General features: G+C 57.1%; 217 protein-coding genes, 5 tRNA genes and 3 pseudogenes (2 of these 225 running past the window's edge). 126 read left to right on the forward strand and 99 right to left on the reverse strand.

Features of this window, described 5'->3' with window-relative positions; all coding sequences use genetic code 11:
- The 3 genes in view from H4N61_RS18270 to H4N61_RS17020 are tightly spaced (each overlapping or abutting the next) and all read right to left on the reverse strand, a layout consistent with a single transcriptional unit that may run on beyond the window.
- Positions 1-59, reverse strand: partial view of a heme-dependent oxidative N-demethylase subunit alpha family protein gene (locus H4N61_RS18270; RefSeq protein WP_199368590.1) — the start only. 457 nt of this gene lie to the left of the window's left edge; 59 of the gene's 516 nt are visible here — the first part of the coding sequence; the start codon lies at positions 57-59; its stop codon lies beyond the left edge, outside the window.
- Complete coding sequence (locus H4N61_RS18275) at positions 11-445, reverse strand: heme-dependent oxidative N-demethylase subunit alpha family protein (protein ID WP_349236468.1); 435 nt, start codon at positions 443-445, stop codon at positions 11-13. The genes H4N61_RS18270 and H4N61_RS18275 overlap by 49 nt, the downstream gene beginning before the upstream one ends.
- Positions 445-876: a MarR family transcriptional regulator gene (locus H4N61_RS17020; protein WP_169194503.1), complete on the reverse strand. Its 432-nt coding sequence runs from the start codon at positions 874-876 to the stop codon at positions 445-447. Before H4N61_RS17020 ends, H4N61_RS18275 begins: the two co-directional genes overlap by 1 nt.
- Before the next feature lie 80 nt (positions 877-956).
- Between H4N61_RS17020 and H4N61_RS17025 the strand changes: the two genes are divergently transcribed.
- Entirely contained in the window at positions 957-1,475 is a 519-nt protein-coding gene (locus tag H4N61_RS17025) for a cytochrome b/b6 domain-containing protein (RefSeq protein WP_169194502.1), read from the forward strand.
- On the opposite strand, the gene H4N61_RS17030 is transcribed toward H4N61_RS17025, so the two are convergent.
- The 4 genes from H4N61_RS17030 to H4N61_RS17045 form a co-directional block, all read right to left on the reverse strand.
- Positions 1,472-2,845: a serine hydrolase gene (locus tag H4N61_RS17030; protein ID WP_182394539.1), complete on the reverse strand. Its 1,374-nt coding sequence runs from the start codon at positions 2,843-2,845 to the stop codon at positions 1,472-1,474. The genes H4N61_RS17025 and H4N61_RS17030 overlap by 4 nt on opposite strands.
- A gap of 59 nt (positions 2,846-2,904) precedes the next feature.
- Entirely contained in the window at positions 2,905-3,432 is a 528-nt protein-coding gene (gene ppa / locus H4N61_RS17035) for an inorganic diphosphatase (RefSeq protein WP_169194524.1), read from the reverse strand.
- A gap of 99 nt (positions 3,433-3,531) precedes the next feature.
- Positions 3,532-3,981, reverse strand: coding sequence for a universal stress protein (locus tag H4N61_RS17040; RefSeq protein ID WP_182394540.1), 450 nt, complete (start codon positions 3,979-3,981; stop codon positions 3,532-3,534).
- Positions 3,982-4,063: 82 nt separating this feature from the next.
- Complete coding sequence (locus tag H4N61_RS17045; protein WP_169194499.1) at positions 4,064-4,510, reverse strand: TerB family tellurite resistance protein; 447 nt, start codon at positions 4,508-4,510, stop codon at positions 4,064-4,066.
- A gap of 199 nt (positions 4,511-4,709) precedes the next feature.
- Between H4N61_RS17045 and H4N61_RS17050 the strand changes: the two genes are divergently transcribed.
- From H4N61_RS17050 to H4N61_RS17060, 3 genes are read left to right on the forward strand one after another with little or no spacing between them, the layout of a single operon-like run.
- Entirely contained in the window at positions 4,710-5,522 is an 813-nt protein-coding gene (locus H4N61_RS17050; protein WP_169194498.1) for a hypothetical protein, read from the forward strand.
- The gene (locus H4N61_RS17055) at positions 5,443-7,083 is read left to right on the forward strand and encodes a DNA polymerase Y family protein (RefSeq protein ID WP_182394541.1); all 1,641 of its coding nucleotides are present in this window, start codon (positions 5,443-5,445) and stop codon (positions 7,081-7,083) included. Before H4N61_RS17050 ends, H4N61_RS17055 begins: the two co-directional genes overlap by 80 nt.
- On the forward strand, positions 7,080-10,535 hold the full coding sequence (locus H4N61_RS17060; protein WP_182394542.1) for an error-prone DNA polymerase: 3,456 nt from the start codon (positions 7,080-7,082) through the stop codon (positions 10,533-10,535). The genes H4N61_RS17055 and H4N61_RS17060 overlap by 4 nt, the downstream gene beginning before the upstream one ends.
- Here H4N61_RS17060 and H4N61_RS17065 read toward each other — a convergent pair whose 3' ends face one another.
- A complete protein-coding gene (locus tag H4N61_RS17065) occupies positions 10,536-10,823 on the reverse strand; it encodes a 4a-hydroxytetrahydrobiopterin dehydratase (RefSeq protein ID WP_182394543.1) in 288 nt (95 codons plus the stop codon). It abuts the gene before it with no gap.
- Positions 10,824-11,075: 252 nt separating this feature from the next.
- Here H4N61_RS17065 and H4N61_RS17070 point away from each other — a divergent pair, with 252 nt between their 5' ends.
- Together H4N61_RS17070 and H4N61_RS17075 are read left to right on the forward strand one after the other, a co-directional pair.
- Entirely contained in the window at positions 11,076-13,283 is a 2,208-nt protein-coding gene (locus tag H4N61_RS17070; protein ID WP_248306618.1) for an EAL domain-containing protein, read from the forward strand.
- Between the two features lie 121 nt (positions 13,284-13,404).
- On the forward strand, positions 13,405-14,154 hold the full coding sequence (locus H4N61_RS17075) for a hypothetical protein (protein WP_169194493.1): 750 nt from the start codon (positions 13,405-13,407) through the stop codon (positions 14,152-14,154).
- An 11-nt stretch (positions 14,155-14,165) separates the two neighbouring features.
- On the opposite strand, the gene H4N61_RS17080 is transcribed toward H4N61_RS17075, so the two are convergent.
- The 5 genes from H4N61_RS17080 to hemC all read right to left on the reverse strand — a co-directional run bounded on the left by H4N61_RS17080 (position 14,166) and on the right by hemC (position 18,576).
- Positions 14,166-14,241, reverse strand: a tRNA-Thr gene (locus H4N61_RS17080).
- A 33-nt stretch (positions 14,242-14,274) separates the two neighbouring features.
- Positions 14,275-15,660, reverse strand: a complete 1,386-nt coding sequence (locus H4N61_RS17085; protein WP_182394545.1) for a heme biosynthesis HemY N-terminal domain-containing protein — start codon at positions 15,658-15,660, stop codon at positions 14,275-14,277.
- Positions 15,657-16,886 carry a hypothetical protein gene (locus H4N61_RS17090; protein ID WP_169194491.1) on the reverse strand — a complete coding sequence of 410 codons (1,230 nt, stop codon included), beginning with the start codon at positions 16,884-16,886 and terminating at the stop codon, positions 15,657-15,659. Before H4N61_RS17090 ends, H4N61_RS17085 begins: the two co-directional genes overlap by 4 nt.
- A 26-nt stretch (positions 16,887-16,912) precedes the next feature.
- Positions 16,913-17,650 carry a uroporphyrinogen-III synthase gene (locus tag H4N61_RS17095; protein ID WP_169194490.1) on the reverse strand — a complete coding sequence of 246 codons (738 nt, stop codon included), beginning with the start codon at positions 17,648-17,650 and terminating at the stop codon, positions 16,913-16,915.
- On the reverse strand, positions 17,638-18,576 hold the full coding sequence (gene hemC / locus H4N61_RS17100; RefSeq protein ID WP_182394546.1) for a hydroxymethylbilane synthase: 939 nt from the start codon (positions 18,574-18,576) through the stop codon (positions 17,638-17,640). Before hemC ends, H4N61_RS17095 begins: the two co-directional genes overlap by 13 nt.
- Before the next feature lie 77 nt (positions 18,577-18,653).
- On the opposite strand from hemC, the gene tsaD reads away from it, so the two are divergent.
- Genes tsaD through H4N61_RS17120 form a run of 4 tightly spaced genes read left to right on the forward strand, consistent with a single transcriptional unit; the run spans position 18,654 to position 21,424 of the window.
- Entirely contained in the window at positions 18,654-19,712 is a 1,059-nt protein-coding gene (tsaD, locus tag H4N61_RS17105; protein WP_169194523.1) for a tRNA (adenosine(37)-N6)-threonylcarbamoyltransferase complex transferase subunit TsaD, read from the forward strand.
- Positions 19,702-20,688, forward strand: coding sequence for an NAD(P)H-dependent glycerol-3-phosphate dehydrogenase (locus H4N61_RS17110; RefSeq protein ID WP_182394547.1), 987 nt, complete (start codon positions 19,702-19,704; stop codon positions 20,686-20,688). Before tsaD ends, H4N61_RS17110 begins: the two co-directional genes overlap by 11 nt.
- 2 nt (positions 20,689-20,690) lie before the next feature.
- Positions 20,691-20,984, forward strand: a complete 294-nt coding sequence (locus tag H4N61_RS17115; RefSeq protein WP_169194487.1) for a YciI family protein — start codon at positions 20,691-20,693, stop codon at positions 20,982-20,984.
- Between the two features lie 5 nt (positions 20,985-20,989).
- On the forward strand, positions 20,990-21,424 hold the full coding sequence (locus H4N61_RS17120; protein ID WP_169194486.1) for an EVE domain-containing protein: 435 nt from the start codon (positions 20,990-20,992) through the stop codon (positions 21,422-21,424).
- Between the two features lie 49 nt (positions 21,425-21,473).
- On the opposite strand, the gene H4N61_RS17125 is transcribed toward H4N61_RS17120, so the two are convergent.
- The 4 genes from H4N61_RS17125 to dapF all read right to left on the reverse strand — a co-directional run bounded on the left by H4N61_RS17125 (position 21,474) and on the right by dapF (position 25,536).
- On the reverse strand, positions 21,474-22,073 hold the full coding sequence (locus tag H4N61_RS17125; RefSeq protein WP_169194485.1) for a septation protein A: 600 nt from the start codon (positions 22,071-22,073) through the stop codon (positions 21,474-21,476).
- Between the two features lie 109 nt (positions 22,074-22,182).
- Complete coding sequence (gene ftsY, locus H4N61_RS17130) at positions 22,183-23,406, reverse strand: signal recognition particle-docking protein FtsY (RefSeq protein ID WP_169194484.1); 1,224 nt, start codon at positions 23,404-23,406, stop codon at positions 22,183-22,185.
- Between the two features lie 19 nt (positions 23,407-23,425).
- A complete protein-coding gene (gene mtaB / locus H4N61_RS17135) occupies positions 23,426-24,688 on the reverse strand; it encodes a tRNA (N(6)-L-threonylcarbamoyladenosine(37)-C(2))-methylthiotransferase MtaB (protein WP_169194483.1) in 1,263 nt (420 codons plus the stop codon).
- Positions 24,688-25,536, reverse strand: a complete 849-nt coding sequence (dapF, locus tag H4N61_RS17140; protein ID WP_169194522.1) for a diaminopimelate epimerase — start codon at positions 25,534-25,536, stop codon at positions 24,688-24,690. Before dapF ends, mtaB begins: the two co-directional genes overlap by 1 nt.
- 282 nt (positions 25,537-25,818) lie before the next feature.
- Here dapF and H4N61_RS17145 point away from each other — a divergent pair, with 282 nt between their 5' ends.
- From H4N61_RS17145 to rpsP, 4 genes are all read left to right on the forward strand, one after another.
- A complete protein-coding gene (locus H4N61_RS17145) occupies positions 25,819-26,772 on the forward strand; it encodes a hypothetical protein (RefSeq protein WP_169194482.1) in 954 nt (317 codons plus the stop codon).
- A gap of 240 nt (positions 26,773-27,012) precedes the next feature.
- The gene (locus H4N61_RS17150) at positions 27,013-27,942 is read left to right on the forward strand and encodes a GNAT family N-acetyltransferase (protein ID WP_169194481.1); all 930 of its coding nucleotides are present in this window, start codon (positions 27,013-27,015) and stop codon (positions 27,940-27,942) included.
- Positions 27,943-28,162: 220 nt separating this feature from the next.
- On the forward strand, positions 28,163-29,746 hold the full coding sequence (ffh, locus tag H4N61_RS17155) for a signal recognition particle protein (protein WP_182394548.1): 1,584 nt from the start codon (positions 28,163-28,165) through the stop codon (positions 29,744-29,746).
- A gap of 27 nt (positions 29,747-29,773) precedes the next feature.
- Complete coding sequence (gene rpsP / locus H4N61_RS17160) at positions 29,774-30,136, forward strand: 30S ribosomal protein S16 (RefSeq protein WP_182394549.1); 363 nt, start codon at positions 29,774-29,776, stop codon at positions 30,134-30,136.
- An 80-nt stretch (positions 30,137-30,216) separates the two neighbouring features.
- On the opposite strand, the gene H4N61_RS17165 is transcribed toward rpsP, so the two are convergent.
- Both H4N61_RS17165 and leuB read right to left on the reverse strand, forming a co-directional pair.
- Positions 30,217-30,465: a hypothetical protein gene (locus H4N61_RS17165; RefSeq protein WP_169194478.1), complete on the reverse strand. Its 249-nt coding sequence runs from the start codon at positions 30,463-30,465 to the stop codon at positions 30,217-30,219.
- A gap of 207 nt (positions 30,466-30,672) precedes the next feature.
- Entirely contained in the window at positions 30,673-31,776 is a 1,104-nt protein-coding gene (gene leuB, locus H4N61_RS17170; protein ID WP_182394550.1) for a 3-isopropylmalate dehydrogenase, read from the reverse strand.
- 181 nt (positions 31,777-31,957) lie between these two features.
- On the opposite strand from leuB, the gene H4N61_RS17175 reads away from it, so the two are divergent.
- A complete protein-coding gene (locus H4N61_RS17175) occupies positions 31,958-35,176 on the forward strand; it encodes a S41 family peptidase (protein WP_182394551.1) in 3,219 nt (1,072 codons plus the stop codon).
- Between the two features lie 68 nt (positions 35,177-35,244).
- Here H4N61_RS17175 and H4N61_RS17180 read toward each other — a convergent pair whose 3' ends face one another.
- The 4 genes from H4N61_RS17180 to argC all read right to left on the reverse strand — a co-directional run bounded on the left by H4N61_RS17180 (position 35,245) and on the right by argC (position 37,745).
- Positions 35,245-35,640, reverse strand: coding sequence for a RidA family protein (locus tag H4N61_RS17180; protein WP_169194475.1), 396 nt, complete (start codon positions 35,638-35,640; stop codon positions 35,245-35,247).
- A 3-nt stretch (positions 35,641-35,643) separates the two neighbouring features.
- On the reverse strand, positions 35,644-36,072 hold the full coding sequence (locus H4N61_RS17185; protein WP_169194474.1) for a GNAT family N-acetyltransferase: 429 nt from the start codon (positions 36,070-36,072) through the stop codon (positions 35,644-35,646).
- A gap of 1 nt (position 36,073) precedes the next feature.
- A complete protein-coding gene (gene leuD, locus H4N61_RS17190; protein ID WP_169194473.1) occupies positions 36,074-36,679 on the reverse strand; it encodes a 3-isopropylmalate dehydratase small subunit in 606 nt (201 codons plus the stop codon).
- A 118-nt stretch (positions 36,680-36,797) separates the two neighbouring features.
- Positions 36,798-37,745 (reverse strand): N-acetyl-gamma-glutamyl-phosphate reductase, encoded by a 948-nt coding sequence (gene argC / locus H4N61_RS17195; protein WP_169194472.1) that lies wholly within the window; start codon positions 37,743-37,745, stop codon positions 36,798-36,800.
- 123 nt (positions 37,746-37,868) lie between these two features.
- Here argC and deoD point away from each other — a divergent pair, with 123 nt between their 5' ends.
- The 3 genes from deoD (at position 37,869) to H4N61_RS17210 (ending at position 40,279) form a co-directional block, all read left to right on the forward strand.
- Complete coding sequence (deoD, locus tag H4N61_RS17200; protein ID WP_169194471.1) at positions 37,869-38,579, forward strand: purine-nucleoside phosphorylase; 711 nt, start codon at positions 37,869-37,871, stop codon at positions 38,577-38,579.
- A 215-nt stretch (positions 38,580-38,794) separates the two neighbouring features.
- Positions 38,795-39,325 carry a 50S ribosomal protein L19 gene (gene rplS, locus H4N61_RS17205; RefSeq protein WP_169194470.1) on the forward strand — a complete coding sequence of 177 codons (531 nt, stop codon included), beginning with the start codon at positions 38,795-38,797 and terminating at the stop codon, positions 39,323-39,325.
- Between the two features lie 147 nt (positions 39,326-39,472).
- Positions 39,473-40,279: an exodeoxyribonuclease III gene (locus tag H4N61_RS17210; RefSeq protein ID WP_169194469.1), complete on the forward strand. Its 807-nt coding sequence runs from the start codon at positions 39,473-39,475 to the stop codon at positions 40,277-40,279.
- On the opposite strand, the gene H4N61_RS17215 is transcribed toward H4N61_RS17210, so the two are convergent.
- The 3 genes from H4N61_RS17215 to H4N61_RS17225 all read right to left on the reverse strand — a co-directional run bounded on the left by H4N61_RS17215 (position 40,276) and on the right by H4N61_RS17225 (position 42,335).
- Entirely contained in the window at positions 40,276-40,740 is a 465-nt protein-coding gene (locus H4N61_RS17215) for a cyclic nucleotide-binding domain-containing protein (RefSeq protein WP_169194468.1), read from the reverse strand. The genes H4N61_RS17210 and H4N61_RS17215 overlap by 4 nt on opposite strands.
- A 93-nt stretch (positions 40,741-40,833) precedes the next feature.
- The gene (locus tag H4N61_RS17220; protein WP_182394552.1) at positions 40,834-41,517 is read right to left on the reverse strand and encodes a response regulator transcription factor; all 684 of its coding nucleotides are present in this window, start codon (positions 41,515-41,517) and stop codon (positions 40,834-40,836) included.
- A 125-nt stretch (positions 41,518-41,642) separates the two neighbouring features.
- Positions 41,643-42,335 carry a YggS family pyridoxal phosphate-dependent enzyme gene (locus tag H4N61_RS17225; RefSeq protein WP_182394553.1) on the reverse strand — a complete coding sequence of 231 codons (693 nt, stop codon included), beginning with the start codon at positions 42,333-42,335 and terminating at the stop codon, positions 41,643-41,645.
- Between the two features lie 130 nt (positions 42,336-42,465).
- Between H4N61_RS17225 and leuS the strand changes: the two genes are divergently transcribed.
- Both leuS and holA read left to right on the forward strand, forming a co-directional pair.
- Positions 42,466-45,072 carry a leucine--tRNA ligase gene (gene leuS, locus H4N61_RS17230; protein ID WP_169194465.1) on the forward strand — a complete coding sequence of 869 codons (2,607 nt, stop codon included), beginning with the start codon at positions 42,466-42,468 and terminating at the stop codon, positions 45,070-45,072.
- Positions 45,069-46,091, forward strand: a complete 1,023-nt coding sequence (gene holA, locus H4N61_RS17235) for a DNA polymerase III subunit delta (protein ID WP_169194464.1) — start codon at positions 45,069-45,071, stop codon at positions 46,089-46,091. The genes leuS and holA overlap by 4 nt, the downstream gene beginning before the upstream one ends.
- A 55-nt stretch (positions 46,092-46,146) precedes the next feature.
- Here holA and H4N61_RS17240 read toward each other — a convergent pair whose 3' ends face one another.
- From H4N61_RS17240 to hemE, 8 genes are all read right to left on the reverse strand, one after another.
- Positions 46,147-47,022, reverse strand: a complete 876-nt coding sequence (locus H4N61_RS17240; protein ID WP_169194463.1) for a ParB/RepB/Spo0J family partition protein — start codon at positions 47,020-47,022, stop codon at positions 46,147-46,149.
- 9 nt (positions 47,023-47,031) lie between these two features.
- Positions 47,032-47,832, reverse strand: coding sequence for a ParA family protein (locus H4N61_RS17245; RefSeq protein WP_169194462.1), 801 nt, complete (start codon positions 47,830-47,832; stop codon positions 47,032-47,034).
- Positions 47,833-47,850: 18 nt separating this feature from the next.
- Positions 47,851-48,498: a 16S rRNA (guanine(527)-N(7))-methyltransferase RsmG gene (rsmG, locus tag H4N61_RS17250; protein ID WP_182394554.1), complete on the reverse strand. Its 648-nt coding sequence runs from the start codon at positions 48,496-48,498 to the stop codon at positions 47,851-47,853.
- A complete protein-coding gene (gene mnmG / locus H4N61_RS17255) occupies positions 48,498-50,360 on the reverse strand; it encodes a tRNA uridine-5-carboxymethylaminomethyl(34) synthesis enzyme MnmG (RefSeq protein ID WP_182394555.1) in 1,863 nt (620 codons plus the stop codon). The genes rsmG and mnmG overlap by 1 nt, the downstream gene beginning before the upstream one ends.
- Before the next feature lie 107 nt (positions 50,361-50,467).
- Positions 50,468-51,757: a tRNA uridine-5-carboxymethylaminomethyl(34) synthesis GTPase MnmE gene (gene mnmE / locus H4N61_RS17260; RefSeq protein WP_182394556.1), complete on the reverse strand. Its 1,290-nt coding sequence runs from the start codon at positions 51,755-51,757 to the stop codon at positions 50,468-50,470.
- 20 nt (positions 51,758-51,777) lie between these two features.
- Entirely contained in the window at positions 51,778-53,043 is a 1,266-nt protein-coding gene (gene rho, locus H4N61_RS17265; protein WP_169194458.1) for a transcription termination factor Rho, read from the reverse strand.
- 260 nt (positions 53,044-53,303) lie between these two features.
- Positions 53,304-53,732, reverse strand: coding sequence for a protoporphyrinogen oxidase HemJ (hemJ, locus tag H4N61_RS17270; RefSeq protein WP_169194457.1), 429 nt, complete (start codon positions 53,730-53,732; stop codon positions 53,304-53,306).
- A 14-nt stretch (positions 53,733-53,746) separates the two neighbouring features.
- Entirely contained in the window at positions 53,747-54,781 is a 1,035-nt protein-coding gene (gene hemE / locus H4N61_RS17275; protein ID WP_182394557.1) for a uroporphyrinogen decarboxylase, read from the reverse strand.
- A gap of 440 nt (positions 54,782-55,221) precedes the next feature.
- Here hemE and H4N61_RS17280 point away from each other — a divergent pair, with 440 nt between their 5' ends.
- Genes H4N61_RS17280 through dnaQ form a run of 4 tightly spaced genes read left to right on the forward strand, consistent with a single transcriptional unit; the run spans position 55,222 to position 57,968 of the window.
- Positions 55,222-55,824: a Maf family protein gene (locus H4N61_RS17280; RefSeq protein ID WP_182394558.1), complete on the forward strand. Its 603-nt coding sequence runs from the start codon at positions 55,222-55,224 to the stop codon at positions 55,822-55,824.
- Between the two features lie 3 nt (positions 55,825-55,827).
- On the forward strand, positions 55,828-56,655 hold the full coding sequence (locus H4N61_RS17285) for a shikimate dehydrogenase (protein ID WP_182394559.1): 828 nt from the start codon (positions 55,828-55,830) through the stop codon (positions 56,653-56,655).
- A 3-nt stretch (positions 56,656-56,658) separates the two neighbouring features.
- Positions 56,659-57,255, forward strand: coding sequence for a dephospho-CoA kinase (gene coaE / locus H4N61_RS17290; protein ID WP_169194453.1), 597 nt, complete (start codon positions 56,659-56,661; stop codon positions 57,253-57,255).
- Positions 57,255-57,968: a DNA polymerase III subunit epsilon gene (dnaQ, locus tag H4N61_RS17295; protein ID WP_169194521.1), complete on the forward strand. Its 714-nt coding sequence runs from the start codon at positions 57,255-57,257 to the stop codon at positions 57,966-57,968. The genes coaE and dnaQ overlap by 1 nt, the downstream gene beginning before the upstream one ends.
- A gap of 51 nt (positions 57,969-58,019) precedes the next feature.
- Here the strand turns inward: dnaQ and secB are convergent, their stop codons facing one another.
- Both secB and H4N61_RS17305 read right to left on the reverse strand, forming a co-directional pair.
- Positions 58,020-58,532, reverse strand: coding sequence for a protein-export chaperone SecB (gene secB / locus H4N61_RS17300; protein ID WP_169194452.1), 513 nt, complete (start codon positions 58,530-58,532; stop codon positions 58,020-58,022).
- Positions 58,533-58,610: 78 nt separating this feature from the next.
- On the reverse strand, positions 58,611-59,072 hold the full coding sequence (locus tag H4N61_RS17305) for an FxsA family protein (protein WP_169194451.1): 462 nt from the start codon (positions 59,070-59,072) through the stop codon (positions 58,611-58,613).
- Positions 59,073-59,242: 170 nt separating this feature from the next.
- Between H4N61_RS17305 and H4N61_RS17310 the strand changes: the two genes are divergently transcribed.
- Genes H4N61_RS17310 through H4N61_RS17320 form a run of 3 tightly spaced genes read left to right on the forward strand, consistent with a single transcriptional unit; the run spans position 59,243 to position 60,952 of the window.
- Positions 59,243-59,968: a Tim44/TimA family putative adaptor protein gene (locus tag H4N61_RS17310; protein WP_182394560.1), complete on the forward strand. Its 726-nt coding sequence runs from the start codon at positions 59,243-59,245 to the stop codon at positions 59,966-59,968.
- A gap of 28 nt (positions 59,969-59,996) precedes the next feature.
- Positions 59,997-60,587, forward strand: a complete 591-nt coding sequence (locus H4N61_RS17315) for a Smr/MutS family protein (protein ID WP_182394561.1) — start codon at positions 59,997-59,999, stop codon at positions 60,585-60,587.
- Positions 60,584-60,952: a helix-turn-helix transcriptional regulator gene (locus H4N61_RS17320; protein WP_169194448.1), complete on the forward strand. Its 369-nt coding sequence runs from the start codon at positions 60,584-60,586 to the stop codon at positions 60,950-60,952. Before H4N61_RS17315 ends, H4N61_RS17320 begins: the two co-directional genes overlap by 4 nt.
- 38 nt (positions 60,953-60,990) lie before the next feature.
- Here H4N61_RS17320 and hslU read toward each other — a convergent pair whose 3' ends face one another.
- From hslU to hslV, 3 genes are read right to left on the reverse strand one after another with little or no spacing between them, the layout of a single operon-like run.
- Positions 60,991-62,301, reverse strand: a complete 1,311-nt coding sequence (gene hslU / locus H4N61_RS17325) for an ATP-dependent protease ATPase subunit HslU (protein ID WP_182394562.1) — start codon at positions 62,299-62,301, stop codon at positions 60,991-60,993.
- Complete coding sequence (locus H4N61_RS17330; RefSeq protein ID WP_169194446.1) at positions 62,294-62,839, reverse strand: GNAT family protein; 546 nt, start codon at positions 62,837-62,839, stop codon at positions 62,294-62,296. Before H4N61_RS17330 ends, hslU begins: the two co-directional genes overlap by 8 nt.
- A 2-nt stretch (positions 62,840-62,841) precedes the next feature.
- Complete coding sequence (gene hslV, locus H4N61_RS17335; protein ID WP_182394563.1) at positions 62,842-63,396, reverse strand: ATP-dependent protease subunit HslV; 555 nt, start codon at positions 63,394-63,396, stop codon at positions 62,842-62,844.
- 155 nt (positions 63,397-63,551) lie between these two features.
- Here hslV and hisB point away from each other — a divergent pair, with 155 nt between their 5' ends.
- The 7 genes from hisB to coaA all read left to right on the forward strand — a co-directional run bounded on the left by hisB (position 63,552) and on the right by coaA (position 68,106).
- The gene (hisB, locus tag H4N61_RS17340) at positions 63,552-64,139 is read left to right on the forward strand and encodes an imidazoleglycerol-phosphate dehydratase HisB (protein WP_169194444.1); all 588 of its coding nucleotides are present in this window, start codon (positions 63,552-63,554) and stop codon (positions 64,137-64,139) included.
- 130 nt (positions 64,140-64,269) lie between these two features.
- Positions 64,270-64,923 (forward strand): imidazole glycerol phosphate synthase subunit HisH, encoded by a 654-nt coding sequence (gene hisH / locus H4N61_RS17345; protein WP_169194443.1) that lies wholly within the window; start codon positions 64,270-64,272, stop codon positions 64,921-64,923.
- Positions 64,920-65,648: a 1-(5-phosphoribosyl)-5-[(5-phosphoribosylamino)methylideneamino]imidazole-4-carboxamide isomerase gene (gene hisA / locus H4N61_RS17350; protein WP_169194442.1), complete on the forward strand. Its 729-nt coding sequence runs from the start codon at positions 64,920-64,922 to the stop codon at positions 65,646-65,648. Before hisH ends, hisA begins: the two co-directional genes overlap by 4 nt.
- The gene (locus tag H4N61_RS17355; RefSeq protein WP_169194441.1) at positions 65,645-65,968 is read left to right on the forward strand and encodes a hypothetical protein; all 324 of its coding nucleotides are present in this window, start codon (positions 65,645-65,647) and stop codon (positions 65,966-65,968) included. Before hisA ends, H4N61_RS17355 begins: the two co-directional genes overlap by 4 nt.
- Before the next feature lie 2 nt (positions 65,969-65,970).
- Entirely contained in the window at positions 65,971-66,771 is an 801-nt protein-coding gene (gene hisF, locus H4N61_RS17360; protein WP_169194440.1) for an imidazole glycerol phosphate synthase subunit HisF, read from the forward strand.
- 70 nt (positions 66,772-66,841) lie between these two features.
- Positions 66,842-67,156: a phosphoribosyl-ATP diphosphatase gene (locus H4N61_RS17365; RefSeq protein WP_169194439.1), complete on the forward strand. Its 315-nt coding sequence runs from the start codon at positions 66,842-66,844 to the stop codon at positions 67,154-67,156.
- 2 nt (positions 67,157-67,158) lie between these two features.
- On the forward strand, positions 67,159-68,106 hold the full coding sequence (gene coaA, locus H4N61_RS17370; RefSeq protein WP_169194438.1) for a type I pantothenate kinase: 948 nt from the start codon (positions 67,159-67,161) through the stop codon (positions 68,104-68,106).
- 42 nt (positions 68,107-68,148) lie between these two features.
- Here coaA and H4N61_RS17375 read toward each other — a convergent pair whose 3' ends face one another.
- Positions 68,149-68,499, reverse strand: a complete 351-nt coding sequence (locus H4N61_RS17375; RefSeq protein ID WP_169194437.1) for a VOC family protein — start codon at positions 68,497-68,499, stop codon at positions 68,149-68,151.
- A gap of 108 nt (positions 68,500-68,607) precedes the next feature.
- Here H4N61_RS17375 and dapB point away from each other — a divergent pair, with 108 nt between their 5' ends.
- Positions 68,608-69,420 carry a 4-hydroxy-tetrahydrodipicolinate reductase gene (gene dapB, locus H4N61_RS17380; RefSeq protein WP_169194436.1) on the forward strand — a complete coding sequence of 271 codons (813 nt, stop codon included), beginning with the start codon at positions 68,608-68,610 and terminating at the stop codon, positions 69,418-69,420.
- Positions 69,421-69,431: 11 nt separating this feature from the next.
- Entirely contained in the window at positions 69,432-70,046 is a 615-nt protein-coding gene (locus H4N61_RS17385) for a 2,3-bisphosphoglycerate-dependent phosphoglycerate mutase (protein WP_169194435.1), read from the forward strand.
- Positions 70,047-70,116: 70 nt separating this feature from the next.
- Here H4N61_RS17385 and H4N61_RS17390 read toward each other — a convergent pair whose 3' ends face one another.
- Positions 70,117-70,986, reverse strand: coding sequence for a bifunctional helix-turn-helix domain-containing protein/methylated-DNA--[protein]-cysteine S-methyltransferase (locus H4N61_RS17390; protein WP_169194434.1), 870 nt, complete (start codon positions 70,984-70,986; stop codon positions 70,117-70,119).
- A 70-nt stretch (positions 70,987-71,056) separates the two neighbouring features.
- On the reverse strand, positions 71,057-71,536 hold the full coding sequence (locus tag H4N61_RS17395) for a DUF2244 domain-containing protein (RefSeq protein WP_182394564.1): 480 nt from the start codon (positions 71,534-71,536) through the stop codon (positions 71,057-71,059).
- Positions 71,537-71,584: 48 nt separating this feature from the next.
- Between H4N61_RS17395 and nth the strand changes: the two genes are divergently transcribed.
- The 3 genes from nth (at position 71,585) to H4N61_RS17410 (ending at position 73,968) form a co-directional block, all read left to right on the forward strand.
- Positions 71,585-72,259, forward strand: coding sequence for an endonuclease III (nth, locus tag H4N61_RS17400; RefSeq protein WP_169194432.1), 675 nt, complete (start codon positions 71,585-71,587; stop codon positions 72,257-72,259).
- A gap of 47 nt (positions 72,260-72,306) precedes the next feature.
- Complete coding sequence (locus H4N61_RS17405) at positions 72,307-72,867, forward strand: TetR/AcrR family transcriptional regulator (RefSeq protein ID WP_169194431.1); 561 nt, start codon at positions 72,307-72,309, stop codon at positions 72,865-72,867.
- Positions 72,868-72,963: 96 nt separating this feature from the next.
- Positions 72,964-73,968, forward strand: a complete 1,005-nt coding sequence (locus H4N61_RS17410) for an adenosine kinase (RefSeq protein ID WP_169194430.1) — start codon at positions 72,964-72,966, stop codon at positions 73,966-73,968.
- Here the strand turns inward: H4N61_RS17410 and H4N61_RS17415 are convergent.
- The 4 genes from H4N61_RS17415 to H4N61_RS17430 all read right to left on the reverse strand — a co-directional run bounded on the left by H4N61_RS17415 (position 73,965) and on the right by H4N61_RS17430 (position 76,656).
- Positions 73,965-74,732, reverse strand: a complete 768-nt coding sequence (locus tag H4N61_RS17415; protein ID WP_210337038.1) for a TIM barrel protein — start codon at positions 74,730-74,732, stop codon at positions 73,965-73,967. The two genes, H4N61_RS17410 and H4N61_RS17415, sit on opposite strands and share 4 nt — an antisense overlap.
- 4 nt (positions 74,733-74,736) lie before the next feature.
- The gene (gene pyrF, locus H4N61_RS17420; RefSeq protein WP_182394565.1) at positions 74,737-75,438 is read right to left on the reverse strand and encodes an orotidine-5'-phosphate decarboxylase; all 702 of its coding nucleotides are present in this window, start codon (positions 75,436-75,438) and stop codon (positions 74,737-74,739) included.
- A gap of 64 nt (positions 75,439-75,502) precedes the next feature.
- Entirely contained in the window at positions 75,503-76,111 is a 609-nt protein-coding gene (locus H4N61_RS17425) for a histidine phosphatase family protein (RefSeq protein WP_349236482.1), read from the reverse strand.
- Positions 76,111-76,656: an NADPH-dependent FMN reductase gene (locus tag H4N61_RS17430; protein WP_169194428.1), complete on the reverse strand. Its 546-nt coding sequence runs from the start codon at positions 76,654-76,656 to the stop codon at positions 76,111-76,113. The genes H4N61_RS17425 and H4N61_RS17430 overlap by 1 nt, the downstream gene beginning before the upstream one ends.
- Positions 76,657-76,739: 83 nt before the next feature.
- Between H4N61_RS17430 and H4N61_RS17435 the strand changes: the two genes are divergently transcribed.
- Positions 76,740-77,147 carry a glyoxalase/bleomycin resistance/extradiol dioxygenase family protein gene (locus H4N61_RS17435; protein ID WP_169194427.1) on the forward strand — a complete coding sequence of 136 codons (408 nt, stop codon included), beginning with the start codon at positions 76,740-76,742 and terminating at the stop codon, positions 77,145-77,147.
- A 59-nt stretch (positions 77,148-77,206) separates the two neighbouring features.
- Here the strand turns inward: H4N61_RS17435 and dnaJ are convergent, their stop codons facing one another.
- The 3 genes from dnaJ to H4N61_RS17450 form a co-directional block, all read right to left on the reverse strand.
- Positions 77,207-78,337 carry a molecular chaperone DnaJ gene (dnaJ, locus tag H4N61_RS17440; protein ID WP_182394566.1) on the reverse strand — a complete coding sequence of 377 codons (1,131 nt, stop codon included), beginning with the start codon at positions 78,335-78,337 and terminating at the stop codon, positions 77,207-77,209.
- A gap of 347 nt (positions 78,338-78,684) precedes the next feature.
- Positions 78,685-80,592, reverse strand: coding sequence for a molecular chaperone DnaK (gene dnaK, locus H4N61_RS17445; protein ID WP_182394567.1), 1,908 nt, complete (start codon positions 80,590-80,592; stop codon positions 78,685-78,687).
- A 227-nt stretch (positions 80,593-80,819) separates the two neighbouring features.
- A complete protein-coding gene (locus tag H4N61_RS17450; protein WP_182394568.1) occupies positions 80,820-81,152 on the reverse strand; it encodes a hypothetical protein in 333 nt (110 codons plus the stop codon).
- Positions 81,153-81,264: 112 nt separating this feature from the next.
- Between H4N61_RS17450 and pabB the strand changes: the two genes are divergently transcribed.
- Positions 81,265-83,040: an aminodeoxychorismate synthase component I gene (gene pabB / locus H4N61_RS17455; RefSeq protein WP_182394569.1), complete on the forward strand. Its 1,776-nt coding sequence runs from the start codon at positions 81,265-81,267 to the stop codon at positions 83,038-83,040.
- Positions 83,037-83,672: a bifunctional nicotinamidase/pyrazinamidase gene (gene pncA / locus H4N61_RS17460; RefSeq protein ID WP_182394570.1), complete on the forward strand. Its 636-nt coding sequence runs from the start codon at positions 83,037-83,039 to the stop codon at positions 83,670-83,672. The genes pabB and pncA overlap by 4 nt, the downstream gene beginning before the upstream one ends.
- A 23-nt stretch (positions 83,673-83,695) precedes the next feature.
- Here the strand turns inward: pncA and H4N61_RS17465 are convergent, their stop codons facing one another.
- From H4N61_RS17465 to hrcA, 3 genes are all read right to left on the reverse strand, one after another.
- Positions 83,696-83,914: a DUF6500 family protein gene (locus H4N61_RS17465; RefSeq protein WP_169194421.1), complete on the reverse strand. Its 219-nt coding sequence runs from the start codon at positions 83,912-83,914 to the stop codon at positions 83,696-83,698.
- A gap of 71 nt (positions 83,915-83,985) precedes the next feature.
- Positions 83,986-84,570: a nucleotide exchange factor GrpE gene (gene grpE / locus H4N61_RS17470; RefSeq protein ID WP_169194420.1), complete on the reverse strand. Its 585-nt coding sequence runs from the start codon at positions 84,568-84,570 to the stop codon at positions 83,986-83,988.
- Between the two features lie 73 nt (positions 84,571-84,643).
- Complete coding sequence (hrcA, locus tag H4N61_RS17475; protein ID WP_169194419.1) at positions 84,644-85,729, reverse strand: heat-inducible transcriptional repressor HrcA; 1,086 nt, start codon at positions 85,727-85,729, stop codon at positions 84,644-84,646.
- 139 nt (positions 85,730-85,868) lie between these two features.
- Between hrcA and rph the strand changes: the two genes are divergently transcribed.
- The 6 genes from rph to H4N61_RS17510 all read left to right on the forward strand — a co-directional run bounded on the left by rph (position 85,869) and on the right by H4N61_RS17510 (position 91,537).
- Positions 85,869-86,585 carry a ribonuclease PH gene (gene rph, locus H4N61_RS17480; protein ID WP_169194418.1) on the forward strand — a complete coding sequence of 239 codons (717 nt, stop codon included), beginning with the start codon at positions 85,869-85,871 and terminating at the stop codon, positions 86,583-86,585.
- Between the two features lie 151 nt (positions 86,586-86,736).
- Positions 86,737-87,381: a non-canonical purine NTP pyrophosphatase gene (locus H4N61_RS17485; RefSeq protein ID WP_169194417.1), complete on the forward strand. Its 645-nt coding sequence runs from the start codon at positions 86,737-86,739 to the stop codon at positions 87,379-87,381.
- 81 nt (positions 87,382-87,462) lie between these two features.
- The gene (gene hemW / locus H4N61_RS17490; protein WP_169194416.1) at positions 87,463-88,614 is read left to right on the forward strand and encodes a radical SAM family heme chaperone HemW; all 1,152 of its coding nucleotides are present in this window, start codon (positions 87,463-87,465) and stop codon (positions 88,612-88,614) included.
- 71 nt (positions 88,615-88,685) lie between these two features.
- Positions 88,686-89,576 (forward strand): 16S rRNA (cytidine(1402)-2'-O)-methyltransferase, encoded by an 891-nt coding sequence (rsmI, locus tag H4N61_RS17495; RefSeq protein ID WP_169194415.1) that lies wholly within the window; start codon positions 88,686-88,688, stop codon positions 89,574-89,576.
- A 356-nt stretch (positions 89,577-89,932) separates the two neighbouring features.
- A complete protein-coding gene (gshB, locus tag H4N61_RS17505) occupies positions 89,933-90,874 on the forward strand; it encodes a glutathione synthase (RefSeq protein WP_169194413.1) in 942 nt (313 codons plus the stop codon).
- A 27-nt stretch (positions 90,875-90,901) separates the two neighbouring features.
- Positions 90,902-91,537 (forward strand): MarC family protein, encoded by a 636-nt coding sequence (locus H4N61_RS17510; protein ID WP_169194412.1) that lies wholly within the window; start codon positions 90,902-90,904, stop codon positions 91,535-91,537.
- Between the two features lie 53 nt (positions 91,538-91,590).
- Here H4N61_RS17510 and H4N61_RS17515 read toward each other — a convergent pair whose 3' ends face one another.
- From H4N61_RS17515 to galE, 3 genes are all read right to left on the reverse strand, one after another.
- A complete protein-coding gene (locus H4N61_RS17515) occupies positions 91,591-92,760 on the reverse strand; it encodes a DUF459 domain-containing protein (RefSeq protein WP_182394572.1) in 1,170 nt (389 codons plus the stop codon).
- A gap of 70 nt (positions 92,761-92,830) precedes the next feature.
- Positions 92,831-94,015 carry a lytic murein transglycosylase gene (locus H4N61_RS17520; RefSeq protein WP_182394573.1) on the reverse strand — a complete coding sequence of 395 codons (1,185 nt, stop codon included), beginning with the start codon at positions 94,013-94,015 and terminating at the stop codon, positions 92,831-92,833.
- A 12-nt stretch (positions 94,016-94,027) separates the two neighbouring features.
- Positions 94,028-95,014, reverse strand: a complete 987-nt coding sequence (gene galE, locus H4N61_RS17525) for a UDP-glucose 4-epimerase GalE (RefSeq protein ID WP_169194409.1) — start codon at positions 95,012-95,014, stop codon at positions 94,028-94,030.
- Positions 95,015-95,120: 106 nt separating this feature from the next.
- Here galE and galU point away from each other — a divergent pair, with 106 nt between their 5' ends.
- A complete protein-coding gene (galU, locus tag H4N61_RS17530) occupies positions 95,121-96,005 on the forward strand; it encodes a UTP--glucose-1-phosphate uridylyltransferase GalU (protein WP_169194408.1) in 885 nt (294 codons plus the stop codon).
- A 3-nt stretch (positions 96,006-96,008) separates the two neighbouring features.
- Here the strand turns inward: galU and H4N61_RS17535 are convergent, their stop codons facing one another.
- From H4N61_RS17535 to H4N61_RS17550, 4 genes are all read right to left on the reverse strand, one after another.
- On the reverse strand, positions 96,009-97,184 hold the full coding sequence (locus tag H4N61_RS17535; protein ID WP_248306619.1) for an outer membrane beta-barrel protein: 1,176 nt from the start codon (positions 97,182-97,184) through the stop codon (positions 96,009-96,011).
- Between the two features lie 173 nt (positions 97,185-97,357).
- On the reverse strand, positions 97,358-97,807 hold the full coding sequence (locus H4N61_RS17540; RefSeq protein WP_169194406.1) for an NfeD family protein: 450 nt from the start codon (positions 97,805-97,807) through the stop codon (positions 97,358-97,360).
- A gap of 3 nt (positions 97,808-97,810) precedes the next feature.
- The gene (locus H4N61_RS17545; protein ID WP_169194405.1) at positions 97,811-98,794 is read right to left on the reverse strand and encodes an SPFH domain-containing protein; all 984 of its coding nucleotides are present in this window, start codon (positions 98,792-98,794) and stop codon (positions 97,811-97,813) included.
- 89 nt (positions 98,795-98,883) lie between these two features.
- Positions 98,884-99,711 carry a glycoside hydrolase family 25 protein gene (locus tag H4N61_RS17550; protein ID WP_248305894.1) on the reverse strand — a complete coding sequence of 276 codons (828 nt, stop codon included), beginning with the start codon at positions 99,709-99,711 and terminating at the stop codon, positions 98,884-98,886.
- Positions 99,712-99,886: 175 nt separating this feature from the next.
- On the opposite strand from H4N61_RS17550, the pseudogene H4N61_RS17555 reads away from it, so the two are divergent.
- From H4N61_RS17555 to H4N61_RS17575, 4 genes and pseudogenes are all read left to right on the forward strand, one after another.
- Positions 99,887-101,014, forward strand: a pseudogene (locus tag H4N61_RS17555) (YifB family Mg chelatase-like AAA ATPase); the annotation flags it as partial.
- A gap of 70 nt (positions 101,015-101,084) precedes the next feature.
- Complete coding sequence (locus tag H4N61_RS17560; RefSeq protein ID WP_182394575.1) at positions 101,085-101,450, forward strand: IS1 family transposase; 366 nt, start codon at positions 101,085-101,087, stop codon at positions 101,448-101,450.
- A gap of 581 nt (positions 101,451-102,031) precedes the next feature.
- A pseudogene (locus tag H4N61_RS18415) lies at positions 102,032-102,208 on the forward strand (ATP-binding protein); the annotation flags it as partial.
- 74 nt (positions 102,209-102,282) lie between these two features.
- Positions 102,283-102,663 (forward strand): DUF1294 domain-containing protein, encoded by a 381-nt coding sequence (locus H4N61_RS17575; RefSeq protein ID WP_169194402.1) that lies wholly within the window; start codon positions 102,283-102,285, stop codon positions 102,661-102,663.
- Between the two features lie 52 nt (positions 102,664-102,715).
- Here H4N61_RS17575 and H4N61_RS17580 read toward each other — a convergent pair whose 3' ends face one another.
- Positions 102,716-103,423 (reverse strand): YafY family protein, encoded by a 708-nt coding sequence (locus tag H4N61_RS17580; RefSeq protein ID WP_182394577.1) that lies wholly within the window; start codon positions 103,421-103,423, stop codon positions 102,716-102,718.
- Positions 103,424-103,510: 87 nt separating this feature from the next.
- Positions 103,511-104,521: an aldose epimerase family protein gene (locus H4N61_RS17585; protein WP_169194400.1), complete on the reverse strand. Its 1,011-nt coding sequence runs from the start codon at positions 104,519-104,521 to the stop codon at positions 103,511-103,513.
- Positions 104,522-104,656: 135 nt separating this feature from the next.
- On the opposite strand from H4N61_RS17585, the gene H4N61_RS17590 reads away from it, so the two are divergent.
- The 12 genes from H4N61_RS17590 (at position 104,657) to H4N61_RS17645 (ending at position 121,706) form a co-directional block, all read left to right on the forward strand.
- Positions 104,657-105,685 (forward strand): LacI family DNA-binding transcriptional regulator, encoded by a 1,029-nt coding sequence (locus H4N61_RS17590; protein WP_182394578.1) that lies wholly within the window; start codon positions 104,657-104,659, stop codon positions 105,683-105,685.
- An 89-nt stretch (positions 105,686-105,774) separates the two neighbouring features.
- A complete protein-coding gene (gene xylB, locus H4N61_RS17595; RefSeq protein ID WP_169194398.1) occupies positions 105,775-107,238 on the forward strand; it encodes a xylulokinase in 1,464 nt (487 codons plus the stop codon).
- On the forward strand, positions 107,235-108,542 hold the full coding sequence (gene xylA, locus H4N61_RS17600; protein WP_169194397.1) for a xylose isomerase: 1,308 nt from the start codon (positions 107,235-107,237) through the stop codon (positions 108,540-108,542). The genes xylB and xylA overlap by 4 nt, the downstream gene beginning before the upstream one ends.
- The gene (locus H4N61_RS17605) at positions 108,542-108,982 is read left to right on the forward strand and encodes a GNAT family N-acetyltransferase (RefSeq protein ID WP_169194396.1); all 441 of its coding nucleotides are present in this window, start codon (positions 108,542-108,544) and stop codon (positions 108,980-108,982) included. The genes xylA and H4N61_RS17605 overlap by 1 nt, the downstream gene beginning before the upstream one ends.
- A 9-nt stretch (positions 108,983-108,991) precedes the next feature.
- Entirely contained in the window at positions 108,992-110,614 is a 1,623-nt protein-coding gene (locus H4N61_RS17610; protein ID WP_182394579.1) for a glycoside hydrolase family 43 protein, read from the forward strand.
- A gap of 111 nt (positions 110,615-110,725) precedes the next feature.
- A complete protein-coding gene (locus H4N61_RS17615; protein ID WP_169194394.1) occupies positions 110,726-111,997 on the forward strand; it encodes an O-acetylhomoserine aminocarboxypropyltransferase/cysteine synthase family protein in 1,272 nt (423 codons plus the stop codon).
- Between the two features lie 140 nt (positions 111,998-112,137).
- The gene (locus H4N61_RS17620; protein ID WP_169194393.1) at positions 112,138-112,947 is read left to right on the forward strand and encodes a DUF2189 domain-containing protein; all 810 of its coding nucleotides are present in this window, start codon (positions 112,138-112,140) and stop codon (positions 112,945-112,947) included.
- A 100-nt stretch (positions 112,948-113,047) separates the two neighbouring features.
- Positions 113,048-115,759 carry a DNA mismatch repair protein MutS gene (gene mutS, locus H4N61_RS17625; RefSeq protein WP_248306538.1) on the forward strand — a complete coding sequence of 904 codons (2,712 nt, stop codon included), beginning with the start codon at positions 113,048-113,050 and terminating at the stop codon, positions 115,757-115,759.
- The gene (locus H4N61_RS17630; protein WP_169194392.1) at positions 115,740-118,535 is read left to right on the forward strand and encodes a [protein-PII] uridylyltransferase; all 2,796 of its coding nucleotides are present in this window, start codon (positions 115,740-115,742) and stop codon (positions 118,533-118,535) included. Before mutS ends, H4N61_RS17630 begins: the two co-directional genes overlap by 20 nt.
- A 15-nt stretch (positions 118,536-118,550) precedes the next feature.
- Positions 118,551-120,110 carry a murein biosynthesis integral membrane protein MurJ gene (murJ, locus tag H4N61_RS17635; RefSeq protein WP_182394580.1) on the forward strand — a complete coding sequence of 520 codons (1,560 nt, stop codon included), beginning with the start codon at positions 118,551-118,553 and terminating at the stop codon, positions 120,108-120,110.
- Between the two features lie 69 nt (positions 120,111-120,179).
- Entirely contained in the window at positions 120,180-121,220 is a 1,041-nt protein-coding gene (gene trpS, locus H4N61_RS17640; protein WP_182394581.1) for a tryptophan--tRNA ligase, read from the forward strand.
- Positions 121,221-121,232: 12 nt separating this feature from the next.
- Positions 121,233-121,706: a universal stress protein gene (locus H4N61_RS17645; protein WP_169194389.1), complete on the forward strand. Its 474-nt coding sequence runs from the start codon at positions 121,233-121,235 to the stop codon at positions 121,704-121,706.
- A 4-nt stretch (positions 121,707-121,710) separates the two neighbouring features.
- On the opposite strand, the gene H4N61_RS17650 is transcribed toward H4N61_RS17645, so the two are convergent.
- Positions 121,711-122,007 (reverse strand): DUF3817 domain-containing protein, encoded by a 297-nt coding sequence (locus H4N61_RS17650; RefSeq protein ID WP_169194388.1) that lies wholly within the window; start codon positions 122,005-122,007, stop codon positions 121,711-121,713.
- Positions 122,008-122,136: 129 nt separating this feature from the next.
- Here H4N61_RS17650 and H4N61_RS17655 point away from each other — a divergent pair, with 129 nt between their 5' ends.
- The 3 genes from H4N61_RS17655 (at position 122,137) to H4N61_RS17665 (ending at position 124,508) form a co-directional block, all read left to right on the forward strand.
- The gene (locus H4N61_RS17655; protein WP_169194387.1) at positions 122,137-122,703 is read left to right on the forward strand and encodes a NifU family protein; all 567 of its coding nucleotides are present in this window, start codon (positions 122,137-122,139) and stop codon (positions 122,701-122,703) included.
- 54 nt (positions 122,704-122,757) lie between these two features.
- On the forward strand, positions 122,758-124,020 hold the full coding sequence (locus H4N61_RS17660) for a methyltransferase (RefSeq protein WP_248306539.1): 1,263 nt from the start codon (positions 122,758-122,760) through the stop codon (positions 124,018-124,020).
- A 104-nt stretch (positions 124,021-124,124) separates the two neighbouring features.
- A complete protein-coding gene (locus tag H4N61_RS17665) occupies positions 124,125-124,508 on the forward strand; it encodes a hypothetical protein (protein ID WP_182394582.1) in 384 nt (127 codons plus the stop codon).
- Between the two features lie 46 nt (positions 124,509-124,554).
- Here the strand turns inward: H4N61_RS17665 and H4N61_RS17670 are convergent, their stop codons facing one another.
- The 4 genes from H4N61_RS17670 to H4N61_RS17685 form a co-directional block, all read right to left on the reverse strand.
- Complete coding sequence (locus H4N61_RS17670; RefSeq protein WP_182394583.1) at positions 124,555-125,379, reverse strand: sugar phosphate isomerase/epimerase family protein; 825 nt, start codon at positions 125,377-125,379, stop codon at positions 124,555-124,557.
- Positions 125,376-126,545 carry a dihydrodipicolinate synthase family protein gene (locus H4N61_RS17675; RefSeq protein ID WP_182394584.1) on the reverse strand — a complete coding sequence of 390 codons (1,170 nt, stop codon included), beginning with the start codon at positions 126,543-126,545 and terminating at the stop codon, positions 125,376-125,378. Before H4N61_RS17675 ends, H4N61_RS17670 begins: the two co-directional genes overlap by 4 nt.
- A gap of 80 nt (positions 126,546-126,625) precedes the next feature.
- Positions 126,626-127,777: a Gfo/Idh/MocA family oxidoreductase gene (locus H4N61_RS17680; RefSeq protein ID WP_169194383.1), complete on the reverse strand. Its 1,152-nt coding sequence runs from the start codon at positions 127,775-127,777 to the stop codon at positions 126,626-126,628.
- A gap of 98 nt (positions 127,778-127,875) precedes the next feature.
- The gene (locus H4N61_RS17685) at positions 127,876-128,616 is read right to left on the reverse strand and encodes a sulfite exporter TauE/SafE family protein (RefSeq protein ID WP_182394585.1); all 741 of its coding nucleotides are present in this window, start codon (positions 128,614-128,616) and stop codon (positions 127,876-127,878) included.
- Positions 128,617-128,826: 210 nt separating this feature from the next.
- Here H4N61_RS17685 and H4N61_RS17690 point away from each other — a divergent pair, with 210 nt between their 5' ends.
- The 4 genes from H4N61_RS17690 (at position 128,827) to H4N61_RS17705 (ending at position 132,662) form a co-directional block, all read left to right on the forward strand.
- On the forward strand, positions 128,827-129,873 hold the full coding sequence (locus H4N61_RS17690) for a tripartite tricarboxylate transporter substrate binding protein (RefSeq protein ID WP_182394586.1): 1,047 nt from the start codon (positions 128,827-128,829) through the stop codon (positions 129,871-129,873).
- An 85-nt stretch (positions 129,874-129,958) separates the two neighbouring features.
- Positions 129,959-130,483 carry a tripartite tricarboxylate transporter TctB family protein gene (locus tag H4N61_RS17695; protein ID WP_169194380.1) on the forward strand — a complete coding sequence of 175 codons (525 nt, stop codon included), beginning with the start codon at positions 129,959-129,961 and terminating at the stop codon, positions 130,481-130,483.
- A gap of 12 nt (positions 130,484-130,495) precedes the next feature.
- Entirely contained in the window at positions 130,496-132,022 is a 1,527-nt protein-coding gene (locus H4N61_RS17700) for a tripartite tricarboxylate transporter permease (RefSeq protein WP_182394587.1), read from the forward strand.
- On the forward strand, positions 131,997-132,662 hold the full coding sequence (locus H4N61_RS17705) for a TetR/AcrR family transcriptional regulator (protein WP_282567636.1): 666 nt from the start codon (positions 131,997-131,999) through the stop codon (positions 132,660-132,662). The genes H4N61_RS17700 and H4N61_RS17705 overlap by 26 nt, the downstream gene beginning before the upstream one ends.
- Before the next feature lie 53 nt (positions 132,663-132,715).
- On the opposite strand, the gene H4N61_RS17710 is transcribed toward H4N61_RS17705, so the two are convergent.
- Both H4N61_RS17710 and H4N61_RS17715 read right to left on the reverse strand, forming a co-directional pair.
- Positions 132,716-133,414 (reverse strand): PadR family transcriptional regulator, encoded by a 699-nt coding sequence (locus H4N61_RS17710; RefSeq protein WP_169194377.1) that lies wholly within the window; start codon positions 133,412-133,414, stop codon positions 132,716-132,718.
- Positions 133,415-133,553: 139 nt separating this feature from the next.
- Positions 133,554-134,549, reverse strand: coding sequence for a complex I NDUFA9 subunit family protein (locus H4N61_RS17715; RefSeq protein ID WP_169194376.1), 996 nt, complete (start codon positions 134,547-134,549; stop codon positions 133,554-133,556).
- 309 nt (positions 134,550-134,858) lie between these two features.
- Here H4N61_RS17715 and H4N61_RS17720 point away from each other — a divergent pair.
- The 8 genes from H4N61_RS17720 to H4N61_RS17755 all read left to right on the forward strand — a co-directional run bounded on the left by H4N61_RS17720 (position 134,859) and on the right by H4N61_RS17755 (position 142,839).
- Positions 134,859-134,943, forward strand: a tRNA-Leu gene (locus tag H4N61_RS17720).
- Between the two features lie 108 nt (positions 134,944-135,051).
- Positions 135,052-136,626 carry a site-specific integrase gene (locus tag H4N61_RS17725; protein WP_182394588.1) on the forward strand — a complete coding sequence of 525 codons (1,575 nt, stop codon included), beginning with the start codon at positions 135,052-135,054 and terminating at the stop codon, positions 136,624-136,626.
- Positions 136,627-136,711: 85 nt separating this feature from the next.
- Complete coding sequence (locus H4N61_RS17730; protein WP_182394589.1) at positions 136,712-137,572, forward strand: helix-turn-helix transcriptional regulator; 861 nt, start codon at positions 136,712-136,714, stop codon at positions 137,570-137,572.
- A gap of 198 nt (positions 137,573-137,770) precedes the next feature.
- Positions 137,771-138,295 carry an RNase H family protein gene (locus H4N61_RS17735; RefSeq protein WP_182394590.1) on the forward strand — a complete coding sequence of 175 codons (525 nt, stop codon included), beginning with the start codon at positions 137,771-137,773 and terminating at the stop codon, positions 138,293-138,295.
- A 693-nt stretch (positions 138,296-138,988) separates the two neighbouring features.
- Complete coding sequence (locus H4N61_RS17740) at positions 138,989-139,297, forward strand: hypothetical protein (RefSeq protein ID WP_182394591.1); 309 nt, start codon at positions 138,989-138,991, stop codon at positions 139,295-139,297.
- A gap of 119 nt (positions 139,298-139,416) precedes the next feature.
- Complete coding sequence (locus H4N61_RS17745) at positions 139,417-139,731, forward strand: Bro-N domain-containing protein (RefSeq protein WP_248306540.1); 315 nt, start codon at positions 139,417-139,419, stop codon at positions 139,729-139,731.
- A 282-nt stretch (positions 139,732-140,013) separates the two neighbouring features.
- Positions 140,014-140,655, forward strand: coding sequence for a recombinase family protein (locus H4N61_RS17750; RefSeq protein ID WP_182394592.1), 642 nt, complete (start codon positions 140,014-140,016; stop codon positions 140,653-140,655).
- Between the two features lie 165 nt (positions 140,656-140,820).
- Entirely contained in the window at positions 140,821-142,839 is a 2,019-nt protein-coding gene (locus H4N61_RS17755) for an ATP-binding protein (RefSeq protein WP_182394593.1), read from the forward strand.
- Between the two features lie 316 nt (positions 142,840-143,155).
- Here the strand turns inward: H4N61_RS17755 and lnt are convergent, their stop codons facing one another.
- The gene (lnt, locus tag H4N61_RS17760) at positions 143,156-144,772 is read right to left on the reverse strand and encodes an apolipoprotein N-acyltransferase (RefSeq protein WP_182394594.1); all 1,617 of its coding nucleotides are present in this window, start codon (positions 144,770-144,772) and stop codon (positions 143,156-143,158) included.
- A gap of 128 nt (positions 144,773-144,900) precedes the next feature.
- Between lnt and tsaB the strand changes: the two genes are divergently transcribed.
- From tsaB to H4N61_RS17780, 4 genes are read left to right on the forward strand one after another with little or no spacing between them, the layout of a single operon-like run.
- Positions 144,901-145,506, forward strand: coding sequence for a tRNA (adenosine(37)-N6)-threonylcarbamoyltransferase complex dimerization subunit type 1 TsaB (gene tsaB, locus H4N61_RS17765; protein WP_182394595.1), 606 nt, complete (start codon positions 144,901-144,903; stop codon positions 145,504-145,506).
- Positions 145,506-145,985, forward strand: coding sequence for a ribosomal protein S18-alanine N-acetyltransferase (rimI, locus tag H4N61_RS17770; RefSeq protein WP_182394596.1), 480 nt, complete (start codon positions 145,506-145,508; stop codon positions 145,983-145,985). The genes tsaB and rimI overlap by 1 nt, the downstream gene beginning before the upstream one ends.
- Positions 145,986-146,019: 34 nt before the next feature.
- On the forward strand, positions 146,020-146,463 hold the full coding sequence (locus H4N61_RS17775; protein WP_182394597.1) for a Fur family transcriptional regulator: 444 nt from the start codon (positions 146,020-146,022) through the stop codon (positions 146,461-146,463).
- Between the two features lie 8 nt (positions 146,464-146,471).
- Positions 146,472-147,266, forward strand: a complete 795-nt coding sequence (locus H4N61_RS17780) for a lysophospholipid acyltransferase family protein (protein WP_182394598.1) — start codon at positions 146,472-146,474, stop codon at positions 147,264-147,266.
- Positions 147,267-147,331: 65 nt separating this feature from the next.
- Here H4N61_RS17780 and H4N61_RS17785 read toward each other — a convergent pair whose 3' ends face one another.
- The 5 genes from H4N61_RS17785 to H4N61_RS17805 all read right to left on the reverse strand — a co-directional run bounded on the left by H4N61_RS17785 (position 147,332) and on the right by H4N61_RS17805 (position 151,119).
- Entirely contained in the window at positions 147,332-147,697 is a 366-nt protein-coding gene (locus H4N61_RS17785) for a hypothetical protein (RefSeq protein ID WP_182394599.1), read from the reverse strand.
- A gap of 127 nt (positions 147,698-147,824) precedes the next feature.
- Positions 147,825-149,132, reverse strand: a complete 1,308-nt coding sequence (pncB, locus tag H4N61_RS17790) for a nicotinate phosphoribosyltransferase (protein ID WP_182394600.1) — start codon at positions 149,130-149,132, stop codon at positions 147,825-147,827.
- 90 nt (positions 149,133-149,222) lie between these two features.
- Positions 149,223-150,317 carry a crosslink repair DNA glycosylase YcaQ family protein gene (locus H4N61_RS17795; RefSeq protein ID WP_182396068.1) on the reverse strand — a complete coding sequence of 365 codons (1,095 nt, stop codon included), beginning with the start codon at positions 150,315-150,317 and terminating at the stop codon, positions 149,223-149,225.
- Positions 150,318-150,506: 189 nt separating this feature from the next.
- Positions 150,507-150,582 (reverse strand) — tRNA-Ala (locus H4N61_RS17800).
- Between the two features lie 141 nt (positions 150,583-150,723).
- Positions 150,724-151,119, reverse strand: a complete 396-nt coding sequence (locus H4N61_RS17805) for a TIGR02300 family protein (protein WP_169194363.1) — start codon at positions 151,117-151,119, stop codon at positions 150,724-150,726.
- 213 nt (positions 151,120-151,332) lie between these two features.
- On the opposite strand from H4N61_RS17805, the gene cmk reads away from it, so the two are divergent.
- The 14 genes from cmk (at position 151,333) to H4N61_RS17875 (ending at position 168,786) form a co-directional block, all read left to right on the forward strand.
- Positions 151,333-151,974: a (d)CMP kinase gene (cmk, locus tag H4N61_RS17810; RefSeq protein ID WP_182394601.1), complete on the forward strand. Its 642-nt coding sequence runs from the start codon at positions 151,333-151,335 to the stop codon at positions 151,972-151,974.
- 184 nt (positions 151,975-152,158) lie between these two features.
- On the forward strand, positions 152,159-153,871 hold the full coding sequence (rpsA, locus tag H4N61_RS17815; protein WP_182394602.1) for a 30S ribosomal protein S1: 1,713 nt from the start codon (positions 152,159-152,161) through the stop codon (positions 153,869-153,871).
- A 73-nt stretch (positions 153,872-153,944) separates the two neighbouring features.
- A complete protein-coding gene (locus H4N61_RS17820) occupies positions 153,945-154,454 on the forward strand; it encodes a GNAT family N-acetyltransferase (RefSeq protein ID WP_182394603.1) in 510 nt (169 codons plus the stop codon).
- Positions 154,455-154,601: 147 nt separating this feature from the next.
- Positions 154,602-154,883, forward strand: a complete 282-nt coding sequence (locus tag H4N61_RS17825; protein WP_169194359.1) for an integration host factor subunit beta — start codon at positions 154,602-154,604, stop codon at positions 154,881-154,883.
- A gap of 46 nt (positions 154,884-154,929) precedes the next feature.
- Entirely contained in the window at positions 154,930-155,292 is a 363-nt protein-coding gene (locus tag H4N61_RS17830; protein ID WP_169194358.1) for a lipopolysaccharide assembly protein LapA domain-containing protein, read from the forward strand.
- Between the two features lie 57 nt (positions 155,293-155,349).
- The gene (locus H4N61_RS17835) at positions 155,350-156,000 is read left to right on the forward strand and encodes a phosphoribosylanthranilate isomerase (RefSeq protein ID WP_182394604.1); all 651 of its coding nucleotides are present in this window, start codon (positions 155,350-155,352) and stop codon (positions 155,998-156,000) included.
- Positions 156,001-156,215: 215 nt separating this feature from the next.
- A complete protein-coding gene (gene trpB / locus H4N61_RS17840) occupies positions 156,216-157,421 on the forward strand; it encodes a tryptophan synthase subunit beta (protein ID WP_211199120.1) in 1,206 nt (401 codons plus the stop codon).
- Positions 157,421-158,245 (forward strand): tryptophan synthase subunit alpha, encoded by an 825-nt coding sequence (gene trpA, locus H4N61_RS17845; protein ID WP_182396070.1) that lies wholly within the window; start codon positions 157,421-157,423, stop codon positions 158,243-158,245. The genes trpB and trpA overlap by 1 nt, the downstream gene beginning before the upstream one ends.
- A 118-nt stretch (positions 158,246-158,363) precedes the next feature.
- On the forward strand, positions 158,364-159,341 hold the full coding sequence (gene accD / locus H4N61_RS17850; RefSeq protein WP_182394606.1) for an acetyl-CoA carboxylase, carboxyltransferase subunit beta: 978 nt from the start codon (positions 158,364-158,366) through the stop codon (positions 159,339-159,341).
- 104 nt (positions 159,342-159,445) lie between these two features.
- Positions 159,446-160,138, forward strand: a complete 693-nt coding sequence (locus tag H4N61_RS17855) for a nucleotidyltransferase family protein (RefSeq protein ID WP_182394607.1) — start codon at positions 159,446-159,448, stop codon at positions 160,136-160,138.
- Positions 160,135-163,146, forward strand: coding sequence for a double-strand break repair protein AddB (gene addB / locus H4N61_RS17860; RefSeq protein WP_182394608.1), 3,012 nt, complete (start codon positions 160,135-160,137; stop codon positions 163,144-163,146). Before H4N61_RS17855 ends, addB begins: the two co-directional genes overlap by 4 nt.
- Complete coding sequence (addA, locus tag H4N61_RS17865; protein ID WP_182394609.1) at positions 163,143-166,565, forward strand: double-strand break repair helicase AddA; 3,423 nt, start codon at positions 163,143-163,145, stop codon at positions 166,563-166,565. The genes addB and addA overlap by 4 nt, the downstream gene beginning before the upstream one ends.
- 75 nt (positions 166,566-166,640) lie before the next feature.
- Positions 166,641-166,967: a thioredoxin gene (gene trxA / locus H4N61_RS17870; protein WP_169194351.1), complete on the forward strand. Its 327-nt coding sequence runs from the start codon at positions 166,641-166,643 to the stop codon at positions 166,965-166,967.
- A 145-nt stretch (positions 166,968-167,112) separates the two neighbouring features.
- Complete coding sequence (locus tag H4N61_RS17875; RefSeq protein ID WP_182394610.1) at positions 167,113-168,786, forward strand: glycoside hydrolase family 3 N-terminal domain-containing protein; 1,674 nt, start codon at positions 167,113-167,115, stop codon at positions 168,784-168,786.
- 12 nt (positions 168,787-168,798) lie between these two features.
- Here the strand turns inward: H4N61_RS17875 and H4N61_RS17880 are convergent, their stop codons facing one another.
- From H4N61_RS17880 to H4N61_RS17910, 7 genes are all read right to left on the reverse strand, one after another.
- Complete coding sequence (locus tag H4N61_RS17880) at positions 168,799-170,088, reverse strand: folylpolyglutamate synthase/dihydrofolate synthase family protein (RefSeq protein ID WP_182394611.1); 1,290 nt, start codon at positions 170,086-170,088, stop codon at positions 168,799-168,801.
- A gap of 108 nt (positions 170,089-170,196) precedes the next feature.
- Complete coding sequence (pheT, locus tag H4N61_RS17885; RefSeq protein WP_182394612.1) at positions 170,197-172,620, reverse strand: phenylalanine--tRNA ligase subunit beta; 2,424 nt, start codon at positions 172,618-172,620, stop codon at positions 170,197-170,199.
- Between the two features lie 35 nt (positions 172,621-172,655).
- Positions 172,656-173,786, reverse strand: coding sequence for a phenylalanine--tRNA ligase subunit alpha (gene pheS, locus H4N61_RS17890; protein WP_182394613.1), 1,131 nt, complete (start codon positions 173,784-173,786; stop codon positions 172,656-172,658).
- A 108-nt stretch (positions 173,787-173,894) separates the two neighbouring features.
- A complete protein-coding gene (rplT, locus tag H4N61_RS17895; RefSeq protein ID WP_169194346.1) occupies positions 173,895-174,296 on the reverse strand; it encodes a 50S ribosomal protein L20 in 402 nt (133 codons plus the stop codon).
- A gap of 19 nt (positions 174,297-174,315) precedes the next feature.
- Positions 174,316-174,516, reverse strand: coding sequence for a 50S ribosomal protein L35 (gene rpmI, locus H4N61_RS17900; protein WP_046105910.1), 201 nt, complete (start codon positions 174,514-174,516; stop codon positions 174,316-174,318).
- Between the two features lie 131 nt (positions 174,517-174,647).
- Positions 174,648-176,822 carry a methyl-accepting chemotaxis protein gene (locus H4N61_RS17905; protein ID WP_169194345.1) on the reverse strand — a complete coding sequence of 725 codons (2,175 nt, stop codon included), beginning with the start codon at positions 176,820-176,822 and terminating at the stop codon, positions 174,648-174,650.
- A gap of 147 nt (positions 176,823-176,969) precedes the next feature.
- Complete coding sequence (locus tag H4N61_RS17910; RefSeq protein ID WP_182394614.1) at positions 176,970-178,478, reverse strand: MFS transporter; 1,509 nt, start codon at positions 178,476-178,478, stop codon at positions 176,970-176,972.
- A gap of 90 nt (positions 178,479-178,568) precedes the next feature.
- On the opposite strand from H4N61_RS17910, the gene H4N61_RS17915 reads away from it, so the two are divergent.
- Positions 178,569-179,120, forward strand: a complete 552-nt coding sequence (locus tag H4N61_RS17915) for a TetR/AcrR family transcriptional regulator (protein ID WP_169194343.1) — start codon at positions 178,569-178,571, stop codon at positions 179,118-179,120.
- Here H4N61_RS17915 and H4N61_RS17920 read toward each other — a convergent pair.
- Positions 179,095-179,946, reverse strand: coding sequence for a glycosyltransferase family 2 protein (locus H4N61_RS17920; RefSeq protein ID WP_182394615.1), 852 nt, complete (start codon positions 179,944-179,946; stop codon positions 179,095-179,097). The two genes, H4N61_RS17915 and H4N61_RS17920, sit on opposite strands and share 26 nt — an antisense overlap.
- Before the next feature lie 116 nt (positions 179,947-180,062).
- On the opposite strand from H4N61_RS17920, the gene H4N61_RS17925 reads away from it, so the two are divergent.
- Positions 180,063-180,482, forward strand: a complete 420-nt coding sequence (locus tag H4N61_RS17925) for an Hsp20 family protein (protein WP_169194341.1) — start codon at positions 180,063-180,065, stop codon at positions 180,480-180,482.
- A 75-nt stretch (positions 180,483-180,557) separates the two neighbouring features.
- The gene (locus H4N61_RS17930) at positions 180,558-180,842 is read left to right on the forward strand and encodes a DUF1150 family protein (RefSeq protein ID WP_169194340.1); all 285 of its coding nucleotides are present in this window, start codon (positions 180,558-180,560) and stop codon (positions 180,840-180,842) included.
- Between the two features lie 73 nt (positions 180,843-180,915).
- On the opposite strand, the gene H4N61_RS17935 is transcribed toward H4N61_RS17930, so the two are convergent.
- From H4N61_RS17935 to H4N61_RS17965, 7 genes are all read right to left on the reverse strand, one after another.
- Positions 180,916-181,380: a PTS sugar transporter subunit IIA gene (locus H4N61_RS17935; RefSeq protein ID WP_169194339.1), complete on the reverse strand. Its 465-nt coding sequence runs from the start codon at positions 181,378-181,380 to the stop codon at positions 180,916-180,918.
- A 47-nt stretch (positions 181,381-181,427) separates the two neighbouring features.
- Positions 181,428-182,003 carry an HPF/RaiA family ribosome-associated protein gene (locus H4N61_RS17940; protein WP_169194338.1) on the reverse strand — a complete coding sequence of 192 codons (576 nt, stop codon included), beginning with the start codon at positions 182,001-182,003 and terminating at the stop codon, positions 181,428-181,430.
- Between the two features lie 436 nt (positions 182,004-182,439).
- Positions 182,440-183,939, reverse strand: coding sequence for an RNA polymerase factor sigma-54 (rpoN, locus tag H4N61_RS17945; RefSeq protein ID WP_182394616.1), 1,500 nt, complete (start codon positions 183,937-183,939; stop codon positions 182,440-182,442).
- A 133-nt stretch (positions 183,940-184,072) separates the two neighbouring features.
- Positions 184,073-184,828, reverse strand: a complete 756-nt coding sequence (gene lptB / locus H4N61_RS17950) for an LPS export ABC transporter ATP-binding protein (protein ID WP_169194336.1) — start codon at positions 184,826-184,828, stop codon at positions 184,073-184,075.
- Positions 184,825-185,286, reverse strand: coding sequence for an LptA/OstA family protein (locus tag H4N61_RS17955; protein ID WP_169194335.1), 462 nt, complete (start codon positions 185,284-185,286; stop codon positions 184,825-184,827). Before H4N61_RS17955 ends, lptB begins: the two co-directional genes overlap by 4 nt.
- Positions 185,283-185,936 carry a hypothetical protein gene (locus H4N61_RS17960; RefSeq protein ID WP_182394617.1) on the reverse strand — a complete coding sequence of 218 codons (654 nt, stop codon included), beginning with the start codon at positions 185,934-185,936 and terminating at the stop codon, positions 185,283-185,285. The genes H4N61_RS17955 and H4N61_RS17960 overlap by 4 nt, the downstream gene beginning before the upstream one ends.
- 14 nt (positions 185,937-185,950) lie before the next feature.
- Complete coding sequence (locus H4N61_RS17965) at positions 185,951-186,565, reverse strand: ribonuclease H-like domain-containing protein (protein ID WP_169194333.1); 615 nt, start codon at positions 186,563-186,565, stop codon at positions 185,951-185,953.
- 213 nt (positions 186,566-186,778) lie between these two features.
- On the opposite strand from H4N61_RS17965, the gene metK reads away from it, so the two are divergent.
- The 7 genes from metK to H4N61_RS18000 all read left to right on the forward strand — a co-directional run bounded on the left by metK (position 186,779) and on the right by H4N61_RS18000 (position 195,424).
- Positions 186,779-188,035 carry a methionine adenosyltransferase gene (metK, locus tag H4N61_RS17970; RefSeq protein ID WP_182394618.1) on the forward strand — a complete coding sequence of 419 codons (1,257 nt, stop codon included), beginning with the start codon at positions 186,779-186,781 and terminating at the stop codon, positions 188,033-188,035.
- Between the two features lie 75 nt (positions 188,036-188,110).
- Positions 188,111-188,815 (forward strand): tRNA (guanosine(46)-N7)-methyltransferase TrmB, encoded by a 705-nt coding sequence (gene trmB / locus H4N61_RS17975; protein ID WP_169194331.1) that lies wholly within the window; start codon positions 188,111-188,113, stop codon positions 188,813-188,815.
- 123 nt (positions 188,816-188,938) lie between these two features.
- Positions 188,939-189,565 (forward strand): ribosome maturation factor RimP, encoded by a 627-nt coding sequence (rimP, locus tag H4N61_RS17980; RefSeq protein ID WP_169194330.1) that lies wholly within the window; start codon positions 188,939-188,941, stop codon positions 189,563-189,565.
- Positions 189,565-191,160 carry a transcription termination factor NusA gene (nusA, locus tag H4N61_RS17985; RefSeq protein ID WP_182394619.1) on the forward strand — a complete coding sequence of 532 codons (1,596 nt, stop codon included), beginning with the start codon at positions 189,565-189,567 and terminating at the stop codon, positions 191,158-191,160. The genes rimP and nusA overlap by 1 nt, the downstream gene beginning before the upstream one ends.
- A gap of 30 nt (positions 191,161-191,190) precedes the next feature.
- A complete protein-coding gene (locus H4N61_RS17990; protein WP_282567605.1) occupies positions 191,191-191,880 on the forward strand; it encodes an RNA-binding protein in 690 nt (229 codons plus the stop codon).
- Between the two features lie 5 nt (positions 191,881-191,885).
- Complete coding sequence (gene infB / locus H4N61_RS17995; RefSeq protein WP_169194327.1) at positions 191,886-194,726, forward strand: translation initiation factor IF-2; 2,841 nt, start codon at positions 191,886-191,888, stop codon at positions 194,724-194,726.
- Between the two features lie 134 nt (positions 194,727-194,860).
- Positions 194,861-195,424, forward strand: a complete 564-nt coding sequence (locus H4N61_RS18000) for a DJ-1/PfpI family protein (RefSeq protein WP_169194326.1) — start codon at positions 194,861-194,863, stop codon at positions 195,422-195,424.
- Between the two features lie 100 nt (positions 195,425-195,524).
- Here the strand turns inward: H4N61_RS18000 and H4N61_RS18005 are convergent, their stop codons facing one another.
- The 4 genes and pseudogenes from H4N61_RS18005 to H4N61_RS18020 form a co-directional block, all read right to left on the reverse strand.
- Positions 195,525-196,172: a L,D-transpeptidase gene (locus H4N61_RS18005; protein ID WP_169194325.1), complete on the reverse strand. Its 648-nt coding sequence runs from the start codon at positions 196,170-196,172 to the stop codon at positions 195,525-195,527.
- 229 nt (positions 196,173-196,401) lie between these two features.
- A complete protein-coding gene (gene pnp / locus H4N61_RS18010; protein WP_182394620.1) occupies positions 196,402-198,546 on the reverse strand; it encodes a polyribonucleotide nucleotidyltransferase in 2,145 nt (714 codons plus the stop codon).
- Positions 198,547-198,854: 308 nt separating this feature from the next.
- Positions 198,855-199,162 (reverse strand): annotated as a pseudogene (gene rpsO, locus H4N61_RS18015) (30S ribosomal protein S15).
- A 104-nt stretch (positions 199,163-199,266) separates the two neighbouring features.
- Positions 199,267-200,952, reverse strand: coding sequence for a sensor histidine kinase (locus tag H4N61_RS18020; RefSeq protein ID WP_169194322.1), 1,686 nt, complete (start codon positions 200,950-200,952; stop codon positions 199,267-199,269).
- A gap of 304 nt (positions 200,953-201,256) precedes the next feature.
- Between H4N61_RS18020 and miaB the strand changes: the two genes are divergently transcribed.
- The 4 genes from miaB to H4N61_RS18040 all read left to right on the forward strand — a co-directional run bounded on the left by miaB (position 201,257) and on the right by H4N61_RS18040 (position 205,520).
- Positions 201,257-202,651 (forward strand): tRNA (N6-isopentenyl adenosine(37)-C2)-methylthiotransferase MiaB, encoded by a 1,395-nt coding sequence (gene miaB, locus H4N61_RS18025; RefSeq protein WP_182394621.1) that lies wholly within the window; start codon positions 201,257-201,259, stop codon positions 202,649-202,651.
- 251 nt (positions 202,652-202,902) lie between these two features.
- Positions 202,903-203,937 (forward strand): PhoH family protein, encoded by a 1,035-nt coding sequence (locus H4N61_RS18030; RefSeq protein WP_248305890.1) that lies wholly within the window; start codon positions 202,903-202,905, stop codon positions 203,935-203,937.
- Positions 203,928-204,407 carry an rRNA maturation RNase YbeY gene (gene ybeY / locus H4N61_RS18035; protein ID WP_282567637.1) on the forward strand — a complete coding sequence of 160 codons (480 nt, stop codon included), beginning with the start codon at positions 203,928-203,930 and terminating at the stop codon, positions 204,405-204,407. Before H4N61_RS18030 ends, ybeY begins: the two co-directional genes overlap by 10 nt.
- Positions 204,408-204,593: 186 nt before the next feature.
- Positions 204,594-205,520: a hemolysin family protein gene (locus tag H4N61_RS18040; RefSeq protein WP_182394622.1), complete on the forward strand. Its 927-nt coding sequence runs from the start codon at positions 204,594-204,596 to the stop codon at positions 205,518-205,520.
- A 254-nt stretch (positions 205,521-205,774) separates the two neighbouring features.
- Here H4N61_RS18040 and H4N61_RS18045 read toward each other — a convergent pair whose 3' ends face one another.
- Positions 205,775-208,690 carry an FAD-binding and (Fe-S)-binding domain-containing protein gene (locus H4N61_RS18045; protein ID WP_182394623.1) on the reverse strand — a complete coding sequence of 972 codons (2,916 nt, stop codon included), beginning with the start codon at positions 208,688-208,690 and terminating at the stop codon, positions 205,775-205,777.
- 59 nt (positions 208,691-208,749) lie between these two features.
- Positions 208,750-209,682, reverse strand: a complete 933-nt coding sequence (locus tag H4N61_RS18050; protein WP_169194317.1) for a LysR family transcriptional regulator — start codon at positions 209,680-209,682, stop codon at positions 208,750-208,752.
- Positions 209,683-210,087: 405 nt separating this feature from the next.
- On the opposite strand from H4N61_RS18050, the gene H4N61_RS18055 reads away from it, so the two are divergent.
- The 6 genes from H4N61_RS18055 to ugpC all read left to right on the forward strand — a co-directional run bounded on the left by H4N61_RS18055 (position 210,088) and on the right by ugpC (position 216,471).
- A complete protein-coding gene (locus H4N61_RS18055) occupies positions 210,088-211,383 on the forward strand; it encodes an extracellular solute-binding protein (protein WP_169194316.1) in 1,296 nt (431 codons plus the stop codon).
- A 44-nt stretch (positions 211,384-211,427) separates the two neighbouring features.
- Entirely contained in the window at positions 211,428-212,348 is a 921-nt protein-coding gene (locus H4N61_RS18060) for a sugar ABC transporter permease (protein ID WP_169194513.1), read from the forward strand.
- On the forward strand, positions 212,338-213,225 hold the full coding sequence (locus H4N61_RS18065) for a carbohydrate ABC transporter permease (RefSeq protein ID WP_349236469.1): 888 nt from the start codon (positions 212,338-212,340) through the stop codon (positions 213,223-213,225). Before H4N61_RS18060 ends, H4N61_RS18065 begins: the two co-directional genes overlap by 11 nt.
- A 77-nt stretch (positions 213,226-213,302) precedes the next feature.
- On the forward strand, positions 213,303-214,319 hold the full coding sequence (locus H4N61_RS18070; protein WP_169194315.1) for a Gfo/Idh/MocA family oxidoreductase: 1,017 nt from the start codon (positions 213,303-213,305) through the stop codon (positions 214,317-214,319).
- Positions 214,316-215,395, forward strand: coding sequence for a Gfo/Idh/MocA family oxidoreductase (locus H4N61_RS18075; protein ID WP_169194314.1), 1,080 nt, complete (start codon positions 214,316-214,318; stop codon positions 215,393-215,395). Before H4N61_RS18070 ends, H4N61_RS18075 begins: the two co-directional genes overlap by 4 nt.
- Before the next feature lie 14 nt (positions 215,396-215,409).
- Positions 215,410-216,471 carry a sn-glycerol-3-phosphate ABC transporter ATP-binding protein UgpC gene (ugpC, locus tag H4N61_RS18080; RefSeq protein WP_169194313.1) on the forward strand — a complete coding sequence of 354 codons (1,062 nt, stop codon included), beginning with the start codon at positions 215,410-215,412 and terminating at the stop codon, positions 216,469-216,471.
- A gap of 72 nt (positions 216,472-216,543) precedes the next feature.
- On the opposite strand, the gene H4N61_RS18085 is transcribed toward ugpC, so the two are convergent.
- From H4N61_RS18085 to H4N61_RS18095, 3 genes are all read right to left on the reverse strand, one after another.
- Positions 216,544-218,685: a catalase gene (locus tag H4N61_RS18085; RefSeq protein WP_182394624.1), complete on the reverse strand. Its 2,142-nt coding sequence runs from the start codon at positions 218,683-218,685 to the stop codon at positions 216,544-216,546.
- Positions 218,686-218,875: 190 nt separating this feature from the next.
- Positions 218,876-218,950: transfer RNA gene (locus H4N61_RS18090), tRNA-Gly, on the reverse strand.
- Positions 218,951-219,023: 73 nt separating this feature from the next.
- Positions 219,024-219,098 (reverse strand) — tRNA-Gly (locus H4N61_RS18095).
- A gap of 196 nt (positions 219,099-219,294) precedes the next feature.
- On the opposite strand from H4N61_RS18095, the gene H4N61_RS18100 reads away from it, so the two are divergent.
- From H4N61_RS18100 to H4N61_RS18110, 3 genes are read left to right on the forward strand one after another with little or no spacing between them, the layout of a single operon-like run.
- Positions 219,295-220,236, forward strand: a complete 942-nt coding sequence (locus H4N61_RS18100) for a co-chaperone YbbN (protein WP_182394625.1) — start codon at positions 219,295-219,297, stop codon at positions 220,234-220,236.
- A 7-nt stretch (positions 220,237-220,243) separates the two neighbouring features.
- On the forward strand, positions 220,244-220,912 hold the full coding sequence (locus H4N61_RS18105; protein ID WP_169194310.1) for an LON peptidase substrate-binding domain-containing protein: 669 nt from the start codon (positions 220,244-220,246) through the stop codon (positions 220,910-220,912).
- Complete coding sequence (locus H4N61_RS18110) at positions 220,912-221,139, forward strand: Trm112 family protein (RefSeq protein WP_169194309.1); 228 nt, start codon at positions 220,912-220,914, stop codon at positions 221,137-221,139. The genes H4N61_RS18105 and H4N61_RS18110 overlap by 1 nt, the downstream gene beginning before the upstream one ends.
- On the opposite strand, the gene H4N61_RS18115 is transcribed toward H4N61_RS18110, so the two are convergent.
- Entirely contained in the window at positions 221,136-222,356 is a 1,221-nt protein-coding gene (locus H4N61_RS18115; protein ID WP_169194308.1) for an FAD-dependent monooxygenase, read from the reverse strand. The genes H4N61_RS18110 and H4N61_RS18115 overlap by 4 nt on opposite strands.
- 288 nt (positions 222,357-222,644) lie before the next feature.
- Between H4N61_RS18115 and H4N61_RS18120 the strand changes: the two genes are divergently transcribed.
- The 5 genes from H4N61_RS18120 to H4N61_RS18140 all read left to right on the forward strand — a co-directional run.
- On the forward strand, positions 222,645-222,983 hold the full coding sequence (locus H4N61_RS18120; protein WP_169194307.1) for a P-II family nitrogen regulator: 339 nt from the start codon (positions 222,645-222,647) through the stop codon (positions 222,981-222,983).
- A 25-nt stretch (positions 222,984-223,008) separates the two neighbouring features.
- Positions 223,009-224,367, forward strand: coding sequence for an ammonium transporter (locus H4N61_RS18125; protein ID WP_169194306.1), 1,359 nt, complete (start codon positions 223,009-223,011; stop codon positions 224,365-224,367).
- Positions 224,368-224,694: 327 nt separating this feature from the next.
- Positions 224,695-225,033 carry a P-II family nitrogen regulator gene (locus tag H4N61_RS18130; protein WP_169194305.1) on the forward strand — a complete coding sequence of 113 codons (339 nt, stop codon included), beginning with the start codon at positions 224,695-224,697 and terminating at the stop codon, positions 225,031-225,033.
- Positions 225,034-225,051: 18 nt separating this feature from the next.
- Entirely contained in the window at positions 225,052-226,383 is a 1,332-nt protein-coding gene (locus H4N61_RS18135; protein ID WP_169194304.1) for an ammonium transporter, read from the forward strand.
- A gap of 315 nt (positions 226,384-226,698) precedes the next feature.
- Positions 226,699-228,058, forward strand: the 5' end (the start) of a protein-coding gene (locus H4N61_RS18140) for a DNA translocase FtsK (protein ID WP_169194303.1). The gene runs 1,361 nt beyond the window's last position; only the first 1,360 of its 2,721 coding nucleotides appear in the window; the start codon lies at positions 226,699-226,701; its stop codon lies off the right edge, out of view.

Consider the following 228,058-nt stretch of genomic DNA (forward strand, 5'->3'; position numbering starts at 1 on the left):
ATCTTCTCCGCTAACAGCCAGGTGATGGGAAACAGAGGCAGGCTGCCGTGAGGCGCCAAGCTTCGGTGTCGCGCTGCAGGATCAGCAGATCGTCTTGCACGAGGCGCGCGGCGGTCAACAGCGGACTGTCCTTCCCAGTTATCGGACGGACCTCGTTGATCGCCGATATGGCTAGGCCATCGACGTGACGCTGGTAGGCGCCCGGATGCGCTTCAGGCAGGTATTGGGTTAGAAGCGAAAGGAGTTCCTGCTGTGCTTCATAGCTTTCGACTTGTTCGGCATAGACAGCGGGGCGGTACCCCGTCAGCAGCCTGTCTTTTTCCCTGAGATGCGGCGCTAGACACATGTCAGGCTCCAACCAATGGTCGGGGCTGATTGGTTTGGTGCCTATCTGAAAAAGCTTGGATGAACCGTCGTAGGGCGTTGAGATCGTCATGTCACACATCACAGAGACCGATCGAGCGACGATATCACCTTGTTTAAGAGCGCAAAGAGCTGATGCGTCTCTTTTTCATCTAGGTTTGATAAGGCAATTGCATTGAGGCGAGCGACAGCGGCCTCCACTTTGGGCAGTGCTGCAAGTGCCTTAGGCGTCAGTGAGGCCAAGACGCTCCGACCATCTTCCGGATTTTTGTGGCGATCAATCCAGCCATCACGTTCCATTCTGGTCAGCGTTGCGGTCATCGTGGGCTGCTCGACCTGCGCCGCTTCAGCGAGTGCTTTCTGCGAGTGCGCGCGGTGCTGCAGCGCCAGAAGAACCGGCATATAGGCCGGACTCAGGCCCAGCGGCGTAAGCTCCCGCTCCAATAAGCGGATCAGCAAACGGGCAGCGTGATTGGTCGTATAGCCAACGGAGGTAGTCTTGAGCAGTGCCATTTACACGGGGATCGCAATATATATAGTAGGCTAACTATATTCACTTAGTCACTAACGTCAAAACCGAGAATGTGACGCCGATGAAGAGTTCTTCTGACCGTTATGGCCGCACAGCTGCGTTGCTCCACTGGATCTCAGCATTGATAGTCATTTTAATGCTGGCTAGCGGCCAAGCTTTAGACTGGGCACCACAATCACAGGTCTCGCCGATCCTACCGTTTCACGTCAGCTTGGGCTTATTACTTGGTGTTCTAACTCTCGTCCGTGCCGCTTGGTGGATATTTTTTGACAAACATCCAGCTCCACACGTCGGCATGACTGCAGGGCAAGAACGAGCGGCTAAAGCGGTACACTTGCTGCTCTATGGCGCGATCGTGGTCATGGTCGGTAGTGGCGTCGCCATGCTACTTTTGAGTGGCGCGGGATCAGCTGTGTTTTCAGGCGGCGCACTTCCTCGCTTTTCGACCTTACCGCCGTTTGGAGCCCATACGATCTTCAGCAAGATATTGTTGTTGCTGGTCATCGGCCATATCGGTGCCGCGCTTTGGCACCAGCTCGTCATCAAGGATAATCTGCTGGCGCGAATGCGGCCCCATTAGGTTTTCTTTTCGGCCCTCTGATCAACGCCATTTTGATGGAGCGTCAGGGCAACCGCCGCTCCATCGACAATCTCAAAACTCAACTGGGCGTCGACGACCTTATAAAAAAATTCATGCTCTGCTTCAGGAAACACTTCGAACTGATCCTGCCCGGTGAGTTGGGCGTAAAGTCGTCCTGCGCTTTGGGTGATGGTGAAGGCAACATCCGGGGTGAGCTGATAGGTCCCTACATACATAGGCAACACAGACGGATCGATCTCGATTTCCGTACGCAACTTTGGCTGTTCGCGTAGAGGCAACGATGGATTGAGCAAATGCATCCCAATGTCGTCGATACCGGCTAATGTTGCCATATTGGATAAAACGACGACGCCGTTTCCACTGAGCTTGTCATATCCAACAAAGCTGCGGAATCCGCCGGTACCACCATTATGCCAGATGATGTCGCCCTGCCCTAAATCAGTGATGAACCAACCCATGGCAATGGATTGTCCTTGGCTGATCTCTCCGGGTCGCTCCAGCATTTTTTCAAACGCCGGTTTTAAAGATGTGTCGCTATTGCCGCTGGCGGCAGCGATAAATTTTGCCAGATCTTCCGCATTGGTCACGAGAGCCCCCGCGGGTGCGAAAGCATCAAATTTCCAATTGGCCGCAGGCTCCCGGGCAGAGTCATAGCCTGTCGCCATACCTTCGATGGTTTCCCCGGTGAGCTGTATGCGGCTAGACGACATTTCGAGAGGCTCAAAAATGAGCGTTCGCATCAGCTCGCTGTAAGACACCCCGCTGGCTTCTTCCATCGCGATACCGAGCAAGGCGGCGCCTGCATTAGAATACTCAAATGCCTCGCCCACTGGGCGCGCCAGCGTCAGGCCAGCTAACCATGCAAACAAATCCTCACGCGATGTATCCCGGTAAGGATCATCGAGGCCTTTGTCTGTGATGCTTTGCGGCAGGCCGGTAAGCCCAGCTGTATGCGTGGCGAGAGTAAACGCCGTGATAGGCTGCTCGCTCTCAGGCAGTTGAGTGCCCTCCGGCAGGTAGGTGCTTATGGGTGCATCAACATCCATCACACCATTGAGCGCGAGTTGCGCCAGCAAGAGACTGCTAAAGGTTTTGGTAATTGACCCCGCCTCAAACAAGGTCTTTTGGTCGACCGGAGTGGGATCATCCAGCGAGATGGTGCCATGAGAAACAAAACGCGTCTCACCATCTTCCACGATCGCAACGGCTATGCCGACATTGGCCTGATCGCGACCGATACGATCGCCAAGGATCTGCGCGACGTCGCCATCCGAGGGCATAGCTGCCTCCTGTCCCATCACAGATGAGAGCATAAATATGGTAGCAGCCAGAACGGCGAAAATTCTCATAAAAACAGCTCCGGCGTTGTCGGCTTTAACCCACAACGCCGGAGCTGCAATTTGGTTGGTTATTTCTTCGCCATCGCGATCGAATCTAGGATCACCTTGCGGGCGTCCTCAATACCACCGATGCCATTGATCTTGGCCCACTTGCCTGGTTCAAGATCCTTGTAGTGGGTGAAGAAGTGCTTGACGCGCTCGAGCTGGATTTCCGGCATGTCACCAATATCCAAGATATTGTCATACATGCGGGTCAACTTGGACACCGGCACAGCAATGATTTTCTCATCCTGGCCGCCGTCGTCTTCCATAAACAGCACGCCAACCGGGCGCGAGCGCACCACTGCACCCGGTACAAGCGGACGAGAATTCATTACGATCACATCCAGCGGATCGCCGTCGCCGCACAAAGTGTGTGGAACGAAGCCGTAGTTCCCCGGATAACGCATTGGCGTATAGAGGAAACGATCAACAAAGAGAGCACCGCTGTCCTTGTCGATCTCATACTTGATCGGCTCGCCCCCAAGAGGAACTTCAATGATGACATTGAGCTCTTCGGGCGGGTTCTTGCCGGTCGGGATCGCGTCGATATTCATGGTCGTAACCTTGCCGTTCAATTTGATGACGGAATATTGGGCAGCTTCTGCCCGCAAAACCGACCAAAAGGCAAGACGCAAACGGACGCAGACCGTTCCCTATTTAATGACAAGTACGGGGATGGTCGATCGCGCAAGCACCTCTGCCGCCTGACTGCCGAGGAGCATACGCTGAAAACCACGCCGACCATGCGAACCCATAACAATGGTGTCACAGCCGATTTTCTCAGCGGCTTCAAGGATTGCGTCAGCCGGACGGTGCTCTGCCAGATAGCGCGTTTCGATATTTACCCCTTGGGCCTGCGCAATGTCGCGAGCTTGAGCCAAAATGGTTTTCGCATGCTTGGCATAGCTCTCCTCAAGCTCCGACAAGATCGACCCTGCATCAATCGCACCGAAACTACCGCCACCCAATGCCGACACAATTGGATCGGTAGAGGTCAGCGCAATTACGCTGGCGCCGTTAAGCTTGGCGAGCTCCAATGCAGCCGACAAAGCCTTGTTGGCAAGCTCGGATCCATCCGTCGCGATCAGAATCGATTTAAACATGTCACTGCCTCCGTATGTGCATGCCGATATCTTGGCGCAAAAACACCCGGGCCGCTTTGATCTGGATCAGTCTTTGATAATTTCACTCGTCAGATGAGGACAATTGCCGAACCTGATTGCGCAAAATTGTACGATCACGGCTGGAGACACCGATCAATTCGGCGATACGCCAGACCAAATTGTCCTCCAGCTCATGATTTTTGCTGTCAGCGAACACTACGGTCCACATCATACGAATAATCTCGATACGGTCATCCATCGGCAGATGGGTGATGCCACTGGTAAACTTGTAAAAATCCACCGACTCCGCATCGCGGCGAGACGCTTCCTGAACCAACTTTTCTACGCTGGCCTCGTTGAGGCTGTAATAGTCGCCCAGCACCTCGCGGATCGCTTTTTTCTCATCATCCTTCACGGCACCATCAACGGCGGCCAAATGCACAAGCAGTGCTGCGACAGCAACTTGTGGATCGAGAAGATCGGTTTGCGACTGGGGCTTGGAGAACAGTCGGGTCAGGGCCTCAAACATATATTACTCGTAAGAAGAAAGACGGGGCTGAGGAAAACTTAGCCGTAAGGGGCACAAACACAAAGCCTTCCAAGGCCTTTGTTGCGCTCTAGCTCCCTATTGATGCAGCTGCGTCACACTGCAGAGCAAGAAAATGGACTCGACTCTTCGTGGATTTAGAGTCATTTTGTTCTCGTTATGTTCACATCAGCGGTGACCTATGCAGGCCCCAAATCGACACCAGCGCCTTGCCGCGCTGCGTGACGTCATTGCCGATATTGAGCGCAAACCCGCCTTGGCGGAGGCGCGCCATCGCGTTGACGCCGACACAGTAAGCACGAGATTTCCGCGCTTTGCCGGAGGCTTAGTACAGGAAGTTTTTACCGATGACACGCGCCATTCCAGCGTCAGCCTTGGCTTTGCCTTGGCACAAACACGTGGTCTTTTAGCGGGTCGACGCATGGGCATTCTCTATGTCCAGCTCATCAACCAAGCGCAAGACATGGGCATGCCTTATGGCCCAGGCCTGATCAGCTTCGGCATAGACCCCGCGGCCATTGTCTTGGTGCGCGTAGCCAATATCACCGAGCTGCTCTGGGCCTGTGAAGAAGCACTTAACTGCAAGGCTATTGCCGCTGTCATCGCTGATGTCGCAAAACCCTCAAAGCATCTCGATTTTACCGCAAGCCGCCGCTTGAGCCTGCGCTCGGCCCAATCAGGGGCCAGCCTTTTTCTCTTGCGTTACGGCAAAACGCGCGAAGCAAGCGCGGCGCAATTGCGCTGGCAGTTGGCACCTATCACCAGTGGCCGCAAACCTTTTGACGATCACGCTCCTGGCCCTGCACGTTGGACGGTCAAGCTCGAGCGAGGCTCCCTCATCAAGCAGCACGCAGAATGGGTGCTGGGATGGACGGAAAATGGATTCACCAGTTTTACACCGCGACGCGGCCCCAATGATCGGATCCGCACGAATACGCCGCTTCCTCGTCCTCTACCTACCAAGCTGGGCAACCGATTATCTCAAGCGAGCTGAACCCACCCTCACCGGCCCTTTGGCGCTTTATGAACGCGTACAGGGAGGCCTTCGGATTGCAGCGCTAGATAGGGAAGCGTCACAACTGGGTATTCGCCAAGGTCAAACCTTGGCCGATGCCCGGGCTCTGGTTCCTACTCTCATCGTGCGGGAGATGGATCGCGATTGGTTTGAGGCTGGCTTCGCCGATTTTGCCGACTGGCATTCCAATGCTAGTCCGCTTGTCGCCGTTATGCAGGACCCGTCTAAGTTCGGCGATCTCGTTATGGACACAACCGGCGTCGATCACCTCTTCGGTGGCGAGCCGAATATGTTGCGAACACTGCTTACACGCCTTCGCGCTCTTGGCTACACCGTGGCAGGCTCGATAGCCCCAACCATTGGGGCCGCTTGGGGGGTGAGCCATTATGCGCGCAGTCAAATCGTCTCCCCTGACACTCTCGACAACGTTCTCGATACCCTGCCTGTCGCCGCATTGCGCCTGGATCAAAAGCAACTCGCCACACTTGCCCAAATGGGCCTTAAAACCATTGGTGAACTGCGCACACGTCCGCGCAAGCCCTTGCAAGCCCGGTTCGGCCAAAGCCTGATTTTGCGTCTCGATCAGGCTTATGGGCACGTGCTTGAGCGGATGAACCCGCGCCTCCCGCAAACCGAACAATTTGCCGAACGCCGCTTTGCCGATCCCATAGCGCTCCTCGACGATGTTTTGGCCACCACCAAAGACCTCGCGATCACCCTCTCACATCAATTGGAAAAACAAGGACAAGGCGCGCAAAGCTTTCACCTTTTTCTTTATCGCGTCGATCATAAGGTCATGACGCTTTCGGTGAACTCAGCGCGCGTAACCCGCGACGCTCATCACATCAGCCAGCTGTTCGTTCATCGTGCCGAGCGGCTATCTGCCGAATACGACCCGGGCTTTGGCATTGATATGGTGCGCCTTTCGGCCAGTTCTTTGGATGATTTGGGCGAAGCGCAGGCCTCCGCCTTCAGCCTAGAAGATGGCACGCAAGATCTCGACCAGCTTAACGATCGGCTCGCCAGCCGGCTCGGCGTGCTTTCTGTCGTCCGCACCCAGCTTTTGCCTTCACACATGCCCGAGCGCGCCGCGCGTCTTGTGCCTGTGCAAGCGTGCCAAACATTCGACAGGCCAGATCATTGGCCAGAGATGACGCGCCCATTGCGTCTCCTGCCCTCACCCGAACGCATCGACATTAGCGCCGAAGTTCCTGATGGCCTACCCGCCTTGATGGTTTGGCGTCGCCTGCACTATCGCCTCGTTAAAGGAGCTGGCCCCGAGCGCTTGGGCGCTGAATGGTGGCGCGCGCCCGAGCGCTTGCAGCTTGCCCCAGAGACACAGCCTAAAGAGCCAGCAGAGGGTGAGGCGCAACTGGCACTGCCCTATTTATCACCCTTGCCTCTCTTCGTCCCAGACGACGCAACGCGTGATTACTACAGTGTCGAAGACGAAGTAGGACGCCGTTTTTGGGTGTTCCGGCAGGGCTTTTATGGCGGGCACACCCATCCCACTTGGTATCTCCATGGGCTCTTTGCATGACCGAAATTATCCGCCTTCCCACGCGAGAGCGCCCACCTAGCGCACGACCAAAAACTTCGCCTTTTGCCGAGCTCATCACCACCAGCAATTTCTCATTTCTACGGGGCGCGTCTCACCCCGAGGAGCTTGTGTCCGCAGCCATGCAATTGGGTCTGAATGGCATGGGGCTTTGCGACCGTAATAGTTTTGCTGGGGTTGTGCGCGCCTTCACCACCGTCAAACATCATGCCGAAAGGTTCAAGAGCTTCCGTTATCTCGTCGGCGTTCGCCTATGCTTTGACGATGGCACGCCCGATATTATCGCTTACCCCACTGATCGACCGGCCTATGGACGGCTCTGTAAGCTCCTCACCCTTGCCAATCAGCGCGGCGAAAAGGGATCCCCCTCACTTCTCCTTTCCGATCTCTTCGGCAATGGAGACCCAGCCTCACCCAAAGAACACGGCCCGCAAGAAAGCTTTGTCGAGGGGCAACTCTTTATTCTCATGCCCGATGAGCGCGATTGGAGGCGCACCGAGCAAACCCTTGCTGCGCTGACGCGATTTGGCGGAACACAAAACGTTTGGGTCGCTGGCGTGCCCCGCTTTGACGGTCATGACCGTGCACGCCTCAACCGTGTCGACATCTCCGCGCGTCGTCATAGGGCCAGAATGCTCGCGAGTAACGATGTTTATTATCACGAGCCAGATCGGCGCATTGTCGCCGATGTTGTCACCTGCATTCGTGAGCACACAAGCCTGCATGACGCCGGGTGGCTGCTGACCAAAAATGCAGAACGCCATCTCAAACTCCCTTTTGAGATGGAACGTCTTTTTGCCGAACACCCTGACGCCATAGCCCAGACCCAAGCCATCATGGCGCGGATTGGCTTCACCCTCGATCAACTCAAATACAACTATCCCGAAGAGACCATCGGCAATGGTGAAACTGCTCAACAAACGCTAGAGCGCCTCACATGGGAGGGTGCGGCACGGCGCTTCCCGGAAGGCATTCCCAATACCGTCAAGGCGATGATTTGGAATGAGCTCTGCCTCATCGCCTATAAGCACTACGCCGCCTATTTTCTCACCGTCCATGACATCGTGCGCTTCGCCCGCTACGAGCGAAAAATCCTTTGCCAGGGGCGCGGCTCAGCGGCCAACTCTGCCGTGTGTTTTTGTCTCCATATCACCGAGGTCAATCCCGTTACCGGCAACCTCGTCTTTGGTCGCTTTATTTCCACCGAACGCGATGAACCGCCCGATATCGACGTCGATTTCGAGCACGAACGGCGCGAAGAGGTGATGAGATATGTCTATGAAAAATATGGTGGTCGCCGCACAGGCCTAACCGCCAATGTCATTACTTATCGCTCTAAAAGCGCCATCCGTGAAACCGCAAAAGTCTTTGGCGTTTCCGAAGACACGGTCAATGCCTTCAACCAGCTTCATTGGGGCTTTGGCTCAGCTGTCGAGTTAGAAAAGGTGAAGGCCATTGGCCTCAACCCGGACGACCCGGTTCTTTCCCAGATGTTCGAAGTGGTGAAAGTGCTCCGCGGTTTTCCTCGCCACCTCTCTCAACACGTCGGCGGCTTTGTCATCACCCGCGACAGTCTTGAAACCATGGTCCCCATCGGCAAAACCGCCATGGATAGCCGCGTCATCATCGAATGGAACAAAGACGACATCGCCGCGCTCGGCATTTTGAAGGTCGATATTCTGGCCCTCGGCATGCTCTCCTGCCTCAGGCGTGCCTTTGAGCTTTTGCATGTCCATTATGACAAGCGGCTCACCCTCGTTGATATTCATGCCGAGGAAACCGGCGATGGCCCGCTGGATAAGGCCCGCGTCTACGACATGATCCAGCGCGCGGATACGCTTGGCGTCTTTCAAATCGAAAGCCGGGCGCAAATGTCGATGTTGCCGCGCCTCAACCCAAAAGAATTTTATGACCTCGTCATTGAGGTCGCCATCGTTCGCCCCGGCCCCATTCAAGGGGACATGGTCCATCCTTATTTGCGCCGCCGTCAGGAATTGGAAAAACCAGTCTATTATAATGATCAGTTGAAGGATGTGCTGAAACGCACGCTAGGCATTCCCCTGTTCCAAGAACAGGCCATGCAAATTGCCATTGTCGGCGCAGGTTTTTCACCCGGCAAAGCTGATTCATTGCGGCGCGCTATGGCCTCTTGGCGTCGAACCGGACAGATCGCCCAATTTGGCGATGAGTTTCTCGCAGGCATGGCCGCCAATGGCTATCCGCTCGAGTTTGCTAAAAACTGCTTCGCCCAAATTCAGGGCTTTGCCGAGTATGGTTTTCCTGAAAGCCACGCCGCCAGTTTTGCCCTACTGGTCTACGCCTCGTGCTGGTTCAAATGCCACTACCCGGACATCTTTGCCTGCGCCCTGCTCAACTCCCAACCCATGGGCTTTTACGCACCCAGCCAAATCGTGCGCGATGCGCGTGAGCATGGCGTTGAGATTTTAGATGCAGACATCAATCTGTCTGAGCTTGAATGCGTCATGGAAGATGGCACCGCGCCGGCAGCCACCCGCCTTTGGCCCAAACATGCCAATATGGCAGGCGATATATTTTCGACCAAAGCCATTCGCCTTGGTTTGCGCTTTGTCGACGGCCTAGCCGAAAAAGACGTCAACTGCATCATAGCTCGACGCGGTTCGGGCTATGCTTCGGTAAAAGACCTTTGGCTTCGCACAGGCGTTTCGGTCGCCAGCCTAGAAAAACTAGCCAAAGCCGATGCGTTTGCCTCCATGGGGCTTAACCGTCGTGAGGCACTTTGGGCGGTAAAGGGCCTCGTCGGCACACATGGCGCTGAAACCCTGCCGCTTTTCGCCTCTGCCCCACCGCCCTCTTTGCCGGTCTTGGAAGAAGCCCCCAACCTCCCCCTTATGGCACCCGGAGAAGAGGTTATCCACGATTACGCCACGCTATCCCTTTCGCTCAAAGGGCACCCGGTTCAGTTTGTGCGCCCCATGCTGATTACACGCGGCACAACACGCGCTGCCAATTTGGAGACAGTTACACCGGGCCACCGCATTGAAGTGGCAGGTCTCGTGCTCGTTCGGCAACGCCCAGGCACTGCGGGCGGGGTCATCTTCGTCACGCTCGAAGACGAAACAGGCACAGCCAATATCGTCGTTTGGCCAAAACTCTTTGCCGACGACACAAATCGTAAAACACTACTCTCAAGCCGCATGCTTGCTGTGCGCGGGCAGGTGCAGCGCGAGGGCTTGGTTATTCACATTATCGCCGAGCAGTTAGTGGATTTGACCCCGCACCTGCTCGATATTTCCAATGGCATCGACATGGGCGACGCTGTCGTAGCGCGCGCCGACGAGGGAAAATCTGGTCCACCCGGCAGCCATAGCCGCGACCGCAACGCGCAGCGCGAAATCGAGCAGGCCCGTAAGCGCGCTTGGGCAGCGCTGCCAACAGGCCGCAATTTCCATTGATTATCGGAGCAAGGCTTCGATACGAGCCGCCAAGTCAAAATCCTTCTGGCTCACCCCACCGACATCATGCGTCGTCAACGCAATATCGACACGCCCATAGCTGTTAGACCAATCGGGGTGGTGCCCGGCCTTTTCGGCAAGCAGGGCAACGCGCGCCATAAAGGCAAAGGCTTCAGAAAAATTACGGAACTGAACCGAGCATGTAATCGCGCTAAGGTCTTCATTCCACGACCAATTCGGCAACTCGCCGATAAGGGTCTGTATCTGTTCAGCAGTCAGTTTACTCAAGTCGTCCCCACCTGGGCGAGAGGTCAGAATTTAACCAGCAATTTACACTAGTCAGCATTTGAGCGCACCTAATTCGAAATTCCTAACAACAGCAAGGAGATATTAAGGCGCCCGGGCGTTCACTCGCAATATTCAGGGGTGCTGTCCGTGTTGAACTCTGCGCGCAAAACCATGCCGGTTATGGACTACGTGTCCGTACTCAGGTCTGTTTATACAGATCAGAAAGCGACTTTAGGGGGAACGTTGGCTAGTGTGCTGATGTCCGGCATCGGCGCTTACAAGACTAGTTCTCCAGCCTTGTGCTTAGTTGCGGTTGCCTTTTTGGTCATCGGAATTGCGCGCTATTTTGACACGCGGGCGTTTTGGTCAGCGCAGATAGACGGCACAGATCCCGTAGCCGCCGAACATTGGGAAAACCGTGCCGTCTGGCTCGGGGGCTCCTTAGGCCTTGTTTATGGCCTTTGGTGTCTTGTCTCTTTGGTTTTCGTAGACGACACCCTCGCTGCCCTTTCGAGTGTTTCCATTTCCATCGCAGCAATGGTGGGTATTTGCGCGCGTAACTTCGGACTGGACAGTTTAGTATCGGTGCAGATGGTTATGGTCATCATACCGATGTCGCTGGGCCTCGCGCTGCACGGGGAAAGTTTTTACGTGGTTTTGTCCTGCCTGTTGCTCGTCATGCTGTTCAGCTTTCGAAAACTCGCGTCAGACATCCGAAACATATTGCTCTCCGCTGTTCACGGTCGCATGGAAGCGACGCGACTTGCAGCTGAACTCGACATCGCCATCACCACGCTCGAGCATGGCCTGTGCATGCTGGACGAGAACGGTACTCTGACGGTGATGAACGCCCATGTCGCTGCGACGCTCAAAACCCTAGGGGTCAACTACGTCGCCAACCGACCGTTCACCGCCATACTTGCCGATATGTCGCGCGCCGGGCAGGTTCCGCGCACTGCGATCGACCGGCTCAACGAGATGGTGAACCGCAGAATTTCAGGAAAGGTCCTACTGTCAGCCAAATCTGGCCGGTATTACGAGATCACCATCAGCAACAAGCAGGATCGTTGCGTCTTGTTGTTCGAAGACATTAGCGATCGTGTTGCAGCTGAAGAACGAATCTCCGTCATGGCCCGCCAAGACAGCCTGACGAATTTGCCCAATCGCCAGCACTTCAGTGAACTGGCGGTAGCGGAGCTAGCGCTGCGGTCGACAGGGCTGCGCCCATCAGCGATGATGATCTTTGATATTGATGAATTTAAACACATCAATGACAGCTACGGTCACATCATAGGGGACGATCTGCTGCGTTCTGTGGCGCAGCGTCTCAGTACCAGCCTGCCTTCGGGCACTATTCTGGGGCGCTTGGGTGGTGATGAGTTCGTGGCTCTGTCGCCTCACGACAGCAATCTTGAGGATATTACAAACGCTGTCGCTGCAACGCTTGCAGAATTCCGGCATCCCTTTGTGGTCTCCGGGCTACATTTAACCGTGCAAATGAGCATCGGCATTGCCACCAGCGAAAACAGCGCCGATGAACTGACGGAACTGATGACCAAAGCGGATCTCGCCCTCTATGCAGCCAAGGCCGCAGGTCGTGGGTGTAGCAGGGTCTTCCATGTCCAAATGGACCGAGATTATCACTATCGTCAGCGCCTCAAAGCAGACCTGAAGACAGCGATCGAGACAGGCACGTTGTCCCTAGCGTTCCAGCCACAGGTGGACATTACCAGCCGGAAGATTGTGTCCTGCGAAGCTCTTGCGCGCTGGGAGCATCCGCAGCTCGGTAACATTGCGCCCTCTGTTTTCATCCCACTGGCAGAAGAATCCGGGCTAATCTCAGAACTTACCGAATGGGTCATGGACCAGGCGGCCAGGGAATGCGCGTCTTGGCCAGCCGAAATCAGTGTTGCCGTAAACGTATCGGCCCGCGATTTCCGTGGCACTGACCTTGCCAAGGTGATCACCTGCGCGCTGCGCACACACAATCTGCCAGCGCATCGCCTTGAAATTGAGGTGACCGAAACGGCCGTGATCGAAGAGCGTGATTTAGCCAAGACGGTGTTGAACGAACTCGCCGCGATGGGGATTGCCATCGGGCTAGATGACTTCGGGACCGGCTATTCTTCCCTGAGCTATCTGCACACCCTGCCTTTCACCAAGCTCAAAATCGACCGCGCTTTTATTAGCGATATCGCAGACAACGATCGCGCTCGCCTGCTGTTGGCCAATGTCGCGCGCCTTGGGAGAGACCTTAACCTCACGGTTGTTGCCGAGGGCGTTGAAACGGAGGCACAACTCAATACGCTAACTGCTATTACAAGCGTCCAGCAGGTTCAGGGATATTTCTTCTCCCGCCCCCTTCCGCCACGCGATATTGCAGAACTGATCACACGCGTGAACTGCGCGGGTAAACCACGCAAGACCCAGCAATTTGATGCCATGGTTAACGCCCGTTAACCCAATATATTAACGCTGCTTTTTCACTGAGCGACAACTGCTTAGGCCGAACACCTAGGCAAATCTGCATAGTCTTATAGCTAATGAAAGGTTAAAACCCTCTCATTGCTAGGGATTAAAGATGAGTGCAGCGTCCGAACCACAAGTTCCATCTCGTTTTGCGGCGACGCTATTGGACCTTTTAGATCGTGTAGAGGTGCGACGCGTCTCGCCGGACGACCAATTCGATCCTGTCTATCGCCTGCGGTATGAAGCGTATCGCCGGGAAAATTTTATCCCGATCAACTCGCAACAGATCACGCGCGATCAGTATGATGAGGCCGACAACTGCTTTTGTTTCGGGGTCTATATCGACCAAAAGCTGGTGAGTTCCATTCGGCTACACATCGCCTCACCCCAGAACCCAACATCCCCTAGTGCTGCCATTTGGCCCGATATTTTGGGTGATATCGTCGGCAAGGGGCAAATCTACGTCGATCCGAGCCGCTTTACAGCCGACCATGATGCGACGCTGGCGTTTCCAGCGCTGCCCTATCTCACCCTCAGAACCGCTGTGATGGCATCGATGCATTTTGGCGCCACCTATTGCATCTCTTCCGTGCGATCTGAACACTCGGCGTTTTATCGGCGAGTTTTTCATTCTAAGCAGTTGGCAGGAGAGGGGTTTTGGGGGGAACTCACGTTTCCAGTGTGCCTTTACGCCTGCCACGTACCGACCATGGCGAAGACCCTGTTCGAACGCTTCCCCTTCTTTGATTCGACGCCAGAAGAGCGCGGAGCCTTATTTGCTGAAGGGCGAGACACGCGTGTGAGCATTTCGCCGTCGGCCAAGCAGGCGCGGCGGCTAAAGCAGATTGCCGAGGCTGTGTAAGGGAAGAAAAGTGGTGCCGCTTACGTGACTCGAACACGTGACCCCATCATTACGAATGATGTGCTCTACCAACTGAGCTAAAGCGGCGCCGTCGGGCGAACCGGACAGAATTTCGGTCTTTTACTGATCGTTTTCAGTGGTTGCAAGAGGCAAGGCGCGTTCCGGAGGCGGGAGTTCAGACATAGTTTGCACTGTCCCCTTCTCAATCGCCGTGGATCGCGCGGTTTGGGTGGTTGGCACTTTCCATTCGAACGCATCGAGACGCCCGGTAACCGGAGAAACCGGCTCCCATTCGTCGCTAATGATTCCATCTGCCGTCCATGCTGGATCACGTGGGGCCCGAACAGCGCGAGCGAACCATTCACGCGCTTTACCCTGATCCCCGCTTTGCCCCTCCTCAATCTCACCCATCAAGCTAGCGACGCCCTGGGTGAGGTCGTCATCAAGGAAGTTTTCCAAGCACTTGCGGGCAAGCGGCCAATCGTAAGCGTCTATGGCAGACCGGGCCATGACCATGGCAGCCGCACAATTTGTTGGCGGTATCTCGATCAGTTCGCCGATCCGCTTGAGGCGGTCCAAAGCCGAAGCGCCGGGCTGGGAGTTGGCATACAGCATGGCCACATCTGGATGACCGGTCGCTCGCCATGTGCGACGCAGCAGGCTTTGCGCTTTGCGGCTTTCGCCCCGATTGATGTAAATGCGCGCGCCGATAAGAGCGGCGGGTATGAAGTCTGGTAAAAGTTTCAAGGCGGTAAGGGCATGATCAAGGCCCGAGTTTGGCTCGGACACTTCCATTTCCCTGGCCCGCGCTGACTCAATCACAGCTTGTCGACGGCGCTTACGGGCCTTTTCCTCGCGACTGCCGGCAACCTCCACATTGACCATTGCAACTGCTTCAGCCCATCGGCGCGTGGCGACAAAATTGTCGAATACGGCCTGGTTGGCCCACGCGCTGTGCGGCGCTAAGGTCAAGGTTTTCTGAGCGAAAACAAGGGCCGCCTCAGGGCGGCCTTGCGCCTGAGCCTGGTCGTATAAGCCGGTCAAAGCAGCCACTGCGGTCGATTCGTTGGCGATCAGGGCGCGATAATGTTCGCGTGCGGCAGACATATCGCCCATTGCCAGATCGGCGCGTGCCTCAAGAAGTTTGGCAGCACTATTTTCAGGCAGCCGAGCTTGGGCCTCGCGCGCCATGATGCGAGCACGGGCCGGATCGCCGGATTGGAGAGCGATGACGGCTTGCGATAGGGCTTCGACGCCCTGTTCGCGGCGCTTACGATTACGACGACGGTTCAAGGCCTTAGGGGCCCCAATCACGCGGCGGACCAGCGCCCAAATGGCAATAATGATGATGGTTGCCAAAACCAGCAGTGCCACCGCCGTACCAAGGCGCGGTTGCATGCGATAACCAGCAATATCAAGGCTGATGGTGCCGGGGAGAGCAATGACCCAAGCTACAATGCCTGCAATGACAAGGCTGCCGATAATCCACGAGGCAAGCCTGATCATTGCGCCGCCTCCGCACTGAGGGCCTGAGCCCGGATGTCAACGAGGAAGCTATTGGCAATTGCTAGGGTTTCAAGGTCTGTCCCAAGATCGCCTGCTGCTGATTGCATAGCCTGCGGAAGCTTGGAGAACTCAGCGAAAGCTGTATCAAAATCAGCACGTTGGGTCGCAGCCTCTAGGCGCGCAACCACTGCCTCCGGGCTGTCGCCCTGAGCCTGTGCAGAAGGGCGCAGCGCAATCACGCCACGGAACCACCCGGCCGCCGTATCTTGCCAGCTGGCATTCTCAGGCAAGGGTTGGCCAGCCAGCATATCGGGCAAAACAGTGTTGAGTTTAGCCATCACGTCTCCCGGTCGCGGCAAGCCCGTTTCGGCCTTGGAGGCGATGGGCGCGGGAATGGCACTTGAGGGCATTTCCTGGCGTATTATGGACAATTCAGGGGCATAAGGCCGGGCATTTGCGAAGGCAAAGTCCAACGACGATAGGCTCAAAGCGAGCCGATCTGTACGGGAAGTATTGGCTTGTGCGCTTGTGGCCACTGCTGACAGCTGGCTCTGGGTCGCTTCAAGGGCGGAACTGGCATCCGCAAATTCGCTGCGCAATAGTTGCAGCTGCGATTTCAAATCCTCGACAGCTTCAACACTAACACCGCTCGATGGTCCGGGGACACTAAGGCTCTCTATCTGCGCGGCGAGCGCCGCAACCTCTTGCTCGAGCGCGGGGTCGACGGCAGGAGTTTCGACTGAAGCGGGCTGCTGTTCAAGCGAGGCGATACGTGTGCTGATGTCAGCCAATTCGGCTTGAACAGCGTCGGTGGCCGTCTGGAGCTGGGGAACCGCGGTCGCAAATTGTGCGATTCGGTTGTCGGACTGGACCGGAGCTGCTGGAGGTTGCGGCCAAAGACCTGCCGCGGCGAGACTATAGGCTGCGCCGAGACCGATGACACCTCCGACTATGCCTGCAATCACTGGATTGCTGCGCGATGCAGCTGCTGCGGCGGCGCTTTTGGGCGGGATTGGTGGCACCGGAGGAACAGGCGGTTCCTTTTGCGGTTGAGGCGCAGGTTTTGCTGTCGGTGCCTCGGCAGTAGCGGGCTTTTCAGAGACAGTGGCTGCAGGCCGGGCGGTCCCCTCTAACACCGGAGGCTTCACCGGGCCTGTCTTCGACCCTTTGGTTGAACCAGTGGTCGGGGCCTTATTTGGCGATTCGGTGCCGGGCGCGTCAGCCATTAGCGTACCTCTAACTTACAATCCGATCATGCCCCAGTTTGCTCTCTAGCAAAAGCAAGTGCCAGTGCCATCATGGCGTCTTCGCTGGGGTAGTCAGAAAGCAGAACGCGGCTGAAGTGGTTTTCGAGCAGTGGCTCTGCAACTTTTTCTGACATGCACAGCATGGGTATCGTGCGACGCTTACCAAGTTCTATTGATTGACCCAAAGAGCAGAAAATTTCTGCCGTGCGGCGCGAATAAAATAGGACCGCCCCAAAGCCGTCAGCCTCGAGATCATCGAGCAGGCCAGAAGGCAGGCTCGTCTCTGAAACCATTTCATAAACTGTTGCCGTTGCGACCAAAATTCCATGTGGCGCCAAAGCATGGCCCAGATCACCGCTCAGGTGACGTCCTGCAGGATAGAAAATTGGGCCCGGATTACGTGAAAGGGCAATTGTCGTGACCAGCGACGGCAGCGTTCCATCGGCGGCCACAACATTGGTGAAGCCCAAAGCCCGGGCTTCATACGCCGTGCGATCTCCCACCGCAAATGTGGGGACGTCACGAAAGCGCTCGATCAACGCCTGATCTTCGAGCGAGCGTAAAGCATTGGTGCTGGTGACTGCCACGCCAGCAAAGGCACCGGGCGGCACCGACGCATCAACGTTCTGGCGGATCATCAGCGGCGCGAGTGACCCCTCAATACCCAAGGCCGAAAGGCGATCTTGGGTCGCCTGAGCATCGGGCTCAGGACGAGTGATCAACATGCGCATTAGTTTTGCCATTGCGCAAACCACTCCGCGCCCGCTTTTGCTACGAGACTCTGTCCGACGGTTTCGCCCAAGCGCTGCGGATCGGTGTCTTGGCCTTCAGCCTTAAAGGTTGTTTGCCCATCAAGGCTCAAAATCTCGCCCTTAAGGGTATAGACGCCGTCGGCAAGGCTGGTCAGCGCACCAACTGGCGTGCGGCAGGACCCATCCAAAACCGCCAGCATGGCGCGTTCAGCGGTGATTTTACCAAAAGTTTCAGCGTGGTTGAGTGGCGCGATCAGCTGGGCCAATCGGTCATCACCGGTGCGGATAGCGAGACCGATCGCCCCCTGTGCGGGCGCGGGCATAAAATGGTCAGGCTCCAAAATACTGGTAACCCGGTGGGCCTCGCCAAGACGATTGAGCCCGGCCATAGCCAGCAAAGTGGCATCAGCAACGCCGTCGACCAATTTCTGGATGCGGGTGTGAACATTGCCACGGAACGGCACGATAACGAGGTCGGGGCGCAATCGCAGGGCTTGAGCCGCACGACGAATTGAAGAGGTGCCGAAGCGCGCGCCCTGCGGCAGATGGTCTAAACTGGGAACACTCACCGAGAGGAAAGCATCGCGCACATCCTCGCGTTCGAGGAAAGCCACAAGGGTAATGCCTTGAGGCAGGCCAGTCGCAACGTCCTTGCTGGAGTGCACACCAAGATCGATCTCACCAGCGAGCAAAGCGTCGTCTATCTCTTTGGTGAAAACGCCTTTTCCGCCAATGTCGGAAAGAGTGGTGTTTTCCGCCTGGCTGCGGTCACCGCCTGTGGACAGGACACGAATCCCGATCAGCTCTTCGCTGACCCCATGGGCTTTTGCCAGCAAAGACCGCACAAGGTGAGCCTGCGCTAAAGCCAGTGGGCTACCGCGAGTTCCGATGGTGGCAAAGAGTGCTGACGATTGCATAGGCGGGCAGTCCTAGTGTAGGCGAGAAGCTTGTTTACGGGAGTAGACCGTTCGTCGTGACCGAGCAAGCACACACCATCATTCTTGGCATTGAGACCAGCTGCGACGAAACCGCCGCTTCGATAGTTGTCCGGGATGAAACCGGCCGGGGAACAATCCGTTCCAATGTGGTCCGATCCCAATTGGATGAACACGCAGCCTTTGGCGGTGTCGTCCCAGAATTGGCGGCGCGAGCCCATGTTGAATGGCTCGACCATATCATCGCACAAGCCGTTGACGAAGCCGGAATTGCGATCAGCGAAGTTGATGCAATTGCTGCAACCGCTGGCCCTGGCCTTATCGGCGGGGTGCTGGTGGGATTAACAACGGCCAAAGCCTTGTCGGCCTCGCTCGACAAGCCGCTGATCGCCGTCAATCACCTTGAAGGCCACGCGCTCACCGCGCGCCTGACCAATGAGGTGCAATTCCCCTATCTTATGCTGCTCGTTTCCGGCGGCCATAGCCAGTTTGTGCTGGTGCGTGGCGTGGGTGACTATGAGCGCTGGGGCGGGACAATTGACGATGCCTTGGGCGAAGCCTTCGATAAAACAGCAAAGCTTTTGTCGCTCGGACATCCCGGCGGGCCTGCTGTTGAGCAGATGGCAAAACAGGGCGACCCAAAGCGTTTCCGCTTCCCAAGACCTCTTCTGCGGGAAGAGCGGCTCGACTTTTCGTTCTCTGGGCTGAAAACCGCCGTGAGATTGCAGGCAGAAGCCTTGGCACCGCTCACCGACCAAGACGTCGCCGACATTGCGGCCTCCTTCCAGGCGACCGTGTCGGAAATTGTAGCGAAGCGCTCGTCTCAAGCACTCGACCGGTTTAAGACCGAGCTGCCTGATGCCGTACCTACGCTAGTGGTTGCAGGTGGGGTTGCGGCTAATCAGGCCATTTCGGCGGCATTGCGGGCCGTTGTGGAGGCGCATGGAGCGACGCTTGTTGTTCCCCCCATTGCGCTTTGCACCGATAATGGCGCGATGATCGCTTGGGCAGGCGCCGAACGCTTTGCACTCCATGCGCGCAATACGCTCGATTTTGCCGCACGCCCACGCTGGCCCCTTGATACGCCGGATATGAAGGTTTCGTCCGATGACGTTTGATCATGTTGCTGTCATTGGTGGCGGCGCTTGGGGCACCGCTCTAGCGCAAGCGGCGGCAATGGCCGGTCGCAGCGTCAGTTTGGTAGTCCGCTCGGCTGAACAGGCCGCCTCGATTAACGCCACGCGGATCAACGAAAAATCCCTGCCCGGGCAGATCTTGTCGCCAGCGATCAGCGCTGTGACCAGTTTGGGCGCTGCTGATTTGATTATTATGACTGTGCCCGCCCAGACGACACGGTCGGTTTTGGCGGCGCTTGACCCCAGATTATTGCACAATAAGCCCGTGATCCTTTCGGCTAAAGGCCTTGAGCAGGGCACGCTGGAGCGGCAGAGCGCCATTGTCGAGCAGCTGTGCCCAACTGCGGTCCCTTATGTCCTCTCTGGCCCAAGCTTTGCCGCGGACCTCGCCTCGGGGCGTCCCACTGCCGTGACACTGGCCGGCGATGATGATGAGGCCACCGAAGCTATCGCTGCCGCTTTGGCAGGACCGAGCTTCCGACTCTACGCCGCAGATGACCGCACCGGGGTAGAAATCGCTGGTGCGCTCAAGAACGTCTATGCGCTGGCCTGTGGTGCTATAGAAGGGGCGAACCTTGGCGCTTCGGCGCGCGCCGCCTTGATCGCGCGCGGCTATGCAGAAATGGCACGCATGGTGACAGCCATGGGTGGCTCGGCCAGCACGCTCACCGGATTAGCGGGCATGGGCGATCTCACCCTGACCTGCACATCCAACCAATCGCGCAATTATCAGTTTGGTATTGCTCTGGGTGCGGGAAGTTCGACGCAAGACATTCTAGCCAGCGGCGCAAAACTGGCCGAAGGTGTCGCCACCGCGCCGGTTGCTGCTGCCTTGGCGAAGACCCTTGGGGTCGATGCCCCACTGATCGACGCGGTAGATGCTGTAGTAAGCGGCACCTCTAATATTGCGACCGTTGTCGCCGGGCTGATGTCCCGGCCTTTGAAGAGAGAAGACTGACCATGCTTTACGCCATGATTGCCAAGGATGCTCCCGGTGCTCTGCAGACGCGCCTTGACGTGCGTCCGGCTCATCTCGACCATTTGCAATCTTTGGGTAAGGCAGTGGTTTATGCCGGAGCCTTGCTGGATGACAATGATCAGCCCGAGGGTTCGATCGTTGTGTTTGAAGCGGAAGATCTCGATACCGCCAAAGCCATGGCTGCGGCTGATCCGTTCGTACCGGCAGGCGTTTTCTCGTCCTATGAAGTGAAGCGCTGGCGCATTGCCATCAACACCACCGGCGTGGAGTTCTAAGCCCTATGGCCTATTGGCTGATGAAGTCTGAGCCCGATGTTTTCTCATACGCAGACCTCGAGGCCAAAACGGCCAAGGGCGAAGTGGAAGAATGGCATGGGGTGCGCAATTATCTCGCGCGCAACAATATGCGGGAGATGAAGAAGGGTGACCTCGCCTTTTTCTATCACTCCAACATCGGCCGCGAGATCGTGGGCATCGCGCGTATTGCAAATGAGTCTCATCCCGACAGCACCGCGGAGCCCAACAACAAGGGGCAGATCGTTTGGGACTGTGTTGATCTCGAAGCGGTAAAACCATTTCCCCGCGCCGTGACCTTGGCTGAGATCAAAGGCACTGAGCAGCTCAGTGAAATTGAGCTGGTGAAATATTCTCGCCTCTCGGTCTCGCGCGTTTCGGAATATGAATGGGAACTGCTCTGCAAGATGGGCGGCCTTTAGGCCAATAAAAAAGGGCCACTCAATCGAGTGGCCCTTTTAATTTGAAGGGTTACCGCGCCTCGTTCTGTTCGGGCTGCGGTGCGTATTTCTGCAGCAGCGGTAGCTGCGTCATCGAGAAAATCACCGTCAACGGCATGATGCCCCAAACTTTGAAGGCGACCCAAAAGTCGGTGTCGAAATTGCGCCAGACAATCTCGTTGATGACGGCCAGTAAGACGAAGAACAGCCCCCAATTGAGAGTCATCTTCCACCAGCCTTCAGGCTTGAGCTTATAGACGTCGCCAAAGACGTATTTGAGCAAGGACTGACCGAACAGCAGCCCGCCAAGCAGCACCACTGCAAAAAGCGAATTGGTAATGGTCGGCTTCATCTTGATGAAGGTGTCATCCTGCAACCACAGGGTCAGGCCACCAAAAATCAACACCACTGCACCAGTGACCAGTGGCATAACCGCGATTTTGCGCAAGATCAGCCAAGACAATGCGAGGGAAAGAACCATCGCGCCCATGAACCATGCGGTCGCGACGAAAATATCGGTGCGGCCGTTCATGATGAAGAACAGCACCAAAGGCCCTAGTTCCAACGCAAGCTTGATCACTTGCGGCTTTAGCTCATCCCAACTCGGTTCGGCCTGGGTTTTGTCGGTCATAATATTTTCCAGTAAGACGCCAGAACTTAGGGGTTATGACGCGGTCTGCAAGCGACTTAGCGCGTAACAGTGGTTAGATTTTGGCCAGTGACCTGGCCTGTCATTCACTTTAATGCTGGCCAGCGATGGCCTTGGCAAAATCGCCTGCTTCAAAGGGCTCAAGGTCTTCAACCCCTTCGCCGACACCAATAAAATGCACAGGCAGGCCAAATTTACGGGCGATGGCCACGAGAATGCCACCGCGGGCCGTACCATCAAGCTTGGTCATCACCAGCCCTGTTACCCCACCGCGCTTGCCAAAAATTTCAACCTGACGAAGCGCATTCTGGCCGGTAGTCGCATCCAAGGTCAGAAGGGTCGCGTGGGGAGCGGAAGGATCAACCTTCTTGATCACACGGATGATTTTTTCCAACTCATCCATCAGCTCTTCGCGGTTCTGCAACCGTCCCGCCGTATCGATGATGAGTACATCGCGGCCCTCAGCCTTAGCTTGGGTGACGGCATCGAAGGCCAAACCCGAAGCGTCTGCCCCCGCTGGACGCGAGATGACGGGGGAATTGGTGCGCTGCCCCCAGACCTGAAGCTGTTCAATGGCTGCGGCGCGGAATGTATCGCCCGCGGCGAGCATGACCGACTTGCCTTCGCGCGAGAATTTCTGCGCCAGCTTGCCGATGGTGGTGGTCTTGCCCGAGCCGTTGACGCCAATCATCAAGATAATGAAGGGCTTTTGCGCGGCGTCGACAACCAGAGGCTGTGCGACTGGGGTGAGCACTTTTTCGACTTCAGCAGCGAGAACGGCACGGACGTCTTCACCCGACACGTCTTTATCAAAACGGTCGCGGCGCAGCGTTTCGGTGATGGAAATCGCCGTCTCAATCCCCAAGTCAGCCTGAACCAGAACGTCTTCCAGCTCATCAAGCGTTGCCGCATCAAGCTTACGCTTGGTGAAAACCGAAGTGATCGAGGTGCTCAGATTGTCTGATGAGCGTTTTAGGCCCGAGGCAAGACGCGCGAACCAGCCTTGCTTTTCGGCCGGAACGTCAACAGCTGACGCGGGTGCAAGCCGCACAGGGGTTGCGATCGCTTGAGGCGGCGAGACCAGCTGGTCTTCAACCTCTTCGACATAGTCTGGCGTCATTTCCGGTGGGCCGGGCGGCGGCAGGTCTTCCTCGACCGCAGGCGCCTCAACGACAGCAATTGGTTCGGGCTCGGGTGTTTCTGGCACATGGACTGGTGCCAAAGGTGAATCAGGCAAGCTTTCTGGACCCGCCGGTGCTGGAGCAGGCTGGCCACCGAAAAACCGCTGGAAGAAGCTGGGTTTCTTTTCGCTCATAGTCTCAGTTCGCCTTCACCTAAGCTGCAAGGGGGAGCACGTCGCCGACAAGGCAATCTGCGCTCGCGCCCGTAATTCTTACACTGACCAGTGACCCGTGTTCTATGCCAGCCATATTAACGGGAAGGAACTGTTGCGTGCGGCCGATGCCGGAGCGTTCAACAAGCACTTGTTCCACCGCGCCAATCCGCGTTTGGCTGAGAGCCTGAACCTGCCGATCCCCCTCCTGACGCAGAACATTTGCTCTTTGCTTTGCGACAGAGCGGTTGACCTGTGGCATGCGCGCCGCCGGTGTGCCCGGGCGCGGCGAATATGGAAAGGCATGGATATAGGTCAAGCCCGCTTCGCTAATAAAGCGGCGGGAGTTTTCAAACATGTCATCGGTTTCGGTCGGAAAACCGGCAATAATGTCTGCGCCAAAAACCATGTCAGGCCGCAAGCCCCGGAGCTTGTCGATGATCGCCAGAGCATCATCGCGCAAATGGCGGCGCTTCATCCGCTTGAGAATGAGATCATCGCCCGATTGCAGCGAAAGATGCAAATGCGGCATCAAGCGAAGATCGGTGACCGCTTCATAAAGCGCCGGATCAGCCTCAATGGAATCGATCGAGGAAATACGAAGGCGCGGGAGGTCCGGCACATGCCGCAAGATCGCCTGGACCAATTGGCCCAAACTGGGTGCGCCGGGTAGGTCGGGACCGTAGGAGGTAATGTCCACCCCGGTGAGCACCACTTCTTTGACACCATTGGCGACAAGCTTTTTGATCTGATCGACGACCAAGCCCATTGGCACAGAGCGCGAGGGCCCACGACCAAAAGGAATGATGCAGAAGGTGCAGCGGTGATCGCAACCGTTTTGCACCTGCACAAAGGCTCGGGTGCGGCTATCCATGCCTTCAATGAGATGAGCGGCGGTTTCGCGCACGCTCATGATATCATTGACCTGCACCTTGTCGTTCAGCGTCAGGCCAAAAACCATCGGCTTATAGCTATCGGCCTTGAGCTTATCGGCATTGCCGATGACCAGATCGACCTCGGCCATATCGCCAAAGCTGCGCGCCTCAGTTTGCGCTGCGCAGCCGGTGACGATGATTTTGGCCTCAGGATTATCGCGGCGTGCTTTACGAACCGCTTGCCGTGCCTGACGGACGGACTCCTGAGTGACGGCGCAGGTATTGATAATGATAGCATTATCCAACCCGGCCTTTTCGGCCTCGGCCTTCATCACCTCGCCTTCATAGGCGTTGAGGCGGCAGCCAAAAGTGAGTGTCTCAATGGCCATTAAGCGGCCTCGCTACGCGCCCAAATGCCCGTTGAGGGGTCAACCGTGCCGCGCCATTCATACTCTGCCGGTCCCGTTAGGGTCACGTGATCATCAGGCAGCCACTCCACAACGAGATCGCCGCCCGGAACGGTGATCGTCGCTTTGCGATTGCTGCGACGGGTACGAACGCCGTTGACGAGGGCAGCGCAAGCAGCGGTGCCACAGGCTTCGGTGATCCCTGCCCCACGCTCCCATGTCCGCAAAATCATGCGGTCTGGCGTGATGACCTCCGCGATAGAAATGTTGCAGCGCTCTGGGAAGAGCGGATGGTTCTCGAGCATGGGCCCGAACTTTTCCAGAGCGTAACCCCACACATCATCCTTCACCCAGAAGGTGACATGAGGATTGCCCATAGAGGCCGCCGAAGGGGAATGCAGGATAGGCGCATCAATCGGCCCAATCTGAAGTTCAATGGCGCGCGTGTCGCCAAACTCTTCGTTGAGCGGAATGTCGTACCACGCGAATTTGGGCGTACCCATATCCACAGTGATCAAGCCGTCTTCAGCTTCTTCTCCGAAGAGAAACCCTGCAACGCTTTCAAAATCGAAACGTCTACGCCCGTGCTCGGCTGTGAGGAACTGCACAACGCAGCGCATCCCATTGCCGCAAGCTTGAGCGCGCGATCCATCGGAATTGATGATCTCAATAAAATAGTCGGTTCCCGAGGTGCGCGGATCATGGATGGCCATGATCTGGTCGAACTTGGTTTCTGGATGCGCATTGATGGCAATCGCCGCTTCCGCCGTGACCCGCCTATCGGTGCCGCGCATATCGGCCACGATAATCTGGTTGCCCAGACCATTCATTTTCAAAAAAGGAATGTCGCTCACGGTCAATTCTTTCACGCAGTGTGCGCCGTTCGCAGAGGCGCGTTCGCCCACTATATGGCGGAATAGCTTTTCAATTGCCAGAGCGACACCTTCACCGAACGCGTTGGTTCGACGCGGTTAACCGACGCTTGCGTCAATCGGGTACATTAAAACGTAACCATTGGCCTTAACTAGAAACAAAATTTAATCGTGCAATCACAGAGGAAAGAGTGGCTATAGATCTTTGAAGCAGATCGCTAAGAGGGAATAACTATGAATATGGCTTTTTCGCCTAGTCATATTATCAGTGACTGGAAAGACTACTACGCCAATGTGTGGGGCACACAGGCACTTCGTCTCCAGCACACTTTAGCCCAATCGGATTTGTTTTCCGATGAAGCACTTTCCCGTCTGATCGACATGACCCCGCGTGAGGCCTATCACGTCAATTACTCTCAAAAGACCCCCGGGAACCCGCCTAAACGGCGCGAAGGCCAGATCAAAGACCTATCCGGTGCGGAGGTTTTGGAGGTCGTGCGTAATGGCAATATTTGGGTGAATTTGACCGCACCGGCCAAAACCAACCCAGCCTATGGCGCGCTGCTCGATAGCCTTTATAGCGAATTCGAAGGCCGTATCCCGGGCTTTAAGAGCTATAAGCGCAATCTCACCATTCTCATCTCATCGCCCAACGTCTCGGTCAAATACCACTCTGACGTTCCGGGCCAGAGCTTGTGGCAGGTGCGGGGCACAAAGAAGGTTTATGTCTACCCCGCCCAAGCGCCCTTTATTTCTCAGCCAGCGCTGGAAAAGCTTATCCTTGGGCAGTTGCGCGAAACCGACATGCCATTTGAGCAGTGGTTTGATGATTTCGCGCAGGTTTATGACCTTGAAGCGGGCCAGATGCTGCATTGGCCGCTCAATGGGCCACACCGCGTCGTCAATCACGGCATGCTCAATGTCAGTTTCACCACCGAGCATTGGACCGACGAACTGCGTAAGCACTATGCGGTAAATTACGCCAATGGCGTGTTGCGCAATAAGTTGGGCCTCACAAAGCTCGCTCAGAACACGAGCGGTCTTTCTTATCTGTCCAAACTCGGGCTCGCCGGCGCTGTAAAATTTTCGCCGCTCAACCCGCAGCGCAAGAAGGTTTACACAGTCGACTTCGAAGTCGATCCGACCAATCCCGAAGGTATCAGGGACATTCCCGCCTTCACCTTTGAAAAGTGATCTCGTCAAATCGCCGCGATAGACGCCCTTCACACTAAGGTTATAAATCAGCGCGAGGCGTTCGATCGCCTTGCGCCCCTTTGGCTCGAGCTCGAACAGCGCTCTGGGCGGGATGTCTTGTTCCAGAGCTTGGGTTGGGTTCGTGCTGTCTGGGATTTTGAGGTGGCGCGAAACAACGCAGCCTTCAGCCCCTTTATCGTTCTCGCTTACCGAGGCGAGAGCCTTATCGGCGCTCTGCCTATGGAACTCGTGAGCACAGGCATGCGTCGTGTCTTAGTGCCCATTGGCTATGCTTTTTCTCAGATATCGAATGCCTTGGTAGCCGCAGAAGAAGATGCTGAGACCGTGGTCGGACAACTGATCGATGCCACGAAATCAAAAATTTCCAGTGATACGCTGCTCTTCACGAAAGTGCGCAGCGGCTCGTCACTCTATAAAGGTCTGCCGGCCGATCACGTAAAAACCGCCGAAACCCTCGGTGCGCCCGTCGCAGAACTATCGGACTATCCTGACTTCGCTGCATATTTTCGCACGGTAAGGCCGAAAACACGCAAAAACATCCGCAATGCCCGCAATAGGCTCGAACGCGAGGCCACACTCTCCCACCACGTGGTTGATGATGCAGGCCAACAACTGGCCTTAATCGAAAGAACACTCAGCAGCCGTGACCAACGATTGAAAGAGCAGGGCCTGACGTCGCGCGCTTTCGGCACGCGTCATTTTCAGGACTTTTGCGCCAGCCTCGTCGGCAATCCAAATCTTTCAATCACTGGTTTTTCGCTCATTCACGGTCAAAATTTTCTGGCTGAACAATGGGGTTTCACTCACGGTGGACGCTATTACGCCTATGTGGCGGCTCGGGACTTTTCCCAGTCAGACGAAAGTCCGGGCAAGATGCACCTCGCCGAAGTCACTCAGGCCTGCGCAGACCGCGGGCTGGCCGCCTGTGACCTTGGTATTCCCACCATGCCTTACAAATTAACGTGGGCGACTCATGTCGTGGACGTCCACGATATCGCTATCCCTCTCACCGCACGCGGCAAGTTGATTGTGCGCGTTTGGGATGTTTGGTTGCGACCAAACCTGAAAGCGCTGGTTTTGCGTACCCCACCGACCCTCCGCGTCAAAGTCATGCGTTTTTTTGGGCGGAACAAGGACCAAAAACCATAAGGATGGCCGAGCTTCCTTGACTCGTTAGGCGCTTTCCCTTAGAGCCAAACTGTTCATCAGGCATTTGCTCCTGACCAGCCGACCGGGACCCCTAGGGGTATAAAGAGATCCCGGAGGCCAACATCCGCCAGCGCGTTGCGCCCGCGGGTGGGTTTGGTGTTTGGCTTTTTGGATCTTATCTCTCACAAGGAATTGGCCTTGCGAGTGAAAAGGAACCGGCATGTTCGAGAGCTTAAGCGACCGGCTTGGCAAAATCTTTGACGGGCTTCGTGGCCGCGGCGCGCTGAATGAAGCGGACGTCGATGCTGCAATGCGCGAAATTCGTCGCGCCCTTATTGAAGCCGACGTTTCGCTTGAAGTTGTCCGTGCCTTCGTTGAGCAGGTTCGTGAACGCGCTATTGGCGCTGAAGTCACGCGCTCCGTTACCCCGGGCCAGCAAGTCGTCAAGATCGTCAACGACGAACTCGTTGCAGTTCTTGGCTCTGACGCTGTCACCATCGATCTTAACGCTCCTGCCCCCGTAACCCTCCTGATGGTTGGTTTGCAGGGTTCGGGTAAGACCACCACCACCGCCAAGATCGCCAAACGTCTTAAGGACAAGCAGCGCAAGAAAGTGCTGCTGGCTTCGCTCGATACGCGCCGTCCGGCTGCTATGGAGCAGCTGCGCATCCTTGGCGAACAGGTTGGTGTCGACACTCTTCCAATCGTCTCGAGCGAAACGCCGGTCGAAATCGCGCGTCGCGCTGAACGCGAAGCCCGCCTCGGCGGCTATGACGTTCTGATCGTCGACACCGCCGGTCGTACGCATATCGACGAGGAACTGATGGTCGAAACGGTCTCCATTAAGGAGACCGTCAAGCCACACGAGATTCTGCTGGTTGTCGATTCGTTGACCGGTCAGGACGCGATCAACGTCGCCCGCTCATTTGATACCCGTCTCGATATCACCGGTATCGTGCTGACACGCGTGGATGGCGACGGTCGTGGCGGCGCTGCACTCTCGATGCGTGCAGCAACCGGCAAGCCGATCAAGCTGATCGGTGTTGGCGAAAAGATGGATGCCCTCGAGGACTTCCATCCAAGCCGTATCGCTGACCGTATCCTTGGCATGGGCGACATTGTTTCGCTCGTGGAAAAGGCTGCCGAACACGTTACCGCCGAAGACGCCGCGAAAATGGCGAAGAAGCTCAAGAAGGGCTCCTTTGACCTCGACGATCTGCGCGGCCAGCTTCAGCAGATGAAGAAGATGGGCGGCATGGGCGGCCTGATGGGCATGATGCCCGGTGCCGGCCAGATGAAAAAGGCTATGGCCAACGCGAACATCGACGAAAAGGTCTTTGATCGCCAGATCGCTATTATCAATTCGATGACCGCCAAGGAACGGGCCAACCCGGACCTGCTCAATGCCTCACGTCGCAAGCGTATCGCTGCTGGTGCCGGTGTTGACGTGTCGGAAATCAATAAGCTGACCAAACAGCACCGCCAGATGGCGGATATGATGAAAAAAGTCTCCAAGGGCGGCATGGGCGCACTCGGGGGCATGTTTGGGGGCAAGATGGGCGGAATGCTCGGCGGTATGCCGGACCTGTCCAAAATGGACCCTAAACAGCTTGAAGCCATGGCCCGTCAGGCCGGCATCAATCCCGATCAGCTCAAGGGCCTGCCCGGGGCTGATCTCCCTGCCCCCAAGGCGCTGCCGACTGACGTCAACGCGCTGCTCAAGTCCTCCGGCGGCCCGGGTCTTCCTGGTCTCGGCGGCATACCAAAATTCCCAGGCCTGCACGGCTTGGGCAAGAAGAAATAGACCAAAACTCGAAACTAGGAACCAATCATGGCACTCAAGATCCGCCTTGCACGCGCTGGCACCAAGAAGCGCCCTTTCTACCACATCGTTATCGCTGACGCGCGTTCGCCACGCGACGGCCGCTTCATCGAAAAGCTGGGCACCTACAACCCACTGCTGAACAAGGACGTTGAAAACCGCATCGTTCTGAACACCGAACGCGCTCAGCACTGGCTGTCCGTTGGTGCGGTTCCAACCGACCGCGTAGAACGTTTCCTCGACGCAGCAGGCCTCCTGAAGCGCGACGCACGCAACAACCCAAAGAAGGGTGAGCCAGGCGACCGCGCTAAGGAACGCGCAGAGGAAAAGGCAGCTAAGGAAGCTGCTGTTGCTGAAGGCGCAGCTGAATAATTTTAGTCCTTTTGGACTAAGTTATAAAAAGACCCCGGTGCTCATGGCGCCGGGGTTTTTTCTTTATTCGCACGATATCGTTATTCATCAAAAAACGACGCACCCTGGCCTGACGACCAAGTGAACCCTGTCAAGAGGGATCGAGTATTGGAAAGCAACTCTGTCGTAAAAAGAGATACCTTTTCATCGCCTTCTATCTTGTAAGCTGCGTCCTCAATATTTTTGACGAACCTATGTTCAAATTCTGGGTCAGCTTCAGCTAATGATTTCACAAGACATGCAACACGTATGGCAACTCCCTGGCCAATGATTTCTTGTGTGTCAGACATAACCTACTCCCAAAATACCTAAGCGAGCTCCACGCTATTCAAAGCTGGGACACAAGATCAATTCAGAATCGAATATTTCTTCATCCGCGCTGCCGCTTTCACTCAGGTGGCAAAATTAGGTTTGGAGAATGCAAAAACCCCGACATTGCTGCCGGGGTGTGCTCATGTATCTAAATTATGGAACTCGTTAGCGGAAAAAACTCTCCGTTATGCGGCCTTGAGCTTGGCGAGGATTGCTTCGCCCATTTCCTGGGTGCCGACAACCTTGCAGCCTTCTTGAGCGATGTCGGCTGAACGCAGGCCTTCAGCGAGTACGGCAGCGATAGCGCCTTCGACCTTGTCCGCCATCTCGATCATGCCGAAGGAGTAGCGCAGCGCCATGGCGTATGACGCAATCATCGCGATCGGGTTGGCGATGCCCTTGCCAGCGATGTCTGGAGCCGAGCCATGGACTGGCTCGTACATCGCCTTACGCTTCCCGGTGGACGCATCTGGAGCGCCAAGTGCTGCCGATGGGAGCATGCCGAGCGAACCGGTGAGCATGGCAGCGACGTCGGAGAGAATATCGCCAAAAAGGTTGTCGGTGACGATAACGTCGAACTGCTTGGGATTGCGGACGAGCTGCATAGCGCAGTTGTCAGCCAGAATATGATTGAACGCTACGTCGCCAAAATCCTTGGCAACGGTGCGAACGACTTCGTCCCACAACACGCCAGACTTCATGACGTTCTTCTTGTCAGCCGAGTGGATCTTGTTGCCGCGGGTGCGGGCAAGATCGAAGGCGACGCGTGCAATGCGATCGATTTCGTAGGTTTCGTAAACCTGAGTATCCACGCCGCGCTTTTGGCCATTGCCCAGATCGATGATTTCCTTCGGCTCGCCGAAGTAAACGCCACCGGTCAGCTCGCGAACGATGAGGATGTCGAGGCCTTCAACCAATTCGCGCTTGAGCGCAGAGGCGTCAGCCAGTGCTGGGTAGCAGATCGCTGGACGCAAGTTGGCAAACAGGCCCAAATCCTTGCGCAGACGCAGGAGAGCAGCTTCTGGGCGCTTGTCGTAAGGGACATTGTCCCACTTCGGACCGCCAACCGCACCAAAGATGACGGCGTCGGCCTTCAATGCCTTTTCCATGTCTTCTTCGGAGATCGCTTCGCCATGCGCGTCATAAGCGCAACCGCCAGCCAAACCGCGTTCAATCGCGAAGTCCGTCAGACCCGCTTCGTTGGACCAAGCGATGATCTTTTCGACCTCAGCCATGATCTCTGTGCCGATGCCGTCACCAGGCAGAAGGAAAAGGGAATGGGCAGCCATATTGGGATAAACTCCTCAACCGTACTCACGGGTACACCTTAGCTTGCACATAGCGCTTTTTTCGACGCTAGCGCAAGCGGCTGCCGCGTTTGCATCCAAAATTCCAGTTTCGCCCGCAGAGTAAATTAACAACACGCTAAGACCTACCCACGGATAAATACGGAGATTTTAGGAGGTATCAGTGTTTAAGAAATTTTTAGGGCTGTCAGCGCTCGCGCTGATGGCGGCCATAATTCCTGCCTATGCTCAACCCAACGGCGAGACACCTCGGTGGATGCGCTATGCCAGTATATCGCCAGACGGGGAAACCATCAGTTTCACCTATCGTGGGCAGATTTTTGTCGTACCTGCTGATGGCGGGCTCGCCGTTCCGCTCACCACCGCCGGCAATTTTAGCTATGGAGCGATCTGGGCGCCGGACTCAGAAAGACTTGCCTTTGCCACCGACATCAATGGCAATACCGAGATTTATCTCACCGATTTCAGCGGCACGCTCGAACGACGCACTTGGTCCTCATTTGGCGAGCAACCATCGAGCTTCTCGCCCGACGGAGAACAGATTCTTTATAGTAGAATAGCTCTCGGAGACGCTGAACGCAGCGTACAGACGGCACTTTCTAGCAAGCCACAGCTGTTTGCTCAAAGTGTCGAAACCGGCCGCGAAACCCTCGTTCTGCCTAACTACGCCAGCGACGCGCGCTGGAATACAGCGATGGACAAACTCGCGTATAGTTTCGACCCAGCAGGGGATCGTGCCGAGCGCCAACATCGCGTCACAGCCAATGCGCGACAAATCTATATGTACTCCCCTGCCACCGGGAACCACGAGCGGCTTTTCAATGTTGATGGCGTCGATCGCTACAACCCGGTTTGGAGCCCCGACAACAGCGCGATCTATTACCTCGCGGAAGGGACCGGCACGCTCAATGTCTGGCGCTATTCATTTGCCGATAAGACCGAAGAGCAGGTCACGCAGTTTCACGGCACACAGGTAATCGACCTGTCGATCGCCGATAACGGCATGCTGGCTTTTATCCACGACGGACGCATCTATACGATTAGCGCGGGAGAGACCGAGCCCCAACCACTTGAGGTGCTGACGCTTGAGCAGCTCGCCAGCTTGGATGTGAATGTGCCGCTCCTCGGGAGCGACGAATTTGTCTCATCTCCGGACGGCAATCATTTCGCCATCGCCCGCTATGGCAATATATTTTTGGTCGATACGACAGGTAAGGTACAGCAACTAACCGAAACCCCTGAGGAAGAGCGCAACGTAAGCTTTTCACCTGACGGTCAGGCGCTCACTTATGCCAGCGAGCGCGATCATCAGTGGGGCCTGTATCGCATTGCATTAACCTCCGCTGGTGCAGGCGAAGGTGAGAGCTTTGTTGAAGAAAAGCTCTATGTCCCCGAGGAAGGGAACGCATTCCAACCGCTCTACTCCCCAGACGGCTCAAAGATCGCCTTTATCGCGGATCGACGAGAAGTGCAGGTTCTCAATCTAGCAACTAAGGCTGTGACAAAGCTCTTCGCGCCCAGTGACTATAACTCGTCCTATCGAGAGGATGACATCTGGTTCTCTTGGGCTCCTACATCAGACCAAATCCTAACGCGTTGGCGCACTATTGGATCTGGTGGCGACAATTCTAAGGCCGCGGTTGTCCCCGCTGATGGTAGCGCACCGCCACAGCACGTAACACAAGCCCTCAACGTGAGCTTCAATGGGCAGTGGAGCACCGATGGCAGCCAGATTTTTGTTCAATCGGCAGTTGATACTGCGTGGTCCGCGCAGCTTCACATTGAAACGCTCGACCTGTATCGCATTTTCGTTTCGGCGCAGGCGCGCGCAGACTTTATCGACCTCGCCGATGGCACGGTCGATTTTGCTGAGCGCGGCCCGAAACGCTACGTACCAGAAGCGGAGCGCGCTTCCCGCCTCGAAACACACATCGGAGGCCACCTCGACTACTATTATCTGGAAGCCAATGGTACCGGCTTGATCGGGGTCGATCGCATCGACGACACGCACTTTTTGATTCAACGCATAGATTTGGCCGACGGTAGCGCCGAGACGATTCAAATCGTTGAGGCCCCCGGCACTGTTGGCTTTTCTCACGTGGCAGCAACAGATGTGATCGACTTCAAAGCTGACGATGAGATTGTACGGGTGTCAGTCTACAGCCCCAACGGCACTGAACACATCGCGATCAATCACGTCGCCAGCTTCAATCTCGACGCTCATAGAAGGGCCGCCTTTGAGCAGGCATGGTCGCACCTGAAGTATAATTTTTACTCAGCAGACCTAGAAGGCCGCGATTGGGATGCCATTGGCGCGAAGTATCGCTCGTATTTGGGCTCCATCAATTCGACGCGTGAACTTTCGGATCTCGTGCGCGCAATGTATGGCGAGTTGTCTGCATCACACCTCTTTTCCAACTCCGTGATATTCGAAGGCAATGTAGCGGGGATTGGGAGTCAGAGCGACGTCCTTGGGGTCTATTTTGACTATGGTTTTGAAGGCCCCGGTCTACGCGTGGCTGCGCTGCTCCCCGGTGGTCCACTCGACCGCGCCAGCCTGGGCGTAAACGCGGGCGACGTAATCACGAGCATTAATGGCAAGCAAATTCCAGACTTGGGCGGAACCGGTCGTCTTCTTGATCGCAACTCAGGCAGAGAGGTGTCGCTCGGTATCGCGAAAGCCAATGGTGAAGACCAACGCACTGTGAGCGTCCACCCGATCAGCGCCTTCGATGAGTACGAACTCGCCCGCGAACGATGGCGCGATAGCCGCCGTGAGATGGTGAGCCGACTCTCCAACAGCTGTGTGGTTTATCAGTACGTTCCAGATATGGACGAACCCTCTTACCGCCGCCTCGTTGGCCGTTTGACTGGGATGCGCGATGTCGCCAAGGCAGCGCTTATCGACGTGCGTTCGAACGGCGGGGGCAACCTCACCCGCGAATTGATGACACTGCTCAGCGGCGAAGCGTATAGCGTGACTGGTCGCGATGATGGCCCGAAGGTACAGGATCCCAACAATCGCTGGATTGGCCCGAGCGCAATTCTGGTGGATAGCTACGGCTATTCGGATGGCACTATGTTCCCTCAGGCCTATCACGACACCAAATTGGGGCTCATCGTCGGCGATGCGGTGTTGAACACCGGCACCTATGTCTCGTCCTATAAAAGCAAGATCGTCAGGGGCTTTGAATATGCGATGCCAACTTTGCCTATCCGCAATCTCGACGGGCATTTGTATGAAAACAGCATCATTCAGCCAGACATTCACGTGCCGTTTGACCCCAACTCTGTTGGCTTCAATACCGACCCGCAGCTCGAGGCCGCCGTGGCCGCTCTGATGGAGCAGATCGGCGCTGACAGCGACTGCCGTCTGCCGTAAGCAACGATTCCAAAAAGTAAAAAAGGCGCCTCTTGGGGCGCCTTTTCATTTTCCGCACTGAGATGCGATCAGCTGTGGCTGGTCGCCGCGCCGATGCGGGCCGTTACTTCGATCTCGATCTTCATGCCCTCTTCGATCATCTGCACAATCAGCATGGAAGCGGCCGGACGGATATTCTTGAACACCGGACCCACCGCTGCGACGACTTCATCAACCAACGATCGGTCAGCGACGTAATAGACAACGCGGACCGTATCCTCGATCGAGGAGCCCACTTCTTTGAGCGCTTTGTCGACGGTGGCCAGGGCGTTCTTGGCCTGCTCGCCAGCGCTCTCCGGCATGGTCATGGTGGCGTAGTCATAGCCCGTCGTACCGGACACATAGACTGTGTCTTCGTGGCGCACGGCGCGCGAATAGCCAAAGGTGGCTTCAAAGGGCGAGCCAGTGGAGACGCGCTGCACCATGGGTTAGTCCAATCTCTTGTGAAGGAAGTAACGAGTGTGACCGGGCGGATAGTCTTCTAGGCGGCCGTATTCAGTGTAGCCAAGCTTTGCGTAAAACCCAGGAGCTTGAAAACTCATCGTGTCTAACCGAATGCCGACACAGAGTCTTTCGCGCGCCAAGACCTCTGCCCTATTCATCAAGGCTTCGCCAACACCCTGCCCGCGCAAAGTCGCTGGCAGGTGCAATAGTTCAATCATCATCCAGCCGTAGCTGATGCGGCCAGTCAGGCCGCCAACAGTGTCGCCGCCGTCGTCTTTTACCGCCAGCACAAATGAAAAAAACGGAGGAGCAAACCGCCCCTCCGTTTTGGAGTCATTGTACTGGATAAGACCGCTCAAAATGGTCTGATGAGATGCCCCACTCTGACCTTCTTCTAGAACGATCTGGACCATTTTAGAGCCAGGGACGTTGTGCAGCCATTTTTCCCTCAAAGGAGGTTATGGATGCATCGGACTTCAAGGTGCCGGCAATGTCATCGAGACCTTCAAGCAGGATCTGCTTGCGCGATGGGTCGATGTCGAAGTGGAGTGTGCCACCATCTGGACCCTGAATGGTCTGCGCTTCGAGGTCGATGGTCAGAGTAGCGTTTGAGCCGCGCTCGGCATCGTCGAGCAGCAGTTTGAGCTGTTCTGGCGAAACGACGAGTGGCAGAATGCCGTTCTTGAAGCAGTTATTGTAGAAAATGTCCGCAAAGCTGGTGGAAATCACGCAGCGAACGCCGAAGTCAAGCAGTGCCCAAGGCGCGTGCTCACGCGAGGAACCACAACCAAAATTGTCGCCCGCGATGATGATCTGCGCTTTGCGATAAGCAGGCTGATTGAGGACGAACTCAGCATTTTCCGAGCCATCTTCATTGTACCGCATTTCGGAGAACAGCGCAGTGCCGAGACCGGTGCGCTTGATCGTCTTGAGGTACTGCTTTGGGATGATCATATCGGTGTCGATATTGATAATCGGCAATGGAGCCGCGACACCGGTCAGAGTGATGAACTTATCCATGGGGATTGGGACCTCGCTGTTACTAGCGTCATCGCGCAATCCGGGGGTATCGGTCAAGGCCTAACCGTACCAAAGCGTACGGCTGGAGTTTTCACCCCATCCGTACGTTTAAAAATGCTTAGAGGCTGGTCTTTGGATCGACGCCCAACATGATGTTGAGGTTCTGAACTGCAGCGCCAGAAGCGCCCTTGCCCAGATTGTCGTAAACCGCAGCAATGACAGCCTGATTGAGCTCATCATTGGCAAACACATAGAGCGAGAGCTTATTGGTGCCGTTATTGGCCTGAGGATCAAGCGAAGCGAGTTTGCCGGCGCTTGGATCATAAGGCATGGCTTCAACGAAGCTGTTCGGGATCGCTGCGTAATGTGCCGAAAGGCAATCATGCAGATCCTTGCCCGTTGGCATATCCGCAACCATGTCGAGGTGCAGCGGCATCGTCGTCAGCATGCCCTGAGCAAAATTGCCAACGGTGGGCTCAAACAATGGCGCACGGTTCAGATGTGCATATTCCGCCATTTCTGGCAGATGCTTGTGCTTAAAGGTCAGCCCATAAGGCATGAACTGGCTCGGCTTTGCGCCTTCTGCCTCATACTCTTCGATCATCTGGCGACCACCGCCCGAATAGCCGGAAATGCCATGGTAGCTCAGCGGATAGTCGCCGGGCAGAAGACGCGCTTCCACCAGCGGACGAGCGGCCGCGATTAGCCCCTGTGGCCAGCACCCTGGATTGGCAACGAAACGGGCCTTAGCAATGGCTTCGGTCTGACCGATGTCCATTTCAGCAAAGCCATAGGTCCAGCCTTCAGCGATACGGAATGCGGTCGAGGCATCAATGACACGAGTGGTGTCATTGTCGATGAGACGTACGCTTTCTTTGGCGGCTTCGTCGGGCAGGCAGAGGATCGCCACATCAGCTGCATTGAGCAGGCGCTTACGCTCATCCTGATCCTTGCGCTTTTCCGGCGCGATTGAGAGAACTTCAAGATCCTGTCGGCCAGCCAGACGATCACGGATCTGCAGACCAGTGGTACCAGCTTCGCCATCAATAAAGATCTTCGCGGCCATGAATGGGCTCCTCAATAAGACTTGGCTTAGATGGCGTTCTCTCGCGCCAACGTCAAGCGTTCTGCGGTTGTAATGCATGCCCAGCTTTGGCAATCCTAAGCATCTACAAAACGAGGGACGACTATGAGCACTCCACACAATCACGCCAAGCCCGGTGACTATGCAGAAGCGGTGCTGCTGCCGGGCGACCCTTTGCGCGCAAAATGGATCGCTGAGACGTTCTTCGAGAACCCCAAACTCGTCAATTCTGTCCGTAATTGCCTCGGCTATACCGGCACCTGGAAAGGCAAGCCTATTTCAGTGCAGGCCAGTGGCATGGGCCAACCGTCCCTCGCTATCTATGTGCATGAGTTGATCAACGTCTTTGGCGTCAAAAAAATCATCCGCGTGGGCACATGCGGCGGGCTTAGCGCTGATGTGAAGGTACGGGACATTATACTGGCGCAGGGTGCGTCCACCGATTCAGGCATTGTGAAGGGCCGGTTCGGTGCCTTCAACTTCGCCCCCATCGCTGACTTCGGCCTTCTGCGCACAGCCGCCAATCTCGCTGAAGAGCGCGGTTTGGCCTATCACGCAGGCAATATGCTGTCTTCAGATGTCTTCTACCACGCTGATGGCTTCGCAGGGTATGACAAGTTGCCGGAGCATGGCGTGATCGGCGTGGAGATGGAAGCGGCTGTGCTTTATACGCTCGCAGCGCGTTTCAAGGTGAAGGCCCTCGCCATTTGCACCATGACTGATAGCCTGATTACGCACGAGGAAATGAGCGCCGACGAGCGCCAAAGCTCGCTCAAAGAGATGGTTGAGCTTTCCCTCGATACCGCCGTCGCTTAAACCCGTAAAAAGGCTGAGAGTTAGAGGCCGAATGCAGCAGCAGGGCTGGACTCATTGACGTTTATCGCCTATGAGCCGCCCATTCGTGTGTTTGCCTCTCGGAGTAGACGCACGGGAATAACAAGAAGACTGCCCTCCGTTACAAACCAAGACCGGGCAACAAGGGTTTTCGGACCCCCAAATTGCTCCAGCGAAAAGATCAGAACGGATCGATTATGACCAATATCATCCAGCAGCTTGAACAAGAACAAGTTACTAAGCTCGCCGCTCAGCGCGAACTTCCAGACTTCACCCACGGCGATACCGTCAAGGTGTGGGTAAAGATCCGCGAAGGCGACAAGGAACGTCTCCAGGCCTATGAAGGCGTCGTGATTGCACGCTCGGGTGGCGGCATCATGGAATCCTTCACCGTCCGTAAGATTTCTTACGGTGAAGGCGTGGAACGCGTGTTCCCAATCTATTCCCCAAACATTGCTTCGGTTGAAGTGATCAAGCGCGGTAAGGTTCGTCGCGCCAAGCTGTACTACCTGCGCGATCGTCGCGGTAAGTCTGCTCGTATTTTCGAATCGACCAACGCTCGTACCCGCAAGATCGAAGCTGGCGAACGCGAAGCAGCACTGGCTGCTAAGGAAGCTCGTGAAGCTGAACGCGTAGCAGCAGCTCAGGCCCTCGCAGCTGAAGTCGCTGCAAAGGAAGCTGAAGCAGCAGCGGCAGCAGCAGCAGCCGAAGAAGCAAAGAGCGAATAAGACGCTCGAAGCTGATCGAATTGAGAGGCCCGGTGGCAACACCGGGCCTTTCCTTTTGCCACAACGATTCACGTGAAACGCTTAGCTCAATCGGCTAGGGCTGATAGAAGAGCACAAACAAGCGTCACCCGATTCCCGGAGTCTTTAATGACCACTTCCATTGTGACCTGGAACATCAATTCGGTTCGTCTTCGGATCGAGATGGTCCTTAATTTCTTGCGCGAGTATCAGCCGGACGTACTGATGCTGCAGGAAATTAAGTGCACGAATGACCAGTTTCCGCGCAATGCTTTCATCGAAGCTGGCTACCCGCACATGGCCGTGCATGGCCAGAAGGGTTACCACGGGGTAGCAACTGTCTCGAAGTTTCCGCTAACGGACATTTCAAGCCGCTCATTCTGCGAAATCCCCGATTCGCGTCACATCGCAGCGCTGATGGACTTTGGCTATGGCCCAACCACACTGCACAATTTCTATATTCCTGCGGGCGGCGATGAGCCGGACGTAACCATCAATCCCAAGTTCAAGCACAAGCTCGATTTCCTGGATGAGCTGAAGACGTGGTTCGCCGAGCCTGCCTTCCAGCATCGTCAGCTGATCGCCGGTGACTTCAACATCGCGCCACACGAGAACGACGTGTGGAACCATAAGCAACTGCTTAAAATCATCAGCCACACGCCGATGGAAACCGAGCGCCTCGATGCCCTGCTCAAGGGAGGATTTGGCTGGGTCGACCTAGTGCGCAAGCACGTGCCCTACGATCAGAAGATCTATTCGTGGTGGAGCTATCGCGGCAAGGATTGGAATGCGTCCGACCGCGGCCGTCGCCTTGACCACATTTGGTCAACTTCGGACATCGCCCAGAATTGTTCTGGGATAGAGATCGTTCGCGCGGCCCGAGGCTGGACAGCGCAACCTTCGGACCACGTGCCCGTCATCGCCCGTTTCGGCTAATCCGCGGAGCGAACCATCTTCTTTCGCAGTGGTTCGAGCGCGTGCATATATTGCCCCAGATCTCGTTGGATGCGCTCTGCGGCGCGTTGAGCGAGGCTGGGGCTTTGTTTTGCGAGCTTTAGAAAAGCAGACCGCGGGACAAAGATCAGCTCGCATTCCGTCTCAGCCGTAAAGGTCACGGGTCGCGGTTTAGCGATGATCAGCGAGGTTGGAGATATGACACTGCCAGGCTCGGTGAGACGATAGGCTTTGCTCGCCTCTGCGCCTTGATGTTCAACGAGCACAGTACCGCGCACCAAAACGGAAGCACCTTGCGGCTCCGTACCGCCGCGATAGATGACGTCACCGGCCGAGAAATGTTGGCGATCACCAGCAAATCCCAACATGGTGAGCTCTTGTTCATCGCAAATGTCGAAGAAATCGGCCTGGCTCAAGAGCTCGGCCGCGTCGTCCACTATCATCAGCCCAGACCCGCTATGCCTTTGGCCGCTTCATCGAAGCGGCCTTTGGCAAGCTATAATCGAGTTCTGGGGGAGAATGAACTCTTTTGTCTTTTAGGGAACGAGACGATACCCACCATCTTCCGTGACGAGAAGACGTGCATTGGATGGATCGCGCTCAATCTTTTGGCGGAGCCGATAGATATGGGTCTCTAACGTATGGGTGGTCACCCGATTATTATAACCCCAAACCTCCTTTAGGAGGATGTCACGCGTGATGGTTTTCTGACCCTGACGATAGAGAAACTTGAGTATCGATGTTTCTTTGTCGGTCAAGCGGACCTTGGTGCCGTCCGCCATTTCCATTGTCTTACCAGCAGGATGGAAATTGTAGGGGCCGATCGTGAAAACGGCGTCTTCACTGCTATCATGCTGGCGTAAAGCCGCCTGAATACGGGCCAAAAGGACTGGGTAGCGGAACGGCTTGGTCACATAGTCATTCGCGCCCGATTCAAGTCCCTGAATTTCGTCAGCGTCACTGTCGTGGCCGGTCAGGAGCAAAACGGGGCTCGAATAGCCTTCCTGACGCAGGGTGCGCACAGCATCGCGGCCGTCCATATCAGGCAAACCGACGTCCATGATGGTGAGATCAACATTGTTCCCACGCACCGCGACGAAAGCATCACTCGCTGTGCCTGCTTCAACGATCTCGAAATCGGGCTCCGCCGCGAGCTGTTCGACGAGCGTCTGCCGTAGATCGGTATCGTCATCCACAACCAAGATGCGCCGCTTATTCATATTTTACTCCGCGCGTTTCCACTCTGGTCGAGCGAGATCACAAAGACGCGACCTAAAAAGGGCACGCCTCATCACATCGCCGTTATTGAGAAGGCAACGTGGAAACATACGGAAAAGTTGCAGGTTTAGGCCGAGATTGTCGCCGGCCGCTTACCGAACAGGGCCGAACCCACGCGCACATGGGTTGCACCCATAGCAATCGCGGTTTCAAAATCGCCGCTCATCCCCATCGAGAGATGTGAGACACCGGCCTCCTGGCCAAGTTGGCTGAGATGCGCAAAATAGCTTCCTGCGGGCTGGCCGTCTGGGGGAATGCACATCAGGCCAATGATGTTGAGCCCGTGGACCTCGCGACAGCGTTTTACGAAAGCTACCGTGTCAGCAATCGCGATCCCGGCCTTTTGCTCTTCGCCACCAATGTTGACCTGCACAAAGCACGGTATGGATTTATCCGCACGCTTCATCTCCTCGGCCAGCACTGCGGCCACCTTCTCCCGGTCAACGCTTTCGATGACATCAAACAGTGCCACGGCCTCACGCGCTTTGTTGGTCTGGAGTGGGCCAATCAAGTGCAATTGCACGTTAGCAAACTTCTCGCGCAATGACGGCCACTTATCTTTGGCCTCCTGAACACGGTTTTCACCGAAAACGCGCTGGCCTGCCTGCAGAAATGGAAGGACCTCATCGGCTGAAAAAGTCTTGGAAACTGCAACCAAGTCAACGGTTTCGGGCAGCGCGCCGAAGCGAATCCGTGCCGTCTCTATCCGAGCATTAATGTCGTTGAGCGCAGTTTGGGCGCCGCTGATGCTGCCTGTCATTGCAGACCCCGTAGCTGTTGACCTGACAAGGGATTTCTGGTGATGGTCCGGGTAGCTAAAAACCCCTGAAAACGCAAGCGGCGCAACCCTCCTGCGACATGCTGTGTTAGATTTGTAAGGACGATCCGAGTTGAGCGGCGAACGCTACAATCCGCGCGAAAGCGAACCGAAATGGCAAAAGATCTGGGACGAGCGCCAGAGCTTTGTGACTTCCAACGATGATCCGCGCGACCCTTACTACGTCCTAGAGATGTTCCCCTACCCCTCGGGTCGCATTCATATGGGCCACGTGCGCAACTACGCCATGGGCGACGTCGTGGCGCGCTATCACCGTGCGAAGGGCAAAAATGTGCTCCATCCAATGGGTTGGGACGCTTTTGGTCTGCCAGCAGAAAATGCTGCGATCGAGCGCAAGACCCATCCGGGGACTTGGACCTATGCCAATATTGAGGCGATGAAGAAGCAGCTGAAATCGATGGGCCTCTCCATTGATTGGACGCGCGAAATCGCCACCTGCTCGCCGGACTATTACCAGCACCAACAGGCTATGTTCATCGATATGCTTGAAGCCGGTCTCGTGACCCGCAAGAGCTCAAAGGTGAATTGGGATCCGGTCGACATGACCGTTCTCGCCAATGAGCAGGTTATTGATGGCAAGGGCTGGCGCTCGGGCGCTGCAGTTGAGCAGCGCGAGCTGACGCAGTGGTTCTTCAAGATCTCTGATTTTGCTGAAGACCTGCTCGAAGCCATCGACACGCTGACCGAATGGCCAGAAAAAGTGCGCACCATGCAGCGCAACTGGATCGGCAAATCGGAAGGCATGCGCCTCCTGTTCGAACTGGTCGGCTCCGACAAGACCGCCGCAACGTCGGTCGAGGTGTTTACCACCCGTCCGGACACTATTTTCGGCGCTTCCTTCCTTGCCCTATCTCCAGACCACCCGCTGACCGCTGAACTGGCCAAATCGAGCCCAGAGCTCACTGAATTTGTTGCTGAATTCCGTCGTCAGGGCACAGCCACTGAAACGCTTGAAAAGGCGGAAAAGAAGGGCGTGTTCACTGGTCTTCACGTGAAACACCCGGTGGTTGAAGGCGCGACCCTGCCCGTCTATGTCGCCAACTTCGTCCTCATGGACTATGGCACTGGCGCAATCTTTGGTTGCCCAGCACATGACCAGCGCGACCTAGATTTCGCTCGTAAATACGACCTGCCCGTTAAAGCCGTCGTTCTACCAGCAGACACCGACCCGGCCACATTTGCTGTTGCCGACGAAGCCTATGTCGACGGTGGCACCATCTTTAACTCTGAGTTCCTCAACGGCCTCACCATCGATGCTGCCAAAGCAAAGATGGCGGAAGTCTTTGGTGCACGCACAGTTGATGGCCAGCGGCAGGGCGCAGTTGAAGTCAACTATCGCCTGCGCGACTGGGGGATTTCCCGTCAGCGCTATTGGGGTTGCCCGATCCCGGTCATCCACTGCGAAGTGTGTGGAACGCTGCCTGTGCCAAAGAAGGACCTGCCGGTCATTCTGCCAGAAGACGTTTCCTTCGATAAGCCGGGCAATGCGCTCGACCATCACCCGACCTGGAAGCACACCAACTGCCCACAGTGTGGTGTTGCCGCGCGGCGTGAAACCGACACCATGGACACCTTTGTCGACTCGTCCTGGTATTTTACCCGCTTCACTGCCCCACATGCGGATACCCCCACGGTACCAGCTGTCGCCAATCGCTGGCTTCCGGTGGACCAGTACATCGGTGGCGTGGAACACGCGATCCTCCACCTGCTCTACAGCCGCTTCTTCACCCGCGCGATGAAGGCCACTGGCCATGTGGGCGTAGATGAACCGTTCAAGGGCTTGTTCACTCAGGGCATGGTCACCCACGAGACTTACAAGTCCACGGATGGCGCTTGGGTCAATCCAACCGATATCGCCATCGAAACCAATGGTGACGTCCGTTCTGCGCGCCTGCTGTCCAACAACGAACCAGTGTCTATTGGTTCTGTTGAAAAGATGAGCAAGTCCAAGAAGAACGTGGTCGATCCAGACGAAATCGTTTCGTCCTACGGTGCCGATACCGCGCGTTGGTTCATGCTCTCGGATTCCCCGCCTGAACGCGACGTTCAGTGGACCGAAGCCGGTGTTGAAGGCGCAAGCCGCTTCCAGCAGCGCGTCTGGCGTTTGGTCAATGATCTCGTGGATGCAGCTCCGGCGACCGCAAGTGATGCCGTTGACGAAACCGCAGCCCTTGGTCTGCGCAAGATCGTGCACCGTTCCGTCCACGGCGTGGCTCAGGACATCGAAGGCCTGCGTTTCAACCGTGCCGTAGCTCAGATTTACGAACTCACCAACGCATTGGTGAAAGCTGTAAACGGCAAGCCTGGCGCCGCAACGCAAACAGCGCTCAAGGAAGGCACACGCTCGTTGATCCAACTGATCAGCCCGATGATGCCGCACTTGGCCGAAACATGCTGGGACGTTCTCGGCGCAGAAGGCCTCGTTGCCGACGCTCTCTGGCCACAGGTTGACGCTAAGCTTCTCGTCGATGATGAAGTAACCATGCCCATCCAGATCAACGGCAAGCGCCGTGGCGAACTGGTTGTTGCCAAGGGTACTGCAGCGGCAGAGGTGGAAGCTCAGGCACTTGCACTTGAAGCCGTCACCAAGGCGCTCGAAGGCAAGACCCCGAAGAAGATCGTGGTCGTTCCCGATCGCATCATCAACATTGTTGTATGACCTCGCTGAAAGCACATGAGGTGGCGCGCTATCTAGCGCGCCCCGACCTCAGCGAGGGCATATTCCTCGCTTACGGCCCAGACGGCGGTCTTGTTCGTGAGACCGCCCAGCGGCTAATCCGCTATCTGTCTGGTGACGATCCTGGCTCAGCCAATGTCACCATTTTTGATGGTCCGGAACTTAACGCAGATCCTTCACTTCTCGTGCTAGAAGCCCGGTCAGTCTCACTGTTTGGCGGCAAACGCATCATTCGCGTGAGAAATGCCAGTAAGACACTAGCTGCGCCACTCAAAGAACTCGTAGATGATCCCGGTGGCACTGCCATCGTGCTCGAGGCCGATAATCTCACGCCCAAGGACGCTCTGCGTGCACTTGTCGAAGCCGCTAAATTGGGGCGCGCTTTGCCGTGCTACCCGGATAGCGACGAAACCCTTATTGCGCTCATGCGTGAAACGTTTAACCAGAACGGCATTCGGCACGACAACGACGTTATCCCAAGCCTACGAGAAATCCTTGGCAACGACCGCGAGATCACGCGTCGCGAATTGGAAAAGCTGACGCTTTACTCAGCCAAAACCAAACACCTTACCCGCGAGGACGTTCTGTTGCTTTGTGCCGACAACGGCGCCTTAGCCATAGACGCAATTTTGGATTCGACAGGCGGCGGGCACGCCGAAAAGCTAGAGTTGGCACTCAACCGTGCAGTTTCCGCAAATGTGAACCCCCAGCAACTACTGGCTATGCTGACCAATCATTTTGCCAGTCTACGCCGTTGGCGGACCGAAGTGGACAAAGGCAAGCCAGCTCGCGCTGTGTTGGAGGGTGTAAAGCCCAAACCCCACTTTTCACGGATGGGAACCCTTGAGCAGCAGTTGCGCCTCTGGTCGGACCGCTCCCTAGCGATCGCCGCGGACCGCCTTCTGCAAGCGACTTCGGACAGTCGCCGCCGTCCCGCTTTGGCGGAGGCAGTATTGAGAAGAACGACCCTGGCACTGTGCATGATGGCTGCCACACAATAAAAAACGCGCCCCTAAAAGGGCGCGTTTCACGTGGAACATCTATTAAAACAAATACTTAGTTAGTCCGCCCTGTTAGACGCATGCAGATATCGTCCAACTGTTCGAGTGTCTTGTAGCGGATCTCAAGCTTACCACCCTTGTCAGAATGGTTTAGAGCCACCGTCAGGCCCAGCGCGTCTGCTAGGCGACGCTGTAGCGCCAAAGTGTCTGTATCGGGCTCAGCGCGGCTTACAACCGGCTTCTTCAAAGGAATATCGCGCTGCTGGCTGAGCGCTTCTGCTTCGCGAACCGAAAGACCCTTTTCAACGATCTCATGTGCCAGTGCTGTCGGGTCGTCGACAGTGATCAGCGTGCGCGCGTGACCAGCAGTCAGCGTTCCACTCGACACCATGCCGCGAACGTCTTCTGGCAACTTAAGCAAACGCAGAGTGTTTGCCACATGCGAACGGGATTTGCCGATAACTTGCGCCAAGTCCTGTTGAGTATATTCAAACTGCTCAATCAGCTGCCCATAACCCATTGCTTCTTCGAGCGGGTTAAGGTCGGCGCGTTGAACGTTTTCAATAATCGCTAGTTCGAGCGCTTCCTTATCGTCGACATCACGAACGATGACCGGAACGTCGTGAAGACCTGCCTTTTGAGACGCGCGCCAACGACGTTCACCGGCGATCAACTCAAAAATATTTGGATCCGTCGTTGGACGGACCAGAAGCGGCGACATTACGCCCTTCTCACGGATCGAGTTCGTCAGCTCTTCGAGTTGCTCATCGTTGAACGTGCGACGCGGGTTCGCACGGTTCGGAATGATGAATTCCAGTGGCAATTTTTTGCCACCGGAACCAGATTCGGTCACGCGTGCACCTTCGATAGAAGCCATGTCGCCAATAAGCGCTGCAAGACCCCGGCCAAGACGTGTCGGTTTGTCTGTCATTCTGCGCTCCTAAGCTGCGTTCAGGCGCCGCTCGCGGCGGATAACTTCAGTGGCAAGGCGCAGGTAAGCCTGAGATCCTGCGCACTTCAAATCGTAAAGCAATGCCGGTTTGCCGTAGGACGGCGCTTCCGAAAGGCGAACATTGCGCGGAATGACTGTGTCATAGACCAGATCACCCATTTCGCTACGCACGTCCGCAAGAACCTGCTCGGAAAGATTGTTGCGCTTGTCAAACATGGTCATCACCACACCCTGGATCGAAAGGCGGGGATTGAGGGTAGAGCGTATCTGCTCAATGGTCTGCAGGAGCTGTGAAAGACCTTCAAGCGCAAAAAACTCGCACTGCAATGGCACCAGCACAGCGTCAGCCGCGACAAGTGAATTGATAGTAAGAAGGTTCAACGAGGGCGGACAATCGATGAGAATATAGCTCACCGGCTTGTCGTTGATCCGCATCTCATCAACTTGCTTGAAGGCATTGCGCAGCTTAAAGGCCCGATCGCCCTGCCCAGCAATGGTCAGTTCCACCCCGAGCAAGTCCATCGTCGACGGGACAATTGCCACATTGGGCACCGTCGTCATGATCGACGCTTCGACGACGGTCGCTTCACCAACCAAGACGTCATATGCCGACAATGCGCGGTCGGTACGATTGATGCCCAGACCCGTAGAAGCATTGCCCTGCGGATCAAGATCGACAATCAACACGCGCTCACCGATAGCGGCAAGTGCCGTTGCAAGATTGATGGCTGTTGTCGTTTTACCGACACCGCCCTTTTGATTGGCTAAAGTAAGGATTCGGGGTGCCAAATCGGCCTCCGCTTGCCGTTAACTCGCTAACCTCGGTTTTAAATCGGTGATCGTTAGGATCACGCCGCCCGGGTCAGTGTCACTACCTTTTGTTAACACATCAAAGTCCCAGTGGGTACGGGCTAGTTTGATCTCTTCAACATGTTCTCGGCCTTTGTGCAGAACTGCACGAGTATTTTCGCCGAAAAAGGGGTGCATCCAATCACATAACTGTGGCAAAGCAGCCAATGCTCGGGAAGTAATTACGTCTGGTACGCCTGTTTCACGTGAATCAATCTCATCAGTCCGATTCCCGAAGACTTGGACATTCAAAGTCAGTTCACGCGCTACAGTGCGGAGAAAGCTCACTTTTCTGGACGTTGGTTCGACAAGCACGAATTTGCGATCCATGCCTTTCGATCCAATTGCCATCGGCAGCGCGGGAAAGCCGCCGCCGCTGCCAATATCCATAACAAGCCGATCTGATTCTTCGAGCACTGTTAGGGCCTGGAGGCTATCAGCGAAATGGCGGGTCCAAAGCTCATTCAGTGTTTCACGTGAAACAAGATTCTGAACCTTCTGCCATTTACGCAAAAGATTGGCATAGGATTCCAAGTCTTTTGCGACGACCTCAACCGGTCGTGATAGCGCCGCAGCATAGGCGGAAACATATTGAGTATTAGACATTAACCCGCCTTACGAAGAGCACCACGTCGGATGACAGCCAATAGCAGCGTAATCGCTGCCGGAGTCATACCATCCATTGCTTGGGCTTGAGCAATGGTCTGCGGCTTGTACTGGGTCAGCTTGTGACGCAGTTCCATAGAAAGACCTGGAATCTCCATATAATCGAGATCATCGGGAATGGCGCGTTGCTCATCGCGACGGACCGCTTCGATGTCTGACTTCTGGCGATCGAGATAAACCGCATACTGCGCGTCGATAGACACTTGCTCCAACACTTCGGTTTCAAGATCAACGATCTCCGGCCAAAGTTTGGTCAAATCACTTGCCTCAAAGTCAGGGTATGACAAAAGCTCAAATGCGGAACGGCGTTTGCCATCTTCATTGACGGGCAGGCCCGCCTTACGGGCCTCAGTAGGTGAAGCGCTGAGCGTTCTAAGGAGTGTCCGCCCATGTTCTAGCTTGGCCGACTTTTCGGCGTAGTAGCTGGCGCGGCGATCGCCCACCACACCCTTTTCAATGCCCAGCATAGTCAGCCGCTGATCAGCGTTGTCGGCACGCAAGTGCAAACGGAACTCTGCCCGCGAGGTGAACATACGATAGGGTTCGGAAACACCACGGGTGACAAGATCGTCGACCATGACGCCGAGATAGCTCTCCGTTCGCGACAGGATGAGAGACTCCGTGCCCTTTGAGGCGAGTGCAGCATTGGCACCGGCAAGCAGACCCTGCGCTCCCGCTTCTTCATACCCGGTCGTGCCGTTGATCTGACCCGCGAGATAGAGGCCAGGCTGGCGCTTAACCTCCAAGGTGGGTCGCAGCTCACGCGGATCTACATAATCATATTCTATCGCGTAGCCTGGGCGGATGATTTTGACATTTTCCAAGCCCGGCATGGAACGAAGGAATCTTTCCTGAACGTCCTCAGGCAAGGAGGTGGAAAGACCGTTTGGATAAACGGTCTTGTCCTCTAGCCCTTCTGGCTCCAGAAAGATTTGATGGCTGTCACGATCGGCGAAGCGGACAATTTTATCCTCGATCGACGGGCAATAGCGCGGGCCACGCGATTGAATGCGGCCAGAATACATGGCCGAACGATGAATGTTATCGCTGATAATTTTATGCGTTTCGGCGGTTGTGCGCGTGATGTGGCACGATACCTGCGGCGTGGTGATCTCGTCCGTCAAAGCCGAAAACGCTTCAATGGGGTCATCGCCCGGCTGTTCTTCTAGAACAGAATAATCGATGGAGGTGCCGTCAAGGCGTGCAGGAGTGCCCGTCTTTAGGCGACCGAGAGCGAGACCAAGGCCTTCGAGACGTGTCGACAGGCCGAGCACTGGCTTTTCACCGACGCGACCAGCGGGCTCGGTAAACTCGCCGCGGTGAATGAGACCGCGTAAGAAGGTACCGGTTGTCAGGACAACTGCCTTGGTGCCAATGCGACGACCATCGAGCAGCACAACGCTAGAGACATGACCATTGGTGACTTCAATGTCGTCGACTTCGCCTTCGATCACATCGAGGTTTGGCTGTGCGGTGATCGCAGCCTGCATAGCTTCACGATAAAGCTTACGATCTGCCTGCGCGCGCGGGCCGCGTACAGCAGGTCCCTTGCGGCGGTTGAGGACGCGAAACTGGATGCCGGCTTTATCAGCGACGAGGCCCATGAGACCATCGAGCGCGTCGATTTCTCGGACGAGATGGCCTTTGCCCAAGCCACCAATGGCTGGGTTACAGCTCATCTCCCCAATCGTATCGAAGCGATGGGTAACAAGGGCTGTGGGGACGCCAAGACGGGCAGACGCAGCTGCGGCTTCCGTACCAGCGTGACCACCACCAACAACGATAACGGCGTAGTCGCTCATGGGTAAAACTCTCCAAGGCGCATCAAATAGGCCAGTGTTTCACGTGAATCAACATTTTGGCTTAAGCGTGAAGCTCCACGGGACGTTTCACCCGTGTTTCACGTGAATCACTTACCAATGCAAAAGCTAGAAAAGAGCCGATCGAGAACGCGCTCGGCATCAAGGCGGCCGATCATACGCTCAAGTGCGGCTGATGTATTGCGCAGACTTTCAGCTGCAAGCTCCCAATCATGGAGGGACCCGCGTGTCTCTTGCAAAGTGGCTAAGGCAGCCTGCAGGGACTGACGGTCGCGCTCGTGGCTAACAAGGCTCGGCTCAACACCCGTAACCGCTTCCCCAAGCTTTGCCAGATGAGCGAATAACTGAGGGAGCCCTGCCCCTGTTTCTGTGGAGATCGCAAAATCTGCGTCTACGGCAGCTATGTCTGACTTGGTGCCGAGGGTGAGGAGGTGACCAGATGTTTCTGGTACATCAATGTCTTCAACATCGGGGGCGCGAAGCCAGAGAACAATGTCGGCATCAGCAATCGCCTTGTGAGCGCGCTTAACCCCCTCGGCTTCAGCTTTGCTGTCGGTCTCCCGGAGACCAGCCAAGTCCAAAAGAACAAATTTCTGGCCGCCGATGTCAAGTGGCACTTCACGTACGTCGCGAGTGGTCCCGGCTTCATCGGAAACAATGGCGACGTCGGATCGGGAAAGTGCGTTGATGAGGCTCGATTTTCCGGCGTTTGGCGCCCCAGCCAGGGCAACGCGCAGACCTTCGCGGACGATACGCCCACTTTCGACCGAATCCAACGCTCTACCAATGGCGCTTTCAAGGAATGTGAGTTGATCGAGCCAATTGCTAGGCAGGTCGTCTGAGACGTCCCCTTCGTCAGAAAAATCAAGCCGGGCTTCAATTTCGGCGCGCAAGTCGAGAAGCGTATCACGCCATTGATCGATCTCTTCCGTCAAGCGTCCATCATAACGCGCAAGAGCTTGCTGACGCTGCTTTTCTGTTTCGGCAGAAAGGAGATCGCCAAGCCCCTCAACTTCGATGAGATCCAGTTTTCCATTTTCGAACGCGCGACGGGTAAATTCACCGGCCTCAGCAAGGCGCAGCCCAAGCGTGGCCAGTTCGGCCAAAATGGCTTTTACGCCGGCAGGCGATCCATGGACGTGCAGCTCGGCGCAATCTTCGCCAGTAAAACTGTTGGGAGTGGGAAAGAAGACCACGAGGCCCTGATCGAGTGCTCGATCTGCTCCAATGGAGCGGAGAGCCATCTTGCGGGCGGCAGGGACGCCGCTTGCTAGAGTTTGTAGTGCCTGTTGGACCAGCGGGCCAGAGAGGCGGATTACTGCCACCCCGGCCGGCAAGGAGCCGGAGGAGAGCGCCATGATTGTGTCGCCCGCCTGCATGCCCGGCTCCGTCTAGTCTATTAGGTGTTCATTGAGTCGAAGAAATCGGAATTGGTCTTGGTCTGACGAACCTTATCGACCAGGAATTCCATCGCGTCGATTGTCCCCATCGGGTTGAGGATGCGGCGCAGGACATACATCTTGCGCAGGATATCCGTGTCGACGAGCAGTTCTTCCTTACGGGTACCGGACTTATTGATGTCGATAGCCGGGAAGACGCGCTTATCAGCGACCTTACGATCAAGGACGATTTCCGAGTTACCGGTGCCCTTGAATTCTTCGAAGATCACTTCGTCCATGCGCGAACCTGTGTCGATCAGCGCTGTCGAGATGATGGTCAAAGAACCACCGTCTTCGATGTTACGTGCCGCGCCGAAGAAGCGCTTTGGACGCTGCAGCGCGTTCGCATCGACACCACCGGTGAGAACCTTGCCGGAGCTCGGAACTACGGTGTTGTACGCGCGACCAAGACGGGTGATCGAGTCGAGCAGGATAACAACGTCACGCTTGTGTTCGACGAGGCGCTTCGCCTTTTCGATCACCATTTCAGCGACCTGAACGTGGCGGCTTGCTGGTTCGTCGAAGGTGGAGGAAATGACTTCACCGCGCACAGAGCGCTGCATGTCGGTCACTTCTTCCGGACGTTCGTCGATCAACAGAACGATCAAATAGCATTCCGGGTGATTGGTCGCGATCGACTGTGCGATATTCTGCAACAGTACAGTTTTACCAGTACGCGGAGGCGCAACAATCAATGCGCGCTGGCCCTTGCCGAGCGGTGCTACCAGATCGAGAAGACGAGCCGAACGATCCTTGGTTGTCGGATCTGGCAGCTCCATGCGGAGGCGTTCTTCAGGGTAGAGTGGGGTGAGGTTGTCAAAGTTGACCTTATGACGGACAGCTTCGGGATCCTCGAAATTGATTGTGCTGACCTTGAGCAGCGCGAAATAGCGCTCGCCTTCCTTGGGAGAGCGAATCTCGCCCTCAACCGTATCACCGGTGCGCAAACCAAAACGACGGATCTGGCTCGGGCTGACATAGATGTCATCCGGACCTGGTAGATAATTCGCATCTGGCGAACGTAGGAAGCCGAACCCGTCCGGGAGCACCTCAACCACGCCTTCACCAACGATGTTGATATCCTGAGCCGCCAATTCCTTGAGAATGGCGAACATCAATTCCTGCTTGCGCATGGTCGAAGCGTTTTCGACCTCCAGCTCCTCGGCAAAAGCCAAGAGTTCGGCCGGTGATTTGGCCTTGAGCTCGCTGAGCTTGATATTCTGCATGTATGCGACGGGCCCTTGAGGGATATCGATAAAACGAAGGTAAATCAGAAAATGGGGAGTTGATCAGCACGCCGCAACGGTTTGGGAAACCGCGCCCTATGGGGTGCTTCGCGTTATCATCTACTCCGATCCCAGAGATTTTTCAAGATTGAATAGCGATCAGGTGGATTCACGTGAAACGGCGCTGACCGTCGAGCAAAAAGAAAACGGAGTAAGCACTGCTCACCCCGTTATCAAATTCCTGAACTTTAGCGTTTTGCTTAGAACGGCTTCACGACCACCATGATAACGATGATCAGCATGAGAACCGTCGGCACCTCGTTGATTACGCGGTAGAATTTTTCTGACTTGGTATTCTTGTCCTGAGCAAAAGCTTTTAGTTGCTTAGCCAAAATCCCGTGACAGGCCGACATGCCGAGAACGGCAACCAGCTTAATCCAAGTCCAGCCGGTCGAAAAATCCATCAAACCAAGATGGATCATCCACAGGCCAAAAATCCAACTCGCAATCATTGCAGGGGTGGTGATGGCTCGGAACAAACGACGTTCCATCACCTTGAACATTTCCGACTGTTCAGAGCCGACGGCTACCTTGGTGTGATACACGAACAGGCGCGGCAGGTAGAACATCCCGGCCATCCAACAAATCACCGAAATGACGTGCAGGGCTTTGACCCACATTTCGAGCATTTTTGAAAAATCCCTTAACCGCGCTTAATGATTTCGATCAGACGTTCGACATGCGCAATCGGGGTTTCGGGCACAATGCCGTGGCCAAGATTGAACACATGCGGACGATCGGAGAAGGCCTCGATGATTTTACGCGCCTGGGTTTCCATCGCTTCGCCACCAACAACCAGACGAAGCGGATCAAGATTGCCCTGCACCGTCAGTGTGTTTGGTAGGGTTTTGCAGACGAAATCGAGTGGCGTGGCATAGTCGATCCCAACCGCGTTGACCTTGGTCGCTTCGGCATAGCGCAGAATATTACCGGCAGCACCGCGTGGAAAACCAATGATTGGCGCATTGGGGATGCGTGCACGTAGTCCCTCAACGATCCTCCGGTTCGGGTCCATCACATTCCGGACGAACGAGGTGTCGTCGAGATTGAGAGCCCAGCTCTCAAAAATCTGAACAACATCAGCACCAGCTTTGAACTGCGCTTCAAGATAATCAATGCTGGTGTAGACCAGGATATCCATCAGCTTATCGAAAGCCTGGGGGTGCTGGAGAGCGAACTTGCGCGCCACCCATTGATCCGAGGACCCGCGACCGCCGAGCATATAGGTCGCCACAGTCCATGGAGCACCGCAGAAGCCGATCAGTGTCTTTTCCGGTGGCAATGCAGCTCTGAGGCGACGCACTGTTTCGAGAACAGGCGCTAAGTGCTCCAAAGCTCTGCTCCGATCCAAGCGGTCAACACCGGATGGATCGAGTGGCTCGAGAAGTGGACCCTCACCTGTTTCAAAGCGCACTGATTGTCCTAGAGCATCTGGAATAACCAAAATGTCTGAGAACAGGATCGACGCATCGAGATCGAAGCGACGAAGCGGCTGAAGCGTAACCTCAACAGCCAAGTCAGGCGTGTAGCACAGCTCTAGGAAATTCTTCGCTTGGGTACGGGTCTCACGGTACTCCGGTAGATAACGTCCTGCCTGTCGCATGATCCAAACGGGAGGACGCTCTTGGCGTTGTCCCAGTACGGTCGCGAGCATGGGCTTATGGGGCACAGCGCTCATGATCCCTTCCCTTCCAAACCTAAAATAGAGTCTTTCTTACTTCGTATCTTTATTATCATAGCGGTGTTTTGAGTGAATTCCTTCCCGTCCACAATTGCGTGGCCGGCGACACGTCCGCGCAGAGGGTTCATTAACGCCCTGTTAAGTTCTGTAAACGAACTGTTAAGCAATGCCGGAGTCAAAATAGTTAACGAGAGATTAATCAGCGGACTCCCGAGTCAACGATTCGATTCCGGCTGTGAATCTTCAGTCGAATATCTGTATTCGCTTCTAGTATAGTTTTCCCCGAAGATTTACACAGGGGCATTCACGTCACTGCGAAAACGAGCTGTTAATGAATTTGGGAACAGGTCGAATAAGTTTTCGAAATCCCAAAACTTATGAGTCTTACGCACAGTTCTGCCTTGAGCTGTGGATGATAGTGGGGATAAACTCACCCTATGCTTATTCTCGCCTCCACCAGCAAAACACGTAAGTCTTTGTTAGATAACGCAGGTTTGCGCTTCAGCAGCCATGCTGCAGATGTGGACGAACGTGCCGAGGAACGCGCCGCTTCTGAGGCCGGAGGCGATGGCCGAGACGTCGCATTACTACTGGCGCGGCGCAAGGCGGAAGCTGTTTCGAGCCTCTTTCCTCACGCAATGGTTATCGGCGCTGACCAAACTTTGGCTCTCGGGCCAGATCTTTTGCACAAGCCTTCCTCAAGCCAATCGGCTGCCGACCAGCTTGATCTGCTGCGCGGCAAAACCCATCGGCTCCATGCCGGAGTTTCGCTCGTTCAGAATGGGCTTGAACTTTGGTCCCACCTTGAGAGTGCCGAACTAACCATGCGCGAGTTTACCCCCGAAGAGCGCGATGATTTGCTCATGCTAGAGGGGGAAGCAGTGTTAACTACGGTTGGTGGTTATCGCTTGGAAGGCCCATCCATTCGCCTTTTTGAAAAGGTGAGCGGCGACTACTTTACTATTCTGGGGCTTCCCCTATTGCCCCTCCTTCAAGCTTTGCGCGATTTTGCGCCGGACCTTCTAACTCCTCAGGACTAATCCTTGACCACCAAGGCTTTTGTTATCGGGCATCCGATTGCCCATTCCCGTTCGCCGCTCATTCACGGCACTTGGTTGGCCGAACATGGCATTGACGGAAGTTATGAAGCGATTGACGTTGCCCCAGATGCCTTGCCGGCTTTCTTTGAGCGGTTGCGTGGTGGCGAATTCGCTGGTGGCAATGTCACCATTCCCCACAAAGAGGCCGTCTTTGCGCTGTGCGATGAGGTTGACCCTCTGGCACTTAGCATTGGTGCTGTGAACACGCTAATTGCCCGCGACGGCCGCGTGACCGGCACCAATACCGACTATCTTGGTTTCCTTGGCAATCTTGATCAGGGAGCACCAAATTGGTCTGACGGGGCCAAGCCGGCGATCGTGCTGGGTGCGGGCGGAGCCTCACGCGCCATTCTCGTGGCTTTGGCCAGTCGTTCTATTCCCGTCATCCTTCTCAATCGCACGCGCGAAACAGCGGATCGTTTGGCTCAGGAATTGGATGGGGACATCACGGTAGCGCCTATCGACGCCTTTAACGATGTGGCGCCGCACGCCGGTTCGGTCGTTAACACCACCTCGGTTGGCATGCATGGCTCGCGTTTCGAGAATTTAGATCTCTCACGTTTGCAGCTCGGCTCTCTGGTGACAGATATCGTTTATTCGCCACTCGTGACCCCGCTTTTGGCGGATGCGCAAAAGCTTGGCTTACAAACCGTTGATGGATTGGGCATGCTCTTGCATCAGGCCGTTCCCGGCTTTGCGGCCTGGTTTGGTGTTACGCCACAGGTGAGTGCTCAATTGCGCGCCCGTATTGAAGCCACTTTGGGGCATTGATCCATGTATAAGCTTGGCGTCACCGGCTCGATCGCGACAGGAAAATCTACGGTTCTTGAGGGCTTTTCAAAGCTCGGCGTACCGGTGTTTTCTGCCGATCAGGCTGTCGCTGAGCTTTATTCGGGTGGTGCAGCCAAGGAGGTTGAGGCGCTGTTTCCAGGTGTTCTCGAACATGGTGTTGTGAACCGTCAAACTCTTTCCCTCAAACTAGCTGCTGATCCATCCGGCTTTGCGCGCTTAGAAGCTCTCGTCCATCCGCTGGTTCGTAAGAAGATTGCCCAGTTTTTGGCGGCATCAGAAAAAGCGGGTCATGCGCTCGCGGTCGTCGAAGTGCCCCTCCTGTTCGAAAGCGGCTTCAACTACGGCTTCGATGGTATCGCTGTTACTCATGTAAGCAGCGCTCTCCAACGCGATCGTGTTCTCGCGCGTCCCGGCATGACCGTGGATAAGATGGAGACCATCATTGCCCGGCAGATGCCGCAGGCAGCAAAGATGGAACGAGCAAATTATCTCTTTGACACCGAGCAGACGCGCGAACGAATTGAAGCGCAGATTGCTCAGCTGGTCGAAGATGTACGAGCGAAGCGGGATATCAAATGATCAGAGAAATCGTCCTCGATACCGAAACCACAGGTCTGTCTCCGCAAGGCGGCGATCGCTTGGTTGAAATCGGGGGCGTGGAGCTGATCAACCACATCCCTACCGGTAAACATTATCACGTCTATATCAATCCTCAGCGCTCGATGCCCGAGGAAGCTTTTCGCGTTCACGGGCTGAGCGAAGAGTTTCTATCCGGCAAGCCACTGTTTAAGGATGTGGTCGCCGAGTTCCTCGAGTTTATCGGGGACTCGACCTTGGTCATCCACAACGCGCCTTTCGATATGGGCTTCCTCAACCACCAGCTCGATGGCCTGGGCAAACCGAAGCTGAGCAATCCCGTTATCGATACGGTGATGGTGGCTCGGGCCAAACATCCAGGGGCACGCGTGAGCTTGGATGCGCTGTGTAAGGTCTACGGCATTGATAATTCGCGCCGCACGCTCCACGGCGCTTTGCTCGATAGTGAGATCCTAGCCGAGGTCTATCTTGAGCTTATTGGCGGTAAACAGGTCAGCCTTGCCCTTGCCGCGGAAGCCGAGACAACAGCGGCCGAGACAGTGGTTACGCGTGTGCCGGTTTTGCCGCGCCCCAGCCCTTTGCCGAACCGTATCCAAGCTGAAGAATTTGCTGCCCATGAGGCCTTTGTTGCCAAAATGGGTGATAGCGCCATTTGGGGTAAATACCGTGACCCCGCGTCAGAGACATCCCAATAAAAAAGACCCCGGCGCAAACCGGGGTCTTTTCATATTCGATAGAGCGAAAGCTTAGTTCAGCTTTGGCGCTTCTTCGGTTGCCGGTGCGGTATTGTTCTGCGCTGCGAGCTTGGCAAGGTTCTGACGGTAGATCACCGAGAAATCGACCGGTTCCATCATCAGTGGCGGGAAGCCGCCCTGCTGGGTAACGCTGGCGAGAACCTGACGGGCGAATGGGAAGATTAGGCGTGGGCATTCGACCATCAGCAGCGGCGAAAGCTGTGCTTCTGGAATGTTGCGAATGCGGAAAATGCCGCCGTAAACGAGTTCAACGTTGAACAGTACGTTTTCTTCGCGCTGCGCCTTGGCGTTGAGGGTCAGCTCAACAGCAAACACTTCGTCGCTCTGCTTCTTCACGCCGACCGAGATCGAGACGTTGAAGTTCGGGTTGGTGCCAGCGGTAAGAAGGCTGTTGGGAGCACCCGGATTTTCGAAAGAAAGATCGCGGATATACTGACCCATCAGGTTCATGCTGGGCTGGTTACCGGATTCCGGCGCAGCCGCGCCCTGGGTCTCATCGGCCATTATGCTTGGTCCTTCTTCGTTCGGATCACCGAGAAATACTGGCCTTGGGCTAGCACTTTTGCCTTAGGCAAACAAGCGTTAGCCGTCTTTACGCCAATCGTCTTTGTCGAGGTCAATCGTGCGTTGTGGTTCCGCGCGGAAATCATAGCTTTCGTCTGCGCGGCGATAGCTGGTTGTGGTTTCTACCACGGTCACATTCTTGGCCAACTGGCCAAAGAGGAACCCGCGCACTGTTGGCAGCAACAGCAGCAGCGCCACGATATCGCTGATAAAACCAGGGATCAGTAAAAACATTGCAGCGACGCCAATCATGGTCGCGTCAAACATGGTCCGGCCAGGCACCGTTCCCTGATTAACATTTGTGCGCAGTCGATTGATCGCGCCAAGGCCTTGTTGTCGAAGCAGAAAGCCACCCAAAACAGCAGCTAGGATAACCAGCCCGAGCGTTGGTAATAGGCCGATGGCGCGCCCAACCACGACAAACATGGCAATTTCCAACAAGGGCAGTGCGATAAAACCGAAGAGGATAAATCGACCCACGGTTGCAGCCTTTCGCTAAAGTACCGCGTTGAAACCGCGGGAAATGACATTGCAGCCCATGTGAACTGGTTTTGGGCTAAAGCTTTGCCTATATATAGGGACAACTGCTGGCCAATCGAGCGCCAGAACCAAAATTTGTCGATGCCGACCAGCCCAAGGTGCCTTAATCAATGGATGATTTTCTCGACCTGCCGACCCTGATTGCCATCGTCGTGGCCGTATTCGTCCTTTTCCGCCTTCGTTCCGTGCTCGGCACACGCACGGGCAACGAACGTCCGCCTGTTGATCGGTCGCGTTCTGCCAACACTGAAAGCAAGGCTGACACTGACGATACGGTCGTGCCGATTCGTCCGCATTCGCCAGCAAGCGCACCCGATCTCGATGACGAGCGTCGTGCCCGTAAGCTTGAAGCTGAAATCGACCAGTTCTCGCGCGGCGATATGGAACTAGCCGAAGGCCTCAAGGCAGCAGCTGCCGCCGATTCGACCTTTACGCCGAAGTCCTTCCTTGAAGGGGCCAAGGCCGCATATGAAATGATCATTACCGCCTATGCGGAAGGTGATCGTCAGACGCTCAAGAACCTCCTCGAAAAGGACGTGTTTGAAGGCTTCCAACGCGCCATCGCCGATCGGGAAGCGGCCGGCCATAAGGTAGACTTCACCTTTGTCGGTCTGCCAAAGATCGAGTTCTCTCAGGCCGAAGATGATCGCAAGAATGTGCTGGTAACGATCCGTTTCCACGCCGAAGTGGTTTCCGCGACGCGCAACGCAGTGGGTGACCTTGTCGAAGGCAACGCCGATCAGGTCCAGATGATTGCCGATGAGTGGACCTTCGCTCGCAATCCAAAGTCGCGTGATCCTAACTGGAAGGTCGTTACGACCAACCAGCTCGACTAGTTCTTAATTCTTCTGTTGCGGCAGGCACATGTCTAAACGAGACCAACGGCGCCTGCCGCACGACTTTCACCTCTGGACCCAAGTCTCGGAAACGGTTGATCCGTTGCGGCGGAAAGGCTTGATGAAATTGGGGGGCGGTCCGCTCCCCGTTCCTGAGGAGTTTGCCCCTCCCCCAGTTCCCGAGAAAAAGGCACCGCCGAAAAAACTCACCCTCGGCAAGCCATTCCTTCCCCCTTATGTGCCGCCTAAGCCGATTGCGAGCGTGCCTGACAAGGCGCTAGACCCTGACATTCATAAGAAGGTGCGCCGTGGTCGGATTGAGATCGACGGTAAGATCGACCTCCATGGCATGACACAAGCTGAGGCGCGCGGGGCGCTTTATCGCTATATTGTCACGCGAGCCTCCTACGGAGCGCGGACTATTTTGGTTATTACCGGCAAGGGGATCAAAACAGACAATGACTATATCTCAGCGATGAGTGAGCGGGGGATTTTGCGCACAATGCTGCCAATCTGGCTTTCTGAGCCGGCTCTGGCTCCATTGGTTTCGGGCTGGAGCATGGCAGCGCGTGGTCATGGTGGCGAGGGGGCGTGGTATGTGCGCCTGCGGCGGACATGACACCACTGGGTATGAAGTTGCGTGCCATGCGTGAGGCGCGTGGCATATCGCTCAAAGAAATGGCTGCCGCGTTGAACGTGTCGAGCGCCTATCTCTCGGCCCTGGAACATGGCAAGCGCGGCGTGCCGACCAGTTTCCTTCTCCACCGCATCATCGCATTTTTCAATGTGATTTGGGATGAGGCTGAGGAGCTCCAGCGCCTGGCAGAAATCTCTGATCCCAAGGTGACTATAGACACGGGTGGTATGGCGCCCGAGGCAACGGAGTTATCCAATCGCTTGCGCGATAACCTCCACCGCCTTGAGCCTGAAGATTTTAAGTACCTTCGCGATGAGCTGATGAAGCGAGCCACGCGAAAGAGGTGAGATGCAAAAAGCCCCGGCACTGTGTCCGGGGCTTTTTGTTAGAGAACGTATTTCGACAGGTCGGTATCCCCGGCCAAGATGCCAACCTTTTCTCTTACGAACGCAGCGTCGATGCTAATCGTCGTCCCCGCGCGGTCCGGAGCATCGAAGGAAATCTCTTCAACGAGACGTTCCATAACTGTCTGCAAACGACGGGCACCGATGTTTTCAACGGTGGAGTTGACCGTCACCGCCGCGTCAGCAATCGCTTCAATGGCGTCTGGGGTGATTTCCAATGTGACGCCTTCAGTGCCCATCAGCGCAACATATTGCTTGATAAGGCTTGCCTCAGTGTCCGAAAGGATGCCGATGAAATCTTCGCGCGTGAGCGCTTTCAATTCCACACGGATCGGCAGACGGCCCTGAAGCTCTGGCAGCAAGTCGCTTGGTTTGGCGACATGGAACGCACCGGAAGCGATGAAGAGAATATGGTCTGTTTTCACCGGGCCGTATTTCGTCGCAACGGTTGTACCTTCGATCAGCGGCAGGAGGTCGCGCTGAACCCCTTCACGCGACGGACCACCCTGTGGGCTGCCTTCGCGAGCCGCGACCTTGTCGATTTCGTCGATGAAGACGATGCCGTGGTTTTCGACCAGTTCGATGGCTTCGGTCTTGAGTTGATCCTGATCGAGCAGCTTGTCTGCCTCCTCAGCGATCAGCGGCTCATACGCGTCCTTCACCTTGACCTTGCGCTTAACCCCGCGACCGCCCATTGCCTGCTTGAACATGTCAGAAAGATTGATCATGCCAATGCCGCCATTTGGCATCCCTGGCATTTCAAATCCGCCCGTGTTCGCCGCTGGCTGCAATTCGATCTCGAGCTCTTTGTCGTCGAGCTCATTATTGCGCAGCTTGTTGCGGAAGCTGTCGCGCGTCGATGGTGTGGCCGAAGTGCCAACCAAAGCATCGAGCACGCGCTCTTCTGCATTATGGTGGGCCTGAGCCTCGACATCACGACGGCGCTTGTCCCGCAGAACTGTTATGCCGGCCTCGACGAGATCGCGGATGATCTGCTCGACGTCGCGCCCCACGTAGCCCACTTCCGTGAACTTAGTCGCTTCAACTTTGACGAAGGGTGCCTGCGCAAGGCGGGCAAGACGGCGAGAAATCTCAGTCTTGCCAACGCCGGTTGGCCCGATCATCAGGATATTTTTAGGGGTGACCTCGCGGCGCAATTCGGGAGGAAGCTGCTGGCGACGCCAACGATTGCGCAAAGCCACGGCGACGGCGCGCTTGGCGTCGGACTGACCCACAATGTGGCGATCAAGCTCAGAGACAATCTCGCGCGGCGAAAAATTGGTTTCACTCATCTTTTTCACTTTCGGAAGTGCGCTGGGGCGAAGCTGGATGATTATCCAGGAAGCGCACCATCAGGTGTTCGTCGATAAATCGACCATTCACATAGAGGTAGCGGGGCTCTGTCCCATAGACCGTAAAGCCCAGCCGCTTGTAGAGTTTGAGCGCTGGTTCGTTCTCCGACCACACACCGAGATGAAGTTGGATAACGCGGGTCTGCGCATACTCCACAACAGTATTGATCAGTGCTTCAGCCATGCCCGAACCGCGATGTTCGGGGCGAACATAGACCTGAATGAGCCAGCCGCGATGCTGTTCTTTCCGGCCTTCGGCTTGATAAAAGGCTGCAATACCACCGAGCGAGCCTGTGTCGGTCTCCGCTGCAAAGACAGAGAGACTTTCAAGCGTTTCGGTCAGCTCGGCATCGGTCTTTTGCAAAAAGCCCTCTGCTGAAGCGACGAAAGCTTCCGGATGATTGGTGAGGGCTTCAAGCCGAATGGCCCGATAGTTTGCCTCATCCCCTGCCCGCAATTGCCGGATAGAATGGGTCACGATTAGAGCTCGATGGTTTCGATCGTCACATTGCCATTGGTGTAGACGCAGATTTCTTCTGCAATCTTCATGGCGCGACGGGCAATATCTTCGGCATCAAGTTCGGTCGCCTGATGGAGAGCGAGTGCAGCCGAATGGGCGTAATTGCCGCCTGAGCCGATTGCGATAACGCCATGGTCTGGGGTCAGCACGTCGCCATTGCCGGTGAGGACCAACGTATCGGTCTTGTCGGCAACGATCATCATGGCTTCGAGTTTGCGCAAATAGCGATCGGTGCGCCAATCCTTGGCTAGTTCCACCGCCGCCCGCATCAACTGATCAGGATATTGCTCAAGCTTGGCTTCGAGCCGTTCGAAGAGGGTGAAGGCATCAGCGGTCGATCCGGCAAAGCCGCCGATCACCTTGCCACCAGCCAGACGGCGCACCTTGCGCGCGCCATGTTTCATTACGGTTGGGCCAATGGATACCTGACCATCGCCAGCCACCACGACCTTATTGCCCTTGCGCACCGACACGATGGTTGTGCCGTGCCACCCGGGAGATTGATGTTCACTCATGTTGGGAAAGTCTCCAAACTGTTGATACCTATTTAGGAGGCTTCGCTGAGATTGCAATGCGTGGAGGGAGCGTCGACCAAAGCACAAAGCAACGCAATCTTTATGCATCCCCGCATATCTGGTAGGGACGATCCGTCCGCTCGGAGAAAAGACATATGCGTACCGCTTCCATCGCTCGTAAAACCAATGAGACCGAAATTTCGGTTAGCATCAATCTCGATGGCACCGGCGCGCATTCTATGAAGACCGGCGTTGGCTTTTTCGACCATATGCTCGATCAGCTTTCCCGCCACTCGCTCATTGATATGGAAATTGTCTGCAAGGGCGACCTGCACATTGATTTCCACCATACCGTGGAAGATGTCGGCATTGCGCTTGGCCAAGCAATTCGCGAAGCACTGGGCGATAAAAAGGGCATTCGCCGTTATGCCTCTTGCGACCTGCCGATGGATGGCACGCTGACCCGTGCCGCGCTCGACGTGTCAGGGCGCGCCTTCTTGGTGTTCAAGGCAGAGTTCAGCCGCGACAAAATCGGTGACATCGACACCGAGCTGTTCATGGAATTTTTCCAGGCTTTTGCGGTCAACGCTGGCATCACCCTGCACATTGAAAACTTCTACTTCGACAACAACCACCATTTGGCCGAGTCGATGTTTAAGGCTGTGGCGCGTGCGCTGCGCGACGCTGTTGAGATTGATCCGCGTACTGCAGATCGCATTCCCTCCACCAAGGGCACGCTCTAGCCCTTTTGTTCTCGGGCGTTTTGCACTAAGTCAGCCCTAACCCCAGCACTCTCGCTCTTTGCGTGAGGGTGCTCAGTTTCCTTCTGCGGTCCCTCGGGCGCAGAAGCTATCCTTGAGAAAGGCCATAACCATGAGCACAGTCGCCATTATTGACTACGGCGCTGGCAATCTGCATTCGGCAGCCAAAGCGTTCGAACGTGTGGCAGCAGAACGCGGTCATGGTGAAAGCGTCATCGTCACCAGCGACCCAGACCTCGTCCGTGCGGCCACGCGCATCGTCCTCCCCGGCGTCGGCGCCTATGCCGATTGTAAGGCAGGCCTCGATGGCGTCACCGGCATGGTCGACGTGCTGGAAGAAAAAGTTCTCAACGGCACCACACCCTTTTTGGGCGTTTGTGTTGGCATGCAATTGCTGTCCACCGAAGGTCGCGAGAAGGTGGTTAGCAAGGGCCTCGGTTGGATCGACGGCGCGGTGGAGAAAATCACCCCGTCTGACTCAAGCCTTAAAATTCCGCACATGGGCTGGAACACGCTGACCATCACGCGCCCCCATGCGCTCTTGAAAGACATTCCGGATGGACCTGATGGGCTGCACGCCTATTTCGTCCACTCCTATCACTTCAAAACCGACGCGGCAGAACACCTCTTTGCCACCACCGAATATGGTGGCTCGTTCACCGCTTGCGTTGGCCGCGACAATATCTTTGGCACGCAGTTCCACCCGGAAAAGAGCCAAGCGCTTGGCCTGCGTCTCATCAATAACTTCTTGGACTGGACCCCATGATCCTCTTTCCTGCAATCGATCTTAAAGATGGTCAGTGCGTTCGCCTCAAGCTGGGCGATATGGACCAGGCTACTGTCTTCAACGACAACCCAGCCGCTCAGGCCAAGAGCTTTGAAGATCAGGGTTTTGAATATCTGCACGTGGTCGACCTCAACGGCGCTTTCGCTGGTGAGAGCGTCAATGGGGGTGCCGTTGAAGAGATTTTGAAAACCGTCAAATTCCCGGTGCAGCTGGGCGGTGGTATCCGCAACCTCGGTCATATCGAAAGCTGGCTCGATAAGGGTCTTGCCCGCGTGATCCTCGGTACTGTTGCCGTGCGTGATCCAGCCCTCGTCAAGGAAGCAGCGCAAAAATGGCCGGGCCAAGTTGCTGTTGGTATCGACGCGCGCAAAGGCATGGTCGCCGTTGAAGGCTGGGCGGAAACGTCTGAACTTTCCATCCTTGAATTGGCCAAGCGTTTTGAAGGCGCAGGCGTTGCCGCCATCATCTATACCGACATCGACCGTGATGGCGTTCTGGCTGGCATCAATTGGGAGTCTACTCTTGAGCTTGCTCGCGCCACCTCGATCCCCGTTATCGCTTCGGGCGGTCTGGCGTCGATGGATGACATCGAACGCATGACCCAGCCGGAATATGCTGTGCTTGAAGGCGCGATTTCGGGCCGAGCGCTTTACGATGGTCGCATTGATTCACGTGAAGCATTGGCACGATTGAAGGCCAAATGAGTTCAGTTCGGCACCACCTATTTCCCTGGTGGGGCTATGGCCAGGCCTTGGTTGTGATTGCTGTGTTTGCCTCAGCCCCACTTGTCGGGACGTTGATTGCCAACACTCTTGCTGTCTTGGCTGGCTGTCAGCTCGTTGATCATAGTGTCACGAGCTGTCATTTCTTCGGCATGGATTGGGGCCCCGGTCTCTTCATCCTGTCGTTGCTGACTTGGTTTACGACGATCACTTTCCCCATCGCCTGGGGCGCGCTTTTGGCGTTGATGGTGATCATCACCACCCACCGCATCGCCTGGCGGCTGATGCCGAAAGCGCACTGATCATGAGCCTGAAAACCCGTATCATCCCCTGCCTCGACGTTGCCGGTGGCCGCGTTGTTAAAGGTGTACAGTTTGTCGATCTCGTCGATGCCGGCGATCCGGTTGAAGCCGCGATTGCTTATGACGCCGCCGGTGCCGATGAGCTAACCTTCCTCGACATCACTGCCAGTCACGAAGGCCGGGACACGATTTTTGACGTTGTCGCCCGTACGGCTGAACACTGCTTTATGCCGGTGACCGTTGGCGGTGGTGTTCGCACGATTGAAGATATTCGCAAGCTCCTGCTCGCAGGCGCGGACAAGGTCTCGATCAATTCCGCTGCCGTGAACGACCCTGACTTTATCGCCCGTGCGGCGGATAAATTTGGCAATCAGTGCATCGTGGTTTCGGTCGACGCCAAGCAGCGTCTCGATGCCAAGGTTGGCGGTGACAATCGCTCTGAGTGGGAGATTTACACCCATGGCGGTCGCAAGCCGACTGGCATTGATGCGGTGGAATTTGCTCACCGCATGGTTGAACGTGGCGCGGGCGAGTTGCTGGTGACCTCCATGGACCGCGACGGTACCAAGTCTGGTTTCGATCTCCAACTCGTGCGCTCTATTGCCGACAGTGTCGATGTGCCTGTTGTTGCCTCGGGCGGTGTTGGCAATCTCCAGCATTTGGTCGATGGCGTGAAAGAAGGTCATGCGAGCGCTGTGCTCGCGGCCTCGATTTTCCACTTCGGCACTTACACCATTCCTGAGGCGAAGCAGTATATGGTCGATCATGGCATTCCCATGCGCATGGACCGCACCAAGCCCTAAGTCAAAGGTGGCGGATGACGCCTCCCCAAATGTGTGATTTAAGCCCACTTCAAAGGGGCGGGAGTAATCCATGACACTTGAAGAACTCGAACAGCGTGTCGCTGTGCGCGCTGCAGCTTCACCTGACGAAAGTTACACCGCCAAATTGATTGCGCGCGGCATCAACAAAGCCTCGCAAAAGCTAGGCGAGGAAGCCACGGAAGCCGTCATCGCTGCGGTGACTGGCGACAGGGCTGAACTCGTCAAGGAAGCGGCTGACGTTCTCTACCATCTCTTGGTTGTTCTCAAAGCCGCTGACGTGCCTCTCGTCGAGGTCATGGCTGAGCTTGATGCGCGCACAGCCCAATCTGGCCTCGCCGAAAAAGCCTCTCGCAAGGAGCACTAGTGATGGCTAAGCGTCAACGGCCTGACCCCTATCGCACTTTCTCAAAGGCGGAATGGAGCGCATTGCGCAACGGTCAGCCGATGACGCTGGACGAGGCCGATATTGATCGGCTGCGTTCGCTCTCAGACCCTATTTCTTTGGCTGAGGCTGAAGAGGTCTATCTGCCGCTTTCGCGCCTTCTCTCCTATTACGTCGAGGCGATCCAAGGCCTGCACCGCGTGTCGAGCCGGTTTCTAAAGTCGCCCGATGCCAAGGTCCCCTTCATCATTGGTGTGGCGGGTTCTGTCGCTGTCGGCAAGTCGACGACTGCTCGTATTCTGCAAGCGCTGCTCTCGCGCTGGCCGTCCAACCCCAAGGTCGACCTTGTCACCACCGATGGCTTCCTCCACCCCAATGCGGTGTTGGAAGAGCGTGGTATCATGCACCGCAAGGGTTTCCCTGAAAGCTATGATCGCGCGCGATTTGTTAGCTTCTTGGCCGATATTAAATCGGGCAAGCGCAATGTGCAGGTCCCGGTCTATTCTCACCTCGTCTATGACATTGTGAAGGGTGGGGATGTCACCATCGACCGGCCAGACATTTTGATCGTTGAAGGGCTCAATATTCTGCAGCCCGGCGAACTGCCCAAAACCGGCAACCCAATTCTGTTCGCGTCGGACTTTATCGACTTCTCGATCTATATCGATGCGGAGTTGGAAGACCTCGAGGCTTGGTTCCTTGAGCGCTTCTACCGCCTGCGCGAAACCGCATTCCGCGATCCCAATTCCTTCTTCCGCAAATTTGCTGAGATGAGCAAAGAGGAAGCGGGCGAATATGGGCGCAATGTTTGGCGCACCATCAACTTGCCTAACCTTCTCGAAAACGTACAGCCGACCCGGGGTCGCGCTGACCTCGTTTTGAAGAAGGGTAATAATCATCGAGTCGATGAAGTCCGACTTCGTCGTCTCTAACGACGCTATCCAAGCCCGCGCATGTCGCGGGCTTTTTTGTGTTTAGTAGGTGCCCTGTTGCGGTTGTGACAGCACAATCAGATTGCCGTCTGGGTCACGAAATTTAGCCGTTTTGAAAAAGTCGCCAAAGGCTTTGGATACTGGCTTAATGCCGAACATGTCGAGGCGGCTGATCTCTTCGGCAATATCGTCGACGATCAGGATCACCATGCTGGCCCCTGCCCGATCCTCATCGGTCACGACGTGCACCCAGCCTCCGCCGGGTAGCTTCCATTCGGCAACATTGCGCATGGTTTGAGCATCAGCGGGGCGGCCGAACAAATACTCATACCACACGAGCGACTGGCTCAAGTCCTCCACGGCGATGCCAGCCAGCACATTCGTCAGTGTCATGACAGGGTCGACTTTCTTGGCTTTTCTCCGAATCGTAGCACAGTGTTCGACTTGGAGCGACGCATCAGCACTGCTATAGGCATCAACCATATTCTCGTGGAGGTTCTTATGACCAAGTTGCGCACCATCGTTGCAGGTGCCGGGGGCCGAATGGGCGCTGCCAATGTGCGCGCTGTCGCCGCTCATCCTGAACTGGAGCTTGTTGGTGCTCTCGATCGGTCTGGATCTCCCGTGTTGGGCAAAGACGTCGGTGTGCTCGCCGGTCTTGAAGAGCTTGGCGTCGTCGTCACCGATAATGCCGATAGCCTGCTCGACAATGCCGATGTGATTATCGACTTCACTGCTCCAGCAGCTTCCGTTGCTCTGGCGCAGAAGGCCGCTGCCAAGGGTATCGTCCACATCATTGGCACGACAGGTTGCCTTGAAGCAGACGACGCCGCCATTGCCGAAGCAGGCAAGGCCGGTGCGCGGATCGTTAAGTCAGGCAACTTCTCGCCGGGCATGGTGGCCCTGACGGTCCTCGTCGAAAAGGCTGCAGCCGCGCTGTCTGACTACGACGTCGAAATTCTCGAGATGCATCACAATCTGAAGGTGGATGCGCCTTCTGGCACCGCCTTGATGTTGGGTGAAGCAGCGGCAAAGGGCCGTGGCATTTCCTTGAAGGATAATTCTGTTCGCTCTCGTGACGGCCACACCGGTCCTCGTGAGTCTGGCACCATTGGCTTTGCTACCCTACGCGGCGGCAGTGTCATTGGCGATCACCACGTCATTTTGGCCGGTCCATCGGAGCGCATCGAGCTCAATCACCTTGCTCAAGACCGCACCATTTACGCCAATGGCGCCGCTAAGGCAGCGCTCTGGGCACACCGCCAGCCGGCGGGTCTTTACTCCATGGCCGATGTACTCGGCCTCAACAGCTAAGGGAATTTTCTATGACCGGCACGCTGATCCTGGTCCGTCACGGCCAGAGCGAGTGGAACCTAAAAAACCTGTTCACCGGGTGGCGCAATCCAAACCTCACCGAACAAGGTGAAGGGGAAGCCCGCGCAACGGGTAAGGCTTTGAAGGCTGCGGGCATCGCCCCCGACCTCTACTACACCTCGGGCCTGCGTCGTGCTCAGCACACGCTCGATTTGATGCTTGAGGAAATGGGCGTTCAGAACGTCACCATCACTCGCAATATCGCGCTTAACGAACGCGACTATGGCGATCTCGCCGGCCTCAATAAGGATGATGCGCGCGCCAAGTGGGGCGAGGAGCAGGTTGTCATTTGGCGCCGTTCATTTGACGTTCCTCCACCAGGGGGCGAAAGCCTTAAGGACACGGCAGCTCGTACCGTGCCTTATTATGAGGCCGAAATCCTGCCGCAGCTCAAGGCGGGTAAGACTGTCCTCGTTGCAGCGCACGGCAATTCCCTGCGGGCTCTCGTCATGGCCATTGAACGTCTGACCCCTGACGAAATTCTGGCGCGCGAAATTGGCACTGGCGAACCCACGATCTACAAGATCTCCGCTGATGGAAAATTCGAAGAGCGCGTGACGCTCTAAGCGACAAGACAAGAGTTTGATGAAGGGGCCGAGAGGCCCCTTTTTCATTTTGGATTCACGTGGAACACTTTTAGCTCCTGGTCGAAATCACCCCAGCTTCCCAACCCAATATGGCGCGTTTGCGAGGCACGCCCCAATGATAGCCGGTAAGGGCGCCGGTTGAGCCAACGACACGGTGGCACGGGATGACAAAGCTAATGGGGTTCCGTCCGACGGCTGCCCCCACCGCCCGTGAGGCTTTGGGCTTGCCAATCGTGCGCGCCACCTCGGCATAGGTCGCCGCCTGCCCCACCGGAATTTTGAGCAGCGTCTGCCAGACACTCACCTCAAAGTCAGTGCCGATCATGACGAGCTTGACGGGCTGCTCCGCCGACCAATTTTGTGGCGCGAAGATTTTTACGACCTCGGGTCCAACACGGGCATCGTCCCGAGAAAAGCGTGCCATCGGCCATCGGCGGGCAAGATCTAAAAATGCGTCTTCGACACTGGTCTCTTCGTCGGCAAAGCCAATGCCGGAAATGCCGTATTCTGTCATCGTGACCACAGCCGTCCCGAAGGGCGATGGCGCTGTGCCCCAGATCATATCCAGCCCTGCCCCGCCAGTACGGAAAACGCCAGGCGGCATGGCTTCATAGGTGACGAAGAGATCATGAAGCCGTGAGGTTGATGAGAACCCAACTTCATAGCTCGTGTCCAATACGCTGACATTTTCCGAGAGAAGTTTCTTAGCGTGATTGAGCGCGACAGCTTGGGCGAAGCTTTTGGGGGAGAGGCCGCACCAGCGCCGAAAGAGATCGGTCAGTTGGCGCTCGGTTAGGCCAATAGCGCGCGCGAAGCGGTCCAGCGCCAACTCATCGGCCCCCCGCTCGCTGAGATAGCGAATAGCAGCGCGGATGGTGTCATAGTCCTGTGCGGGAGAAATTTCGGGTCGTTGGTTCATCGCTCAATTCACCTCAGAGGCTGGGCTTAGTTTAGCCAGCTTGGAGCGGAACAAGCGACCCGTTTTTGACCTATCGATTACGTCGTGCTTGCCGCAAGGCGGCGCCAAAGGCTTTGGCAAAACTGCCCTTGTCATCCATCGATAGGAAGGCACCAAGCTCATGGATTTCGTCTTCATGCTTGAGCAGGATTTGGGTGGTCCGCTCAAAAGCATCGCGGTGCAGCACGAGACGGACAGTGTTGGGATCAAAGCGCTGCATGCGTTTGGGCTTGGCAAAACCCTGCTCAACAACTTCGAGCTGTTCGGGCCACAGCGTCACCGTTTGGGTTTGATGAGTTTTACGGCGCTGGCTCTGTCCGTAAACAATCAGACCCACTGCCGCGCAAGCGAATGCTAAAGCTCCGGTCAGGAGATATTCTGACGCGATCATCAAGACCGGCATCACTCCCAAAAAGGCCACCACCAGTGCCATCCAACCGCCGGTCAGTCGCATGGCGCGATCAGGGCGAAGTGTAGCAGCAAACAGGGGTTTGTTGGTCGTGACTTGCATGGTTATGCCTCTTACCGGAAATAGTGGCAGAGATTCGGAAGCGAGAGAATGGCAGCAACACAAAAAGTGAAGAGGCTCACCCGGGCTCAAGCCGAAGCTGTATTTGATCGTTTCCACGAAATCGAGCCCGAACCCAAGGGTGAACTCGATTATGTGAACGCCTTCACTCTGCTGGTGGCCGTGGTTTTGTCCGCGCAGGCCACCGACGTCGGGGTCAACAAGGCGACGAAAAATCTCTTCAAGCTCGCACCCGACCCCGCATCCATGGTGGCACTCGGCGTTGAGGGCATTGAGAACGAGATCAAGACCATCGGCCTCTACCGCAACAAGGCCAAGTTCACCTATGAGCTTTCCAAGCAGCTGATCGACAAGCACGGCGGGGAAGTGCCAGATGTGCGCGAGGCGCTAGAGGCCCTGCCCGGCGTCGGTCGCAAGACGGCCAATGTCGTGCTCAATATTTTCTTCAAGCAGCCGACCATTGCCGTCGACACCCATCTCTTCCGCGTCGGCAATCGCACCGGCATGGCCTTGGGTAAGACCCCGCTTGAAGTGGAAATGGCGCTCACCAAAATGGTGCCGGACCGCTATATGCTCCATGCCCATCATTGGTTGATCCTCCACGGTCGCTATATTTGCAAAGCGCGAAAGCCAGAATGCTGGCGCTGCCCGATACTGGAGTGGTGCAATTTCTCCCCCAAAACAGAGAACCCTGCCCGCAGCTAATCGCACCTTTGTTGACACTGCCAACATCGCCGCGCGATATGTGGTTCATGTCAACATTTCATCTGAGCTCTTATCATCACGGCAATCTTCGCAGCGTCATGCTGGAGGTTGCCATGGGCATTTTGGAACGCGATGGCGAGCAAGGCGTCGGCCTGCGCGATCTAGCGCGATTGGTTGGCGTCTCCCCAGCAGCCCCATATCGGCATTTTGATAGCCGCAACTCGCTGCTCGAAGCTCTGGCCATCACGGGCTTTCATCGCTTCTCAGCGCGCATGGCAAAGGTTGCCGAAGAGCATCCCGATAATCCGCTGTCGGCCATGGGCAAAACCTATGTGCTGTTTGCGCTCGAAAACGCCAATCTCTTCCGTCTCATGTTCTCGCCACAGCTGACCAAGATTGCGCGGCCAGGATTGAAAATGGCGTCAGACACGGCTTTCGATAGTCTGCGACAGGTTATCGGTGGCGACGATGAATTTGACCGTGTGAAAGCCCTGTCTGCTTGGGCCAAAGTTCATGGTCTGGCTATGCTCTTGCTTGATGGTCAGGTGAAGGTCGAAACACCTGAAGAAACCAAGGCGCTCATCGCCGATGTTTTGGCCAGCCTTTAGGCCAAGCTGGCCAGCTGCGACATGCTGACGGCATTGCCCGCACCGGACGCTTAGCATAAGACTTTTTCGGTTTTCCTATCACCTCGGACCTTTTCAATGACGCAGACCCGCTTTGACGTGCTGACTATTGGCAATGCAATCGTCGACATCATCACGCCAATCGAGCCCGGCTTCATTGAACGCGAGGGCATGACCGAAGGCATTATGCACCTCATCGATGGGGATCGCGCCGAATATCTCTACGGCAAAATGCCTGCCAGCCGTCAACAGAGCTCCGGTGGTTCGGCGGGCAATACGGCGGCTGGCGTCGCCTCGCTCGGCGGGCGCGCTGCCTTTGTCGGCAAGGTGGCCGATGACGGTCTTGGGGATGTGTTTGACACCGATATGCGCGCGCAGGGCGTGCATTATTCGACGACCCGCCTCATTAACGGTGCGCGCACCGCCCGCTGCATGATCTTCGTCTCCGAAGATGGCGAGCGCACCATGAATACTTACCTCGGTGCCTGCCATGAGCTGACCGAGCGCGATATTCTGGAAGATGAAATCGGCGGTTCGGCCGTCACCTATATGGAAGGCTTTTTGTGGGATCCGGTGGAAGCCAAGAAGGCTTTCGTCCGCGCCGCCCACTATGCCCATAAGCATGAACGCGCTTCCGCATTCACCCTTTCCGATCCGTTCTGCGTTGATCGCTTCCGCGCTGAGTTCCTCGACCTCATTCGCTCAAAAACTATCGACTATGTCTTTGCCAATGTGAATGAATTGAAGTCTCTCTATGAGACCGATGACCTTGGTGCTGCGGTTCGCCAGATCGCTCAGGACGCCGAAGTTGCGGCCATCACCATGGGCGCCGAAGGCGCGATGGCGATCTGCAATGGCGAAGTGATTTCGGTTCCGGCCTTCCCGGTCGACAAGGTGATGGATGCGACCGGCGCTGGCGATCTATTCGCCTCAGGCTTCCTGCTTGGCCTCGCGCGTGGCCAGAACCACGAAATGGCCCTCAAGGCTGGTTGCCTCGCTGCGTCCGAGGTGATCTCCCACATTGGCGCTCGCCCGCAGCAAAGCCTTGCCGATCTGGCTAAATCCCACGGCCTCGCAGTTTAAAGCGAAAGGCTTTGGCGCATTTGTGCCAGAGCCGCATCCGTTGATCCGGTGGGGCGGAATTCGAGCCCCACAAATCCATCATAGCCTTCACCATGTAGCCACTCGAGCTTACGCTTGAGATCGAGCTCACCCCTCCCCGGCTGATTGCGGCCGGGGTGATCGGCGATATGAAGATGGGCGATGGTGTCGATATTGCCCGCCATAATTGCCTCTGGGTCCTCCCCCATGACCATCGAGTGGTAGAGGTCATAGGTAAGCCCAATCTCCGCCCGGTTCACATCGCGAATGATATCAAGGGCTTCGCGCGTGTCGGTGAGGAAATAGCCTGGGTGATCAATGAGATCGTTGAGCGGCTCCAGCGCCAAACGTACGCCTGAGCCTTTTAGGACATCTGCCGATTTTTCCATGGCCAGCGCTAGCGCGTCGCGTTGGGCATTGCGATCCATGCTTTCGAGCAAGGGGCCGGATTGGCAAATGAGTATCTTGGTGCCGAGATCGAGTGCCACGTCACGGCTCTTTTCGAGCCCGGCTAGAAAGCGATCGTGGTCAGCGGATGTTGTGAGCTTGGCAAAGGGCTCGGCAACAATCCCGGCCAAGGCGACCCCGGTTTCTGCCAGTACGTCTTTGATCTGGCTGAGGTCTTTGTTGGACCACAGCCAGAATTCCACGGCGTCAAAGCCAGCGGCTTTTGCCAGTCTGATCCGATCTGCCACCTCCCCGGTTTCGGGGACGAAGAGCATTTCGACACAGGCTGAGAGTTTCATGATGTTAGGCCAAGCTGATGCGAGGGCCGTTCATTTCTGCAAGAATTGCCTTGGCAGCTGCGGCCGGATCGGCAGCTTCTATGATTGGACGCGCGACGACAAGATGGGTCGCACCAGCATCGAGTGCTGCGCCCGGGGTCATGGCACGCTTCTGGTCGCCCAGAGGGGCACCGGATGGGCGAATGCCTGGCGTTACGATGGCCATTTTGGGGCCCAGGATGGGGCGTACCATGGCCGCTTCCTGCGCCGAGGCCACGATGCCACCAATGCCAGCAGCCCTTGCCTGTTCAGCACGCTGCGCGACTAGACCGACGGCGTCACGTTCATAACCGGCTTCGCGCAGATCAACATCGTCCATTGAGGTCAAGACGGTCACGCCGAGCACGCAGAGGGTCGAGCCTGCTGCAGCCTTAGCGGCCGAGCGCATGGTTTTGGGATAGGCATGGACGGTCAGCATTGCTGCGCCGGTTTCCGCAATCGCGGCCACGCCCTTTTCGATGGTGTTGTCGATGTCGAGGAGCTTGAGGTCAAAGAAGACCTTCTTGCCGGCAGCGATCAGCTCCTTGCCGAGCGCAAAACCATCGGCGCCATAAAAGCACTGATAGCCAATCTTGTAGTACTCAACGCTATCGCCGAGGAGCGAAACGATCTCTTCAGCGCGTGCACGCGTCGGGACGTCAAGACCCACGATGAGATGGCCAGCCATTATAAAACTCCGCGATGTCTAGTGTTGGTGCTGTATGGACCAAATTGGTTTTGCCGACAAGGCGTCACTCCATCCAGGACGCGGGTAGGCTTTCCATAGCCATCCAATCGGATTCAAGCGTCTCGGCGTGCGGATCAAAAATGAAGCAATTGCCGCCACCGGCGACGCCCAGATGCTGCTGATCTTGGCTGCGAGAAATCGGGAGCCCGCCAAGGTGGCATTTGAGCAGCGTTCCAACGCCACCATGGCCGCAAAAGATCAGGGAGCGATCGGGTTCGGCAAAGGCAATGGCGGTCCGGATGGCCGCAACAATCCGCGCTTGCGCATCGACCGCCCTCTCCCACCCGGCAACACTTTGATCTGGCTGTGCGAAGAATTGGTTGGCGTGCTCATCAAAGTGTGGTCCGGCCAGAAACCCCGTGGCGGAGCGATCATTCTCATCCATGCTGGAATGGGAAATGATCTCCGCACCCAAGGGCGCACCAATGATGTGAGCCAACTCAATGGCTTTGCGTTCCGCGCTCGAAAATATCTGTACCGAGCTCGGCAGCAGATTGCGTTGCGCAAAGTGTTGCGCGCGGTCCCGACCGACAGATGAAAGCCCCCATTGGGGGACCGCAACATCTGGATCGATCTCTACCTGCGGGTGGGTGATGTAAAGGGCGCGAATGATTAGCCTCGGTTGAAGTGGGTCATCTCGATGACGATGGTATCGATCTTTTTGATCACGCCAGCTTCTGTGAGATTGCCCGCCTCGTCAAACGCTTGGCTGGCCGGACCAATGCCCAAAAGTGTTGGCACGACCAAAGCGCCGACCTTGGTCAATGACTCTCGGAGGTGGCTGAGGCTCCACAGCGTTCCATATTTGCCCGAGCTGACGCCGCCGATGCCGAAAGTCGCGTGACGGAAGGGGCTTGGACTTTGGCGCGAGAGCCAGGCCAGCGTGTTGACCAAAAGCGGGGTGTGCGAGCCGTTATATTCTGGGCTAGCGATGAAAATAATGTCGGCCTCGCGCCAAAGCTGGGCGAGTTTAACCGCTGCCTCCGGAACATTGTCCGGCTCTAAGTCTTCATTAAAAATCGGCATTGGGAAGTCGCCGAGATTGAGTGCATTGACCTCCACCCCTGCTTGGCTCAGCTTATCGCTGACGATGTGCTGCAGTTTTTGGTTATGCGAACCGGCGCGAATAGAGCCGGAAAGAGTGAGTGCTGTCTTCATTGTGAATTCCTAAAACCTCTATCGAGACGTTTGGGCAGCTCGGATGTTCCATCGCTCGAAGAGAAAAATGCGAGGAAGCCGTTATGCCTGAAATGATCTTCATCAATGTGCCGGTGCGCGACCTACCAGCCGCTATGGCTTATTATCGTGCTCTGGGGTTTGCACATAATCCGCAATTCACCGATGAGACTGCGGCCTGTGTGGTGATCAGCGAGACGATTTTTGTCATGCTGCTGACCCATGACAAGTTCCGCTTCTTCTCCCCCAATCCCATCTCGGACACGAAATCCTCGACCTCCGCTCTTTATGCATTGTCGCGCGAAAGCCGCGCCGATGTCGATAAAATCGCTGAGGCAGGGCTAGCCGCTGGCGGCCGCGAATATCGCGACATCCAGGATCTCGGGTTTATGTATTCTCGCGCGATTGCAGATCTCGATGGGCATGTCTGGGAATATATGTACATGGATATGAGCCAGATGGGACAAGGCTAAGAGCTCTGCTCGATCGACACAAAAAAGGCGACCCGTGGGCCGCCTTTCGTTTTAGACGCTTAAGCGTCGAACATTTTCTTGAGCTTGTCGAAGAAGCCACCCGAGGTTGGGCTGGTGTCGCTGGTTTCGAGCTTGGCAAATTCTTCCAAGAGCTCGCGCTGGCGCTTGGACAGGTTCTGCGGCGTCTCAATGTCGAGCTGCACGTAGAGATCACCAACATCCTTGCTGCGCAGAACCGGCATGCCCTTGCCCTTAAGGCGAACCCGCTGGCCCGGCTGCGTGCCTGTGGGCACCTTTACCTTGGCGCGGCTATTATCGAGGGTCGGCACTTCGAACTCGCCGCCCAGCGCTGCTGTGGTCATTGAGATCGGGATACGGGCGTAAAGATCGGCACCATCGCGCTGGAACAGATCATGCGGACGGGTGGAGACGAAGATATAGAGGTCGCCCGGAGGACCACCGCGGACCCCAGCTTCACCTTCATTGGCGAGGCGAATGCGAGTGCCGTCCTCAATACCCTTTGGAATATCGACCGAAAGCTTGCGGCTCTGCTGGCGACGGCCCTGACCACCGCAATCGGTGCACGGCTGGTCCATCATCTCGCCACGGCCGCTACACACTGGGCAGGTGCGTTCGATGGTGAAAAAGCCCTGCGCCGCACGTACCTTGCCATGGCCATTACACTGGCGGCAGGTGTGGGTGCCGGTGCCAGGCTTAGCGCCCGAACCATCGCAGGTGTCGCAGCCAGCAAGCGTTGGCACGTCGATTTCAACCGTGCGACCCTCAAAGCTTTCTTCAAGCGAGATCTCGAGATTGTAGCGCAGATCCGAGCCGCGTGTTTTGGCCGAACCGCCGCCACCGCGACGACCGCCGCCCATGAAGTCACCGAAGATGTCTTCAAAAATATCGGACATGGAGGAGTTGAACTCCGGACCAAATCCGCCACCGCCACGGCCACCGCCGTTTTCAAACGCGGCATGACCAAAACGGTCATAGGCCGAACGCTTCTGCGGGTCCTTTAGCGTGTCATAGGCTTCGTTGATTTCTTTGAACTTGGCTTCAGCCTCTGCGTTGCCCGGATTGCGGTCCGGGTGGAATTGCATGGCGAGCTTGCGATAAGCGCTCTTGAGGGCGGCATCATCGGCACCCTTTTGTGCGCCGAGCACCTCGTAGAAGTCGCGTTTGGCCAAGGTAGTCTATCTCCTGGATCGCGCCGGTCATGGTCGTCGCGCTGGACTTGAAACTGAAACAGCCGGTGTCATCCCGGCGAGTACTGCCGATATGGGCAGTTGTATGCGTCTTAGCAAGGGGTAAGGCTGCGATCAACCGGCGCAGGCTTTTGTCTTTTTGTCCAAAACGGATTCACGTGAAACTATAGCGATGGCCTGTGCGAGCACCCGTCGCCCAAAATGGCTTGGGATCTGCGGTAGGCAGGTCCTGAAGCCGAGCGCGCTGATGTGGGCAGCGGGCCAAAACCCCAAAACAAAAAAGGCCCGGTGTTGCCACCGAGCCTTCAAAAACGCCGTCGAAGTTATTCTTACTTCTTGGTGTCGCTGTCGTTTACTTCTTCGAAGTCGGCATCGAGGATGTCGTCATCGTTGTCGTCAGCAGTACCAGCGGCCTTGGCTTCAGCTTCAGCCTGCGAAGCCTTGTACATGGCTTCGCCCAGCTTCATGGATGCTTCTGCCAGAGCATTGGTCTTTTCCTTGATCAGTTCTGCGTCGTCGCCGTCGATGACAGCGCGCAGATCGGTGATCGCGGTTTCGATCGCGGTCTTGTCAGCAGCAGGAACCTTGTCGCCGTAGTCCTTGAGGGACTTTTCGGTCGAGTGGATGAGCGATTCACCCTGGTTCTTGGCTTCAACCGATTCGCGCTTGCGCTTGTCGGCTTCGGCATTGGCTTCTGCGTCCTTGACCATCTGCTCGATGTCAGCGTCCGAAAGACCACCCGATGCCTGAATACGGATCTGGTGTTCCTTGCCAGTGCCCTTGTCCTTAGCGGACACGTTCACAATGCCGTTGGCGTCGATGTCGAAGGTCACTTCGATCTGCGGAACGCCACGCGGTGCTGGTGGGATACCGGCGAGGTCAAAGTTGCCCAAGAGCTTGTTGTCTGCAGCCATTTCGCGTTCACCCTGGAACACGCGGATGGTCACAGCCGACTGATTGTCTTCGGCGGTCGAGAAGGTCTGGCTCTTCTTGGTCGGGATGGTGGTGTTACGGTCGATAAGACGGGTAAACACGCCACCCAGAGTTTCAATGCCGAGCGAGAGCGGGGTCACGTCGAGCAGCAGAACGTCCTTAACGTCGCCCTGCAGAACGCCGCCCTGAATTGCTGCGCCAAGGGCAACAACTTCGTCAGGGTTTACGCCCTTGTGTGGTTCCTTGCCGAACAGCTGCTTTACAGCTTCCTGGACCTTAGGCATGCGGCTCATACCGCCAACGAGAACGACTTCGTCGATCTGCGAAGCGGTCAGACCCGCGTCCTTCATCGCCTTCTTGCATGGCTCGATGGTGCGCAGGATGAGGTCTTCAACCAGCGTTTCGAGCTTGGAGCGCGAGAGCTTGAGGGTCAGGTGCTTTGGACCGGAAGCGTCTGCAGTGATGAACGGCAGGTTGATTTCGGTCTGAGTGGCGCTCGAAAGTTCGATCTTTGCCTTTTCAGCAGCTTCCTTTAGGCGCTGCAGAGCAAGCTTGTCGGAACGCAGATCGATCCCCTGTTCCTTCTTGAACTCGTCAGCGAGGTAGTCGACCAGACGCATGTCAAAGTCTTCACCGCCGAGGAAGGTGTCGCCATTGGTCGACTTCACTTCGAAGACGCCATCGCCGATTTCGAGGATCGACACGTCGAAGGTACCGCCGCCAAGGTCATAGACCGCGATGGTGCCGGAATTCTTCTTGTCGAGGCCGTATGCAAGCGCAGCTGCAGTCGGCTCGTTGATGATGCGCAGAACTTCAAGGCCGGCAATCTTGCCTGCGTCCTTGGTGGCCTGGCGCTGGCTGTCGTTGAAGTAAGCCGGAACGGTGATGACTGCCTGAGTGACGGTCTCGCCGAGGTAAGCCTCAGCGGTTTCCTTCATCTTCTGCAGGATCATGGCCGAAACCTGGCTTGGGGAGTACTGCTCACCCGAAGCTTCAACCCATGCGTCGCCATTGCTTGCGCGTGCGATCTTGAACGGAACCAGACCCTTGTCCTTTTCGACCATCTTGTCGTCGAAACGACGGCCGATCAGGCGCTTTACAGCGAACAGGGTGTTTTCTGGGTTGGTAACGGCCTGGCGCTTAGCCGGCTGACCGACCAGACGTTCGCCGTCCTTGGAAAACGCAACCATAGATGGCGTGGTGCGTGCGCCTTCTGCGTTCTCGATAACCTTCGGGTTGCTGCCGTCCATGACGGCGACGCAGCTGTTGGTCGTACCGAGGTCGATGCCGATAACTTTAGCCATTCTCTAGCCTCTCTTTCAGCGAACCCGCCGTGAAGTCCTTTGCAACGAAAGCAACTTCTGGCCCTTCGGGGCCGGGGTCCCTCGTAGGTTCTGGATCAGTGCCCCGTTCGGGGCCTAGGGCCGTATATAGGGGGGTGTGGCGAGGGCTTCAAGCGCGGGGGCGTTATGATTTTCGTCCCCGCACAATCAGTGGAAGACCCGGTGGATTACTCGGGTCCTTTTACCGCTTAGTCTTGGAGCGTGTAGCTTGCCAGCGAACAGATATCGACTTCGTTGACGATCAGCTCTTCCTCTTCGGCGCCAACAAACTTGAAGTCATAAAGGCACTGGTCCGAACCATCACCGATGGTGGCGGTGGCTTCGAAGCCAGCTTCGAGCACCCCGAGGTTTTCGAGAAGGTCTTCACCCCAAGAGTCTTCATTGGACGGGGTGGTGTAGAAATAATGCAGGTCAATGGAGCTGTTGTTGATGATTTGGAACTCAACAGTTTCTGCCATTGCAGGGATAGCAGCGGCCAGGAGTGCGACAGCACCAATGGCGGCTAAGATATTCTTGGCCATATAAAACTCTCCGGAAAATAGACATGAAAAATCGCGTCGTCTTTTGCCATTTTCGCAAAACGGTGCCAAGGGGGGCAGTATCGGACGGCCGAGAAATCTTTTAGAAGGCGTCATGATTTCAAAAGGCACAGTGCTGTTGCAGGACAGCGCTCACGCAGACAGTAAGAGCCTTTTATTTTCAGCGCCCTACCGCGTGCTGAGCGCCCATAGCTATGATCAGGCGCTATTGGTTATGGCGGAGATGGTCGAGCTGCAGGCGCAGGGCCTCTGGCTGGCCGGCTATTTTGCCTATGAAATGGGTTATGGCTTTGAGGAGCGTTTGCGCGGCTTTTTGCCTGCGCATTCTGCGTCCCCGCTGCTCTGGTTTGGCGTGTATGACGCCCCGAAATATCTTACACAAGAATCCGTCAACGCGCTTTTATCAGCAGCGCCTGTGGGCGCAGCCGAACGTTTGGCCCCTCGAACCGATTTTCAGACCTACAAATCAGCATTCGATCGGGTAAAAAATTATATCGAGGCGGGCGACGTGTATCAGATCAACCTCACCCTCAAGGCCGAGTTCGATTTGGTTGGTGATAGTCTCGGGTTCTATCGCAGCCTTGTGCAAAGCCAGCCCACCGCCTTTGGCGCTTATATCGATGCGGGTGACCACAAAATTCTCTCGGCCTCACCGGAGCTGTTCATCTCGGCAAAAGATGGCGCGCTCAGCGCGCGGCCGATGAAGGGGACTTTAAAACGCTCACCCCGCGCCGCTGACGACGCGGCCTATCGCGCTCGCTTGCAGAGCGACGAGAAAAACCGCGCCGAAAATCTCATGATCGTTGATCTCTTGCGCAATGATATGGCGCGGATTTCTGAGATCGGCTCGGTGCGGGTGACAGACCTTTTTACGGTGGAGACTTATCGCACGCTGCACACAATGACTTCGGGCATTGTTTCTCGCCTACTTCCAGAGATGACCGCCATTGGTGCTGTCGAAAATCTCTTTCCATGCGGCTCTATCACCGGAGCCCCAAAATTGCGGGCGATGGAAATTATCCATGAGGTCGAGGATGGCGCGCGGGGCGTTTATACGGGCTCTATCGGCTTTATCGCGCCAAATGGCGATTTCAGTTTCAACGTCGCCATCCGCACCGCCGTTATTGACGCAGCGGGTAAGGGCGAGATCGGCGTTGGTGGGGGCATTGTTGCCGACAGTGTTGCCGAAGACGAATATCAGGAGGCTTTGCTCAAATTGCAGTTTCTGGCCGACCCGGCCCAACCGGTGACCCTTATCGAAACTTTTAAGTGGAGCGCGGAAGAAGGCTTCGTGCTGCGACAGCGCCATGTTGAGCGTCTGCTTGCCTCGGCTGAATATTTTGGCTTGCCGGTAGAAGCCGATGCGATTGAAACATTCCTCGACGATAACGCCAGCGCTTGGACGCAGCCCATGCGGGTTCGTCTCACTCATTCTGCAGCTGGGCTCGATTTGACAGCGGTGGTTCTACCTCCGAGCCCAAGTCTCTTCCGCTTCGATATCGCCAGCGAAGTCCTGCAATCCTCATCGGTGTGGGTCGCGCACAAAACCACCAATCGCTCCTTTTATGATGAACCGAAAAAGCGCGCCCATGATGAGCGTGGCTTGGATGAATTGGTTTTCACCAATGAGCGCGGCGAACTGACCGAGGGCTCTTTTACCAATCTATTCATCGAGCGGGATGGTCGGCTGCTGACCCCTGCCGTGAGCTCCGGCTTGTTGCCGGGAACATTGCGGGCAGAAGTTTTGGCGAGCGGGAAGGCGGAAGAAGCCATCCTGACCCTTGCCGATCTCGAAACGGCTGATGCAATCTATCTCGGCAATTCCGTGCGCGGTCTTATCCGTGCTGAGTGGGTAAGGGGCAAGGCATGAGCTTTGAAATCAAATCCGACGACGTTCTGGTCGTTGTCGATGTGCAATATGATTTTCTGCCCGGTGGCAGTCTCGCCGTTGCCGATGGTGATGCGATCATTCCAGTGGTCAACGCCTTGGCCAAGAAGTTTGCCAATGTCGTGCTGACCCAAGACTGGCACCCTGCCGATCATGTCTCCTTTGCCAGCCAGCATGCGGGCAAGGCGCCATTTGAAACGGTAGAGCTGGATTATGGAACACAGGTCTTGTGGCCGAACCACTGCGTATGGGGCACGCGCGGCGCCGAAATTTCGGCTGATCTCGACATCCCACACGCGCAAATGATTATCCGCAAAGGCTTTAATCGCGCCATCGATAGCTATTCGGGCTTTCAAGAAGCGGATCGCACAAGCCTGACAGGGTTGGCGAGCTATCTTGGCGAGCGCAATTTGAGCCGGGTCTTCGTGGTTGGCCTCGCCACCGATTTTTGTGTGGCCTGGACAGCTATTGATTCTGCCGCTGGCGGGTTTGAGACTTTTGTCATTGAAGACGCCACCCGCGCCATCGATGCCAACGGTTCGCTCGAAAAGGCTTGGGCTGATTTGGAAGAAGCGGGCGTGACGCGGATCACGTCGGCCGAGCTAATCAGCTAAGGATTCACGTGAAACTAAGCTGATTATCGTTCGGCAATGAGCATCGCCTTGATCGTGGTCGCTTTGACAAAATGATCAAGGCGGTGGGTTTTTATCCACCACGTAGCCATTTCCATCAGCAGATCAGGCGTGTCATTGCGGTTGGCGAAAAACGCATAAAACGAGAGGCCAACGCCCTCCCCCTTTTGTGCGATTTTGGCGGTACACACCGCGATGGCTTTTTCACGCAGTGCGGGTGTCATTTATTTTCCGTCCGCTTGAGGCATAAAAAAGGGCACCGGATGGCGCCCTTTCAAGTGTGAAGGCAGAGCGCTTAAGCGTTCTTGTCGATCGCGTCGCCTGCTTCAGCCGCTGGACCGCCCTTGGCAACACCAACCATGGCTGGGCGCAGAACGCGCTCGCCAATGGCAAAGCCTTCCTGAACGACCTGCACAATCGTGCCTTCTGGAACGGCCGGGTTCGGCACTTCGAACATCGCCTGGTGCTTATGCGGATCGAACTTCTGGCCAGCGGCTTCAATCGGCTTGACGCCATGCTTGGCAAGAAGACGGTTGGTTTCGCGTTCAGCCAGCTCAATGCCTTCGATCAGGCTCTTGAGTGAACCTTCAGCGCTCTCACGGACATCGGCTGGGATGACCAGCAGCGCGCGCGACAGCGCGTCGGTGGCGCTCAGCATATCGCGAGCAAATCCAGCGATGGCGTAGGTGCGGGTGTCAGCGACTTCGCGCTCCGTGCGCTTACGCAGGTTTTCCATTTCCGCAATGGTACGCAGAACGCGGTCCTTGAGGTCGGCGTTTTCCGCCTGCAATGCCTCAACGGGATCGACTTCTGGAGCGGTTTCGGTGGTCGGGATCTCGACTTCCGGATTTTCGCCCTGGGCGGCGTTTTCGTCGCTCATTGTGTCTTCTTCCGTTCGTTAAAACTTTCTGTCCCGCATATCGGTCAAGCGAGACGGTAATTCAAGCTCTCACTCACCGTGCTGCGCGCTTACGCGCAATCATCGCGGAAATGACGTTAGCCGTGTAGTCCACAACGGGGACAATGCGTGCATAGTTCAATCGCGTTGGCCCGATAACGCCTAAGACGCCAACGATCCGATCATTGGCATCCTTATAGGGCGAGAGAATCACCGAAGAGCCGGAGAGGGAGAAGAGCTTATTCTCTGAGCCGATGAAAATACGGACACCCTGCCCGCGCTCCGCATCGCCCAAGAGATCGAGCAATCCATCCTTGCTTTCCAGCTCATCGAACAACTGCCGCATCCGTGCCAACTCGTCGCTGGCCATGGTGTCATTGATGAGATTGGCGCGGCCGCGAACGATCACCGTGGGAGCATTGCCCGACGCAGGGGTGGACAGGGTCGCAATGCCAGCGTCGACGAGTTTTTGGGTGAGCTCGTCCAATTCGGCGCGTTGTTCATCGCGTCGCTCATTGAGCAGTTTTTTGGCTTCCGCCAAAGTGCGCCCGACAATGTAATTGGAGAGGTAATTGCCCGCCTGCTGCAAGGAGCTCGCGGCGTAGCCGGGTGGAAGATCGAGGATGCGGTTTTCCACCTGCCCATCTTCGCCAACCATGATGGCCATGGCCCGTGAATTATCGAGGCGCACAAATTCGATATGCCTCAGCACCATATCGGCCTTGGTGGCAATAACTACGCCAGCGCCGTGGCTAAGGCCGGAGAGGAGGGAGGAGGCTTCCGTCAGCATGTCCTCGACCTGCCCGCGCCCGGCCGTGTGTTCCATCTGACGGGCTATCCGGCCGCGCTCATCCTCATCCACCGCGCCCACTTCAAGCATGGAGTCGACGAAAAAGCGCAGGCCTTGCTGGGTCGGCGCACGGCCAGCGGAGGTGTGTGGCGCCGCAATAAGACCTAGGTCTTCAAGGTCTGCCATCACATTTCTGACAGAAGCGGGGGAAAGCTCCACCTGCAAAAGTCGGCTAAGATCACGCGATCCCACGGGCACACCGGTGTCGAGATAGCGCTCGACGAGGGTCCGAAAAATCTCCTGGGAGCGCGTGTTGAGCACGCTAAGGAAGTCTTCTGCCGGTCTGGTCATGGCTTTTATGCTAAATCTTTCGCTTTAACCCTGTACTCTCATTTAAGCTCTTCCTCCCCAAGCGCCAAGCTGCCGCAGCTTGTGAGTGGGGCCGTTGGAGGTTAAGAGGCGGTTAACACCATTTTCTAGCGGACAAAATATGCGCCCCTCCGGTCGACAGCCTTCAGATATGCGTACGGTGACCTTTGAACGTAAGGTCTCCATGAAAGCAGAAGGCTCGTGCCTTGTAACCTTCGGCAACACCAAAGTTTTGTGCACTGCTTCGGTTGAAACCAGCGTTCCGGGTTGGCTGCGTGGCAAGGGTCAGGGCTGGGTCACAGCTGAATACGGCATGCTGCCCCGCGCCACCGGTTCGCGCAATCGTCGTGAAGCCACAGCCGGCAAGCAGACAGGCCGCACCCAAGAAATTCAGCGTCTCATCGGTCGCTCGCTCCGCGCTGTTGTAGATTTGGCAGCGCTCGGCGAAGCTCAGATCACTCTCGATTGTGACGTGCTTGAAGCCGATGGCGGCACCCGTACCGCAGCCATCTCGGGCGCTTATGTGGCACTGGTTGATGCCATCGCCTGGATGGAAGAGCGCAAGCTGACCAAGGGCAAGGTTCTCAAGGACAGTATCGCAGCGGTTTCTTGCGGCATTTATCGCGGCACCCCGGTTCTCGATCTCGACTATCTCGAAGACGTCGAAGCGGAAACGGATGCCAACTTCGTCATGACCGGTTCGGGCAAGTTTGTCGAAATTCAGGGCACTGCTGAAGGCGCTCCGTTCGACCGCTCGGAGCTGGAAGCCCTTATGGGTCTGGCCGAAAAGGGCATTACCGAACTTTCCGCGCAGCAGCGCGCAGTTCTGGGTCAATAATGCACTGGTTGCGGAAGAAGCTACCGTTTCGTCTTGCTGACCGTCCTGCTCGCCCTGAGCAGGCGGCGCGGCCCAATGGCGAACGCCATTTTTCCGCTCACAATTCTCGCGTATGGAATGACATCGTCCGCGCACTCGAAGGTACAAAGAAATGACCATCCCTCGTCTTCGCCCCGGTGATCGTCTTTGCATCGCGACCCATAACGCGGGCAAGCTCAAAGAATTCCGCGAATTGTTTGAGCCCTTTGGTTTGGTTCTGGTGTCGGCGGGCGATTTGGGCCTGCCGGAGCCAGAAGAAACCGGCACCACCTTTGCCGAAAACGCGCGCACCAAGGCTCATGCTGCGGCGACGGGCGCCAATATGTTGGCTCTGTCCGACGACAGCGGCCTTTGCGTCGACGCGCTCAATGGCGATCCGGGTGTTTACACCGCCGATTGGGCTGGTGTGCCGCGCGACTTCAATCGCGCCATGAAGCGCGTGGAAGATGCCTTGCAGGCCGCAGGCGCAGGCTCTCCCGGCCAGCGTCGCGGCTCGTTTAATGCCACGCTTTGCCTTGCCCATCCCGATGGCCGCGATATGCTTTTTGTTGGCAAGTGCGAAGGGACGCTGATCTGGCCGCCACGCGGCGATGTCGGTCATGGCTATGACCCGATGTTCATGCCTGATGGCCATGACATCACTTTTGGTGAAATGGCGCCTGAGGTGAAGCATTCTTGGTCGCCCGGTCAAACTGGTCTTTCCCATCGTGCGCGGGCCTTTGCCCAATTCGTTGAGAACCAGATAGAGCATGCCTAGTCAGACCAATGTCTGGGCAGTAACAATTCTTCTGTCCCCGATGGGCGGGGCGGATCGGTGCATTATGCGAGGCGTTCGACCATGAACGGGAATGATCTCTTCGGCATTTATGTGCACTGGCCTTTCTGTGCCTCCAAATGCCCCTACTGCGATTTCAACTCGCATGTGCATCGCGGCCCGTTTGACGAAGATGCCTTCGTTGAAGGCTATAAGCGTGAGATCGCCCATATGGGTTCGCTCACGCCCGGCCGTCTAGTGCAGTCGATTTTCTTTGGCGGTGGCACGCCTTCGCTGATGTCGCCAAAGGCCGTTGGCACGATTTTGGATGCCATCTCCAATGAGTGGCAAATCGACAGCAATGCCGAAATCACCCTGGAGGCCAACCCAACCAGTGTTGAGGTGGATCGCTTCCGCGGCTTCCGCATGGCTGGCGTTAATCGCGTGTCGCTCGGTGTGCAGTCGCTGCGCCCTGGTCCGCTGGCCGAATTGGGCCGTCGCCACTCTGTCGAAGAAGCCATTGCTGCCGTGCGTATCGCGCAGTCGATCTTTGATCGATCGAGTTTTGATCTGATCTACGCGCGTCCCAAGCAGACGCTTGAAGATTGGGAAGATGAGCTCAAGGAAGCCATCTGGCTGGCCGATGGTCACTTGAGCCTTTACCAGCTCACCATTGAGCAGGGTACGCGCTACTACGATCTCTATAATGCCGGTAAGCTCATCATGCCGAACGAAGATCTCGGCGCGGATTTTTATGAGATGACGCAGGAGCTGACGTCGGCTGCTGGCATGCCCGCCTATGAGATTTCCAACCATGCTGTGCCCGGTCAGGAAAGCCGCCATAACATGCTCTATTGGCGTTATGGCGAATATGCTGGCATTGGTCCGGGCGCACATGGTCGCCTCATGGTCAATCATCAGCGCTACGCGACAGCCTGCGAGAAAATGCCATGGCAGTGGCTCGACCTGACGGAAAAACACGGCCACGGCATGGTCACCAATGATGTGCTGAGCTGGGAAGAACAGGGCGACGAATATCTCGTCATGGGGCTGCGTCTTAAGGAAGGCATTTCCCCATCGCGCTTCATGGCTATTTCCGGCCGTGGTCTGGCGGAAAGGCAGATCGAGGTTTTGAAGGGCTATGGCTTCCTCGAAACGCTCCCCAACGGCAATCTGCGCGTCACGGAGAAGGGTTTTCCTGTTCTCGACGCGGTTGTCGCCGATCTCGCAGCGTAAAACCTTTTTGGGTGATGGCGCCCGGCGCCCTCACCTGCTCCAAGTTTTGACTATTCATAAAAGGCGCTGTCATGAGTGAGACCAGCAAGAATTTCTTTATTGCCGGCAGTAGCTTTGACGCGCCGCTCTTGTTGCCTGGGCTTTATGTCGTTGCGACACCCATTGGCAATCTTCGCGATATCACCATTCGTGCGCTTGAAACTTTGGCTGCTGCCGACGCGATCCTCTGCGAGGACACCCGCACCTCGGCAAAGCTGCTTGATCATTTTGGTATCCGCGCCCGCCGCGTCGCCTTTCACGAGCACAATGAGCGCGAGAAGGCAGAAGATATCGCCAACCGCATTAGCGCTGGCGCAGTGATTGCACTCATTTCTGATGCGGGCACCCCCCTGCTCTCCGATCCGGGCTTTCCGCTCATCCGCGTCTTGGCTGAACAGAACCTGCCGGTCTTCCCCATTCCCGGAGCCTCGGCGTTGCTTTCGGCTTTGGTGGTGGCAGGCCTGCCAACCGATGCTTTTGCCTTCCATGGCTTCCTGCCACCCAAGGCCGGTGCGCGTGCCAATGCGCTCGGTCGTCTGAAGGATTCACGTGAAACCTTGGTGTTTTACGAAAGCCCCCGCCGCATCGCAGACACGCTCGCCTCCATGGCGGAAGTGTTTGGCGACCGACAGGCTTCGGTCTCTCTGGAATTGACCAAGCGCTTCGAGCGCACGTTTCGCGGGCCTCTTTCGGAGTTGGCTCAACAGTTCGCTGAAGATGACACCAAGGGCGAAGCTGTTATTGTCGTTTCCGGTGCGAGCGAGCCAACCGCCCCAGCGGCAGAAGATTGGCAGGCAGCACTGACCCAAGCCATGGCCGATGCGCCCCTGCGTGCCGCCGTCGATGACATCGCCGCGCGTTTCAATTTGAAGCGCAAGGAGGTTTACGATGCTGCCCTCGCGATCAAGGCGCAGTCGGAATAAGAGCATTCTGGCCGAAAAATTTGGCCAGCGCAGTGAGGCGCTGGCGGCGCTGTATTTGCGTCTCAAATTCTATCGCATTCGCAATCGCCGCTACAAAACCCCTGTAGGCGAGATCGACATTGTTGCGAAAAGTCCAAAACCTTGGTCTTCATCGAGGTCAAAGCGCGGGCAAAGTTCTCGGATTATCTTGAGGCCAGCGAAGCGGTTAACCGCGAACGCATCACGCGGGCCGCAGAATTTTGGCTCATGCGCCACCCACACGAAGCAGGCCGAGATTGCCGCTTTGACGTAATTTTCCTTGCACCCGGCCGTTTGCCGGTTCATCTCATCAACGCTTTCTAGTGCGAGATTTGCTCATGTCCCTCAAAGTCGCCGTCCAAATGGATCACGTCTCAACCATCAATCCCAAGGGTGACAGCACCTTTGCTATGATGTTGGAGGCGCAATCGCGCGGCCATGAACTGGTGCACTACACCGCCGACACTCTAGCGCTGCGGGACAATGTGCTCAGCGCTTTGGTGCAACCGATCAAGGTCATTGACGCCGATAAGGGTGAGCACTTTGAGCTCGGCGCGGCCAGCCGCATTGATCTGTCGACCCAGGACGTGGTGCTGATGCGCCAAGACCCGCCGTTCGACATGAACTACATCACCATCACCCATATGCTCGAGCGCATTCACCCCAAGACCTTGGTGGTCAATCCGCCAGCGGCGGTGCGCAATGCGCCAGAGAAAATTCTGGTCACCGAATTCCCCGAGCTGATGCCGCCAACGCTGATCACTCGCGATCGCGCTGAAATCGAAGCGTTCCGCGCGGAGCACGGCAATATCATCGTCAAGCCGCTCTACGGCAATGGTGGCGCTGGCGTCTTCCTCATTCAGGAAAACGATCAAAACCTCGCTAGCCTTCTTGAGCTGTTTGAAGACAAATATCGCGAACCCTTCATGATCCAGCGTTACCTGCCGGATGTGCGCAAGGGTGACAAGCGCATTATCATCATCGATGGTGAGCCTGTGATGGGCCTCAACCGCGTGCCGGCAGAGGGCGAAGCGCGCTCCAACATGCATGTTGGCGGTCGTCCGGAACTCTCCCCGCTGACCGAACGTGAGTTGGAAATCTGCGCGGCCATTGCGCCAGCGCTGAAGGCTCGCGACATGATCTTCGTTGGCATTGACGTCATCGGCGGCTATCTCACCGAGATCAATGTCACCTCGCCCACCGGCCTGCGTGAAATCAAGCGCTTTGGTGGCCCCGATATTACGGCCATGATCTGGGACGCAATCGAAAAGCGTCGCTAAGCGTTTTTGTGAAGGGGGCGAAGGCTCATGGATGTTTTTCTGGTCGCTTTCGTCACCCTCTTCGCAACCGTGGGTGTCGCCGACATTCCCTTTATCTTTGCGGCGCTGACCAAGGATAACACGCCTGCGGAACGCAGGATTTTTGCCACGCGCGGTGTGCTCATCGCGCTGGGCATTCTTTTGTGCTTTGCCTTTCTCGGCAATTCCATTCTCGAAGTCTTCGGCATCACCATTCCGGCGCTGCGCACGGCAGGTGGCATTCTGCTGCTGTTGATTGCGATCGACATGGTGTTTGCTCGCCATTCCGGCGCGACGGGCACCACCTCCGAAGAAGAAAACGAAGCCCGTCAGTCCAACGACATTTCGGTGTTCCCTCTGGCGATGCCGCTGTTGAGCGGTCCTGGGGCTATTAGTGCCGTCATCCTGCTGACGACCGGGGCCGACAATCGCTTGGCGTTCTGGATGGTTGTTGCGGCTATCGTCGCCATTATGCTGGCGGCCTGGCTCACCTTGCTGGTCGCTATCCCGATCCAGCGCCTGCTCGGTATCACTGGGCTGGCAGTGGTCACTCGTGTGGTCGGGGTGCTTTTGGCAGCCCTTGCCGTGCAGTTTATCTTCGATGGCGTGCGCACCAGCGGACTATTGGGTGTGGTCGCTAGCTAACCCCACTCCTTGAACGCTGGTCGTGGTGCACGTGACGCATCATGACCAGCGCCTTAGAGCGCTTCTGTCTCACTGCGCGCCCGCTCGGCTGGATCATAGCCCAAGCCAAAGTCATCCACGCGGCCGTGAGGAGCATCCATCAGCTGCTCGAGCGTGAAGGCTGGTGCCGTGTGTGTAGCGCTCAGGTCCATCAAACTGTTGGCGCGCTGGGCTAGGCGCCCAAGCGGGAGCACGGGGCCGGCAACTTCCAGCAACCGGATTTGCCCTAGGCCCTGATAGGGCGGGCGCTGCATTAAGGCGGCATCTGTGCCAGCGAGCGGATCAACGGCCGCAAGGGTAATGGTACCACCGCGATAAAACACGCTGAGACTTTGGCTGACGTAAAACGCGATCTTGTCGGCGCCCGCATTGGCAAAGTGAATGCCATCGTCTTTGCGCATGCGTGCGTTCTGCCCGTTTAGATCCGGCCCGAACGCGGTGTAGCGGCCATCCTCGCTCAAGAAGCGGTCAAAAATATCGATGAACTCTGCGCCGCCAGAGAATGCCGCCATGCGTTGCAGGGCATTGATCTGGGCAATGTCGGCAGAATATTGACTGCGTTCCATAGGCGGCAAACCTAACCAGAGAACAGGTTTGCGGGCGCTCCTGAGCTGGCTCAGAAACTGATTTAACTGCGCCTGATAGCTGGCCGACCAGTTTGGTGAGAGAACAATGTTGTCGGATGCAGCCCCGGGAAACTCTTGGCGATCGTTGACGCCAATGCTGATAACGGCGACGTCGAAGCTATTTTCGGCAATAGCGCTGCCGATCTTTGCGCCCCAATCAAAGAAATCCGCCCGCACAAACCCTGAAGCGCTGACGCCTTCATCAAGGACCACAAGGTTTGGATCTTCTGCGTAGTGGCGTTCGAGCGCCTTTGCCAAATCAATGGCCAGGCTGTCGCCGAATACGGCCAAGCGCGTCGCGTCTACGCTTTTGACGACCACTGGCTTGGGCGGTGGCGGCGGCGGGGTTGGCGCGGCTTGCCGGCGTGGCTGTGTTCGTTGGACCGGCGCCGGCGCAGCGGGCTCCTCACCAAACAACAGATCAAAAAGCGTGCGGCGGCGCGGTTGTTCCTGCTGGGCAATAACAATCCGCTCGTCCCCGATCACCTGCGCCCACGCGGGTGCGGTGTCGAGCCCGACAATGCTCAAGAGCACTACAAATACGCCTAGCCGCTTCATCGGCCTCTCACTGCAATTTTCGCCGCCAGTTTAGCATAGCCGCTTGGCTCAAGACCATGCGCTTCTTGGCTTAACGCAGTGCCTCATAACTGGCGCGCGTGACAAAGCCGTCGGCGCGTTGGCCTTGTGCTGCCTGAAATCGCGCATAGGCTGCCTGCGTCACCGGCCCGATGCGGCCGTCAACTATGCCGTCATAATAGCCAAGCTCTTTCAGTTTTTGCTGGATGTGCTGGCGCTGGGCGAGATTGGGAAATTGCGTATTGCGTGGCCAGTTCGTGGCAAGATTGCCCCCGCCTTTGAGCCGGTCGGTGAGATGGCCAATGGCCAGGGCATAGCTGTCGGAGAAATTATAGCCTTTGAAGGCAAGGTAATTGGCGGTCAGCAGAAATTTGGGACCCGTATGGCCTGCTGGAATGTAGAGAAAAACCGGCGTTTCGAGCGTTTGAAATTGCCGCCCGGCAACGCGCGCAATGCCGCGTTCGGCAAAGAAGCGGATTGGGCGAAGCTGGTCGCGCGTCGCGAGCAGATAGTCGAACCCTTCCGGCACGTCCACCTCAAAGCCCCAGTCCATACCCGGCTGGTAGCCGAGCGCGCGCAGATAGATCGCGCTGGTGACCAGAGCGTCGGCAAGCGAGTTATGGAGATCGACCTGCCCGTCGCCGTCCCCATCCTTACCATGGGCAAGAACATTGCTGGGGTTCACCTGAAGATGGCCAATCGCCCCGGCCCATGACCCCATCGGCGAAACACCGCCACTGCGCTCGGTCAGTTTGAGCGCCGCGATGAAATCGGCCTTGTCTTCGGCAAAACGAACGCGTCTTTGCCAGACAACTGTTGCGAGCGAACGGACAATGGGGCGGATCAGCTTTGTCTGACTGAGCACAGTGCCATAATCGGTTTCCATCCCCCAGATCGCACCGAGCACATAAGGATCGACGCCTGAGGCCGCTCCCACGCTTTGGAACAGGTCTTTTTGGCGGGCCATAGCCGCCCGGCCCCGTTCAACGCGATTATTGGATATGCGCTGATCGAGATATTCCCAGACCGGCGTGGTGAACTCTGGTTGGCTCGCTACCAGATTGGGCACGTTGGGGTCCGGGGTGAGCCCCCCAGTGGCGCTATCATAGACAGAGGCGCTGACCCCTTGGGCCAGCGCCTCTGCGCGGAATTCACCGATAAACTGCTCAAAGCTCTCCCTCGGTTGGGCGAGTGTGGCGCCGGTACAAATCAACCAGATCACAATCGCCAAACGCATGGGAAAGCTCCTTTAGCGGTTTCGCGTCATCAAGTGACGTTCCCAAGCATACGCTGTTTCGACGATTTCGTTGAGATCGTCGTGTTCTGGCACCCAGCCGAGAAGCTGACGCACTTTTTCACCAGTGGCTGTGATGGACGCCGGGTCGCCCGCACGGCGTGGGCCTTCTTCGGCAACGAAGTCGACGCCGGAAACCTTGCGCACGGTGTCGACGACTTCACGAACGGAATAGCCACGACCATATGCACAGTTCAGGGTTGTGCTTTCGCCACCTGAACGCAGATGCTTGAGCAGCAAGGCATGGGCACTGATCAGGTCGGTAACGTGAATATAGTCCCGAACACAGGTGCCATCCGGTGTTTCGTAGTCGGTGCCGAAAATGTTCATTTTCTCACGCTGACCAAGCGCCGTTTGGCACGCGACCTTGATGAGGTGAGTGGCCTCAGGCGTTGACTGACCCGAACGCTTGCCCGGATCCGCACCAGCAACGTTGAAATAGCGCAGGACGCCATAGGTCATGTCATGCGCATCGGCGACGTCGGCGAGCATCCACTCGGTCATGAGCTTCGAGCGACCATAGGGCGACATCGGGTTGAGCTGTGTATCTTCGACAACCGGTGCAAGCCCGGTCATGCCGTAGACCGCGGCGGTCGAGGAGAAGATGAAGTGTTTCACGCCACCCTTGACCGCAGCCTCAATCAGGCTGCGCGAAGTAGACGTGTTGTTGGCGTAGTATTTTAGGGGATTGGTCACCGATTCCGGCACGACAATAGAGCCGGCGAAGTGAACGATCTCCGTAATGCCATATTTTTCGATCAGCGATATGACGAAAGGAATGTCGTTTGCGTTCCCTTCAACGAACTTCGCCCGAGCATCAATGGCCCAGTCAAAGCCGGTAACAAGATTATCCAAGACCACAACGTCTTCGCCAGCATCAGCGAGATTGAGGACCATGTGGCTGCCGATATAGCCGGCGCCCCCAGTAACCAGAACGGCCATGAAAGCTCTCTCCTATGGCGAAACGCTAGTTTTAAAACTTATCCTGTGGCAGATAGCTGTAAAGTTTTATGCCGACTACCCCTAAGAATTCATTTGGAGTGCCCACGTGACCAAGCGTGTACGTACCGCTGTCTTTCCTGTTGCCGGACTTGGCACGCGTTTCCTGCCCGCCACTAAGGCCATGCCTAAGGAAATGCTGACGGTCGTTGACCGCCCCCTGATCCAATATGCCGTGGATGAGGCGCGAGAAGCTGGTATCGAGCATTTTGTGTTCGTGACCGGTCGCAACAAGGCTGTGATCGAAGACCATTTTGATCGTCAATTTGAACTTGAAGCCACACTTGAAAGCCGCGGCAAGAATGCGGCTTTGGAAGAGTTGCGCAAGGATCTGCCCTCTGCCGGTCGCACCAGCTTTACCCGCCAGCAAGAACCGCTCGGCCTTGGCCATGCGGTGTGGTGTGCGCGCGATATCGTTGGTGACCAGCCATTTGCGCTGCTACTGCCCGATATGATTTTCCGCGCCAAGCCGGGCGTGTTGCGTCAGATGATGGACGCGTACGAAGAAACCGGCGGCAATGTCATTGGCGTTGAAGAATGCGCTTGGGACGATGTTTCGTCCTATGGCGTTGTTGTTCGTGGCGATGGCGACGACAAGGGTTTTGCGATCAGCGGCATGGTTGAAAAGCCAAAGCGCGAAGAAGCCCCGTCCAATCTCTTCATCTCCGGCCGCTATATTCTGCAGCCAGAAATCTTCTCGCTTTTGGCCGAACAGCCACGCGGTGCGGGTGGGGAAATCCAGCTCACCGACGCGATGCAGACCCTTATGGGCCAGCAGAAGTTCACCGGCGTAAAGTACGAAGGCAAGGTGTTCGACTGTGGCTCCAAGCTGGGCTTCCTCACGGCCAACGTCGTCTTCGCGCTCGACCGCGAAGACATCCGCGCTGGTTTCCTTGAGGAGCTGCGGGCGCTCGATCTGAGCGACAAGCTTTAAGGACTACCGCTTGAGCGTCACACCGACGCTGAGCTGGTGACTATAAAATGTGCCCGTCGCGCTATTGGTGCGGTGGGCATAATTGTAATCGGCGCTGAGTTTTGTGCGCGTGTTGAGGCCATAATCGGCCCCGAGGCCCGCACTGCGGCGATCTTCAGTTTCGCCACTATTTTCAACGCGTGAATGTGCGAGCTCGCTACTGGTGCGCAACGCCAGCGCGCTGTTGACTTGATAGCTGGCCGACAGCTTAGCGCTATCAATCACGCGTACAGCACCGGCACTATCCGCCCCTGTCGGCTCGATATTGCGCGCCAAAAGGCCGGTAACGCTCAGGGTTGGATCAGGCTTCCAAGTCACACCCGCTTCATAGAGACGGGCCGTCACTTCCGGCTGCGTTGCCGAGGTGAATATGTATTGGCCCATGCCAACGGCGGCATGGGCGGTAATCCGCTCTTGCCAGTTCCCGCTCACGCCCATTTTGACGTTGCGCGTATAGGCATCTGCGAATTGGCCGGAGCTTTTCCCTGCCTGGTCAAACCAATGGCGACCGAGCTGGCCTTCGCCATAGACTTCAACGATTGGGGTGATTTGATAACCGAGGCGCAGCGTGCCCTCCGCGCTCCATCGGTTCTGATCGGAATTATCGGTTGTGCCTGTGTCGCGCCTCTCGGTCGGCCCATAGGCAACACGCTCTATCTGGCCATTGAGCCTGAGGTTGAACTGGCCAAAACGATGAGCCATGCCAGCCTCAATATGGCCGGTGGTGATATCTGCGGGTCGAATAATTTGAGGATCAAAGCCGGGTGTGCCGAGCAATTCACGATCGAATTTTAGGCCGGCCTGGCCCTGCACCCGCGTGTTCTCGTTCAACTGCGAACCAGCCGTAACCGAAATTGCCGCGGTGGTTGGGGTGATCTGCGGGTCACTGCCGCGCGCCAATTCGACATGGGCATTGATATGAGTATCAACCACATTGCCCAGGCTGCGCAAATCGAGCTCGGGGCGCAGGTGGGCGCTAAAACTATTGCCATCGCTGGACGAGATCTGCGTGCCTCTTAGACCGAGTGACCAGTCTATCTCAAAGGGGGGAGCCCCTTCCTCTGTCGGGACAAAGCTTGTAGGCGCAGCCGGGTAAAGCCCTGGCTGTAGGCGGTCGTCACTAATGGGGTCGGCAAGCACTGACCCCGCGCACAGGCACGGTGCCAATGCGAGCAGCGTCAAATTCAGCTTCTTTACCAACAAAACTCATGGCTCCGCCGTCAAGCAGGGCGTTTCTTCGACCGCGTCGAAAACCCCTGTCATGCCCATAAGGAACCCTTGCACGTCATGGTTAAATACTGGTTGAGACGGACCTAAAACGGCTCCACTCTGAGGATATTACCGTCGGCGCCAACTACTCGCACTTTGCTCCCGGTGGTCAAGTCAGGCCCTGAGACACGCCAAACCGTGTCGCCAATATGCATTCGGCCCAAGCCGCTGATGATCGGTTCGGAGAGGATCCCTGTTTGCCCGATCAACTGATCAGTCCGTTGATTGAGCAGTGGTTTGTCGCTGTGTGCCTGCCGACGCTTCGCACTTTTGGTCCAGATGAAAATCGCGCTCAAAGAGAGGGCCGCGAAGGCCAGCCATTGGAGCGGCCAACTGACCGCAACCACCAGTGTCAGCGCCCCGATGACCAGAGCGGAGACACCGAACCAAATGAGGAAGCCGCCCGGCACTGCCAACTCAAGGCCGAGCAAGATCAGGCCAAAAACCATCCAGCTCCATGGTCCAAAGCTAGCGATAAGAGCAATAAGGTTCATGTCTTAACCCGCGTTTGGAGGACGACCAGTGCCGCGTGGCTGGGACGAACCCGCGCCAAAGGCTTCGCGGGCGATTTCGGCAATACCGCCGATTGAGCCGATCACGCTGGCGGCTTCCACGGGCAGCATCAGAACCTTTTGGTTTGGCGAGGTGGCGATGCCCTCGAGGGCTTTGATGTAATTGTTGGCGACAAAATAATTGATCGCCTGCACGTCACCCGAAGCAATGGCCTCCGACACCAGCTGGGTCGCGCGCGCTTCGGCTTCTGCAGCGCGTTCACGCGCTTCAGCGTCGCGGAAGGCAGCCTCTTTGCGGCCCTCCGCTTCGAGCACTTGCGCCTGCTTTTCGCCTTCTGCTTTGAGGATAGCAGCTTGGCGACGACCCTCGGCTTCCAAAATTGTCGCGCGCTTTTCGCGCTCTGCCTTCATTTGGCGGCCCATCGACTCCACAAGATCCTTGGGTGGATCAATGTCTTTGATTTCGATGCGGGTAATTTTAACGCCCCAAGGCGAAACGGCGGTGTCCACCACCCGCAACACGCGATCATTGATCTCATCGCGATGGCTGAGCAGCTCGTCGAGATCCATGGAACCCATGACGGATCGGATGTTGGTCATGGTCAAATTGAGGATGGCATTTTCCAAGTTCGACACTTCGTAAGCAGCAGCTGCAGCATCGAGAATTTGGTAGAATGTGACGCCGTTTGCCGTCACGGTCGCATTGTCGCGTGTGATCACCTCTTGATGCGGAACGTCGAGGACCTGTTCCATAACATTGAGCTTTTTGCCGATGACATCGATAAAGGGCACGATCAAATTGAGCCCGGGCTTCAGTGTGCGAATGTAGCGGCCAAATCGCTCAATGGTGTAGTGATAGCCCTGCGGCACGGTCTTGGCGCCAGCAAACAAGACAATGATCAGCAGTATCGCAAGTGCGATTAGAACTGTGTTCAAACCGCCTAGGCCCAATTCATCCAACAATCCCATCGCCGCGCTCCCATAACAAAAGTGCTGCCACGTTACCGCAGCAGCACTCTATTGGGGATAGGCTATTCGCTAAGATTTGCTGACCCTGGCTATTTGGCGTAGCCGCAACGGCCTGTCTGCTGCAGCGCTGGTATGGCGCGTGGATCACAGCCGGTCGACAGGAAGGTCATCCATTCGTTCTGTGAACCATAGAAGACGTTGCGATCCACCTCGCCCCGCACACCGGCCACAAGACCGGTCTGGGTATACTGCCAGAAGGTCCAAGGACGGTTCTTATAGCGCTCATGCGGCTCGGCAGCGGTGGAGCGCAGCCAGAAGCTATTGGGGAAGTACTCGCCTTCGAGAATGTCGCGGTGGAAGTTCATGTCAGTGTAGATGATCGGCAGCTTACCGCTATGGCGCTCCATCACATCCAGCATCAGACGAATTTTTTCCAAGGCATCGGCCTTGCTCGGCTTGGTCTTGCAGCTCGAGTGATTGTTCCATTCGAGGTCTAGAACCGGCGGCAGTGCCGATGGGTCTGCTGGCACATTGGCAACGAACCAAGCGGCCTGCTCGGAGGCCAGCGAACACCATGTCATAAAGTGATAGGCGCCGCGTGGCATGCCAGCCTGAGCGGCGCGCTGCCAGTTCACGCGGAAGTCTGGGTCAAGATAGTCCTTGCCCTCGGTTGCTTTCATGAAAACGAATTGAATGCCAGCACCGCGAGCGCGAGGGAAATCGACGTTTTCCTGATAGCGCGCGACGTCAATGCCCTGCACCGGCATCGAGCGGGCTCGATCAACGGCCTTATGCGGACGGTTGTCGCCCGGAATGGCTCCATAGAGCCCACCGCCAGTAGCACAAGCAGCCAATGCAACGCCGACGAGGGCGAAGACAGCGCCTTTCGCAAGGGTGGAGAGGCGGGGAGATTTCAAAACCGGTTTCATCAATGAAGGCACACGCTACGCACAACTTAAGCTGGCCTTTGTTTCAACATTTCTGGGTTAATGGAGTTTTAGGGTAACCAATATGGCAGTTCGCATGGTTAATAGACCATATTGCGTTCTCTTTGCGTTCTGTTAGCCTGCCTTTGGCTAGGGGGACATACCTATGGTGACACGCGTTGGCACCGTGGCGTTTCAGGGGATCGAAGCTGTTCCGATTGAGGTGCAGGTTCAGATAGCGCCGGGTTTACACCATATTTACATGGTCGGGCTGCCGGATAAGGCCGTCAAAGAAGCCAGCGAGCGTGTCCGCGCGGCGCTCGTTGCCTCGGGACTTGGTCTGCCCGCCAAGCGCATTACGGTCAATCTGGCCCCAGCTGATCTTCCCAAAGAGGGTAGTCACTACGACTTGCCGATCGCGCTGGCGATGATGGCAGCTATGGGCGCGATCCCCAGCGATGCGCTCGATGGCTATCTGGTCCTGGGGGAATTGGGGCTTGATGGCCGCATTTCTCATGTCAGTGGCATCTTGCCCGCCGCGCTTGCCGCCAGTGAAAAGGGCATGGGCGTTATTTGCCCCGCCGCCTCTGGTCCCGAAGCGGCCTGGGCGGGCGAAGACATTGATATTATTGCTGCCGATAGCCTCCTCGCGGTGGCCAATCACCTTGTTGGCCATCAATTGCAGGCTCGGCCCAAACCCGCCCGCCAATCAGAAGAGCGCAGCAATTTGCCCGATCTCAGCGATGTGCGGGGACAAGCTGTCGCTCGTCGTGCCCTCGAAGTGGCCGCGGCTGGGGGGCATAATCTTTTATTCGTAGGGCCGCCCGGTGCTGGAAAATCCATGCTGGCGGCCCGCCTACCCTCTATTTTGCCGCCACTTAGTCCGCGAGAATTATTGGATATTTCCATGATCCAATCCATTTCCGGCGAGCTGGTCGGCGGCGTCCTCTCCGATCGTCGTCCCTTCCGCGCTCCGCACCACTCTGCCTCGATGGCAGCCCTTGTTGGCGGCGGCTTGCGGGTGAAACCCGGAGAGGTAAGCCTTGCCCATAATGGCGTGCTCTTTTTGGATGAATTGCCTGAATTTGCGCCCAATGTTTTGGATAGTCTGCGTCAGCCTCTGGAGAGCGGCGAAACAGTCATCGCCCGGGCAAATGCCCGCGTCACCTATCCTAGTCGCTTCCAACTCATTGCCGCTATGAACCCCTGTAAATGCGGTTACGCCGGAACGCCGGGTCATATTTGTAAGCGTGGCCCGGCCTGTGCCGGTGATTACCAGGCCCGTATCTCTGGGGACTGTTTACAACTTGCTCATTTGGGATTCTAGTTTGATTGCTTGGGGGTGATTTGCCGGAGGGTTTGAGATGGATTGTCCAGATTGTTCTAGCACTGCCACGGTCAAGCGCGGCCTCAAGGCGGGTTACCAGCGATTTAGCTGTAAGCAGTGTGGTCGGTACTTTACTGATCGCGCCCCTAAATTCAGCGCTGAGACAAAAGCGCAGGCCGTTCAGATGTATCTCAACGGCACCGGCATTCGGGCCATTGGGCGCGTCCTTTCGGCCTCCCCAGCCGCGGTCCTTAAATGGATCCGCAAGGAGCACGACATCTTGCAAGAGCGGATTGCGGCTCAGCGCGGTACGCCAGCGAGCGGGCCCGATATTATTGAGATGGACGAGATCTATACCTACGTCCAAAAAACAGCAGCGAGCGGTTATCTGGACCGTTTATAGCCGAAGACAGCGCCGCGTTGTTGCCCACCACATCGGTGACAAAGGCGTAGAAAGTGCGATCACGGCCTATCGCTTGGCCCTTCAGGCTGTGGGTGAGATCGGGGCCATCTTTACCGATGCCAACTCTTGTTACGCACTCGCTTTCAAGCGCAATGGCGTGACCGTGCCACATCTGGAAACAAAGGCGCAAACCCACCTGATTGAGTCCTCCAATTCCTCAATCAGGGACAATCTTGCGCGGTTCAATCGGCGGACAAAGCGCGTCTCCAAAACAGTGCAGATGCTCGAGATTACGCTCAATCTGTTCTTCAACAGACACCTCATAAGGAGTCCCAAATGAACAGTCCCGTATCTCTGGCCCTTTTCTGGATCGCATTGATATCCGCATTGATGTGCCAAGCGTATCGGCCGCCGAGATGATCGGTGCCGTCGGGGAGGCCGAGTCTTCGGCCGTTGTGGCTAGCCGTGTGGCACGGGCAAGAGAGTTTCAGCGCCAACGCTATGACGCCGCTGGACACCCTGAGGTCCTCACCAATGCGTCAGCCACGTCAACGCTGATCTAGCGACTTGTTGAGCCTGATCGGGAAAGTCAAAACTTGCTGCTGCAAGCGGCAGACCGGTTCAATCTTTCGGCTCGCGCCTATCACCGCGTTCTCAAAGTCGCGCGGACCTTGGCTGATTTGGCTAGTTCTGAAAAAGTCTCTCGTCCGCATATCGCCGAAGCGCTGAGCTATCGATTGATCTTTGAAACACGTTAGCGTTTAGGCCGATACAAAGCAGTTGTTTAAGCTTTGGCCTTACCAGTTGAGGCCCGGCAATAAGGACGAATTGAATGGCGAAAAAGCAGACGAGCAAGTTTCGCTATTTCTGCGTCGCAGCGCTGCTCTTGGCGCTCTGCTTTGGCCTTGTAACGTTCCGCCTGCCCTTCTGGGTCGCCGCACTGTATTTCGGCATGGGGCTCGTTAGTCTGGTGCTTTATGCCATCGACAAATCATCTGCGCGTGGGGGGCGTAGACGTATCCGGGAGCTGCATCTGCTGTTTGCGGACACAGCGTTTGGTATTCTGGGCGGGCTACTCGGGCAGCAATTGTTTCGGCACAAAACGCAAAAGCAGCTTTTTGCGGTGTCGGCGCTCGCACTTACCGCGTTCCATTTACTGGTTATTTTCGCTGTCATTGAGATGACACCAGGGCCGGTGCGCTCGCTCAACTAATGCCGTGTTTCACGTGAATCCAAAATTCCAAATCCGTGATTCACGTGGAACATCAGGTGTTCCCTTCGGTGTACTTCACATCGTGCTCCCACGAGGCGCGCCATTCCTTTTCGAGCTGACCCCGTCGCTTGCCGTAGCGTTCTTCGGTGAGCTGAAGGCTGACAATGCGATCCGTGCGGAAGTTTCGGAAGGCGTTGCGTAGCAGGCACCACGCTGCAATGGTTTGTTTTCCTTCGTAAAACGCGAGCCCGACAGGCCAGATCGTCCTTGAACTCGCGCGCGCCTGCTCATCTTGGTAGTCGATGATGACAGCGCGCTCCTGCCGCACAGCTTGGCGAATATCGCCGAGCACGGGCACGGGTTTTCTCTGGCCCCAAATGGCGACGGGCCAAAGAGCGGTGTCGCTGATCCGATCGCGCAAATCATCCGGCGACGCGGTCGCAATTTTTGCCAAGGCATTGCGCGCGGCTGCACCCAAGCCATCATCGGGTTGCGCCTCGACCCAGCGTGCGCCGAGGACGAGTGCCTCTAGCTCTTCGGGCGTGAACATGAGCGGTGGGAGGAAAAATCCGGGTTTCAGCATGTAGCCAATTCCCGCTTCGCCATCGATTGGGGCGCCCAGCCCAATAAGGGTTTGGATGTCGCGATAAAGCGTGCGCACAGAGACTTTTTGTTCCTGCGCCAAAGCAGCGGCAGTAACCGGCATACGGTGACGCCGCAAGGCGTCCATGATCGAGAAAAGTCGCTCGGTCTTATCCATAGAGGCGTTCCCATATTCCGCTCCTGAGCAGTGTGGCTCAGGAGCGTAACGAAGGGAACGCTCAAATCTTGTCAGCAGAGCACTGCGTTAGGAAATTTCGATTTCGCACCAGTGGCTGTACGGCTTGTCCGGACCGCAAATGATATTGGGGAAATGCGGGTTGTGCAGCGCGTCGGCTGGGCACTGGTCTTCTAGGCAGAAGCCAGAGTGCTTGCCGTACATCTTGCCCTCAAGGCCCGGCATTTTCATGTCGGTCCATACCGCATTGTAGAACTGCACGCCCGGACGATCCGACCACAATTTGAGGGTGAGGTCCTTGTCTGGCGAAACAACGGTTGCGAGCGGTTCGGAGAATTTTCTACCGTTATCAAGCACCAGCCCCATATCGTAATCGACCCCCGCGCCCTTTTCGTCGCGCATGGTGCGCGGCTTACGGAGATCGTAAATCGTGCCGCGCGAGGGGAGAATGGCGCCGGTTGGCGCCAGATCATCACCCAGGATCGTATAGGCGCTCGAGTTAATCTGAACGGTGTGGTCGAGGACCGTGTCGGTCGTGCCAAGATTGAAATACTGGTGCTGCACGAGGCTGATCGGCGTGTTGCGGTCCGTGGTGGCGCGAAGCTCCAACCGCAGGCGGTTTCCGATCAACGTATAGGTCGCATAAAAATTCACATTGCCCGGATAGCCCATGGCTCCATCGGGCGAGAAATGGCTGAAGCGAACCGAGTTGTTCGACGAATCAACTTGGCCCTGCCAGACCTGATGGCCCAAGCCATCGGTGCCGCCGTGCAGCTGTAGTTTGCCAACATTGGCTGCGAGTTGATAGGTCGTGCCATCGAGCTCGAAACTGGCGTCTTTAATCCGGTTGGCGACGCGTCCCGCGATCGCGCCGAAATGGGCGCCATGGTCCAGATAGGCCTCAAGATTATCGAATCCGAGAACGACGCTTCTCTCGCCCCCATTGACTGGAACGCGCCAATCGCGGACAGAAACGCCATAGCCGATAATATCGACAGAGACGCCGGTATCGCTGGTCAGGCGAAACTGATCGACCCTCTGGCCGCCGATTTCGCCGAATTGTGAGACGGTTACGCCCATAATGTCCTCCACTTTGGCACAAGGGTCTAGCTTTATTGTCTCTTCACCGCAACGGGACACTTGACCTTTGCTAGGCGCGCAACAACTCTGCAAAAGCAGACGCCAGTGTGGGGAAGCAGTTTGTCAGAGGAAAGCTTGAAACGTCGAGCAACTGTACATGACGTTGCTCGTGCAGCTGGCGTCTCTCTAGCGACTGTCGACAGGGTGCTTAATGGCCGCCCCGGGGTGCGCGCGGCAACAGCCACGAAGGTCGAAGACGCTATTGCCGAGATCGGGTTTACCCGCGATCTCAACGCTTCCCTAATGGCTCGTGCGCGCGATCTGCACCTCGTTTTCTTCATCCCTGAAAGCACCAATGAGTTTATGGAGAGCCTTGCCGACGCTGTGTCGCGGCGTGTTCTCTCTGCCCAATCGGACAGAATTCATCTCGAGTTGGTGCGCATTAAAGCGTTTGACGCGGTTGGTTTGGCGGAGCGCTTGGATAGGCTCGATCCCAAAACCACCGACTATGCCATTGTCGTTTCGGGCGATGAACCTGAGGTGATCGCGGCAATAGATGGCGCTCATCGTCGCGGCATTAGTGTCATTACGCTGGTTTCTGACCTGCCCTTGTCGGCGCGGCGGAATTTCATCGGCGTCGATAATGTTGCGGCTGGACGCACGGCAGCCTCGCTCATGGGGCGCTTCCTGCCCCAAGGGGGCAAGGTTGGGGTTATGGCGGGCTCGCTCCACCTGCGCGATCACCTGGATCGTCTCGAAGGGTTTCGGAGTGTGATCGCATCCGAGTTTGCACACATCGAACTTATTGGCCCCAAAGAAGGCCATGATGAGCGCAGCTTAACGCAAGCCTATGTCGCAGAACTTATCAAAGAAAATGAGGGACTTGCCGGCATTTACAATTTGGGTGCAGGCAATGCTGGTCTGGTCGCTGCGCTAGAGGCTTCCGGTCGCGGTGGTGATATCAAAGTGATCACCCACGAACTGACCGGGCCAACACGTTTGGGGCTCATGGGTGGAACTATCGATGTGGTTCTGGATCAGAACCCTGATGGTGAGATTCGTGAAGTTATTGCCGCTGCGCGCAGCCTAACCTTGTCGGGTGCTCGACCTGTACAGAGCGAGTCTATTGAATTAGCGATTTTCCTTCGCGATAATTTGCGCTAGATAGCGCTATCGATGTCAGCGGTGCGCTCCAAAAACGGAGCATTGGGAGTTGGGATGTTTTTGTTGATTGCTTCTGAGGTACGTGCCTCATGACCTTTCTTGGCATTGATATCGGCACTTCCGGCGTAAAAGCGCTGTTGATCGACGCGTCCGGGAAAGCGCTGGGCGAAGCGACGGCTGCGGCCGTGGAGCCGACCCGTCCCCATCCCGGTTGGTCGGAACAAAACCCGCAGGATTGGTGGGCGGCAACGCTTGCCGCGATCGACAAGCTTCACGCGTCCCATCCGCAGGCTTTGGCGGCGGTGAAGGGCATCGGCCTTTCTGGTCATATGCACGGCGCGACCCTCTTGGGGGCCAATGACGAAGTTCTGCGCCCCTGCATTTTGTGGAATGACGGTCGCTCGGCCGCTGAATGCGCGGAAATGGAAGCGGCCCTGCCCAGTCTGCGCGATGTTGCTGGCAATATCGCCATGGCAGGCTTCACTGCGCCTAAGATTGCTTGGGTGCGCAAGCATGAGCCAGAGATCTTCAAAAAGCTCAAAAAGGTTCTTTTGCCTAAGGCCTATGTGCGCTTGCTGCTGACCGGCGAGCATGTCGAGGACATGTCCGATGCCGCTGGAACGCTCTGGCTCGACGTCGCAAAACGCGATTGGTCTGATGAACTGCTCGCCGTGACAGGTCTCACGCGTGAACACATGCCGCGTCTGGTCGAAGGCTCAGAAAGCTCGGGTCAGCTCAACGCTGAATTCGCCGCGCGTTGGGGCATGACGGGGCCAGTGATCGTTGCTGGTGGCGCAGGCGACAATGCTGCTGCTGCTTGCGGGATCGGCGCTATTCGTCCCGGCGAAGGTTTTGTCTCGCTGGGTACTTCGGGCGTGTTGTTCGTCTCGAACGCCAAGTTCAGCCCGAACACCAATGGGGCCGTACACGCGTTTTGCCACGCGATACCAAATACTTGGCACCAGATGGGTGTCGTCCTTTCGGCGACCGACTCGCTCAATTGGCTCGCCCGCATCACCGGCAAAAAGCAGGCGGAGCTGGCTGGCGAAGCGGAGGCACAGTTCAACGGTCCGGGCGAAGAAATCTTCCTGCCTTACCTCTCCGGCGAACGGACGCCGCACAATGCGCCTAAGGCGCGAGGCTCGTTTGTTGGCCTCAGCCAATCGAGCGATACAGCGCAAATGGCGCAAGCCGTCATGGAAGGCGTCGCTTTCGCCATGCGCGATAGTCAGCGCGTTTTGGCGGATGCGGGCACAAACATCTCGCGGCTTCTGGCCGTGGGTGGCGGCACCAGATCCGCGCTTTGGCTCAAATTACTCGCCACCAATCTCAACATGGAAATCGCCCTACCCGCGGACGGTGATTTCGGTGGGGCATTGGGCGCTGCCCGTCTGGGCCTTTGTGCGGCAATCGGCGCCTCACCTGCAGAGGTGATGACCATGCCGCCCGTCAAAACAGTTATCGCACCCGACACAAAGCTGTCGGCTGCTTATTCAGAACAATACGAGCGCTACCGCGCCCTATTCCCGGCTATTGAGGAGATACGCCAGTGACCGACTTTTTCCAGGGTCTGAGCCAAGTTAAATTCGAAGGTCCAGAGAGCAAGAACCCGCTCGCTTACCGTCATTACAATAAGGACGAGCTTGTTGCTGGCAAGCGGATGGAAGATCACATCCGCCCGGCCATCGCCTATTGGCACACGTTCGCGCAGGAAGGCGGCGACCCCTTTGGCGGCCGTACTTTTGATCGTCCTTGGTTCGATAAGGGCCTCGAAGGCGCAAAGCTCAAGACCGAAGTTGCGTTTGAGTTCTTTAATCTCATCGACGTGCCCTTTTTTGCCTTCCACGACGTGGATGTGGCACCAGAAGGCGCAACTCTAGCGGAGAGTAATAAGAACCTGCGCATTATCGGCGATCTCATTGCCAGCAAGATGCAGAGCTCGGGCAAGAAGCTCCTGTGGGGCACTGCCAATCTCTTCTCTAACCGTCGCTATATGGCGGGTGCTGCGACCAATCCAGATCCAGAAATTTTCGCCTATGCTGCCGGTCAGGTGAAGGCCGTACTCGAGTTGACCCATGAACTGGGCGGCGAAAACTATGTGCTTTGGGGCGGCCGCGAAGGCTACGAAACCCTGCTCAACACCAAGATCGGCCAGGAACAGGACCAGATGGCCCGCTTCCTGACGCTGGTTATCGAGCATGCCGAAAAGATCGGCTTTACCGGTCAGATCCTCATCGAACCCAAGCCACAAGAACCGTCCAAGCACCAGTACGACTTTGACGTCGCAACGGTGTTCGGCTTCCTCCAGAAATATGGCCTCGACAAGAAGGTGAAGTGCAACATCGAAGTTGGCCACGCTTTCCTCGCCGGTCACTCCTTCGAGCATGAATTGGCTGTGGCCTCCTCGCTGGGCCAGCTTGGCTCGGTCGACGCCAACCGCAATGACTTGCAGTCTGGCTGGGATACCGACCACTTCCCGAACAATGCCGGGGAAATGGCCCTCGCCTTCTACTACATTCTCAAGCAGGGTGGTCTTGGCAAGGGCGGCTTCAATTTCGACGCCAAAGTGCGCCGCCAGTCGCTCGACCCAGCAGATTTGTTGCACGGTCATATTTTGGGTCTCGACACCTTGGCTCGTGGCCTCAAGGGCGCAGCTGCCCTGATCGCAGATGGCGAATTCGATAAGCTGCTCGATGACCGCTACGCCGGTTGGGACAATGGCTTGGGCAAGGATATTCTGGCTGGAAAGCTGTCGCTGGCTGACATTGCCGGCAAGGTTGACGCACAAAGCATCAATCCTCAGCCGCGCTCTGGCCGCCAAGAATATCTCGAAAATCTAGTCAATCGGTTCGTCTGATGATCCGGGCGATCGAACAGAGCGACCATCGGGTGTGGACCCAATTGTGGACTGCCTATTTGCAGTTCTACGAAACGGTTCTGCCGCAAGAGGTTTTTGCCTCGACGTGGTCGCGCCTTCTCGATCCTAACGAGCCAACCTGGGGCGCGCTCGCGCTCCAGGACGGCCAGCCTATTGGCCTCGTTCACTGGCTATATCATCGCACCAATTGGGCGGTCGCCGACAATTGCTATTTGCAGGATTTGTACGTCATGCCCGAAGGGCGTGGTGGCGGCCATGGTCGTGCACTGATCGAACATGTCGCGACAATCGCGCGGGCCAGACCCTGCGCGCAGCTCTATTGGACCACCCACAAAACCAATACGACCGCTATGCAGCTCTATGATCGACTGGCCAGCCAGACCGGCTTCGTCCCATATCGCATGACGCTGTCGGTCTAGGATTTAACGATGCCACAGATCACCAATCCCATTCTTCCCGGTTTTAATCCGGACCCGTCGATCCTTCGCGTCGGCGACGACTACTATATTGCCACGTCCACGTTTGAATGGTTCCCCGGCGTGCAGATCCACCACTCAAAGGATCTGGCCAATTGGGAGCTGGTGACGCGTCCGCTGACCCGCAAGGCCCAGCTCGATATGCGTGGCGACCCAGATAGCTGTGGCGTGTGGGCGCCGTGCCTGAGCCATGACGGCGAGCGTTTTTGGCTGGTTTACACCGATGTGAAGCGCAAAGACGGCTCGTTCAAGGACGCCCATAACTACATCGTCTGGGCGGATAATATTGAAGGCCCGTGGTCAGACCCGGTCTATACCAATTCCTCGGGCTTTGACCCCTCGCTGTTCCATGACGACGATGGCCGGAAGTGGTTCGTCAACATGGCCTGGGACCATCGCGTCCGCCCGCTGCTTTTTGCGGGCATCATGCTGCAAGAGTTTGATCCGGTGGCCGGAAAGCTCGTTGGCCCGATCACCAATATCTATCAGGGCACAGACCTTAAACTGGTCGAAGGCCCGCATCTTTATAAGCGCAACGGCTGGTATTATTTGCTCACTGCTGAAGGCGGCACGGCCTATGACCATGCCTGCACTTTTGCGCGCTCGCGCACGCTGGATGGGCAATATGAAACCCATCCCGACAAGCATATTCTGACCTCAAAAGACTCGCCCTTTGCCGCCATCCAGCGCGCCGGTCATGGTGATCTCGTGGATACGCCTGACGGCAAAACCTATCTCGTTCACCTCGGCGGTCGCCCGACCACGCAAGAACGCCGCTGCGTTCTCGGCCGCGAAACCTCAATTCAGGAATGCTATTGGGGCGAGGACGACTGGCTCTATGTTAAGAACGGGCCGGTCCCCTCGCTTGAGGCGGACGTGCCGGGCACGCGCGACGAGGACAAATATTGGGCGGAGCAGCGCTATAGCTTTGAAAATGGTCTGCACAAGGATTTCCAGTGGCTCCGCACGCCGGAAACCGAGCGCATTTTCACAACTGAAAACGGCAAGTTGCGTCTGTTTGGTCGCGAGTCGATTGGCTCGTGGTTTGAGCAATCATTGGTCGCCCGCCGCCAGACGCATTTTTCCTATGACGCGGAAACGCTCGTCGATTTTGCCGCCACGGACGAACGCACCATGGCCGGGCTGACGGCCTATTATAGCCGCTACAATTTCTTCTATCTCGCCGTGACGGCCCATTCGGATGGTCAACGCGAACTGCTGCTGATGACTTCGGAAATGAGCTGGCCAGATGGCAAGCTCAAATTCCCTGCGGCCCCTGTGCAAATCCCTAATGGCGGCAAGGTCCGGCTCAAGCTCACCGTTCGCAATCGTGACCTGCAGTTTTACTACGCGCTTGAGGGCCAAGAATTGCAGGCCATTGGGCCGGTGTTCGACGCGTCCTTGCTGTCCGATGAATGTGGTGGTCACCAGGCACACGGCAGCTTCACTGGCGCCTTCGTTGGCGTTGCCGCTAATGACTTGAACGGCACGGCCTCGCCAGCGGATTTCGACTACTTCACTTACACGCCGCAGCACGGGTCCTTGGATCGTTATAAGCTCGATGCGGTAAGTTAAGCGCTTTATTTCTCTCGAACAGGGCGCGGAGGAGAACGACTTGTCTCTTTCGCGCCTTGTTATTTTTCTGGTGTTGTCAGAGTCTTCTCATCCGTTCTTAGGGAGAAGACTATGAAGCCCGAAACTATTGCCCTGCACCACGGCTATACCTCTGAAGCGACGACGAAGTCCGCTGCCGTGCCGATCTATCAGACGACCTCCTATACCTTCGACAATACCCAGCATGGCGCTGATCTGTTCGATCTGAAGGTTCCGGGCAATATCTACACCCGCATCATGAACCCGACTCAGGCCGTGCTCGAAGCGCGTGTGGCTGAGCTCGAAGGCGGGATCGCAGCACTGGCGCTTGCCTCGGGCATGGCTGCCATCACCTATGCCATTCAGACCATTGCTGGTGTCGGCGACAATATTGTTTCGGTCTCCCAGCTCTATGGCGGCACATACAATCTCTTCGTTCACGCTTTCCCGCGTCAGGGGATTGAAACCCGTCTTGTCAGCCATGACGATTACGAAGGCTTTGAAAAGGCTATCGACGACAAGACCAAGGCGATTTTCCTCGAATCCATCGGCAATCCAGCGGGCAATGTCGTCGACATTCAAAAGATCGCCGAGATCGCCCATCGCCATGGCGTGCCAGTGATCGTCGATAACACTGTCGCGACCCCCTATCTGACACGCCCATTCGATTTCGGCGCGGACATAGTTGTGCACTCGTTGACCAAATACATCGGCGGCCACGGTGTTGCCATTGGTGGCGCGATTGTCGACAGCGGCAAGTTTGATTGGAAGGCCAACGCCAAGCGCTTCCCAATTCTTAATGAGCCCGATCCGTCCTATCACGGTGTGGTCTACACTGAGGCTTTGGGGCCAGCAGCCTATATCGGTCGTGCTCGCGTTGCTCCGCTGCGCAACACTGGTGCTGCGATCTCCCCTCACAATGCCTTCTTGATTTTGCAGGGTCTGGAAACGCTTGGTCTGCGTATCGAGCGCCACTCTGAAAATGCGCTCAAGGTGGCAAAGCACCTCAAGAGCCATCCAAAGGTAAAGTGGGTGAATTATGCCGGGCTTGAGGACAGCCCTTACCATGCCGTTGCGCAGAAGATTTCCAAGGGCTCGGGCTCGGGCATTTTGTCCTTCGGCATCGACGGTGGGAAGGAATCTGGCGGGCGATTTATCGACGCCCTGCAGTTGATCTTGCGCCTCGTCAACATTGGCGATGCCAAGTCGCTCGCTTGCCATCCGGCCTCCACCACGCACCGTCAGCTCTCGCCAGAAGAACTGGCTAAGGCCGGTGTGTCGGAAGATTTGGTCCGTATATCGGTGGGCATCGAGCACATCGACGACATCATCGCCGACATCGATCAGGCGCTGGCCAAGGCATAATCACAAGTTCTGGAGCCGGGGGCGACAGCCTCCGGCTTTGGGCGTAGTCTGAGCTCTTTAGCGGTCGCAGGTTCTGCGTATCGCGCTTGAGGCAGCGCCACGCGGGTCACGCGACTTCCATTGTTGGAAGGAGGACGACTATGGCCCGAATTCATCTCATGTCCGGTGTGGGCGAAAAGCTCGATCTGCCGGCAATCGCGAAAATTTCTTATGCGGACCTTGGCGATGCCCTCAGCAAAGGGGCTGCGGATTTTTGGGCCAAGCCCAGTCATTATCTGCTCTTGGCACTGATCTACCCGGTCATCGGTATTGTGCTCACCGTGTGGATGAATGGCTATCAGACCTGGCCCCTCCTTTATCCACTCATCGGCGGTTTCGCCCTTCTCGGTCCGGTAGCGGCGCTGCCGCTTTACGAAATCTCCAAGCAGCGCGAAGAGGGGCGCCGACCCAGTTGGCGCGATGCCTTCCGTGTCATTCGCTCACCTGCCATTGGCAGTATCGTCGTGGTTGGCGTCATGCTGCTCGTGCTGTTCACTCTCTGGCTCACCGCCGCGCAGTCGATTTATCAAAGCATTTTCGGCTCCGTCGCGCCGCGCACTTTAGATGGTCTGTTCGCGCAAGTCTTCGGCTCGCCGGACGGGATGAGCCTGCTGGTTATGGGCACGGGCGTGGGCGCGCTATTTGCTCTTGCGGTGCTGTGCACCAGTGTCATCGCCTTCCCGCTGCTCATCGATCGCGATGTCGGCGCCTATGTGGCCATTGAAACCTCTGTCCGCGCCGTGCTGAAGAACATTGGGCCAATGTTGGCTTGGGGGCTAATCGTTGGCGCGGCCGTGTTTATCGGCTCTGCCCTGCTGTTCGTTGGGCTTGCGGTGGTACTGCCTATTCTGGGCCACGCCACGTGGCACCTTTATCGCAAGCTGGTCCCACAGACCTCGCTCATTCGATAAAGCGATAAACGCACGGAAAACGGGTGCTCTGCCGGTTGGCAGAGTGCCGTGAATTGCCTAAGCTCGGCACTTCCGACTAGCGCCCCAATCTCCCGAGCTCATGGACCAAATTTCGCCAGACGCAACACTGAGCGCCGCATCTGGACTGACGCCCATGATGGCCCAGTTCTTTGAAATCAAATCGGCCAATCCGGGCTATTTGCTGTTCTATCGCATGGGCGATTTCTATGAGCTCTTCTTTGAAGACGCCGAGATCGCCAGTGCGGCCTTGGGCATCGTGCTCACCAAGCGCGGCAAGCACTTGGGCGAAGATATTTCCATGTGCGGCGTGCCGATCCACGCTGCCAATGATTATCTCAATAAGCTGATCCGGCTCGGACACCGCGTCGCCATTTGTGAGCAAATGGAAGACCCGGCGGAAGCCAAAAAGCGCGGCTCGAAATCTGTGGTGAAGCGGGGCGTTGTGCGCCTTGTTACCCCTGGGACGCTGACCGAAGATGACCATCTCGACGCGCGATCCGCCAATTATTTGGCAGCGCTCTCCATGGTCCGTCACGGCGACACCGACTTTGCGCTCGCTTGGGCCGATATTTCAACTGGCGAAACCTTTGTTTCCGACCTGACGGCTGAACAGCTTTCGGACGAAATGGCCCGGATCGCTCCGGCCGAATTGCTACTGACCGATGCGACGCGCGCGGCACTCGTCGAGCGGCATTTGTTCGCGCCGGCCTGGGCCGCGATTGCGTCTTCTCTGGCGCCAGAATTGGCTGACAGCGAAAACGCCTTTGCAGCGCTGCGAAAAGTGTTCGACCCGTCGGTTTTTGATCCCTCTGCTTTATCGCGCGCATCTCGCAGCGCCGTTGGCGCTTTGGTGGGGTATGCGCTTGAAAGCCAGAAGGGTCGCGCCACGGCGCTGCGCCCGCCGGTGAGTGGCGCCAATGAGCTGACATTGAGCATCGATGCGGCGACCCGCTCATCGCTCGAAATCCTGCAAACCCAACGTGGCCAGGCCAAAGGGTCACTGCGCCAAAGCATTGACCTGACCGTCACCGCGCCCGGCGCGCGTCTGCTGTCCAATCGACTGGCCGCGCCGCTGAGCAAGTCTGAGCCGATCAATGAGCGTCTCGATGCAGTGGAGCGTCTGTTCGATGACACGTTGCTGCGGACGCGGTTGCGTCAGGATTTGAAGGCTGCGCCCGATGTGGCGCGCGCGCTCTCGCGTTTGACACTGGAGCGCGGTGGTCCGCGTGATCTGGCGTCCATTGGCAAAGCCGTGTCGGCAGCGCTCGATGTGGCGGCGCAATTGGCCGCACATGATGACCTACCCCCGATCCTGTCGCGTTTGCAGGCCGTTCTCGGCGCTGCCCCACGCGACATGGCGCTGAACCTTTCGCTGGCGCTGGACGATGATCTGCCACTTTTGGCGCGCGATGGGGGCTTTGTGCGGCCCCATTACGATCCGCGTCTGGATGAAGAACGGGCTCTGAGCCGCGAAACCCGCGAGGTTGTCGCCGCTCTGCAGGCGCGCCTCATGGACGAGACCGACGTCCGCTCGCTCAAGATCAAGCACAATGGCGTTCTGGGCTTCTTTGTTGAAGTCCCGGCCGCCCATGGTCAGAAGCTGCTGGAGCCGCCGCATCGCGAGGTTTTCATCCATCGCCAGACCATGGCCAATGCCATGCGCTTTACGACGACCGAGCTGGCGGAACTTGAGGGCCGTATCTCGCAGGCGCAGGGCGCTGCGCTCGAAATCGAGCATGCGATTTTTGCGCATCTGCGTGAAAGTGTCTTGAGCCACACGACTGCTTTGCAGGATCTGGCCGATGCCCTCGCCGAACTGGACGTCACAGCGGCTTTGGCGGAAGTCTCGGCAACGCGCGGCTATCATCGTCCCTTGGTCGACGACAGCCTAGCCTTTGCTATTGAAGGCGGGCGCCATCCGGTTGTGGAACTGATGGTGAAGGCCGAAGGGCATAGTTTTGTCGCCAACAACGCCGATCTATCTGGTTCGGAAGAAACAGGTGGCGGTGGTCTTTGGCTCGTCACTGGCCCGAATATGGGCGGTAAGTCGACCTTCCTCCGTCAAAACGCCCTGATCGCCATTCTCGCACAGATGGGCTGCTTTGTCCCTGCGGATAGCGCCCATATCGGCGTCGTTGATCGCCTGTTCTCTCGCGTCGGCGCCTCTGACGATATCGCTCACGGCCGCTCGACCTTCATGGTCGAAATGGTCGAAACCGCGGCTATTCTTAATCGCGCGACCCGCCGTTCGCTGGTGGTGCTCGACGAAATTGGCCGTGGCACAGCGACCTTCGATGGTCTTTCCATCGCTTGGGCGGCGGTTGAGGCCTTGCATGAAACCACCGGTTGCCGCGCTTTGTTTGCCACCCATTTCCATGAGCTGACCTCTTTGGCCAAGACGCTCTCGCGTGTTGCCAATGTCACCATGAAGGTGCGTGAATGGGAGGGCGAAGTTGTCTTCCTGCACGAAGTTGGCCCCGGCGCTGCCGACCGATCCTATGGCATTCAGGTTGCGCGCCTTGCCGGTCTGCCTGAACCTGTCATCTATCGTGCTAAGCAAGTCCTAGACATACTTGAGAAACGATCCTCCGGTACGGCCTCTTCCAGCGACAAGGCGAGCGTGCTAGACGATTTGCCGCTCTTCGCGCATCAGCCTGTTCCGGTTCCAGTCCGAACAGACGCTGTGCACGAGGCACTCGACGCGGTCCGGCCGGATGAAATGACCCCGCGCCAGGCTATAGAGGCTCTGTATCACTTGAAGAAACTCCGCGATGACGCTCGCCGAAACTGAGGCCCGGCCCAAAAAGCCACAGTTCGCGCTCAAAACCGCGCCGACCATTCTTGCCGAACTCGATAGTATCGTGGGCGACGAGGCCGCTGGCTCGCCCAGGGCTCGCGCGCTGGTTCTGGCCCATATTCGTCAGACGCTCCAGACCGCCCGCAAGGCCGCCGAGGTCGACCTAATCGCCACCGGCAAGGGGACGCGCTGCGCGCAAAACCTTTCGGCTGCGCAGGATGAGATCATCCGAGCGGTCTATTCCTTCGCAACAATGCGCGTTTATCCGGTCGATAACCCTTCTGGCGCTGAAGCCATCGCGCTCTCGGCTGTTGGCGGCTATGGCCGTGGCACGCTGGCGCCGGGTTCGGACATCGATCTGCTGTTTATCCTGCCCTATAAGCAAACCCCTTGGGGCGAGCAGGTCACAGAATATGTGCTCTACATGCTCTGGGATTTGGGTCAAAAAGTTGGCCACGCCGTGCGCTCGGTGGATGAGTGTATTCGCATGGCTCGCGCCGATATGACGGTGCGCACCGCGACGCTCGAATCCCGCTATGTGACCGGAGATAAAGAGCTGTTCTCGCAACTGGTCTCGCGTTTTGAAACCGAGATCATGCCGAAGACCGGCCCGGAATTCATCGCTGCCAAAATGGCCGAGCGCGATGAGCGCCACCGACAAATGGGCAATACTCGCTATGTGGTTGAGCCCAATATCAAAGACGGTAAAGGGGGCTTACGCGATCTCAATACCCTCTTCTGGATCGGCAAATATTTCTATCAGGTCAAAACCAGCCAGGAGCTGGTGGACAAAAAAGTTCTCAGCGCTGCGGAATATCGCCACTTCTCTCGCGCTGAAGATTTCCTTTGGGCAGTGCGCTGCCACCTTCACTACATCACCGGTCGTGCTGACGAAAAGCTGACCTTTGACGTGCAGCCCGATCTGGCGCGCCGCATGGGCTATGAGCAGCGTCTTGGGATGCTAGGGGTTGAGCGCTTCATGAAGCGCTATTTCCTTGTGGCCAAAGACGTCGGTGATCTCACCCGTATCATTTGCGCCAGTCTCGAATTCCATCACGTTAAAGACATGGACGTGGTTGGCCGCATGCTCTCGCCTTTCCGTAAGGGCAAGAGCAAGATCAAGGGCGAAGCCGATTTCGTCATCGACACCGGGCGTCTCAATATCGCTGCCGCCGATGTGTTTGAAAAAGACCCAGTCAATCTCATTCGCATGTTCATGGTCGCCGGGCGCGAGGAACTGCTGTTCCACCCTGACGCCATCAAGGTTATTCGCGACTCTCTCCATCTCATCGACAACAAGCTGCGCAATGATCAGAAGGCAAATGCCTTTTTCCTGACTGTTCTCACCAGCTCCACCTATGTCGAGCGCATGCTGCGGCAGATGAATGAGAGCGGCGTTCTGGGCAGGTTTGTGCCCGATTTCGGCAAGATCGTCGCCCTGATGCAGTTCAATATGTATCACCACTATACGGTGGATGAGCATTTGATCCGCTCGGTTGGGATTATGGCGGATATCGCCAATGGCGGTATGCGCACTGAATTGCCGCTGACTCATGAGTTGCTGCCGCAGCTCAACGACACCAAGCTGCTTTTTGTGGCGCTGTTCCTTCATGACATCGCCAAGGGACGCCCGGAAGATCACTCCATCGCTGGTGCGCGGATCGCGAAAAAACTGTGCCCACGCTTCGGCCTGACCCCAGCCGAAACAGATACTGTCGCTTGGCTGGTCGAAAACCATTTGGTGATGAGCGAGATTGCGCAGGCGCGCGATATTCAGGATCCTGAAACTGCCAAGGCATTTGCAGAAATCGTGCAATCGCCACAGCGTCTGGCCCTGCTGATGATCCTTACCGCTTGCGATATTCGCGCTGTGGGTCCTGGCACGTGGACGGGTTGGAAAGGCTCGTTGCTGCGGGCGCTTTATTACGCGACCGAACCCCTACTGTCGGGCGGTCATTCGCAAGTCAGTCAATCGGATCGCGTCAATCAGGCGAAATACGCCTTGAAAGAGGCGTTGTCGGCCTGGCCTGCTGAAGACGTCGACGCCTATATCGGTCGTCACTACGACCACTATTGGCTCCGTGCTGAACCAGAATTGCAGATCGAGCACGCGCGGATGATCCGCAATGCCGATCAGTCGGGTAACCCCTTTGCTGGGTCGATCCGGGTGAAGGCGTTTGAGAGCATCACCGAGGTGAGCTTTTATACGCCCGACCATCCGCGCCTGCTCTCGCTCATCGCGGGTGCCTGCACTATGCAGGATGCGTCGATTATTGGGGCGCAGATATTCTCGACCCGTGACGGCCGCGCCATCGACACTTTCCGCCTTCGTCGTTCGTTCACCTCCGATGAGGACGAAAAGGTTCGCGCCACTCGAATTATCGATACGGTCAAGCAATTGCTGCAGGGCCAGCGTCAGGTGACCATCGATCTGGGCAAGGAAAGTCGCCACAACAAGCGTCTCAAACCTTTCGCCCTGCCCGCTCAGGTCTCGGTGTCCAATGCCATCTCGGAAAAGTTCACCGTTATTGAAGTGGCCGGTCTCGATCGCATTGGTCTGCTCTATGCTTTGACCCGCGAGATATCCGATCTGAGCCTGACCATTGGGTCGGCTCATATCGGCACCTATGGGGAAAAAGCGGTCGACGTTTTCTATGTCACTGACCTGACGGGCCAGAAGATTCACGTGAAACAGCGCCAGAAGAAAATCCACGATTCTCTTCTTGCCGTTTTCGAAACACCGGACGCGAAGAAGCCAAGCAATGGCTAAGCGTCGAGGACGCGCATGAGCCTATTTCGCAACTTCGTCTCTGTCGGTTCTATGACATTAATCTCGCGCGTGGCCGGCCTCGCGCGGGACATGTTGATGGCGGTGGTCTTGGGAGTTGGCCCGGCCGCGGACGCCTTTTATGCCGCCTTCCGCTTCCCCAATCTGTTCCGACGCTTATTTGCCGAAGGCGCGTTTAACACCGCCTTTGTGCCGATGTTCTCGGGCGCGCTTGAAACGCAAGGCAACGCCGGGGCCAAGGAACTGGCCTCGCGGATCATGAGCTGGCTGGTGGTGGCACTGATCATCGTCACCATCTTGGCCGAAGTTTTCATGCCCCAGCTGATGGCACTGTTTGTGCCGGGCTTTGTCGGCGATAAAGAAAAATTCGATCTGACGGTTTTGTTGACCCGGATCATGTTCCCCTATCTCGCCTGCATGTCGCTGATGGCGGCCTATAGCGCGATCCTAAATACGCTAAACCGCTATTTTGCTTCGGCTTTTGCGCCGGTTCTGCTCAATCTCGTCAATATCGCCGCCCTCATCCCGCTCGCCACATTCTTCGTGCAAGCGCCGCAACAGGCGACACTTTGGGTGGCCCTTGCGACCATGCTCGGCGGCGTTGCCCAGCTTATTTTGGTGTGGGGCGCAATCCAGCGCACTGGCATGAAGCCCAAGCTGCGCCTGCCGCGCTTTGATGCAGATGTGCGCCGGTTCTGGGTTCTGGCTGTTCCGGCGATCCTCGCCGGGGGCATTACCCAGATCAATATTTTCGTCGGGACGATCATCGCCTCGGGCGGTGAGAACACTATTTCGATCCTCAATTTCGCCGATCGTCTCTATCAATTGCCGCTCGGTATCATTGGCATCGCCATTGGCACTGTGCTTTTGCCGGAGTTGAGCCGCCACCTCAAAGGTGGTCGCGAAACTGAAGCGCGGGCCTCTCAAGACCAAGCCCTCTTTATCTCCATGCTGCTCACAATGCCGGCGGCCTTTGCGCTGGTCGCGCTGGGGGAGCCAATTGTCCGCGTGCTGTTTGAACGTGGGCAATTTGGTGCGATGGATACGCTCTATACCACTGAAGCGCTTATTGGTTTTGCTATCGGGCTCCCCGCCTTTGTGCTCATCCGCATCCTCCAGCCAGGGTTCTTTGCGCGCGAGGATACGGTCACACCGACCGTGTTTGCGCTGGTGAGTGTGGTGCTCAATATTGGGATTTCGCTGCTGCTATTCCCAAGCTTAAAACACCTTGGCATCGCCTTGGCGACCAGTGTCTCCGCCTGGGCCAATGTGGCCTTAATGGGCGTCACCTTGGCATATCGTGGGCACTTCAGGCCCAGTTGGGCCCAATGGCGTGGTCAAGTGTCGATCCTGCTGGTCAGCGCCATCATGGGTGGTGGCCTGTTCATTCTCGCCGACCAAGGTCGGGGCCTTTTGGGGATTGGCTCCCCCTTCTGGATACAGGCGGGTGTGCTCGCAATTTTGATCACGTTCGGTGTCGTGCTCTATTTCACACTCATACACATCACAGGCACACAACGCCTCGGTCAGCTTTTGCGACGGTTCAAACGTCGCTAATTGGTTTTCATCTTCTGTCGGGCCGTATAAAACGGTCCTCAAATTTCCCGTCTTGGGTTGAAGGACATCATGAATTTTAGCCCCCGCGTTTTTTCTGGCATCCAGCCTTCCGGTGATCTGCACTTGGGCAATTATCTCGGCGCCATTCGCCGTTTTGTGCCCCTGCAGCATACGCACGAAACCATCTATTGCGTGGTTGATATGCACGCCATCACGGTCTGGCAGGAGCCTGATGCGCTGCGCCGCGCGACGCGTGAAGTGGCTGCGGCTTTCATCGCTGCCGGGATCGACCCGAAGAAGTCGATCATTTTCAACCAGTCTCAGGTCGTTCAGCATGCTGAACTGGCTTGGATCTTTAACTGCGTCGCGCGCATCGGTTGGATGAACCGCATGACCCAGTTCAAGGATAAGGCCGGTAAGAATTCCGAAGCAGTCTCGCTGGGCCTTCTCGCCTATCCTTCGCTCATGGCCGCAGACATTCTGCTCTATAAGGCGACGGAAGTGCCGGTTGGCGACGACCAGAAGCAGCACCTTGAGCTTACTCGCGACATCGCGGCAAAATTCAACAATGACTATGCCAAGTCCATTGCTGAAACCGGCGCGGCTAATGTTGACGGCGAATTCTTCCCCATCACCGAGCCACTGATTGCCGGTCCGGCGACCCGCATTATGTCGCTGCGTGACGGCACCAAGAAGATGAGCAAGTCGGACCCGTCCGATCAGTCGCGCATCTCGCTGCTCGATGACGCCGATGCGATCTCGAAAAAGATCAAGAAGGCGACCACGGACCCGGCCGAGCTGCCGACAGACGTTGAAGGCCTAGCGGGTCGTCCTGAAGCGGACAATCTCGTCGGCATCTATGCTGCACTCAGTGACAAGACCAAGGCCGAAGTGATCGCCGAATATGGTGGTGCCGGCTGGGGTAAGTTCAAGCCAGCTCTGGCCGAGCTCGCGGTTTCCGTTCTCGCGCCAATGAACAATGAAATGCGTCGTCTGCTCGACGATCCAGCGACCATTGATGCGATTCTGCGCGATGGTGGCGAACGCGCTGGCGCGATCGCTGAGGCGACCATGAAGGACGTCCGCAACATCGTTGGCTTTATCCGCTAATCGGAGGCGCTCATGGTCGCTGAAGTTGAGTACAAACGCAAATTTCTGGTTGTCATCGACGAGACGGAAGAATGCGAACGCGCGCTGACTTTCGCGGCCTATCGCGTCAAACGCACCGGCGGCACCGTGGTGCTCATGACCGTCATTCCCTCCCCCGAGTTTATCGGCTTGGGGGTGGAAGACGTTTTGCGCGCGGAGGCGGTGGAGCAAGCTGAGCGGAACCTCGACTTGCGTCTGGCGCGTATTCGCGAAATTGGCGATGTCCGTACGGAATCCGTGATCCGCGAGGGCAATGGCCCTGAGCAGATTGAAGAGGTCATCGCTCGCGATAAGGATATTGCTATCCTTGTGCTCGCGGCCTCCAACTCTTCAGATGGTCCGGGGCCATTGGCGACGCATTTTGCGGCGCGCGCCAATGTGCTCCCAATCCCACTGACCATCGTTCCCGGTCACATGACCGACGAGGAAGTGATCGCTGTGTGTTGAAGACTTAGGCGGCCTCGGCCGCCTTTTGTTTGCGCTTCAAGAATGGGTCATTGAGGAATGTCCCGAAGGGGAAGAACGAAGCAATGGTGGTTCGCGCCCATTCCACCGGCGTAAAGCCCTTGCCCCAAAGGCAAAACACCATAGCGACGATGTAGAGAACGAAGGCGAGGCCGTGGATGCGGCCAGCCGGGGAAATAAGGTCGGGATAGCCGAACCAGTATTTTGCTGGCATGGCGACGCAAAACAGCGCGAGGGTTGTAATACCCTCAAAGACGCCGATATATCTGAATAAGCGGATCATGTTATGTCTCTAGCGCTGCATGGTTGTCCGCGCAATCGTGACGCTCTGTCGCAAATGCAGCTTGTAAGACCCTTGCATTCGCCGCCGAAATAGCTATTTTAGAAGCATTCTAATTTACGAGCAGCATCCATGTTCATCCAGACTGAAGCCACGCCGAACCCGGCAACTCTGAAGTTTTTGCCTGGGCGGGATGTGCTCACCGGTGAGCCACGCGATTTCCGCGACGCCGATGCCGCGACGGCCTCCCCGCTCGCGACCGGCCTGTTCGCAATCTCTGGCGTTACCGGCGTTTTCCTTGGTTCGGACTTTATCTCGGTCACCAAGGACGAAACCAATTGGGCCCATATCAAGCCAGCTATTCTTGGCGTGATCATGGATCATTTCCTGTCGGGCAAGCCGGTTATCGCCGAAGGCGTTGAAGCGCCGCTCAACTTCGACGAAGTCGAAGAATTCTTCGAAGAAGAAGACAAGGAAATGGTCGAAGTCATCAAGGAATTGTTGGCGACCCGCGTCCGTCCTGCTGTGGCGATGGATGGCGGCGACATCATTTTTAAGGGCTACAAAGAAGGCACCGTGTTCCTCCATATGCAGGGCGCGTGCTCGGGTTGCCCTTCTTCCACGGCTACCCTAAAGAACGGCATTGAAAATCTCCTGCGCCACTTTGTTCCCGGCGTAGAGGCCGTTCAGCAGGTTTGATATTTCTTAGGGCTCAGTCCTGAGATAAACAATTAGCAGCAAGCCAGAAGCCCGATGAGTAATCGTCGGGCTTCTGGCTATCTGGTGCCCCAGCCAGACCCGATACAAGAGTTGAGTTCGCCCATGTCCACCACCGTCACCATCGAAACCCTCGGACAGCGGGGCGAAGGCGTCACCAGCATTGATGGCCAGCGTGTTTATGTGCCCTTCACCCTGCCGGGTGAAGAGGTTGTCATTGAGCACGAGGGTGAGCGCGGGCAGCTGCAAACAGTCACGACCGCTTCAGCTGATCGTATTGAACCCTTCTGCCCCTATTTCGGTGAGTGCGGGGGCTGCCAGATCCAGCATCTTTCGCCTGATGCTTATAAGGCATTCAAAATTGGCTTGGTGGAGACAGCGCTCCAACACGCCGGTCTTGAGCACAAGGTTGAGGCTTTCCACATCGCGCATGGCGAGGGACGCCGTCGGGCGACGCTTCATGCTCGCAAGAATGCTGCTGGCTATATGCGCATTCGCTCGCATGAACTGCTCAACATCGAAAAATGCCCGATCCTTGTGCCTGCTCTCGTTCATGCTCCCAAGATCGCGCAGATTTTGGCGGCGTCTATCGGGGAATGCGATGTCAGCTTTACAGCGACCAGCACGGGACTAGACGTGCACATCCGCAAGGCCCCAAAGGGCTTGAAGTTGGAGACGCTCGTGCCATTGGCCGCCCAACTGCGTCTGGCGCGTCTCTCCATTGATGGCGACATGGTTTCCGTGCGCCAGCAGCCAACGATCACGATGGGACGCTCGGAAGTTGATCTGCCGATTGGTAGCTTCCTCCAAGCGACTGCACAGGCCGAAGACGTTCTGGCCAGCTATGTCATCGCCGCAGTTGGCAAGTCCAAGTCCGTGGCCGACCTTTTCTGCGGGATTGGTCCATTTGCCCTGCGTCTGGCCGAAAAGGCGCCGGTTTACGCCGCCGATAGCGATAAGGCCGCAACCCTTGCGCTCGCAAAGGCCACACGTTTCACCAAGGGGTTGAAGGCTGTCACCAGCAAGGTGCGAGATCTTTTCCGCGACCCACTTACCCAGTTCGAGCTCAACTTCGAAACAGTCGTTCTCGATCCGCCTCGGGCTGGTGCTGAAGCGCAGATCAAAGAGCTGGTAAAGTCGAAGGTGAAGAACGTGGTGATGGTCGCCTGCGATCCGAAAACTTTTGCTCGGGACGCAAAAACGCTTGTTCAGGCCGGGTTCATTCTCAGTGAGCTAATAGCAGTAGATCAGTTCGCTTGGTCCACTCACATCGAAGTCGCAGGAACCTTCCGTCGGTAAATTTAGCAACCGATAACGATGTACCCACGTTTCTTCCATCAAGGGCTTGAACGATACACGCACGTGCCTTCAATTAGGCGCGTTTTGATAAGGAGCATTACTTAATGATGCTGAAGACCATTATTGCCGCCGCTTCGTTTGCAGCTTTGTTTGCTGCGCCAGCCTTTGCTCAGGACGCTTCGCCGAACGGGACCTGGGTTGATAAGTGGGGCACGAGCTTCACATTCAAGCTTTGCGGTAGTGGCACCGACCTGTGCGGTACGCTGAACGATATTCAGGGCGACTCGCGTACCCCTGAAAACCTGAAGTTCGTGAATCAGCAGGTTGTGCAGGGCAAGCAGACTGGCCCGAACAAGTGGGAAGGCAATATCTCGCTCAACGGTGGTGGTGCAAAGGCCATTGTTGAACTTAAGAATGCCACCACTATCAAGCTCACCGGCTGTAAGGGCGGCATCTTCTGCTCCAGCATCGATTACATCAAACAGTAATCGATAGATGAATTTGAAAAGCCCCGGGAGACCGGGGCTTTTTTGTTTAGCAGACAGTAGCAACGCGTTCCTTGATCACCTGAAGCACTTCGTCACCGTCGCGCTTCCACCAATTGTTTTGGCTGAAAATCTCCACCTCTTGCGGGCCGGAGAAACCTGCGTCCTCGATCATTTTGCGGATGCCGGGAAGGTCGATAACCCCATCGCCCATCATGCCGCGATCGAGCAAAAAGTCCGAGGTTGGATTGAGCCAATCGCAAATATGATGCGCGAAAATACGCTTCATCCGCCCTGCCCGCGCAATGGCTTTGGCCAAATTGGGGTCCCACCAGACGTGATAAACGTCGATTGCGACGCCAACCGTTTCGCCCAGCTGTTCGCAAATATCGAGCGCTTGGTCGATGGTGTTCACGCAGGCGCGGTCCGCGGCATACATAGGGTGCAGCGGCTCGATAGCGATCTTCACATTGGACGCTTTGGCGTGTGGCAGGATTGCGGCAATGCCGTCGGACACCTGCTTGCGGGCTTCAACGATATTGCGGCTGCCCTGCGGAATGCCACCGACAACTAACACAAGACAGTCTGCATTAAGCGCCGCGGCTTCGTCGATAGCGCGCAGATTGTCTTCAATATTGGCCTTTAGCCCTTCTGTGGTGAGGGCTGGGAACATGCCGCCACGGCAGACGCCCGTCACTTGCAGCTTGTTGTCTCGAACGATCCGCGCGGCTTCTTTGAGGCCAATGGCCTGGATTTGATCGCGCCACGGCGAGATGGCGGTAATTCCAGCCCGCAAGCACCCGTCGACAGCTTCGGCAAAGCCCCACTGCTGGCGCGTCGTGGCAAAATTGAGGGAGATGCCACGGTCGGTCATGCTGAAACTCCATTGACGGCGAGGAAGGCCTTCATGCGGCTCGTGGCGAGTTCTGGGTCGGCCAGCACGCGGGCCTTATCGGCAAGGCGGAACAGCTCGGCAAAGTGCTGGACGGAGCGGGTCGACTGCTGCCCGCCGACCATCTGAAAATGATCCTGCAATCCGTTGAGATAGGCGAGGAAGACGACGCCGGTTTTGTAAAAGCGGGTGGGCGCTGCAAAGATGTGACGGCTCAGCGGAACCGTTGGCTCCAAAATGTCGAAAAACTCATTGGTATTGCCACGGCCCAAGGCCGCGAGACCGGCTGATGCTGCGGGCGCAATGGCGTCAAAGATACCAAGCAGGGCGTGCGAAAAACCTTGGTCGTCGCCAGCGATCAACTCGGCATAATTGAAATCGTCGCCCGTATACATTTTGACCTGGCTCGGCAGGCGGCGGCGCATGTCGATCTCTTTTTCTGCCGAGAGCAGAGAGATTTTGATGCCGTCGACCTTGTCGGCGTGAGCGGCGATCACATCGAGGCACACGTCCATGGCTTCGTCATGCGTACCCTTGCCCCAATAGCCGAGCAAAGCTGGATCAAACATTTCGCCCAGCCAATGCATGATCACCGGTTGCTTCACCTGGCTCAGGACATGGCCATAAACGCGGGCATAATCGTCTGGCGACTTGGCTGCCGCCGCGAGCGCGCGGCTGGCCATGAGGATGACGCGACCACCCTGCCCTTCAACGAAATCAACCTGTTCGTCATAGGCGCGCAGAATATCGTCAATGGTGACGTCCGGGCCGGGCGCGAGATGGTCGGTGCCGGCGCCATAGGCGATGAGACTGTCGGAGCGACTGCGGGCTTCCACCTGCGAGCGGCGGATCAGCTCCTGCGCTTCGGTCCAGGTGAGGCCCATGCCGCGCTGGGCAGTGTCCATGGCCTCGGCAACGCCAAGCCCGAGGTCCCACATGCGATGGCGGAATTTGAGCGTCGTGTCCCAATCAATTGCGGGAGTCAACCAAGGGTCGACACTCGCCAGCGGATCGGCCACGACATGTGCTGCCGAATAGGCGATGCGCGGAAAGTCGCTGGCTTTGAATTTGACGAAGGGGATCGGATCGCCCTTGAGTACATAGGGCGTAATCGAACGATCAGCATTGGGTAGGTTTAACTGCGGCATCGGCATCTCCTCAAGCCTTTGCAAACGCCCACCGCCGCCTCAAAACACGTTCGAGGCGGCGCCGGGAGGGTTGAGCGAAATTAGAATTCCAGCTTTGGCACATCGAGCCAGCGGCGCTCGGCCCAGCTCTTGAGGCCCAGTTCGGCCAGCTGCACGCCCTTGGCACCAGCTTCGAGGCCATATTCCCAAGGCGCGTCCTCGGCGACATGGCGCAGGAACATTTCCCACTGCGCCTTAAAGCCGTTGTCGGCTGGCCAGTTGTCCGGAACTTCTTCCCAATCGTTGAAGAAATTCATGGTCTGGGGCTGGTCAGGGTTCCACACCGGCTTTGGCGTGTTGACGCGATGCTGGGTCCAGCACTTGTGGAGGCCAGCAACGGCGGAACCGTGAGTACCATCGACGTGGAAGGTCACGAGATCGTCGCGACGGACGCGCGTCGTCCAGCTCGAATTGATCTGGGCAATGATGCCGCCTTCGAGCTCAAAGGTTGCGTAAGCTGCGTCGTCGGTATCGCAGTTGAAAGTATTGCCCTGCTCGTCGACGCGCTTTGGAATATGGGTCGCACCCAGGCAGGAGACGGCCTTCACTTCACCGAAGAGATTGTCCATCACATAGCGCCAGTGGCACAGCATATCGAGGATGATGCCGCCACCGTCGTTCTTGCGATAGTTCCAGCTTGGGCGCTGCGCCTTCTGCCAGTCGCCTTCAAACACCCAATAGCCGAACTCGCCACGCACCGAGAGAATGTCGCCGAAGAAACCGCTGTCGCGGAGCATTTTAAGCTTCATCAGGCCGGGGAGGAACAGCTTGTCCTGCACCACGCCGTGCTTGAGGCCAGAGGCGCGGGCGGTTTTGGCCAGGTTGACCGCGACTTCGAGATCGTCCGAGGTCGGCTTTTCGCAATAGACATGCTTACCAGCGGCAAGTGCCTGTTCGATCAGGCCTGCGCGCATCAGCGTCGTGCCAGCATCGAAGAAAATCTCGTCGTCCTTATTGGCCAGTGCGGCCTCAAGATCGTCGCTCCAGCGGGCGATATTGTGCTTCTTCGCCAGCGCTTCGATCTTGTCGCGATTACGACCAACGATGATCGGATCGACAACGAGGCGGTCGCCATTGGCAAGGCTGATGCCGCCTTGATCCCGTATGGCCAGAATAGAGCGCACCAGATGCTGGTTATAGCCCATGCGCCCCGTGACGCCGTGCATGATAATGCCTACCCGCCGAACCGCCATCAAAACCTCCTCAGGATCGCGCTGTGTAACTGTGTAGTTACTTAGGCGAGGAGAATGACGGCCGTCAAGCGGGTTTGCGTAGGCATAAAGTGGTGAGGTTAGAGCCCCACCACCATTTTTACGCCCATCAGACCGAGAAAGATCAGGATCATTCGGTCAAAGGCCTTACGACTCAGTTTCCCAGCAACGCGCTGTCCGAGGGGCATAAAGATGGCGATCGGGATCAGCGCCAGAAGCGCTTCTAGCATCCAATCTGGCTTCATAATGCCGGAGATGAATAGCGCGGGGAGGTGGATAAACCCGAGGAGTAGGAACATGGCCGAGACGGCATAAACATGCACGCGCCGGTCCAACCCCATGGCATGGATAAAGGTCACGCCAACGGGTGCCGAAATGCCGGTTGCGCCTTGCAATATGCCCGTGCCAACGCCGGTGAAGGGTGCCAGTTTTTGCGCCACAGTGGGGGCAATGGAGAAGTGCGGGTTCTTAATTTTGAGAACAAAATAGACCAGCAGCACAATGCCAAGGCTGAAGATCAAATAGCGCTCTGGAAGATTGCCCAAGAGCCATGTGCCGAAGCCAACGCCGACGGCGCAGGTCACCAAAAACATCGGCATAAACTGCAAGCGCACGTCCTTGGCGCCATCACGAAATTGCCAGACCTGAGCAATATTGGTGACGATCTGCACCACGGCCATAATGCCCACAGCATGTTGCAAACCAAAGGCCGAGGTCAAAACCGGCAGTGCGATCAGGGGCAGCCCCATGCCTGTTGCGCCCTTCACAAAAGCGCCCGCTGCCAAAGCTAAGCCCAAGATGGCCAAGCGTTCCAATTCCATGATTGCCCCGAAGAGATGTGTTCGTCCGCGCCACCATACCAAGCCGGACTTTCGCCAAGCAATTACCGCATGGCGTGATCCTCTAAAAGGCCAGAGTAAGCGCTCACTAAATCACTGATCGGTTACTTCTGACTTGACACATAGTTTTTACGCACCCAATCTGCCCGGGTGAGCACCAGAATACTGGGCTCCAACGGGAGGAGTTTTAGGATGAAGCAGTCACTGCTGCGCGTTGTCCTCGCGTCGAGCACTGCTGTGTTCGCGCTGGGCGCAACTATGGCCATCGGTCAGGAATGGAAGCCTGATCGTCCAATCAATCTCATCGTACCGTGGGGCGCTGGTGGGTCGACCGATCAGGTGACCCGTGTCACAGCGCCGATCCTTGCAGAAGCCCTTGGTGTTGAAGTCGTCGTCGTCAACCAACCAGGCGCATCCGGTGCCATTGGTACGCAGGAAGTGCTCAATGCTGAGCGCGATGGCTACACCTGGACTGCCAATGCGATCGCCAACAACGCCACCTATTCGGTGACGGGGCTTTTGGAAAACACCAATATCGACGACTGGCACATCTATCTTTCCGTTGCCAACGTGCCGGTAGTCTCGGTGCCGATGGACAGCCAGTTCAAGGATTTCGGTGAACTTTTGGCGGCGTTCCAGTCGGACGCTGGTAGCGGCATTTCTGTTGCGACAGCCGGCATCACCTCATCTGGTGGCACCGCCATTGGCGCGCTTTCGGGTGCGGCGGGTGGCTTTGACTACAACATGATCACCTATGATGGGGGCGGCCCAGCTGCGATTGCAACAGCCGCTGGCGAAGCCATGGTCACGACCCAACTTGCCGTTGAGCAAACCGAACTGATCCGCGGTGGTCGTCTGAAAGCTCTGGCCGTGTTGTCCAACCAGCCGCTTGTGATTGAAGGCGCTGAGCCGATCCCACCGATCACAAACTGGCTTCCAGATATGGAGTTGGCGCCGGATTACTTCGGTATTTTCGTGCCAAAGGGCGTGCCGGCCGAGGTGGTAGCCACACTCGACAAGATTTGGGCTGAGAAGGTCTCAACATCTGAAGCGGTAAAAACCTACGCTGAAACCTTCGGTGCCGTTTTCGCTCCATCCTATGGCGAGGAAGCGCGCGCTCTGGCGATGCCGGTTGTGATTCTTGAGGCCTGCGATTCCGTTGGTCGCGGTGAAGCGGTCAACGATCCGTCCACCATTGGCATCGATTGCGAAACCCGCACTGAGATGGCCAAGAACTAACACCAACCAACCAACCGCTGGCTTTCGTGAAAGCTAGCGGTTGGCTCGATGTTGGTGGGGCCGTACCAAACTTTAGGCACATAAAATGACCCTCTCTGCTCAGCACGAGGATGCTGCGCGCATACGCGCCGATCTTATCACTGCGATTATTCTGATCGCACTCGGCCTTGCCGTTACGTATCTGTCTTGGACCATGGATCGGCTCGCCGTGCGCCGTATTCACCCAGCAACGATACCGGGTCTCGTGCCCTTCGTGCTCGGCGTTGCCCTGACCCTGTGTGGGTCCCTGCTCGCCTTTCGGTCATGGAAGCTCGATACCAAGGCTGGCGGGGTAGCTCTGCTGAACCTGCTGCTTTCGTGGCAAACTATTCGCGTTGTCACCGTGGCCGCTCTCGCCTTGGTCTACACATTGGGGCTCGTGGGCCGCATGCCGTTCTGGCTGGCGTCGGCGCTCTTTGTGTTCGCCTTTATCGTCTTGTTTGAAACCGTACTGGCAGATCGGCCCGCCAACCTCGTGCGGACACTGATCTGGGCACTGGTGGTCGCGCTCGTTGCAGGCGTGGGCGTCAACTATGTGTTCGGCCAGATTTTTCTGGTTCGGCTGCCTTAGGAGACGGCTTCCATGTTTGACGGACTTATTCTCCTCGGCCAGGGCGTGGCGCATTTCATAACCCCCTCCGGCCTTTTCAATGTGGCGTGGGCAACACTGCTCGGTCTGACCATCGGTATTTTGCCCGGCCTTACGGCCACCATGGGCGTCGCGCTCTTGGTGACGCTCACCTATAAAATGGCGCCAGACCAGGCCATTCTCACCCTGATGTGCGTCTATTTGGGCGCCATTTATGGGGGCAGCCGCACTGCCATTTTGCTCAATATTCCCGGCACACCGGCCAATGCGGCGGCGACGCTCGATGGTCACCCGCTCGCCAAGCAGGGCAAGGCAGGTCTTGCCATGGGTCTTGCGACGACCTCCTCAACTTTGGGAACCTTGGTCGGCATTTTCTTTCTCGCCATTATTGCTCCCGTGCTTTCCGAAGCGGCGCTGAAATTTGGCTCGTATGAGTTTTTCTGGCTCGCACTATTCGGCGTGGTTGTATCGGGTCAGATGACGGGCTCTGATACGCCGCTCAAGGGCTACATCGCCGGGATCATTGGCCTGTTGGTGGCCATGATCGGCATGGAAACGCTGCATGCGCATCAGCGCTTTACCTTTGGCATACCGGCGCTTGTTGGCGGCATTGATTTGATCCCGGCCATGGTTGGCGCATTTGGCTTGGCCGAAATTCTCTCCACCATGAAGCGCACGGCCATCGCCAATATCGCCCCGGTGAATGATCGTGTCGTGCCGACCTTCCGCGAGATTTTCCAATATTGGAAAACCATTATTCGCTCCGGCATCATTGGCACCTTTGTTGGTATCATCCCGGGTGTCGGTGAGGACGTTGGCGCCTGGAGTTCCTATGCAGCGGCCAAAAAGCTGTCCAAGAACCCCGAAGAGTTCGGCAAGGGCAGCCAAGAAGGGCTGATCGCGGCAGAAACCGGCGATAATGCCGTGGTATCGGCCTCGATGATCCCGACACTTACTCTGGCCCTGCCCGGCTCTGCCGCTGCCGCCGTGCTCATCGCGGCGATGATGATCCACGGCATCCGCCCTGGCCCCATGCTGATGATCGAGAATGCGCCCTTCCTCTATCAGGTCGTGGGCATGCTGCTGTTGGCAACGCTCGCCAATCTGATCTTCGGCCTGTCGCTGACAAAGGTCTTCATTAAGGTCCTTTCGGTCCCACGCGAACGGCTCATGGCGGTCATCTATGTGCTCTGCGTTATTGGCTCTTTTGCCATCACTCAGCGCATGTTCGACGTCTACGTCATGTTGGTCTTTGGCATTGTCGGCTTCTTCCTTCGGGAGATGAAATACCCAATGGCGCCACTGGTTTTGGGCATCGTGCTCGGCGATCTCTTAGACCTGAACCTGCGCCGCGGCTTGGCGCTTACCAATGGCGACCCAACGCCCTTCTTTACCCGGCCGATCAGCGCTGTTATCTGCCTGATCATTGTCTTCACCATTCTGATGTCCATTCCGGCGGTAAATCGACGTGTCCGATCCCTCTTCGCCCGCAATCGTGGAGCTGTCCCAGCCAAAAGCTGAGACGTCAAAACGCCCAAGGAATTCGGTAAAGACCAAAGCCTCCATTCTGGCAGCAGCCAGAGTGGAGTTTGCCGATCGGGGCTTTGAGGGCGCGCGCGTCGATGCCATCGCCGAGCGTGCTGAGGCCAATAAGCGGCTGCTCTATCATTATTTCGGCAATAAAGAGGAGCTCTACCGGGCCGTCCTCTTGGAAGCCTATACCGAGATCCGCGCGGGTGAGCGGGCGCTGTCCTTGGGGCGCTATGATCCGGTGGAAGCTATGGACCGCCTTGTGCGGTTCACCTTCCGTCACTTTCTGGCGAACCCATGGTTTCCGCGCCTCTTGGGCACGGAAAACATCGAGAACGCGCGTTTTCTCAAGACCCTGCCCGATATCAAGGCGCTGCATTCGCCGCTGGTCGGGCAAATCGCCGAGATTATCGAGCGTGGAGCCGAAGCGGGACTGTTCCGCCGCGATGTCGATCCGGTGCAGCTTTATATTTCCGTGGCTGCGCTCGGCTTCTTCTATGTGTCGAACACGGCCACCCTATCGGTGATCTTTGAACGCGATCTCTCAAGCGTTGCTATGGTCCAGGAGCGCGAGGCGCACGCCGTGCAAATGGTTCTCGACTTTTTGAAAACCAAATCGCGGCACGGCTAAAAAGCAAAAAAGGGCAGAGGTTTCCCCCTGCCCTTGCTCATTCCGTTCAGCCCCTAAAGGTCGACGTCATCGTCCTGACCGAGCGCTTCAATATCGGCTGCGGCGCGACGCAAAATCTCAGCGGCGCGTAACTGCACTTCGTCCGAACCAGTGCGGGCCTTTTTAATCGCCTGCTTAACCGATTTGCGCGCCGCATCCAGTTCCGGCACCACGTCATGCATAGGCCGGTCGTCTGGCGCCCAAGCGGGGTGTGACGGCGTTGCTTCCGGCTCCCCTTTGCCACCAAAAGGCCAATCGGCTGCAACGAAATCGCGGAACTTGTTCACCTGCTCGCCCGTCCGCGCCAGAAACTCTAGCGTGGCGGCTACTGCCTCGCGATTGTCTTCCAAATGCGCGCGGCCTTCGTCGGTAATTGCATAAAGCTTCTTATTGCCGTCAACGCTCGAGGTCGCGAAGCCCGCCTCCTCAAGATAGGTCAGCGCCGGGTACACAATGCCGGGGCTCGGCGAATAGACGCCATTGGACGCTTCTTCTACGGCTTTGATCAGATCATAACCGTGGCGCGGCTGCTGCTCGATGAAAAAGAGCGCCACGAGGCGTAAGTCACCCGAGGCCAGCATTTTGCCGACGCGGGCCTTGCCACCCCATTCGCCGAAATCGACGCCAGCAGCACGCTGCATACGGCCCCAGCTGCGACGCGCCAATTGGTCTACTGTGCTCCAGTCAAAATCACGAAAATCGCGAGATGCCATGATATGTCTCCAAGATATATCTTAACGCCCTTGAGCAAGAGATTGTCCCTGCAAGATCGGTTTCAAGATATATCGCGGAAACAAAAAGGCGCTCCGAGCCTATGAGCTTGAAGCGCCTTCAAAAAATATTTTGCGATAGTTAGGTGGCAAGACCTGTATTGGGGCCGCGATCGGCTCGGTCGAACTCGCCATTACGGCGGAAGCGCCACATATAGGTCGGTAGCACCTCGCCCATGCTAGTGGGAGCAATGCCAAATGCCGCGAGGGTGCGCTTGTCTCTGATAGCTTCGTCCGAAACCACATTATCGACCCCGAGCAAGTCGACCTGGTCGCTGGTCACCACTGGCTTGAAGGGCAGAATACCCAAGAGGTTCGCGCCAAGTTTGGCGAGACCAGCTGGGAATGGCACCAGCGGACGGTTGCGGCCAGCTTCGGCGAGAATGCGTTCCATAAGAACCTTGTGGCTTTCAACGTCTGGGCCACCCAGCTCGTAAATCTTGCCAGTCTTCACCTCGCCCTTCGCGGCCTTGGCAATGGCTTCCGCCACGTCGCCAACGAATACGGGCTGGAACTTCGTATTGCCAGCAATCAGTGGCATGATCGGCATAATGCGCGACAGCGTACCCATGAGGTTAAAGAAGCCATCGCCAACGCCGAAGATCAGCGAGGGGCGCAAAATGATGGCCTGCGGATAAGCCGCCAGCACAGCTTCATCACCAGCAAGCTTGCTGGCTGCATATTTTGATACCGACGCAGCCTTATCAACGCCGAGCGCCGAGAGATGGACGAGAGTTGAAACCCCGGCGGCCTTGGCGGCGCGAGCGACAGTTGCTGCGCCCGTGGTGTGCACGGCGTCAAAATTCTGTTTGCCGCTCTGGTGACCGATGCCGACCAGATTGATCACAATATCGGCGCCGGCGATGGCGCGCTGGACGGATGCTTCATTGCGCAGATTGGCTTGGATCGGCACGATCTGACCAACAGAACCCGGAGTGCGCACAACACCTGCTAGGTCAGGACGACGAACAGCAACGCGGATACGGAATCCTTCGCGTGCCAACACCTGCACCAGATGGGTCCCGACAAATCCCGATCCACCAAAAATCGTGACGAGCTTCTGGGCATTGCGAGTCATAGACGGCACTCCTGCGACAAGTTGACCGGTTTTAGCCAAGCCCGGTCCGCCTGTCGAGTGTTTCGGCCCGCTTTGATGGCCGATTGTTTGCGTCCGATGGTGCTTTAGGCGCGCAGTTTTCCACTCAGCGCAGATTTTTTCAAATCCGATATTCAGCCCAGTTTTCAAGGGCCTTCGCTGTGGAAGAAATCGGGATAAGGGTTTGTATGGGTGCAAAGTTTTAGGCTGGCCCGCAAAGCGCGTTGACTTCGGAAACACCCTAATCTAGATAGTCACTCGTTGCCGCAGCACTGCTGCAAAAGCGACACTGCCCAGATGGCGGAATTGGTAGACGCGCACGGTTCAGGTCCGTGTACCGCAAGGTGTGGAAGTTCGAGTCTTCTTCTGGGCACCAATCCTTCTCGAAAACCCGTGTATCCCTCGTGGATGCGCGGGTTTCGTGCTTTAGGGCACTGAGGTTTCTCCGCTTGGTACAAAACTCTGGTACAAAGCGGCCTATTCCATGGGTTACCTTGTTAGAAACCTGACGTTCGACCAAAGCGCTGGTCGGTGGAAATATCGTCGGGTCATTCCCGTTGCGCTCCGGCAGCATATCGACCGGAACATCACTGAGTTTGTCCGCTGGCTCGGCGCGAAAGAAGGCACCTCCAAGACTCCTTCGGCTTCCGTTCTGGCCGCCTGTGCTCAAGCCGTGGCCGAGTGTGAGGCGCTCCTATCCCTTGCCCGTAAGCGCCTCCTCGGTGAGTTCGATCAGCTGGACACTGCTGCTATCCGGCAGGTCATCAAACTCCTCAGGAATGATCTCGCAGAGCCAAGCCGTCGAGGGGCGCTGCTGAAGACCTTGGGTGTTGCGCTGCATGACACTGTTGAAGCTGTAGCTGACCTGCGGAAACAAATGAACTCAGGCGATTCACTAGAGCACCTGCGGGCTTCTGTGGCGGCGCTTTGTGAGCGTTTGGGGCTGATGGTCGACAAGGATGCGGAATGCTTCCAGAGGCTCGCTAGCCGATGTCTGGCAGTGGTGCTTGAGGTGCTCGATCCTGTGGTTGAACCTCGTCCTGTTGCTGTTCCCATCAGGGCAGAATCTCCAAAAAAGCCAGCGGCTTCTGTGGTGCGTAAGGTGAAGCAGACCATCACTGGTCTACCTGAGGCATGGTGGCGTGAGGCCGAGAAGGCTGGGCTGTCTGGGAGCACCAAAGAGGCCTACTTCCGCGTCACTCGGCAGTTCCGAGCGTTCATTGGTCATGATGATGCTGAGCGGGTAACGGCGGCTGATGTGGTCGCCTACAAGGACCATCGGTTGGCACAAGGCACGAGCCTAAAGACCATCAAGGGAACCGACATCTCGGCCCTACGAGTGCTCTTTGGCTGGGCTGTCAGTCAGCAGCTGCTTGGTCACAATCCCGCAGACGGCATCAAGGTGATGAACGCCAAGCGCAAGGTTGAGCGCTCAAAGGGTTTCACTGACGAGGAGGCGCGAGCACTGCTTACTGCGTCCTTCAACTACCAACCGTCAGGCTGGGAAAGCCCGCAGGTGACTGCTGTTCGCCGCTGGGTGCCTTGGCTGATGGCCTATACGGGTGCTCGCGTTGGTGAGGTCGTGCAGCTCCGCAAGGAAGACATCAGGCAAGAAGGTGGTCATTGGGTTATCCGACTGACGCCTGAGGCGGGGACCATCAAGACCAGTGTCTTCCGAGACGTTGTCCTACATCCGCATCTTGTGGAGCTGGGGTTCATCACGTTCGTCCAAAGTCGTCCCTTCGGGCACCTCTTCCTCAAGCTGTTGCAGAAGACCGACAAGGCGGTGCATGGGGGCTTGGAGACCGCCAAGAACCGTGTCCGTGAGTTCGTCAGAACCATCATCACCGATGAGAGGGTGCAGCCCAACCACGCTTGGCGTCATCGCTTTGAGACCACAGCGAGAAGCCTTGGGAGGCGAGAAGACGTCACCAATGCGATCACCGGACACGCCACGGCTGGCGCTGCTGCTGGCTATGGCGAGGTGACCTTGGCGGCTCAGGTGAAGTTCTTCGAGGATTGGCCGAGGACCTTGTTATTAACATGCGACGAGCAATAAACGTTCTGCGTGTTATCTAACTCACTATGCGTGTTGACACCCAACATGTGTGTCTGTACACCATCTGTGTGTGACGGAGGTGTTCATGAATCGAATTCGCAAAATGCGTACGGACCGCGGCCTTAGCCAGAAGCAGCTAGCTGACATGCTGGGGACAACACAACAGACCGTAGGTAGATGGGAAACGGAGAAGGTGCAGCCGAGCGTTGCGTCCCTCCGCGAGATGGCCGAAATATTTGGTTGTCACGTGAGTGATTTGCTCGACGAGCCGACACCTGCTGTCGAGCATGGGGTCGACCTGCTGGATGTCGATGACGTCTTCTGGGGGCATGTCGGGATTAAGCTTCACAAGCAAGAGCGTACGAAGTGGTACCCGATAACCGAAAAGGAATCGCGGCACGTAAACTTTGTGATGAACAGCGGTAAGTCATCATGTGTGGTGACGACCCGAAACAATAGAGTTCTGCTTCTGCAGCTTCCGAATATTCAGAGGATTTGCTTGATTTCTAATAAAGCTTCCAAGCCCGAGATGGACTGGGAAGTAGATGGTAGAGACTGTTCAGGCGTTCCCTTGGATGTTTACAGAGGGCTGTATTCTTGGGTCGCTAAAGAGCTGGATCGGCAAGTAGAGCTTGGGGGGATTTCTCAAGATACCGCGAGATGTGTAGAAGATTTTGCTGTGCTTTACGAAGGCGAAGTGGGTGGGGTCATGAATCTTCTCCATCAGACGGAGGTGCACCATACGAACGGCGACGTGGATAGTTACTGGGCACACTCCACGGACCTTGCCTTCCTTCGCGACGATTTCTGGGAGGATCTCCTGCCTCCGGTCGTTTGGCTTTCGTCTATTGAGCGGGAATATGATCATTACTATCCAAAGCAGACAATCTGCATGGTTGAAGCGCCTTTGCTGCACTTGCTCAAGCATGAGTATGTTGAGGTCTAATGTAATTGCATAATAACAAGTAAGTACGGATGGGGGTATTTTGTAATTATGTCCCCATATTGATAAGTGATTTTCTTGTCGGTCAGTCCGGCTCAGTGGTGTGCAAATTGTATTGCGCACTGCTGCTCAAAAATATCAAGATTTATAAAATGTGGAACTTGGTGCCCTTCTGAGGCGTCAGTGTTGGTGACTTACTGAATGAAAACGAAAGAGCATTTTAAGACTGGCGTTCTGCTGGTCGCGGGCGGCGCTCGCCTTGGGGCTTCTGGTCTAGGGGGAGTAAGTCTGATCAAGCAGCAACTTGAAGAGGATCGCGTTGTGCGACGCAGAGTGTTCTTCAAACGACATCAAGCCGTTTCAAGTCAGATTGAAGCAGAAATGCTAGCAGCAGTCGCTGCCCTGAAACACGCGGTTCAGGATGGCGTGGAGACAATGGTGTTTCGGACCTCGAGCCAACATGTCGTTAAGGGGATGACTGAGTGGATGTCCGGGTGGGAGCAAAATGGTTGGCGAAACAACAAGGGCAAAGAAGTGCTGCACCGTGATCTCTGGTTAATCCTCAGGGAGATTGCCGGCGGTCTGGTTATCAATTGGGAATGGGCGTCAGCAAAATCAGACCCCTTAGTTGCATCGGCTAATGCTGTGGCTGATGACGCTGCTCGCGGCATTTTTAAAGCGGCCAGTGACTTGAAGAAATATCACCCACAACTCTTTGCGGATTAACGCGGACAAGACTGCATGATTCTGAGGAGTGCCTTGGTATCCAATCCTTGGCAGTCCTCAGTGCTGGGATGCGTTTGCAGAAATCTCGCGATACATCAATGATTTGCAGTGCATCCTCTTAAGAGCGACTAGAACTACCTATAGCAGGTTGCCGTGCAGGTTTCCGCCTACGATAACTCTTTGTGCATCACCGACCGTCCTTGCGACCCAGGGTTAACAACCAAGATCATCAACTCGATGAGGGCCGACCAGCGCTACGCTTTGGTTGCGTCTTGTCTTGCTACAACTGTGCGAGCCTTCGGAAACGTAGCCTGTGCTGCGCATTCGTCTGAGGAGCGACCACCACACTTTTCTAATAGCTCGTGCCATGACGAACTTTAAGCGCGAATGGAGTACTTCGAGGAAACGCTGGATCGGAAGACAGGAAAGCTGCTTTCGATCTCACAGGGCGATTGGATCACGGTAACCGAAATGGGAGAGTCCATGGGATTGGGCAAGAAGGAGGTCCGTGTCGTGCTCGTCAAAATGGGGCTCCTTCAGCTTGAGGGGGCGGCTACGCATACTCGCTATAGGCTGCCTCTTTGGGCCGTTGACCAAGGATTGGGACGTCGAATTGAACGAAAAGGAAAGCGTCCATTCGATGTCGTAAGTCCTTTGGGCCAGGCTTGGGTGGCCGCTCGATGGGAGGACACAATGGCGGCTATTGCGGAAGCCAAAGGTGAGGCCGTTCGGATCGCTCAAGCTGCCCTTAAAGCGTTCAAGGATGATCGGGATGCTTATGCGGAAACTTGGGGTCGTCGTGAGATGTCCACTATGCAGGAAGTGGAGTGGCTCGTTTGGAACTTCCCGGAGTTGACCCAATCGGAGATCGCGCAGGCCGTCCATGTGTCTCAGCCTTTGGTCTGTCGGCTGTTGGCGGCGCGACGGGAACGCTTAAGGAAACTGCAAGAGGAGCGTGAGCGTGTCCTTGAGGTGAAGCCGAAAGTCGTCTCTGGCGGTTAGCCCCTAGGTCACCCTGTCGGATCTCCGTGAGTGATACCCCGGTTTATTACCCATGATTATAACATGAGTGAAAGGCTGGGGTATCAGCTCCTCAGGTCCGTAATATCGACCTGCGCTGCGTGGAAATCGACGGTGAACCTTGGTTCGTCGCCCGTGATGTCTGTGAAGCCCTCGGGTTTAAGCAGCACCCAACGAATGGAACCTACGCACACCACCTAGCGGACAATCGTTTTGATGAGGGCGAAAAGTCCCTACAGACGCTCCCTACTATCGTGAATGGTAGGGAAGGAAAACGAAGGGTTGTCTGCGTCTCCGAAAGCGGCCTCTACAAGCTGATCATGCGGAGCGACAAGCCGGAGGCCAAGGACTTCCAGCACTGGGTCACTGCAGTGGTCCTCCCGGCGATCCGGAAGGACGGCAAAAGACCTCGATGATTTTTCCAAAAAGTCTGTGAGCGTATTCGTATATGCCCCTCGGGGAATTTCCCCCCGGTGCCCCCTGTCGCTCTATGCCAATCCGCTTATGCCGCCAACGATCGGCGCGTTGTCGTTGGCCTCGATCGGTCGGCTGGCTGGTGTCGCTGGTTCCCTCGTGATGCCCACTGGGTATACCTCTATGGGCAGTCTGGAAGTCGCCCTCAGGTGCGCCCACAAGGATTGACTTTGATTTGTTGGCAGTCATTTATATGAGCAGAACCTTTGTTGGCAGTTGCTCGTATGTCTCGCACCATCCTCTATGCTCGTGTCTCCACCGTCGATCAGAACCTCGATCACCAGCGTACCCAAGCCGAAGCTGCTGGGTTCGTCATTGATGAAGTCATTGCCGACCACGGGCAGTCAGGTGTCACCACCGCACTGGCCGACAGACCAGAGGGTAAGCGCCTATACGACAAGCTGCGCCGTGGGGATGTGCTGGTCGTTCGCTGGGTGGATCGCTTGGGGCGCAACTATCAGGACGTAACAGACGCCATTCGTCACTTCATGCGCCAAGGGGTGATCATCAGGACTGTCATAAACAACCTGACCTTCGATGGAGCCACAAAAGACCCGATGCAGGAAGCTGTCAGGGACGCGCTGATCGGCTTTATGGCGGCGACGGCTCAGGCTCAAGCGGAGGCTACCAAGGAGGCTCAGAAGGCCGGGATCGCTGACGCAAGAGCGAAGGAGCCGGAGAAGTACCGAGGGCGCAAGCCTAGCTTCACACGGGACCAGTTGAACACCATGCGGGACATGCTGGCTGCTGGAGCAGGAGCTTCGGCCATTGCCAAAGCCACGGGTCTCACTAGGCCAACGGTCCAGCGGCTTCGGAATGATCTTCCAGCGGCAGAGCTGGTGTTGGCGAAATGGGAATTAGTTTAGCGAGTTTAAATAGCCAATCGTCCTTGAATAATCAGACGAAATCGATCTCCTTGTGGGGGGGGCATCTATTCTTCGGATTTGTATCATCCCACGTTTTTTTTAGATTGATTTATAGTAGTGGTGTCCTGATACTTCTTTGGTTTATCAAGCTTTGCGGGGGGGGCTATGAAGCTAAATTTTGAAGGGCGGCTCAGCAACATGAGGTTGCCAGACGGAGCTACTGCTCTCGTATACTCTGTATTTGAGGGGGTCATGAATGGGATACAGGCGATAGAGGAGCGCTTCACCGTTCATGAGGCTGCAAACAAAGGGAAAATCCTCGTTGAGATCCACAAGGAGAACAAGCGGCTGTCAGCGATCAAGATAGGTGACAACGGCATCGGCCTTTCGGACGCTCATCTAGAAGCCTTTAACGAGTGTGATACACGGTCGAAGGCTGCCATCGGGGGGCGGGGTGTTGGTCGCTTGGTTTGGCATAAGGCGTTTGATCGGGTCGCGGTTCAAAGTACCACCGACTCACTCTTAGGCAGCCTTAAAGTGTCTTTCGACTTTCGACCCGAAATGGAAGAATCTCGGTCTGACTTAAAGGTAGATGAGGTCCAGGCGACTGAGTCTGGAACGGCCATTACCCTTAGCGGACCTTTGGACCCAGATCTTACGCTTGCTTCGGCTTCGCTTACGCGCAGCTTATGCCTCCACTTTTTTCCATTCTTCCTCGCTGGCAGTATGCCAAACTTGGTAGTCGTAGAGGGGAAAAGACAGATAGACGTTGGGGAATATGTATCTGAGCGAATGTCTGTCGAGTTGTCTGAGGAATTAGATCTTAAGGGGCAAATTGGCGTACTTCGGATATCGCATGTTTATGCCGATCCCAAAATTGCCCGGAAGCTGGTCAATAGCATATTACTGACAGCTCAAGGTCGTGTCGTAGATGCCATTGAGATCGAAAAAAAGTTTGCGTTGCGGCAGCTCTCAAATCATCGGGCGTATGTTTGCGTTGTTGAGGGGGCATTTTTAAATGACAAGGTGGATCAAGAAAGGACGAGCTTTAAAGCGCGTCCTGAGGAGCTTGAACGAATACGAGAAGCTGTGATCGACGCAGCGGAAAAGTTCTTAGCGGCTCATATTGATCAGATAAGGCAAACTCAGAAGAGGTTTGTCATCAGTTTACTTGAGGAACACCCACAGTTAGCGGTCTCAGTTACCGACGTTGACGGTTACGTGAAAAGCTTGTCGCCGGGCATGAACGACGAAGATATCGGCAAGACGCTGTTTACGCTCCTATATCGCCGCGAACGGAAGTTGAAAGCAGAAATCAATCACTTAGGCTCTCAGCCCGAGGATTTGCCCGAACAGGTCGACGCTAATGTTGCTAGGCTTTTGCACCAAGTGAATGAGGGCGCGAAGCTGCGACTAGCAGAGTACACCATAAAGCGACACCAAGTAATACAGATAGCAAAGTCTCTTCTAAAAAGTTTGGATGATTCGTCTCGAAAGTACGCCTTAGAAAAGACGGTTCATGATCTTATTTGTCCGATGGGGACAATTCTTTCGTCCAAAGAGTACGCAAGCCATAATCTCTGGTTAGTTGACGAGCTTCTCTCCTGTTATCAATTTTTTGCCTCTGACAAGACCCTGTCGTCAATATCCGACTCAAGTAGCACCAAAGAGCCTGATCTGGTATTTTTGAATCCATTTGGATTTAGGCGCGAAGGAACAAATGACCCGGTGGTCATCGTTGAATTCAAGCGACCGGGTGACGAAAAAACTTCCAGCGATCCGATAGATCAAGTTCTGACCTACGTTGAGCGCCTCAGAAGCAGAACTGTCCGCGACGTTGAGGGGCAGGTCGTCGATGAAATTGGCGAACACACCCCATTCGAGTGCATCGTAGTATGTGACCTCACCGAGGGGACGAGAGCAAAGCTTCGTCGTAGCATTGTGCAGACTCCCACACCTGATGGCCTTGGTTTCTATGGTTACTCACCAATTCACCGTGCCTCCATAAGGGTGCTGAGCTATCGCAAGATGTTTCGTGACGCAGAGGCTCGAAATATGAACTTCTTCAGGAATTTGGGGTTGCTACCTGAAGAGGTGGAGGCGGCTTTAAAGGTAACTATGCAATCGGGGGGCGCTTTGACAGCAGATGCCCTGGGTTCCGACGAAGTTGTGGCTGCAGAATAGGAAGGCGTCATTCACGGAAAACGGTAGACCGGACAATGATCTCGCCAAGATGCTGATCTGCTCAAAGGAAATATGACGGTAGGCGCTTGACCTCGTCGTCAAACCCTTGATACAAACCCGTTGAACGCGGCGGACCTAAGTGTTTGACCTAGAAGAGTTATTGGTGAAAAACCCGTTAATCTTCTTCTGGGCACCAATCCTTCTCGAAAACCCGTGTATCCCTCGTGGATGCGCGGGTTTCGTGCTTTAGGGCACTGAGGTTTCTCCGCTTGGTACAAAACTCTAGTACAAAGCGCGGGTTTTTACCCTTCTAGGGTCAGATCAGGCGCTGGCGTCTGATCCGGGCGTGGGCGACAAAGCCGGCCAAGATGCTTCCCAAAACCGCGAGTAAGAAGGGCCAGTGGCGCAGCTGTGCGAACAGCGTGCTGTCTAGCCGCTCATGGGGACGGACATCGAGAGCGCCCATTTCACCCGGCGAGAGTTGTGCCGTGATGCGACCCAGTGGGTCGGTGGCATAGGTGAGGCCGGTATTGGCGACACGAATGAGGCTCATGCCTTCTTCGACGGCGCGAATTCGGGCGTGGTGCGCGTGCTGGCTGGGGCCGTAGGACGCATCGAACCAAGCGTCATTGGTGACATTGAGCAGGAAGCCTGCATTGGCGGTTTCGCCAAGATCGCCGGAAAACAAAATTTCGTAACAGATCAGAACCAGAGCGTTGATGCCGCCGGGCAGGGTCATCAAGCGGCGCTTGGCGTCGCCTGCAGCCCAACCATCCGACCCGGGCACGAATTGCTGCACGCCAATTTTGGCCAGGAGCTCGTCAAACGGCAGATATTCACCAAAGGGGACGAGATGGGATTTGTCGTAGCTCGAGACGATCTCGCCTTCGGTGTCGACAACGATCACTGAATTGTATGGTTTGCCTGAGGCGTCCGCTGCATCCAATGCATAGGGACGGCGTGGCGCGCCGGTGATGAGGCTAGCTTGCGGGGGCAGGAGGCGTGCGATCCGGGTGAGGGCCTCTGGATAAGCTTCCAAGTAGAAGGGAAGACTCGATTCTGGCCAAACGAGATGGGTGATATCGGCCAAGCCTTGATCGCTCGGGTCCATGCGCATTTCCGACAACATGGTGAGGCGGTCGATGAGTGCGACTGGGTCGACATTGCCAAAATCGCTGTGCTCATAAACCAGTGGCTGCACGAGGCGCATATGCATGTCGGTGCGCTCGGTGACTGGTGTGGTGTTGAGCCGGTTCCAGCCATAGCCAAGCATGGAGGCGACGACAAAGATGGCGCCAACGAAGGGCGCCAATCGCCGGGACCAATTGCGATCATCTGCCGGCCAAATCAGGGCAGGAGTCGCGGCAATCAACGGCGCGATAAAGCTTAGGCCATAGACGCCGACCAGTGAGCTTGCCTGCATCAATTCTTCGGTTGCGGTGAGGCTGTAGCCGAGCAGATCAAACGGAAAACCGGTGAGCACATGGCCGCGAGCAAATTCTGCAGCGGCAAGCCAGCCAGCGAGAGTAAAAATACGCGTGCCCCCGTGGCTCCAGCTCATATGAGCAAAGGCACTGGCCAGACCCCAGAAGATAGCGATCAGCGCTGAGAGCGCCAGGATGGCAAATGGCATGGCTGCGACGAACCAGCCCCCATCGACGAAAAACGCCGCGCCCAGCCAATGAAAGCTAACGAGGAAATACCCAAGGCCGAAAGCAAAGCCAATGGAGAAGGCGGGGCCGAAGAGGCGCTTAAGCCCTTTGCCGCGTTCCGCACCATCGAGAGCCCAGATCCAAATGGGCATGGCGACGAACAGCGCTGGCAGAAGGAAAAAGGGAGGGACAGAAAGCCCTGCAACAAGGCCTGCCAGCAGCAGGATCAGGAACCGGCGCCATCCCTGGCTCAGCATCGTCGTTTCAGCGAGCCATGTCATATCGAGATACGCAGCGAATCAATGGGCATAAAGGCAAGGTGGTCGCAGTGGGGTGAGGCGTCAAGGCGGTGGACTCAAGCCATTTTGAGCGATAGTGCCTGTTAGAACCCGCCTTGGGAGATCCTCGCTTGCCCGCAATTACCCTTGCTATCGACACAGCTGCTCCGCGCCTTCAGTTGGGCCTGCTCTTGGCAGACGGTACCAGCGATTTCATCGTTGATGACATCGCCAAAGGGCACGCGGAAATTCTCTTCGCGCGTCTCGACACTTTGCTGTCGCGGAACAACGTCTCCAACGCTGATATTGAGCGCATCGCAGTCACCACTGGCCCGGGCTCGTTCACCGGTCTGCGCATCGGTCTTTCCGCAGCGCGCGGCCTCGGTGTCGCCCGCAAAATACCCGTGCTGGGCATTCCAAGCTTGCAAGCGCTTTCGCTGACCGTGGCGAGCGGTCCGGTGGTAATTTTCTTGGATGCCCGCCGCGACGAAGCCTATTTTCAGACGTTCTCGGCCCCCGGCGTTCCGAAAACTGCCGCGCGACTGCTGCCGCTTGAAGAGGCGCGCGCTGCTATTTCCCATGAGGCGACCTTGGTCGATAGCCCCTTTATCGATATCGTCGCTATGGCTCGTTTTGCTGCCGAACAAGATGTCGCCGACTATCCGCCACATGCGAGCTATGTGCGCGATGCCGACGCCAAGCCACAAAACGCGTCCCGCATTCCAAGGCGCGTCTGATGGATAAGCTGTGGTTGGCCCCGCAAGGGCTGCATATCGAACCAGCAGAGCCTTCTGATGCGGCCGCCTTGGCGAAAATCCATGCTGGATCATTTTATCGCGGCTGGTCGAGCGAAGAGTTCTCCAACTTTATCGCCGACAAGGCGACACCAACCTATGTGGCTTGTGATGCAAAGCGCCGCATTGCCGGCTTTGCGGTTATTCGCACTGTGCTCGACGAGGCCGAGCTTCTCACCATCGCGGTTGATAAAAAGTGGCGCAACAAGCGCTTAGGACGTGCGCTGCTCGATGCGGTGTTTGCTGATCTGCTGATGAGCCCAGTGACCACCATGTTTCTGGAAGTCGACGAGCAGAACACCCCCGCGATCCGCCTCTACGAACATCACGGCTTTAAGGCCGTGTCGAAGCGGAAGGGGTATTATCCACGCCCCGATGGCTCGGCAGCCACCGCGCTTGTCATGACGCGCGATCTTGGTTAACCCGGTTGTTTATAGTGCGCGCGGGAGCGGAAACATGACCAAACTCACATCTGATCCCACCCTCGAGGAAGCATGCGTTGCTAAAGGCATGCGCATGACGGATCAGCGGCGCGTAATCGCCGCGGTGATCGAAGAAAGCACCGACCATCCCGATGTGGAAGAGCTTTACCGTCGCGCCTCGGCGATTGACGGACGCATTTCGCTGTCGACGGTCTACCGCACAGTTAATCTATTTGAAGAAGCTGGCTTAGTTACCAAGCATGATTTCAAGGACGGTCGCGCCCGTTTTGAGCTCATCCCTGATGAGCACCATGATCATCTGATCGACATTCGCACTGGCACGGTCATCGAGTTCCGAAATGAGGAAATCGAGGCTATCCAAGAAGTTATCGCAAAGCGCCTTGGCTATAAGCTCGTCGACCATCGGCTTGAGCTCTACGCCGTGCCTCTAAACGCCCCCAAGACTAAGCAGGACTAACGCGTCTCATGATTTTCAGGACTATCTTTTTCCTGTTCATCCTTGTCCCCTACATCATCATCGCCTTGCCGATCCAATGGGTGATCGTCAAGCTGGATATGAAGTGTTGGCAGTATGTCCCGCGGGGCTTCCATAAGCTCAGCTGTATTCTGCTCGGCCTGCGCGTCCGCGCTATTGGCACGCCGTCCGAAGGTCGGCCCACGCTCATGGTGTCAAACCACATTGCTTGGACCGACATTATCGCTATCGGCTCACAAGCGCCGGTGACGTTCGTTGCCAAGCGCGAAGTTGGTGGCTGGCCGATCGTCAAGCAGCTCGCTTATCTGCAGCGCACGATTTACGCTGACCGCAATCGACGCTCGGAAACCGGACGCACCGCAGAAGCAATGGGCAAGCACATTGCCGACGGTCATTCTGTCGTGTTGTTCGCCGAAGGCCAATCGGACATTGGCACCCACGTGTTGCCGTTCCGCTCGGCCTTGGTTGGCGCCGCTCAGATGGCGATAGCTGGAGCTGGGGCGAAGGACGTTGTGCTGCAGCCCGTGACGATTGCCTATACCAAGCTGCAGGGCCTCCCCATCAGCCGCAATGAGCGTTCGCTGATCTCGTGGTCGAAATCCAATTCCCTTGGTCAGAACCTACGCGAAATCTTTGGCGGCTCGATCAAGGACATTACAGTAGCCTTTGGCACGCCCATGCCACTGACGGCGACCACTGATCGCAAGCTGGTCACCAAAGCCGCCGAAGACGTCGTTCGGGCCAATCTGGTGGCGCTCAATCGCGGTGGTGAAGTCCGCGTTTAGCCGTCTCAGCCCGGCTATCGAAAACATTTTGGGCGCGCTCATCCTGCAGATGGCGCGCCCAAGTTTTATTCAGGGGTGCTGTTTGAGGCCGCTGGATGCAGAATATCGCTCGGCGTAGCGAAGTCATCATTTGAAGCCATCGGCGCATCCGCTGGAAATACTTTGCCCGATAGTGGCTCTGGGCCAGAGGAGAGGCGCGATTTAAGCCGTCCGATGATGTCGGCTGCCTTCACCATCAGGGACAACTCAATATCGTCCCCAGGCGTGCCTTCAACTGCGTCTATCCAGACCGGTACAAAAATTTCATGCTCGATGAGGCGTCCGCCGATGGTCTCGGCAAGAACGGCGCGCACTTTACCCGTGATCCTATTTTGCAGACGAGGATGGCTGTGGCGCTCTGACAGCGCAATGTCGATCAGCTCTAAGGTCATGAATTCCTACGGCTCTTTGCGAGCTCGTGACCAAATTGGCCCGGTTAAGTTCATAACCCCTTAACGACACAAGTGTGGCTTTAGTTCTCCCCAGTTGGGAATTTTTGGTCACAGTTTTGTTAGCTGGTTAAACGACGACAGCCTTCTCGACGCGTCCAGATTCTCCGAACACTCGTAGGTATCTTTCAATCTGAGATTTTTGTCCGGTGGCCTTCGCAGGATTGTCTGAGAGCTTAACGGCAGGTCGGCCATTTGCCTCACTCACCTTGGCAACCAGTGAGATGGGTTTGAGCGCCCTTTGCGGGACGGGAGAGCATCCCTCAAAGTCGTTTGTGAGGTTGGTGCCCCAGCCAAAGCTCATACGAACCTTGCCCTCAAAGTGCAAATAGGCTTCCTCGATCATGTCGACGTCGAGCCCATCCGAAAAGATCAGCAGCTTTTCTTTCGGATCGCGGCCACGCGATTTCCAGAAATCGATGATCTTTTCGCCGCCTTCAATGGCCGGGGCGCTATCGGGCCGGAAACCAGTCCAATCGGCGACCCAATCAGGTGCATCGCGGAGGAATGCGTCTGTGCCAAAGGCATCTGGCAGGACGATGAGGAGATTGCCTCCATAATAGCTCTTCCAGTCCTGTAGGACGCGGTAGGGCGCTTCGCGCAATTCCTCGTCGGAACGTGCAAGGGCCGCAAGCACCATGGGCAGCTCATGGGCGTTGGTCCCGAGCGCTTCGAGGTCGGTATCCATCGCCAGCTTTACGTTGGACGTGCCGGTAAAATTATCGCCAATCCCTTCCTTGAGCGCTTCAACGCACCAGCGCTGCCAAAGGAATGAGTGCCGACGACGCGTGCCGAAATCTGAAATTTTGAGGTCGGGCAGTTTCTTGAGCCGCTCGACCTTGTCCCACATTTTAGCTTTCGCACGGGCATAGAGCACGTCGAGCTCGAACGGGCCAAATTCCTTCATGGCGGCGCGGGAGCGCAATTCATTGATGATCGCGAGGGCCGGAATTTCCCACATGGTGGTTTCAACCCACGGGCCGGGGAATTCCAAAATGAACTGGCCATCGCGCTTTTCGAGGCGATACTCGGGCAGCTGGAAGTTTTCGAGCCAGCGCAAAAAGCCAGGCTGGAAAATCTGCCGCGAGCCATAAAAGCTGTTACCGGCCAGCCAGATCATTTCTTTTTTCGAGAGGCGCAGCGTGCGGCAGTGGTCAAGCTGGGCGCGCAATTCGTCAATGTCGATCTCTTCCGCCAGCTTAACGCTATTGGTTCGATTGATCAGGGAGAAGGTGGCTTCGACCTTGGGATACAGCCCCCAGATCATCTGCATCATCAACAGCTTATAGAAGTCCGTATCCAGCAGACTGCGCACGATCGGATCGAGCTTCCATGTGTGGTTATAAACACGACGGGCAATATCGGTATAAGTCGCCAAAAGCAGCCTCCCAAGATCGGCGGCAGTTTGTACCGTTTTGTCTTCGCAATGGAAAGTCGTCAGAGCACGGCTTCGTCAGATGCACCCGTTTTATCCGCGCAGTTGAAACGATTCAAACCGGCCCAATTCTGCATCGATCGCCGCTTTGCTCTCGGCTGTTGGCGTTTCACGCCAAACGAAATTCTGCACGTTTAGCGTTTTAGTGCTGCGGTCGGTTTTGAGGTCGACCACGGCGGCAACGCGGTCTCCGATCAAAACAGGTAGAGCGAAATAGCCGTATTTGCGTTTTGCTGCTGGCACATAGGCCTCAAACACATGGCTATAATCAAAGACCATCTCGAGGCGTTTGCGCAGAATGATCAGCGGATCAAAGGGCGATAGAATATGCACGAGCTCTGGGTCGATTGAGTGTTCTGTTTCGAGCGTCTCAGGCTTTGCCCAATGCGCGATTTTTTCTGCGCCTTCCAGCGCTACAGCCACCAATTGCTTGCGTCTGACGCGTGCTTCGATCGCCTCGTTGACCGCCTTCTTCATGCCTGCGTTGAGGTGACAGACGGAGGCGAGTGAGACGACCCCCTGCGCTTGCAAGGCGCGGTCGAGGAGATAATTGGCCGTTTGGTTTTCGGTCGCGCGTCTTGGCGGTGTTTGCCACTCAAAATGCCGCTGGGTCAGCTCATAGGTTTTGAGCATGCCAGCGCGTTCTGAAATGGTCACGAGCCCTTGGAAGAACATCAACTGAAGCACGCGTTTAGACGGCTTTTTGCTACCCCAAGCATGGGTCTTCTCGATGAGGACATCATCCTCAATGTCTCGGATCGAGAGGGGGCCTTCGTTGAGGAGGCGCTGGGTCATGGCTTTGACTTCAGCGGTGGTGACAGACCCGAACCAGGTCGACGGGGTGTCGCGAAACTTTTGCATGGCCGCGCCGAAGAACCGAAAATCAGCACTGGGCACATAGCTCAACGCATGGGTCCAATATTCAAAAATGCTTTTGTTCTGGCTTTGGAGCTGCGCGAGGTCGGCTCGTGAATAGTCTGGTATGCGCGAAAATAGAATGTGGTGGTGGCAGCGTTCGATCACATTGATCGTGTCGATTTGCACATATCCCAACTGCTCGATTGCCGCTTGTGCCGCGGCGGGCCCAGCCCCAAATGGCGCGCGCTCATCGAGCCTTTGCGCTGCCATCCAAATGGCGCGGGCGTGACTGCGTGGGAGGACGCGTTTTGTTTCGATTGCCACAACTGTCTCCCCAGGACCGCAAATAGAGCGCGTTCATGGTTTGATCTTATATCGCGGAGGGTTGCAGTCAACCAAGAGGCGAACGCGAGAGAGCGGTTGCGCAACATACGATCAAAAAATTTTGGAGAAGAAGGATGGTGGAGCCTAGCGGGATCGAACCGCTGACCTCTTGCATGCCATGCAAGCGCTCTCCCAGCTGAGCTAAGGCCCCATATTCCTTGGGTCGTTCCGTCCGGGTTGCTGTCTGGAACGAGGGGGAAACTAGTGGAAGGTTTTGCTGGGCGCAAGGCCTTCGGTTCACTTTTTTATCTGGCCGGTGGAAAACTCCATCCGGCCAGAAAAGTGTTTGGAATCAGCGCTCTTCGTCGCTGCCAACGTCGAAGCCAAGACCATCGTCTTCATCTTCGTCTTCTTCAAGGAACACGTCCTCTTCGTCGTCGCCGAGGTCTTCTTCAACCTCTACGTCTTCGACGTCAGGGATGTCGTCACCGGCTTCTTCGGCGTCAGCGTCTTCGAGGCTGACGATTTCTGGACCGGTGTCTTCGATCTCTTCTTCATCGTCCAACTCGTCTTCGTCATCGGCCTTGCGCGCCGTTGCCGGGCCGGCCTTGCCGGTCAGCTGTTCGAAGAACGAACGCGGATAGCTCTTGCCGGTGTAGGGCGAAACGATCGGATCCTGATTGAGGTCGTAGAACTTCTTGCCGGTATCGGGGTCAGTGCGCTTGGTGCCGCGCTCAGAGTTGGCCATTTTCCATGCCTCGAACGAAAAGGGAAAGGACGGGCGCGGCAATAACGCCGCTCGCGCCCAAGTCGGTCAGTTCGGTTAGGGGAGAAGATTTAGGCTGTCAAACGTTAAATGTTTGCGGGCCTATCTGCGGGGCAGTGGGCCGCAGCTCTTGCCGCATCGCCCAGCTCTCGTTATCGCTTTGAGAACAACCAGATGGCAGCCGGAGCTTGGCCCATGATTATCGCTGTTGATGGCCCCGCCGCTTCGGGCAAAGGAACGCTCGCTGTTGGGCTCGCCAAGCACTACCACCTGCCTCATCTCGACACGGGCCTGCTTTACCGCGCTGTCGGACTCGCGATCGCAGACCAGATCGACACCCCGGAGATGGAGGCAGCTGCCATTGCCGCGGCGAAGAATCTAGATGTTGGTCATCTCGGCGATGTGATCGCGCTGACCACGGCAGAGGTCGGCGTGTTCGCGAGTAAAATCGCGGTCATCGGTGCGGTGCGTGAGGCGCTGTTTGATTTTCAGCGTGATTTTGCCCAGCAACCGGGCGGCGCTGTGCTTGATGGGCGCGATATCGGCACCAATATCTGCCCAGATGCCGATGTGAAGCTCTTCATCCAGGCGGACAGCAAGGCGCGTATGGAGCGTCGGGCACGCCAGCTTGAAGCGCGCGGAGAAAGCGTCGACCGCTATGCTCTCTTCCATCAGATCGAGCAGCGCGACGCCCGAGACATGCAGAATCCCAATGGCGGGTTCTATAAGGCGCAAGACGCGCACTTGCTCGATACGACTCTTCTCGGTATAGAAGCGGCACTTCGCGCTGCGGTTGCGATTGTCGACGAGGCTATGGCGCTCAAGGCAGAGAGATAACTCTCTCTAATTTCCTCCTTGGGCCCGGCACTTCTGGCAATCACCTAAAGCACGGGCCGAACCGGACTAAAGAAATCTCCTGATGTTGGAAGCGGTGCTCCGTGCGCCGGCTTTGGTTTTTCCAAGGCGGACCCGTACCACTCAGGTGAATAACCCCAAACCACCGGCGCTCTGGAGACAGAATTTGGCACAGAACACTGTGACGAAAGACGATTTCGAATCCATGCTGCTCGACTCCTTTGTCGACAACGATGCCGCTGAAGGCACCGTTGTACGCGGCAAAGTCGTCGCCATCGAAAAAGACCTCGCGATCATCGACGTTGGTCTGAAGACCGAAGGCCGCGTGCCGCTGAAGGAATTCGGCGCAGCAGGCCGTGACGGCACCATCACTGTAGGTTCGGAAGTCGAGGTCTATGTTGACCGCGTCGAGAACGCTATGGGTGAAGCCGTTCTTTCGCGCGAAAAGGCTCGCCGCGAAGAGAGCTGGGTCAAGCTCGAAGTTAAGTACACCGCTAACGAGCGCGTTGAAGGCACCATCTTCAACCAGGTTAAGGGTGGCTTCACCGTTGACCTCGAAGGCGCAGTTGCCTTCCTGCCACGTTCGCAGGTCGATATTCGCCCAATCCGCGATATCGCTCCGCTGATGAACGTTCCGCAGCCGTTCCAGATTCTCAAGATGGACAAGCGTCGCGGCAACATCGTTGTCTCGCGTCGTGCAATCCTGGAAGAATCGCGCGCAGAACAGCGTTCGGAAATCGTCCAGCAGCTCGAAGAAGGCCAGGTTGTTGACGGCGTCGTCAAGAACATCACCGATTACGGTGCGTTCGTTGACCTCGGCGGCATCGACGGCCTGCTGCACGTCACAGACATCGCATGGCGTCGTGTTAACCACCCATCTGAAGTGCTCACGATCGGCGAAACCATCAAGGTTCAGATCGTTCGCATCAATCATGAATCCCATCGTATTTCGCTGGGCATGAAGCAGCTTCAGGCGGATCCGTGGGAAGGCATCGAAGCCAAGTACCCAATCAACGCTAAGTTCACTGGCCGCGTGACCAACATCACCGACTATGGTGCTTTCGTTGAGCTGGAACCAGGCATCGAAGGTCTGATCCACGTCTCCGAAATGAGCTGGACCAAGAAGAACGTTCACCCAGGCAAGATCGTATCGACTTCGCAGGAAGTTGACGTGGTTGTGCTCGAGGTTGATGCTGACAAGCGTCGTATCTCGCTCGGTCTCAAGCAGACCCTGCAGAACCCATGGGAAGCGTTTGCTGAAAAGAACCCTGTTGGCTCCACCATCGAAGGTGAAGTCAAGAACAAGACCGAATTCGGTCTGTTCATCGGTCTTGAAGGCGACGTGGACGGCATGGTTCACCTCTCCGACCTCGACTGGCAGAAGTCGGGCGAAGTTGCTCTGGAAGACTACAACCGCGGTGACATGGTTTCGGCCAAGGTCCTCGATGTTGACGTCGAAAAGGAACGCATCTCGCTCGGTATCAAGCAGCTCGCTGCTGACGACCTCGCAGAAACTTCCGCTGCTGCTGGCGAAACCGGCGGTCTGCGTAAGAACGCTGTTGTCACCACCGAAGTCATCGAAGTCAACGAAGGCGGCATCGAAGTCCGTATCGCTGACAGCGAAGTCACCTCCTTCATCCGTCGTGCTGACCTCTCCCGCGATCGTAACGATCAGCGTCCAGAGCGTTTCAGCAAGGGTGAAAAGGTCGACGCACGCGTCACCCAGTACGACCGCAAGACCGGCCGCATCCAGCTCTCGATCAAGGCGCTCGAAATCGCCGAAGAACGTGAAGCAGTGGCTAACTTCGGTTCGTCCGATTCGGGCGCATCGCTTGGCGACATCCTCGGCGCAGCTCTCAAGGGCCGCGACGACAAGTAAGAGCTTCTGCTCCTATTTGACAAAAATTCGACCCGCGCCATTTGGTGCGGGTCGTTTCTTTTAGAGGAATAAGATGATCCAAATTCGTGATGTCGCGTGGCGTGCCATGACCGGCTATGACATGGATGCGGTGAACGCAATTGCGGGCCGCGTCCATCCTGGATTCTTTGAGGCCCCAGAAGTTCTAGCCGAGAAATTTCAGCTCTATCGAAACGGCTGCTATCTTTTCGAAGTTCAAGAGCGTCCGGCCGGTTACATGCTATCTCATCCGTGGAAGCTTGGCTCTTTGCCGGCCCTCAATGCCCTCCTTGGCCAGCTCCCCGATGATTTGGACACCTACTACATCCATGATCTCGCCCTGCTGCCGCTTGCCCGCGGCGTCGGTGCGGCGGGTAAGATCGTGTCGGCGTTAACAAAACACGCCGTTGCCATGGGCTATCCGACCATGAGCCTGGTGGCGGTAAATGGCTCGGTGTCGTTCTGGGAGAAGCAAGGTTTTCAAGTTGAAGACCGCCCAGAACTGTCCGAAAAGCTGTCCGCTTATGAAGCTCATGCCGAATATATGGTCAAACGGATCGCCTGAATTTGGTCGCAAGGCCGTGATTGTGGCGCAAATCTGCCACATATAAAACAGCAGCAAGTAACCTCAACCCATTACTATGCTTGACGGTTTCGTTCTGCTTTGGCAGGTTGGAATACCCCTCCAAATGGGTCTGAACCGGAGCCTTTTATGATCAAGTCTGAACTTGTCGAGAAGCTTGCAGCGGAAAATCCGCATCTGTTCCAGCGCGACATCGAAAACATTGTTAACGCCATCCTCGATGAGATTGGCGATGCAATGGCGCGCGGTGATCGGGTTGAATTACGCGGTTTCGGGGCCTTTTCGGTCAAGAACCGACCAGCGCGTGTTGGCCGCAACCCACGCACGGGTGAACAGGTTGAAGTTGGCGAAAAGTACGTGCCCCAGTTTAAGGCGGGCAAAGAAATTCGCGAGCGTTTGAACCACGAATAAGCTAGACTTGCGATCAAGAACGGGGCCTTCGCCCCACGGAATATGCATGGTCAACAAGATCGTCGGCTGGCTGGTTCTGGTGCCCCTCTGCGGGCTCTTGATCGCTTTCGCCCTAGCTAATCGGCAGCTGGTTGCTGTCAATCTTAATCCTTTTGGCGCTCCCGCGCAGGCGGGCGCGTCGGGCTATGGCGTGCCTTTGTTCGTCATTCTCTATGTTGTGCTTCTGGTCGGAGTTCTGCTTGGAGGCGTGGCGAGTTGGTTTGCGCAAGGGCACCATCGCCGCCGCGAGCGCCATTGGCGCCGTGAAGCCACTCAGTTGAGCCAGGAGTTGGAAACGCTGCGCCGCCGCACCGGCACGAGCGCGGTTTCTGCCGCCAACGAGGTAGATGATTTGCTTGAGCTGCGGTGATGGACGGCGCAGTTCGGCAATTCCGATACATCCCGTCCCGTTGAGCCCGACCATATTATGGCCGATATTCAGACAATCAAAATTTGTGGCATCAAGACGGAAGACTTGTTGGACGCGGCAATAGACGCCGGGGCCGATATGGTCGGTTTCGTCCATTTTTTGCGTTCGCCGCGCCATGTGACCATTGAGCAATTGGGCAATTTAATCTCTGCCGCCCGCGGACGCGTGGAGAGCTGTGTTTTGCTGGTTAACCCAGATAATTCCTGCGTCGCCGAAGTCGCAGCTCTCGGTCCTGATTGGATCCAGTTGCACGGTCCCGAGAGCCCGGCGCGGGTCTCCGCCATTCGCCATTTGGCAGGCGTCGAGATCATGAAGGCCCTGCCCATCGGTTCGGCTGAAGACGTTGCCCAGATTGCGCTGTTTAACGACGTCGCCGACCGTGTATTGGTTGACGCCAAACCACCCAAGGGCGCTGATCGGCCCGGAGGCCTGGGCCACGTGTTTGATTGGTCGCTTTTAGCGGGTATTGATCCCAATATTCCATTGATGCTCTCTGGCGGGCTGACTGCGGACAACGTCGCTGAGGCCATCAAAACGGTCCGGCCGAGCTTTGGCATCGATGTTTCCTCTGGCGTGGAAAGCGCACCCGGCGTCAAGCAAAAGCATATGATGGAAGCCTTTGTCCGCGCGGCGCGCGCCGCGATGTGATCCTGTCGATTAAGGCCTGCTCGGAAGTGTGGGCCTTATTCTTTTTCGAGGGGACGGGCGCAATCCCCGAAATTCCCCTTTCTCATCAGCCCCTGCTGCTGCCAAATCTATTGCACTCACCGGCCATGCCAGCTTATTGAAGCCCATACCCTGGGCTTGAGAAGCTCGACGAAGAAGTCCCCATCGGGAATTCGACGGAGGATACGCGATTGACCATCACCAATTCCCTGCGCAACGGCCCCGATGAACACGGGCGCTTTGGTATCTTCGGCGGACGTTTCGTCGCCGAAACTCTGATGCCGCTCGTTCTCGATCTTGAAGCGGCCTATCGCGCCGCCAAGACCGATCCGGCCTATCTGGCAGAGATGAAGGATCTCGCGACCCACTATATCGGCCGCCCAAGCCCGATCTACCACGCCAAGCGCTTGTCCGAGCAGCTCGGTGGCGCACAGGTCTGGTTCAAGCGCGAAGAGCTCAACCACACTGGTTCGCACAAGATCAACAATTGCATTGGCCAGATCCTTCTCGCCAAGCGCATGGGCAAGACCCGCATTATCGCCGAAACCGGCGCTGGGCAGCATGGCGTGGCAACGGCCACTGTTTGTGCCAAGTTCGATATTCCCTGCACCATTTTCATGGGTGCAACCGACGTTGAGCGTCAAAAGCCAAACGTTCTGCGCATGAAGTTGTTGGGCGCTGAAGTGCGCGCCGTCACCGCTGGCGCAGGCACGCTCAAGGACGCGATGAACGAAGCCATTCGCGACTGGGTCACCAATGTCGAAAACACCTATTACCTGATCGGCACCGCCGCAGGCATGGCGCCCTATCCAGAAATGGTCCGCGATTTCCAGTCCGTCATCGGCACGGAAATCAAGCAGCAGTTCCAGGAACTCAACGGTCGCCTCCCGGACGCAGTCGTCGCGTGCGTTGGTGGCGGCTCGAACGCCATTGGCTCCTTCCACGCTTTCCTTGATGACGAGAGCGTCGCGCTCTATGGCGCAGAAGCTGGCGGTCACGGTATTGACGTTGAAAACGGTCACGCTGCCTCGATGACCGGTGGTCGCCCGGGCGTGCTGCACGGCAACCGCACCTATCTTTTGCAAGATGACGCTGGTCAGATCCTTGAAGGCCACTCGATCTCGGCAGGTCTCGACTATCCGGGCGTTGGCCCAGAACACTCGTGGCTCCACGACATCAAGCGTGTCACCTATCAGCCGATCACCGACAATGAAGCGCTCGACGCCTTCCAGCTGTGCACCCGCACTGAAGGCATTATCCCGGCGCTCGAATCTGCGCACGGCCTCGCGCAGGTTTGCAAGATCGCGCCGACCATGGGCAAGGATAAGCACATTGTTCTCTGTCTCTCCGGTCGCGGTGACAAGGATGTTGAATCTGTCGGCAAGCATCTGGGGCTGCTCTAATTATGTCGCGTATTGAAAAGCGCTTTGCCGCGCTCAAGGCAGAAAACCGCCCCGCACTCGTCACCTTCATCATGGGCGGCGATCCGGATCTGGCCACCAGCCAGGCGATCCTCGAAGCCCTGCCACAGGCCGGTGCGGATGTGATTGAGCTGGGCATGCCCTTCTCCGATCCGATGGCTGATGGTTTGGCCATTCAGCTGGGCGGTCAGCGCGCCCTTGCCGCCGGCCAGACACTGCTGGGCATTCTCGGCATGGTCGAAGATTTCCGTCGCAAGGACGAAAACACCCCGATCGTTCTGATGGGCTATTACAACCCCATCTATTCCTTCGGCGTCGACAAGTTCCTCGTGCAGGCCAAGGCAGCCGGAGTTGATGGCCTGATCGTGGTCGATCTTCCCCCGGAAGAAGACAGCGAGCTGTGCATTCCAGCGCTTCAAGCAGGCATCAACTTTATCCGTCTCACCACCCCAACCACCGACGACAAGCGCCTTCCGGCTGTTCTCAAAAACACCTCGGGCTTTGTCTACTATGTCTCGATGAATGGCGTGACGGGCGCTGAGATCAAGTCGCGCGCTGCCGTTGGTGACGCAGTGGACCGGATCAAGGCCCACACCGACCTGCCAGTTGCAGTTGGCTTTGGCATCAAGACAGCCGAAGACGCGGCCCTAATCGGCAAGCATTCAGATGGTGTTGTTGTCGGCTCGGTGCTGGTGGACGCCGTCCGCACCTCGCTGGTTGACGGTAAGGCCACTGACAAAACCGTTTCCGCAGTCCGCGATATCGTTGCGGACCTCGCATCGGGTGTGAAACGCGCTCGCGCCTAACCCCGCCATGTGGATAAGAGAAGCGTGCATATTTTGCGCTTCTCGTTTCCGCCTGATAAGAAATGCCACAATCGACTGCTACGTGGGCCGTTAAGAGTCCATCGCGAAAGGCCGCGCTATGAACTGGATCGACAATTTCGTCCGCCCCAAAATTCGCTCGTTGCTGACCAACAAGCGCGAAACCCCTGAGAACCTTTGGGTCAAAGACCCCGAGTCCGGGGAAATGGTGTTTTACCGCGATCTCGAAGCGAACCAGTGGGTTGTGCCCAATTCTGGCTATCACATGAAGATCAAGCCGGCGGACCGCCTGGCGACCTTCTTGGACGATGGCAAGTATGATCTTGTGCCCGTCGCTGACGTTCCGGTTGATCCGCTGAAATTCCGCGATCAGAAGAAATACGTAGATCGCCTCAAGGAAAACCGCGCCAAGACCGGTAATACCGACAGCGTGATCGTCGCCACCGGTAAGCTCTATGAGCGCGCCATCACCGTGGGCATCCAGGACTTTGACTTTATGGGCGGCTCGCTCGGCATGGCCGCAGGGCAGGGGATCATCACTGGTCTCGAAACCGCTGTGAAGAACAACACCCCCTTCGTGCTCTTTGTCGCTTCCGGCGGTGCGCGCATGCAGGAAGGCATTTTGAGCCTGATGCAGATGGCCCGCACCACGGTTGCGGTCTTGCGTCTGCGCGAAGCTGGCCTGCCCTTTTTCGTGGTTCTCACCAACCCGACCACGGGTGGCGTTACCGCCTCCTACGCCATGATCGGCGACGTGCATCTGGCCGAGCCGGGCGCACTCATCGGCTTTGCCGGTCAGCGCGTTATCGAGCAAACCATTCGCGAAAAGCTCCCTAAGGGTTTTCAGCGTTCCGAATATCTTTATAGCCACGGAATGGTGGATATGGTTGTGCACCGCCACAATCTGCGTTCGACCATTGGCTCGCTCGCAGCAATCCTTATCAACGCTCCAGAAAACCCAGCCCTTTCGGGTTCGGCTACTAAGGCTGTTACGGCTCAGGCCAGCCTGCGCGCTGCCGCTGTCGCCGCTGAAGGCGATGACGACATCGATCCACCAGTTCCGGCCCACGCCGAATAAGCTGTTTAAGAAGGGCGCCGCGAGCGCCCTTTTTCTTATCCGCTCAGCATTGCAGGCGTCTCGCCAAACTGGACAGATCAGCTCTCCGCCTGTTCTATCCAGTCATGGAAAAACCTGCCCGATTCCCCGATGTTATGCTGCTTGCCGCCGGTCTTGGCACGCGGCTGCGCCCAATCACCGAAACCATCCCAAAGCCGCTTGTGCCGGTGGCTGGTATTCCTTTGATTGAGCGCGTCATCGGCACCGCTCGGGCAGAAGGGGCAAAGCGCTTCGCTGCCAATGCCCATTATCGCGCGGACCAAGTGCTGGCCCATTTTGGCGGCCTGCTGAAGGTCAATCGCGAAGACACCCTCCTCGGCACAGGTGGCGGCGTCAAAGCCGCGCTGCCCATGCTGCACTCCGATCCGTTCTTCGTCATGAATACGGATGCCTTCTGGCCGGAAGGGGCGGATACGCCATTGGCCCGCATGCAGGCCAAGCGGGAAAACGAAGATCAAATCGTGCTCCTATGCGTTCAGCCCTCGCGGGCTTCAGGCTTTTCCCGCAGCCACGATTTTTGTCTCGACCCGTTTGGGCGCATCACTCTCGATTACGGCGCTCCTGTCATCTACGCGGGCGTGGCCCTTCTGGGCAAAAACCTCTTCGCTGACACGCCTGACGGCGAGTTTTCCTTGAACCTCTTGTTCGAGCGTGCCCTCGACGAGGAAAATCTTCTCGGCGTCACCTTGGACGCGCCATGGTTCCATGTCGGCGATGCCGAAGGGCTCGCCGCAGCCGAAAAGGCGCTTTCGGCATGAGGCTCTTTTCGATCGCCCCCCACACCCCATTTTTGCAGTGTCTCGCTGGTGCAGTGATGGATGGTCGGCTGCTGCACGATTGGGACCGCTCTGGCCCCTTCTGGCTGTCCGACGTCACCATCGTCGTCCCGACCCAACGTGCGCGCGCGCTGCTCGCAGATTGTTTTGCTGCGCATCCTGACTACGCAGGCCTCCTGCCGGATATTCGTACCTTCGGCGGTGACGACGCCGAAGAAGAACCTTTCCTGCCGCCCTATGATGCTCCGCCCATGCCGCAGGGTGTGACCGGGCTAGAGCGCCGCCTCGTGATGTCACGCCTTGTCGCCGCTTGGGCCCATAGCCCGGCGGGCATTCAGGCTTTTTCGACCCCGCCAACGGCCGCCGAAATCTTTTCCATGTCGGACTCGCTCGGCACCGTCATTGACGACCTGCAAATTGAAGAAAAATCCGCTTCCGATCTCTATGCCATCAAGGACGGCATGGAGCATGAGGTCAGCAATTACTGGCAGCAAACCTTAGAGTTTCTCAATATCGCCCTGACCCTCTGGCCACATCACCTTGGTCCGGGGCGCGCCGATCCGCAGGAAATCCGTCGTCAGCGCCTTGATCGGCAAGCGCTGGCTTCAACCCTCGTCTATGCGGATCGTCCCGTCATCGCTGCCGGTTCCACCGGGTCGATTGCTGCAACCGCGCGCCTTCTCGCTGCAATCGGCAGTCTGCCGCGTGGCGCGGTTGTGCTCCCCGGCCTCGACATGGATATGAGCCCGCAGATGCACGAGGCGCTGCTCAATCCCGACAGCAATCCCCATGGCCACCCGCAATATGGCCTCGCCCGCCTTTTGCGCCGCCTTGGTGCTGGCGTGGGCGATGTGGTGGAACTGTGTGCGGTCGATCACCCCCGCACCTCCATCGTCAACCACGCCCTCGCGCTCACCGAAGACACTGCGCTTTGGTCGAGCCTACGCCCCGACGACGACATCATAGCGGCAGCATTTGACACTGTGTCCGTCATCCGCGCCCGCACTGAAGACGAGGAAGCGCGCTCCGTCGCCCTCGCCAGTCGCGCCGCCTTGGCCGCCAACAAAACAGTCGGCATTATCACGCCCGACCGAAACCTTGCGCGCCGTATCGCTGCCGAATTGCGTCGCTTTGACATTGAGGTCGACGACGCCGCAGGCGCGCCGCTCTTCCAATCGCCCGCAGGCCGTCTTTCCCGTCAGGTCTTGAGCCTTGTTACCGGGCAATGCGCTCCCGTGGATCTCGTGGCGCTCCTGCGCAATCGCTCCGCCCTCTTTGGCCTCGAGCGCGCCGACATCACCATTTTCGCCGATATCGTCGATCTCAAAATTCTGCGCGGTCAACGCCTCGCCCCCGGTGTTGCGGGCTTGCGCAAAGCCGTCGAAAAGCAGACGGGTCAAGACGTTCCGGGTGGTCGTCGCATCAGCGAAGACGCGGCCGAAAAGCTTCTCGGCTTTTTCGATAAGCTCGAAAAAGCCATTTCCGGGCTCAATGCCCTTTCTGCCAAGCCCGAGATTGGAGCCGGGCAACTTGCCGCCGCGCTCTTTGCCGCGGTCACCGCTGTCAGTCAGGGCGCGCCGCTCCACGGGCGTGATGAATTGGCGCGTTGGGCTGCGGACATGGAAAAGCTGGCGGAAGAGGGACATCGCTTCGCCCCGCGCGGTCTTGATGCAGTCCTTTCCGCGCTTATGACCGGCTATCAAGTGCGCAACCGCGAAGCCCGCCGTAGCGATATTTCTATCTGGGGGCAGATTGAAGCCCGCCTCATGGCGCCCGATCTGGTTATTCTCGCAGGGCTGAACGAAGACAAATGGCCTGCAGCCGCAGATCCGGGCCCTTGGCTCAGTCGCGGCATGCGCCTTGCTGCTGGCATGGAGCCGCCCGAGCGTATGCAGGGTCTTGCCGCGCACGATTTTGCCCAAGCCATGGGCCGTGACGCCGTTATCATATCCTATTCAGACCGCGTCGGCTCCAGCCCTGCTTTGCCCTCGCGTCTCGTCCAACGTCTGGACGCGTTCATCGGCGCTTCGGCTGTTGAGACCATGCGCGAGCGCGGCCAGTTCTGGATAGCCCAATCGCGTGCGATCGACGCTGTAACAAGCGTGTCCCCCGCCAAGCGTCCGCTTCCCAATCCACCGATTGTCCCTCGCACCCAAAAACTCTCGGTGACCGAAATCGAAACGCTGATGCGTTCGCCTTATGACATTTACGCCAAGCACGTTCTCAAACTGCGCCAGCTCGATCCTTTGGGCGAAGAGCCCGACGCGCGCGAACGCGGCACCATCATCCACGCCATCTTTGCCCGCTTTGTCCAAGAGGGGTTTGAGGTTTCTGCGCCCGACGCGCTCGAAACCCTCAATCGCCTCGCCGCGGAAGAATTTGCCAATCTCGACGCCATTGGCGAACGCCGGGACATTTGGCTTCGACGCTTTGCCACAGCGGCCGAACAATTCCTCAGCTTCGAGCGGCAACGCGATCCTCTGGTGCGCAAGCGCCACGCGGAAATCGAAGGGCAGCTTGAGCTCAAACTGGCTTATGATTTCCTCATCACCGGCAAGGCCGACCGCGTCGACGAGCTGTATGACGGCACGCTCGAAATGCTCGATTTCAAGACCGGCTCACCGCCCTCCGGTGCGGCAATGAAGGCGTATGAGGCCCCGCAGCTTCTATTGGAAGCCGAAATGGGTGCCAATGGCGGCATGCGCGGCGTCGCTTCTGCCGACACCTCGGCCCTCACCTATATCAAGATCGGCCTCGGCCCCGACGCCTTTAAAGTCTCGGGTTTCTCCTTGCCGCCCAACACCAGCCTCATGGAGGCGGCCGACGAGATCAACCGTCGCATGCAGTCGCACATTGAGCATTTCCTTTTGGCCGAAACTCCGCTTCCCGCCCGCCTCATGCCGCTTAAAACCCAGCGCTTTGCCGGGACCTATGATCACTTGGCCCGTGTTGCTGAATGGACCGCGGTTGATGGGGAGGATGAGGCATGAGCGATCGCGGCAAACTTTCCGTCCCCTTCGACACCACATCGAGCCAAGCGCGCGCCTCCGACCCCACCTATTCCATCTGGGTGGAGGCCAATGCGGGCTCGGGCAAAACCTTCGTGCTAACCCGTCGCGTCTTGCGCTTGCTGCTCTCGGGCGTGCGGCCGCAATCGATTCTCTGCCTCACCTATACCAAGGCCGCAGCCGCAGAAATGCGCCGCCGCGTCGGCAATGAGCTGGCCGCTTGGGCGGTTGCGAGCGAAGAGGCACTCTATAAGACTCTCAGCGACGTGTCGGGCAGCGCGCCCACAAAAGAGCAATTGCGCGATGCGCGAACCCTCTTTGCCCGCGCGCTTGAAACCCCCGGCGGGTTGCGCATCCTCACCATCCACGCCTTCTGCGAGGCCGTGTTGCACCGCTTCCCCATTGAAGCCGGTGTGCCCTTCGATTTCGCCGTCATCGAAGACGATCGCCAAGAGCAGATGATTCTCTCGGCCCGCGAAGGCGTCATGGCCGATGGCTTGCGCGGCAAGGAAAATGCCCAAGCGGTGGAAAGCCTGTTTGGGCTGATGAGCGATCACGCCATTTCCGAAGCCATTGCTGTGGCCCTGTCCGAAGGGGCGCGTCTTGAGCCCGTGCTGGCGGACATCGCTGGGGCGAAGGCGCGGTTGCGCAAAATTGCTGGTTTTTCGGGCCGCTCCTTTGCCGAGATCCGCGCCGATATTCCAGCCCACACGCTTCTCACCGCCGACACACTGACCCAGATTCGCTCTCGCTGTGCGGTTAAGCCTGAAGGCGACGGGTGTGTGGATGTGCTGGCGCGCCTCACGCCCGAAACTCTTACCGCTGAAGAGCTTCGCCGCGCCTTTTTCACCAAAGCGGGCGAGCCGCGCAAAAAGCTGCTGCTCAAGGCGGATGATACAGGCAATCCCGGTCTCAACGATCTCCTCTCCCGCGAGCAAGAGCGCATTATCGCTCACGAAGAAGAAGCCAAGGCATCCGCTCTCGTTGAACGTAGCGAAGCGGTGTTGGACGTCGTTGCCGCTATCCACGCCCGCTATGAAGACGAAAAGCGTCGCCACTCGCTGCTGGACTTTGACGATCTCATCGAAAAACTCGGCACGCTCTTTGCCAATAAAGAGCTTGGTCCGTGGGTCCAGTATAAGCTCGACGCAGGCATCGACCACATTCTCGTCGATGAAAGCCAAGACACCAACGGGCGTCAATGGCGCGTTGTCCGTGCTCTGGCCGATGAGTTCTTCACCGGCGAAGGCGCGGTCGAGCGTCCACGCTCGCTGTTTGCCGTTGGCGATCAAAAACAGTCGATCTACTCCTTCCAAGGCGCTCAGCCTGTGCTGTTTGGCGAAACCGGTCGCGAAATCGCCCGCCGAGCCCAGCTCGCCTCAAAGAACTTTCAGGCCGTCAAACTACACACCAGTTTTCGCACCCTCGGCTCCATATTGAACGCTGTCGATAAGGTCTGCTCGCGCGACGACATCCGCGCCGCGCTGCTGGCGGTGGAACCCATCGGTCACGCCGCGGCCCGTATTCAATCAGGCGGTAGTGTCACGCTTTGGCCTCCGGTGCAGGAGCAAAAAACCGAGCGCGAAACCACGGAATGGCCGCTTGAGCCCGTGGACGGAGAGATGAGCGGCAATCGCCAAGTCGCCATGCGCATCGCAGAGGAAATCCGCTCGTGGATCGATTCTGGCCGCATCTTGGGCGAACGCGGTCGCCCTGTTCGCGCCGATGACGTTCTCATCCTCGTTCAAAAGCGCGGCGCTTTCTTTCAAGAGGTTATCCGCGCTCTGCGCGCCAAAAACCTACCGACCCCCGGCGCTGATCGTCTGGCCGTCACCGGCCACATCGCCGTGCTCGATCTTTTGGCGCTGATGGATGTGCTGCTCAACCCGGCCGACAATCTGCAATTGGCGGCACTCCTGCGCTCGCCTCTCTTCGAAGTCTCCGAAGAGCTGCTCTACGATTTCGCCCACGACCGCCTTGCCAACCAGACCCTCTGGTCAGCCATCTTTGCCTCCGAACAGCCGGAGGCTGTTGCTGTAAAGCAAGTGTTGGGCAAGTGGCGCAGCCAACTCGATATGGAGCGCCCCTTCGAATTCCTCACCGGCGTACTCTATGCCGAGGGCGGGCTAAAACGCTTCCACGCGCGTTTGGGTACGGAAGTAGACGAGGTTATCTCCGAGCTTTTGGAATTGGCCCTCAGCCACGAGCAGAGCGAGCAGCCCTCCTTGCAGGGTTTTGTTGCCGACATTCGCCGTCGCTCCGTCACTATTAAGCGTGAATTGGCCGAAGGCGGCGCAGGCGTGCGCGTCATGACCGTCCACGGCTCCAAAGGGCTCGAAGCCCCCATTGTTATTCTCGCCGATGCGACAGCAAAGCCCTCGGGCAAACAAACCGGCAAGCCGCTTTACGTCGTGGCCGAAGCGCCCGGGCCGTTGCTGGTCCATGCCTCCCAATCCGCGCAGCATGTCGAGGAGTCGCTCAACATTAAAGCCGCCAGCGACGCGCAGGTCGCCGAAGAATATTGGCGTCGCCTTTACGTCGCCATGACCCGCGCCGAAGATGAACTTTACGTCACCGGCACGCTTACAGCATCGCAAAAGCTCGACAATTCCTGGTACGAAGCCATCGAAATGGGCCTTGCGGGGGAACTCCACAAAGTCGGCGGCGACGACGACGAGCCGCTCTCCTATGTTTTCCCCCAGCACTCGGCGCCGCGCTACCTGCCCGGTGGTAAGGCTGAGAGTAAAGCCGCCCAAGAGCTGGTGCTACCCGCTGTTCCAGAGCCGGACGTGCCGAAAATTATCAGCCCTTCATCGGCTGAGGATCATGGTCCCGCCGAACACGCTCTCGACACTCTTGCCGAACGCGCCCGTGACGCCGAAACGGCGCGCCGCGCAGGCATCGCGCTCCACGCTCTGCTGCAGCACCTTGTGCGCGTTGAGCGTTCGGCCTGGGAACAGGTCGCTCCGCGTGCGCTGGATGCGCTGATGCCGGGCGGCGGTGAGCATGCTGAGGACGTGCAAGATCGCGCTATTTCCATTCTCTCTCGGCCCGAGTTCTCTGCGCTCTTCGGCCCTGCGAGCCGACCGGAAGTGCCCTTCCAGATCAACGCAATCAAAAAAGGCGAGCCCATCATCTTGCGCGGCCGCATGGATCGCATCGTGGTCGATGATGAGGGCGTCCTTGTCATCGATTACAAATCTGACACGAACGCGCCCAGCGACCCCGGAAAGGTCTCCCCGGCCTATCTCACTCAGCTGGGCCTATATGCGCTGGTTGCAACGCAGCTTTTCCCCGGTCGCTTGGTCCGCGCGGGTATTCTTTGGACCCAGTTGGAATCCCTAATGATTTTGCCGCCAGAACGGCTTGCAGAAGCGACAAAGGATTTCACGCTCGATTGACCGGACCTTGTATCTGGGCTGGACTCTTCCCAGCTTTAAGAGCAAACAGACGACCGCTTTCAACCTAAAGGCACCATGATGACTAATCCTGTTTCCGAGGCCAACTTTGGCGAGGAAGTCCTGAACTCCAAGGAGCCCGTACTCGTGGACTTCTGGGCGGAGTGGTGCGGACCGTGCCGCGCAATCGCCCCTGTCCTTGATGAACTCTCCAGTGAACTGGCTGGCAAGGTAAAGATCGTTAAGCTGAACGTCGACGAAAACCCGGGCCTTGCGGCTCAGTATGGCGTTCGCTCGATCCCGACCATGATCCTGTTTAAGGGCGGTCAGGCAGCTGACATGAAGATCGGCGCAGGCACCCCAAAGGCGGGTCTTGCCAAGTGGCTCGAAGGCCACGCCGCTTAATCGACAGACCAGAAATTTTTTGTTGCGCCGTCGGGATTTCCCGGCGGTGCTTTTGTTTGCTTGAAGATCTGCCTCGCCTTTGCCACCTTGCTCTGGTGCTGCTAAGCAAGACAAAACAGAATAAGAAGACTTCAGGGGATTTGCCTTGGCCGCCATCGACCTCTCTGCCGCGCCGTTCCATCTTGAAGACGGTGCGCAGGCCTGGGTGCAAGAAACGCTGACCAGCCTAAGCCCGCGCGATAAGCTGGCGCAGCTGTTCATTCTGCTGTCACGCGACGCGCCGGAGGCCGCGCTCGATAGCCTGCGCGCCTTCAAACCCGCCGGCATCACGCGAATCTATTCGTCCAATCTCAGTGCTGAGATTGGCTTGATCAACGACGCCAATAGCGTTGGCCCTGTGCCCATGCTGGTCAGCGCCGATCTCGAAGGCAGCCGCATGAGCCTGCCCTTTGGCACTGAAGTGCCAAATCCGCTGGCGCTGGCGGCCATCGACGATGTTGAAACCACATCCGCGATTGCCACCATCATGGCCGAGGAGGCCCATGCTGTTGGGCTCAATTGGAGCTTTACCCCGCTGCTCGACATCAATGCCGCTTGGCGCAGCGCTATTGTCAGCACGCGCTCATTTGGCTCGGACGTTGATCTGATCGAGCGCCACGCCCTAGCAGAAATCTCAGCCTTCCAAGCCAGTGGCGTCGCCGCGACCGTAAAGCACTGGCCGGGCGAAGGCTTTGATGACCGCGATCAGCACCTGGTCACAACCGTAAACCCGCTCTCCGTGGAGGAATGGGAAGACAAGTTCGGTCGGCTGTATCGCGCCGCCATTGATGCGGGCGTCATGAGCGTCATGTCTGCCCATATCGCTTTTCCCGCCTATGTCCTCGCCAATGACCCAGATGCAGGCGCTGAGGCATACCGCCCAGCCGTTTTAAGCTCTTTGCTCAATCAGCACCTCCTACGCGAAAAGCTGGGCTTTAACGGCCTTATCGTCACCGACGCCACGCCTATGGCTGGTTTTGGTGACTGGGGCCCGCGTTCCGAAATCATTCCGCAATCCATCATTGCTGGCTGCGATCTTATTCTGTTTTCCGACGATCCCACGGCCGACTTGATGCATCTCGTTGCCGCCGTTGCCGATGGTCGCTTGAGCCAGGAACGTGTTGATGAAGCCGTGACGCGCGTCTTGGCGCTCAAGGCCGCACTGGGCCTTCACAAGACAGATCGTGAGCCGCTGGAGCCAATCAGCGCGCAGCTCACCCTAGCGCGGCTGTCGAGCAAGGAAGTCGCCAAGGCAGCGCATGACAAAGTGCCAACGCTGGTCAAAGACACAGCGAACCTTTTGCCGTTGACGGTTGAAAAGCATAAGCGGGTTTTGATCTTTTCGACCGGCGCGGTGCAACCCTTCGCACCGGTGCCACTGCCGCTATCCTTGCCAGACCTCTTGCGCGAGCAGGGGTTTGAGATCACCGAATATACGCCTGACATGCAGGTCAACATCAAGGATTTTGATCTCGTGCTGTATCTTCTTGCGGAAGAAACCCTGCTGACGCGTCAGCGGATTTTCCTCAATTGGCGCGAGCTGACGGGCAATGTTTTTGGCGCGATGAAGCGCTACTGGCACGATGTGCCGGTGCTGATGGTGTCGCTTGGCTACCCGTTCTATCTGCATGATGCGCCACGGGTTAAAACCTACGTCAACGCTTATGCCTCCAACGAGGATATGCAGCAGGCGGTCCTCGATTGCCTCTTGGGCAAAAAGCCCTTCTTGGGCAAGAGCCCGGTCGATCCCTTCTGCGGGTCCGACCAGGCCAAATATTGAGGTACAAATATATCAGTCGGGCAGGGTGCCGTTTTTATCCAAAACGTCACCCGCCAGATAAAGCGATCCAGCCACCAGCACGCGGGCGTTTTCAATGCCCGCAGCGGCTTTCAAGGCCGTTTCTACGTCACTGACAGCCTCGGTCGGCACGCCAATGGCTGCGCCGCGTCGGGCAATCTCTTCGCCCGAATGCGCATTAGGCTCGCCCGGAATGGTGAGCGTAAACACTTTCACCGGCTCAAGCGGCATATAGGGCGCCAGCACGTCCTCGGGGGCGCGGGTGTTCATCATCCCGAGCACCAGCACCAGCGGCTTTTTCGGCATGGCGCTGAGAGCCTTGGCTACAGCTCGCGAACCATGGGCATTATGCCCGCCATCCAGCCACAGCTCATGGCTAGGGGAGAGCAGGTCGCGCAGGTGTCCATTACGCAGCGGCTGCATGCGCGCTGGCCAAGTGACCTTGCGGAGCCCTTGCGCAAACGCTGCTTCATCAATCGGCAGGCCAAAATGGCGCGCGGCGGCAATGGCCAGCGCAGCATTTTCGAACTGATGCTGTCCGATCAAGGCAGGCGGTGGCAAGTCAAGGAGCCCGTCTTGGTCTTCAAAGACCAAACGCCCATCCTGCTCGGCCCCATAAAACTCTTCGCCCTGATAGATCGGGGTAACGCCCAAGCGCCGTGCAGCGCGGTCTATGACATCATGGGCATCGGCCTGTTGGATACCGATAACCGCTTTCGCGCCACGCTTGAGGATGCCCGCCTTGTTTACAGCAATCTCCCCAATCGTATTTCCGAGGAACCCTTGATGGTCGAGATCGACCGGGGTGATGATCGTGCCCAATGGGTTCTTGACCACATTGGTGGTGTCGTAGGTGCCGCCCATGCCCACTTCGAGCAGAAGATAGTCGGCAGGCGTCTCGGCAAAGAGCTTGAAGGCCGTGACAGTTGTCACCTCGAAGAAGGTGATCGGATCGCCATTGTTGACGGCCTCAACCTCTTCCAGCGCAGCATCGAGCACTGGGGTCTCAACCAGTTTGCTAGCGAGGCGGATGCGCTCATTGAACCGCACGAGATGCGGAGAATTGTAGACGTGAACTGTCTTGCCCGCCGCTTCTAGGAAAGCACGCAGATAGGCAATGGTCGAGCCTTTGCCATTGGTCCCGGCCACATGGATAACCGGAGGCAGTTTTTCATGCGGGTTTCCGAGGCGCTCCAACAGGGGCAGCATGCGATCGAGACTGAGGTCGATCAGCTTTGGGTGAAGCTGGCTCAAACGGGCCAAAATGGCGTCTGTGCGGGACATTTTGTCATTCCCAAATGCAAAAGCCGGGCAGGCCCCGGCAGGTTCCTCTCCCGCGTGAAGGGGGAGGTGGGGTGGAGGCGGTCTAGCATGAGCCGCCCCCGATAGATCTTACTTGCGCAACTCGCCGCCAGTGGCTTTGGCAACCGCCGCCACGACCGCTGCCGACACCTTTTCGATGTCCTCATCAGTCAGTGTCTTGTCGCGTGGCTGCAAGGTCACTTCGATTGCGACCGACTTCTTGCCTTCGCCAACATGGGTGCCTTCAAAGACGTCGAAAATGGTCACGTCCGAGATCAGTACCTTTTCCGCGCCCTTGGCAGCCTTGATAATGGTCGCAGCCGATACGGCCTTATCCATCACGAAAGCAAAGTCGCGCGACACAGGCTGGAACTGGCTGAGCGTTAGCGCAGGCTTAGTCTTCGTGGCCTTCTTGCGGGCTTCTGGAATGGCATCGAGGTCAATCTCGAACGCCACAACCGGACCTTCAAGGTCAAGCTCAGCAATCAGAGCAGGGTGCAGTTCACCGAACCAACCAAGTGTGACCTTCGGGCCAAGGGCGAAGCGACCGCCGCGACCCGGATGGCTCCAGCTGGCAGCTTCTGGCAACACCTGAACCTTGTCGACATCCACGCCAAGAGCATCGAGCACCGCCGCGAGGTCTGCCTTGGCGTCCCAAACGGAAACCGCCGTGGCCTTTCCGGACCAATGACGGCCAGCGCCATTGAGTGTCGCCGTGCCAGTGCGGACGCCCGTTGCATAGGTATGCTGACCGTCTGGATTACCGGACAGGAACACCTGACCCACTTCAAACAGCGCCACATCGCCAAAGCCACGGTTGGCATTGCGACGCGCACCCGAGAGCAGGCCTGGCAGCAGGGACGGACGCATATCGGTCATGTCCGAGGCAATCGCATTGGCCAGCTGGCGGTCTTCGGTGCCACCACCAAAGCGTGTCGCCAATTCATTGGAAATGAATGACCAAGTGACGGCTTCATCCAGACCACGCGATGCCAGAGCGCGACGCGTAATGCGGCGACGGTTCTGAATGGTGGTTAGAATGCGCGGAGCGACGTGGTGGAGGCGTGGCAGTGGTTCGACGGGAACATTGTCCACGCCCACCATGCGCATCACCTCTTCCACGAGGTCGGCATTCATCGTCACGTCTGGGCGCCAGCTTGGCACCTTCACCGTACGAACATTGCCCTCGCCTTCAACGCCAAAGCCAAGGCGGGTGAGAATGTCTTCGATCTCGCTTGCAGAAACATTCAATCCGGTGAGGCGCTTAACTTCCGCGAGTGGGAACTCGACGACCGTGTTCGGGAACACATCTTCACCCGAAATCGCTGGCTCCATGGCGTCGCCGCCGCAGAGTTCCAGCACGAGGCGGGTTGCCAGCTGCAAGCCTGGTTCTGTCAGGGCTGGATCAACATTGCGTTCAAGGCGATAGCGCGCGTCCGAAACAATGCCTGTTTTGCGACCACCCTGAGCAATCAGGTCTGCGTCCCAGCTGGCGCATTCCATGATGATATTGGTGGTGTCTTCGGTCACACCCGAACGGATGCCACCCATAATGCCACCAAGGCACAGTGGGCCCTTGTCGTCGGCGATAACCGTCATGGTTTCGTCGAGCGTGTAAATCTTGTTGTCGAGTGCGTCGAACTCTTCGCCACGGGCATTGCGCAGCACCATGGTGCCCTCAACCTTGTCGGCGTCATAGGCGTGCAGCGGACGACCCCAACCCAGCGAAACAAGGTTGGTGATATCAACGATAGTGTTGATCGGGCGCAGACCAACAGCGCGCAAACGCGCCTGCAGCCACTCTGGCGAAGGGCCATTTTTGACGTTGGCGATGTAGCGGCCAGCAAACTTGCGGATCGCCTTTGGCGCGCCGTCAGCGAAGTCATGCGCGAGCGGTGCAATCGGGCTTGGACCCTTGGAAGGGACTGGCGAAAAGTCGGTGGACTTCAGCGTCCCCAGACCGAAGGCCGCCAGATCGCGCGCCACGCCATAAACGCCGGTCGCGTCGCCGCGGTTTGGGGTGATGGAAATGTCAAAGACCACGCCATTGATGCCTGCGAAATCGACATATTTCTGGCCGATTGGCGCGTCTTCGGGCAGCTCGATAATGCCGTCGTTCTCGTCCGACAGTTCCAGTTCTGCAGCCGAGCACAGCATGCCGTTAGACGGCGCGCCACGGATGACAACGCCACCCTTGAGCTCAAAATCTTTGCCCGGAATATAGGTGCCCGGCGCGGCAAACACGGTCTTCAAACCGGTGCGGCAGTTTGGAGCGCCACAGACCACGTCGATCAACTCGCCCGTGCCCGCGTCAACTTTACAGATATTGAGGTGGTCCGAGTTCGGGTGCGCTTTGGCTTCCACCACATGCGCGACCACAAACTTTTCGAGCGCCTTACCCTGGCTTTCAATGCCTTCGACCTCGAGACCAATCATGGTCAATGCCTTGCCGATATCTTCCGGCGAAGCATTGGTGTCGAGGTGTTCCTTGAGCCAGTCGAGAGTGAACTTCATTTTGCTATTCTGCTTTCAGGAATCTGGGGTCAGGCTCAGTTGCTCAGGCCGCCGAACAATGTCGGCAGGTCGAGCGGACGGAAGCCATAGTGTTCAATCCAACGCTGGTCAGCGTCGAAGAACGCACGCAGGTCCGGCATGCCATATTTCAGCATAGCGAGACGGTCGATGCCGACGCCAAAGGCAAAGCCCTGATAGACGCTTGGATCAAGGCCAGCGTGTTCGAGCACGTTCGGGTGAACCATGCCGCAACCCAGAATTTCGAGCCAGTCATTGCCTTCGCCGATCTTTACTTCGGCGCCCGAGCGATCGCACTGCACGTCAACTTCCATCGACGGCTCAGTGAACGGGAAGAAGCTTGGGCGGAAGCGCAAGGTGACGTTCGGCACTTCAAAGAAGGCTTTGAGGAATTCTTCGAGCACCCAGCGCAGCTGGCCGATGTGGCTCGACTTGTCGATGACGAGACCTTCCACCTGATGGAACATCGGGGTGTGGGTCTGGTCGCTGTCGTTACGATAGGTGCGGCCCGGAATAACCACGCGGATCGGCGGATCCTGTGGTGGGGTCAGATAGGACGCCGATGGCTTATCATTGGTCTTCTGCATGACGCGAACCTGCACCGGCGAGGTGTGGGTGCGCAGAACCTTCTTTTCCCCGTTCGGACCGGGCTTCATGAAGAAGGTGTCGTGCATTTCGCGCGCCGGGTGGCCTTCAGGGAAGTTCAGCGCGGTGAAGTTGTAATAATCGGTCTCGATATCGGGACCTTCGGCTACGGAAAAACCCATGTCCGAGAAAATCGCAGTGATTTCGTCAATGGTCTGCGAAATCGGGTGAATGCGGCCCTTGGCGGTTGGGGCAGGCTGCAAGGGCAGGGTGACATCGAGCGTCTCCGCCGTGAGGCGCGCTTCTAGCGCTGCGCTCTTGAGGGAAATGCTGCGCGCGTCGATAAGGCTCGCCACATCATTCTTGAGCCCGTTGATAGCCGGGCCAGCGGCTTTACGGTCTTCGGGGTCCATCGAGCCGAGAGTGGCGAGTAGGGCCGAAACAGACCCTTTCTTGCCCAGGGCTGCGACGCGCACGGCATCAAGTGCAGTTTCTGTGTCCGCGCCGGTAATGGCTGCGGAAATCTCACTGCGCAGGGTTTCGATCTGGGACTGCAGGGACATGAATAATCTCGTTCAACGTACTGGTGGCGGTTAGACCAAAACAAAACGCCCCGCGCCAGCCCTCTCGGGTGGCGCAAGGCGCAATTTTGACCTCAGCTAAGCTGAAGATTAGGCGGTAACGCGAGCGTGGGTGGTTGCATCCACGGTTTCGAGATACGCCAGAGCTGCCTTGGCCTTAGCGACGATAGCCGCAAAAGCTTCTGGCTGAGTGATCGCGAGATCGCTCAGAACCTTACGGTCGACAGCGACTTCAGCTTTGCTGAGGCCGTCGATAAAGCGGTTGTAGGTCAGGCCGTAGTCACGCACTGCTGCGTTGATACGCTGGATCCACAGAGCGCGGAAGTTACGCTTCTTGACGCGACGGTCGCGGTAAGCGTACTGGCCGGCCTTTTCGACCGCCTGCTTGGCGATACGGATAGTAGACTTGCGGCGGCCGTAGTAACCTTCGGCGGCCTTCAAGACCTTCTTGTGACGGGCGTGGGCTGTGACGCCTCTTTTTACGCGTGCCATTCTTTAGTGTCCTTCCAGCTTAGCGGTTGTACGGCATGTACCACTTCACCAGACCCTCGTCGCCCTTGGACAGGATCTTGGTGCCGCGGTTGGTGCGGATGTACTTTGCGTTGTGGCTGATAAGGCGGTGGCGCTTGCCGGCAACGCCGGCCTTCACCTTACCGGTTGCGGTGAAGCTGAAACGCTTCTTTGCACCGGACTTGGTCTTCATCTTTGGCATTTTGCGGGTCCTTTTGAAGGTACTTGGATGGATTTTGGCCCATCGCATTCAAGAACCGCCACGGCATGCCTTTTGGCCGGGCGATCCGGAGATGGGGCTTAATAGGCGTCCTGCGCACGAAACGCAAGGCCTTAAGCCGCCTCCTCCTGGCTATCGTGTTCGCCTTGTGTAAAGCGAGTAACGATTTCGTCGAGCGCTTCGGCCTGCGCACGCGTTTGGTCGATCGAGGCGTGCGATTCTTCAACCAGCGCAGCATTCTGGTGCATGTCGCTATCCATTTCGCGCATGGATTGTGCGATCGAAACAATAGACTGCGATTGGGACTGGGCCGAGGCCGCAATCTGTTCCATTTCAGAGCTTGAGCGACCGACCACGGTGTGGATGGCCGATAGCACTTCTGCTGCTTCCTGCGCGATCTTGGTGCCGCCCGCAACAACGGTTGAGGATTTTGAGGTCAGCGCCTTAATGTCCTGCGAGGCATTGGCTGCCGATTGAGCCAGACGGCGCACTTCTACGGCGACCACAGCAAAACCCTTGCCCGCATCGCCAGCGCGCGCAGCTTCCACCGAAGCGTTGAGCGCCAAGAGATTGGTCTGGAAGGCAATGTCTTCGATCATGCCCGTAATCGAGGAAATCTGATCAGAGGAGCTGCGGATGTCGGTCATTGCCTGCAGCAGGCGCGACATTGCCGAATTGCCATTATAGGCCAATTCGGCCGATTCCTTGGCGCTATTGGCGGCCTTATGGGCCAGTTCGGCGGTTTCATCCAGCTGGCTTGCCAGGTGTTCAACGGCGCGCACGGTGGTTTCCAAAACGCCAGCCTGACGATGAGTGCGTTCAGCCAGATTGTCGGTCCCGCTCAAAATCTCGCGGGTGGCGCGACGGAGGGCCTGGGAAGCGTCAGAGAGCTGTTCCATCGTGCCAGACAGAGACTCTGCCAAAGCATTGGTGTCGTTCTGCAGCTTCTGGAAGACGCCACGGAACTCGCCTTCAACGCGGTGATCCAAACGCGCAGCAGCAAGATTGGCCAGCACATTGGCGTTCGTCTGCACGCCTTGCGCCACCGTTTCCATCAGCGCGTTAACGCTGCGTGCCAAGGCGTCGAGATCATCGCTGCCATAACCATTGCTGAGACGCGCCGAGAAATCCCCATCAAGCGCCGCATCGACAACATAGCCGAGGTCCGCCTTGAGCGTGCTCCAGCGCTGCGCAGCAAGCTGCGCCTCACGTTGCTCTTCCTGCTCGCGCTGGCGCGATGCCTGCAGGGTCTGGCCGTTCTTCCCGAACACTTCGAGCGCGCGGGCGATGCTGCCAAGCGCGTCGGTGCGCTCCGTATTGTCAATCGTGAGGTCAAACTCGCCGCTCGAGAGGCGGTCCATCCGCTCGGCGATGGCCCCGATTTCCTTCGCCAGCCAACGCGCCGTCAGTAGGCTAAAGATCACGCCGATGATCAACGCGAGGCCACCTGCAAGCGAGGCCAAAAGGGTGATCTGACCGCTCTGCTCACCAACCTGCTGTTCGATCCGCGCCTCTTCGGCGGCGCTTTGTTCAAGCGTGGAATTATACGACTGCAACAGCGCTGCGTCGGCAGCAGCGACAGAGCGCTCAAACTCGGCACTGGCTTGTTGGATCTCCGCCATAGTGGTGAGTTCTGAAAGGACTAGGTTGAGTTCACCCAGAATGGTTTTGGCGAGGTCATCCAAAGGCGAGCCATAAATGCTGTAGCGCAGCATGTTGAGCGCTTTGGTGGTTTCGGAGTGCGCGGTCATGGCGTGGTCCAGCGCGCCCGGTTCCCCGCTCAACAGATCTTCTGTTTCAATGCGCAGCATTAGAACACCACGCTGCACCGCTGCGCCGTTTGCCGTTACGGCAACGGACAGCCCATCGAGCTGCGACAAGCCTTTGACCAGCTCTTCGGCCTGATCCATCAGGGTCAGGTTTTGCGCGCGCACCATCTCACTTTGGGAGATGAGGTTCGTATCGAGAGCGATGATGGATTCAACGTTCTCAATGAACACGGCCACGTCTTCTTCGGGCAAGCGCGCCAGCGCTTCGCGCAAAGGCGCCTCAGTCGCGCTCGATGGTCGGACGCGGTATTGGCTAAAGGCAAGGCGCGCATCCGCCAGATGTTCAGATCGCGTGCGAACTTCATCGGTCTGCTGCGCCACCAGGCTACGGTCTGCAAATGCCGCGGTTAATGTCTGGCTGCCAACCAAGCACAGTGCAAGAAGGCCACCCATCAGCACGATCAGGATGCTAAAAGCGAGATAGATACGCGCTGACAGAGATAAGCGGTGCAGATTCATAGACCTAGCCTAGGGAAGTCCCAACGTTAGCGGACTAGGTAGAGCTCATATCTTAATGAATCTTGCATGGTACTGCCATAAATGTGGTTATGGCAGTAGCTTAGCGGCACGCGCGTGCCGCTAAGAGATATGTCAAAGCTGGACTGCCTAGTGCCCGCTCTGCTCAGGCGCGCTGTAGTTCCGCAGGGCGAAGCCCACGCCAATGGCCAAGAGTGCCACGATTGTTGCAGCGCTGAGGAGAACCGTTTGGTGAGCACTGGAAAAAGCCAGACGCGCCGCCTGTTCCAAAAGCCCTGCCTGATCGCCTAGGCCTTGGGCAGCCAACATGGTCTCCCCAATCGAATCCTTGGCATTGGCAGGCACGAGTGCCGCAAGACCCTCAGGCACACGTAGGTTTGTGGCGTAGATATTGGTGAGCAAGACGCCAAAGAGCGAAATGCCCAAGCCTGCGCCCAGCTCATAGCCCGTGCCTTCTAGTGAGCCCGCCGCTCCGGCTTTGTCGGCCGGCGCATTCGACATAATGGCGATCGAGGATGCTGTAAGGCCGATGCTGAGGGCCAGTCCAAGCATTGCCATCATCAGGTAAACCGTTACGCCGGGGTGGTGGAAATCGCTGACACCCAAGACGCTCAGCGCCAGGGCCGCAATCAACAACGACGCCGGTGCGAGCCACTTTAGCCCGACGTATTTGACCAGATAGCCTGCCACAGGTCCGCCAATCGCCGAGGCGACGACGAGCGGCATCATGAAGAGACCGGCTTGAAGCGGGCTACGGCCAACCACAAACTGCAATTCCTGCGCGATAGTGAGTTCCACTCCAGCCAGCGCGCCGGTCACGACCAGTGCCATGACCACGCCCGCGACAATAGCGGGTGTTTGCAGGAGGCTCATATCGAGCATGGGCGTTGCCGAGCGCAATTGCTGGCGCACAAACCAGACGATCAGTGCCAGCCCGATGGCCGCAATGGAGAGGCTGGTGATGACTGAACTGCCGGGCTTAAAGCCAGATTTGAGAGCGTAAACGGTGGCAATCAGGCCAAGAATAAGGGCCAGTGCCTGTCCGAATTTCCACTCGGCCGTGCCTTCTGGCTTGCGCTTCGGGACGACGAAATAGGCGAGCGGCCAGACAATGGCCATTACCGGCACATTGATCAAAAACACCGAGCCCCACCAGAAGTGCTCAAGCAGGAAACCGCCCACCAGCGGACCGAAAGCCGCGCCTGCCCCGCCGATCGTGCCCCAGAGGCCCAAAGCCATGGCGCGTTCATTCGCATCGTCAAACGTCTGGCGAATAATGGCCAGAATATTGGGCATCACCATGGAGGCGCCGATCGCGAGCACCAGTCGCGCGCCGATCAAAACGCTGGCGGTGGGAGCGAAAGCGGCAATCACCGAGGCGACCAAAAATATGGCGAGCCCGGTGAGCAACATCCGCTTATGCCCCACCCTGTCGGCCAGAGTACCCATTGGCACCAAAAGACCGGCCATGATCAGGGGGTAAATGTCGATGATCCAGAGGATTTCGGTGCCACTCGCGCCCAGTGCCAAGGTCAAAGACGGCACAGCGATGTGCAAGATGGTCATGTCGATGACGATCGGCACAAAGGCAACCAGAACTGCGATCAGCACCAGCCATCTGTTATGAGTCTTCGGCATCGTACACCTCTTTTTGAGTCATTGCGGCCTAGCGTCGCCGCCAAAGATTGGCTATTTATATCCGTCCGGACGGATTGAAAAGAGAGAAAAGTGGGTAGAAAACAAACAATTGATCGTGGTGCCTTGCTCGATGCCGCCGAGCGCGTGGTGTTTCGCGATGGCGCTGGGCAGCTGACAATCGAAGCGGTTGCCGCCGAAGCTGGGGTCAGCAAAGGCGGGGTGCTTTACGCGTTCACCAATAAGGATGGTTTGATCGACGCCATGTTCACGCGCGTCTTTGCCGCAATGGACGAGATCGCCAACGCGCGCATGGCTGAGATGGAAGATACAAGCGAAAACCGCGTTCGCGCCCACACCATCGCCAGTCGCGACGCCGGACAGAGCCTGAACGAGCGCTCGGTTGCGCTCGTGACCAATTTCATGCGGTCGCCGCAATATCGGAAAGGGGCGCTGGAGTATTACGAACAACTCCTGCACAAGCTGGACCTCTCGACCCCGTCAGGTCGAAAAGCGCGCCTCGCGCTCTTTGCCAGCGAAGGCGCGCTCCTGCTGCGCGGCATGGATTTTTACCCCATCAGCGAAAGCGACTGGGTCGAAATCCATAATGATATTCTCTCTATTCTGCTTGCTGAGAAGCCTTGAGGCGCGGCTCAAGGTGATCTTCAAAGAGCAGGCCCGGCTGTGCCGCGAGGGCATCGCCGAATTCGGCCTCGGCCGCTATCGAAACGGTTAGGAAGGCAGCGACGCCGTCCACATCGCTTTGCGATAGCCCATAATAGCCACTTTCCAATCTCCTCAGGATCTCGCGCTTGGAGCGGATCATCCCTTCAGTCACATTGGTGGAATTGCTCATCGAGCCTTCGCGCTTGATATAATCATGCAGCGGCTCGCCCAAATGGTAGCTTTGTGGCGCCGTCCGGTAGAGCTGCAGCAAAAACTCCAAGTCGGTCATATTGCTCATGCCGGTCTCAAACCGCCCATCAGCTTTGGCTCGGTCCCACACCACCATTGAGTCCATCGAAAGGCTCACCCATTTGTGTTCGCCCGGCGTCAGCGCGCGGTTCTCGCCAACGCCGACAAAGCGCAGGTGGGCAAAACTCATGTCCATGACATCAAGCGCGGTGGTGACAATGGCAAAATCCTTGAGCGCTGACACAGCTTTCTCAAGTTTTGTGGGCTTTAGCCGATCGTCCGCATCCAAAATTGCGGCATAGGGCGCGGTAATCGTTTCGAGTGCCACATTGCGCGTCACCGAAGCGCCAAGGCCAATGCCGCCGCTGGTGAGAAAACGCTGGCGCGGATCGTTTAGGCCCTGTTCATACATGTAGGAGCGATAATCGAAGCCGTCGTCGGCGATGATCCAGTGTTCCCAGTCGCCGTGTGTTTGGTTCAGTACGCTTGTCGCGGTCGTCGCCAGCGTGCTTTGGGCGTGAAAGGCAGGCGTAATGATGGCGACCGTATGGGGCATGGATGCTCCTTAGCTCTTGAACCCGGCTAGGCCATACCCATATCTTGAGCGCGTTGCAGACGCCATATGTGTTCGGGTCTGCGACAGGACGTTGCTTGATGTTCAAGGACGCTTAAATGTCGCGTATTTCGGTGTTTTCCGCACCTTTCCTCCTCGGGTTTGATAACTTTGAGGAGCGCATTGATCGCCTTCAGCGTGCTGCTGACGGCTATCCGCCCTATAATATCGAGCGCGTTCAGACCGAAGATGGCGCTGAACGATTTTTGATCTCGGTTGCCGTCGCTGGGTTCTCGCAAAATGAACTCGAGGTGCAGGTTGAAGACAATCAGCTGCAGCTACGAGGAAAACAGAAAGACGACCCCGGTCGTGACTATCTGCATCGCGGCATTGCGGCCCGCCAATTCCAACGGAGCTTTCTGCTTGCCGACGGAATGCAAGTCCTCGATGCAACTTTAGGGCATGGTATGCTCGTTATCACTGCTGAGCGTCCTCGCGCTCAGAAGATCGCCCGAATTATCAACATTCGCTCTCTCTAAATGAGCACTCCTCCCCAAGGGCCGAGCCTCCGGCCCGTGCCAGGAGAGAGCCAAGGAAAGGAAAGGGCCGACCCGATGATGGACAAAAGCAATTCCGACCTTCATGCGGATGAACTGAACCCGCTTAAGCATCTCACGCGCGCCCAGTTTGCCGCGCTCGGGGGTGATGCGGTCGCCTATATTAAAGCCGTGCCTGGTTCGCTGCTGACGACGCTCATCGAGGAAGGTCATTTCGACGCCGCTGGTGAATATCACCTGGTGATGTCTGCTGATGGCACCCCGCTCATGGTGGCTGATACCACCGAGGCCGTCGCAGAATGGCTGTCGGACCAGCGGATAGGCGTCGCAACTCTGCATTAGGCGGAGTTGAAAAGCCCAAAGAAAAACCCCCGGAGCGCGTGCTGCGGGGGTTTTTTAATCTTTGCCTAGCGGTTTACGCCGCGTCTTCTTCCAACTGCTCGGTCAGCAGCACGTGCAGACGATCTGCATCGTTTTCGGCTCGGAGTTGGTCGACCACGCTTTCGGTGCGCAGAATGCGCGCTACGCGTGAGAGGGCCTTGAGGTGATCAGCGCCAGCGCCAACAGGGGCGAGCAGCATCACAACAATGTCCACTGGCTGGTCGTCGACAGCGTCGAACTCGATCGCCTCATCAAGGCGAGCGAACACAGCGGTTACGCCTTGGAGTCCGGATACCTTGCCATGCGGGATAGCAATTCCGTTGCCCAAACCTGTCGAACCCAACTCTTCTCGTGCCATCAGCACTTCGAGAATGGTCTCTGCAGGAAATCCGGTAAGCTCGGCGCCCTTTTGGGAAAGGAGCTCAAACAGATGGCGTTTGTCGCGCACACCCGTGCAAGTCAGCACGGCATGTTCTGCCAGAATATCGGCCAATTCCATAAGTCTGCCTTAGGGTCTCATCAGCGAAAACAGTCGGCGGGCGCCCATTAACTGGCGCTCAGGGCTGGGTCAATCCAGCCGATATTGCCGTCCGCGCGGCGGTAGACCACATTCAGACCGCCATGTCCAGCGTGGCGGAACATAACGACTTGTTGACCGGTAAAGTCGAGCTCCATAACGGCCTCGTCTACGCTCATCTGTCTGAGGTTTTTCGTGGTCTCGGCAATCACCGGCGGAGCATAGTCCTCTTCGAGCTCGTCAACACCCTCTGTCCCTCCAAAAACTGTGTATTGCGCGACGAAGTCGTCCTCGGCATTTGCTTCCGCACGACGGTGCGAGCGCAGCTTGCGGTTATAACGGCGGAGTCTTTTTTCGATATTGTTTGCGACGATTTCATAGGTCGCGGTCGGGTCTTGCGCCTTCCCGCTCACCTGCAGCGTAGCCCCTGTATCAAGGTGAACCACGCAGTCGGCATGGAAACCAATGCCATCGGGCGTCAGGGTAAGATGGCCGTCATAGCCGCCGTCGAAGTACTTTCGCACCACGTGAGCGACGTGATCTTGGGCTTTGCCACGCAGGGCATCACCAACGTCCATATTCTTTCCCGAAACACGTAGGGTCATGGCTTTCTTCCTTTCGGTCGTATGGCCAGACGAGATGTTCCGTAAGCCGCTTCCCGGCTTTACGGGATCTGCGTCTGTCAGCACGCGAAACCGCACTGACAAGAGGATGCTAGCCCCGCTCTTAACCCAAGTCCATGACGAACTAGGCTTCCTTAGGAGTTTAGCGAGGTGACAGCACTCCTTTGTCAGACTACGCTTCGCGCTGAAATAACGGGGCGTTTTGCCCTTAGTTCCGAAAAACTTTGCTTAGCGCTCAAGGTTTTTTCTGTGTCAGCGCGACGCGCAGAAATTGCGCCCTGTCAGTCACTTCACCCGGTCTAGTCGGCGGCGGCATCAGCCCCTAACCACCACGGGTCGAGCCAAGCCGAAAGCCGCCAAATCAGACTGAAATCTCGACAGATTTTGGCCGTCAGACGCGCAGGCGCGCGGGACCAGTTTAGTCGGCGAGGTTCTTCTTTTGACGACGGCGAATGACCGAGGAAGGGATATTCATGCCTTCGCGGTATTTGGCCACAGTGCGTCTGGCCAATTCGATACCCTGCTCTTTGCGCAAAATCTCGGCGATGGTGTCGTCAGAGAGAATGGCCTTGGCGTCTTCGGCGTCGATCAAATTTTTGATCCGATGGCGCACGGCTTCCGCCGAATGGTCGGCCCCGCCCTCCGATGAGGCAATGGCGGTGGTGAAGAAATACTTCATCTCATAAAGGCCGCGGGGGGTGGCCATATATTTTTGGGCCGTCACGCGCGACACGGTCGACTCGTGCATTTCAATGGCTTCGGCCACCATTTTCAGCGTCATCGGCTTGAGGTGCGAGACCCCGTGGGTCAGAAATCCATCTTGCTGACGAACGATTTCTGTCGCCACCTTGGTAATGGTTTGCGCCCGCTGATCTAGGCTCTTGGTCAGCCAGTTTGCGGTTTGCAGGCAGTCGATCAGAAAAGTCTTCTCGGCCGTATCGCGGGTCTTCTTGGTCACCGTTGCGTAATAAACGCGGTTGACGAGTACGCGCGGCAAGATTTCGGAATTGAGCTCAATCTGCCACCCGCCATCAGGCCCTGGCCGAACGAACACGTCCGGAACGATAGACTCCACTGGCGCGATATCAAACGCTAGGCCGGGCTTGGGGTCGAGCTGCTTGAGCTCGGCCAACATATCGATCAGATCTTCCTTGTCGCAGCCGATGGTTTTGAGCAGCGCCGACATATTATGGTCGGCCAGCAAATCCAGGTTCTCGATCAGCTTTTGCATCACCGGGTCAAATCTATCCCGCTCGATGAGCTGGAGTGTCAGACACTCGGCCACCGAACGCGCGAACAGTCCCATGGGCTCGCAGGTCTGCAGCACCTGCAATACTGCCTCAACATCTTCGATGTCGGCTCCGAGCAGCTCGGCGATGCTGTCGAGTTCGACGCTGAGATAGCCAGCCTCGTTCAGCCCATCGATGAGATGTTGGGCGATCAGCCGATCGGCTGTCGTGCGCAGCACCATATTGGCTTGCGCTTCCAAATGATCGGACAGGCGCGGCTTAGCGGCGACATATTGGTCGAGGTCCGATGTTTCGCCGCCATCAAACGAGCCGCCACGGTCCGGCCCAGAGGTCTGGCCAATGTCTTGCGGAATAGCATCGGGGAAGACGTTTTCGATCGCAGTGTCATAGCCCTCGGCGATTTGGTCAGCGTCTTGAATACGTTCGCCCTGCGCGACAGTGTCTTCATAGGCGCTCATCTCAACCGGCGTTTCCACCGGCTCGCTATCGGCACTGTCTTCGCTCGGCCCCTCTTCACGCTCCAGCAGCGGATTGCGCAGCAGCTCGGTCTCAACGAAAGCGTTGAGCTCAAGATGGCTAAGCTGCAGCAGTCTGATGGACTGCATCAGCTGCGGCGTCAGCGTTAGCGATTGGGACTGGCGAAATTCCAGCCGTGGCGAAAGCGCCATGCGTGTGAGGTCTCGTGTTGCAATGTCCGGCCGATAAGGCCGCTTCCCGCCGGGACCATGCAACAAAATAAGGCGTCCGGCAAGTTTCGTGCCAGATATTTCAGGCGACGAAATTCAGTTTAACCAGAACGCGCTAGATGGAGAAACCTTCGCCCAGATAGACCCGTCGTGCTTCTGGATCGGCCGAAATCATCTCTGGCTTGCCTTGGATCATCACCTTGCCGCCATGGATAAGATAGGCGCGATCGACGAGGCCAAGGGTCTCACGCACAGCGTGGTCGGTGATCAGCACGCCAATGCCACGTTGGGTGAGCTGGCGCACGAGGCCCTTCACTTCAGCCACGGCAATGGGGTCAACGCCCGCAAACGGCTCGTCGAGCAGCATAAAGGCAGGGTCAGCCGCAAGGGCACGCGCGATCTCGACGCGCCGACGCTCGCCGCCCGAAAGGGCGAGGGCATTAGATTTCGCGAGATGTTCAATAGAAAATTCGCTCAGCAGCGCTTCCAGGCGACGCTTGCGCTCAGCCTTGCCACTGACCGTGTTTTCAAGCACGGCCATGATATTGCCGGTGACGGTCAGCCCGCGAAAAATGCTTGGCTCCTGAGGGAGGTAGCCGATCCCCAGCTGCCCGCGCTGAAAAAGCGGCAGGCGGGTGATGTTTTGACCATCAATAACAATGGTGCCTGCGTCCGGCTTCACCAGGCCCATGATCATAGTGAAAACGGTGGTTTTGCCAGCGCCATTCGGGCCAAGTAGGCCAACGGCTTCGCCGCGCCTCACAGCGAGCGACACATCGCGCACGACGACGCGCTTGCCAAAGCTCTTGGCCAAATTATTGGCGACCAGCCAACCGGTCTGGTCGACACGTGCTGAGGTTTCTGCACTCATTGAGAGGTGAAAACCCCCGTCACGCGGCCGCCGCCAGAACTGGTGAAGGTCGAGACATTGGTTTCAAGGTTCACCACCAATTCGGTCGCATCGACAGTGCCGGATGCGTTCTTCACCTTCACATTGCCGGTGAGGCGCATCAGCTGGTCGGCCGGGGTGAACACGGCGCGGTCGCCGGTTGAATCCTGGTCCTTGGTCAGCAGGCGCACATTGCCCCCGGTGGCCTCAAAGGTTTTGATGTCGCTGGTGCCGCCATCGCCATAGGTCGCCACAACCTTGGGCGCCCAGACGGTTACAACGGGATGCTTGACCACAACATTGCCGGTGAACACTGCTTCCCGGTCGGTTTCGTTCATCACGAACTCATCCGAGGAGATCTCGACAGGGTTTTGGGCCTGCGCGGGGCTAGCTGCTAAAAGCGGTATCAGCACAGCGGGGATCGCTAACCAGCGTTTCATGGTGTTTCGCCTTCTTCAGTCTCAGACTGCCCCTCGCCCGGGGTGGAGGGGATGGTTACGACAGAGCGGGAGAACGTCCACTGTGCCGCTTCGGCATCATAAACAAGACCTTCGGCTCGTACAGAGGAACCGTCGGCGTAATCAATTTCCACACGGCCTTCACTGGTCAGGATTTGGGTGCGCCAGTCAAAGGTCGAATTCATGATTGTCCCGACTGTACCGGTGGAGTCCGAAACCTCGGTTAATCCGCGTGCGATAGTGACTTCGCGCAAGGTATCGAGTTCGGCGTCATTGGTTTGGGCAATAAACTGCACGCCGTCGGCGCGGTCCATCACGAGGCGGGCATTTTCGAGGTCGACAAAGTCGCGCCGGTCATTGCTCGACCGCGCGCCTTCAGAGGAGACTCTATAGCGCGAGCCGTCCGGCAGGACGCCCACATATTCCGGCGCTTCGACAACCACGGCCTCTGGGGTGACAGTAATATTGCCGACCTCAAACCGCCCGCTGATGCTGGAAATGTAGAGTTGCAGACAGAGGGCTGCAAAGACCACCACGCCCAAAATCGGCACGAAAACACGCAAGAGGCCGACGAAGCGATTGCGCCGCGCCAGCCTTCTAAATGCTCTCGAACTCGCCGTCGTATCGCTCATCGAGCGGGGTACTCTTAGCTATGAGCAAAAATGTCGGTTTCTTCCCAACCCAGGAGATCGAGCTCGCAGCGGGTCTTGAGGAAGTCAAAGCATTGCTGCGCCAATTCGGTGCGGCCTTCACGGGCTAGCATTCGGTCTAGGTGGCGCTTGAGGTCGTGCAGGTGCAGAACGTCAGAAGCTGCATATTCAAGCTGCGCGTCGGTCAGCTTGGTATTGCCCCAGTCCGAGCTTTGCTGCTGCTTGCTCATGTCGACACCGAGCAATTCACGCGAAAGATCCTTCAGACCGTGGCGGTCAGTATAGGTGCGCACGAGCTTAGAGGCGATCTTGGTACAGTAAATCGGACCTGTGACCACGCCAAACCGGTTTTTCAGCACTGCGACGTCAAAGCGCGCATAGTGGAAAATCTTGGTCACATTGGCGTCGCCAAGCAGCTTGACGAGGTTCGGTGCCTCGGTTGCGTCTTGCGGGATTTGCACCACGTCAGCGCTGCCATCGCCCGGCGAAAGCTGCACCACGCAAAGGCGGTCGCGACTGGGGTTGAGCCCCATTGTTTCAGTGTCGATCGCAACTTCGCGGCCGTAGTTGTTCAGATTTGGCAGGTCGCCGCGGTGTACTCGGATGGCCATGAATGATGTCCAGCAATTCAATTTCACCTGTCTTGGCACAGACCTGTGTCGATGGAAAGGCGAAGCGGACAATTGCGAGATGAAATGCGCTGCATTGGGATATAACCATATCAAGATTTCTTTATATCCTCCTTGACCCGCCCCTTCGCCAGTGTCACAAAACGCTCAATATGTGTGCGCCCTCGGGCGTCTGGAACTTTAGGGGACTTTAGCGTGGCACGCTCGTCTTACCTCTTCACCTCCGAATCCGTTTCTGAAGGTCACCCCGATAAGGTCTGTGACCGCATCTCGGACGAGATTGTGGATCTGGTGTTCAAGGAAGCTAAAAAGACCGGCATGGATCCGGCGCAGGTGCGCATCGCGTGTGAAACGCTCGCGACCACCAATCGCGTCGTCATTGCTGGCGAAGTGCGCGTTCCCGATTCGCTTTTGAAGAAGGACAAGCAGGGCAATATCGTTCACGATGCTGCCGGTGCGCCGATGGTGAACCCGTCCAAGTTCAAATCTGCTGCCCGCAAGGCGATCCGCGCCATTGGCTATGAGCAGGACGGCTTCCATTGGAAGACCTGCCGTATCGATGTGCTGCTGCATGGTCAGTCCGCTGACATTGCGCAGGGCGTGGACGAAAGCGGCAATAAGGATGTTGGCGCTGGCGATCAGGGCATCATGTTCGGCTATGCCGCGCGCGAAACCCCTGAATTGCTACCGGCGCCGATCTATTACGCCCACAAGATTCTTGAGACCCTAACCGAAGCGCGCAAGTCCGGCACCGGTCCTGCTGCGGTTCTGGGGCCAGATGCCAAGAGCCAGGTGACTGTCCGTTACGAGAACGGCCAGCCTGTTGGTGTGACGCAGATCGTCCTTTCGACCCAGCATCTGGATGAAACGCTCTCCTCCGCTGACGTCCGTAAGATCGTCGAGCCATATATTCGCGAAGCCCTGCCCGAAGGCTGGATTTCGGCGGACACGGTTTGGCACGTCAACCCAACGGGCAAGTTCGTCGTTGGCGGTCCAGATGGCGACGCGGGCCTGACCGGTCGCAAGATCATTGTCGACACTTATGGTGGTGCAGCGCCTCACGGCGGTGGCGCGTTTTCTGGCAAGGATCCGACCAAGGTCGATCGCTCGGCCGCTTATGCTGCGCGCTATCTCGCCAAGAACGTGGTTGCAGCCGGACTTGCCGACCGCGCAACTATTCAGCTCTCTTACGCCATTGGCGTTGCCAAGCCGCTCTCGATCTATGTCGATCTGCATGGCACCGGAAAAGTCGATGAATCCAAGCTCGAAGCCGCTCTGGCTGAGGTGATGGATCTGACCCCGCGGGGCATTCGCACCCATCTCGATCTCAATAAGCCCATCTATGCGCGCACCTCTGCTTACGGCCATTTTGGTCGTAAGGCCGGCCGCGATGGCTCTTTCTCTTGGGAAAAAACCGATCTGGTGAAGGCTCTCAAGGCCGCAGTCGCCTGATCTTTACGCGCACAACCTTGACCAAGTGCCTCTTTTGCACCAAGCGAAGGGGCCCTTCATTTATTCTAGATGACCATGACCGAACACGAGCTACCCAAAACCCGCACCGGCGAGCCGCGCGCTTTCTTTGGTCGCCGTTCTGGCAAGAAATTGCATGGTGGGCAGCTTGAGCTGGTCGATGATCTGCTGCCGCAGGTTGAGATCAAACTCCAAGAGCAATTTGATCCGCGCTCGATCTATCCCGATGCCAAGCGCATTGTGGTCGAGATCGGCTATGGTGGTGGCGAACATCTGGCGCGCAAGGCCGCCGAAGAGCCAGAAACCGGCTTTATTGGCTGCGAAGTTTTTACCGGCGGTATCGGTAAGATGGTTCAGGCCATTGCTGCTGCTGAGCTGCAAAACATACGCCTCTTCACCGATGACGCGCTCAAGTTTTTGATGAGCCTGCCCGACGCCTCCGTCGATGCGATTTATCTGCTCTATCCCGATCCGTGGCCGAAGAGCCGTCACCACAAGCGCCGCTTTGTGTCGCCGACCACCTTGGCGCAGCTCTCCCGCGTCATTCGTCCGGGGGGCAATTTCTTCTTTGCCTCAGACATTGAAGATTATGCCGATTGGACGCAGGCGCATCTGGTGCGCTGCCCCGAGTTCCGCTTTGAAACCAGCGCGCCCGGTGATTGGCACATTCCTTATGCGGGTTGGAAGCCGACTCGCTATGAACAGAAGGCGCGTCGCGAAGGTCGGATGATTTCTTGGTATTTCACCTATACCCGCGTGTGATGAGAAGGCTCTCGCTTGGCTTGCCATTGGCGGGTTGAGGGTCTATATAGAGACCAACATCGTTGCTCTCTTCTGAGAGTGGGTGCCGGAAGGCCCCCGCTCTTTTTGTTATCTTGGGATCCAATGGCTTTCGATCTGACCGAAAAGCGCTACATTAAAGAGACCGGGCTTGAAGCTCGCATCTCGCGCATCGTTGAGCCGGTGGCTAATGGCCTCGGCTACTCGCTGGTTCGTGTGAAAATCACGCAGGAAAACGGCTGCACCCTTCAGATTATGGCTGAAGATGCCAATGGCCGCTTCAACATTACCGATTGTGAAAATCTGTCCAAGGACCTGTCTCCGGTTCTCGACGTAGAAGATCCAATCGAACGCGAATATCATCTGGAAGTGTCCTCGCCGGGCATCGACCGGGCCCTCGTTCGTAAGCGCGATTATGAGCGCTTCCTTGGCCATGAAGCCAAGATCGAGCTGATGGACATGGTCAATGGCCGCAAGCGCTTCCGTGGCGACATCACTGCGGTGGATGCGGATGGCGTGACCATCACTCTGCCAGATGCGCCGGGCGGTACTGATCCAAATCACAAGCTTGCCTTCTCAACCATTGGGGAAGCCAAGCTGGTCATGACCGACAAGCTCATGGATATGGCTCGCGCTGAGCAAGAGCTGCATCCAATCGACGACGACGAAACCGAAACGGTTGAATACGCCGACGCCGATAATGACGACGATATGTCTGAGGAGTCCAAATAATGGCTGTTAGTGCGAATCGCCTTGAGCTGTTGCAGATCGCCGACGCTGTAGCGCGTGAAAAGTCGATCGACCGTATGGTCGTCATCGAAGCCATGCAGGACGCCATGGAAAAGGCGGCCAAGGGCCGTTATGGCGCTGAAACCGAAATCAAGGTTGAGATCAACCCACGCTCGGGCGAAACCCGTATGTGGCGTCTGCTCGAGATCGTTGAGTTCGTTGAAGAACCAGCGCGCCAGGTTGACCTCAAGTTTGCCAAAACCAAGTCGCCTGAAGCGCGCATCGGTGACTTCCTCACCGAGCCGCTGCCGCCAATGGAATTTGGCCGTATCGCCGCTCAGTCGGCTAAGCAGGTTATTGTTCAGAAGGTCCGCGACGCTGAGCGCGATCGTATGTTCGAAGAATTCCAGGGTCGTATTGGCGAAATCGTCAACGGTTCGGTTAAGCGCGTTGAATATGGCAATGTGATCGTCGACCTCGGTCGTGGCGAAGCCATCATTCGTCGTGACGAACTGATCCCGCGCGAAATGTTCCGCTACGGCGATCGCGTCCGCGCTTATGTTTATGACGTGCGTCGTGAACAGCGTGGTCCGCAGATTTTCCTCTCGCGCACCCATCCGCAGTTCATGGCCAAGCTCTTCATGCAAGAAGTGCCGGAAATCTATGATGGCGTGATCACCATTCGCTCCATCGCTCGTGACCCAGGTTCGCGCGCGAAGATCGCCGTTACCTCGAACGACAGCTCGATCGATCCGGTCGGCGCTTGCGTTGGTATGCGTGGCTCGCGTGTTCAGGCTGTTGTGGCCGAACTGCAGGGCGAAAAGATCGACATTATTCCGTGGACCGACGGCATCGCCGATCTCGTCGTTTCCGCGCTTCAGCCTGCTGATGTTGCCAAGGTTGTTCTCGATGAACAGGCCGAGCGCATCGAAGTTGTGGTTCCTGATGAGCAGCTCTCGCTCGCCATCGGTCGCCGTGGTCAGAACGTGCGTCTGGCCAGCCAGCTCATTGGTTGGGATATCGACATCCTGACGGAGCAGGAAGAAAGCGAACGTCGCCAGAAGGAATTCACTGAACGCTCGACCCTGTTCATGCAGGCGCTGGACGTTGACGAAATGGTTGCCCAGCTTCTGGCTTCGGAAGGCTTCTCTTCGGTTGAAGAACTGGCCTATATCGAGCCGGGCGAAATCGCCACCATTGAAGGTTTCGATGAAGAAACCGCTGGTGAAATTCAGGCCCGTGCTGCTGACTTCCTCGCTGAAATCGATCGCAAGTTCGATGAAGAGCGTAAGGAACTTGGCGTCGAAGACGAGCTATACGAAATTGCTGGCCTGAACGCTGCCATGTTGGTGGCTCTGGGCAAGGAAGACATTAAGACGGTCGAAGACTTCGCTGGTTGTGCAGCGGATGATCTTATCGGCTGGACCGAACGCAAGGATGGCGAAACGAAGCGCTTCGAAGGTACTTTCAAGGACTTCCCGGTTTCTCGCGAAGAAGCCGAAGACATGATTATGCAGGCTCGTATCCGTGCTGGTTGGATCAGTGCAGACGAAATTCCTGCAGACGAAGACGATCAGTCTGTGGAGGAGGCGGTCTAACGACCGCCCTCCTCTTGGGAGCACCTGGCAGTGGCCCGGCGCGTAGAAACAACTAGAACTTGTGCCTTGACCCGCGAGGAATTGCCGGTCGAGGCGCTGGTGCGTTTCGTGGTTGGCCCCGATGAGGTGCTAGTCCCCGATGTCGAGGCACGCGCTGAAGGGCGCGGGGTCTGGATCTCGCTCAATCACGAAGCTGTGTCAGAAGCTGTCCGGAAAAAGGCGTTTGCACGGAGCCTAAAGGCCCCTGTAACCGTTCCGGATGATCTGGCACAACTCACCAGACTGCGTCTTGAGCAGCGCTATCTTTCGGCACTGGGCATGGCGAAAAAGGCCGGTCAATTTGTGACCGGAGCGACTAAAGTCAAAGGCGTTCTTGACAATGGAACGGCCTTGGCGCTCATCACCGCGACTGACGCGGCGCCCGATGGGCGGAACAAGATGACAGGGTCCTTGCGGGCTCTCAATTATGCGCGGCGCGACGAGGGCATCTCTGGCCCAGATGTGCCGCACTTCGAATTGCTCTCAAGTGATCAAATGGGTTTGGCACTTGGGTTGGAAAATGTGATACATGCTGCCCTGACGACAGGGGCAGCTGCGCAATCGGCGCTTGCAAAGGCGAGACGTCTCGCCATTTACAACGCCCAACCGACGCAAGAAGACACCGGCAGTGCATCTGCCATTGGTGAGCTTTTGCCCGCGGACCAGGACGAAAGACGATAGGAAGTATGGCTGATAACGACGACAAGCGTTCCGACGACACCGGCGCCAAAAAGACTCTGACCCTCAAGGGCGGCGCCGGGCTGGGCAATCGCCCCGGCGGGATGTCGCGCGCGCCCACGCGCTCGACCGTAGTCGTGGAAAAGCGCACTCGCGTGGTTCCCAAGCCCGCCGGACAGACCGGCACGGGTAGCGGCGGTGGCCGTCCCCAGGGTTCGGGCCGACCACAGGGTGGCCGCCCCCAGCAGCAGAACCGCGCACCGCTAGGCCTTTCGGCTGCGGAAGCAGAAGCACGCCGTAAGGCGCTTGCTCTGGCTGGCGCGCGTCAGGCTGAAGATAGTGAGCGTTTTGCAGCAGAAGAAGCGCGCCGTATCGAAGATGACAACCGTCGTCGTCAGATCCGCGAAGAAGCTGCACGCCAGGAAGAAGAACGCCGTCAGGCTGACGAAGCTCGTCGCGCTGAAGAAGCTGCATCCGTAGCTGCTGCAGAACGTCCGGTCGTCGAAGAAAAGCCAGCCCGCGAAGACTTCGTTCCAGCGAGCCAGCGCAATCCAGGCCCACGCGACGTTCGCGTCGTTGCTGGTCGTCCGGGTCAGTCCGCGCGTCCTACACGCAACGAACGTCCAGAAGGTGGTGCTCGTCCAACCGGCGACAACCGCCGTCCAGAAGGCACAGGCACCCGTCCTGCCGGTGGCAACACCCGTCCAGCTGGTACGAACACCCGCCCAACAGGTGCGAACACCCGTCCTGCCGGCACCGGTGCTCGTCCAACGAGCGCGCGTCCGTCCCCAGGCATGGCCCCAATCGGTAACGTCCCACCAGCGCCGCCAAGCGAAGCTGATGGTCGTCGTACCCGCGCTGGTGCGCCTCAGGCTCGTCCGACCACTGAAGCAGAACTCGAGAACGCACGTCGCGCCTCGCGCGCTCAGCCAGAACGTCCAACCCGTAAGGCGGACAATGGCGCCTCGCGTGGCCGTCTGACTGTTTCGACTGCAACCACCGAAAGCGATCGTGATCGTGGCCCGTCTTTGGCCGCTATGAAGCGTCGTCGCGACAAGAAGATGGGCCGCAACCAGCAGGATGCGCCAAAGCTTCAGCGTGAAGTGGTTATTCCAGAAGTCATCACGGTTGCAGAACTTGCAAACCGTATGGCCGAACGTTCGGTCACCGTGATCAAGATGCTCATGCAGCAGGGTCAGATGGTCAAGATCACCGACGTGATCGACGCCGACACTGCAGAACTGATCGCAACTGAACTCGGCCACACCGTTAAGCGCGTTTCGGACGCCGACGTTGAAGAAGGCCTGTTCGACATCGCTTCGGACGACAAGGCAGAAGATCTGACCGATCGTGCGCCGGTTGTGACCATCATGGGTCACGTCGACCACGGTAAGACTTCACTTCTCGATGCGATCCGCAATGCCAATGTTGTGTCTGGTGAAGCCGGTGGCATCACCCAGCACATCGGTGCGTATCAGGTTGAACGGAACGGTGCGAAAATCACCTTCCTCGACACCCCAGGCCACGAAGCGTTCACCGCTATGCGTGCTCGTGGTGCTCAGGCAACCGACATCGCCATCCTCGTGGTTGCAGCAGACGACTCCGTCATGCCGCAGACCATCGAATCCATCAAGCACGCCAAGGCGGCTGGTGTTCCGATCATCGTTGCGATCACCAAGATGGATAAGCCTTCGGCTGATCCGCAGAAGGTTCGCACCGAACTCTTGCAGCACGAAGTCTTCGTCGAAACCATGGGCGGCGACGTCCTCGACGTAGAACTCTCGGCCAAGACTGGTCTGGGCCTCGACAAGCTCCTCGAAACCATCCTCCTGCAGGCTGAAGTTCTCGAGCTCAAGGTTGCTCGTGATGGCCGTGCTGAAGGCCAGGTTATCGAAGCCAAGCTCGATCGCGGTCGCGGTCCAGTGGCTACGGTTCTCGTGCAGCGTGGCACGCTCAAGGTTGGCGACATTGTTGTTGCTGGCACCGAGTTCGCCCGTGTTCGCGCCCTGATTAACGACAAGGGTGAGCAGGTTAAGGAAGCCGGTCCTTCGGTTCCAGTTGAAGTCCTCGGCTTCAATGGCGTTCCGTCCGCTGGCGATCGCTTCTCGGTTGTTGAAACCGATGCGCGTGCTCGTGAAGTCACCGAATACCGTCAGCGCGCAATCCGCGAAAAGACAGCCGGTGGTGGTGCAACCAGCCTCGAGCAGATGATGAATCAGCTCAAGGCGAACGGCATCTCCAAGTTCCCGCTGATCATCAAGGGCGACGTGCAGGGTTCGGTCGAAGCGATCGTTGCTTCGCTCAACAAGCTCTCGACCGACGAAGTTTCGGCTCAGATCATCTACTCGGGCGTTGGTGGTATCACCGAGTCCGACGTGACCCTGGCTCAGGCTTCGAACGCGATTGTCATGGGCTTTAACGTCCGTGCCAATAAGCAGGCGAACGAACTCGCCAACCGCGACGCGATCGAAATCCGCTACTACAACATCATTTACAACCTCATCGAGGATGTGAAGGGTGCGATGAGCGGCCTCCTGGCTCCAGAACGTCGCGAAACCTTCATCGGCTACGCTTCGATCAAGGAAGTGTTCCAGATCACCAAGGTCGGCAAGGTTGCTGGCTGTCAGGTCACCGAAGGCTTCATCGAACGTGGTGCTGGCGTCCGTCTGCTGCGCGACAACGTGGTTATCCACGAAGGCAAGCTCAAGACCCTCAAGCGCTTCAAGGACGAAGTCAAGGAAGTGCAAGTCGGTCAGGAATGCGGTATGGCCTTCGAAAACTACGAAGACATTCGTGCCAACGACGTTATCGAATGCTTCCGCGTCGAAACCGTCCAGCGTTCGCTCTAAGCGCGTTGAAAACAAATTGAGAAAAGGGCGTGGCTTCGGTCACGCCCTTTTTTTATGGGTGGAGAAAAGGGTTTACTACTGACATTCCCTGTCACTGTTCTGGCATCAAGCTACTGAATAATCAGGAGAAATCAATGCACCCCATCACCATCATCCTCACCGAAGGTTTTTCGGATTGGGAGATTGCGCTCATCAGTGGGGCAGGGCGTCTCTTTTTCGCGGCAGACATCCGCTTTGTATCGCCAAATGGTGGCAATCTGACCTCGGCGGGCGGAATGCTTGTCGCCGATACCGGCAAGCTCGACGTTTGCTCCGAGGGCGTTTTGGTCGTCTGCGGCGGGACAATTTGGGATGCGCCTGATGCGCCTGACATCTCCCCAGTTCTGCTGGCCAGCAAAGCGGCGGGCGCCACCATTGCCGCCATTTGTGGCGGTACGCTCCCTGCGGCCCGTGCAGGCTTGCTGAACGCTATCCCACACACCTCCAATGGCGACGGCTATCTCGCGGCTCTGGTGCCGGCCTATGCCGGTGCGCAGCACTATATCGCCCAGACCAAGGCTATCGCTGCTGATGGTGTCATCACCGCAGCTGGAACGGCACCCGTGAGCTTTGCCGCTGAAGTCTTTGCGGCGGCCGGCTTGCCGCCAGAAGCCGTTGCGCAGTTCTTGGCCATGCTGGGCGCCGAACATCACGCCTAACGCATAAAAAAAAGCCCGCTTCGGGAGGCGAAGCGGGCCCTATTTTTGCCGGCGACAGTGACTACGGTAAGGGCGCCACCAGCAAATCTACATAGGACGGTTAGTTGACAACCGTCACACGCGCACCGACCGGCACGCGCGAATACAAGTCGATAATGTCTTGGTTCATCAGGCGGATACAGCCCGAAGAGACATTGGTACCAATGGTATAGGGCTCGGTCGTCCCGTGAATACGGAACAGCGTGTCCGCCCCATTGCGATAGAGATAAAGCGCACGCGGTCCAAGCGGATTGGTCGGGCCCGGAGGCATGCCACCGGCGTATGGACCATAACGATCAGGTTCACGACGGATCATGGATTGAGTGGGTGTCCAACGGGGCCAAGCAGCCTTGCGGCCGATCGTGGCATTGCCGCGGAACACCAAGGCTTCGTCCTTGCCGACGCCGATGCCGTAACGCAGGGCGCGGTTGTTTTCCATGACGAGGTAGAGGTAATGCGCTGGCGTGTCGATAACGATCGTGCCCGGACGCTCGGAGGTGAAATACTCCACTTCCTGGCGCCACCACTTGGGGTCGACGCGACGCAGGTCCATGGCTTCCACCGGATGTGGCTCGTCATAGAGAGGGCCGTACATGCGGACATAATAGGGGTCGAAAGTGGGCTCAACCACCTTAGGCTGACGTGTTGTTGTACACGCTGTCAGCGCAGTGGCGGAAATCCCGATCAGGAACAGACGGCGAGAAAGCAACTCGGAACCTCAATCAAAACGGGGGGTGTTGAGAATGTGGCGAGGGATCCCGCCTTCGACACTACCCATACCTTTGCTTACCTTAACATGGCACCAATGCGGCGGTTCCGTGTCGCAAAAATCCCAATCCTGCAAATGTTGCTCAAAAAGCACATGCGTACTGAGGCTAAAAGAAAAAGGCCAGCAGAGCCGGCCTTCTTCAAATTGGTGATGGAAAATTTAGCTGAAATTATTCAGCCGAATCATCCTTGGCAGCGGCCACGATTTCCTGACCTGTTGCCTGATCGACAACCTTCATGGAGAGGCGAACCTTACCGCGTTCGTCAAAGCCCAGAAGCTTGACCCAAACCTTGTCGCCTTCCTTGACCACATCGGTGGTCTTGGCAACGCGCTGGTCGGCCAGCTGGGAGATGTGCACGAGGCCATCCTTGGCGCCGAAGAAGTTCACGAATGCACCAAAGTCAGCGGTCTTAACGACAGTACCCTGGTAGATTGCGTTCACTTCTGGCTCGTCGGTGATCGAGCGGATCCACTTGATCGCAGCGTCGATCTGCGAACCTTCCGAAGACGAAACCTTTACGGTGCCGTCGTCTTCGATGTTGATCTTCGCGCCGGTCTTTTCCACGATTTCGCGGATAACCTTGCCACCGGTGCCGATCACTTCACGGATCTTGTCGGTTGGGATCTTGAGGGTTTCAATGCGCGGAGCAAATTCACCGACTTCACCACGGCTCTGGCTCAGGGCCTTGCCCATTTCGCCCAGAATGTGGACGCGGCCGTCCTTAGCCTGCGCCAGAGCGGTCTTCATGATCTCTTCGGTGATACCGGCGATCTTGATGTCCATCTGCAGCGAGGTGATGCCTTCTTCGGTCCCTGCGACCTTGAAGTCCATGTCGCCGAGGTGATCTTCGTCACCCAGAATGTCCGAAAGAACGGCGTACTTGTCGCCTTCCAGGATCAGCCCCATGGCGATACCGGCCACTGGACGCTTCATTGGAACGCCAGCGTCCATCAGTGCGAGCGAGGTGCCGCAAACGGTTGCCATCGAGGACGAGCCGTTCGATTCGGTGATCTCGGACACGATACGGATGGTGTATGGGAATTCTTCCAGCGATGGGCGGATCGGGTTGATCGCGCGCCAAGCCAGCTTGCCGTGACCGATTTCGCGACGGCCTGGGGAACCCATACGACCAGCTTCACCTACCGAATATGGAGGGAAGTTGTAGTGCAGGAGGAAGTTTTCCTTGCGGGTGCCTTCGAGGCTGTCGATGAACTGTTCGTCATCGGCAGTACCGAGGGTCGCAACAACCAGCGCCTGAGTTTCACCGCGGGTGAACACAGCCGAACCGTGGGTGCGTGGCAGGATACCAACTTCAGAAACGATCGAGCGAACGGTCTTGGTGTCACGGCCGTCGATACGGCTGCCGGTGTCCAGAATGTTCCAGCGAACGATCTTGGCCTGCAGGTTGTGAACGACTTCGCCGAGCGCTTCCTTGGACACTTCGCCAGCTTCGATCTTGGCAGCAAAAGCTTCCTTGACCTTGGTGTTGGCAGCGGCAACCGCAGCGTAGCGTGCAGCCTTTTCAGTGATCTGGTAAGCAGCGCGCAGGTCAGCTTCAGCAATCGTCAGGACTTCAGCTTCGAGAGCCGAGAAGTCTGGCGGAGTGAATTCGCGTGGTTCCTTGGCAGCAAGTTCAGCCAGCTTGATGATCGCTTCGATCACCTGAGCCGATGCCTTGTGACCGAACATCACTGCGCCGAGCATGATTTCTTCCGAAAGCTCCTGAGCTTCCGATTCAACCATCAGAACGGCGTCCTGCGTGCCAGCCATGACGAGGTCAAGCTTGCTGTCAGCACGACGATCAACTGGCAGGTTCAGAACGTATTCGCCATCGACATAACCAACGCGCGCAGCGCCGATTGGGCCCATGAACGGAACGCCGGAGATGGTCAGAGCAGCAGAAGCTGCGACCATGGCGAGCACGTCTGGGTTGTTTTCCATGTCGTGCTGGAGAACGGTGATGACGACCTGAGTTTCGAACTTGTAGCCATCTGGGAACAGTGGGCGGATCGGACGGTCGATGAGGCGCGAAACCAAAGTTTCGTTCTCGCTCGGACGGCCTTCACGCTTGAAGTAACCGCCTGGGATTTTGCCCGCGGCGAAGTACTTTTCCTGGTAGTTGACGGTCAGAGGGAAGAAGTCCTGGCCGGGCTTTGCGGTCTTAGCGCTTACCACGGTCGCGAGAACAACGGTTTCGCCCAGCGAGGCAATGACTGCACCGTCAGCCTGGCGAGCCATCTTACCGGTCTCGAGCGTAAGCGGCTGGCCGCCCCAGTTCAGCTCGACCTTGTGGTGGTCAAAATTGATCGACATGACTTGTCTTTCTGTTTTGCGGCAGAGCGGGAACGCGCGTGAGGCCTTCACGAGCGAACTCTACCGATGTGCCCGCACTGATGATGCACCCCATGTGCATGTCAGCTCAAAATCAGGCACTGGTTCTGTTGGCGGGTCAGAACATGGACAAGACAACGAGCAACTCCTCAGCGGAAGTGGCTGGTAATCCTGCCATGCTCCGGCATCGCCGGCCTAAAAGCACTTTCCGCCATATTGCGGGAGTTTGCTCTAAACTGCCCCGGAAAAGGGCAACCGGCGCGAGAGTTGCCTCACGCGCCGGAAGTTTTTTAGCGACGCAGGCCGAGCTTTTCGATCAGCGACTGGTAGCGCGCGCCGTCAACCTTCTTGAGGTAGTCGAGCAGGCTACGACGGGTCGAAACGAGCTTGAGAAGACCACGACGGGAGTGGTTGTCCTTCTTGTGGCCCTTGAAGTGTTCGGTGAGGTTCGCAATGCGTTCAGACAGAATCGCAACCTGCACTTCCGGCGAACCGGTGTCGTTTGCAGTGGTTGCGTATTCCTTGATGAGTTCTGCCTTGCGTTCTGCAGTAATCGACATCAGCTGTTCCTTTTCAGTTAGGAAAGTGGACGCCCCAACCAGGATGTCGTCCAGGTAGGGCCATGAAGGCAGGCCGTCTTGTCATGCAACAAGCCGCCAGCTGGGCGGACCTATAGGGCAAATAGGCCCAAAACACCAGAATTTATTGGGCTGCCAGCTGCTCCTCGGGTCGCGCCGCCGCAAAGGACGGGTCGAGTGCGGTGAGGGGGACGTGAAATTGCCACTCAACCCCATCGGGATGCGCGATTCTTTCCACTTTTGCCCCTAGGGCTCCACCCACCATGGTGCGCAACACAATCGTGCCAAAGCCAGATCGGTCGGTCATCACCAGTTCCGAGCGCAGATACTCACGCCAGCGGATAAACAGCATGGAGTCTTTAATATCCCAGCTGAGCTTTAGTCGCCCACTTGGCTCATAAAACGCGCCATAGCGCGTGGCATTGGTCGACAGCTCATGCAGCGCCATGCCCAAAATCTGTGCTCCTTGCGGGTTGATGCGCACCTCAGGTCCGTCAATGGTCACCCGGTCTGCATCGGGTGGCAGGAAAGGCCCCAATTGCTGGTCGACCAGTTCACTTAACATCACCCCAGCCCGACCATTGGCCAAGAGCAGGTCGGTCGAGCGCGCCAGACCCAAAATGCGTTTCTCAAGGGTCTGCACATAGGTGGGCAGATCGGTAGAACCCCGCGCCGTTTGCTTGGCCATAGCGGCGATAACGGCCATTTGGTTCTTTGAGCGATGTGCCAACTCCCGCATCAGGAAACGAATGTCGCGCTCGGCGGTTTGCCGTTGCTCAGAGGCGACGGCCAGCGTTTTTGACACCTCGGCAATTTCGGCAACCGGATAAGAGCGCGGATAGACCGTTTCGCCATGCCCAAGGCGTCTCGCGTCAACGCTGAGCCCCTTGACCGAATGACGAATACGGCCAGCGATCAAAAAGGCGACCCCAGTCGAGGTCGCGGCAATGACAAGCGCCCAAATGGCCAATTGTTGCAGCGAGTCGGCCAGTGGCTTTTGCACATTGGCAGCGGACGCCCAAGCGACGATACGCCAGCCCGTGAGAGGCGAGCGCCAGAGCACACTCACCACATCTTCGCCGTCATAGACCTCGCGTGAAAACCGCTCGTCGGGCAAATTGGATTGGTCTTGGCGCAGTGGCAGCGTCTCTGCGACCTCAAGTCCCGCGTCCAAAGTTGACGCCATCACCGCGTTGTTGAGATCAATGAGGGCCGCGTGCCAGCCCTCGGGCAATTGGCGTGATTGCAGTGCTGGCGCAAGATCATCTGAATTTTGCGCCAGTCCCAAAAGCGCAACGCTTTCAGTCGTCTGGACCGGGAGCCACACACTGAACACATGTCGCCGCGAGGCGGCGCCCATGAAGAGGTTGGATATCGCGGGGCGCCCAGTTTCGAGCGCCAAGGCCGCCGTCACCGGGTCGGCGGTTTTCGGCAGCTTGGTGCCAAAGGGCATGCGCGTGTTCAAAATCTGGTTGAACTCGTCATCCGTGGCCAGCAGATAGGTGCTCGTTCCCTGCAGCGCTTGGGTGGCGCGGGCGTGGAAGTTGATCAGGTCTTCGTCCTGCATGGCCTGTGTAGCGGCTAGAACGCGCAAAGTGGTCGCCATGCCAGCAACTTCACGGTCCACCGAATAGCCCATGGCCTGCACAGTGGCATTGATCAGTGTGTTGACGACGGCTTGTTGGGTGTCGTTGCCGCGATTGATCAGCACGACCGAGACAGCAAAGGCGGGAATGAGGATCACCAGCACCAGTGCATAGAGATAGGTGGCGATCGAGTGACCGCGATGGAATTTACCGAGCTTGGGCACTTTGTGTACCCCGGCGATTGCCATCCGATTATAGCCCCTGCATCAACTTAGTGTACGACGATCCGAACGCCTGCGCGCCAGCCTTGTTCCAAAACCACGCTTCGGATTACTCGCCTAACGCTATTGTCGTCGACCCATCGGCTAACCAACACCGTATATATACGCCGGAAATCAAACGATTAGTGCGAAGTGCAGACTGTGCCTGCTTGCAATAATCAGTACTTCTCTAACCGAGATAACCCGCAACTCGGCGTTCGGTTGCAGAGGCATGGCATGAATTGTTTGGCTCTGCTAAAGAGCCACCATGACCCAGACTATGATCCCGAGCGCACCCAAGCGGGTGTTCATCAAGACTTATGGCTGTCAGATGAATGTCTATGACAGCGACCGCATGGCCGACGCCTTGGCGCCGCACGGTTATACGCCGACGCAAGAGCTTGCTGAGGCCGATCTGGTCCTGCTCAACACTTGTCACATCCGCGAAAAAGCCTCGGAAAAGGTCTTCTCCGAACTGGGTCGCCTGCGTGAATTGCAGGATGAAAAGCGCGCCGCTGGCAGCGATATGATGATCGGTGTTGCCGGTTGCGTGGCGCAGGCCGAGGGCGAAGAAATTGCCCGCCGCGCGCCCGTGGTCGATCTGGTTTTTGGTCCGCAGGCTTACCACCGCCTGCCTGAAATGCTCTCGCAGGTCGAATCGCGCAAGCATCTGCACCCCTCGCTCAAGCGCGCCGTTATCGACACTGACTTCCCCGAAGAAGATAAGTTCGCTCATCTTCCTGCTGCCAAAAAAGAAGTGATGGTTGCGCGCGGCCTCACCGCTTTCCTTACTGTGCAGGAAGGCTGCGATAAGTTCTGCTCCTTCTGCGTTGTGCCCTATACGCGTGGCGCTGAAGTGTCCCGTCCGGTCTCCCAGGTGCTCGACGAAGCCCGTCGTCTGGTCGACGCCGGCGTCAAGGAAATCACCCTGCTGGGCCAGAACGTTAACGCCTACCACGGCACCGATGCCGCCGGGCGCGATGTCGGCCTTGGCGCGCTGGTTTATCTCCTCGCCGAAATTTCTGGCCTTGAGCGCCTGCGCTACACAACCAGCCATCCCCGCGACATGGACGATGCGCTGATCAATGCGCACCGTGATCTGCCGCTTCTCATGCCTTACTTGCACCTGCCGGTTCAGTCCGGTTCGGATCGCATTTTGAAGGCCATGAACCGCAAGCACACGCGCGCTGAATATCTCGCGCTCATCGAGCGCATCAAAACCGCGCGTCCAGACATGGCCATGTCCGGCGACTTTATCGTCGGCTTCCCCGGCGAAACCGATCAGGATTTCGAGGACACTCTCGATATCATCCGCCAGACCAATTACGCCTCGGCCTATTCGTTCAAATACTCGACCCGTCCCGGCACGCCGGGCGCAAATCTGGGCGATCAAATCTCCGAAGAGGTCAAAACCGAGCGCCTCCATCGCCTGCAAGAGCTGGTCAATCAGCAGACCACGGACTTCCACGCCTCCATGATCGGCAAAACTCTGCCGGTTCTTATCGAGCGCGTTGGTCGTCAGGCCGGTCAGATTGGCGGTCGCTCGCCTTACCTGCAAGCGGTTCACCTCGATGGCAGCCCAGATCTCATCGGCAATATCCATCAGGTCGAGATCATTGGCACCATGACCAATTCGCTTGTCGGGCGTTTGGCCCAAAGCTAGTCGTCTAATCTCTCCCCGCTAGCGGGGGGCTCATACCTCTCCCCGGGGGGAGAGGTCGGCCATCGGCCGGTTGAGAGGGGCTTAGGCGCGCCGCGCAAACGCAAGTCTCGCCAAATGTCAGCCCTTGCTTTGAGATAAAACTGTCACCAAATACTTGAAGACAGCGAACGCAAATTCACCTAGCGTCGTTATGTGTTGGCGACGCAGCCCGCGGCGCCTCCTTTGGGAGCCGAGAAAGTTTGAGCAGGCATTTGTCACCATCAGCAGATAACGCCCTCGCATCACAACTCGAACTCGCCTTTGACGATAATCGCCTTGCTTCACAGCTCTATGGTGATTTCGACCAAAACCTCGCCCTCGTTGAACAACGTCTTGCCGTCACGGCCACGCCGCGCGGCAATCATGTGTTGCTCAAGGGCGCAGCGTCCAAGGTTGATCAGGCGCGTCGCGTGTTGGAATCTCTTTACGCCGGTCTTGAAGAAGGTCGCCGCGCCGATATTGGCGATGTCGATGCGGTCATTCGCATGATCGAGACCGAAGACAGCCAGCTCACGCTGCCGTCCTTGGAAAAGAAGGGCAAGGTGCGCATGGCCCAGATTGCCACGCGCAAATCCACCATCGTTGCCCGAACCCCTGCCCAAGACGCCTATATGCGCGCCATGGAGCGCAGCGAATTGGTTTTTGGTGTCGGCCCTGCCGGTACCGGTAAAACCTATCTCGCCGTCGCCCATGCTGCCTCGCTTCTTGAGCGCGGCGACATCAATCGTATCATCCTCTCGCGCCCGGCGGTGGAAGCGGGCGAACGCCTCGGCTTCTTGCCCGGCGATATGAAGGATAAGGTCGATCCGTATCTGCGCCCGCTCTACGACGCGCTGCACGATATGATGAAGCCTGAAAATGTCGAGCGCTGCATTGCCTCGGGCATTATTGAAGTCGCGCCGCTCGCCTTCATGCGCGGTCGCACGCTCTCCAATGCCGTCGTCATTCTCGACGAAGCGCAAAACACCACATCGATGCAGATGAAGATGTTCCTCACCCGTTTGGGTGAGAACTCTAAGATGATCGTCACTGGCGATCCGACACAGGTCGATCTACCGCGTGGTGAAAAATCGGGCCTCGTGGAAGCAGTTCACCTCCTCGACGGTGTGGAAGGCGTTCACATTTCCCGCTTTGGTGACAAGGATGTGGTTCGCCACGCGCTTGTCGGCCGCATCGTCCGGGCCTATGAGGCTGATACTGCGCGCCGTCTGGCCAAGCAGAATGCTGCCGAAGGACAATCGAACTGACTACTCTGCCTCTTGAAGTGGCCATCATCCGCAACGCGGATGGTTGGCCAGACCATTTTGACGAACTCGCTGAAAAGGCGGTGTTTGCGGCCCTCGCTGGCGCCAAAGCGCGCCTCAAAGGGCCTGCCGAAATATCTGTTGTTTTCACCGATGATGAAGAACAACGAGAATTAAACGCCGAGTGGCGTGGCAAAGACTCCTCGACAAATGTTCTCAGTTTTCCGCAAATCGAGCCTTTTGGGCCTGTCTTCGGTATTTTGGGTGACATTACGCTGGCGCGAGAAACTCTTGAGCTAGAAGCAAAAGATCTGGGCAAGAGCCTCGAAGATCATTTCACCCACCTAATGGTGCATGGATTTCTGCATATTTTGGGGTATGATCACATCGAGGAAGAGGAAGCTCTTCAAATGGAAGGGTTGGAAACCCAGATATTGGCCGGGCTCGGTATTGCCGATCCTTACGCCGATTAAAGGTGATGCAACCCATTTTTGGATGGGCCATTTCGTCCGAAGGTAACAGAAGCCGCATATGCGGCAGGCATGATGAACGACAGCGACAGTAAAAACGCCTCGCGGGTGGCAGATAACCCTGAACCTCCTTCTAGTACCGCCTCCGCTTCACGGGGGCCTAACTTGTGGAGCCGCCTTAAGGGCCTTATGCCCCTGAAGTCGGTCTCGCTGCGCGACGACTTACAAGTCGCGTTAGAGGAGCCGAGAACCGCCGACGCTGGCGATTTCTCGGATAGTGAGCGCGTCATTCTTCAGAACGTGCTCAAGCTTTCTAAAGTCTCCGTGGACGACGTCATGGTCGAACGCTCGGATATCCATGCGGTATCGGGCGATATCAACCTGGGCACGCTCTTGGCTAAGTTCCGCCAAGTGGGTCACTCCCGTCTGCCGGTCTACGAAGAAGGCTTGGACGATATTAAGGGCTTCATCCATATCAAGGACGCTCTGGCCAAAATCACCGAGCCAGTGAGCGATCCGGAAAAAGATGTCCCGGTTAAGCTTTTGTCGGCAGCGCTCAAAACGCGCATCGACAAGCTCGGCATTATGCGCTCGGCCATGTTTGTGCCGACCTTTATGCCGGCAGCCGATCTCTTGCAGTCCATGCGCGCCAGCCGCACCCACATGGCCATCGTGGTCGATGAATACGGCGGCACCGATGGTCTGGTGACCATTGAAGATCTGCTCGAAGCCGTCGTTGGCGAGATCGAAGACGAACACGACGTTGCCGAGGCCGCTTTGATTCGTCGCGTCGGTGATGATCTCTTCATCGCCAACGCACGTGCCGAATTGGAAGATGTGCGTAAGCTCATTGGTCCCGATTTCGACCCCGTCGAATATGCCGAAGCGGTGGACACCATTGGTGGCCTCGTTTTCGATATTGCCGGTCACGTTCCCAAGCGTGGCGAACGCGTGTCGGGTAATGGTCCGCTCGAAGGCTTTGAGTTTGAAATTCTGGCGGCCGACAGCCGTCGTATCAAACGCCTACGCATTCGCCGCAAGCGCGCCGATGATGAGCCAGAACCTCTGGCCATCACCGACCAGCGCCCCGCCGAAGAAAAAATGGCAGCGGAATAGTTTTAAGGCAGCCCCCGGGCTGCCTTTTCTTTTGGTTCTGTACCGAGGGCTCTTTACCTCTCCCTTTGGGGGAGAGGTCGGCGCGAAATGCAGGGTGAGGGGCCCTATGCCCCTTGCCGTATTCCAACCTCACCCACCAGCCCAATCCCTCTCCCGCTCGCGGGGGAGGTTAGGTGGGTGCCATTCCCCAAAAACAAAAAAGGGGCAGCTAAGCCGCCCCCTTTCAAAACCCCAAAATCCAAAAGCCAAAAGCCTTATCGCGTCGCCCATTCCAATAAGCTCGCGAGCCCCACAAACGGCACGCCCGCCCGCTCGGAAAGCCCCGAAGCACAGGTGGACACTGTCGACACGCCGACGGTGCAATTGGCGGGCACATCGTTCTTCACCCGACGGGTTGCGTGTTCATTCAATTCAGGAATGAACAGCCCCTTGTCGCCCGCATACCCACAGCAGGTGATCGAGCTGAGCACCGCCAGCTTTTCCGAACACGCCTGCGCCACCGCTTCCGTCGCCGGTTGCTCTGCCAAGCGCTGTGCCGAGCAATTGTGGTGCACAGCCACCACGGGCAGACGCTGGGTGATGGTCAGGCGGGGCAAGACATGACTGAGCAAATACTGCGCGCTATCCGCGACCGCGGCCTCGCCCGGAAACTCCTTGAGATGCTTGGCGCAGGTTGATGCGTCCGTGACCACATTGAGCGCGCCGCCATGCGATAGGCGCGACAGCTCATCGTTGAGGGCGCCCCCCACACGTTTTGCCTCCTCAGGGAAACCCTTGGATTGGAACGGCTGACCACAGCATTGGCCGGTGAGCTTTTCGGGGATGATCACCTCATAGCCCGCCCGTTCGAGGAGGACCACCATGGCGTCCTGCGTCGACAGAAAACCTTCGTCCGTCTTTGGCGCGCCGAACATGCGGCTCGGGCAAGCGGGGAAATAGACAATCTTTTCCCGCGCTGGCTGCGAGATCGGTACGGGGAAGCCCGTTGTGCGCGGGTCTTGACGATTGTCGCGTGCCTTTGGTGTTCCGGTGCCGTGGTGCAACGCCCGCGAGACGCGTGGAATGCGGTTCCCGGTCAGCTTGCGTGCCGTATCTGTCAGTGCTTCCACAGCGCCACCGGGGATGATCGTCCTGGCCCCATCGGCCACGGCCAGACCAATTCGCATTCCCGTTTCAATCGTCGCGAGGTTTCCAGCGACAAGTTTGGCAATCGAATGCCCGGTGTCGCCGCGGCGTCGGGCCCTTTCGCCCATCACCATGGTGCCGGTCTCAATCCCAACCGGGCAGCGTAGCGCACATAGATTGCACGCCGCGCAAGTGTCGAGCCCGGCATATTGGAAATCGGCTTCAAACTTTTCCAACCGTGCCGGATCTTCGCCCGAAGCTCGCATGCGGGCGCGTTCGCGCGTCACGGCAATGCGTTGACGAGGCGTCAGCGTCATATGATGGCTGGGGCAGGCGGGTTCACAGAAGCCGCATTCAATGCACATGTCCACGAGGCCATCGGCCTGCGGCATGAGCTTGAGATGGCGCACATGCGCCTTGGGGTCGGCGTTCAAAATCACGCCCGGATTGAGTATGGTTTCGGGATCAAAGATCGCCTTGATCTCTTCCATCAAGCCATAGGCTTTTTTGCCCCACGCAATTTCAACGAATGGCGCAATCGCCCGGCCCGTGCCGTGCTCGGCCTTGAGCGAGCCATTGTAGCGCACCGAGACGAGGTCCGAGAGCGCTTGGTTGAAGAGGTCGAACTTTTCCGCGGCGCCCGGCTTGGCAAAGTCGTCGCCCATCAAAAAGTGCAAATTCCCCGCCAGCGCATGGCCAAAGATGATCGCGTCTTCATAGCCATGCTCATCGAGCATCGCGCGCACATCGGTCACAAAATCGGCGAGCATTTCAATCGGCGCGGCAATGTCTTCGGTCATCAGGGTGGTGCCCTGCGGACGCGTTGCCCCGGCGGTGGTGAAAAAGCCTTTGCGGATATCCCAGAACGCGTGGCTCAAATGCTCGTCGGTCGAGAAGTTGAGATGGGTCGCCCCGTGTCGCGCCAGCAAGTCCTCTGTCTTTTGCACCTCGGCAATCAGCGTTGCTTCGTCAGGCGCAGTCACGTCGATCAAAACCGCAGGTGAGTGCGCGGTCAGCCAAGGCAAAATGCTCGCCATGGCGGGCACATGCTCAACCGTCGCCAGCGCCCGGCGCTCGATATATTCGGCGGCATTGACGCCGACCGTCAGTTGCACCCCGCCATTGGCCATTTCGATAATGGCCCGCCCTGCCGATTGCGCGTCAGGGAAGGGGATCATCCCCGTCGATTTATACGGGTGCTCCGGCACGGTGTTGTAGGTCACTTCCGAGACAAAGCCGAGCGTGCCTTCAGAGCCCACCATAAGATGGATCAAAATGTCGAGCGGGTCGTGATAGTCGACCAGCGCATTGAGCGAATAGCCGACCGTGTTCTTGATCCGATATTTTTCCCGGATCAGCGCCACAAGCTCGGCGTCTTCCATCACCACATGATGCAGCTGGTGAATTTTCTCGAGCATAGACGCGTGGGTCTTGCGGAAGGCGGCGCAGCTCTCTGCATCGCCGGAGTCCAGCATGGTCCCGTCGGTCAGCACAATGCGCAGCCGGTCCATGGTGTAATAGGTGTTCTGCGCCACCCCGCAGCACATGCCTGAAGAATTATTGCTCACCACGCCGCCGATCTTGGCGGTGGCCTGGCTCGCCGGATCAGGCCCGATCTTTTTGTTAAAGGGCTTTAGCGCTTTGTTGGCTTCCGCCACGATCACCGCTGGCCCGAGCGTGATTTTCTCCGCGCCGGGGTGAATGGAGAGTTTTCGCCACCCGTCGCCCAAAACCGCCAGCACACCATCGGTGATGGCCTGGCCGGAGAGCGATGTTCCCGCCGCGCGGAAGGTCACGGGCAGGCCTTCAGCCCGCGCCGCTTTGTAGACCGCGCGCACATCATCTTCCGAATTGACGAAAACCACGACAGCCGGGATCAGGCGATAGCTGCTCGCGTCCCCGCTCCAAGCGTAGGTCATCAACGGGTCGGTGAAAATATTGCCCCGCACCTCGGATTTGAGACGCTGAGCCACCCGCTCGCCGGCGGCAAGGCGCTCGGGCGTGGGGGCTTGGGGTTGGGTGGAGTAGTTTGGGGCCTGGTACATAATTATAGCGCTAACATGTCAGAAGCACCCTGTGGAGGGTTTTCAATATTACCTTTGGTTTACGCCTCGCCGGTCCATGCGGGAAGTACGGCGTGGCACGCTTTGGTGATGCGTTCTATGAGTTCTTCTATGCGCTCTTCGCCGCGTCTCTCCCGCAGCACATAAATGCCGCTGATCGCGCGTCGCGGCTCGTCCGCCTGGTCCACCTCAAATAGCCCTTTGGCTTTGAGATCGTCGCACAGCACATTGGTGTGCAGCAATACGGCATCGGTCGCCAAGGCGTAGTCAATGCAGGCCGCCAGTGAGTTCGATCGAAACGCAAACCGGGCGCGATCAAAGATCGTCTCCACCCGCGTGCGCCGCAGTGTTGGGTCGAGAAATCGCTCGTGCCGGCTTTCGGCAATGGCGGTCGTGACCAGAGCGAATTGATCGATCTCGCTGGCCGATCGTGCCTGTCCCAAAAGCGGATGCCCTTCATGGGCGAAGAAGGCGTTGTAAACCTTGGCGAGGGGAATGAAATCTGTGCCCACTGATGGGCTCAACCCATCGATTTCATGGGCCAGAAACATCGAAATATCGCCTGAAAGCATTTGGTCGAGCAGCCGCAGCTGATTGCCTAAGCTCACCTGCACGGGCGATCGCGGAAACTCTTTTTCATAGTCGAGCACCATGTCGCGTAAAAACAGGGACCACCACGAATAGCCCGACCCGATCGACACCCCGCGCTGCACGCCCCGTTGCTGATCGCTGATCACCTTGAGAGTATTATCGTAGATGCGGCTCATCATCCGCGCGTTTTCATAAAGCGTTTCCCCGTAGCGGGTGAGCCTTACCCCGCGTGAGCTCCGCTCAAACAGCGCCGCGCCGATAGTCTCTTCAAGCTTGCGCATGTTGAAGGTCAATGTCGGTTGTGTAATCAGCAGGTTTTGTGCCGCTCCAGACAGTGAACCGGCATCCGCAACTGCCATGAATTGGGTGAGTAGCTTATCCATCGCCTCCTCCGGCTATAGACTGTTTCTATAATACGCAGGAAATTTCGTAGTTTTCCTAGCGATTTTTTTGGGTCACTGTCTCCTTAATCTGACGCGGTCGAAGAGCCGCGCATGAGGGAGAGGAATTTCACCAATTCGTTCACATGGCCTGTCTGTGGAATTTCGCGCCTAGCGCGATTCTTCCATACAAGAGATTGCCCGGCCGGATTTGGACGTGTAACGTTCGTAAATAGCTGGCAAGGCGCACAAAGCTTGCCCGATTATACCTCGGGCGGTGGCGAGCAAGGCAGAAACGGAAATGGGTTCGTTCTTCTTCATCTTGTAACCAGTTAGTGATTTAGCGACGGGAGGTCGCTGGTCATTCGCCAATCCCACTCCGGGATTGTGCACTTTGGGAGGATAAATATGACTATTCGTCTCGATAGACGTCAGTTTCTTATGGGCTCGTCCGCTCTCGCCGCTGCTGGCGCTCTGGGCCTAAGCCCAGCCTTCGCACAAAGCGCGGGCCTGCGTCAGTTCTTCTGGGGCGGTCAGGCGCGCGCCGACCGAACCTATGGCGTCAACGACCTGTTCAAGGCCGCCAATGGCGCAGAGGTTGATTCCAGCTTCCTCGGCTGGGGCGACTACTGGCCAAAGCTGGCCACTGAAACCGCAGGCGGCAATTCGCCAGACATCGTCCAGATGGACTATCGCTTCATCGTTGAATACGCCAAGCGCGGCGCCATTGCTCCGCTCGACGAATATGTCGGCAATCAGCTCAAGCTCGACGGCTTTGATGCCGACCAGCTCGAAGGCGGCAAGGTTGACGGCAAGCTCTACGGTATTTCGCTGGGCGCCAACTCGGTGGCCCAGCTGGTCAACGTCGCAGCTTTTGAAGAAGCCGGTATCGATCTGCCGAACCGCGACACCACCTATGATGACATCCGCGCCATGGGCGAGGCATTCCTCTCCAAGAATATCCGCGGTGGCATTCGCGTTATCGCTGACGGTTCGGGCTCCGAGCCAATGCTCGACAACTGGCTCCGCCAGAAGGGCCTCGCGCTCTACACCGCTGATGGCAAGCTCGGCTTTGATGCCGACGCAGCGATCGAATGGTTCACCTTCTGGAACCAGATGCGCGCCGACAAGATCTGCGTTGACGCCGAAACTCAGGCGCTCGACACCAATGGTCCGCTCGAAACAACCATGGTCGTGATGGGCAAGTCGGCCATGATGCCGTCGAACTCTAACCAGCTCGTGGGCTTCCAGGCGCTGATGACCGACAAGGTCACCATCACCAGCTATCCGCGTATTGCAGCGGGTGTTGGCGGCGGTCACTACCGCAAGCCATCCATGTTCTTCTCCATCGGCGGCTCGTCCAAGAACAAGGAACTGGCAGCTGAGTATCTCTCCTACTTCATCAACGATCCTGAAGCAGGCAAGATTCTCGGCGTCGAACGCGGCATTCCGTGCATTCCGGGCGTCCGCGAAGCCATCGCGCCGACCCTGAATGAACAGGATCAGATCGCGCTCGATTTCGTTGCCAACCTTGGCGATCTCTTGGGCGCTCTGCCTCCTCCTCCACCAGCCGCTGCTGGCGAAATCGACATCTCCGTGCTGCGTACGCTCAGCCAGGAAGTCGCTTTCGGCGCACGCACGCCAGAAGACGCCGGCCAGTATTTCGTCACTGAAGCAAGTGCCGTTCTGGCGCGTCAGGCCTAAAACCTAGGGGACCGTATATGGCCACGCAGGTTGATACGAAACATATGACTTCGGCAGCCCGCGTGGCCGCCCCATCGGTGTGGCGGGGGATATGGGAAAACCATGCCCCCGGCTACCTCTTCCTTTTGCCTTGGTTCATCGGCTTTTTGGGCCTGACCATCGGGCCGATTCTGACGTCTCTCTATCTCAGCTTTACCCATTTCGATCTGCTCACCGCCCCACGCTGGGCTGGGCTCGATAACTACACGCGCATGTTCACCAACGATCCGAAGTTTGCCGCCTCTATGCGCGTCACCTTCGTCTTCGTTATCTTCTCGGTGCCGCTCAAGCTCGCCTTTGCGCTCGGCGTCGCGCTGCTGCTCAATCGCGGCATGAAGGGGCTCTCGATCTATCGCGCGCTGTTCTATCTCCCGAGCCTTTTGGGTGCCTCCGTTGCGATCGCCATTCTTTGGCGTCAGATTTTTGCCGGCAATGGTTTGGTCAATCAGGTCCTCGCCAATTTCGGCATTGAAGGCCCAAGCTGGATTTCCAATCCGAACACCTCGCTGTGGACGCTGATTATTCTGGCCGTCTGGCAGTTTGGCTCGCCCATGATCATCTTCCTCGCTGGGCTTCGTCAGATCCCGCAGGATATGTATGAGGCGGCAAGCCTTGATGGTGCGTCGCGCTGGCGTCAGTTCTGGAAGATCACCCTTCCCATGCTGACCCCGGTGGTGTTCTTCAACGCCATTATCCAGACCATTGAAGCCTTCAAGAGCTTCACCCCGTCCTTCATCATCTCGGGCGGCACAGGCGGTCCGATCAACTCGACCCTGTTCTATACGCTCTATCTTTACAACGAGGCCTTTGGCTTCTTCCGCATGGGCTATGCCTCGGCGCTCGCTTGGGTGCTGCTGATCATCGTCGCTGCGTTTACCGCCTTCTCGTTCCTCACCTCAAAGTTCTGGGTGCACTATGACGACTGATGCAGACCGTCTCACCGTCGTGACCTCGACGTCACCGACCCGCAAACGCATCATGTCGGTTGTGGCGCATGGCTTGCTGATCACTGCGTCGATCATCATGCTCTACCCCTTGCTATGGCTTCTTGCGGCGTCATTCCGCCCTGAGAACGAGATCTTCACCTCGGGCATTTCGGTGCTGCCGAGTCTGAATTGGAGCATTGATAGCTACTTCCGTGGCTGGAATGGGTTGCGCGTTGGCTTTGGCCAGCTCTTCCTCAATTCCTTTGTCATCTCCGGCCTGTCGGTGATCGGCAATGTCATGGCCTGCTCGCTGGCCGCCTTTGCCTTTGCGCGCCTCGAGTTCTTTGGCCGCAACTTCTGGTTCGCCATGATGCTGATGACGCTCATGCTGCCCTATCAGGTCACCCTGATCCCGCAGTATGTGATGTTCCTCAACATGGGCTGGGTGAACAGCTTCCTTCCCCTCGTCGTGCCAAAGTTCTTGGCCGCCGACGCCTTCTTCATCTTCCTGATGGTGCAGTTCTTCCGTGGCATCCCCAAGGAGCTTGATGAAGCCGCGCGTATGGACGGGGCAGGGCCGTGGCGCATCTATTGGAAGATTCTTCTTCCCTTGAGCACGCCGGTTCTGGCGACCGCCGCGATCTTCACCTTCATCTGGACCTGGGACGATTTCTTTGGCCCGCTGATCTATCTTTCCGATCTGCGCCAATACACCGTCATGCTCGGTCTGCGCACCTTCGTCGATAGCACCGGCCAGTCCGACTACGGCGGCATGTTCGCCATGAGCGTCCTCGCTCTGGTGCCGATCTTCGTCTTCTTCCTCGCCTTCCAGCGCCTCCTCATCGAGGGCATTGCCACCACCGGCATGAAGCGCTGATCGCGGACCTAAATTGCACAGGAGCGGCCACACCCGCCGCTCCTTCCAGACCAAATTGAATTGAGGGTTCTCCTCCAATGACGATTAAGTTTGCAGCCATCGGCGTCAACCACGCCCATATTTACGGGCAGGTCGATTGCCTCAAGCGCGCTGGTGCGCAGTTTGTTGGCTTCTATTCGGCTGAAGACGACCTCGCCGCCACTTTTGGCGCGAAATATCCCGAAGCGCCGCGCGTGTCCGATCCGGCCGTCCTGCTCGAAGACCCGTCCATTCAGATCATCACAACCGCCGCAATTCCCGGCGATCGCGCCGAGATCTGCCTCGCCGCCATGCGCCACGGCAAAGACGTGCTCACTGACAAGCCGGGCATGATTTCCTTTGCCCAGTTTGACGAGATCCGCCGCGTCCAAAAGGAAACCGGCCGCATCTTCTCCGTGCTTTACTCCGAGCACTTTGAAGTTCCGGCTGCGGTCGAAGCAGGCAATCTCATTGCGTCTGGCGCCATCGGCAAGGTGGTCAACACCATCGGCATGGGCCCGCATTCTTTGCGCCTCAACAATCGCCCCGATTGGTTCTTCACCCGCAATCGCTACGGCGGCATTTTGTGCGACATCGCCAGCCACCAGTTCGAGCAGTTCCTGTTCTTCTCGGATGCCATGGATGGCGAAGTGGTGTCTGCTTCCGTTGCCAACCGCAATAACCTACACCGTCCGGGCCTTCAGGATGTTGGCGATGCTCACGTCCGCACGCAAAACACCACCGGCTATGTCCGCGTCGATTGGTACACCCCCGAAGGTCTCCCCACTTGGGGCGATGGACGCCTGACCATTTTGGGCACTGAGGGCTATATCGAGTTGAGGAAATACGTCGATATCGACGGCAAGCCCGGCGATAACCACCTCTTCCTCGTCGATAAAAAGGGCGTCCACTACAAGGATTGCTCTGGCGTCGAGCTGCCCTTTGGCCGCCAGTTCCTCGACGACGTGCGCAATCGCACCGAAACTGCCATGCCACAAGAGCGCTGCTTTAATGCCATGAAAATGGCCCTCAATGCTCAAAATCTGGCCGAGCAAGGCACGGAGTGGGCCCAATGAGCCGCGTCTATAACGTTGCTGTCGTCGGCATGGGCATTGGCCGCAGCCACATTGTCGAAGGCTATCTGACCAATCCCGACAAGTTCAAAGTTTTGGCGCTATGCGACCTTAACGTCGAGCGCATGAATGCGGTGGGCGACGAGTTCGGCATCGAACGTCGCATCACCAATTTCGATGATCTCCTCACCATGGCCGACGTTGATATTATCGACGTCTGCACCCCGCCCATGCTGCACCACCCGATGACGCTGGCCGCCCTCAAGGCGAACAAGCACGTCATCTGCGAAAAGCCGCTGGTTGGTTCTCTGGCGCAGGTCGATGAAGTCATCGCCGCCGAGGCCCAGTCAAAAGGCCGCCTCATGCCGGTCTTCCAATATCGATTTGGCGATGGCGTCGAACAGGCAAAAACCATCATCGACGCTGGCATTGCCGGAAAGCCTTATGTCGGCACCGTCGAAACCCTCTGGCGTCGTGGCCCCGATTATTACGCCGTGCCGTGGCGCGGTAAGTGGGCTACCGAGCTCGGTGGGGTGCTCATGACCCACGCCATTCACCCCCATGACATGTTCACCTATCTCATGGGCGACGTATCCCGCCTCTTTGGTCGCGTCGCCACTCGCGTCAACGACATTGAAGTCGAAGATTGCGTCTCCGCTTCCGTCGAAATGGCGAGCGGCGCTCTGGGTAGCTTCACGGCAACCCTTGGCTCCTCCACCGACATTTCGCGTATTCGTCTGGCGTTTGAAAACGTCACCTTCGAAAGCGATCACGCGCCTTACAATCCCGGCGACAAGCCGTGGAAGATCGAGCCGCGCAATCCAGAAACGGCGGCCAAGATCGAAGCTCTACTAAAAGATTGGAAGCACGTCCCGTCGCGTTTCCAAACGCAGATGGCGCGCTTTTACGATGCGCTAGAAGCCAATGGCCCGCTGCCCGTCACTAGTGCCGACTCTCGTCGCGCGCTGGAACTGGTCACGGCCTTTTACCACTCGTCTTCAACCCACACTGAGGTTGAACTTCCCCTCCGCCCCGATCACCCGCTCTATCAGAGCTGGGTTCCGGCCGCATTCCGCTAACAGGGAGATCCACTATGGCAACCAGCATCGAACTGCGGCAGATTAAAAAGGCCTATGGCGAAGTCCCGGTCATTCACGGCGTTGATCTCACCATCGAGCCGGGGCAATTCACCGTCTTCGTTGGCCCCTCCGGCTGCGGCAAGTCCACCCTCCTGCGCATGATCGCGGGTCTTGAGCCGATCACTGGCGGGGACCTCATCATTGATGGTCAGCGCATGAACGACGTGCCCGCTGCCAAGCGCGGCATCGCCATGGTGTTCCAGTCCTATGCGCTTTATCCGCATATGTCGGTCTATCAGAACCTGGCCTTTGGCCTTGAGACCGCACGCATGCCCAAGGCCGAGATCGAAAAACGGGTGCAGCAGGCCGCGGCGATCCTCAAGATCGAGCCGCTCCTCAAGCGCAAGCCAAAGCAGCTCTCAGGCGGTCAGCGCCAACGCGTCGCCATTGGCCGGGCTATCGTACGCGAGCCAAAGATCTTCCTCTTTGACGAACCGCTGTCCAACCTCGACGCCGAACTGCGCGTTGCCATGCGCGTGGAGATTGCAAAACTCCACAACGACCTTGGCAACACCATGATCTACGTGACCCACGATCAGGTCGAAGCCATGACCATGGCCGACAAGATCGTGGTTCTGCGCGCGGGTATTCTGGAACAGGCCGGCGCGCCGCTCGATCTTTATAACAATCCGCGAAACCTCTTTGTGGCCGGGTTCATCGGTTCGCCGAAAATGAACTTCCTCACCGCCACAGTTGAGAACGGTGCCGTCAAAGCTGCGGGGTCCTCCCTGCTCCTCGGCCGCGACGTCACCGGAACCAAAACTCTGGGCATCCGCCCGGAGCACATCACCATCTCGGAAGGCAGCGGCATCAAGTTCGCCGACGTGCGCGTCGACCTGATCGAGAACCTCGGCGGCCAAACTGTGGTCTATGCCACCACCTCTGATGGTGAAGCGCTCACAGTCGTTCTTGAAGGCCAGCGCGCGGTCGCAATGGGCGCAACGATCACCCTCTATCTCGATCCGAGCAAGGTTCACGTCTTCGACGAAGCTGGAAACGCCATAAGCCAATCCTAGGCCCCTCTACAGGCCCAAAAGTGCCAGCCAAAAGCCCCGTGTATGCCCATCCACGGGGCTTTCTTTTTGGTGTTAGGGCAGGTCACGGACCTTGGGTTCGCGCGCCCAATGACGCACCGGCCCAACCGAGATCAGCTCCTCAATCGGCACAACGCCCTCGTCTTTTTCAACGCGAGCGGCATCGAGCAAGATTTGTGTCCCCTTGCAATGGGCAATGGTTTTGCAATGCGCGAACGCGTCCATAAACCATTGAATTGCGGCACCATTTTTGAGCAGCTTTTCGGCAGCGTCTGGCATGAGGATTGACGCCACAGCATCAAAAATCACCGCAGGCGAACCCTCAAGTTTTCCATCAGCCTTGAGCGTTCCACCCTTAACTGGAATACCGCCAACCTTAGGCGCGACCAAAAACGCTGTCCCGCCAGCGCCTTCGATCTCGCTTTTCAGCTGATCAATACTGGCCTTATCCGACCCTTCGGCGAACAAAATGCCAATCTTACGCCCCTCAAAAGTCTTCTTCGCCTGCTTCTGGATAGAGAGCGCATCGGATGTGCCAAGGTCCACAGGCTCTCTCGCGGCCTTGGATTTTGCGGGCAAATCCATCGCGAGGCCCGCGGCGACACGTTTGGCTAACCCCTCGTCAATATTGCGCAAATTGCTCATGACGCGGACACGCACATGCTCCAGCGTCACCTTCGAGAGCTCGAACACAATCGCGTCGATGAGATGGGCCTGCTCATTCCCGGTCTGGCTTTTGAAGAACAGGCGCGCCTGCGAATAATGATCCGCAAACAAATCCGCGCGCATGCGAAGCTTCTCGGTCGGATCGTTGCGCTCGCCATTCTCGGCGAGCGTTGTAAAACCGCTGTCGAGAGAAGCCCTTGGCCCGGAGTTCTCCCCGGCCTCGTAAAGGCTGTTAGGTTCATAATTCGCGCGACCCTTAGGTACGAGCGTTTGCATCATGCCGTCGCGTTGGAAATTATGGAAAGGGCACTTTGGAGCATTGATCGGGATCTGGTGGAAATTCGTCGTGCCCAAACGCGATTTTTGCGTGTCGAGATAGGAGAACAACCGGCCCTGGAGCAGCGGGTCGTTTGAGAAATCAATGCCGGTAATTAGATTGGATGGCAAAAAAGCCACCTGCTCCGTTTCGGCAAAGAAATTGTCGACGTTCCGATTGAGCGTCATACGGCCAATGATCTCGACCGGAATCTCTTCCTCCGGAATAAGCTTGGTGGCGTCGAGCACGTCATAAGGCTGTTTGGCGGCCCATGCTTCGTCAAAAACCTGCACACCCAAATCCCATTGCGGGAAGTCGCCACCGTCTATTGCTTCAAACAAGTCCCGGCGATGGAAGTCTGGGTCAGCCCCAGCCAGTTTCACCGCTTCATCCCAAGTCGTTGATTCAATTCCTAAAACTGGTTTCCAGTGGAATTTAACAAACGTGCCTTCACCCTTTGCATTGACGAAGCGGAAGGTGTGGACGCCAAAGCCTTCGATCATGCGCAAGGACCGTGGAATGCCGCGATCCGACATGGCCCACATGATCATATGGCTGGTTTCTGGCATCAGGCTCACCCAGTCCCAGAACGTGTCATGGGCCGAAGCGGCCTGCGGATAGCCGCGATCGGCTTCCATCTTAACGCTATGAACCAAATCAGGAAATTTCATTGCATCCTGGATAAAGAACACCGGAATGTCGTTGCCGACGAGGTCCCAATTGCCCTCTTCCGTATAGAGTTTGACGGCAAAGCCGCGTACATCGCGCGGCGTGTCGACCGAACCAGCGCCACCAGCCACGGTCGAAAACCGCACGAACACCGGGCAGCTCGTGCCAGCCTTTTGAAAGAGCTGCGCTTTTGTGAGTTGGGGAATCGCTTTGGTGACTTCAAACACCCCATGCGCGCCGGACCCACGAGCATGCACAATGCGTTCGGGGATGCGCTCATGGTCAAAGTGGAAGATTTTTTCGCGCAGCACGAAATCTTCGAGCAGCGTCGGACCGCGCGATCCGGCCTTGAGACTGTTCTGATTGTCGGGAATGCGATGACCGTGGTTGTCGGTCAGAAAAGCGCTGGGGTCCGCCCCCATGGGAGCCTGCTGCTGTAACTCGCCAGAGTTGCCGCGCTTCTCGTCGGGCGTGAATTGTACTTCGCCGGGTGCGTGCTCATGTAAGCTATTGGAATTAGAAGGAGAGTTTTTCTCGTCTGGCATGGGGTTCTCCGCAGAACAAGGTCTGTCGGGGGCCGCACCGGAATGGTCTCAACAGCGGCACCCTAATCCAAGAGAACTCTTGGGGAGCAGTGCCGTTCCGCCAAAGCCAGGTTCTGGTCAGGAAGTGAACGCCAAACAACAAAAAGGCCCCCGAAGGAGCCGATTTGTTTTGCCAACTATTTCACCGAATTGGAGCGGGCGATGGGATTCGAACCCACGACCCTAACCTTGGCAAGGTTATGCTCTACCCCTGAGCTACACCCGCATTCCGTATCGGTATAGAAGATTTCCTCGCGGAAGGTTATCTTCTGGTCAAAGCCCTAAGGCCTTGAAGTATTTGGAGCGGGCGATGGGATTCGAACCCACGACCCTAACCTTGGCAAGGTTATGCTCTACCCCTGAGCTACACCCGCGCTCCGTTTTTGTTGCCGCGCCTTGTCGTTGCGCCAACGAGGGCTTATATGCCCAATCGCCCGGCTGATTGCAACCCGATATTTTCCGGAGACCCAACTTGTTCAAAGGGCTGTGGGAAACGCTCTTGAAACGCTAGGCGGAACAAGGGAAAAAGGGGTCCAAGGCTTTGTAGCAAAAGCAGAAGAGCAGATTGCCATGACCATGTCGTTTGATGCAGCACCCAGTGCTTCTCGTCCTCCTGCAGAGCTAATCCGCGATGGTAGTGACGCCGGTTTTAAAGCGGATGTGATCGACGCATCCCTAGAGACTCCAGTCCTTGTGGACTTCTGGGCCCCTTGGTGCGGCCCTTGCCGCCAGCTTGGCCCAGCCATTGAAAAAGTGGTTGCCGAAAAGGCCGGAGCCATCCGTCTCGTCAAAATTAATATCGACGAACATCCTCATTTTGCTGGCCAACTTGGCGTCCAGTCCATTCCGGCGGTCTTCGCATTTGCTGGCGGTCGCCCGGTCGATGGCTTTATGGGCGCTATGCCAGAAGGCGAAGTGCGCCGTTTTGCCGAGCGCGTTATTTCGGCTGCGCCTGCAGGACAACCGGCTGCCGATACGCTCGAAAGCCAAATCGCGGATGCTCTCAACATCGCGCAGCAGGCAATTGCCGCTGGCGATCTCCCGCAAGCCGCTGAAATCTTTGGCATGGTTCTCCAGCACGTCCCTGATCACGCTCAGGCGCTGATCGGATTGGCCGGTGTCTATTTGGCCGCCGATGAGCTTGAAGAAGCACGCGCAACCTTGGATGCTGTTCCCGAAGCTGGCCGCACCGGCGACGCTTACAATGCCTTGGTCAATGCCATTCGCCTCAAGGACGAGGCCGCAGGCCTATCCGAATCTGCGGCGCTAGAAGCCACAGTGGCTGCCGAGCCCGACAATCATCAGGCGCGCTTTGATCTCGCCATGGTGCTCAATGCTGAAGGCAAGCGCGTCGAAGCAGCGGAAGCTTTGGTCACGATTTTCAAGCGCGATCGCACTTGGAATGAAGATGCGGCCCGCAAGAAACTGCTCGAGTTCTTCGAGGCTTGGGGCTTTAAAGACCCGGCAACCGTTAAGGGTCGCCGTCTCCTCTCTGCAGCGCTGTTTTCCTAAGGATACTATGCCTACGCGCCCCACAAGCATTGCTGAGCTGCCGCAATCGGTTGCCATCTTCCCGCTGAGTGGGGCGCTGCTGCTGCCCTTTTCTCATCGGCCTCTCAATATTTTTGAGCCGCGCTATATCGAGATGATCGATAAGGCCTTGGGGGGCGATCGCCTGATCGGGCTCATCCAACCAGAAGATATGAGCGAGGAAAGTCCAAAGGGCGAAGTGCCCTTGCAGCAGATCGGCTGCCTTGGTCGCCTCACGCATTTTGAAGACAATGCCGATGGTCGCTATTTCGTTGTTTTGGAAGGGATTTGCCGTTTCCGCCTTGAACGGGAGCTAACGGTCGATACGCCTTTCCGTCAGGCTGAAATTTCTGCTCTCGGCTATGATGCAGATTTCGAGCGCACCTATGGTGAGGGCGCGGTTGATCGCCAGCGCTTCCTCAAAATGATGCGGGACTATGCTGAATTCGCCAATTTTGAACTCAATTGGGAAGAGATTGAGAGCACAGGCACAGCTGACCTTGTCAATTTCTGCTGTATGGTGTCGCCCTATGGGGCCGCTGAAAAGCAGGTCTTGCTTGAAGCGCAAACCCTTCACGATCGTGCGGAGACCCTGATTGCCATGACAGAATACGAAATGGCACGCGGCTCTAGCGATGGCACTGTCTCGGTGAACTAATGGTCAAGGGCGACATCGTTCCGCGCTATGTATTGCATCCGCAAACCCTCGAAATGCTGGTTTGTCCGATGACGAAGACGCGGCTGACCCTGTCGCCCGACAAGTCCGAACTAATTTCGGTCGCCGCGCGATTGGCCTTCCCTATTGTCAAAGGGGTGCCGCTTCTGAGTCTCGACGACGCACGCGCCGTCGAGCTCGAAGAAATTCAGAAACTGCGGTTGGTCTAAAGCGGTATCCCGCTCAAGAGCTTAGGGCCATTGCCGGCAGATGCCGCTCGGATCAAAGCGGATTTCACCGGACCCGCACGGTCGACCAGGCCCAGCCCGAAATCGCGCACCGCTCGAATGGGAGCAATCTCATTGGAAAACAGCCTATTCATGCCATCGGTCACCACGGCCATGGAGGTCGTGTCAAACCGCCGCCAGCTCTGGTAGCGCTCCAGCACGTCTTGTGTTCCGTGGTCGAGGCCGAGGCGCATGGCGTCCACAATGACTTCGGCCAGCGCCGCAACGTCCTTCAGCCCGAGATTAAGCCCTTGCCCAGCAATTGGGTGCACGACATGGGCGGCATCCCCCACAAGCGCGAGGCGTGGCCCGATAAAGCTTTTTGCGAGCTGCAATCGCAGGGGAAAGCCTGCGAGCTTGTCCTCAAGCGTCACCTTGCCCAGCATTGAACCCATAACGGCTTCAATCTCCTCTGCCAGTTGCTCCGGCGTCATGGCGAGAAAGCGCTTCGCCGCTTCAGACGTCTCAGTCCACACCAGTGAAGAGCGGTTGCCCGGCAAGGGGAGGCTGGCAAAAGGCCCCGCAGGCCTAAAATGCTCATATGCGACGCCATCATGAGCCAATTCATGGCTGATCGTCGCCACTAGCCCCGTTTGATTGTAATCGGCCCCCATCGTGTCGATACCGGCTTGCTTGCGCAGCCAAGACTGCGCGCCGTCGGCTGCCACGATCAGCGGCGCGATGAGTTCACGACCATCCTCAAGCGTAATGGTGCTGAGCGATGCGCCTGCATCCCAAGATTGGATTGCGGCCGGTGCAATGACCGAGATGTTCGGCGCAGTTGCCTCGAGCAAGGCGCCGACACTCGCTTGGTTCGGCACCATATGCGCAAAGGGTTCGCCGGGTCCAACTTCGCCATCAAACTGTAGAAACATGGGGCGAGCCAAATCCCCTGTTCCGGAATCCGTAATGCGCATGGCAGTCATGGCCTGCGCATGCGGGGCCATGTCATCCCAGACGCCCAAGACCTCGAAAATGCGACGCACTCCAGCAGCAATGGCCGAAGCGCGGTTGTCTTGCGGAACAGAGAGTGGGCGGCGATCAACGAGGCCAACACGAATTCCTGCAGCTGAGCGCACCAGCGCTAAAGCCAGCGTAAGGCCCACGGGCCCCGCGCCCACGATCAGCACATCAAAACGCTCACAGCTGGACTTTGTCATGAACCACTCCACTTCTGTTCTCGGTTCTGGCCTGCATGTGTGATCGGGGCAAGCCCCCAGCAAGCCCCGGGCCCAAAAAGGGGGCCAAAACACGCGCCTAAATATTAACCGCCATGCCGCGTCGATGCTCAAAAACTAGACGCATGTTAGTCGCCTGGGTCGCCTTAAAATTAGGCGACGTGGTAACACGCTGATTTAAAACGATTTTCTTGCGACGCTCATAGTTGGCATGGCGCTTGAGTCTGAGTTGGCATTCCACACTGCGCCAGATGGCGCCAAGGGGGTAAGATGAAACTCGTTGTTGCCATCATTAAGCCGTCGCGCTTGGAAGAAGTCCGTCAGGCACTGAATTCGCTCGACGTCCACGGCATGACTGTCACTGAAGTCAAAGGCTATGGCCGCCAGAAGGGCCATTCGGAAATCTATCGCGGCACCGAATATGCCGTGCATTTCCTTCCCAAGCTGAAAGTCGAAATCGCTGTCGAAAGTGATCAGGCCGACGCTGTTGTTGTCGCCATCCGCGACGCCGCCCAGACCGGCCGCATCGGCGACGGCAAGATTTTCGTCCTCGATCTGCTTGCAGCGACCCGGATTCGCACCGGTGAAACCGGCGCGTCCGCGCTCTGATCCGCCCTTTCAGGAGAATTATTGTATGATTGCGTTGAACGCTCCTCTTAAGATTGCAGGCGGTGTCGCGCTCGCGACAGCTTTGCTGGCGCTGCCCGCCGCAGCCCAAGATGCAGTTCCAGAAGCCGTTGCAGCCATTTTTGGTGAAGCGACGCTTCACACCCAGTTTATTCTGAACAGTTTCCTGATGTTGTTCGGTGGCATCCTTGTTTTCTGGATGGCTGCTGGTTTTGCCATGCTCGAAGCGGGCATGGTCCGTAAGAAAAACGTCTCCATGCAGCTGCTCAAGAACATCTTGATGTACTCGCTCGCATGTCTTGCTTACTACGTCATCGGCTACAAGTTGATGTACCCCGGCGATGCGTGGATCATCCCGAACGTCTTGGGCGCGCTTGGCATTGCTGTTCTTGAGCCTGTTGGTCTCACTGCAGACGCAGCCGATCTGACCTACGCAACCACCAGCTCGGACTTCTTCTTCCAGGTGATGTTCTGCGCCACTGCAGCTTCGATCGTATCGGGCACTGTTGCCGAGCGCATCAAGCTGGTTCCGTTCATGATCTTTGTCGCGATCCTGACCGCGCTGGTTTACCCAATCCAGGCATCCTGGAAGTGGGGCGGCGGCTTCCTCGACACCAACTTCGGTTTCCTCGACTTCGCCGGGTCCACAGTTGTTCACTCCGTTGGCGGCTGGGCTGCTCTCGCAGGTGCGATTGTTCTGGGTGCTCGTAAGGGCAAGTACAATGCCGATGGTTCAGTGAACCCGATCCCGGGCTCCAACATGCCGCTTGTTGTTCTGGGCATGTTCATCCTCTGGATGGGTTGGTACGGCTTTAACGGTGCGTCGCAGCTGGCAATGGGCACCATTGGCGATATCGCTGACGTTGGTCGCGTTATGGCAAACACCAATGCCGGTGCACTTGGTGGCGCGCTTGCCGCCGCTCTGCTGGCTGGCGTGATGTATAAAAAGGTCGACCTGACCTTTGTGGTCAATGGTGCTCTCGCAGGCCTCGTCTCGATCACTGCTGAACCACTCACCCCAGGCCTTGGCACCGCATCGCTGATCGGTGCTGTCGGTGGCGTTATCGTTGTTCTCTCGGTGCCACTGCTCGACAAGTTCAAGATCGACGACGTTGTCGGTGCGATCCCAGTTCACCTATTTGCAGGCATGTGGGGCACCATCGCCGTCGTCTTCACTAATGCTGACGCCACCCTTGGCGGCCAGTTGATCTCGATCCTTGTTGTTGGTGTGTTCACCTTCGTCATCAGCTTTGCTGCCTGGACCATCCTCAAGGCGGTGATGGGCCTGCGCCCAAGCGCCGACGATGAAGAAGTTGGTCTCGACGTTGCTGAAGTTGGCGTCGAAGCCTACCCGCAATTCAAGTAATTGCCGCGAACGCCGGGCGTGTCTCACGCCCGGCGTTCCCCCCTCTTATTAGCGGCGTGCAGCTCGCGTCCCTCTTGGCCCGCCACAGAGGCTTCCCACTCGCACTGCGCGTGCTGCACACCCCTAATAAGCCCTGCACAAATAATAAGCGCCAAAAGAATATTTCGCTCAGTAATTGTGCAAATTAGATCTCCGTTTTCAGCGGGCGAATTCCCTAACTTCCTAAGTATTTGCTGTTTCTGCAAGATTCTTGTTTCGCTCAATTGGCACGCGACTTGAGTCTCATCTTGTATTCGACACTGCGTCCTGTGACGCGAAGGGGGTCAGATGAAACTTGTTGTTGCCATCATCAAGCCATCGCGGCTGGAAGAGGTCCGGCAGGCGCTCAATTCACTGGATATTCACGGCATGACCGTGACCGAGGTGAAAGGCTATGGGCGCCAGAAAGGGCACTCGGAAATCTACCGTGGCACTGAATATGCCGTGAATTTCCTGCCCAAGCTCAAAATCGAAATCGCCGTTGAAGACGATCAGGCGGACACCGTCGGCGCGACCATCCGCGATGCCGCCCAAACCGGCCGTATCGGCGACGGTAAAATCTTCATTCTCGACCTGCTCGCTGTCACCCGTATTCGCACCGGCGAAACCGGCGCATCCGCGCTTTAATCACTCCTGGAGACCAAGATGAAATCATCAAAACTTTTTGGGAGTGCGGCGTTAGCCTCCCTCTTCTTAGCCTTGCCGGCCCTCGGGCAGGATGCCGCCCCCGCTGAAATGGTGGAAGTCGCAACCATCGACTCTGGCGATACCGCATGGATGATTGTTTCGACCCTGTTGGTCATCCTGATGACCATCCCGGGCGTGGCCCTGTTTTACGGCGGGCTGGTGCGTTCGAAGAACATTCTCTCGGTGATCACCCAAGTCTTCGGCGCCTTCTCGATGATCGCGCTGCTGTGGGTCGCTTTCGGCTATTCCCTAGCCTTCTCGGGTCCCAGCGAAGGTGGATTGTCGGCGTACATCGGCGATCTCTCCAATCTCTTCCTCGCCAACGTCACACCCGACTCGGTGTCAGGATCAATTCCAGAACTCGTCTTCGTTGTCTTCCAGCTGACGTTCGCTTGTATCACCGCGACGCTGGTTGTCGGCGGTATTGCTGAACGCATGAAGTTCGGTGCTGTGATGGCGTTTCTCGCCATCTGGTTTGTCTTCTCCTACCTGCCGATTGCACACATGGTGTGGTCTGGGGCCGGCCTGTTCTTCAACATGGGCGCGCTCGATTTTGCTGGTGGCACGGTCGTCCACATCAACTCCGGCGTTGCTGCACTGGTCGCGGCCATCGTACTTGGGCCGCGCCTTGGCTACATGAAAGAGCCAATCGCTCCACATAACCTCGTCTTCACCTATGTCGGTGCTTGCCTTCTCTGGGTTGGTTGGTTCGGCTTTAATGCTGGTTCGGCTCTGGGTGCGAACGGGCTGGCCGCTCAAGCCTTCCTCAACACCATCACGGCTCCTGCTGCGGCTGGCATTGCCTGGGCTGTCGGCGAAAAAATCACCCGTGGTCATGCCTCGTCGCTGGGCTTTGTTTCGGGCGCCGTTGCGGGCTTGGTTGCCATCACTCCGGCAGCGGGTTTTGCCGGTACCTTCGGCGCGATCGTACTCGGCGCTGTCACCGGCTTTATCTGCCTGTGGGCCGTTGTGACCCTCAAGCCATTGCTCAAATACGACGATAGCCTTGACGTCTTCGGCATTCACGGGGTCGGCGGCATCGTTGGCGCTATCGGCACAGCCATTGTCGCAGCACCCTCCCTCGGCGGGTTTGGTGCGGAAGGCTATGACATGTTTGCGCAACTCGGAACGCAAACGCTGGCCGTGCTTGTGGCAATTGTATGGTCCGGCGTGGTGGCCTTTGTCGCAATCCTGATCGTGAAAGCGATATTCGGCGGCATCCGCGCTTCGGAAGCTGCAGAAATCGATGGTCTCGATCTCTCGAGCCATGGCGAACGCGCTTACAACTAAGCTCTTGGTGGCCGGAGTGATCCGGCCACCGAGACTTGTCAGTGGCGTGCAGCTCGCGTCCCTCTTGGCATCAAGAGAAGCTTCCCACTCGCAATGGTCGAGCTGCACACCACTAACAAGTCCCTCGCTCTAGCCGAAATGCGTAGCACTTGTCGCGGCCAAATTGATTCTCGTCTTTATCGCCGCCAAGCCCCGCTAAACGCTTCAGGTCCTATCATTTTAGATGGTTAGCACCCGATTAACCCCACATGGTTAGCATAGGGCGCAAACGGCCCAGTCCGATGGTTTGAGGGCCGGCAACGAGTACGCGTATCCATGCCCAGCCATCCTCTTCCCTATGTCGAAGACACCAGACCCGTACCGCCACGCGGCAAAAGCGCAGGCAAGGTGCCAACGCCGCCGCCCGCGATAGCCATTCGCATCCCGCTTCGGGTTGCGGGCGCGATCCTGCTGGTTCTGTCAGCCATCATTCTGGCGTCGATGGCCTCATGGTCGGTCGATGATCCAAGCTTTTCGCTGGCGACGGCGAAATCGGCTGAGAATTGGTTGGGCTATCCCGGTGCGGTGATTGCTGACCTCGTGTTCCAGTTTCTGGGGCTGGGCGGCATTGTCATGGTTGTGCCGCTTGCTCTGTGGGGCTGGGCTATGGCGCGACGTCACTCGCTAACGCGAACCGGCTTGCGGGTGCTGTGCTGGTTGGGCGCAACTGTTTTGTCGACTGGCGTTTTCTCATTCGTGGCGATGCCACAAAGCTGGCCGCTGCCGACAGGCTTGGGTGGTCTCAGCGGCATGATGTTCAGCAATCTGGCGAGCACCATCGTGGGCGACGAGCCGCAGGCTATCACCTCGACTTTGTTCGCGATTATTTTGGCTGCACCAGCATTTGCACTCCTTTGGGTAGCCATGGGCCTCGGCACGACCGTCCCCGTTAAGCCCCAAAAGGGCAAAGCTGGTAGCAAATCGGCTCGCGACGAGGACTACGACGAGCCAGAAAACAGCCCGTTCCTTGATGTTGCTATGGGTGCAGTGGTCCATGCCGGCTATTCGATCCGCACCGCTTTCCGCCGGGCGCGGCAAAGCTATGCCGATCGTCAACGCGCCGACGACCATGATGCGGTTTACGATCACGACGAAGAGCCCTCCATGGAGCCCGCGCGCGCGGCTCAGCCTGCCTCGGCGCGCGAAGTCTTCCGTGAGCCCATGCAGCGCCGTATTCACGCGCCAGTTGATCACGATATCGAGCCTGCCTTCGGTGATGAACCGGCGGTGGCCGCGAGCCCGCGTGTCAATATGGGCCCGTCCTATGACGAGACCGCGATCGATTATCCAGATGATCTGGAAGATGGCGACGCGGGCTATGTACCGGACGCACCCGTTCCAGCGCATACCCAGCGCGGTGATTCTCGTTTCCAGGCCGTCGATCCCGTGGCGCCTCGTGTGACCGCTCCGGCGCCGCGCCCCGCTCAGGGGCAGCGCCAGTTCCGCGAAGCGCAGCCTTCTTTGCTCGATGAGCCACAGGGCTTTGAACTGCCAGCCCTCAGCCTATTGGCAGAACCGAAGCGGAGTGGACCATCTCCGGAGCATGATCCTATTCGCCTTGAATCGATGGCACGCCAGCTTGAGGCCGTGCTGCAGGACTTTGGCGTTAAGGGCGACATCATCAACGTTCGCCCCG

The sequence above is a fragment of the Devosia sp. MC521 genome (assembly GCF_014127105.1).
Taxonomy (GTDB): domain Bacteria; phylum Pseudomonadota; class Alphaproteobacteria; order Rhizobiales; family Devosiaceae; genus Devosia.

Excerpts from the sequence above, each read along its gene's own strand:
- H4N61_RS17025 (WP_169194502.1), top strand. The coding sequence starts at position 957 with ATGAAGAGTTCTTCTGACCGTTATGGCCGCACAGCTGCGTTGCTCCAC.
- H4N61_RS17120 (WP_169194486.1), top strand. The coding sequence starts at position 20,990 with ATGGCCTATTGGCTGATGAAGTCTGAGCCCGATGTTTTCTCATACGCA.
- H4N61_RS18115 (WP_169194308.1), bottom strand. The coding sequence starts at position 222,356 with ATGACAAAGTCCAGCTGTGAGCGTTTTGATGTGCTGATCGTGGGCGCG.
- H4N61_RS17615 (WP_169194394.1), top strand. The coding sequence starts at position 110,726 with ATGAAGCCCGAAACTATTGCCCTGCACCACGGCTATACCTCTGAAGCG.
- H4N61_RS17390 (WP_169194434.1), bottom strand. The coding sequence starts at position 70,986 with ATGAACCAACGACCCGAAATTTCTCCCGCACAGGACTATGACACCATC.
- H4N61_RS17415 (WP_210337038.1), bottom strand. The coding sequence starts at position 74,732 with ATGAAACTCTCAGCCTGTGTCGAAATGCTCTTCGTCCCCGAAACCGGG.
- grpE (WP_169194420.1), bottom strand. The coding sequence starts at position 84,570 with ATGAGCGACGAAAACGCCGCCCAGGGCGAAAATCCGGAAGTCGAGATC.
- H4N61_RS17165 (WP_169194478.1), bottom strand. The coding sequence starts at position 30,465 with ATGTCTGACACACAAGAAATCATTGGCCAGGGAGTTGCCATACGTGTT.
- H4N61_RS17700 (WP_182394587.1), top strand. The coding sequence starts at position 130,496 with ATGTTTGACGGACTTATTCTCCTCGGCCAGGGCGTGGCGCATTTCATA.
- H4N61_RS18130 (WP_169194305.1), top strand. The coding sequence starts at position 224,695 with ATGAAACTTGTTGTTGCCATCATCAAGCCATCGCGGCTGGAAGAGGTC.
- hisH (WP_169194443.1), top strand. The coding sequence starts at position 64,270 with ATGAGCACAGTCGCCATTATTGACTACGGCGCTGGCAATCTGCATTCG.
- hisA (WP_169194442.1), top strand. The coding sequence starts at position 64,920 with ATGATCCTCTTTCCTGCAATCGATCTTAAAGATGGTCAGTGCGTTCGC.
- H4N61_RS17520 (WP_182394573.1), bottom strand. The coding sequence starts at position 94,015 with ATGCGTTTGGCGATTGTGATCTGGTTGATTTGTACCGGCGCCACACTC.
- ffh (WP_182394548.1), top strand. The coding sequence starts at position 28,163 with ATGTTCGAGAGCTTAAGCGACCGGCTTGGCAAAATCTTTGACGGGCTT.
- H4N61_RS17605 (WP_169194396.1), top strand. The coding sequence starts at position 108,542 with ATGATCCGGGCGATCGAACAGAGCGACCATCGGGTGTGGACCCAATTG.
- rplT (WP_169194346.1), bottom strand. The coding sequence starts at position 174,296 with ATGGCACGCGTAAAAAGAGGCGTCACAGCCCACGCCCGTCACAAGAAG.
- galE (WP_169194409.1), bottom strand. The coding sequence starts at position 95,014 with ATGGCCGTTCTGGTTACTGGGGGCGCCGGCTATATCGGCAGCCACATG.
- H4N61_RS18065 (WP_349236469.1), top strand. The coding sequence starts at position 212,338 with ATGACGACTGATGCAGACCGTCTCACCGTCGTGACCTCGACGTCACCG.
- hemE (WP_182394557.1), bottom strand. The coding sequence starts at position 54,781 with ATGAGCGCTGTGCCCCATAAGCCCATGCTCGCGACCGTACTGGGACAA.
- H4N61_RS18275 (WP_349236468.1), bottom strand. The coding sequence starts at position 445 with ATGTGTGACATGACGATCTCAACGCCCTACGACGGTTCATCCAAGCTT.
- addB (WP_182394608.1), top strand. The coding sequence starts at position 160,135 with ATGAGGCTCTTTTCGATCGCCCCCCACACCCCATTTTTGCAGTGTCTC.
- pnp (WP_182394620.1), bottom strand. The coding sequence starts at position 198,546 with ATGTCGATCAATTTTGACCACCACAAGGTCGAGCTGAACTGGGGCGGC.
- H4N61_RS17740 (WP_182394591.1), top strand. The coding sequence starts at position 138,989 with ATGGCGGCTATTGCGGAAGCCAAAGGTGAGGCCGTTCGGATCGCTCAA.
- H4N61_RS17225 (WP_182394553.1), bottom strand. The coding sequence starts at position 42,335 with ATGACAGGCAGCATCAGCGGCGCCCAAACTGCGCTCAACGACATTAAT.
- H4N61_RS17355 (WP_169194441.1), top strand. The coding sequence starts at position 65,645 with ATGAGTTCAGTTCGGCACCACCTATTTCCCTGGTGGGGCTATGGCCAG.
- H4N61_RS17280 (WP_182394558.1), top strand. The coding sequence starts at position 55,222 with ATGCTTATTCTCGCCTCCACCAGCAAAACACGTAAGTCTTTGTTAGAT.
- H4N61_RS17925 (WP_169194341.1), top strand. The coding sequence starts at position 180,063 with ATGTCGCGTATTTCGGTGTTTTCCGCACCTTTCCTCCTCGGGTTTGAT.
- H4N61_RS17315 (WP_182394561.1), top strand. The coding sequence starts at position 59,997 with ATGTCTAAACGAGACCAACGGCGCCTGCCGCACGACTTTCACCTCTGG.
- H4N61_RS17730 (WP_182394589.1), top strand. The coding sequence starts at position 136,712 with ATGAATCGAATTCGCAAAATGCGTACGGACCGCGGCCTTAGCCAGAAG.
- argC (WP_169194472.1), bottom strand. The coding sequence starts at position 37,745 with ATGGCCGCGAAGATCTTTATTGATGGCGAAGCTGGTACCACTGGTCTG.
- rph (WP_169194418.1), top strand. The coding sequence starts at position 85,869 with ATGCGCCCCTCCGGTCGACAGCCTTCAGATATGCGTACGGTGACCTTT.
- H4N61_RS18055 (WP_169194316.1), top strand. The coding sequence starts at position 210,088 with ATGACTATTCGTCTCGATAGACGTCAGTTTCTTATGGGCTCGTCCGCT.
- dnaK (WP_182394567.1), bottom strand. The coding sequence starts at position 80,592 with ATGGCTAAAGTTATCGGCATCGACCTCGGTACGACCAACAGCTGCGTC.
- H4N61_RS18100 (WP_182394625.1), top strand. The coding sequence starts at position 219,295 with ATGACCATGTCGTTTGATGCAGCACCCAGTGCTTCTCGTCCTCCTGCA.
- ftsY (WP_169194484.1), bottom strand. The coding sequence starts at position 23,406 with ATGAGCGAAAAGAAACCCAGCTTCTTCCAGCGGTTTTTCGGTGGCCAG.
- H4N61_RS17715 (WP_169194376.1), bottom strand. The coding sequence starts at position 134,549 with ATGACTCGCAATGCCCAGAAGCTCGTCACGATTTTTGGTGGATCGGGA.
- H4N61_RS17310 (WP_182394560.1), top strand. The coding sequence starts at position 59,243 with ATGGATGATTTTCTCGACCTGCCGACCCTGATTGCCATCGTCGTGGCC.
- H4N61_RS17880 (WP_182394611.1), bottom strand. The coding sequence starts at position 170,088 with ATGTCCCGCACAGACGCCATTTTGGCCCGTTTGAGCCAGCTTCACCCA.
- H4N61_RS18070 (WP_169194315.1), top strand. The coding sequence starts at position 213,303 with ATGACGATTAAGTTTGCAGCCATCGGCGTCAACCACGCCCATATTTAC.
- rimI (WP_182394596.1), top strand. The coding sequence starts at position 145,506 with ATGGATAAGCTGTGGTTGGCCCCGCAAGGGCTGCATATCGAACCAGCA.
- mnmG (WP_182394555.1), bottom strand. The coding sequence starts at position 50,360 with ATGAGCGACTACGCCGTTATCGTTGTTGGTGGTGGTCACGCTGGTACG.
- H4N61_RS17735 (WP_182394590.1), top strand. The coding sequence starts at position 137,771 with ATGAAAACGAAAGAGCATTTTAAGACTGGCGTTCTGCTGGTCGCGGGC.
- deoD (WP_169194471.1), top strand. The coding sequence starts at position 37,869 with ATGAGCACTCCACACAATCACGCCAAGCCCGGTGACTATGCAGAAGCG.
- H4N61_RS17680 (WP_169194383.1), bottom strand. The coding sequence starts at position 127,777 with ATGGCGGTTCGGCGGGTAGGCATTATCATGCACGGCGTCACGGGGCGC.
- H4N61_RS17935 (WP_169194339.1), bottom strand. The coding sequence starts at position 181,380 with ATGGAATTGGCCGATATTCTGGCAGAACATGCCGTGCTGACTTGCACG.
- H4N61_RS17045 (WP_169194499.1), bottom strand. The coding sequence starts at position 4,510 with ATGTTTGAGGCCCTGACCCGACTGTTCTCCAAGCCCCAGTCGCAAACC.
- mtaB (WP_169194483.1), bottom strand. The coding sequence starts at position 24,688 with ATGGCCATTGAGACACTCACTTTTGGCTGCCGCCTCAACGCCTATGAA.
- H4N61_RS17650 (WP_169194388.1), bottom strand. The coding sequence starts at position 122,007 with ATGATCCGCTTATTCAGATATATCGGCGTCTTTGAGGGTATTACAACC.
- H4N61_RS17365 (WP_169194439.1), top strand. The coding sequence starts at position 66,842 with ATGACACTTGAAGAACTCGAACAGCGTGTCGCTGTGCGCGCTGCAGCT.
- H4N61_RS17670 (WP_182394583.1), bottom strand. The coding sequence starts at position 125,379 with ATGACCGACCGTGGCATCTCCCTCAATTTTGCCACGACGCGCCAGCAG.
- H4N61_RS17750 (WP_182394592.1), top strand. The coding sequence starts at position 140,014 with ATGTCTCGCACCATCCTCTATGCTCGTGTCTCCACCGTCGATCAGAAC.
- H4N61_RS17145 (WP_169194482.1), top strand. The coding sequence starts at position 25,819 with ATGGCTTTTTCGCCTAGTCATATTATCAGTGACTGGAAAGACTACTAC.
- H4N61_RS17095 (WP_169194490.1), bottom strand. The coding sequence starts at position 17,650 with ATGGCAAAACTAATGCGCATGTTGATCACTCGTCCTGAGCCCGATGCT.
- H4N61_RS17210 (WP_169194469.1), top strand. The coding sequence starts at position 39,473 with ATGACCACTTCCATTGTGACCTGGAACATCAATTCGGTTCGTCTTCGG.
- H4N61_RS18000 (WP_169194326.1), top strand. The coding sequence starts at position 194,861 with ATGCACCCCATCACCATCATCCTCACCGAAGGTTTTTCGGATTGGGAG.
- H4N61_RS17580 (WP_182394577.1), bottom strand. The coding sequence starts at position 103,423 with ATGGATAAGACCGAGCGACTTTTCTCGATCATGGACGCCTTGCGGCGT.
- H4N61_RS18135 (WP_169194304.1), top strand. The coding sequence starts at position 225,052 with ATGAAATCATCAAAACTTTTTGGGAGTGCGGCGTTAGCCTCCCTCTTC.
- H4N61_RS17090 (WP_169194491.1), bottom strand. The coding sequence starts at position 16,886 with ATGGCTGACGCGCCCGGCACCGAATCGCCAAATAAGGCCCCGACCACT.
- cmk (WP_182394601.1), top strand. The coding sequence starts at position 151,333 with ATGATTATCGCTGTTGATGGCCCCGCCGCTTCGGGCAAAGGAACGCTC.
- murJ (WP_182394580.1), top strand. The coding sequence starts at position 118,551 with ATGAGCCTATTTCGCAACTTCGTCTCTGTCGGTTCTATGACATTAATC.
- rsmG (WP_182394554.1), bottom strand. The coding sequence starts at position 48,498 with ATGTCTAATACTCAATATGTTTCCGCCTATGCTGCGGCGCTATCACGA.
- H4N61_RS17795 (WP_182396068.1), bottom strand. The coding sequence starts at position 150,317 with ATGGCAGCGCAAAGGCTCGATGAGCGCGCGCCATTTGGGGCTGGGCCC.
- H4N61_RS17645 (WP_169194389.1), top strand. The coding sequence starts at position 121,233 with ATGGTCGCTGAAGTTGAGTACAAACGCAAATTTCTGGTTGTCATCGAC.
- H4N61_RS17620 (WP_169194393.1), top strand. The coding sequence starts at position 112,138 with ATGGCCCGAATTCATCTCATGTCCGGTGTGGGCGAAAAGCTCGATCTG.
- coaE (WP_169194453.1), top strand. The coding sequence starts at position 56,659 with ATGTATAAGCTTGGCGTCACCGGCTCGATCGCGACAGGAAAATCTACG.
- ppa (WP_169194524.1), bottom strand. The coding sequence starts at position 3,432 with ATGAATATCGACGCGATCCCGACCGGCAAGAACCCGCCCGAAGAGCTC.
- secB (WP_169194452.1), bottom strand. The coding sequence starts at position 58,532 with ATGGCCGATGAGACCCAGGGCGCGGCTGCGCCGGAATCCGGTAACCAG.
- H4N61_RS17920 (WP_182394615.1), bottom strand. The coding sequence starts at position 179,946 with ATGCCCCATACGGTCGCCATCATTACGCCTGCCTTTCACGCCCAAAGC.
- hslU (WP_182394562.1), bottom strand. The coding sequence starts at position 62,301 with ATGAGTGAAACCAATTTTTCGCCGCGCGAGATTGTCTCTGAGCTTGAT.
- H4N61_RS18075 (WP_169194314.1), top strand. The coding sequence starts at position 214,316 with ATGAGCCGCGTCTATAACGTTGCTGTCGTCGGCATGGGCATTGGCCGC.
- H4N61_RS17725 (WP_182394588.1), top strand. The coding sequence starts at position 135,052 with ATGGGTTACCTTGTTAGAAACCTGACGTTCGACCAAAGCGCTGGTCGG.
- H4N61_RS18040 (WP_182394622.1), top strand. The coding sequence starts at position 204,594 with ATGCCCCTGAAGTCGGTCTCGCTGCGCGACGACTTACAAGTCGCGTTA.
- H4N61_RS17405 (WP_169194431.1), top strand. The coding sequence starts at position 72,307 with ATGTCAACATTTCATCTGAGCTCTTATCATCACGGCAATCTTCGCAGC.
- rpmI (WP_046105910.1), bottom strand. The coding sequence starts at position 174,516 with ATGCCAAAGATGAAGACCAAGTCCGGTGCAAAGAAGCGTTTCAGCTTC.
- pheS (WP_182394613.1), bottom strand. The coding sequence starts at position 173,786 with ATGTCCCTGCAGTCCCAGATCGAAACCCTGCGCAGTGAGATTTCCGCA.
- H4N61_RS17965 (WP_169194333.1), bottom strand. The coding sequence starts at position 186,565 with ATGGCCATCCGAGTACACCGCGGCGACCTGCCAAATCTGAACAACTAC.
- H4N61_RS18060 (WP_169194513.1), top strand. The coding sequence starts at position 211,428 with ATGACTTCGGCAGCCCGCGTGGCCGCCCCATCGGTGTGGCGGGGGATA.
- H4N61_RS17395 (WP_182394564.1), bottom strand. The coding sequence starts at position 71,536 with ATGCAAGTCACGACCAACAAACCCCTGTTTGCTGCTACACTTCGCCCT.
- H4N61_RS17180 (WP_169194475.1), bottom strand. The coding sequence starts at position 35,640 with ATGGTGCAGCGCGTCTCCACTGGCTCGCCCTTTGAAGCCACCTTTGGC.
- H4N61_RS17515 (WP_182394572.1), bottom strand. The coding sequence starts at position 92,760 with ATGAAGCGGCTAGGCGTATTTGTAGTGCTCTTGAGCATTGTCGGGCTC.
- xylB (WP_169194398.1), top strand. The coding sequence starts at position 105,775 with ATGACCTTTCTTGGCATTGATATCGGCACTTCCGGCGTAAAAGCGCTG.
- H4N61_RS17695 (WP_169194380.1), top strand. The coding sequence starts at position 129,959 with ATGACCCTCTCTGCTCAGCACGAGGATGCTGCGCGCATACGCGCCGAT.
- H4N61_RS17540 (WP_169194406.1), bottom strand. The coding sequence starts at position 97,807 with ATGAACCTTATTGCTCTTATCGCTAGCTTTGGACCATGGAGCTGGATG.
- H4N61_RS17855 (WP_182394607.1), top strand. The coding sequence starts at position 159,446 with ATGGAAAAACCTGCCCGATTCCCCGATGTTATGCTGCTTGCCGCCGGT.
- H4N61_RS17660 (WP_248306539.1), top strand. The coding sequence starts at position 122,758 with ATGAGTAATCGTCGGGCTTCTGGCTATCTGGTGCCCCAGCCAGACCCG.
- pheT (WP_182394612.1), bottom strand. The coding sequence starts at position 172,620 with ATGAAGTTCACTCTCGACTGGCTCAAGGAACACCTCGACACCAATGCT.
- H4N61_RS17805 (WP_169194363.1), bottom strand. The coding sequence starts at position 151,119 with ATGGCCAACTCTGAGCGCGGCACCAAGCGCACTGACCCCGATACCGGC.
- H4N61_RS17830 (WP_169194358.1), top strand. The coding sequence starts at position 154,930 with ATGGTCAACAAGATCGTCGGCTGGCTGGTTCTGGTGCCCCTCTGCGGG.
- H4N61_RS17905 (WP_169194345.1), bottom strand. The coding sequence starts at position 176,822 with ATGAATCTGCACCGCTTATCTCTGTCAGCGCGTATCTATCTCGCTTTT.
- H4N61_RS17040 (WP_182394540.1), bottom strand. The coding sequence starts at position 3,981 with ATGTTTAAATCGATTCTGATCGCGACGGATGGATCCGAGCTTGCCAAC.
- H4N61_RS17125 (WP_169194485.1), bottom strand. The coding sequence starts at position 22,073 with ATGACCGACAAAACCCAGGCCGAACCGAGTTGGGATGAGCTAAAGCCG.
- H4N61_RS17560 (WP_182394575.1), top strand. The coding sequence starts at position 101,085 with ATGGATTGTCCAGATTGTTCTAGCACTGCCACGGTCAAGCGCGGCCTC.
- H4N61_RS17685 (WP_182394585.1), bottom strand. The coding sequence starts at position 128,616 with ATGGAATTGGAACGCTTGGCCATCTTGGGCTTAGCTTTGGCAGCGGGC.
- H4N61_RS17630 (WP_169194392.1), top strand. The coding sequence starts at position 115,740 with ATGACGCTCGCCGAAACTGAGGCCCGGCCCAAAAAGCCACAGTTCGCG.
- H4N61_RS17675 (WP_182394584.1), bottom strand. The coding sequence starts at position 126,545 with ATGCCGCAGTTAAACCTACCCAATGCTGATCGTTCGATTACGCCCTAT.
- H4N61_RS17450 (WP_182394568.1), bottom strand. The coding sequence starts at position 81,152 with ATGGCCAAGAATATCTTAGCCGCCATTGGTGCTGTCGCACTCCTGGCC.
- H4N61_RS17780 (WP_182394598.1), top strand. The coding sequence starts at position 146,472 with ATGATTTTCAGGACTATCTTTTTCCTGTTCATCCTTGTCCCCTACATC.
- rsmI (WP_169194415.1), top strand. The coding sequence starts at position 88,686 with ATGAGTGAGACCAGCAAGAATTTCTTTATTGCCGGCAGTAGCTTTGAC.
- hisF (WP_169194440.1), top strand. The coding sequence starts at position 65,971 with ATGAGCCTGAAAACCCGTATCATCCCCTGCCTCGACGTTGCCGGTGGC.
- hemC (WP_182394546.1), bottom strand. The coding sequence starts at position 18,576 with ATGCAATCGTCAGCACTCTTTGCCACCATCGGAACTCGCGGTAGCCCA.
- H4N61_RS17115 (WP_169194487.1), top strand. The coding sequence starts at position 20,691 with ATGCTTTACGCCATGATTGCCAAGGATGCTCCCGGTGCTCTGCAGACG.
- H4N61_RS17910 (WP_182394614.1), bottom strand. The coding sequence starts at position 178,478 with ATGCCGAAGACTCATAACAGATGGCTGGTGCTGATCGCAGTTCTGGTT.
- leuB (WP_182394550.1), bottom strand. The coding sequence starts at position 31,776 with ATGGCTGCCCATTCCCTTTTCCTTCTGCCTGGTGACGGCATCGGCACA.
- infB (WP_169194327.1), top strand. The coding sequence starts at position 191,886 with ATGGCTGATAACGACGACAAGCGTTCCGACGACACCGGCGCCAAAAAG.
- H4N61_RS17385 (WP_169194435.1), top strand. The coding sequence starts at position 69,432 with ATGACCGGCACGCTGATCCTGGTCCGTCACGGCCAGAGCGAGTGGAAC.
- H4N61_RS17060 (WP_182394542.1), top strand. The coding sequence starts at position 7,080 with ATGACCGAAATTATCCGCCTTCCCACGCGAGAGCGCCCACCTAGCGCA.
- H4N61_RS17410 (WP_169194430.1), top strand. The coding sequence starts at position 72,964 with ATGACGCAGACCCGCTTTGACGTGCTGACTATTGGCAATGCAATCGTC.
- trpS (WP_182394581.1), top strand. The coding sequence starts at position 120,180 with ATGAATTTTAGCCCCCGCGTTTTTTCTGGCATCCAGCCTTCCGGTGAT.
- nusA (WP_182394619.1), top strand. The coding sequence starts at position 189,565 with ATGGCTGTTAGTGCGAATCGCCTTGAGCTGTTGCAGATCGCCGACGCT.
- H4N61_RS18120 (WP_169194307.1), top strand. The coding sequence starts at position 222,645 with ATGAAACTCGTTGTTGCCATCATTAAGCCGTCGCGCTTGGAAGAAGTC.
- hemJ (WP_169194457.1), bottom strand. The coding sequence starts at position 53,732 with ATGCTCGAAATGTGGGTCAAAGCCCTGCACGTCATTTCGGTGATTTGT.
- H4N61_RS18125 (WP_169194306.1), top strand. The coding sequence starts at position 223,009 with ATGATTGCGTTGAACGCTCCTCTTAAGATTGCAGGCGGTGTCGCGCTC.
- H4N61_RS17220 (WP_182394552.1), bottom strand. The coding sequence starts at position 41,517 with ATGAATAAGCGGCGCATCTTGGTTGTGGATGACGATACCGATCTACGG.
- rimP (WP_169194330.1), top strand. The coding sequence starts at position 188,939 with ATGGCTTTCGATCTGACCGAAAAGCGCTACATTAAAGAGACCGGGCTT.
- accD (WP_182394606.1), top strand. The coding sequence starts at position 158,364 with ATGAACTGGATCGACAATTTCGTCCGCCCCAAAATTCGCTCGTTGCTG.
- H4N61_RS17575 (WP_169194402.1), top strand. The coding sequence starts at position 102,283 with ATGGCGAAAAAGCAGACGAGCAAGTTTCGCTATTTCTGCGTCGCAGCG.
- mnmE (WP_182394556.1), bottom strand. The coding sequence starts at position 51,757 with ATGCAGGCGGGCGACACAATCATGGCGCTCTCCTCCGGCTCCTTGCCG.
- H4N61_RS18045 (WP_182394623.1), bottom strand. The coding sequence starts at position 208,690 with ATGTACCAGGCCCCAAACTACTCCACCCAACCCCAAGCCCCCACGCCC.
- miaB (WP_182394621.1), top strand. The coding sequence starts at position 201,257 with ATGACCCAGACTATGATCCCGAGCGCACCCAAGCGGGTGTTCATCAAG.
- H4N61_RS17955 (WP_169194335.1), bottom strand. The coding sequence starts at position 185,286 with ATGAAACGCTGGTTAGCGATCCCCGCTGTGCTGATACCGCTTTTAGCA.
- rpsP (WP_182394549.1), top strand. The coding sequence starts at position 29,774 with ATGGCACTCAAGATCCGCCTTGCACGCGCTGGCACCAAGAAGCGCCCT.
- trmB (WP_169194331.1), top strand. The coding sequence starts at position 188,111 with ATGACCGAACACGAGCTACCCAAAACCCGCACCGGCGAGCCGCGCGCT.
- H4N61_RS17030 (WP_182394539.1), bottom strand. The coding sequence starts at position 2,845 with ATGAGAATTTTCGCCGTTCTGGCTGCTACCATATTTATGCTCTCATCT.
- H4N61_RS17710 (WP_169194377.1), bottom strand. The coding sequence starts at position 133,414 with ATGGCATCTCGCGATTTTCGTGATTTTGACTGGAGCACAGTAGACCAA.
- H4N61_RS17655 (WP_169194387.1), top strand. The coding sequence starts at position 122,137 with ATGTTCATCCAGACTGAAGCCACGCCGAACCCGGCAACTCTGAAGTTT.
- H4N61_RS17960 (WP_182394617.1), bottom strand. The coding sequence starts at position 185,936 with ATGAGCGATACGACGGCGAGTTCGAGAGCATTTAGAAGGCTGGCGCGG.
- nth (WP_169194432.1), top strand. The coding sequence starts at position 71,585 with ATGGCAGCAACACAAAAAGTGAAGAGGCTCACCCGGGCTCAAGCCGAA.
- lnt (WP_182394594.1), bottom strand. The coding sequence starts at position 144,772 with ATGACATGGCTCGCTGAAACGACGATGCTGAGCCAGGGATGGCGCCGG.
- H4N61_RS18085 (WP_182394624.1), bottom strand. The coding sequence starts at position 218,685 with ATGCCAGACGAGAAAAACTCTCCTTCTAATTCCAATAGCTTACATGAG.
- H4N61_RS17940 (WP_169194338.1), bottom strand. The coding sequence starts at position 182,003 with ATGACCCTACGTGTTTCGGGAAAGAATATGGACGTTGGTGATGCCCTG.
- dapB (WP_169194436.1), top strand. The coding sequence starts at position 68,608 with ATGACCAAGTTGCGCACCATCGTTGCAGGTGCCGGGGGCCGAATGGGC.
- hslV (WP_182394563.1), bottom strand. The coding sequence starts at position 63,396 with ATGAGTGAACATCAATCTCCCGGGTGGCACGGCACAACCATCGTGTCG.
- ugpC (WP_169194313.1), top strand. The coding sequence starts at position 215,410 with ATGGCAACCAGCATCGAACTGCGGCAGATTAAAAAGGCCTATGGCGAA.
- H4N61_RS17835 (WP_182394604.1), top strand. The coding sequence starts at position 155,350 with ATGGCCGATATTCAGACAATCAAAATTTGTGGCATCAAGACGGAAGAC.
- trxA (WP_169194351.1), top strand. The coding sequence starts at position 166,641 with ATGATGACTAATCCTGTTTCCGAGGCCAACTTTGGCGAGGAAGTCCTG.
- holA (WP_169194464.1), top strand. The coding sequence starts at position 45,069 with ATGACCTCGCTGAAAGCACATGAGGTGGCGCGCTATCTAGCGCGCCCC.
- addA (WP_182394609.1), top strand. The coding sequence starts at position 163,143 with ATGAGCGATCGCGGCAAACTTTCCGTCCCCTTCGACACCACATCGAGC.
- H4N61_RS17020 (WP_169194503.1), bottom strand. The coding sequence starts at position 876 with ATGGCACTGCTCAAGACTACCTCCGTTGGCTATACGACCAATCACGCT.
- H4N61_RS17545 (WP_169194405.1), bottom strand. The coding sequence starts at position 98,794 with ATGGGATTGTTGGATGAATTGGGCCTAGGCGGTTTGAACACAGTTCTA.
- H4N61_RS17465 (WP_169194421.1), bottom strand. The coding sequence starts at position 83,914 with ATGACACCCGCACTGCGTGAAAAAGCCATCGCGGTGTGTACCGCCAAA.
- H4N61_RS17785 (WP_182394599.1), bottom strand. The coding sequence starts at position 147,697 with ATGACCTTAGAGCTGATCGACATTGCGCTGTCAGAGCGCCACAGCCAT.
- H4N61_RS17050 (WP_169194498.1), top strand. The coding sequence starts at position 4,710 with ATGCAGGCCCCAAATCGACACCAGCGCCTTGCCGCGCTGCGTGACGTC.
- rpoN (WP_182394616.1), bottom strand. The coding sequence starts at position 183,939 with ATGGCGCTTTCGCCACGGCTGGAATTTCGCCAGTCCCAATCGCTAACG.
- H4N61_RS17240 (WP_169194463.1), bottom strand. The coding sequence starts at position 47,022 with ATGACAGACAAACCGACACGTCTTGGCCGGGGTCTTGCAGCGCTTATT.
- gshB (WP_169194413.1), top strand. The coding sequence starts at position 89,933 with ATGTCCCTCAAAGTCGCCGTCCAAATGGATCACGTCTCAACCATCAAT.
- H4N61_RS17485 (WP_169194417.1), top strand. The coding sequence starts at position 86,737 with ATGACCATCCCTCGTCTTCGCCCCGGTGATCGTCTTTGCATCGCGACC.
- pncA (WP_182394570.1), top strand. The coding sequence starts at position 83,037 with ATGAGCTTTGAAATCAAATCCGACGACGTTCTGGTCGTTGTCGATGTG.
- H4N61_RS17755 (WP_182394593.1), top strand. The coding sequence starts at position 140,821 with ATGAAGCTAAATTTTGAAGGGCGGCTCAGCAACATGAGGTTGCCAGAC.
- H4N61_RS18105 (WP_169194310.1), top strand. The coding sequence starts at position 220,244 with ATGCCTACGCGCCCCACAAGCATTGCTGAGCTGCCGCAATCGGTTGCC.
- H4N61_RS17665 (WP_182394582.1), top strand. The coding sequence starts at position 124,125 with ATGATGCTGAAGACCATTATTGCCGCCGCTTCGTTTGCAGCTTTGTTT.
- H4N61_RS17690 (WP_182394586.1), top strand. The coding sequence starts at position 128,827 with ATGAAGCAGTCACTGCTGCGCGTTGTCCTCGCGTCGAGCACTGCTGTG.
- H4N61_RS17075 (WP_169194493.1), top strand. The coding sequence starts at position 13,405 with ATGAGTGCAGCGTCCGAACCACAAGTTCCATCTCGTTTTGCGGCGACG.
- hrcA (WP_169194419.1), bottom strand. The coding sequence starts at position 85,729 with ATGACCAGACCGGCAGAAGACTTCCTTAGCGTGCTCAACACGCGCTCC.
- H4N61_RS17610 (WP_182394579.1), top strand. The coding sequence starts at position 108,992 with ATGCCACAGATCACCAATCCCATTCTTCCCGGTTTTAATCCGGACCCG.
- H4N61_RS17775 (WP_182394597.1), top strand. The coding sequence starts at position 146,020 with ATGACCAAACTCACATCTGATCCCACCCTCGAGGAAGCATGCGTTGCT.
- H4N61_RS17085 (WP_182394545.1), bottom strand. The coding sequence starts at position 15,660 with ATGATCAGGCTTGCCTCGTGGATTATCGGCAGCCTTGTCATTGCAGGC.
- pabB (WP_182394569.1), top strand. The coding sequence starts at position 81,265 with ATGATTTCAAAAGGCACAGTGCTGTTGCAGGACAGCGCTCACGCAGAC.
- hemW (WP_169194416.1), top strand. The coding sequence starts at position 87,463 with ATGAACGGGAATGATCTCTTCGGCATTTATGTGCACTGGCCTTTCTGT.
- pyrF (WP_182394565.1), bottom strand. The coding sequence starts at position 75,438 with ATGGCTGGCCATCTCATCGTGGGTCTTGACGTCCCGACGCGTGCACGC.
- rho (WP_169194458.1), bottom strand. The coding sequence starts at position 53,043 with ATGCAGAATATCAAGCTCAGCGAGCTCAAGGCCAAATCACCGGCCGAA.
- H4N61_RS17320 (WP_169194448.1), top strand. The coding sequence starts at position 60,584 with ATGACACCACTGGGTATGAAGTTGCGTGCCATGCGTGAGGCGCGTGGC.
- dapF (WP_169194522.1), bottom strand. The coding sequence starts at position 25,536 with ATGAATGGTCTGGGCAACCAGATTATCGTGGCCGATATGCGCGGCACC.
- H4N61_RS17825 (WP_169194359.1), top strand. The coding sequence starts at position 154,602 with ATGATCAAGTCTGAACTTGTCGAGAAGCTTGCAGCGGAAAATCCGCAT.
- H4N61_RS17150 (WP_169194481.1), top strand. The coding sequence starts at position 27,013 with ATGGAACTCGTGAGCACAGGCATGCGTCGTGTCTTAGTGCCCATTGGC.
- H4N61_RS17375 (WP_169194437.1), bottom strand. The coding sequence starts at position 68,499 with ATGACACTGACGAATGTGCTGGCTGGCATCGCCGTGGAGGACTTGAGC.
- H4N61_RS17110 (WP_182394547.1), top strand. The coding sequence starts at position 19,702 with ATGACGTTTGATCATGTTGCTGTCATTGGTGGCGGCGCTTGGGGCACC.
- H4N61_RS17185 (WP_169194474.1), bottom strand. The coding sequence starts at position 36,072 with ATGGTCCAGATCGTTCTAGAAGAAGGTCAGAGTGGGGCATCTCATCAG.
- H4N61_RS17585 (WP_169194400.1), bottom strand. The coding sequence starts at position 104,521 with ATGGGCGTAACCGTCTCACAATTCGGCGAAATCGGCGGCCAGAGGGTC.
- H4N61_RS18110 (WP_169194309.1), top strand. The coding sequence starts at position 220,912 with ATGGTCAAGGGCGACATCGTTCCGCGCTATGTATTGCATCCGCAAACC.
- H4N61_RS18050 (WP_169194317.1), bottom strand. The coding sequence starts at position 209,682 with ATGGATAAGCTACTCACCCAATTCATGGCAGTTGCGGATGCCGGTTCA.
- coaA (WP_169194438.1), top strand. The coding sequence starts at position 67,159 with ATGGCTAAGCGTCAACGGCCTGACCCCTATCGCACTTTCTCAAAGGCG.
- H4N61_RS17055 (WP_182394541.1), top strand. The coding sequence starts at position 5,443 with ATGATCGGATCCGCACGAATACGCCGCTTCCTCGTCCTCTACCTACCA.
- mutS (WP_248306538.1), top strand. The coding sequence starts at position 113,048 with ATGGACCAAATTTCGCCAGACGCAACACTGAGCGCCGCATCTGGACTG.
- hisB (WP_169194444.1), top strand. The coding sequence starts at position 63,552 with ATGCGTACCGCTTCCATCGCTCGTAAAACCAATGAGACCGAAATTTCG.
- H4N61_RS17930 (WP_169194340.1), top strand. The coding sequence starts at position 180,558 with ATGATGGACAAAAGCAATTCCGACCTTCATGCGGATGAACTGAACCCG.
- lptB (WP_169194336.1), bottom strand. The coding sequence starts at position 184,828 with ATGAGTGCAGAAACCTCAGCACGTGTCGACCAGACCGGTTGGCTGGTC.
- H4N61_RS17820 (WP_182394603.1), top strand. The coding sequence starts at position 153,945 with ATGATCCAAATTCGTGATGTCGCGTGGCGTGCCATGACCGGCTATGAC.
- H4N61_RS17430 (WP_169194428.1), bottom strand. The coding sequence starts at position 76,656 with ATGAAGACAGCACTCACTCTTTCCGGCTCTATTCGCGCCGGTTCGCAT.
- H4N61_RS17435 (WP_169194427.1), top strand. The coding sequence starts at position 76,740 with ATGCCTGAAATGATCTTCATCAATGTGCCGGTGCGCGACCTACCAGCC.
- leuD (WP_169194473.1), bottom strand. The coding sequence starts at position 36,679 with ATGGATAAGTTCATCACTCTGACCGGTGTCGCGGCTCCATTGCCGATT.
- H4N61_RS17510 (WP_169194412.1), top strand. The coding sequence starts at position 90,902 with ATGGATGTTTTTCTGGTCGCTTTCGTCACCCTCTTCGCAACCGTGGGT.
- rplS (WP_169194470.1), top strand. The coding sequence starts at position 38,795 with ATGACCAATATCATCCAGCAGCTTGAACAAGAACAAGTTACTAAGCTC.
- H4N61_RS17215 (WP_169194468.1), bottom strand. The coding sequence starts at position 40,740 with ATGATAGTGGACGACGCGGCCGAGCTCTTGAGCCAGGCCGATTTCTTC.